This is a genomic window from Halotia branconii CENA392, assembly GCF_029953635.1.
In the GTDB taxonomy this organism is placed as follows: domain Bacteria; phylum Cyanobacteriota; class Cyanobacteriia; order Cyanobacteriales; family Nostocaceae; genus Halotia; species Halotia branconii.
The window spans coordinates 2,422,205-2,652,890 of sequence record NZ_CP124543.1; the positions used below are offsets into that span (position 1 = coordinate 2,422,205).

Consider the following 230,686-nt stretch of genomic DNA (forward strand, 5'->3'; position numbering starts at 1 on the left):
GTGTGCGGATAACTTGATAGCGATCATTCAGTAGCTGTGTTGTCATAATCAGGTGATCAGCAATAGTTAGCCCACTATAACTTCACTTTAGATCTAGTAACCCTTCTTCTTTTAATTTAGGATTAAAGCGAATTTGTGTCTGTAAACCCCGCGCTTCTAGCGATGCGATAATTTCGGCTTCTACTCGTCGTGCCACATTTTTGATGATTTTGATTTGTGTTAATTCATCATTAGTTGGTTTTTGATAATTTGCTTGTTCTTCAGGTGTCATGACTTTTTTTGCATCTATCGGTTGCGTCCATGTTTCTTGGTTTTCTCCATTTCCTGAAGGGACACTACCATTTTCAGCAATCCACGCATTCTCAATACTTTCTAAAATCGTGCGACTGGGACGCTCAATAGTTTGAACTTTTACCCAATAACATTGTTGTGGTTGACGTACCAAATGCTGTCTGAGACTGAGATAAACATCGCGAGAATATCCCACAAATTGCAAAAGTTTTGCTTGATCAAATATGGCATATACTCCTATTTTTCCTTGAAACTGTTCAGGCAATTGACCGCTATCATCAATGTAAGCAACATATTCGAGTGTTGTTAAAGCAGGAATATTCGTTTCGGTGGTCATAGATAAAATCTAAAAATTGCTATTTACCAAGTACATGATTTCAACAGTTCGTATTAAACCTCTGCGTTGAAAAAGATTACTTTTTTAACTAACTTTTCTAAAAATTGTGCAAAGGCGACTGGGTCTGAAAATCTTCGCACTAAACATAAAATTTGGCGGGACGTTGATGATAGCGTACTGATCAGATTTATGATATTTTTCAAATTCTGCTGGCATTCCCTTGGGAGTAGTTAAGCTATAGGGAACTGGCTGAAAAAGTAGTTCGGTAAATTCTACTTTTTCACACTGCAACTGCTGACAAATTTGCTGGAGAAAAGATTCTCCTGTTAATAATTGAAATAGAATTGTTTGAGCTTGGGGTTCTAAAGTAAAACTACTATCAAAATTTTGGACAATTTTCAGAGGCATTTTGTTAAATATCGTAACAATAAGTAAAAAGGCAAAAGAGTAATTTCTTTTACCTTCTACATTTTACATTTTAATTTTTACCTTTCCTCTTGAGGGTGGGAACTCTTAACAGGAAAAAGAAATTAGCCCCAAAAATATATTTAAAGTGGCTTAATTTATTTGTTGCCCTTCGGGTTCACCATTTACCTGCAAAGGAAAATCATCCCGCAGTGTTGGATTCACCTGTTGCCTGTTGCCTGTTCCCTTTCATCTTTACTCTTCTTCGTAATCGTCTACGTCGTCTTCCTCGTAATCGTCTTCATCTTCTTCGTCCTCTTCCATGAGGTCAGTAACCTCATCGGCAATCAAGTCATCGTCATCATCGAGAATTGACCTTTCTGTACGCCGACTACCAAATCCAGTTTCTGCCAGCCCAGGAGAATCTAGATTATAGGCGCGAGCTGTGCGATCGTCTAATACCATATCCAGAGGATCATCGACTTCATCTAGAACGCTACTGCTATCTAAAGCGGCATATTCATCGATCGCACCGGGTTCTTCATAGGTATTGTACCCAGTACCCGCCGGAATCAATCTACCGATAATCACGTTTTCCTTTAGTCCGCGCAGCCAGTCGGATTTACCTTCAATTGCTGCTTCGGTTAGTACCCGTGTTGTCTCTTGGAAGGAGGCGGCAGAAATAAAGCTGTCAGTGTTCAATGATGCTTTGGTGATACCTAACAATACGGGGGTGTATTGCGCTCTAGCACCACCTGTAATCGCCATAGCTTCGTTCACCTGCTCAACTTGGCGCAACTCTACCAATTCACCGGGAAGCATGGTAGTATCGCCACCATCATCAATCCGGACTTTATTGGTCATCTGACGCACGATAACTTCAATGTGCTTATCGGCAATATCAATTCCTTGAGACTGATACACCATTTGCACTTCGTTCACCAAGAATGTTTGCACCTTCTGCAAAGCATGGCTAGCACAAGCATAAACTCCATCCTCAGAACCCAGACTAAAGAAAATTTCCAAAATTTCATGGGGGTTGGATGGACCATCACTCAACGGTTCCCCTGCTGCGACAACTGAGCCATCTGGAACCATCAAATTTTGTCCAGGCCCTAAAGGGTAATCGGTGACTACGCCATTGGGTTCTACTACTTTAACAGCGATCGCTTCATCACCATCACCATAAACTACCTTAACTTCTCCGGCTCGCCGACAGAGAATACATGCTTCTTTGGGTTTACGTGCTTCGAGCAATTCCTCAATCCGGGGCAAACCTTGAATAATGTCTCCGGTTTTGGCACGCTCAAACACCAACAATACCAAGTTATCGCCTCGTTGTACCAAATCGCCATCTTCTATCTGTAAGACAGCACCAGGACTGACTCGGTAGGGGCGACCAACGCGGATAGTCACAGAGTAATTTTGAGTACTCAAGGCTGCATCTTGGTTTGTAGAAGTATTTGCGGCAGTTTTAACTTCTACTACTTGCCCAGATTCTTCTGCAAAAACTCCAGAGGCAATTTCTGCGCCTTCTACTAGCAAGTCACCTTTTTTCACTTTGGGTTGGGTACTAGTATGCATTGTGATCATGTCAGTGTCTTGGCGTAATACCAAACAACGACGGACAGTTTCACTACCTTTCTGCACACCCCGGACAATACCCCCTTCTTTAGCTAAGATTTTGGTACGTGCAACCACAGCACCAGGAGCGATGGTTTGTCCATCTTCTACTTCTAAGCTAGTCTGGGTACTACCTTGGGTAGCATCAGCAGTAATGTCCCGCCGAATTACCAAGGATTCTAAAATCACTAATTGCAAGCGCAGAGAATCTGAGGCGGAGATTTCCTCTGTTGTCGAGTCTGAGTCTAAGGTTGGGGCAGTTGCTAGCTCTTCACCCTCACCTTCTTCGATCAATTCAATATCTGCTGCTAAAGGAGAAGCATTATGGTCTTGTTCACCTTCTTGCTCAATTTCTAGCACCAACTGAGTTCGCAGCAACTCCACCCCTTCAACAGACTTGACGCGTTCAGAATCTTTGTAGGGCAATCGCTGTACTGCCCGCAACTGAATCGAACGCCCTGTTTGCTGACTAATTGATGTGGTTGATGGCACATCAGGATTATCCGGTACGGCAAACTCCACTACTGGACGACTTAATAAAGCTGGTCCTTCTGGAGATTCCACATACTGGATATAGCGCAATTCGGTGGCGACACTACCTTGGAACTCCTCACCTGGTTGGACAAAAGTATTATCTCGTCCCATGACTGCTTCTGGATCGTCTACCATCAGCAGTTCTCCTGGCTTGACGACGACTTCTCGCAGGATGTCATTTTTCTGGGTAACTTCTATCACACCACTAGTTTGACAGAAGATATCTTTTACCACCTCAGTCCCAGCTTCTACAAACTGTCCGTCTTCTACTAGCAGTAAGGAAATGTCTTTGTTGACTTCGTGGGTTTCTTCGGGAATCCACAACAGAGTGCCACCTTGCACAACTTCGTAGCCCAGCTTGGCTTTGCCTTTCTTCTGGACTTCTACACCAGCAAATTTCAAGAATCCACCAGTAGTTGTACGATAGCGATCGTCAATCAATTCAGCGACGACCTGACCATTTTGGACTTTAGTACCTGGGGTAGCCCGGAGGTTGAATACTTGGTTGTTGCCAGTGGTAACTAAGTAGCTATTGCGACCTTGGGAACTTTGGACTGTGACTTTTGCTTGGTCTAAAACCACAGAAGCAGTGATAATTTCAATTTCTCTGGTACTCTTGCCTGGAGTAGCTTCCGGCAGACGTACCACACCGCCATGTAGGCTAGTTAATTTGGTTTCTGCCAACACTCCATTTGAGGCGATCGCATCATCATTTTTCACCACCAATTCTGCACCAGGAGGCAAGTTATAAACTTCCCCAGATAAAACCCAAATCAAACCACCTCTGACTGCTGTAGTTGTGGTATTACCTTGGCGATCGGTTTTTTGTTCTGGAACTACATCCGCAAACTGCACTTCTCCTGCTAAGTCAGACGCTACATCTTTTACAGCTTTTTCTGTGTTAGCACGAGTTGTACGTCCACCAAGAGCAACTTCTGCCAGTAATTGACCGATTTTTACTTGCTGTCCATCAACTACGTAAAGTGTGGAACCTTGAGTAACATGAATTTCTTGGGTAGCTTGGGTATTAGCACCTTCTTTTTTCGGTTCTAAATTGATCACCCCGTTTGCCTCAACATACAAGGCATCTTCACCGTGGCGGGTGCGATATGTACGAGTCCGCAGTTTCCGGGGCAGACGGATTGTACCTTCTGTCTTAGAACGCACTTGCTGCGCTACTTCCCCAGTAAATACACCACCTGTATGGAATGTCCGCATGGTGAGCTGAGTTCCAGGTTCACCAATACTTTGGGCAGCAATAATCCCAACAGCTTCACCCAAATCCACCATCTTAGCGTGGGCTAAACTCCAGCCATAGCAGTGTTGACAGACAGACCGTGCAGCTTCACAAGTTAGAGGCGATCGCACAACAACTTCACTAACCCCAGCTTTTTGAATTTCTGCTGCTAAATCATCAGAAATTGGGGTATTGCGTGGTGCAATTACTTCTTTTGTGGTGGGATGCACTACATCTTCACCAACTACCCTTCCTAGTAAGCGCTGACCCAGAGGAATCAAGGTTTTAGCACCTTCTGTCATTGGCTGCACCGGAATCCCTCTGGTAGTACCACAGTCAAATTCCCGAATAATTACATCCTGAGATACGTCTACTAGACGACGGGTGAGATAACCAGAGTCAGCCGTCCGCAAGGCGGTATCGACTAATCCTTTTCTCGCACCGTAAGACGAAATAATGTATTCCGTTACGGTTAGCCCTTCACGGAAATTGGTTTTAATGGGCAAGTCAATAATTTCCCCTTGGGGATCTGCCATCAGTCCCCGCATCCCCACCAATTGCCGCACTTGAGAAATGTTACCCCGCGCTCCAGAGAATGCCATCATGTACACTGAGTTGAGAGGATCAGTATTTTTAAAGTGAACAACGACTTCATCTTTGAGGGCTTCACTAGTACCATTCCAGGTATCAATTACTTTTTGAAAGCGTTCCACTTCTGTAATTTCTCCCCGTTGGTAACGGGTTTCGGTGGCACGAATTTCTTCCTCTGCCGCATCTAGAAGCGCTCGTTTAGTTGGCGGGATCATCAAGTCGTCAACACTGATAGAAACCCCTGCTTTGGTAGCATAGCGAAATCCCAATTCTTTGAGCTTGTCCGCCATCACAGCTGTACGCGCCGTTCCATAGTGCGTAAACGCCCAGGAAATCAATTTTCTCAGTTGACCTTTATCAACTACGCGATTGCGAAAAATCGTGTTTTCATTACTCATTTATTTAGTCCTTCATCCTTAATCATTAATTATTAGGATTGGGCATGGGGCATAGGGCATGGGGCATGAGAGAGAAAAGGCACTAGAGACAGGGTGCGGGGTGCAGCACTTCGGCTACGCGGCAGTTGAGCGCACTTGTACTGAGCGAAGTCGAAGTAGTCGAAACTCAGCAACCGGGGAATGAAGAATGTCTTGAATTTGTTCATAATTTTTTTTTCTCCCGAAGTTGCTCCACTTGGTGAGGCAGTCCGCCCTTGCGGTTCCCCGACTTGTAGGAACTGCCGTGGTTTCCATGCCACTTGCGGGACTTGGGGGGAACCCCCGCAACGCAGTGGCTCCCCAGGAGCGACTGGCGTTGGACTGCCGTTAGCGTAGCGATAGCGAGCTTGCGAACGTTACCCAAAGGGGAGACTCCAAGACCGCACTTCTTTCCTTGTCTCCCTGCTTTCCTGCCCCGGTCACTGAGCGTAGTCGAAGTGCTGCTCCTGTGCTTTTCTTAGTCCCTAGCTCCTAAACTGCTAATGCTTCCTGAATTGCTTTGTTGTAAATAACACGACCGGGTGTTGTCCGTACATACTGAGAAACTAAATTTCCTTTGGCATCTTCTCTGACTCGGCGGAATTTATACAGTAATGTCCGGCTACCATCACTATTTTCTGTTATTTCCAGAGGCTCCTGATCTGGTTGATCAGATTCAACTTCACCGTCAAACCGCACGTAGATATAGGCATGTAAGTCAATTTGCTCTTGCTGGAAAGCCATGATTACATCATCCAAAGAAGCAAAGTAATTACCTGCACCTTTTGTAGCATTAGGATTTTCTGCTGTTAAGTAATATGCTCCCAATACCATATCTTGACTAGGTGTGATAATGGGTCTACCTGTAGCTGGTGATAGAACATTGTTAGAAGCCAGCATCAATAACCGCGCCTCTGCCTGACTTTCTAAAGACAGAGGAACGTGTACCGCCATTTGGTCGCCGTCAAAGTCAGCATTAAACGCTGGACACACCAAAGGATGCAGTTGAATTGCTCTACCTTCCACCAAAATCGGTTCAAAAGCTTGAATACCTAAACGGTGTAGTGTCGGCGCTCGGTTGAGCATGACTGGGTGTCCTTCAATTACTTCTTCTAGAACATCCCAGACACTAGGATCGTTGCGAGATATGAGTTTTTTCGCTGCTTTGATGTTGTTTACCATCCCACTGCGAATCAAGCGATTAATCACAAATGGTTGAAATAGCTCAATTGCCATTTCTCTAGGCAAACCGCACTGGTGAATTTTCAGCTTCGGACCGACCACAATTACAGAACGTCCAGAATAGTCAACTCGTTTACCTAACAAGTTTTGCCGGAAACGACCTTGCTTACCTTCAATAATGTCAGACAAAGACTTCAGTGGTCGGTTATTTGCCCCGACTACCGTGCGTCCGCGGCGACCATTGTCAATCAAAGCATCCACTGCTTCTTGCAGCATCCGCTTTTCATTCCGCACAATAATTTCTGGTGCTAAAATCTCTTGCAACCTTGCCAAGCGATTATTACGGTTAATGACTCGCCGATACAAGTCATTTAAATCGCTGGTAGCAAAGCGTCCACCATCGAGTTGTACCATTGGACGCAGGTCGGGCGGAATTACCGGAATTACTGCCATCACCATCCACTCAGGTTTAGAACCGGTGGCAATGAAGTTGTCAATCACTCGTAGGCGCTTAATTAACTTGGCGCGTTTTTGCCCTTTGGCGTTACCAATTTCTTCACGTAGGCTTTCAGCTTCTTGCTCTAAGTTAATATCAGCCAGCAAACGCAGCAGCGCTTCAGCACCAATACCTACCTCAACACCCTGCAAAGTAGAATCTTCGCTATAAATTTGATCTTCAATTTCCAACCATTGGTCTTCACTGAGGAGTTGTTTGTAAGTTAAAGTTTCGGCATTACCAGGACTGAGAACAACATAAGAGTTGAAATAGACTATTTGCTCTACATCTCGCAAGGGCATATCCAGCAAAATGGAAATATAGCTAGGAATGCCTTTGAGATACCAAACGTGAGCTACTGGAGCAGCAAGTTTGATGTATCCCATGCGGTGACGACGTACCCGCGATTCGGTAACTTCTACACCACAACGCTCACAGACAATGCCGCGATGACGTACTCTTTTATACTTACCACAATGGCATTCCCAATCTTTTGCAGGGCCAAAGATGCGCTCACAAAACAAGCCATCCATTTCTGGCTTAAGAGTTCGGTAATTAATTGTCTCTGGTTTAGTGACTTCGCCTACTAATTGGCCGTTAGGCAGAGTTCGTTCACCCCACTGCCGAATGCGTTCTGGCGATGCTAAACCGATTTTGACGTAATCAAACTGATTAGTTTGGGCTGGTCTCATTTCTTTAGTACTAAGTTCTAAGTTATGAGTAAGTAAATGCACGAGGTTCTACGCCCGTGCTAGGAGAAGTATTTAGTTGTTAACTGTAAGCTAGGAGTTATCAATTTAAAACTGATAACTCCTAACTTCTAACTTTCTACTCTTCTTCTTCCAAAGATTCACGGGAGAGAGATTCGTAGGTTGGTCTTGGGGGTGTACGTCGAGCAGATTGATCTGCCATTAAATCGACTTCCACATCTAAGGAACTACCATCTGTTTGGGTTTCAACTTTGTGTACGGCAATGTCTAAACCCAATGATTGTAGTTCTCGCATTAGCACCTTAAAAGACTCTGGTGTTCCAGGTCGAGGAATTGCCTTTCCTTTAACGATCGCATTTAACGCTTCATTGCGTCCCTGCATATCGTCGGATTTAACTGTCAGCAACTCCTGCAAGGTGTAAGCTGCACCAAAAGCTTCCAATGCCCACACTTCCATTTCCCCAAATCGCTGACCACCTTGTTGGGCTTTGCCACCCAGAGGTTGCTGAGTTACCAAAGAGTATGGGCCTGTGGAACGGGCATGAATCTTGTCGTCCACTAAATGTACCAACTTCAGCATATAAGCCACACCCACGGTAACTGGTCGGTCAAAGGGTTCGCCAGTGCGACCATCAAAGACCAAGATTTTACCAGGATCGTCTGGGTTATACACCCAATCTTTGCCTGTTTCGTCTCGTGCTTCTTGCAATTTGCCATGTACAATGCGGCGGGATGATTCTTCACCGTACATTTCATCAAAGGGAGTAATCTTAAATCTTACTCCCAAGGTTTGACCAGCCCAACCCAACATACATTCAAATACTTGCCCAACATTCATCCGGCTGGGTACGCCCAAGGGATTAAGGACAATATCTACTGGGGAACCATCAGGCAAATAAGGCATGTCTTCCGCTGGTAAGATCCGCGAAATGATTCCTTTATTACCATGTCGTCCTGCCATTTTGTCGCCAACTTGGATTTTGCGCTTTTGCGCTACATACACCCGGACTACCATGTTGGCTCCTGGTGGCAGTTCGTCGCCTTGTTCGCGGGTAAACAGGCGCACGTCTACAACCCGCCCTTTTTCGCCGTTTGGTACTCGCAAGGAATTATCTCGTACATCCCGCGCTTTCTCACCGAAAATGGCACGTAAAAGTTTTTCTTCTGGTGGTTGGTCTGATTCCCCTTTAGGTGTAACTTTTCCGACCAAAATATCTCCTGATTCTACCCACGCCCCAATCCGAATGATTCCCTGTTCATCCAATTGCCTTAGGGCATCTTCCCCGACGTTAGGAATTTCTCTGGTGATTTCTTCTGGGCCTAGTTTGGTTTGTCTAGCTTCAATTTCATATTTTTCAATGTGAATTGAGGTGTAAATATCATCCTGCACCAAGCGCTCCGAAATCAAAATCGCGTCTTCGTAGTTATAGCCTTCCCAAGGCATATAAGCGACGACAATATTTTGTCCCAAGGCTAATTCACCACCTTCGGTAGAGGAGCCATCAGCCAGTACTTGACCAGCAACAACGCGCTCACCAATCCGAACTAGGGGCTTTTGATTGAGACAGGTATCCTGATTAGATCTTTGATATTTGGAAAGTCGGTACTTAATTTCCGAACCCCCAGATTTGGGACGTACCCGGATTTCTGTGGCATCAACGTAGATGACATCGCCATCGCTACGGGATATGATTACCATCCCGGAGTCTCTTGCTCCTTGGGCTTCTAAACCAGTACCTACTAAAGGACGCTCTGGTTTAAGCAATGGTACTGCCTGCCGTTGCATGTTGGAACCCATCAGTGCTCGGTTAGCGTCGTCATGTTCCAAAAAGGGAATCATGCTCGTCGCCACTGAGACGATTTGCACTGGGGAAACTGCTACATAATCCACTTGTTCTGGTGTGGTAGTCGCCCAGTCTTGACGATAGCGCACGGGTACTAATGGCCCTTTAATGTAGCCATTCTCATCTACTGGGATATCGCCAGTGGCAGTCCTTAGATCATCTTCTTCGTCGGCTGTCATGTACACTGGCGTAACGTCAAATCGCACCCGCCCATTTTCCACGGGTCTAAATGGCGTTTCTAAAAAGCCGTATTGGTTGACTTTGGCATGGGTTGCTAAGGAGCCAATTAAACCAGCGTTTGGACCTTCTGGTGTTTCAATCGGACAAATGCGTCCGTAGTGAGAAGGATGAATATCTCGTACCGCAAAACCAGCACGTTCACGAGTTAAACCACCAGGACCTAAGGCGCTGAGACGACGTTTGTGGGTCAGTTCTGCCAGAGGATTGGTTTGATCCATGAACTGACTTAATTGGCTGGAACCAAAGAACTCCTTAATTGCTGCTACCAATGGTTTGGGGTTAACTAAGGAAGCAGGGGTTAGGACTTCGGCATCAGACACGGTCATTCGTTCCCGAATGATTCGCTCTAGGCGGTTTAAACCTACCCGCACTTGGTTTTGCAGCAATTCACCGACGCTTCTGACCCGACGATTACCTAAGTGATCAATGTCATCTATATTGCCAATGTCATATTCTAGATTAATCAAATAATCGACAGCCGCCAAAATATCGCCGGGAGTCAATACACGCATGGTGTCGGGAACAGACAACCGGAGTTTTTTGTTGAGCTTATATCGTCCGACACGACCTAAGTCATAACGTTTTGGGTCAAAGAAACGCGAGTCTAAGAGTTGTTGTCCACCCAAGACTGTAGGTGGTTCACCGGGACGCAATTTCCGATACAACTCCATTAGGGCTTCTTCTTCAGAAAATTGCCCTTCTTTTTCGATGGTTTTTTGGAAATATTCTGGGTGACGTAAAGCGTCAAAAATTTCGTTATCTGATAAGCCCAGAGCTTTTAATAGCACCTGTGCTGAAAGTTTGCGGGTTTTGTCAATGCGTACCCAAACTAAGTCATTACGGTCTGTTTCAAATTTCAGCCATGCCCCTCGGTTGGGGATAAGACTGGCAGAATAAGTCCGCCGCCCGTTTTTGTCAATTTCAGATTTGTAGTAAACTCCTGGCGATCGCACTATCTGGTTGACGATGACTCGCTCGGCTCCGTTAATAATAAACGTGCCACGATCAGTCATTAAAGGCAGATCCCCAATAAAAACTTCTTGTTCTTTAATATCACCTGTTTCTTTGTTCAACAGGCGTGTGGGAACATACATCTGGACTGCATAAGTGCTATCCCGCCGTTTGGCTTCTTCAACACTGTACTTTGGCTCTTTTAGTTTGTAGTTATGTCCGAGAAAGTGCAGTTCTAGCTTGCCTGTATAATCTGTAATCGGACTAAAAGAGTTAAGTTCTTCTATCAACCCTTCTTCCAAAAACCAGCGAAAGCTTGAGCGCTGGATTTCAATCAAGTCGGGCAACAAAAAGGCGGGTTCAATATATGTTTCGCTAGTCATGCCTCTACCTTTGTCAACCTGGTTAAACTTTTTGAGAGGACACTACTTTTGGCAATTTTTCACCGTAAACTAGTGTCTGTAGCTGTGGGAACTTTTTTCTCCTAAAATGCCAACTGCTCTATAAATGCAGGTAAACGCAGCAATTTAAGCCAAAAATAACGATTTTGACAAGGGGGTAATCGCCCTTGCTGGCAGGTCAAAGTCATTATTATCTGGCTGTTAACTTGATGCTTTAACAACAGATGGCTGGAACATAGCTGAATTTGATTTGCTTTGGTCAATTTCCCCTCCTAAAAGTGCGCTGATCAACTTACGCACTTTAGACTTTATCTGTCTTCAATACACCATTTATCCTCACGGTGATATCTTAGGATTGAGAAAATGAGCCGCCCTTTGTTGGCCTATTATCAGACTGGCTTGATGTTGGTGGGTTTTACTCACAAGACAATTACTTTTAACAATTTTCTATAGGATTAGATACAAAGCAGTCAGGCAATTTCTGCCAAATTTAGCTCACGGCTATGAGAGCATCCGAATGTAGAGAGGAGGAGGATGGTCAAGTTGATAACAGTACAAAATCAAGTTTTAAGAGTTCTCAATTCCTTCCTTTATCATTATGACGCAAGCAAAATGTTTTGGAGGGAATGATCTTAGCATATTTTTGTCCTCCCAAGGATTTATTTTTTTTACCTCCCAAATAACCTGAATATTCGTAACTTATACTACCAAACCGAATAACTCACAGGCATTGCGGGTGGTTTGATGAGCGATCGCTTCTACTGTTTCTCCACGCAACTGAGCTACTTGTTCTGCTACATAGCGGACATAAGCAGGTTCGTTACGCTTTTCGCCCCGTTTGGGTACTGGAGCGAGAAAAGGACAATCTGTTTCAATCAACAGGCGATCGCTTTGCACCATTGCAGCTGAGGCATGGATTGCTTCAGCGTTTTTGAATGTGACTGTGCCACTAAAGCTAATGTAAAAGCCTAAGTCCAAGAACCATTGAGTTTCTTCTGGTGTTCCTCCCCAACAATGCATCACACCCCGTAGGGGTTCCGCTTGGGAATCCTGCCATTTTTGCAATATTTCTTTTACCTGTTTCGCTGCATCGCGGCAGTGAATAATTACTGGCAATTTGAGTTGGGATGCGATCGCTAATTGTGCCTCGAATACCATACATTGGGTTGCATAGTTATCTGCTTTGTAAAAATCCAGCCCCATTTCTCCTATAGCTACCACCTTTGGTTCTGAACTCGCCAAAGAATGGATCTGATCGGCCCAGTCGCTGTGCCATTTTTGGGCATCTAAAGGATGCAATCCCACGGCAAAACTCAGTTCAGGAAACTGGTGCGCTATGGCTTGAATGCTGGCAAACTCGGCTGGCTCGACACAAGAGTGTACTAAACGCACTACGCCTGCTTGTTGCCATCGCGATCGCACTAAAGCTAAATCTGGCTGGAATGAGTCAAAGTTAAGATGAACGTGGGTGTCAATCAGCTGCATTAGTTTGATCAAGGTCAACAGTCAATTATCAAGAGTTAATGATTTAACTCTATAAATTGGGACTATTCAGCACTTTGTACGACTGGCTGTAGTTTGTGAGCTAATCTTGACTTTTTCCTAGCTCCATTATTGGGGTGCAGAACACCGCGCTTAACAGCTTTATCTATTTTGCTGTAAGCCTCAGACAACCGCGCTTGGACTTCTTGTTGTGATTCTGGTGTAGGATTAGCCGTATAGCTTTCTACGGCACTTACATATTTTTTCATCAGCGTTTTAACTGCTGATTTGTAAGCTTTGTTACGCAGTCGGTTACGTTCTGCGATTTGGGCGCGTTTGAGAGCAGACTTTGTATTCGCCACAGTCGATTCCAAAAATACTATTAATATTTACACACACTACTAGATTTACTAATATAGCATTCATATTGCCAATGTGAGGATTTATGAAAAAAAATCTCACTTTTGCAGTGATTTTGATCTTGGATTGACTGCATTAGAACAAGAAGACTTGACAAACTCTTGCGTGGTATGTACTCAAGCGAGAAAATGAGTTAGAATTAAGTACTCTAATAAATTATGAACCTAAACCACCCACTACCTGATCAAGTGGTGTTACTGCCAATGTAGTCCGCGATTAAAATGTACAGACCCAATATATGGTGTTTGTGTAGCCCTTAGGTAATAAAAGTAGAAAAATAAACAATAATTATACTTAGAGTCAACTCTGAATCTTGGATCACGAGTATGTTAGGTGTACAAATATAACATCAATCATACCCGCAAAAAAGAAGGGTTAAGGCTTAAAGGTAGTGGTGCTGGCGTATCCACTCCCTGCCACTGGCCAATCAGGGCAAGTGGGACTAAGTAATTTATTCGCCTTCTCAAGGAACTGATCAGTGGGCAACCTTGAGAGTATCAAAAAAATCCAGGTTAAGCTAGAGAAGAGAATTGAGATTGCCTTGACATATTTTATTAAGTCAAAAGCAAGACTAAATTCTCCGGTGGGAATATTCTAAAATTTTTGGCATTCTCCTTACTCCATGCTGCGAATCATTACTCAGCAGGCAGACGTTAGAGCAGAACTACTACGGATCTGCGATCGCACCCATGACGAACATGTGCTTCACAAAGAAGCCACAGTGCGGGAAGTGTTGCAAGCAGTGAAGCGCCAAGGCGACAAAGCTGTGTTGCATTATACATCTGAATTTGACAACCAAACCTTAAAGCCGGAAGAACTGCGGGTGACAGGTTCGGAACTGGATGCGGCCTATCAACAGGTGTCGAAAGAACTGCTCCAGGCGATTCAGTTGGCTAGTAGCCAAATTGAAGCATTTCACCGTCAACGAGTCCCAAAAAGCTGGGTACACTTTGGCGATGACGATGTAGTACTGGGCAAACGCTACACTCCTGTAGATCGAGCAGGTTTATACGTCCCTGGTGGCCGTGCTGCTTATCCCAGTGCGGTGCTTATGAATGCAATTCCGGCGAAGGTGGCTGGTGTACCCCGTGTGATAATGGCGACACCACCACGAGCAGGTAAAGCCATTAACCCAGCCGTTTTGGTGGCTGCTCAAGAAGCAGGGGTACAAGAAATTTATCGAGTTGGAGGAGCGCAAGCGATCGCGGCTTTAGCCTACGGTACAGAAACGATTCCTCAAGTCAATGTAATTACTGGGCCTGGTAATATTTATGTCACCTTAGCCAAAAAACTTGTATATGGAGTCGTCGGCATTGATTCTTTGGCAGGGCCAAGCGAGGTGCTAATTATTGCTGATGAAACAGCCAATCCTGTGCATGTGGCTACTGATTTATTGGCACAAGCTGAACATGATCCGATGGCGGCGGCGATTTTGTTAACTACGGATACTGCTTTAGCAAAAAATGTCCAAGTAGCTGTAGAAAGACAGCTAGTAGATCACCCACGACGGATAGACACCGAAAAAGCGATCGCTCATTACGGTTTAATTGTCGTCGTAGAATCTCTAGAAGCAGCCGCAGAATTTTCCAATGAATTTGCCCCTGAACATTTGGAGTTAGAAGTAAAAGATCCTTGGGCAGTACTTCCCAATATCCGTCATGCTGGGGCAATCTTTTTAGGTTACTCTACACCAGAAGCTGTAGGAGACTATTTAGCAGGGCCTAATCATACTTTGCCCACATCAGGTGCTGCTCGCTATGCTTCAGCCTTGGGGGTGGAAACTTTCCTCAAACACTCTAGTATTATTCAATACTCACAAACAGCACTGCAAAAAGTGGCAGGAGCAATTGATGCACTTGCAACAGCTGAAGGCTTACCTTCTCATGCCGATTCAGTACGCCGCCGGATTCAGCAAGAAGAGTGACTTTGGATGCTTAATTTTTGCCTATACTATTGGCAAAAGTTAATCGTAAAGTCAAACTAAAAGTCCGGGCGGTAGTTGCCTCCAGGAAACTAACCTTTGGCGGTTGCAGTCTCAACTATAAAAACGAAGTCCTGATTGGGGAAATTGTTGACTAAGCTGTCGATCATCTTCACCAATGGATATTAATATTCAGGGGTCTACTCTTTAGGAGACAAGATCTGTGCTAAAAAATATTTTGGTAGCTCTAGACGGTTCGGAAATTGCAGAAAAAGTAATTGAAGTTTTTAAAGATTTGGTGTTGTCAGAAGAGACTAAAGTCATTCTCTGTCATGTTTTTGCTACACCAGAGTCAGAAATGGAACTACCTGCCGATCGCCCTCATCCAGAGTCTCCAACATTTTCTTATTTTCATATTGAAAAATTACTGCAAGCTTATCAAGAAAAATTATCAATTAACAGTGAGTTAGAAATGGTAACAGGTGATCCTGCCGACGAGATTATTCGCCTTGCCAACATTTACCAAGCTGACTTACTAATTATTGGTAGTCGCGGCTTAACTGGGATGAAGCGAATTGTTCAGGGTTCAGTGAGTAGTCAAGTTGTCGAAGAAGCGAATTGTTCAGTATTGGTGGTCAAGCCAAATTAAAATCAGGTAATGCTATGACCTTTTTGGAATTAAAAATTAAAAATGTAAAATTAAAAATAATGTCTTGAAAAGTTGAGCGTCGGGAAACCCGCCTACGAGAATGGCTTAACAGTGAACAGTAAACACTGATAACTTATTTAAGCGTCTTACAATTTTTAATTAATAATTTTTAATTTTTAATTGGAGCGAAGCGACTTGACCACAACCCCAAAAGTTACCAGAAAATTTACCTTTGCAGAGTATCTAGCTTATAACGATGGTACAGATACCCGCTACGAACTAATTAATGGAGAATTAATTCCTATGAGTTTAGGAAGTGGGCAACATGGGTCAGTAGCGGAATTTCTCAATCTGTGCTTTCGAGCAGAAATTCTTCGACAAAAGTTGGATTGGACATCTAAACAAATGCTAATTGGTGTTCGTTCACCTCGTGCTGGCAGATGGGATACATCTAGGATTCCAGATGTAGTCGTGGTTTCGCTAACTCAGTGGCGAGAATTAAGAAACCGAGAGGCAGTTATTGAACTTAACGAACCACCATCCTTGTTAGTGGTGGAAGTCGTGAGCGAATCGACAAAAACCGCAGATTATCGAGCTAAACGAGTAGAATATAATGTTTTGAGTATTCCAGAGTATTGGATTGTCGATCCGTTAACAAACAAAGTAACTGTTTTTACATTGATTGAAGAATTGTATGAGTCAGCAGAGTTTTTTGCTGACGATTATATTAAATCTCCAACTTTTCCGCAATTGGAATTAACAGTTGAGCAAGTTTTATCTGCCGACACTTAACCAACATTCAAATCTTTTTTATAGCGGTTGATATAGATGAAAACACCACTCACTCTAGCCCCTAGCCTCTAGCCCCTAGCCCCTAGCCCCTTTTAAATTGAGTTGCCAGAAACTGACGCAAGCTCAACAAACTCAAGCTTTGTCCTAAATTTAAAGGCAAAATGGAAACTCCTTCGAGGCGGGATTGCACCCAACCTTCTCCCCAATACCATTCATGGAATCCATCAATACCCCCACTGAGTAGCAAGCGCAGACAATTAGGTTTTGCTACATCGACTTGATGATGTACCGGAACTGGTCCAGTCCAGGTTGTAAACTTAAATCCTGGATGTAGTTCTTCTGGCATTCCTGGAGCAAAACGCTGTCCTATTAGCCATTTTTTTAATTGCTCTGGATGCAGCAAACTGTCATGAATGGCATCGGCTGATGCTTCAATTTCTATCCGCAGTTGACTCTGTTGAAAATTACCAAGCATTTTTCTAGTATTGCTTAACAATCTAATTCTAGTATTGCAAATACATTCACTAGCGATCGCTCAGTCAATTTTCTGGCAAATGAGAACTTAGAATAGAAAAAGTGAACTTGTTAAGAAATGTAAGGTTTTTCATGGCAGATCAGTTAATTCGTGCAACAGCGGCTGAAGGTGGGATTCGGGCAGTGGGTGTGATCACCACACGCTTAACAGAAGATGCACGGCAGCGCCACAAGCTCTCTTATGTGGCTACAGCAGCACTGGGACGGACGATGGCGGCTGGTTTATTGATGGCTTCTAGCATGAAGCGTGTAGGATCTAGGGTTAATGTCCGGGTTAAAGGCGATGGGCTTTTAGGTGGTATATTGGTAGATGCGGGCTTAGATGGGACGGTACGCGGGTATGTAGGAAACCCATCTATAGAATTGCCTCCTAATGCTAAAGGTAAGTTAGATGTTGGTGGTGCAGTAGGTAACGGATACTTGTATGTAGTGCGAGATATTGGTTACGGCTACCCTTACTCTAGTACAGTAGAACTCGTTTCAGGTGAAATTGGTGACGATGTGGCTCATTACCTGATTAATTCCGAACAAACACCTTCAGCAGTTGTTTTAGGCGTGTTCGTGGGAGCAGGTGGAGTTACAGCAGCTGGGGGATTATTGGTGCAAGTACTACCCAAAGCTGCTAGAGATGAAGCATTGGTAGCAACTTTAGAATCACGGGTATCTGCTTTATCAGGGTTTACGCCGTTGTTGCAAGCTGGCAAGACGTTAACGGAAATCCTCAATGATCTATTAGGAGACATGGGGCTGACAATTTTTCCTGAAAGCCAAATGCTACGCTTTCACTGTGGCTGTTCTTTTGATCGCGTTTTAGGGGCATTAAAAATCTTGGGAGAAGCTGAATTGCAAGACATGATTATTGAAGATGATGGGGCTGAGGCAACTTGCGACTTTTGTGGCAAAGTTTATCAAGCAAGTAGCGACGATTTAACTCAACTAATAGCCGATTTGCAGACGGAGTCTTCTATTTTAGGGTAAAGTATAAAATAACACCGATTTTTCAAAACTTTAATGATATCTATGGAGCAAATCAAGTAAAAAAGTAGCTTTTTAATTATGAGAAAGTTACTATGGCAACAATGGAATTATCGACCTAAAACAGATCGCTATTCAACTATTTTGGTGTGAGAAATGACAGAGCGAGATATTCCAGACAGTTGGTCTTCAGGCAAAGGAAGAGAGCCAGATAAAATAGGGGAATCATTCAACAGGCAACAATTGGGTGATATCCCAGCATTTGGTGTGCCAGCTACTAGTTCTACCTCTAAGTCAGTGAAGCAGCGAAACAAATATAATTCCGTCCGCAAAGCGTCTCAAACAGAAGGATTACCTATAGATACTAACTCAGACAATACAAGTTTACCTAGTAAAAATTCTCAGCGATTGCCACGTTGGATGAAAAGCTGGGTATTGTGGTCAGTATTGTTAACGTTAATTCCCGGCAGTATCGGGTTTCTGGCGATGTCAATACTGTTTAAGTTACCATCTGCTCCCAACTGCCCATCAATTTTTTGGCCTTTGGCTAGTGCATCGGTGCGGTTACATTGCGCTCAATTAGCAGCTTCTAAGCAGAAAGTAGATGACTTGCTACAAGCGATCGCAATGGTGAGACAACTACCTCAAAATCACCCCCTGCATGGAGAAATTGAGCGTTTCTTAGAGGAATGGTCAAAAGATATTTTACGCCTAGCCGATGAAAGTTTTCAAGCGGGAAATTTAGAAGAAGCGATCGCTACTGCACGTAAAATACCTGAAGACCTTTCAGCGTCTAAATTAGTAGACGATCAAATTTCTCAATGGCAGTCAATTTGGTCAAAAGCAGAAGGTATCTACCAAGATGCAGAAGAACAATTAAAACAAAGGCGCTGGCAATCAGCGTTTATGTTGTCAGCTAAATTGCTGCGTGTAGATAATAAATTTTGGGCAAGTACTAAATACGATCAATTAAATCGCTTAATTACTTCAGCGAAGGAAGATGGCGATAAGTTAGCTAAAGCTGAAGATTTAGCAGATAGCCAAGTAGTAGATAAGCTACTAGAAGCTATCAAAATAGCTGAGTCGATAAATTCAGAAAGTTACCTTTATCAAAAAGCGCAAGAATTGATTCCGGGATTCGGACGTAAGATGCTGGAATTAGCACAAGCAAAGTTAGATGCACGGGATGCTGATACAGCTCTTGATATTGCTAGACAAATTCCCGACAGTACTAAATTGCAAACAGAAGTTGAAGACTTTATAGCTTTAGCTGATGCTCAAAGAAGTGCATGGATAGGTACTGTTGCTGGTTTAGAAACAGCAATTTCCCAGGCGCAACAAATTGATCCTTCCAGACCAGTTTATGAAAAAGCACAACAATTAATTGCTCGTTGGCAGTTAGAAATTGAAGATGTAGCTCGTTTAGAAAGAGCGCGAACACTAGCTAGTCAAGGAACAATTACCAATTTAACAGCAGCGATCGCCGAAGTCCAGATGATTCCTGGTAATAACCCACGGGCATCGGAGGCTAAAGAAGAAGCGAGTCGTTGGCGTACTCAAGTAGAAACAATCGAAGATCAACCTTACTTGGAACGCGCCGAACAGATAGCTTTTATGGGGGATATTAATTCTTTGCAAGCTGCAATTGCTGAAGCAAGTCAAATTGGTCGGGGTCGAGCGTTGTATCCAGAAGCACGCCGAAGAATCCGCACTTGGACAGCTAAAGTCGAGCGTATTCAAGACCAACCTTACTTAGACCAAGCAAGAGAACTGGCTCAAAGTGGGAATTTACCTGCTGCTATTAGTACAGCTCAAACAATAGCCTCATCAGGACGAGCGCTTTCTAGTGAAGCACAAGCAGCTGTGGATGACTGGTCAGGGCAAATCCGCGCCAGAGAAAACTGGAAAAAAGCGCGGGAAGTGGCACTTGCTGGAACACCAGAAGCTTTAGCTGAGGGGATACGGCTGGCTGATAAGGTGTCAAATAATAGTATTTTACGCTTGGATGTGAATGTAGCGATTGATCAGTGGAGTCAGCAATTATTAGATATAGCTCGAACTCAAGGTAATTCTGATCCTTCTCAAGCAATTAAAACTGCTAAGTTAATTCCCCGTGGTAGTTCTGCTTATAGTACGGCACAAGATCAAATTAAAACTTGGCAACAGTTTCTTAATCCTGAACCTCCACCTCCACCGCTGCCTGAGTTTCAACAATTACAGCCTATAACACCTATTAATCAACGGTGATTTTTAATCATTTGGAATTAACCTCTTGCAAAATATCCTTTTGTAGGAGGTTTATCCAATAGATAATGTGATTTCCTGGTTTTTTATGTTGCTTGGTTAATTTTTTCCACTTCTTCCTCAGATAGTTTGATATCAACGCCACGCACTGAATCTTCAAGACTAGAAGTCTTGCTAGCACCAGGAATCGGTAAAATACAAGGCGATTTAGAACGCAACCACGCCAATACAATATTGTATACCGATACACCTTTTTCTTTCGCTAACTGAGCGATCGCGGGAATATCTTTTAAATCGCTATGACGACGACTACCGCCAAAAGGACTCCAAGGTAAAAAAGTTAATTTTTCCTGTTCACAATACTTCAATACACCGTCAGTTTCGGGCTGTCGTTGCCAAGGGCTATATTGATTTTGCACTGAAATAATATCTACCACATCCCGCGATCGCTTAATTTGTTCAACAGAAAAATTAGAAACTCCTACAAACCGAATTAAACCATCTGCTACTGCTTCTTTGGCTGGTGCGAGAGATTCCTCAATTGTGTAGTTGGCATCAGGGGAATGGTATTGCCAAATATCGATGGGTTTATCACCACCTAAAGCCTCAAAACTGGTACGAATTGTTTGACGCAAATGTTCTGGACTACCGTTGCGTGTCCAACTACCATTGGGACGCATCAAACCCCCTTTAGTTGCGACAATTATACGACTAATATCACCTTTGTAACTGCTAAGTGCTTTGTGAATTAGTCGCTCATTGTGATGCTTGTCTGACTCATCTTGGCAATAAGAGTCAGCAGTATCAATGAATGTAATGCCCAAATCTAAAGCACGATGAATAACTGCGATAGATTGTGATTCGGGCGGGCGATTATAAATTGACATCGGCATTCCACCCAAGCCAATCACACTTACAGAGATACCCGTTGTTCCTAGCTGTTTGGTTTCCATGCTTTTAAACTCTGGTTGACAACGCTATTAACTATGTATTTAGCTAATTAGATTTGTTTTGACAATTACCTATGGATAGGGCTTAAGAAAAACGATCAGCTATTCTAATTATGAAATAATCCCCCTCTCAATTAACTGAAAAGGGGATTATTTTCTACTTACATCCTAAAGATTCACGAGTAGCTATACCAGTTTTGGAATTTGTACCATTTGCTTGATTACAGAGTTTTTTCACCTGCAAACCGTCTAAAATTGCGTTCGTAAAATCTGCGCCTGTGATGTCAACATCATCAAATACAGAACGCAGCATCATTGCATCTGTTAAAACTGCATCACTCAAGTCAACGCCCTTGAAACTTACCAAATAGGCTATGCCTTCACTAAAATCTACGCCATGCAGATTTACACCCTCTAAGAGACTACTGTTAAATACACCACCCCGCAAATTAGCATTGCTAAAGTTAGTATTCTCTAAACTCACATTGGTAAACTCAATAGCAACTAAGTTTTGATTAGAGTAATCCTTGCCCTTAAGTTCATCACCGGCAGAACGGGTGATACTAGAAGAACTTGCGGCCTGCGCCGATAGGGGAAACAAAAAAAGAACCATAGCTAAAACAACGCTAGCCAGTAGTTGCCGATATTTCATAATCTCTTCTTAACAAATCTCAACACTTTCACTATTAAACATTAAACTGTACTGGGGCGTTGCATAAATACGGGATGAATAGAGATGTTTGACCAAGACTAAAGATTGATTTTTTGCGTCTTTGCGCCTACCCTGCGGGTACTCCTTCGGAGAACTCGTAAGAGTAACTGCTACCGCGTCTATGCGCGAAATTAAGATTCATCCCATCAATCGGCAACGCCTGTACTGGAGAGTGCTAAATGAATTGTTTATCAAAACATATTCTATGAGTTAAATTCGGTCTAACTCATAAAATATAATTATGTTTTACTCAAAGGCTTACTAAATCAGACTTTGGTTTCAACTCACCTTCAAAGAAAAACTTTTTGATTTACTGAGAATCTAATCTATGATTTTGTCATGCTTTTTTTGGGAATGATATTAGAAACTGTCCAATCGAATATCTTTCCAAATATCTGAGACCTCCCACCCTGAATTACCAACAGATTCAACCACAGGATGATCAATTAATGGGATATTTGACTCTTGCATCTCAATGATATCAACTTGAAGATTTTGCTGCTTTAACTTTTCTATTGTCTTTGTTTGCTTAGGAATAGGCTTTTCAAATTTTTTGATGAGTCTCATGTTTATCTACAGTTTGAGAATGGGTACACTACAAAAAGTGATGATTGTTTTGTAGTCTTTTTAAGAGGCAGATACCTAAAAAAGCTAAGTTAATCTTGCTATCACAACTATCTTGAGTTACATCTGGTCTTGCAAGCAAGTGATTAAAACAAACCAAAAAGTTCGGTTTTCTGGAAAAGCAAGTATTTTAAAGACGCTTCTAGCTTTTGCAAATGCTAATACAAATAATTCATCTGCTTGAGACTTGACACCTAGATTAATTAAAATTTCTACCTTTTTTGAGATATCACTTCTTTCGTTAGGCAGAGAGTTGAATTTGTAAGTATTGTTTACTATTTCTTTAAATTAAGATAACCTACAAAATCACTGTTTTTAGTATAACATTTGTGAGATCCAGGCAAACACTCTATTGTGTTGCCATCTTTGATAAGTCAAGTTAAGTTCCAGAACGATTAGTATTAATACATTTTATGTATTGATGATCTTCATAATTTAACTGTTTTCTAATTTGGAGCAAGTTTATCAATGAGTTATTACAACTTTAACGATCATTTCTGGAAACCAGAGACAGTTTGTCAACAAGCATTACAACCAAAACCAAGTCAAAAAAATACTCGTAAAAACAAAGTCAGAATCATCTTGTATATCATCTGTGTTGCAATATGGACACCTGTGTTGTTCCAAGTTTTATTTATTGCCACCAATCAAAATCAACAAACAGCTTTGTTAGATGTTGAAAATTCCAAAGGTAACTGCTTAACATTGAGACATGATAAAGGTGTAAAAATTTATTGCTCTATTGCACAGTAATAGCAAAGCATAATTAAAGAATACTGCTTTAGGATATATAGATGTTGGAATGCGATCGCAAAAATATCTGTGGCTAATCAACAAGACATCGCCTCATCTTTGGCGCGGACTCATTTATATCAACTGGGTGTAGAACTTAAAGCCCGCTTTACTAGCTTTGGTGGTTGGGAAATGCCCGTGCAGTATAGTGGTATTAGCCGCGAACATGAGGCTGTGAGAAACGCAGCTGGGATGTTCGACATATCCCACATGGGTAAATTTACTCTTCAGGGTCAAGACTTGATTTCTCAACTCCAGTATCTAGTGCCTTCAGACTTGAACCGACTGCAACTTGGTCAAGCACAATATACCGTATTGTTAAATCCTCAAGGGGGAATTATTGACGATATTATTGTCTATTACCAAGGTGAAGATACCACTGGCGTACAGCGGGTGTTGATCATAGTCAATGCAGCTACTACCAATAAAGATAAAGCGTGGTTATTGCAACATCTTGACTTGAATGAGGTGCAATTCCAAGACCTTTCACCAGAAAAAGCCCTGATTGCTGTACAAGGACCAAAAGCGATTAAATATCTCCAGCCTTTTGTCCAAGAAGACTTACAACCAATCAAAGCATTCGGACATTTAGCCGCAACAGTACTGGGTAAATCTAGTTTTATTGCCCGCACAGGTTACACTGGCGAAGATGGTTTTGAGGTGATGGTAGATCCAGAGGTCGGGGTAGAATTGTGGCAAAATCTTTATGATGCCGGGGTAATTCCTTGCGGACTGGGTGCAAGAGATACTCTGCGTTTAGAAGCAGCGATGGCACTTTATGGACAAGATATCGATGACACCACCACCCCTCTAGAGGCAGGTTTGGGATGGTTAGTTCACCTTGATAGCAAAGGTGATTTTATTGGTCGGCAAGTTTTGGCACAGCAAAAAGCCGATGGAGTCCAACGCCGACTTGTCGGTTTACAAACGTCAGGACGCAACATTGCCCGTCATGGCTACCAAGTTTTATCAGCAAATCAAGTAGTGGGGGAAGTGACTAGCGGGACTATATCTCCTACACTTGGTTATCCTGTTGCTTTAGCCTATGTTCCCACCAAGCTAGCAAGTGTTGGTCAACAGCTAGAAGTGGACATTCGGGGCAAAGCTTACCCCGCAGTTGTAGTTAAGCGTCCCTTTTATCGCTCAAAAAATCGTGTAACTAACTGATAACTTTCTAGATTTTTCAGAAATAATGTGTTTTAAGTTACTTCATCTATACTATGTTTAATTAACAAACATGACCTAGATGACTTTTGGGGCGATAATTTGTTTGATCTGGAAGGGAAATTGATATGTCGTCTTTTGAATATCCTCAGGATTTGAGATACCTGGATACTCATGAATATGTGCGGCTTGATGGTGAAATTGCCACCATTGGCATCACTGAGTTTGCCGTAGACCAATTGGGTGATATCGTGTTTTTAGAATTGCCAGAGATAGGCGATGCATTGGCTAAAGGAGAAACCTTTGGCTCAATTGAATCAGTAAAAGCTGTTGAAGACCTGAGTTCACCAGTCACCGGCACAGTTATAGAGCGCAATGAGGCTTTGATTGACTCTCCCGAAGAAGTGGCAGAAGATCCTTATGGTGAAGGGTGGTTCTTAAAAGTACGCGTCAATGACCCTGATGAGGTGAATGACGGCTTGACAGCTGATGAGTATCGCGCCCAGGTAGAAGGGGAGTAGGAAGAGGCAGAAGAGCAGCACTTCGGCTTCGCTCAGTGACCAAAGCAGGGGAGCAGCAAGAGGGGAAAAGGTTAAAGGGTAAAGGGTAAAGGATGAAAAAACCAACCCTTTAACCCTTTCCCTTTCCCCCTTCCCCCTTCTTTCCCATGCTCCATGCCCAATGCCCCATGCCCAATTCCCTATGCCCCACACTTAAATTTATAAAATTTTAGCTAATCAGATCATTTACCCCCTCTTATTAGAAGTAATTATTGCAAAATATTAAACAGTAACGTCTGGAGAGCTATCTGTGGTAATTTATGCTTCTATTCCTGAGTCTAGCGATCGCTCAATGCTAGACGAAAGAAGTCAAAAATTAAGTTATTTTACGCAAAGACATATTGGAATTGACTCCAATGACATTCAGCAAATGCTTGATGTTTTGGGGTTTACTAGCTTAGATGCCCTCATTGAACAAACAGTACCTCAGGCAATCCGGTTGAATAAACCGCTACAGTTGCCTGAAGCCCAAAGCGAATACGCAGCACTAGCAAAGTTAAAACGAATTGCTGCAAAAAATCAGGTTTGCCGTTCATACATTGGTATGGGATATTACGACTGCATCACTCCGGCTGTGATTAGCCGTAATATCTTAGAAAATCCTGGTTGGTATACTGCCTACACCCCCTATCAGCCAGAAATTGCCCAAGGCCGACTCGAAGCGCTGCTAAATTTCCAAACCATGATTATTGACTTGACAGGTTTAGAAATTGCCAATGCTTCCTTACTCGATGAAGCTACAGCCGCAGCAGAAGCTATGAGCATGAGTTATGGTGTTAGCAAAAATAAAGCAAATGCCTATTTCGTCTCTGGTGATTGTCATCCCCAAACTATTGATGTGTTGCAAACACGGGCTAAACCTTTAGGAATTGAGATCATTATCGGCAATCATCAAACATTTGATTTTGAACAACCGATTTTTGGGGCAATTCTGCAATATCCCGCCAGTGATGGCACTATTTATGACTACCGCGCTTTTATCGCAAAAGCCCATGCTAAGGGTGCATTGGTGACGGTAGCAGCAGACCCATTGAGTTTAACTTTATTAACACCGCCTGGTGAATTTGGCGCTGATATTGCTGTGGGCAGTACCCAGCGTTTCGGTATTCCCTTGGGGTTTGGGGGACCTCATGCAGCATACTTTGCGACAAAAGAAGAATATAAACGGCAGGTTCCAGGAAGAATTGTAGGTATATCAAAAGATGCTCAAGGTAAGCCTGCATTGCGTCTAGCTTTGCAAACCCGCGAACAGCATATCCGCCGCGAAAAAGCAACTAGTAATATTTGTACAGCCCAGGTGTTGCTGGCAGTGATGGCGAGTATGTATGCTGTTTATCATGGGCCAGATGGACTCCTAGCAATAGCTCAGAGAATACATTACCTGACTTTGATTCTGGCAGAGTGGTTGCAGCGACTAGATTACAGCATCAGTTCTAAACCTTTCTTTGATACGCTACGGGTAGAGTTAGGAACTAAATCTCTACAAGAAATTCTACAAGCTGCTGAAGCCCGTCAAATTAATCTGCGTATTGTTGATACATCAATTGTTGGTATCTCACTGGACGAGACTACCACATTGGATGATGTACGAGAAATATGCCAAATTTTTTCTGGAACAGATGAGCTAGGGTTTGTTTTGAATGTGCAAGAGATGGAATGGATAATTCAGCAATCAGGCTTAAAAGATGAACGTTTTAACCGCCAAAGTGATTACCTTACCCATCCCGTCTTCAACCGCTATCACTCAGAAACTGAGTTGTTGCGATATTTACACAAGCTAGAAACTAAGGATTTATCTTTAACTACATCGATGATTCCTTTGGGGTCATGCACAATGAAGTTGAATGCAACATCTGAGATGATTCCAGTGACTTGGGAAGAATTTGGCAAAATACACCCATTTGCCCCCCCAACTCAAACACGGGGTTATCAAATTTTGTTTGGGCAACTGGAAGCATGGTTAGCTGAAATAATCGGTTTTACCGGAGTTTCTCTACAGCCTAACGCGGGTTCTCAAGGTGAATACGCAGGACTTTTAGTGATTCATCAGTATCACGAAAGTCGTGGGGAAGAACACCGCAATATCTGTTTAATTCCTCAATCTGCACATGGAACTAATCCAGCAAGCGCGGTAATGTGTGGCATGAAGGTAGTTGCCGTTGCTTGTGATGTGGAAGGTAATATTGACCTTGATGATCTGAAAGCAAAGGCAGAAAAACATACCCATGAACTTGCTGCCTTGATGGTGACATATCCCTCAACTCATGGCGTTTTCGAGGAAGCAATTCAGGAAATTTGTGCTGTTGTGCATAGCCACGGCGGACAAGTTTACATGGATGGGGCGAATATGAACGCCCAAGTCGGAATTTGCCGCCCTGGTGATATTGGCGCAGATGTCTGTCATTTGAATCTGCACAAAACATTCTGTATTCCTCATGGTGGTGGCGGCCCTGGTATGGGGCCAATTGGTGTTGCTTCTCATCTTGTGCCATTCTTACCCGGACACTCGGTAGTAGGGAATAGGAAAGGCGCTAATACTCAACATATTGGTGCAGTTGCGGCTGCACCTTGGGGTAGTGCTAGTATCTTAGTAATTTCTTGGATGTACATTGTAATGATGGGTGCTGCTGGTTTGACGCAAGCAACTAAGGTGGCAATTCTCAACGCTAACTACATCGCCAAGAGACTTGAAAATTACTATCCTGTTTTATATAAAGGGAAAAATGATTTAGTTGCCCATGAGTGCATTTTAGATTTAAGAGCGCTCAAAAAATCTGCAAGTATCGAAATCGATGATATTGCTAAGCGTTTAATGGACTACGGTTTCCATGCGCCGACGGTCTCTTGGCCTGTAGCAGGAACTATTATGGTGGAACCAACAGAAAGCGAATCGAAAGAAGAGTTAGATCGTTTTTGTGATGCCATGACTGCGATTCGTCAAGAAATTGCGGAAATCGAATCAGGCAAGATGGATGTTCAAGATAATCTTTTGAAGAATGCACCCCATACCGCAGAAAGTCTCATCGCTGGAGAATGGACTCATCCCTATTCTCGTGAACAAGCTGCCTACCCTGCGCCTTGGACTCATGAACATAAATTCTGGCCGGCTGTTGGTCGAATTGACGCTGCTTTTGGCGATCGCAATTTTGTTTGTTCTTGTCTACCAATGGAGGCTTATTCGTCTTAAACTGGTGCTGTAATTAGATTTCGCTCAATCAGATCCCCGACTTTTTTGAAAAGTCGAGGATCTTTATAGTAGCGGATCTTATGTAGGCGATCGCACTCAGGCAGTAAGATTATAATTTTGAATCTGGTAAGTAACGACTAAGAAAATCTTGTGGAGTTAAAATTGGGATTCCGTTAAATTCTATCAACACCAATAAATCTAAATCACCAGTAATAATTGCTTCAGCATTTGCCACGACAGCCGCAGCCAGAACTACGGTATCTTTTGGATCACGCAATTGAGGAGAATCTACAGAAATAGTTGAACAATCATTTGATAAACTCTGAACTACAGACATCAAATCCTCAACTGTATAACTTCTTTGTTGTAGTTGCAGCTGAAATTTATCACGTTTTAAAGTTATTTCTAGTTCCAATAATAAAAGTTCAGAGGTAAAGACATTAATTTGTTGATTTCTTGCTAAACGCAAAGTTTTACCAGGAACACCTCCCCACAATAAGGCTGAAATCCAAACATTGACACTGCATCTAATAAAAGTTTTTCCGCTTCTGTTGCAGTCAAACGTGGCAGCTTAGGCAACTTTTACCTCCAAGGTTATTGTGAATGTTTCCTTGTTCTGAAGTGCCTGTTTTTCTGAATTTGACAAGGTTTCTATATAAAGCTCAACTGCTTCTTTGATATTTGCCTGTACTTCTTCTAGGGAATCACCTTGAGATTGACAACCAGGAAGTTCAGGACAATAAGCATAATATCCATATTCATCTTTTTCGATCACAATGCTAACTTTATACGACATATCAAAGTTACCTTGACTCGTTCAATAACTATTATCACCTTTCATCCCCACCTCCGGTTAGGAAGCGTCAGAACGAGAAAATCAGGGTTTACCGATGAGTTCGTTGCAAAAACAGAAACCACAACCATAATCTTAAAGATCAACCGTAAAATCAACATAAAGTTTCAGCAATATTACTGGCGACAATTAAATAATTTACTGATAATCGGAATTGATGCCGACAGGATAGGGCTGCAAATAATCACTGATTAAGGTTGTGAGGCTAAAGAATGAAGAGAAGTGCAAAGTCTCAACGAGTTTGTTGGTGGTTTATACCAAAATTGACTCGCTACAGTTTAACTTTGTTGCTGAGTGCGGTAATGCTTGCTGATGCTGTGGGGGCGACACCGAGAAACCGAGGGTTGCAGATAGCACAGCAGCCAGGAACCACTCAACAAAATGCCACTCGCGCTGCTGCAAAACAGGTTTCTCAAGTTCTCCAACGGCCAAAATTTCCCCCACTGCCAAAAAGTCCCCCAATACCAAAAGTGTCCCCACAACCTCCAAATGCCACTCGCGATGCTGTAGAATGGATTTTTCCAGTTATCCAACTACCACAATTTCCCCCACAGCCTCCAAATGCCACTCGTGCTGCTGCGGAACGGGTTTTTCAAGAAGGTTGGGAACTTTATCAACAAGGTACAGCAGAATCACTGCGACAGGCGATCGGGAAATTGCAAGAAGCGCTGAAGCTTTGGCAACAAGTTGATGATAAACCCTGGGAAGCTATCACCCTCAACAATATTGGCAGAGTCTACGACTTATTAGGAGAAAAGCAACAAGCGCTTAAATACTACAACCAAGCTTTACCCATATTCCGTGCAGTGAAGGACGGAAGAGGAGAAGCCACCATCCTCAACAATATTGGCTTAGTCTACAACTCATTAGGAGAAAAGCAACAAGCGCTTAAATACTACAACCAAGCTTTACCCATAAGCCGTGCAGTGGAGGACAGAAGAGGAGAAGCCACCATCCTCAACAATATTGGCTTAGTCTACAACTCATTAGGAGAAAAACAAGAAGCGCTCAAATACTACAACCAAGCTTTACCCATACTCCGTGCAGTGGAGGACATGGGAATGGAAGCCATCACCCTTAGCAATATTGGCGGTGTCTACAACTCATTAGGAGAAAAGCAACAAGCACTCAAATACTTAAACCAAGCTTTACCCATACACCGTGCAGCGAGGGACAGAAGAGGAGAAGCCACCACCCTCAACAATATTGGCTTAGTCTACAACTTATTAGGAGAAAGGCAACAAGCGCTCAAATACTACAACCAAGCTTTACCCATAAACCGTGCAGTGGGGGACAGAAGAGGGGAAGCCACTACCCTTAACAATATTGGTAATGTCTACAACTTATCAGGAGAAAAGCAACAAGCGCTTCAATACTTCAATCAATCTTTACCCTTAAGTCGTGCAGTGGGGGACACAATAGGAGAAGCCGCTACCCTCAGCAATATTGGCAATGTCTACGACTCATTAGGAGAAAAGCAACAAGCGCTCAAATACTACAACCAAGCTTTACCCATAAACCGTGTAGTGGGGAACAGGGGAGGGGAAGCCACCACCCTCAACAATATTGGCAGTGTCTACAACGATTTAGGAGAAAAGCAACAAGCGCTTCAATACTTCAATCAATCTTTACCCTTAAGTCGTGCAGTGGGGGACACAATAGGAGAAGCCGCTACCCTCAGCAATATTGGTAATGTCTACAACGATTTAGGAGAAAAGCAACAAGCGCTTCAATACTACAACCAAGCTTTACCCTTAAGTCGTGCAGTGGAGGATACAAGAGGAGAAGCCACCATCCTCAACAATATTGGCAGTGTCTACAACTCATTAGGAGAAAAGCAAAAAGCGCTCAAATACTACAACCAAGCTTTACCCATATTCCGTGCATTGGGGGACAGGGGAGGAGAAGCCAACACACTCTCTAAGATGGCTTTGCTAGAACGCGATCGCGGTAATCTAGAACAAGCCCAAACACAGATTCAAGCAGCTATTGAAATCATTGAAGATTTACGCACCAAAATAGCTGACAAAGAACTACGCACTTCTTACTTTGCCTCAGTCCAAGACTACTACAAGTTCTACACTGATCTTTTGATGGAACTGCACAAAAAAGACCCATCAAAAGGATACGATGGTTTGGCACTGCAAGTTAGCGATCGCTCCCGCGCCCGTGGTCTAATTGAACTATTAACCGAAGCAAATATAGACATCAAAAAAGGCATTAACCCACAACTTTTAGCAGAAGAACGCCGTTTGCAAGAACAAATCAATGCTCAAGAAAAATTATTATCAGAACTAGCAAGTAAAAAAGAAACCCCAGAACAACTTTTAACCAACACTAAACAAAAAATTCAAGACTTACTCAAACAACAGCGAGAACTTGAAGTTAAAATCCGCGCCAATAACCCAGAATATGCTGATTTGAAATATCCCCAACCTCTGACTCTCAAAGAAATTCAGCAACAACTTGATCAAGACACACTGTTATTGCAATATTCCTTAGGTGAAGAACGTAGCTATCTTTGGGCTGTCACACCCAACTCTCTCCATAGCTATGAACTTCCAGGACGCGCACAGATAGACAAAGCAGCCAAGAATTTATACAATAATTATTTAAGAAATCCTGGAATACTCGGAGCTTCTCCAGAAGAAACAGCTAAAGCTGTAGAAGAAACGGCTAAAGCTGCTAATCAACTCAGTCAGCTTATTCTTGCACCTGTTGCTGATAAATTGGGGCAAAAACGCTTAATAATTGTTGGTGATGATGCTTTACAATACATTCCCTTTGCGGTACTAACTACATCAACCAAAGCCGGGGATGGGTCAGATTATACACCATTGGTGGTCAACCATGAAATTATCTCTCTACCTTCCGCCTCCACCATTGCCATTCTAAGAAAACAAACCAAAGGGCGCACAAAAGCACCGAAAACCCTAGCTATCCTTGCAGACCCAGTATTTAGCGCTAACGATGTGCGAGTTACTGGCAAATCTTCCAACGTTGCCGATAATAACCTTGACTTGCAACTAGAAGAATCTGCCCTGAAGCGGTCTACTAGAAACATCAACCGCAGCGAAATTGAAAGACTCGAAGGCACAGAAAAAGAGGCACGGGAGATTCTCAAACTTGTCTCACCTTCAGAGAACATCCAAGCCTTTGGTTTTGATGCTAACTACAACTGGGCTACCAATTCCCAACTGAGTCAATACAAGATGTTGCATTTTGCTACCCACGGCTTCTTAGACAGCACTGAACCAGAGTTATCAGGAATTGTCCTTTCGTTGATAGATAAACAAGGTAAATCCCAAAGAGGCTTTTTGCGTCTGACTGATATCTTTAACCTCAACTTCCCAGCAGAGTTGGTGGTGCTAAGTGCTTGCGAAACTGGGCTAGGTAAGGAAGTTAAAGGAGAAGGGCTAGTAGGGTTGACAAGAGGACTAATGTATGCTGGGACAACGCGGGTAGTAGTGTCTTTATGGAACGTTGATGATGAAGCGACATCGTTATTGATGAGTCAATTTTACAGCCAAATGTTGAAGGAAGGGAAAACTCCGGCAGCCGCCCTTAGAGCCGCACAACTAAAAATGTGGGAACAAGAAAAGTGGCGTAATCCATACTCTTGGTCGGCTTTTACTCTGCTGGGTGAGTGGCGGGAATAATTAAAAATTAAAAATTAAAAATTAAAAATTGAACAGGGACAACGGGTAATCATTGGTTCAAAGGATGACCGGATTCCTATGACTAGCAGAGATTATCCTTGGTCGGCAGTTAGTAAAATTGAGGAGGTAGGTACTGACGGTAGCGGTTACGGTTGCAGCAAAATTAAGGACTAAAGTCCTGACTACGAACTTACTTATGACATATTACTGAGAAACTAATTGTGCATTTAATACTTTGGTAATGCGATCGCTTGTAAATTCTAAATGAGCTATGCTTCTCCAGGTAAGGTTTTTAATTCTATATCCTGTAAATGATTGAGACGATCGCTATTAAACAGCGATCGCAGTACTGTACTTTGAAATTTGAGAATGCGATCGTGAATTGAATAATCAAGCCTGTTGTTAGATATAGGGCTACCCCAATGTTGCCAGCGTGATGGTGCTAGCTGATTCAATAATTGCAATAAGATTCTTCCAATTGAAGATAAAGTCAATAACGATTTATTTGTTTAGTCATGAAATTTTCAATAAAGAAGCCTCAAAATCTTGTATTCTGAGGCTTCTTTATTGTTGATGACTAAATTGAAATCGGTGTTCTAGTTTGCACTAAAGACGATATCCACCCAGTAGTTGCTTGACTGGTAAGTAGAGTTAGGGAAGACAGAGTTCGAGCTATAGTTATAAACGCCATTGCCTCCACTTGCTCCATTGCTGAGAGCGTGCAGTGGTGGATTATCTACACCACTATTAAAGTACCCCTCATCTACAGAGTAGTGTCCAACATTGGTGTGATAGGACGCTATATATGTAGTGTTTGCGGCAATCGCTACTGGAGTAGCAAAGTTAACCTGCTGCCAACCTGAAGCAGTTTCATTACTGAAAGTTGCTCTAGCTAACTGCGTACCACTATTACTCCATAAAGTGGCAACATGAGTACCTGTATTGATCGTACTCTTGTAAAACCGAATGCCAGTAATTGAACCACTGACATCTGAACGGAATTTAACGCCAACTTCTATAGCAGTATTATCAGGGTCTGACAATACAGTAGGGGTTACTGTGTTATTCCAGATATTACATGATGAACAGGAAGATGATGCTGCTGTGGTGAATGACCAACTATAGTTTGCTGCCAAAGCATTACCTGCTTGGTCTTTGACTCCACTTGTTCCACCTTTGACGGTAGCAGTATAAGTCGTTGCAGCTGCTAGTGAGCTACTTGGTACGAGTGTCACCGTACGATTGGCAGTGTTGTAAGTGACATTAGCTGATACTAAAGCATTGTTCGCTCCCCGTAACTCAAATGTACTACTATTAACTGTTGCTGAATCCATTGCTTCGTTGAAAGTAGCTGTAATACTTATGCCATTACTTACTCCTGTCGCTCCGTTACTAGGAGTCGTCGAACTTACAGTTGGTGGTGTTGTGTCGGCAGATGCTGTAGTGAAAGACCAAATGTAGTTTGCTGCTAAGGCATTACCTGCTTGATCTTTTACTCCTGTTGTCCCACCTTTAATAGTAGCTGTATAAGTAGTTGAGGCTGTTAGTGAGCTACTTGGTATGAGTGTCGCTATACGATTAGCGGTGTTGTATGTAACATTGGCTGATACTAAAGTATTGTTCGCTCTTCGCAACTCAAATGTACTACCATTAATTGTTGCTGAATCCATTGCTTCGCTGAAAGTAACTGTGACACTTGTGCCATTACTTACCCCTGTAGCTCCGTTACTAGGAGTTGTAGAACTTATAGTTGGGGGTGTTGTGTCAGAGGTTGTGGCAGTTGTGAATACTACGTCAACCCAGTAGTTACTCGAATTATATGCATCTGTGGGAAAGGCAGGAGTCGAAGTATATTTATAAACGCCGTTGTTTCCACTAACTCCGTTACGTAGAGCATGTAACGGTAGAGTATCTACACCAGAATTAGCAAAGTAACTCTCATCTACAGAATAGTGACCAACATTAGTATGATAAGACGCTATATACGTAGTGTTGGCAGTAATTGCCACTGGAGTACTAAAGTTCACTTGTTGCCAACCTGAGGCAGTTTCACCAGTAAAAGTTGCAGTCGCTAACTGTGTACCACTACTGCTCCACAGGCTACCTACATGAGTACCTGTGTTGCTGTTGGCTTTATAAAACCGGATGCCAGTAATTGAACCACTGACATCTGAACGGAACTTAACACCAACCTCAATCGCACTGCTATCAGGATCTGCGACTACGGTAGGAGTTGCTGTAGTATCCCAAATACTGCAAGAAGCTGGAGCCGGAGGACATTGACGTGTTCCTACGTTGATGGTAACGCTTGCTCCAGGATTTTCAATATTACCGCTATCATCGATCGCTCGGCTTTTGATAGTGACTGATCCAGCAGTTTCAGGTATCCAGCTGTAGCTCCAGTTAGCACGACCCACAGCCGGATGCCATGTCGTGCCATTGTCTACAGATACTTCAACACCACCAACGACACCACCGCCGATATCAGTCGCAGTACCACTGATTGTCACTTGACTGTTAGTTGCTACAGTTGTACCCGCAGTTGGCGAGGTAATTGTTGAGCTGGGAGTGGTTGTATCATTTGAGGCTGTGGCTAAAAGCAAACCGGATTGCAAAGTGGCTGGTTGCACACCCATATCAGCAAACAAGTTAACTGTTGCTTGCCGCATCCGCGCATCTGGTGTTGAATCACCTCGGTCTGGATTATCGTGATTGACATCTAAACCCCAAGACCACTGTATTGTTCCAGAACCAAACACTAATGCCCCACTACTATGCTTATACAATGTCAAGTGGTGAGTCGCTGTACCTGAAGCATAACTAGACCCGTAATCTTGTAGAACTTCGACACCGTTGGCTACGGTCGTTGACAGGCGAATCAAACCAGGAGGGCGGAACCCATTATCAGAGTCTTCATCCCATTCGTAACCCAGAGTGCCACCAGCTAATGTGGTCGTATTACTTGCTGTAGCAATACTGGTGTTGCGCCAGAAGCGCATCTTGCCATCAGCCGCAGGTACTTGAATAGCTCTAGTCCCGCCGTTGACTTTGAATATTGTTCCACTCAGGGCGTTTTCAGGACGGCCACCGTCAGCTGGTGGACTAAAACGCGGGTCGCGCCAAGTGCCAGTCCAGGTGGGTGGGTCTTGTGGATCGATGACTGCGTTAGCCTTTGTTTCTTTGTAAGTAACCAAGGTACGATAGGGTGTCACCGAAGGATCAATACTGTTTTCCCATCGGGTTTTCCAGAAGATTTCGTTACCGCTAAAGAACGCTAAATTAGTACCAGTATTTCTCGCTGCTTCGACGTTAGCGCGTTGATTGTTTGACCAGTACTCATCATGAGCAACTGAGAGGAAGACCTTATGGTTGCGAATTAAATTACCACGGCGATCGCTATCTACTCCAGTAAAATAGCTGACATTATAGCCATTAGACTCCAGCCAGCGAACCATCGGATATTCGCCATTGAAAAGCCAATCTTGACCATTATCAACTATGCGGGTATTAAACGGACGGTTGTAGCTGACCTTGTATGCTCTACCATCAGGTGATCCTGTATATAAACTATTGCCACCGTAGTTGTTATAAGCTTGCCAAGTAGTATCAGAGGTCTGAAAGAGCAGATCAGAAGTACTAGCATCGTCTCGAACAATAAAGACAATATGGCTAGCTCCTCCAGTATCTGAACGCACAACTTTTGCAAAGTAAATCCCTGATGTGGCATTTGATGGCACATTCCACGAAGCAGATACTGCCCAGTTACCACAATCAATCAGTCCAGTTGCTGCATTGTTGAGGCAGCTCGGTTGATTTTGCGACTGTGTTAACGAACGCTGGACAGTTGCTACTTTACGCGCACCTCTACCGGTGTAGTAGCCTATGCGGTAAATATCTAGGCGGTAATTAGTAGCATTTGTTTTGATTTTGAAGGAAACAGTGTTTCCTCGATTGACGCTGATATCAGTAGCAAAACCTTGGATACTTTCATCACCGACACCAGTAATATCCCACTCAGTAGAAGGATTTCCAACTAGGCAGTTTTCAGCAACTATCGGGTTGGTTGGAGAGGTACAAGGATCAGCAGCAAGTACCCTCTGCATCTGCGGTTGAGAACCTAGATTCAGCCCTAACACTAAAAGTGTTGTTAGCATCATCAGGATCATCATGCGAGTCAACCTGTTCATTTAACCTCCTGCAAAGATATAGTAATAATTGATAAATAATGGCAGTGATATAGATGCCTATAACCTTGATTCATGATTAAAAATTAGGGTTATCTAAATGCGGTTGATATCTGCTGTCAACCTGAGATTTTATGATTAAAATCTCAATCAATTTTTAAAAGCAATTTTTGCCGACCTTTCATTTGTTCCTAACTTTTCTGAATTTGAATCTCTTCCCTAGTAGAGGCTACGGCATACACACAAATTAGGAAAAACTGATCCATATTGGCTTTAATTTGGTAGTTAAGTGTAGGTTGGGTTGAGGGTTCGCGTAGCGTCCCGTAGGGAAGCAAAACCCAATACTGGTCAGGATGTTGAGTCTCATTCTTCGACCCAACCTACGATTTATTTTGCATCAATTCAGCCTTGCCACGCCGCAGGCTAAAATTCTAGATTTTTGGTGTATTAGGATTGATGTCTATAACTACAAAACGATAAAACCCGATTTAGGATGATTAGCTGATTTGTGTGTAGAAAGTAGGCTAATGAGATGAGAGTAATTTGGTTATTTTCCAGATTTTTAGTTCTCTTTTTTAGGAGAATGTCAAAATCTGGAAAACAGAAACCGAGAGATGAAATTTTTAACTACTCAATTCAAGTTTTAATTGGTAGCAAACACTACATCAACCCAGTAGTTACTCGATCCGAAAGTGGAATTGGGGAAGGCAGGATTCGCACTGTAGTTATAGATACCATTACCTCCACTCGACCCATTGCTGAGAGCGTGCAGTGGTGGATTATCTACACCAGTACTGGCAAAGTAGCCTTGGTCTACGGAGTAGCGTCCAACATTTGTATGGTAGGAAGCTACATAAGTGGTGTTAGCAGTAATTGCTACTGGTGTACTAAAGTTGACCTGCTGCCAACCAGAACCACTTTCATTAGTGAAAGTCGCTGTAGCCAACTGCGTACCAGTACTGCTCCATAAAGTACCAACGTGAGTCCCAGTATTAGCTGTACTCTTGTAGAATCGGATGCCAGTGATAAAACCGCTGACATCAGACCGGAACTTAACACCCAACTCAATCGGCACATTATCGGGATCTGCTAACACAGTGGGAGTTGTTGCAGGACTCCAGATAGTGGACGATGATCCTGTTGCTACTGTGGTAAATGACCAAGTTAAGTTCGCTGTTAAAGCGTTACCCGCTAAGTCTTTTACTCCAGTACTGCCACCTTTTACAGTGGTGGTATAAGTCATGGAATTTGCCAGTGGGCTACTTGGTGTTAGCGTTGCTGTACGGTTAGCGGTGTTATAGCTGATAGTGGCTGCTACCAAGGCATTACTAGAGTTGCGTAACTCGAATGTGTTGGTATTAATTGTTGCCGAGTCCATCCCTTCACTAAAAGTAGCTGTAACGTTCGTTCCTGTAGTTACCGCTGTTGCACCACTATTAGGAGATTTTGTAGTCACTGTTGGTGCTGTTGTATCAGGGCCTGTACTGCTCGCAAAGACTATATCTACCCAGTAATTACTCGACTGATAACTTTGATTTGGGAAACCAGTAGCACCATATTTGTAGACACCATTACCTCCATCTACTCCATTGCGTAAAAGATGTAGTGGCGGATTATCTACTCCAGAACTAGCAAAGAATCCATTATCAGAAGCGTAGTTTCCATTGGGTGCATGATAGGAAGCAACATAAGTAGTATCAGCAGTAATTGCTACTGGAGTACTAAAGTTGACCTGTTGCCAACCCAAGGCAGTTTCGTTACTGAAAGTTGCCGTTGCTAGCTGGGTACCAGTGCTACTCCACAAATTACCGATGTGGGTTCCTGTGTTACCGCTTCCTTTATAGAATCGGATGCCAGTAATGAAGCCACTGATATCAGATTGGAACTTAACGCCTAATTCGACCGCATTGGGATCAGGAGTTGATGGGTTAGCTGGAGTTGCCGAACTATTCCAAATACTTTGAGGAGGCGCTGTGCTTGTAGTAGTAAATGACCAAGTAAAGTTTGCAGCCAAAGCATTGCCTGCTAGGTCTTTTACTCTTGGGTCGGTTGCTCCACCTTTAACTGTGGCGTTGTAAGTTGTTGAACTTGCCAACGGGCTATTTGGTGTTAGTGTTGCCGTGAGGGTAGCCTCATTGTATGTAACAGTGGCAGGAATCAGTGTACTTCCTGCATTTCGCAACTCAAATGTATTGCTATTAATCGTTGCTGGGTTGATTGGCTCACTAAACGTTGCTGTAACACTGCTGACAGTATTAACATTTGTAGCTCCGTTAGCAGGAGTCTTGGCAGTAACTGTCGGGGGTGTTGTATCTGGAGCGTATGTAGCAACATAAGAACCAGCATCACCTGAAAAGAAAGCGTACTCAATGCCTTTGATTACCTGTTTTGTGAAAGTAACATTACTACTATTACGAGTAATGCTGCTCAGGACTAGGTTGCCAGAACGATTTGGTAGCATCGCCTGTAAATTATTTGCACCTGTACCCTTGCTAACAGTGAAGTTGAGAGTATTGCTACTCCATGCCAACGAACCAAAAGATGAGCTGTTGCGACCGTCAAGCCATGTCAACAGTTGTTTGGCGGAAATAATCGGTACGTTACGGGTTTGGGCGGAGGCAATCACCGCATTAGCCACATCTGAGTTATCAGCATCGGTATGAGCATTGACATTGAAAACACCGTAATACCCCTCTGCTCCAACTGCCTTATCAAGAAGAGTATTAATTGTCGAAGGATATGTTTGTCCTGACTCATCGGTCATTTGAGTAACCGTATGGTAGACATCGATCAATGTCCCGTCTTGGTTAGCCAAACGCATGGGCATACCAGAACCAGAGAAGAATCCTGGGCGGTTAGTAATCCAATCAGGCGGCCAGTAGTAGTAAGTTGTGTCAAGCCGTATCCCATGATTTAGTTCAACTTGGGGAGTAGTGAACCAGTCACTCCAAACAAGGCAGTGATGCCGTTCGGTAACAGGAGCAGGAATGCTTGAGTAATTGCTAGAAAAAGTATTTAGTTGATCTGTGTAGAAAGCCTCCAATGAAGTGGGTGTAAAATCCCCACAGTTTGTATTGACGTGCAACGATACTTCAAAGCCATCTGCATTAAATGCGGCTGCTTGAGCGTTAGTTATCGGTGGTGAGTTGGCATATATGTACGATGTACCCCGAATACATTCCCAATCATCGACTAAACAACCCGGTTCACTCTGGGTTTTAAATTGATTAAACCGAGCTACAGTTCCGCCGTTGGCATGATCGTCGCCAGTCATGAGTACAACTGCTTTTATAGTCTCATTTTTGACTTTAGGAAAATACCAAAAACGCGGTAGTGGTTTCTTATCTAGGTTCATTTTGAGAACTAGGTTGGCCAGCAGGCGTTGTTGCTCGTCTGCCTGAGGAATAGCCACCTTATTGAGGTTGACCCAATCCGCCTGAGAATCTCCGCTTTTATTGCCAAAGAATAAGTCGTCAGAGCGAATGGGTGGGTAACTATCACGCTCTTGTGTAGCCCAAGCAGGATTACCCTGGCGGGTGTAAATGATTGAACGCGCTAAATCGTAGGTAAATGCAGCAGCCTGACCACCATTATTACCTACACTACGTAATGTAACGGCTGGATTGATAGTTGATGTTGTGACATTTGTATACAAAGTAGCAATGCTCGCAGCACCGTTAAGTGTATAACGGTCGGCTGTGCCGTGAAATTGTATTGTCTGGTCAACAATCCCATTGCCTGCTTCTGTCGAAGTATTTACAAGTAAATAAGCATTGGGAAGCGTGGATGCTGCGTCGGTTAATCCCAGTAAATTAGCTAGCTGCTTATCAGGACGCATGGCGATTAAATTGCCACCACCTATAACCCAGTCGGTGAACATTGTCACTTGAGCAGAAGTGAGAGTCATCTCGCCCAGAATGACAACATCGTAATTGGCAAGTGTGGCTGCTGAGACTGACGAAATATCACTTTCGTTAAAGGTGTTCAATCCTTCATTTCGCAGAATCTCTGGGTAGTATTTGCTAAAGGGGTTGGCAGCCTTGGTGATAACTAAGATTGGCCCGCCTGGTGCTGGTGGGACAGCAGCAATCAGTGTTTCTCTATCAGAACTGACAGAGGCTTTTTTAACTGAGCTATTAGCTTTTAGGCTCTTGTTTTCCTTTAATAAATTAAGAGGTACTGAGTCAGTAACTGAGTCTAATAAGCTAGGGGTTAATTGGATGGTTTGCTTAATTAGACCTCTTTGGGAATCCCACAGGTTAACTTCGCCGCTTTCTGATGCACTAGCGAAGTTCAGACCGTCTGGACTAACAGTAATAGCTTTGATGGCAGCATTTTGGGCGCTTCGGAGGGTCGAAACTAGAACACCACTATTTACATTCCATTGGTAGATATTGTTGTCATCACCCCCAGCAATCACAATTGTTCCGCCACGGTTGAAAGCAACTGTTCTCAATGCTTTAGTAGCTTTGCTGAAAACTTTTAACTGTCTACCTTCAATTACATCCCACAGTCTAACTGTGGCATCCTCGCTGACACTGGCTAGCTGATTGGTATTCTTGGGGTTAGGATTAAAGGCGATCGCTGTTACTCTATTCGCATGACCAAGCAGAACTTTTAGCAACTTACCTTCTTTAAGATTCCATACATAGATTCGACCTTGGTCATCTCCACTAGCTAAGAGGGTGCTATCGCTATTGAAGGCGACGCTATTGACGAAACGCTCGTGTCCCTCAAAAAACCTAACTAGTTTGTTGGTTGTTGAGTCCCATACAGCTACTTTGAGGTCTTCTCCGGAACTAGCTATGAACTTGCCATCTGGACTGGTAGCAAGTGTCCTTGGCGGGTTCTCAGATGCTTGGAGGATAGCCTCTTGTTTGCCGCTAGCTATGTCCCAACGCCGCACTACGGTGTCTTTGCCGACGCTAGCCAGTTTGCCATCTGCGGTATAAGCAAGCCCAGCGATCGCAGCACCTGTTCCGCTCTTGATCGTTCGGACTACCTTTCCACTCTTGACATCTAGCAAGGCGATTTCGCCTTTTGCAGTTCCACTGGCGAGGGTCTCTCCTTTAGGGCTAAAAGTAGCCGTAGTGACTTTAACAGAATTTTTTGAAACCTCTTGAGCTGGTGTATATCCTTCTATTTGACCTAAGAAGAGTATGAGTAATATCGTGCAGCAAAATAACGTTAGGTATCTAAAACTTCGACTCATTGTTTCATAATCCTCAGTTTATAATCCTTAACAAAATTGTGATTTCCTAAAAGACAGCCTTCTATGATCTAGATCAACATTTTTAAAATCATTCATTCCGCAGGTTAACGCGACAATTTTGGGATTTTTCATCAATCATTTAAAATCTGTTTTTTAGGCATTCAAAGATGATAAGAAACGCTAAATATGTGTCTTCATTGGGTTTAAGACATTTAGCATGATTTTTGTTTTGATGACATAACTCGCGGAATGATTTAGTATCTTGAGTTTTTCACCACTCAAAAACCTATTTTGGAGAATCCTTATTTTCGGGATGTTCTCAAATAGTCTTTCGTCAGAGGTAAAAATTTAGTGATCCTAAAATGCTTATCTGTCATTAGGCTGAAATCATCACAGATAAAATAAAACCTGATGAATCAAGGTTTTAAATATTTGACCTGTTTCCAGATAACTAAATTATTGATATGTCTATTGAAAATCAAAATCCCTGACCAATCAAATAGAACTTACCCAGCACAGCAGGATATTCCTGAGAGTGAAAGGTAGCTCAGACGCTTAATACTAGGCATTTCTGATGAACAATAAAGAGAAAATTTCTTATCAATAAGATCTTATCCTTTAAGAGGTCAAAGGACGTATAAGCCTTTGTTAGTAGGACTTAAAACGTTTGATTAGCTCTTGAAATTGTGAGGGTAAATAGTGCGTAACTTGATAATAGGGAACAATAGCAAAGAGATAATTTCGTCAAAGGAATTTTTCTTCGCTGTTGACAATGTGAAAACATTTTATACCCTAGTATTGAGTATATTTTCTTTCTAGCTAAATATGCTTAAAGATTTGGTAAATTTTTCAATTAGCCTTCAAATAAGGACTTCTCAGACAAATATCAATTAAGATGACTGACTATTATGCACTTAGTAATATCATTACATCTTTGATGGTGTGTATACAATTGCAAACATTTTCATACTTTGTTTTTGAATATATCACTTGCTATATCTGATTGTTAAAAAAATTCAAAAACTGTAAAGCAAAAAAGACCTCGTTACATTAACGCACAATCTTTAAACTCTATCTAAAGACATAAATTAAGTATTGATTAGTAAAAAAAATGTCACCTAATTTTTAACTTGGAATTTAGGTTTTATCTTAGTCCTTGACCGTCCATCAGCAATTACGGGTATTTCCACGCTATAAAAATAATAATGAAGATTAAAAAGAAACGAAATGCCCTGCGCCAATCACTGGCAGTTTTCCGTTATAGCGGACGGGCTATAGGCTTGGTGTGGAATACTAGCCGCTTTTTGACAATTATCTTAGCTACTTTGACTTTAGCGGCTGGTTTGTTACCAGCAGCGATCGCCTACCTTGGTAAGCTAATTGTGGATGCGGTAGTTTTGGCTTCTCAATCAGATGGCGGTAGTTTTGTCAATATTTCTCGCCCATTATTATATGTAGGATTAGAAGCGATCGCAGTTGCTTTATTAGCAGGTTGTCAGCGAGGACTCTCCATTTGTCAATCACTATTGCGGGTGCTACTAGGTCAAAAAGTCAATGTACTTATTTTAGAAAAAGCTTTGACGCTTGACCTTAGACAGTTTGAAGATTCAGAATTTTATGACAAATTGACCAATGCTCGACGAGAAGCATCAGTTCGCCCCCTTTCTTTGGTAACTCGCACCTTCGGATTGGTGCAAAGTGGGCTTTCCCTGATTACCTACGGCGCTTTGCTGGTGAACTTTTCAGTTTGGGCAGTAATCGTGTTGATTCTAGCAGCGATGCCTGCATTTATTGCAGAAACCAAGTTTGCCGGGCAAGCCTTTCGCCTATTTAGTTGGCGTGCGCCCGAAACCCGCCAACAGCACTATATAGAAAACCTCTTAGCTAGAGAAGACTTTGCTACAGAAGTCAAACTCTATCAGTTAGGAGAAATGTTATTAAGCCGTTACCACAATATTTTTAATCAACTTTATGGCGAAGACCGCAACTTGACTCTGCGGCGGGGATTGTGGGGATATCTGTTGAGTTTAGTGAGTACTGCTGCTTTTTACATAGCTTACGCTTGGATAGTTGTAGAAACTGTCTTAGGTAGAATCTCCTTAGGAGATATGACAATGTATCTCATCGTCTTTCGCCAAGGACAGTCTACTTTCTCCAGTGCCTTGACTTCGATTGGGGGAATGTATGAAGACAATCTTTATCTTTCAAATCTCTACGACTTTTTAGAAGAAGAAGTCCCACAGCCTTGGGGTCAAGCAACTATTGGTATCAATCCCCAAGATGGTATCCGCTTTGAGAATGTGTCGTTTACCTATCCAGGTAGTTCTAGACCTGCATTGAGAAACATTTCCCTACATCTCAAACCAGGAGAAAAACTAGCAATTGTAGGTGAGAATGGTTCCGGCAAGACAACCTTAATCAAACTACTTACCCGACTTTACACCCCAGACTCAGGACGGATTTTTTTAGATGGTTTGGACTTGCAAGAATGGGATGTGGATGTACTGCGCCGTCGGATTGGGGTAATTTTTCAGAACTTTGTCCGCTATCAATTCACCGTGGGAGAGAATATCGGCATCGGCGATGTAGAACACATAGAAGATCAAATCCGTTGGCAAAATGCAGCTCAAAAAGGCATGGCTCAACCTTTCATAGAACAATTGCCTGAAGATTTCCGCACACAGCTTGGTCGTTGGTTCAAGGGAGGACAAGAACTTTCTGGAGGACAATGGCAAAAAATCGCCTTAGCTCGTGCTTTTATGCGAAATCGGGCAGATATTCTGGTTTTAGATGAACCAACATCAGCAATGGATGCTCAAGCTGAGTTTGATATTTTTAATCATTTTCGCTCCCTGACTCAAGAACAGATGGTGTTCTTGATTTCTCACCGCTTCTCAACGGTACGGATGGCTGACAAAATCGCAGTGATAGAAAACGGAGAAGTTGTAGAACAAGGGACTCATGAGGAGTTGTTAAAAAATCAGGGACGTTATGCCAAGCTGTTTTTATTACAAGCGGCGGGTTATAAATAATTGGGAATGGGGCATGGGGCATGGGGCATTGGGCAGGGAAAATGGGAAGAAAGATTTTTATTTTGTCTTGCGAATGCTATTTCATGGGTATCTGTTGCACCTTTGAACTTGAAAGTTGAAGCTTTGAACTTAGAAGTTGCACCTCTGAACTCGAAAGTTGAGACTTTGAACTCGGAAGTTGCACCTCTGAACTCGGAAGTTGCACCTCTGAACTCGGAAGTTGAGACTTTGAACTCGGAAATTGCACCTCTGAACTCGGAAGTTGCACCTCTGAACTCGAAAGTTGAAGCTTTGAACTTAGAAGTTGCACCTCTGAACTTGAAAGTTGAGGCTTTGAACTCGAAAGTTGCACCTCTGAACTTGGAAGTCGAGGGTTTATACCATTTCACAAAATATTTGAAACAGATGATTGGTATTTAATTAGGACTTACGTAAGAACTTTCTGAAATCCTCTTAACTACCCTGCGGGAAGCCGCAAAGCGTCTACGTGTCCTTTGTCTTGAAAAGTTTGTTACGGAGGGAAACCCTCCTGACAACTTTTCGCTGTATCTTTGTGGTTAGTTTTTCCATGATTTTGCATAAGTCCTGTCAAATTTAGGAGTGTCTACTGTGAAATTGATTTCTGAACCATCAATTCCTGTAAAAATCCAAAGGATGAAGGAAAGAGTGCGGTGGAAACATCCGAGTTTTGGACAACGGGGAATTGATCAAACCAGCATGGTTATTGATGATGGTAAGGATGATAATCCTGATTTTTCATTTATGGTTATCGGTGACAGTGGCACAAAATCTCATTACGGACATCATCCTCAACGAAAAGTCACTGAACTGATGCTTCCCCACAAAGATGATTGCCGTTTTGTGCTGCATACTGGGGATGTGATTTATGTGGTGGGTTCCCGTGAGTATTATCAAAGCAATTTTATTGAACCTTACCGAGAGTTTCTAGTAGGTGGCGAAAACCCCAAGAATATTTCTTATGACCGGATGGTGTTTAATTTACCGTTTCTGCCAGTGCTAGGCAATCATGATTATTATGATGTGCCTTTGATGTATCGTCTATTAACAGGCAGCACGTTACGGTTACGTCGTCAACTGCGTTACAAAGATTTTGAGATTGGTTGGCATGGATCAAATCAAGGTGATGCTTACTCACGAGCATTTCTTGATTATTTAGCTGCAATGTCTTCACCAGAAGATTTACAACGTCATTTAGATCAAAATTATACGGCTAAAACTGACAATGGGCGCTGTTTGAATTATCAACCGGGACAGTTCACTCGTTTACCTAACCGCTATTACACTTTTCGTTACGGTGGTATTGATTTTTTCGCTTTAGATTCCAATACCTTTAATGCACCATCACCTTTACCTGCAACTCAAGAAGGGGAAATTTATCGTCAAGAATTGCAAAAGCGTCGTCAAGAAATAGATCAAGAAGAAATACAGATTTTAGCATTAAGCGATCGCCTTAATCCCGATAACCCAGCTGAAGCTGAAAAACTTGATGAACTCAGCGCCAAATTAGATCAAATCAACGAAATCAAAATCGACATTGAAAAACAATTAAAGTCCGATACCACAACCGCGATTGATTTTGAACAACTTGATTGGCTGCGAACTCGACTCATCGAATCTTGGAACACAACGCAAGTTCGCGGCAGAATCATTTATTTTCATCATCCTCCCTACGTCACAGAAGCAACGAAGTGGAAACAAGCCCAAACTCTAGCGGTTCGTCATCGCTTGCGTTGGGTTTTAGAACAAGTGGCAGAAACTCTAGGTTCTTTAATCAAAGAACGTCCCATAGTTGATTTAATTTTCAACGGTCACGCCCATTGCTTAGAATATCTGCATACAGTTGATACAGGATACGCTGATTCACACATCAACTACATTATTTCTGGTGGTAGTGGTCATCGTCCCCGTCGTCAGCGTCCAGAGGGAACTGAATTATGGGAAAGTTTTACTAATATTTCTGGTAGTCCTACGCGTAAAGTTGCGGATTCATTATTATTTGTGGGACGCAATGGCTATGGACTTCAACAGCGATTACCTTACTCTTGTGTGCGGATTGATGTTCAAGCTGGTTCCCCACCCAAGTTTACCGTAAGACCATTGGTAGCTGAGCGTGTTGGTCAAAAATGGTGCGATCGCTCCTTGGAACCATTTGTAATTTAAATAATAGTTTACTTTATAGCGCGAACAAAGAACTTTGTGGTATCTTCCCAAACTCCTTGATCGGTTGTCAATTCTTCAATTTCTGTAATGTACTCAACTTGCAATTGATTTAATTGTTCTAGCGATAATTGTGCTAACAGTTCATTACCTTTAAAACTCATATTGATTTCTCTCCAAGATAATTTTTTATCTTTCAAATGGCGGTAACGTCCTGATGGTTCAATTTTAATGTCAATATCTCTAAAACCTGCTTGCTCTAGCAGATGATGACATTTTTCTGGAGTTCCTGGTACTTCCAAAATATGTTGTACTGATGTACCCAATACTTTAGTGTAGATGTTCTGATAAACAGTTGCTAAATAAGCAGTTTCTGGAGGAAAAGTAAATGCCACAAATCCTCCTGTTTTTAAGAAGTTATACCACTTTTGCAAAATAGCAGGGATATCAGGAAAAAGTACAATCGCTTCACAGCAAAAGATAACATCAAAACTTCCATCATTAAAGTTAAAAGATTCGGCATCTGCTTGAATCAACTCGATATTTTGTAATTGTGCTGCTACAATCTTTTGTTTTGCTTGATGCAACATTCCAGGGGTCATGTCAATTCCAATCACATAACCTTCTGAACCAGCTTTTTCAGCTGCGGGAATCGCCACTAAACCTGTACCAGTGGCCACATCTAAGATTTTCTGTCCTTGCTGAAGCGGAACAAATTCCAGTAAAATTTTAGCTTCTAGAGGATGACGAGTACCTTCCTCATAGTCATAAGTAGTTCTACTACCATAAAGTTCTCTTAGTTGTTGCTTATAACCTTCTATATTATTCATAATCAAATGTCAAATTTTTTACATTTTATAGTAACTCTTCTGCTGATGTTAAGTTGTTCGTTGTTGAATCCAACTTATACAGCACAAGCAAACTCTTCACCAAATACTGTATACGAACAACGGACTATTCACAGTCTTGATGGTATTGGTAAATATTATATGGGTCGAGAAATTGCCCAAGTTATGGGACATACAGGCGCTGGCTGGTTAGAAAGATCCAGGAGAGAAACAGAAGAACAACCTAGTAAGGTGATAACTGCAATCAACTTACAACCAAATTACGTAGTAGCAGATATTGGTGCTGGTACAGGTTACTTTAGTTTTCGTATTGCGCCATTATTAACAGCAGGAAAGGTGTTTGCTGTGGATATTCAACCAGAAATGATAGATATCATTGAGTTTTTTAAAAAAGAGAAAAACATCTCCAATGTTGAACCTGTTTTAGCAACTGTTACTAATCCCAATCTGCCAGATGAAAGTGTAGATTTAGCGTTAATGGTCGATGCTTATCATGAATTTGAGTATCCCCAAGAAGTTATGCAAGGAATTGTCAAAGCCCTGAAACCAGGTGGTAGAGTAGTGCTGGTTGAATACCGGGGCGAAAACCCCTTCATCATGATTAAACGTCTGCACAAAATGACTCAAAAGCAAGCACGTAAAGAAATGCAAGCTGTTGGTTTAGTTTGGCGTGAAACCAAAAATTTGTTACCCCAGCAGCATTTAATGGTGTTTGAAAAACTAACTTAAGATGTTGGCAAAACCAAACTAGCATTTTTAGTTGTGCTATCCCAAACTATCCAACTACAAGAACTGTCTACATCAGTTGGATTATTGGTGACTTTAAAATACAACTTTTCTGCACCTTTGGGTTCGATCGCAAAGTCAGCATTTTGAGCGTAAACAACTTTAAAACCTTTGTCTCGCAAACAATACATTGCCCACGCTTTCAATGATTGTTTATGTGGTTCGTGGGGAATTGGTGGTTTTGTAATTGTTTGTTCAATAACCTGATATATTTGCATTGATTTTTTAATTTCAGTAAATACTTTTGGTTTTCATTATTTATTTTATACAAATTTAGAGGTTATACCATTTCACGAAATTATAGTAGCTTTGCTTTTTTCAATCAACTCATCTAGCGATCGCACTCTAAAAGTTTAGTTTAGGCTAGTTCGCAAGCAATGCGATCGCTGAATTAGAGATAATATTTATATGATTAAGTAATTCTCTATCATCTATGACTCAAGCCATACCCAAGCTAGTAACCTTTGAGGAATTTGTCGATTGGCTGCCTGAAAACGTCGGAGTACGCTACGAACTGCATAATGGAAGTATTGTGAAAATGGCACAACCAGTAGGAGACCACGAAGAAGTTAAAAGCTTTCTAGGTGTCGAAATTCCTGTTGAAATTAAACGTCTAGGATTGCCCTACGGTATCCCTAACCAAGTTATAGTTAGACCTCCTGAAAAAGATTCTGGTTATTTTCCAGATGTGTTGGTGCTAAATCGGGCAAATCTGGCAAATGAACCATTGTGGAAAAAAGAATCTACCCTAAGTTTGGGTGCATCAATACCTTTAATTATCGAAGTAGTATCAACTAACTGGCGGGACGATTACTATATAAAATACGCTGACTATGAAGAGATGGGTATCCCCGAATACTGGATTGTCGATTACGCTGCCTTGGGTGGACGCAATTTTATTGGCAACCCCAAACAACCGACAATCTCTGTCTGTAACTTGGTTGATGGAGAATATCAGATAAATAAGTTTCGAGATAGCGAGATCATTATCTCCCAAGCTTTTCCCCAATTGCAGCTCACGCCAACCCAGATTTTTCAAGCTGGTTTGGTGTAGCGTTTAATTCGTAATTCGTAATTCGTAATTTTTATACTGCTAATACTTTATTGATTTGAAATTGGTGTTTTATCCACAAAGCGATCGCCTAATTAATGCAAAAATAACTATATAATCTGGCATTTGCAGGTTTTTAAGCTTAACTAACAGCGGCTTCTAATAATTTAATTGTCCCAGTGTCAGCATCAATTTCAACTTCTACACCAACTGGTACGGTAAATTTATTTTGAATATGACCAATCATCGAACCATACCAGCCAGGAATGCTCAAAGGCAATATGTGGTCTTGTAATACTTGCATTAAAGTAAATGATGGTTCATCCCCTAGACTACAATCAGTGCATTGTCCAAAGATAAAACCAGCAATTTGGTTAAGTATACCGGCATTTTTTAACTGAGTCAGCATTCGGTCAATTCGATAAACATCTTCGTTTACGTCTTCTATAAACAAAATGCTTTTGTACCAAGAAGGTAAATAAGGTGAACCTACCATCGCCGATAACACCGACAAGTTACCACCCATAAGTTTACCTTTCGCCTTTCCTGGTGCTATTGTCTGCACTTGCACATCGCTAGGCTGGAAAGTTGCCATTGTTACAGCTTCGCCATGAAAGAGAATGCGCTTGAGGTAATCTGTAGTAAAAGTATTCCAGGTAGAGATGGCATTGGGGCCGTGAAAAGTCATCACCCGACTACGAGCATAAATTGCTAGTACCAAGGCAGTAACATCACTGTAGCCAATGATAATTTTGGGATGAGAGCGAATTAAGGTGTAATTCAGTAACGGTAACAGGCGATTACATCCCCAACCACCACGCATAGTCATTATCGCTTTCACGGAGCGATCGCTAAACATACTATTTATATCTTGAGCGCGATCGGCATCTTTACCTGCTAAATAACCATAACGGTCTGCAATATGCGCCCCAAGTTTGACTTTTAATCCTAATTTTGTAATTGATTGCTTCGCTGTTGCAATATCTTCTAAATCAACGATACCCGCTGGGGCAATCAATCCTACAGTATCACCAACTTGCAAACGGGGCGGTTTAAGAATGATATTGGGCGATAATTGCTGTTCTTGAGCAGCAAGTGGTGAAATTTGGGTAGCTAAGGTAGCTAATCCGCAGGTGGTAATAAATTGTCGGCGCTTCATCTTCATGATGAAAGTTTAGCCTCACATTTGCGACATTTCTATCTCAAGACTCGATAATCTATCTCAGAAGAAGTATGCTGCTGTTCTATTGAGCGATACAGTTAAAAAGAAAGATTTCCAGGAGGTAACAGTGGCGCGTAAACGTTTGATTATCGAGATGGGGATGGGAATAGATCAGCATGGACAAGAGCCAACTGTAGCAGCAGCCAGAGCTGTACGTAACGCGATCGCTCACAATGCTTTACTCGGTGTTTGGGAAGTCGCTGGTTTAAGTAATCCTGATGAGATGATTGTCGAAGTTAAAATAGCAGTGCCCTATCCAGAACAAGTCAGAGAAGCAGAAGTATTAGCTGTATTACCATTTGGTAAAAAAAGCCTCAGCGTAGAATTTGGAGGAATGGTAGTGCAAGGACGAGCGATCGCCTCTCTCAATGATAAAAATGATGAAATGTTGATTGCGATCGCAGCGGTTACAGTTTTGGTTGAAAATTAACTCTTAACTTTGGCAAAATTTAGCTCTTGGGACTGAAAGTTTCTGCAAAATCTCTATCTAATTCTTTTTTAGATAAGATCAGGACAGGCAAATTCAGATAATCGCTACCTAGAGCAGATTTATGACATTAGAAATCCAGAGAACACCGACTTCTACTTTAGAGATAACCGAAGAAAAGCAAGAATTTAATTGGAGACAATGTTGGTATCCTGTCTGTTTTGTACAAGACTTACCAAAAAACGTTCCTTACAGTTTTTCTTTATACGATGAACCTTTTGTTTTATTTACAAACAAAGATGGACAATTAATTTGTTTAACAGATCGTTGTTCTCACCGTGCGGCTAGACTCTCTGACGGACAAATTATTGATGGCAAAATTGAATGTTCATATCATGGTTGGCAGTTTGGTCAAAATGGTGAATGTTTACATATTCCTCAGTTGCCTGCGGATGCAAAAATTCCCGCTAGTGCTTGTATAGAGTCATTTCAAGTTGTAGAACATCAAGGCATCATTTGGATCTGGGCGCAAGCAAGTGAAGCTGGCAAAGAGGAACTTATCCCAACTTTAGCTGACTTAGAAAACCCGATATTTGTCAGCACAGATTACATGCGCGACCTTCCTTATGACCAAAGCTATTTTATAGAAAATATCATTGACCCAGCTCATGTTCCCATTAGTCATGATGGCATTATGGGAAGACGAGACGATGCCCAACCATTAGAAATGGAAGTCGTTGAAAGCTCAAACAAAGGGATTCGAGGCAGATATAAGTATACGCGAACACCGAATGCCTCTTGGAATTATTTAGATTTTATTGCTCCCAATTTAATTACTTATAAAATCAATATTGTCCAGAAAGGTTGGCAAGGAGGAGTGGCTTTATATTCCATTCCTTTAGGTAAAGATAGATGCCGAATTTTACTAAGAAATTATGGTAATTTCTTCACTTGGAAACTCAAGAACATGCCTCTTTGGCTAGACCATATTTTAGTAAGAAACAAAATCTTAGAAGGAGATTTACAACTTGTTGTGCAGCAAAAGGCTCAAGTTGAGCGCTTGGGAGAAAATCTCAAACAAGTCTATTTACCACTCAAAACCTCTGATACATTGGTAATTGAATACCGCAAATGGCTGGATAAATTTGGTTCATCTTTACCTTTTTATCAAGGCTATGCTTCAGCAAAAAACATAGATGGAGGTGAATTTAATACAAATTTGACACCTTTAGACAGATTTGCACAACATACGCAAATTTGTAATTCTTGCAATCAAGCTTATCAAACCACAAATAAACTGAAACAAACTTTTATCGGAGTAGCGATCGCTTTTGCAGCTATAGCCATATTAGTCGATGCTTATTACCTCAAAATAGCCACAGTCTCCGCTGCATTATTAGCAGTTGGTTTGGCAGTTTTTGCCCAGAAACTTAAAATTAAGTTTGAACGCTCTTATACTCGTCACTAATTTCATTAACATTAGCAAATGTCACAATTGAATATTATGAACACCCAAGAACAAAACTGGATAAATTTATTCGGTAATCATAGTCTTGAAGATATTGCTTGGTATGGAACATGGACTAAATATGCTCCCAATAAAAAAGTTATCAGTTCCTTTCAAGGTGTGAGAAAATTTCGTACTAATAAAGATAAAACCTTGATTGACCATACTAATACTTATACATACGCTGATGGCAGCACAGAAGAGAAAAACTGGCAACTTGAGAAGCAGACTTGTAACCAATCTGACGGTGTAATTCATGTCGCCGTACCTTCTATGAGGTCGCTATCTTTTGGTCAAGGTGCAAGTGCTTGGTTCAGCCAAACATGGGAAATGGGAAAAATGTTTGGAGCAGAGTTGTTTTTTCAACATGAAAATTGGCGAACTAGTGTTAGTACTATTTATGGAGAAAATGGCGATTTAGAAAGAATTACTCATATTCGAGAACATCTAGGTAGCTTCCCCATCGAATCTCCTGGTTTAGAAATAGAAGCAATTGATGGCAAGTGGACAGGAGAAAAAAAGTATATGACTCCTGATTTAATTATTTCGGATACCGAATTAATTGCAGAACTGATATTAGTTCCTATAAAAGGTATCAATAAAACTATATTTTTGCCTGATGGTGTAGTTGTAAATGCTCCAAAAAAATTGGAAAATAATCAAGAGTTTCAGATGACAACTGGCAAATTTGTGTCTCCAGAAATCTTTAAAAGATTTACAGTAAAATATAATCAATTGGGTAATTTTCAACAATTGATTTCTGAAACATTTCATCGTCAAGTTTAAAAACAAAATCTATAGAACTCCTATTTGATTTTTGAACACGATTTAGTACGTATCTACCCCTTCTTAACTGTTCCGTTCCCTGTTTCCTGTTCCCTGTTCCCTATCTACACAAATAAATTCACCGAATCAAATCGGATTACTATATTGTCTGAAAAATTCTAAAACCTATGTCTGAAAATCAGCCAATTCAGTATCCCCCTGTTGTAGAAAAAGTTGCCATCATTGGTGCTGGTCTTGGTGGTTTAGCAGTGGCGATCGCTTTACGAAAACAAGGTATTGATACCCAAGTTTACGAAAAAGCCCATTCTTTGCGACCAGTCGGCGCAGGATTGACGCTGTTTCCCAACGGCTTGAATAGTTTAGAGGCGATCGCTCCTGGGATAGTTGATTCTTTAAAACACGCAGCTAGCCAAACCCGCGTCACCAACTTTAAAAAAAACACCGGAGAGATGATTGCCCAAAACTCAATCACTCTTATGGAAAAATACGGGCAACCAATGTTAAACATTCGATGGTCACGTTTACAAGAAATTTTGGCTGCTGCACTTCCCAATGATGTTATCCATCTCAATCATCGTTGCATTGGTTTTGAACAACTTGATAGTGGCGTTGAAGTATCTTTCGATAATGGCAAAATAGTACAGGCAGATTTATTGATAGGAGCTGATGGTATACACTCAACTATTAGGCAAAAACTGATTGGAGACGGTTATCCTCATTATGCTGGACGGCTGTCTTGGCGGGCTGTAGTTCAATATAGTCATGAGTTGTTACCTGCTGACGAAGTAGTATTAATGGCAGCACCCGAAGGCAAAAACTTTTTATTAGTTGATGTCAGTGACGGATATATCTTTTGGAGTGCTGGGGCGTTATCTGAGGAAGATTCTCTAGCTTCTAGTGCTGCTGATGTGAAATTACGTGTCTTAGAAAAATTTGCTGGTTGGGGAGAACCAGTACAGGCGATTGTTGCAGCAACACCTGCCGAGGATATTGTGGAACGTCCAATCTGGGACAGACCACCTCTGCACAGATGGAGTCAAGGTACAGTCACACTGTTGGGTGATGCAGCCCATCCGATGGTTCCGTCCTTAGGACAAGGCGCAAATACAGCTTTTGAAGATGCTTGGGAACTCTCTAGGTGGCTCACACATGCGCCTAATATTGAATTAGCCCTTACTAGCTATGACAGCAGTCGGATTCAAAGAACCCAAGTAATTCAAGCTCGTAGCGCTTTTCAGGGAAGCCGCGCCTATGAGTCTGACAACCAAATATTTTTGCGGGAAGCATTAGATCAAGCACAGGTGAGTCAACCAGAGTTTGAAGATTGGATGTATAAATATCAATTATTCATGAGAAATTAAGCTTGTGCCTGAGAAACAAGGAAACTAATGCTATGTCGCCCGCAGTTATAGAAAGTATTGTTAATGCCTACTTTGCTAATTTTGGGGCAATGAATCCAGAAGGCTGGGTAGAAAACTTTGCCGAAGATGCTCTAAGTCACGATCCAGTTGGCGAACCACCTGCAAAAGTCCATGAAGGATTCCGTCAGTTTATCGGGCAATTGCAAGCAGTTTTTGTAAAACTAGAACCGACAATCGAGCATATCTTCATTGCTGGCAACGAAGCAGCAGTTAAGTGGACAATGCAAGGAACTAGTAAGAGTGGCAAGGTAATAACCTTCGAGGGCATCACAATTTTCGAGATTAATGAAACTGGTAAAATTCAAACAACTCGCGCTTACTGGAACCCTGTTCAAATGGTGGCTCAACTGCGCTCTTGAAAAATGGTATTGAGTTGACCATTCTGCCCCCTGCTTTTTACTCAAGGTTAGAAAAGATTATATCAACTCCAAAGTTTGTTTTGTCGAGTATAAAGGTTGATGTGATATTGCACCTAGACGCAAAGCCAATTTAGATTTTGGGGTAATGTGTGTTTAAATTTCTCACGAAACTTGACTATTTGCTCAAAGAAACTTTCCTCGGTTTACTACGCGGAGGTTGGATGAATTGGGCAGCTATAAGTACTGTTACGGTATTACTATTTTTATTCGGTCTGAGTCTGCAAACTTCTTGGCAAGTGGAAAAAATGCTTAACCAGTTTGGCAGCCAACTAGAAGTATCAGTTTATCTCGAACCGGGTATACAAGCCCAAAGTATTGAGACATTTGTGGCGCAAATGCCGGAAGTCGTGACAATGCAAACAATTACCAAAGAGCAAGCTTGGACTAAGTTAGTTAAGGAATTGGGAATTACAGATATTGATGGTGCTACTCAGCAGCTAGGGGATAATCCTTTAGTTGACGAGATGAAGGTAAAAGCCAGAAATCCTCAGGTTGTGCCAACTTTAGCGACGCAGTTAGCTAAGTTACGGGGAGTTGAAACGGTGCAGTATGTAGATGAAGCAGTAAAACGTATCGCTCAATTGCACCAAGGTCTCAACTGGATTACTTTAACAATTACAATTATTTTGACTTTAACGGCGATCGCTGTCACGAGTACCACAATTCGTTTGATTGTCATGGCGCGTCGTCGAGAAATTGAAATTATGCAACTGGTAGGAGCAACTTCAGCGTGGATTTATCTACCGTTCATTTTACAAGGCATTGCCTTTGGTTTAGTTGGCGGTGCGATCGCTTGGAGTTTTATTTCTGTAATTCAACAGTTTATTAGTAAGTTGTTAGCCAATCAGCCAGAATTTATCAAATTTATTAGCAATGGTGTTCAGCTTACAGCCACACAAATCTTATTGTTGCCATTGATTCTCTTAAGTTTCGGTGCAGCGGTAGGATTAATGGGAAGCTTATTTGCTGTTCGGCGTTTTGCAAAAGGTTAAATACTAAGTATTGGGCATGGGGTATTGATAAAGGAAAAAGTTACTATGAAATCGCAGTGGGAATGTTTTCTGCAAAATCTTGGGGTCTGGGAAGGTTCATTTACCAATTTTTCGCCTCAAGGTACACTTCTAAAAGATATTCCTAGCCGTTTGACTTTAGAAGGATTGAACAACAACCAGACAGTGCGCCTGAGTCTCTGCCGTTCAGGACAAGCTGACATGGTTTTAGAATATAGCTCTATGGGAAACAGTGTCTTATTTTTTGAAAATGGAGCATTTTCTCAAGGTTCAATTCAGCTAGCACCCTTTACTGAATTTGGGGCAGAATTCGGTTTCATTGCTGAAAATCGCCGTTTACGTCTGGTGCAATTGTTTGATCAAAATGGTCAAATAGATAAATTCACCTTGATTCGAGAACATTTAGCTGGAACCCTCACCTCACAAACCCCAACCTTGCAAATCGATGACTTGTTAGGAGAATGGCAAGGCGAAGCAATAACAATGTATCCAGATTGGCGATCGCCTGATACTTACTCTACAATTCTCAAATTACAATTGGATGATACTGGTCGCTTAGTTCAAAGTTTGAGTTTTGGCGGACATAACATTACTTCAACTGCCACTGTTAAAGGCTCAATCATTCACTTCGATCAAAATCCCCAAAAGCAAATACAAGTATTACTACTACCTGACGGCGCTTCTGTAACTTCTCCATTACAAGTGCAGTTACATCAACCTTTATTGTTGGAAGTAGGTTGGTTAATCCAGTCAAATCTACGCCAACGAATGATTCGCAACTATAACGATAAAGGTGAATGGACGAGTCTCACTTTAGTTACTGAAAAAAGGGTGTCGCCTCATTAATTAACTTTCAACGGAACATCTGTCAAAATTGTTGCAGTTACTTCTACCCTAGAAAAGGAATTGAGGAAACATGACTTCAGTGACTCACCGTTTCGTCGAAACCAACAATATCAAAATGCATATCGCCGAACAAGGACAAGGGCCTTTGGTCATCTTGTGTCACGGCTTCCCAGAATGTTGGTACTCTTGGCGGCATCAGTTATCAGCGCTGGCAAATGCAGGATTTCACGTAGTCGCACCAGACCAACGCGGCTATGGGCAGACTGACCAACCAGAACCAATTGAGGCATACAATATTCTTCAACTAGTCGGCGATATCGTTGGTCTGGTTAATGCTTTGGGTGAAGAGCAAGCCTTTGTTGTTGGACACGATTGGGGTGCAGCCGTTGCTTGGCATTGTGCCTTGCTGCGTCCAGACATTTTCCGTGCTATTACCCTGCTCAGTGTGCCTTATCGTCCTCGTTCTTGGGAAGATATACAACCAACACAAGCAATGAAACTGATGGCGGGTGAGCAGGAATTTTATCAATTGTACTTCCAAGAACCAGGTAAAGCAGAAGCAGATTTAGAGTCTGATGTTCGCGCAACCATACGTACAATGCTCTACGTTGCTTCGGGAGACCCACCACCATCCAAGCGTTGGCGCTTTTTGTTCAACAAGTCAGAAAAGCCACTAGACACGAGTTCAGTACCAGAACAACTTCCCGCTTGGTTAACAGACCAAGATATCGACTTTTTCACCTCTGAGTTTAAGCGAACAGGTTTTCGGGGAGGATTAAACTGGTATCGAAATATAGACAAAATGTGGGAATTAACGCCGTTTCTCAGCGGTGCAAAGCTGCACCAACCAGCGTTATTTGTAGCGGGGGAAACAGACGGGGTGATTACGATGTACCGTGAAGCATTCGATACTCTAGAACAGAACATGCCCAATCTCAAGCAGAAGATATTACTCTCAGGTGCTGGTCACTGGATTCAGCAAGAACGCCCAAGCGAAGTAAATAGATTACTCATCGAGTTTTTAGCAAATCTCTAAATTGATTAACTTAAGAGCGCAAGCAGAAAAATGAGGTGGTGGCACTTGCGATTTTTAAAGGATGTTTGAAAAATCGATTTAGAATTGCCCGACTTTGTTTATGAACACTGGTTAGGGAGAATCAATGCCAGGGTATTTATAGTCAATGATCTATTGCCTGTCGAATAGGCAATAGATCATTGACGATTGGTCGGTCAATTATGGTAGACCAGCAAATTGGAAGAAGATTGTACTAAACTTACCGTCCTAACTACTAAGTAAACAAAGTTGTTGAAATATTTATTAGTATGCAAAAAAATATATATATAATAAACCTATTACTTTGTCAATAACCTCTAGTAGTATTTATTTGGATAAAAGGAACTTTATTGGTAAATAAATATAGAGAAAGTTGAATTTTGTTTGCTAAATTTCTCCATTTTAATTTATTTAACTTAGAGTTTCTTCTAGTGTTCCCTGACAAAATTGCTAGGCATATATAGTCAATAATGTCTAGCAATTAAATTTTTTTGAGGTTTTGTCTTATGAAAATCAAAAACTCCACTATGGCTTCGGCTTTGAGAAAACTATCCGAAAAAGCCAATCTGGTAAACAATAAAGCAGTAAAAAGCTTAATTTAGAAATTTTTTCCTTTTTACAAGCAGCTTACCAAGGTGAGAATTTAGAAAATGGTTGTAAGCGTCTCAACTTCCTTGGTTTGACAGCAAATTGTTCTTAGCGATGTCTACGGCAGGTTACGCCTACACGCCTTTGGTTTTCTTGAACAGCTCATTTCTTGTCATAAAACCAATACTCACAAGCTTTAAGTCACTTTTTTGCAGCTTTGCTTTAGCTTTCTCAAGTTTTCTTCTACTAAGAATTGTAGAAGATATTTTTATCTTGGCTGAGTGCATCTGAACAAATCTTTACGAGGACAAATTCATGGCAACATTTGAAGAACAAGTCCTAAAACTCACTAATCAAGAACGAGCTAAGAACGGGCTTTCAGCGCTCAAACCAAATGCCGAACTCAATTATGCTGCTGACAAATATGCAGAGTTGATGGCAGAACGTAATTACTTTAGTCATACAGGCCCGGATGGTTCCCAAGCCTGGGATAGAGCCAAGGCTGTTGGCTTTGAAGCTCAAACAATGGGAGAGAATATCGCTGCTGGTCAAAGAACACCAGAAGAAGTGGTAAAAGGTTGGATGGATAGTCCAGGACACAGAGCTAATATTCTCAATCCCCGATTTACTCAGCTTGGTGTTGGGTTTGAGAAAAATTATTGGGTTCAGAACTTTGGCAGCGATGATATAAACCCTACGAGCAAGATACCAAATTCCCCATCTAACTCAGCATCGACACCAGCACCAGCACCTAAACCTGTATCTACTTCTAATCCTGGTAAAGAACTTACAGGTGGAAATGGCAATGATATGCTCATCGGTGGTTCAGGCAATGACATACTGCGGGGTGGCGGAGGTAACGATTTCCTCAATGGAGGTAATGGTAACGATCGCTTAATTGGTGGTTCAGGTAGAGACTATTTCGTTCTTGCTAAAGGAGCAGGTAAGGATATTATTAGCGACTTTAATTTAGGTCAAAGAGATACAATCGTCTTGTATGGGGCGACCTCATTTAATCAGTTAACTTTATCTGGCAATGAGATTAAACTAGATAATCAAACTCTAGGAGTTTTAACTGGATTTGATACAACAGCACTAACTTCGAGCAATTTTTTCTTTGTTTAAACAGGGCATGGGGCATGGGGCATGGAGAAGAAAAAGAATTGGGGACAAGGAGAATTGGGGAAAGAAATGTCCCCTTGTCCCCTTGTCTCCTTGTCTCCCCTGCTCCCCTGCTCCCTTGCTTCTTGCCTCAAAACCTGTTCTTTTGTATGAAGTACAAAAAAACACTACTGTATGTCCTGCGTTAAGTTACGATCGCTGTGTAGTTGAGCCAGGAAAATTAATTCATGAGCCTCGTTTTAGAGCATGAGATACCGCCTCTTCGAGAAGACGAAATCGGAGTAATTCGAGTTGGAAATTCCAGAGTTTTGCTAGAGACTGTGATCCGAGCGTTTCAAGATGGTGCATCCCCGGAGTCGATTGTTCATCGGTACTCAACCCTTTCCTTGTCTGATGTCTACAACACAATCGGTTACTATCTCCGACACCAAGATACTGTAGAGGCATACTTAAATCAGAGAGAGCAGTTGGCTGAATCCATACAGCAACGTTTGTTCAGCATTCAGCCTGATTTGAGTCTTATTCGTTCTCGTTTATTGTCTCAACAGAATCTATAGTAGTGGCGATGTTGAGCTTGTTAAGCGATGAAAACTTTAATGGCGATATTGTTCGGGGGCTATTTTTGCGTCAACCCAATCTTGATTTACTTCGAGTTCAAGATATAGGTTTAAGAGAAGTAGACGATTCAGCAATTTTAGCTTGGGCAGCAATTAACGAGCGTATTCTTCTTACTCATGATCGTGCAACCATGCCCGACTTTGCTTATGAACGCTTGGTAAAAGGAGAATCGGTAGTCAATGATCGAATGTCTATTCGACAGGCAATTGATGAGTTATTACTACTAGTAAATTATGGTGAGCAAGTTGAGTGGAAGGGGATTGTATTGTACCTACCATTGTAAAAGCCAAATTTTGAGCCAATTTTTTCTTCGCTTAAGCGATAGGTTTTTTAAAGGGCATAGGGCATAGAGAAGAGGAATTGGGGCAGGGTGCGGGGTGCAGGGGGGATGAAGAAAAATTACCTATTTCTCCCTGCTCCCTGCTCCCTGCTCCTCTGCACCTCTGCCTCTACTTTTAAGCGCTGAAGTACTTCGCTACTGGGTGATAAGCAATAATCGCCGTTGTTGATTGTTCTGGATAAAGTTGTTCACTTTCATCCATATATAAGTTAATGCGATCGCTCTCCAATAATTCCAGTTGCTTGTACTGATCTTGAATATTCGGACAAGCCGGATAGCCAAAACTATACCGCGAACCATTATATCGCTGTGCCAAAACATCCCGAATATTATCCGGTTCTTCACCTCCAAAACCCAACTCTCGGCGAATCCTAGCGTGTGTCCACTCAGCCAGCGCTTCCGCTACCTGCACCGCCAGACCGTGAAAATACAAATAATCAGTGTATTGATTATCAGCAAATAACTTTTGAGCAAACTCCGTAGCAATATTCCCCACAGTCACCGCCTGCATCGGGAACACATCAATTATTCCCGACTCCTTAGTTGCAAAAAAATCAGCAATACACAACCTCCTTGACGACCTTTGCCGAGGAAACTCAAAACTTACTCTTACCTCTGCGTTCTCTGCGTCTCGGCGGTTCGTATCATAAACATACAACATATTACCCTCAGACCGACAAGGAAAATACCCATAAATCACCTGCGGATGTAACAAATTCTCCTCAATCACCCGCTGCTTCCAAGTCTCCAAAATCGGATACACCTTTTCATCCAAAAAAGCCTGATATTCTTCCTTTGATTGCTCCTTCGGCTTACGGAACTGCCACTGTCCAGCAATCAAAGCTTGCAAATCCAAATACCAGAACACCTCTTCAATGGGAATATCACTCGGCTGTAACAGCTGCGTTCCCCAAAAAGGCGGCGTAGGACGTTCAATATCCAAAGCCACAGCTTCAGAACGCCTTGTATCTATTTCTTTTAGTTCAGCAGGTGCTTTTTCCTCAGCAATTTTAACTGATTCATTGTGACCATTTGTTGACTCTGCTGTTTCGCTGACTTCATCCAAAAATCCTTGGAAATCATCCCAATTACTAGCAGCCTTCGCCGGCATTAATTTATCCATGAAATGCAAATCAGAAAAAGCATCCTTACCATAAACAACTTTACCCTTGTAAGTGTTTTGGCAATCTTGATTTACAAACTTAGGAGTTAGCGCCGCACCACCTAAAATCACCGGAACAGTAATTCCCTTTTCGTTAAATACTTCCAAATTCTCTTTCATGAAAGCAGTGGATTTCACCAGCAAACCACTCATAGCAATACAATCTGCATGATGCTGTTCGTAAGCCTGGATGATATTTTCCACTGGCTGCTTAATTCCCAGATTAATTACCTTGTAGCCATTATTAGACAAGATAATATCCACTAAGTTTTTACCAATATCGTGAACATCACCTTTCACCGTGGCAATAATAAAGGTTCCCTTAGCATTATTGCCAGCATCCGACTTTTCCATGAACGGTTCTAGATACGCTACCGCCGCCTTCATGGTTTCCGCAGATTGCAAGACAAAAGGTAGTTGCATTTGTCCAGAACCGAATAACTCCCCGACAACTTTCATGCCATCTAGCAGAAAGGTGTTGATAATTTGCAACGGAGGATATTGTTCTAAAGCTGTTGTTAGATGTTCTTCTAAGCCAATGCGTTCGCCGTCGATGATATGGCGCTTGAGGCGTTCTTCAATGGGTAGACTTTCATCTAAAGAGCGATCGCGTTTTGTTGTTACTCCCTCAAATAAAGTGGTAAGCTCTCCCAAGGGATCATAAACGCAGACATCACCTGCAAATTGCCGCTGATCATAAATTAAATGGCGACAAATATCTTGGTGTTGTGCCTCAATCTTTGATAGCGGTAAAATCTTGCTAGCACTGACAATGGCTGCATCCATTCCCGCCGTCATTGCTTCGTGCAAAAATACCGAGTTCAACACAACTCGCGCGGCTGGGTTCAAACCAAAAGAAATATTAGATACACCTAAAATCACATGACACCCTGGCAATTCTTGACGAATGCGCCGAATTGCTGCAATGGTGGCTTTGCCGTTTTCTCTATCTTCTTCAATGCCTGTAGAAATTGGTAAAGCTAGAGTATCAAAAAACAATTCTGTGGCAGGTATACCGTATTCTACAGCTTGACGATAAGCGCGTTGGGTGATCGCAAACTTTTTGTCGGCTGTCCGCGCCATGCCTTCTTCATCAATAGTACCAATGACTACACCAGCACCGTACTGTTTCGCCAATTCCAACACCTTCAAAAAGCGCGGTTCCCCGTCTTCATAGTTGGTAGAGTTGAGCAAACACTTACCGCCAGCTACTTTTAAACCCGCCTCCATCTTTTCCCATTCAGTGGAGTCGAGCATCAAAGGTAATGTCACATTATTCACAATCCGGGAAACCAATTCGTGCATATCACGCACGCCGTCCCGTCCCACATAATCCACATTCACATCGAGGATATGTGCGCCTTCCTTGACTTGCGCCCTGGCCATAGAGACCAGTCCATCCCAATCTTCCGCATTCAGCAAATCGCGGCACTTCTTGGAACCGCTAGCGTTGAGACGTTCCCCGACAATTAGAAAAGAATTATCTTGGTCGTAAGGTTGAGTAGTATAAATTGATGCTGCCGCCGATTCTAAACTCGGCTGTCTAACTTTTGGTTTTAACTCTTGAGCAATTTCTGCCAATTGTTGAATGTGTTCTGGACGTGTCCCACAGCAACCCCCGATCACTTGGACACCCAAATCTTCAACAAAATGCATCAACGACATCCGTAATTCCATTGGTGTCAGGCGGTAGTGAGCTTGACCACCAACGTTCTCAGGTAAACCCGCATTGGGAACACAAGAAACGATAAAAGGTGAATGTTCCGATAAATACTTGATATGTGGTTTCATCAAGTCTGGACCTGTGGCACAGTTGAGACCGAGAATATCAATTGGGTAAGGTTCCAAAATTGTCAGTACAGCGCTGATTTCTGAACCTACCAGCATTGTACCCATGCTTTCCATTGTCACCGAAACCATCAACGGTCGGCGATCGCCTTTTTTGGCAAAAACTTCTGCAATACCATTTAGCGCCGCTTTAATTTGCAGCACATCTTGGCAAGTCTCAACAATAAACAAATCAACACCACCATCCCACAGTGCCTCTGCTTGTTCAGCAAAAGACGCTTTCATGGTATCAAAGTCAATATGTCCTAGGGTAGGTAGTTTAGTAGTCGGTCCCATCGAACCCGCGACAAACCGGGGTTTTTCTGGAGTAGAAAATTCCGCAGCCACACGCTTTGCTAGTTCTGCGGCTGTCTTGCTGAGGTAATAGGCTTGATCTGCTAAGTCATATTCTGCCAATACAATTGACGTAGCGCCAAAAGTATCCGTTTCAATCACATCTGCACCCACAGCCAGAAAGTCTCGGTGAACTTTAGCGATCGCTTCGGGTTTAGTATGGACTAAATATTCATTACAACCTTCATACTGTGCGCCGCCAAAATCTTCAGCAGTCAGGTTTTGGGTTTGCAGATTAGTTCCCATCGCCCCGTCAAAGACGATGACTGGGCGTTCTGGGCTACGCAAGCGTTCAAGGAAAGGATGAGTCATATTTTCCTAGAGGAAATGAGCAAATTAAATGAGTCTTGTGATACTCGACTTACTTTATTATTTTCTAAAATTGCGGGAGTTTTGACAGGGATTGATATAAAAACTATGTGGGGCATGGGGCATGGGGCATGGGGCATGGGTAAGAGTTATTAATGCCACATACCTCTTGTTCTTTCTAACGGTACAAGACTTTTATCAAATAGTAATGCAAGGATTAACAAAATTATGGACGCTAAAAAATGAAAAAAACAACAAAGAACAAATTAGATTCCAAGATGACTGATGAAGATTGGTTTAGTTTAGGAAAATCAGATGCTTGGGCTGGAAAACCCAAAGTACCACCAGAACAAGATTCTCAAGCTGCTAGTATGTACGAATTGGGTTACTGCGAGGGCGAAATTAAACATCCGCCAACTGAAACCTCTAGTCGATAAAAAACAACTGACAAATAACAACTGACACGCGAAGCGCGATAGACTGAGAAAAATTCCTTGAGGAAGCGTTGATGGCACAGAAAAATGGGGTGAAAGCTGGAACGTCTGTACAGGAATTGCCTACAGCTTCAGACGTTGATGATTCGGTAACAATTGAAGAGTCTGCAAAAGTTGAGGACTCTCCTGACGCAGTGGAGGATGTTAAAGATATTGACGAAATCTTAAATTCACTAAAAGCTTTACTGAGTACTGTAGACAAGCTGCAAAAAGTCCGGCAGGATGTGGGCGACATCAAACCTTTAATTGTACAAATGCTTGATGGAGAATTGCTTGCTGGTGAAGAACTTGAACAACTTAAGGCAGGCGTGAGTAGCCTTTCTCGCTTGGTTCGTGCTTATAGTGACCATCAAGCAGCACTAGCTAAAGCGCAACCTGCTAGAGAGCTACTAGATCAAGTGCTGAAATAGGTCATAACAAGACATTTGAAAAGCTGTTAGTTTGAGCTATTACACTACTTAAATTTTTCTCTTTGTGCCACGTCAATTATTACAATACGGTGGCACTTATTTCAAGTCGGCAAGCCGCCCAACAGAGTGCCTTGGAAACCTGTGCAACTCACTGGCTTTTCTGCGTCTTTGAGGTTTAAATATTTTTTTTAATGCGCTGATAACACACAGGTAAGAGATAAACAATATTAATCATGCAAACATTTGATCGCGGTTATGAGGTGCATCGAAATCAATCATAGGCCCTTTCGGTACAATGCGTGCGGGATTTACTTGGGGATGACTTCTATAATAATGCCGTTTAATGTGGTCAAGATTACAAGTTTCTTTGACTCCCGGAAATTGGTAAAGATCTTTGAGATAGTTCCATAGATTGGGATACTCTACAATTCGATGTACATTACATTTAAAATGCACATAGTAAACAGCATCAAAACGAAACAGAGTAGTGAACATACACCAATCTGCTTCAGTAATTTGCTTACCACAAAGATAACGCTGTTTTGCTAATACTTTTTCCCAGTAATCAAGAGCCGCAAACAACTCTGTTACTGCCTCATCATAAGCTGATTGGCTAGTAGCAAATCCAGCCCGATATACACCATTATTTATGGGTTGATAAATAGCATCAATTGTTTCATCAATTACTTTTTGCAGAGGTGTTGGATAAAAGTCAATATTTTTTTGAGCAAAGGTATTAAATTCTGTATCCAACATGCGGATAATTTCACGGGACTCATTATTAACAATTGTTCCAGTTTGTTTATCCCATAAAACTGGAACGGTGACTCGTCCAGTATAATTAGTCTCAGCTTTAAGATAAAGCTGCCAAAGATATTGCGTGCCGTTAACGGTATCAGGAATACTCCCTGGTTCGTCGCTAAATTCCCAACTATTTTGATCAATTTCTGCCGCAACTACTGATAAGCCAATGGCATTTTCTAGCCCTTTTAACTGGCGCATAATTGCAGTACGACATGCCCAAGGACAAGCCCAAGAAATATACAAATGATAACGCCCTGGTTCGGCTTTAAATTCACTAGAGCCATCGGCTGTAATGTGCTTGCGAAAAGTAGTTGATGGACGAACAAATCTACCTTGGGAATCTTCTTGATCCCGTTTTGATATCCATTTACCTTCTTTAAGGATTCCCAAACCCATATTTATCTCCTGAGTAACAGTCAATCAATTGAGATTATTGACTAATCAGCATTGAGAATTTTTGGTACTTTGAAAAATTCGCCTTCTTGTTCAGGCGCACTGTTAAGGATGGCTTCACGGTTAGTATATGGTTGTAATTCATCCTCTCGTGTGACGTTACTGACATCAATTGCCCGTGTTGTGGGAGGTACATCACTAACATCTAGTTCATTAAGCTGTTCTATATAATCCAAAATACTTCCTAGCTGAGTAGTGAATTGCTCTTCTTCTTCTGGCGTTAATTCTAAACGAGCGAGAAGGGCTACTTTACGAACTTGCTCACGATCAATCATGGTTTAGTTAAGAGTTAATGGTTGAAAGTAATTTAGTGATCAGTCAATTGCCATTAACTACTGACTAATCACCAATGACTAAAAGAATACGTCAACTTGCGATCGCCCGGTGGTCTTCAGCCAGTTTTGAGCTTCGATATAGTTATTGGGAGCCATGCGAATAGCTCTAATCCAATAATCGGCGGCTTGGTCAAACAGGGCTTCGCCAGTATCGTTATCCCCGTCTTCTTTCGCTTTCTCGCCTTGGTAATGATAAATTACGGCGATGTTGTTCAAAGCTTGAGGTAAACGCGGATTCAACTCAATTGCTTGATGATATAGCTCTAGAGCTTTATCGTGGTCGCCATTACTAGCGTAGATTAGCCCCATATTGTAGAGAATATAACCGCGATCGTTGGGGTCTTCTTCTAGTAATAGAGCTTCTTCATAGTTCTCTAATGCTTCGGCGTATTCGCCTTCTGCCTGAGCTGACATACCATCCCGATAATAAACAAACGCTTCTTTAGCTTTTTTGTTGGCTGGCAGGAGCTTGAGGATCAGATCTGCCATGACTGTAAAAGATTTATCAACAAAGTTATCGTTTTTTTGTGTTCTTGGCATATTTGCCTCTTAGTTAATTGGGCATTGGGCATGGGACATGGGGCATTGGGCATGGGGCATTGTTGTTTTCTCTGCTTCCCTAGTCCCTAGCCCCTAACCTCCAGTCCCTAATCTCTACACTCAATAGCTAATTTAACTGATTTGAGGGGTTATTCTTCGTCGCTGAGGGGCATGATACATTCTGGACTGTTGTGTTGAGGTTTGTTAACCAAGGTGCTAACTGGGTATGCAGTCATTGCTGTTTCTGGATAAGGTTGCAATAGCTGCTGTAGTGGTTCGGGTGTTTGTACTTGGGGGTCTAGCCACAAATCGTAATATTCTGGAGCAATAATTACTGGCATGCGATCGTGGATTGGTTGCAGTAGTTCATTGGCTGCGGTTGTCAAAATTGTACAAGAAATTATTTCTTCTTGTTCAGGCGTTTCCCATCTTTCCCACAGTCCTGCAAAGCCGAAGGGTTGCCCATCTTGTAACCGAAAATAAAACGGCTGCTTCTTGCTTTTTTGCCGTTGCCACTCATAAAAGCCATCAGCTACGACTAAACAACGTCGGCGCTTGAAAGCTGAACGAAAAGCAGGTTTTTCGGCAACAGTTTCGGCTCTAGCATTAATTAGCTTTGCCCCCATGCTGGGATCTTTTGCCCATGAAGGAATTAATCCCCAATGTAACTTTTGAAATTCACGCTGATCTTTTTCAGCGTTGTGTAGCACTGTTGCCACCATTTGCGTAGGTGCAATGTTATATTGAGCCGCCAAATCTGGGACTTGCTCTACATGGAAAACTTGGGATAATGCGGTTCCTGACTGGTTTAAAGTAAATCTTCCACACATACATTTATTTCCGCTTGCTGAATAAAAATAAACCTTTAAATACAGATATAGCTAAATACTATTGTTTTTATTTTCCCAGAAAATTCTATATTTTAGGTAGATACACAAAATAAATAAAAATATCCTGTTATGAAAGAATAGTTTTGTAAGATATTGTATTTTAGTCCCTCAATATTCAATACCTTCTTCAACATCTAATGAGCATGGAAACGCTGCGTTTGTACGATTTTTTACCCTCTGGTAACGGTTATAAAATACGTCTTTTATTAACACAAATGGGTATGCCCTTTGAAAGGATAGAGATTAACATCTTAAAGGGAGAGACTCGAACACCGGAATTTTTAAGTAAAAATCCCAACGGTAAGATACCAGTTTTAGAAGTGGCATCTGGCAAGTATTTAGCAGAATCAAATGCTATATTGGTTTATTTGAGTGAGTATACAGAATTTTTACCTTATGATCGCTTTTTAAGAGCGCAAGTATTGCAATGGTTATTTTTTGAACAATATAGTCATGAACCTTTTATTGCTACATCACGATTTTTGACTTCTATTTTAGGCAAAGCCAAGGAATATCATGTAGAAATAGAGCAAAAACGTGAACTAGGTTACGCAGCACTAAAGGTAATGGAAAACCATTTAATCTCTCGTACCTTCTTTGTCAATGAACGTTATACTATCGCTGATATTGCCTTATTTGCTTATACTCATGTTGCTGATGAAGGCGGGTTTAATTTAGCGAAGTTTCCTGCTATTCAAGCTTGGATAGAACGAGTCAAAGCTCAACCTAGTTATATAAGTATTACGCAAGATAAATCTGCTAACATAACAATCTAATTTGATTCCTGAATCACTTGATCCTCCTGACTTTTTAATTTTGATCCCTACAGTTAAATATCTGTATCAATTTCAATTAGCTTTTGTCGAGAAGATAAACCTAGCTTAATTGTGATATGAGATTTAGGTACATCAAATTTTTTAGACAGTAGTTTAATTAACTCTTTATTTGCTTTACCATCTATTGGTGGAGATTTTAAATGTATAATCAAGCTACCATCAGGTTGTTCTGCTATTTTTTGCTGTTTTGAATTGGGTTTCACTTTAACTTTTTTTTGCATAACCTATTGTTTGTAACTGTCGCAGCCACACCCAACCTAAAATACAACCCAATACATAATGAGGAAAATCCCACCAAGCAAAGGTAGTACCTAACAACCATTTACCTACTAATGTAGCGCGAACTTCTTGCAATAGTGGTGGATGCCAAAGTTGTAAAAATTCTAGGATACAGGTAACGACAAAAACCCATAGAGGAATTTGCTTTACAGCTATTCGGCTTCTAAAAAACCAAAATGCAAATAAGCACCAAAATATTTCATAAAATACTGCTGCTCCATAGTTATTAAACCATTGATGAGCAGACCCAGTGTAGTACTTAAAGAAAAAACCCATCACTACAACGATTAGTAGAGACAGGATAATAAATATTGTTTGTTTACGGTTTCGGAGCATTATTTCTAGGTTTGAGACTAAGGAAAATTTTAGTCTCTGCAATGCCCTTTCTTAACAATTCGTAATCTAAAATCTTAATTATGAATTACGAATTAGATTACCGAGCGAAGCCGAGGTACGAATGACAAATTACGGGTATCTTCTGCTACCAGCACCCACCACACCTATTTTGTGGCGATAGGAAAGTTCAGCACCGAACCAACCTGAAAGGCTTGTTAGCGTACCAACGACTAGCGAAATTACTAATCCCCAAGGTAGTATACGTGCTTCAGCATCACCTACACGCAAAAGAAAGTTAACGAGTGTCAAAACAAGTATAGAAACATTAAGAATTAAATGTGTCCAACCGGCGCTGCGCTTGCGGACTCGTTCAATTTTCAAAAAGTCGGTGATCCCAATCAAAGATGCCAACACACCTCCAGCTAAGCCCAGTCCGATTAACCATAAAGAAGCCCTAGCCCAGAAAAAATCACGAGTTAACCAATAACCGAAATCGCTTCCTAAAGCGGCGGCTAAAAAAGCTATAGGAAAAATCACACTCAAAGGGTGTAGAGGATGTCCTGCGATCGCTACTGTACTGGGTACACCACTATCAATATACTCACTGTCGTTACTTTCAATAATTGGTGGAATATTGGGGAAAGGTGTGGAACTTGTTTGTGCTTGTGTATCTGTAGTTTCCATGATTCAGTATCCTATTATTATTTTAAACAGAGGGAATTTTTTCAACGTAAGCTTCAGCTTGCAGTGTTAATTTGCCTGCTTCTACTTCTAATTGTTTAACTTGCAGGCTCATACCTTCTAAATCGAAGTTACTCAAGTTCAAAATTTCGCTAGTTTGCTCAATTAAAGCTTTGGTAAATTCTGGTGATATCTCTTCATCTTCGCCATATTCAACATTTTCTAGAACAACTGTTTGTCCATTGGCACTAACACGGGGTACTGCTGAAAAGGCAACTTGTTGGGTTTCGCCAGTTTCTTGTAGCAGTATCTCAGCATTCAATGCCACTTTATCTGCACTAGGCAGGCAAAATTCTACATTCTGGGGTGCGATCGTCAGATCTTGACCATTGACGTTGATTTTCTGACTTTGAAGTTTTGAGCGAATATATTTAGAGTTAAAGGCACGATTAATATCAGCCTCAGTCAAAACTATGTAGGCATTACCAGTGGTAGGTTTGGTAAGTTCAATTTTGCCGAAAGCTACATTAAGAGGATTAATCGCAACATCACTGAGTTCAATATCCATTTCCTCCATACGGAGGTCTTTTTGCATAACTAAACCATCACCTTCAACGGTGACTGCATCTACCTCTCCTTGCATCAATTTCAACGGATCAGTTTTAATATCTACATTTAAATTTTCTACTTCATCTAACTGGCTAGATAAACCTATTTCTGCGGCTTTATTTAGCGCCTGTTTTCCTAAATCAGGACTGTCGGGCATTATGATTTAATCTCCTATTTGAGTATCCTTGAGTCAATGTAAGAAACTAACCTTTAAAATTTATCTATCTGGCGATGGAGTACAGATTAAATAGTTGTCTATCTAAAAGGATAAGTAAAATATTGAGGATAAAAATGAGTGTTTCTATATCCATAGTTGACCAGTAATCGCTCAAAAGAAAGAGGAAAATTTCATAAAACTTATGGCAACCTGAAATAAGCAATGATATGAACACTTTTCCGAGGAGAACTTCAAAATGGTATCTACTTTAGATGATACAAAGCGCAATGCGATCGCTGAAAAATTAGCAGACATAAAATTAATTCAGCAGTTAATCATTGAAAATGAACAACTGTTTTCGAGAGAATCAAGTGATAGCGAAATTTCAGATCGCATTCGGAAGATGCTTGATGATGATCAAAAAAATCTAGGCGTTATAGAAACTGTAATTGTGCAGTATGGTATTCAACAACAGCCAAGAAACACAATTCAAGAAATGGTGGAAAAAATCCGCCAAATCATGAAAGGCTCTGAATTAAGCTTGTATGAAAAAGTATTTCAGCACGAATTGCTGAAACACCAACAAGTGATGAGTGGAATAACTGTACATAAGGCAGCGCAAAAAGTTGGTGCTGATGTCATGGCAGCAATTACCCCTTTAAATACCGTTAACTTTGAAAACCGCGCCCACCAAGAACAACTCAAAGGCATTCTAGAAGTTCTAGGTGTTCGTGAACTAACTGGACAAGATGCAGACCAAGGAATTTGGGCAAGAGTTCAAGATGCTATGGCTGCGTTTAGTGGTGCAGTAGGTAGCGCTGTTACCCAAGGTTCCGATAAACAAGATATGAATATCCAAGATGTCATCCGTCTGGATCACAACAAGGTGAATATTTTGTTTACTGAACTATTACAAAGTAACGATTCCCAAAAAATTCAAGAATACTTCGGTCAAATCTATAAGGATTTAACTGCTCATGCTGAAGCAGAAGAAGAAGTAGTTTATCCAAGAGTACGTTCTTTCTATGGTGAAAATGACACCCAAGAACTGTTTAATGAACAAGCTCAAATGAAGCAGGAGTTAGAGCAAATTAAGGCTCTTAACCCCTCTACATCTCAATTCAAAGATAAAGTCAAACAGTTGATGGACGCTGTTGGTGATCATATTCGTCAAGAAGAAAGCACAATGTTTGCTGCAATTCGCAACAATTTAAGCTCTGATCAAACCGAACAAATGGCTACTCAATTTAAGGCTGCTAAGAGCAAAATTCAAGAAAGATTAGGCAAGGAAGCAGTCAAGTAGAGAAACAACGCTGTTATTAAGCTCATCCCACCCCTGGAAGGGGCGGGATTTTGTGTAAGTGGTCAGTGGTCAGTTGTTTTTGCTACTCACCACACTTCGGCTAGCGGTAGTTAATGACGACTTATGACCACTTTTTTGCGTTATTCCACACAAAGCCAAATAAGATAGCATATACTGAGCATCGACGCTTGAACGCTAACGGCTAATTGCTGTGCAACCAGTTGACTTTACCACTCTCGCAGCCGCTTGTAGCGAACTACGCGCTCACTGGCTACCATCGCGCTTAGAACAAGTTTATCAGCGCGATCGCTACACTATTGTTGTGGCATTACGTACTCTCAAACAAAGGGGTTGGTTAGAGATTTCCTGGCATCCCCAAGCTGCACGTATTTGTATTGGCGAACCACCACCGCGATCGCCTGATACTTTCACCTTCAGCCAACAACTAGTACACCAATTGAATGGTTTGGCATTAGTATCAATTGAGGCGATCGCTCCTTGGGAACGGGTGATTGATTTACAATTTGCCCGTCGTCCCAAAGAAAACGCTTTACATCATATATATGTAGAAGTTATGGGCAAATACAGTAATGTCATCCTCACCGATGCCAGCAATCTCATTATTACTGCTGCCCATCAAGTAAGTCAGCAACAATCTAGTGTCCGTCCCATTCAAACCGGACAGCCTTATGAACCACCGCCAAAACTCACCGGGACTGTTCCCAGTTTGAGCGAATCACCAGAACGCTGGCAAGAACGAGTTAGCTTAGTACCGGGAGCAGTTAAGCGTCAACTGTTAAAAAGTTATAGCGGTTTGAGTTCTGCATTAGTAGAGTTAATGCTCGTAGCAGCTGATTTAGCACCGGAAACTACTACTAATAAACTTAATCCCAACGACTGGCAAAGGCTATTTGCAAGATGGCAAGAATGGCTACAAGCTTTGGAATTAAATAAATTTCAACCTGCTTGGACTGTAAATGGATATACCGTCATGGGTTGGGGTGCAGTAGCTCCAGCTAAAGACATCCAATCACTATTGGCTAAATATTACAATGACCAAATCAATCAACAGTTATTCTCTCAACTGCGCCATCAACTAAGTCAGAAATTAAATAATATTCTGGCAAAATTACGCAACAAAGCTCAAACCTTTGCAGACCGCTTGCAGCAATCAGATGAAGCAGATGAATATCGGCAAAAAGCTGATTTGTTAATGGCAAATTTACAAAACTGGCAACCAGGGATGAAAGAAATCACCCTCCTTGATTTTGAAACTAGTCAGCCGATCGCGATCGCCCTCCAGCCAGATAAAAATGCTGTACAAAATGCCCAACGTCTTTACAAACAGCACCAAAAACTCAAACGCGCTCGTACTGCCGTTGAACCGTTATTCTTAGAAGTGCAAGCAGAACTTGCATATTTAGAACAAGTTGAAGCTGCGATCGCTCAGATAGACCAATACCGAACAATAGAAGATTTACAGGCTCTTGAAGAAATCCGCGATGAACTAATTGGACAAAAGTATTTAGAAGATCCCGAATACCGCAATCGTAGTACCAACGAAACTACCAGCACTAATTTTTACCGCTACCGCACACCTAACGGCTTTGAAGTCTTAATCGGTCGCAACAATCGCCAAAATGACCAATTGACTTTTCGTGTCGCTGGAGATTATGACCTGTGGTTTCACACTCAAGAAATTCCCGGAAGCCATTTGTTACTGCGTTTAGAACCTGGTAGCGTCCCAGAAGCAACTGACTTGCAATTTGTGGCAAATCTTGCTGCATATTACAGTCGCGCTCGTCAGAGTGAGCAAGTACCAGTGATTTATACTCAGCCAAAGCACGTTTACAAACCCAAAGGAGCGAAACCAGGGATTGCTATTTACAAACAGGAGCGCATTTTGTGGGGAAAACCGCAGTTGGTAGTCAATAGCCAATAGTGATCTTTTTGTCCTACTCTATCCCTTGGATTTTCAGAAATATTCTGCTAGATAGAGGTTAATTTTCTTCGGGAACGTCTTTTTTTGGTAGATCTTTACGAAAAAACTGTACTGGATGTTACAATATTGTTAAGAAAAGTTGCTCGTTGCATTTTGGGAACGCGCAACTTGGTTTTAACTCTATTGAGAAGACAACGCAAAATAACATTTTTTAGACTAGCTGTGGGAGGCTAGTCTTTTTTTAACTTTATAAGCGTGGCTTTGCTGAAGCAAGTGGCGATAAATAGGCGAAAAACAAATTAGGCACTGCTAAATTGTATCAGGGTCGATATTTAACTCCCGCAATTTTGCTGCCAAACGTTCTGCTTTGTCAGCTTCCTGTTGTGCTTTTTGTTCTATCTGTTCTAGTCTTTCTTCTGTCTGTTGTGCCTTTTGTTCGACCTGTTCTAGTCTTTGTTCTGTCTGTTGTGCTGTTTCTTCAGGTGTTGGTATTAGTTGCCCATCTGATGTGAAAAACCGCAATAAACCCTGATAAACTCCCAAATATAACCCTAACTGCTGACTCCACAATTGTCCTTGCTCATTTGATTGCAGAGGTTGATATTTTCCATCTACTAAATGAAATCCCACAAATTCTAATGTATATGGATCAAACCAAAAATAATCAAAAGTGCGGAAAGTATCTTGATAAATTTCTTTTTTTAAACCTTTGTCTGTTTTTGCCGTTGAATCTGACAAAATTTCTAAAATTACATTTGGATATTTGCCATCTTCTTCCCAGACTACCCAACTTTTACGGGTTTTACGTTGGGTTCCTAGCACTACAAAAAAGTCTGGCCCTCGGAAATATTCTGATTTGCGTTGGTGCGGACTGTAGTAGATAGTCAAGTTTCCTGCTGCATAGAAATCATTTCTGTCTCGCCACAGCCATTCTAGACACGTCAAAAGTAGAATTATTTGTCGTAGATGTAGTTCGGTTTCCAAAGGAGGTTCATCACTATATAAATCACCAGGGGGAAATATAATACCTGGCAAGATGCCTTCTTGAGAATCTAATTCTTGAGCTATAGCCATGAAATAAATACGGCATCAACTAACTGTGGGTTTATTTTAGCAGCGTTATAGTTAGCGATCGCCTCTTGCACTTTACCAACTTTAACAGTAAACAGTGATAACTGATAACTGATTTAAACTTGCCCAAAGTATTGAAGAAGCACTTTTTATCTAGTAATTTTTAAGTAATTACCGCTAGCTTTTTTTTGATCTCCGTTAAATCAACTATATATTTTCTTTTTCCCATCTCTAATGGGCTTGCTGAATAGTAGACTTTACTTAAAAACTGTAACTTTGGATCTATAATTAATACATATTAAAATTATTTATAAGTATATATATTGACTTTTTTACGGATTTAGCATTCTTATAACCATAATCATGACTTGGCTTTTTCTCGCCTTTAGACTCAAATACTCAAATACCTATTTTATGTAAAAATTGTTTCCAAGCACTACACAAATCGCAACCTGACATGCCAATCTATGGATAGCAAAAGTTTTAGGAAACAAATCAATGTCTATTTCACAAAAACTGTCATTAGCTTTAGTCGGAACAGCGGTTGTTTTCATGGGTGCTAACCCAGCTGGTGCTGTCAGCTTAACCAAAGGAGGTAGCGCACCTGTTGAAGGACAAGGTTCAAAGTCTACTATTGTAGGATCTCAGGTTATTGACTTCAATTCGGGTACAGCAGTTGATCCAAACGGGTTTGCGACTTACTCTGCAACTAATGGCATTGTGCAAGGTAGCCAATCAGGCGCTTATGCTACCCCATTTGGCGATACTAGTAAATATCTAACTATTTCACCATTAGATTCTAGCGTTGCAGGAGGTACTGGTTCTGTGACTATCAACTTTGCTCAGGCTATTGATTACTTTGGTTTGTATTGGGGGTCAGTAGACGCATATAACTTTGTGGATGTCTACAGTGGCGGTACTTTGTTGAAAACATTTAGCGGTGCAGATGTTCCAGGTGCTGAAGCTAGTGGTAGCTGGACTAGTAATGCAGACAATGTTTTCGTTAATTTATTAGCTGATAAGGGAGAAACCTTTGACAAGGTAGTTTTGAGATCTAACGGTCGTGCATTTGAAAGCGATAACCACACCTACAGACTAGCTAGTGTTCCTGAACCTGGTTCCATGTTGGGTCTATTAGCCTTTGGTGCTTTGAGTGCCGGATCATTGGTCAAGCGCAAGTCAAAGATGGCTTAAGCTCATACACCTTGACAGACGAAAGATAGATATTTTTTGGATGTAGTGCATAACCTAAAATAGGTTATGTTTTGGAATGAGAGCAGCCTCTATTAATCTCGCTCTCCATGTATCCTTTCAAAACGACAATTTAGTATGAGATTTTGTACCCGGCAAAGATGCTGGGTTTTAATTTTGAGATTTTAAGCTCATCCCACCCCTAGTGGTCTGTCAACCCAAAAATGACAGGTGGAGGCAGGCAGGGGAAGCAGGGTAAGCAGGGGGAGAAAAGAACTGGACTTTTTCACATTAACCCAGCAAAATTATCTTGACAGAGTACTAGAAGGGGCGGGATTTCGTGTTAGTGGTCAGTGGTCAGTTGTTTTTGCTACTCACAACTGACTACTAACACCTGACGGCGGCGGTACGACTATTTCTCCTACTCCTCGAAGAAGTGGGTTTCCCGTCGCCTTTTGATGAAAGACGCGAAGAACAACTTCGCGTCTTTTCTGTTGAAAATAGAACTTACGCACTTGCTACGAAAACTAAGCCTTTGCGATTACTACTCTTGTCCTTACGCAGACCCTACGCGAACGAGAAGCCGCTAACGCGTCTACGCTTTGCTCGTAATGACGTAAATCGTAATCCTTGCGTAAGTCCTGGAAAATTAGAAACTGAATGTAGTTCTCAAAGCACCAATAAAAATATCATCGTTGTCATCATTATGATCTGGGGATGTCAACCAGATGACTCCAGGGGTGATACTGATGTTGTCACTGATTTGGTATTGGTAAAAAGCTTCTAGGTGATAGGAAGTATCCCTATCTCTTTCTAAACCTGCAACACTAGAACTTGTTACCCTAGGTTCCACACCAGCAATAATCCCAGCCAAGTTACCTTTTTTACCAAGGTCAGGAAAGCCGAGGGTAACGGCATAGTTCCAAATGTCAATATCTCCACGATTACCAGATAGGATACGGCTATTAGTATATCCAGCCCAACCACCCAAGACTATTTGATCGCTGATGCCGATAGATGCTTGAACACCATAAGAATTACTAGAAAATGCGGTATCTAGTTCACCATTCTGATTTAACAAGGGTGTGAAGGTGGCAGCGTTACTACCTGTAGGTAATGGCTGTTTGTAGGAATTGATGTAAGTTAAACCAATAGATATGCGATCGCTTGGTTTAATTGTTAATTGTGCTAATGCACCGTAAGCACCATCAAATAAACCATTTTTGGGAGATGGATCGTTAGCTCCACCACTCAAATATCCTAAACTGAGTGCTAATTTATCACTAAACTCATGGGTTACTCCTAACCCTGCACCATCCATCTGGTAATAAATTGGATTACGTGTGCCAAAGGTTGATAAAGCCCCAAAAGCACCATCTCCATCAAAGATATTTATAGTATCGGTAAGATCATCTGCTGCACCAGCATTAGCGATCGCAATTACCTGTGTCTTTTCTCCCAAAGGAAAAGCGTAAAATAAAGCATCGATAGCGGCATCAGTAGTACCGTCTTCACCAGCAAAGAATAAGTTACCTTCTGGTGTACCAATGTCAGGACTGATAATATTATTAGCCTGGATTCTAGTAAATAGGGTATCTTGACCTGTAAAACTAGTTACAAGTTCAATCCTTGCCCTTACCCCAAGAGTCGTATTTGTATCTGTGATTTCTCCACCATTAACGTTGTCACTTCCAAAAACATCAGTAATGGCTGCGACAACTTGTCCTTGTAGTTTAGTTGTAGTAGAAAACTGATTAGCTTCCAGTTCAGATGTACGTGCTTCTAGGGCATCTACACGACCTCTTAATGTTGCTAATTCTGCGGAAAATTCTGATTGCAACCTTTGCAGTGTGGCTATATCTTGTTTTGTTACCAGTTCAGCAGTTGCAGTGGCAATAAGTTCATTAACTCGATCAAGACACGCATTCAAACCAGCGGCGAACTCATATCTTGTCAGCGCGCGATTACCACGATAAGTGCTATTGGGATAACCCGCAATACAGCCGTAACGCTCGACTAATGATTGTAAAGCTTGAAATGCCCAATCTGTAGGTTGGACATCCGATAATTGAGATACTGAGGTAACTTGCGCTATCACCTGATTTTGATTAAATTTCTCAACTTTATTGACTGGACTTGCTACAGTTGAAAGCTGATTTTTTTCCGATATTGTAGATATTTCCTCTGCAAACGCAGTACCAGTAAGTATCATCATGCTACAGACTACTGGACTTACCAGCAGATATTTCCCTAACTTTTGCATTTTTCCTTCACACCACTCTTGATTCAAGGACACAGTTTCTTGAAAAGTATTCTCAAATATTATCAGTAGCTAGCATTTTTTTAATACAAGAATTAAGAAAGCATCATTTAACAAGTCAATAAAGATAGCAAATAACAGCATCACTGCTCAGATGCTGCTGTGACTGCTTACACAAAAAACGTGATCTACTTTATATGAGAATGATAATTATTATAATATACGGTGTAGAATAAGTCTCATTCTCAATCAAAGGATAAAACATGGTGATTTTGGCTGGTAAAACACATAAAATGGGCATTTTATCCTTAATTACTTTGCTGATATTTTCTACAGTTGTGGGCTGTAAGCAATCAAACACAAATCAAAGAACAAATTATGTGCAGTCGCCGCCAGCCCAAGAAGCAGCGTCTACTCCTGTAGAGTCCTCAGAAAAAATCAAAATAGTGACGACATTTTTACCGATTTATTTGTTTACTAAAGCGGTAGCTGGAGATGCAGCAGATGTGACAATTTTAGTGCCACCAGGAACGGAAGTACATGAGTATCAAGCGACACCAGAAAATGTCAAAGCGATCGCTACTGCAAATGTGCTAGTAAAAAATGGTTTGGGATTAGAGGAATTTCTGGAAGGCACTGTAAAAAATGCCCAAAATCCTCAGTTGACAGAAATTGATGCCAGCAAAGGGATTAAACCCTTAAATGAAATTTCACCCATTGAAACAACGACAACAAAGGAAAAAGAACATGAACACACCGAGGGGAATCCTCATGTTTGGTTAGATCCAGTTATGGCAAAACAGCAGGTAACAAATATCCGGGATGGATTAATAGCCGTTGATCCTAGAAATAAAACTACTTATGAAGCAAATGCTGCGGCTTATATTCAAAAACTAGAAACTTTAAATAGCGAGTTTCAACAAAGTTTGCAGAAAACTCCCAATTGCACTTTTATTACTTTTCATGATGCCTATCCATATCTTGCTCAACGCTATAACATTAAACAAGTTGCGGTGGTAGAAATTCCTGAAGATCAACTTTCACCAGCAGATGTACAAAATGCAGTTAACACAGTGAAAAAATATCAAGTTAAAGCTTTATTTAGTGAACCAGGGGTAGATAACAAATTATTAAAAAGCCTGTCCAAAGACTTGAATTTAAATTTGCGTACTTTGGATTCTTTAGAAACTGGCGAAACAAATCCACAGTATTATTTTCAAGCCATGAAAGCTAACTTACAAACTCTGCAAACGGCGTGTAAGTAAGTTTAATTAAAACTAATTAACCATTAATGACCAATTAACTATAAACAATGACCACGCCAATTTTAAAAGTAGAGGGATTAACTGTATATCAAGGCAGTCATTTAGCTGTGCGGGATGTTGCTTTTGAATTATTGCCAGGAACAGATACAGCGATAGTTGGCCCCAACGGCGCGGGTAAAAGCACTTTGGTCAAAGCGGTTTTAGATTTGATTCCCCGCAATGCTGGCCAGATTGAAATATTTGCTCGTCCAATTTCTAGACTAGGAAATTTGCGTCATTTATTGGGTTATATGCCGCAGAATTTCATTTTTGACCGCAGTTTTCCTATCTCTGTGAGTGAGTTAGTAGGATTGGGATGGACTAGTGAAGCTAAAAGAACAAGTTCGTTTTTCTCAAAGTTACAGAGGCAAAACCAGGAAAAATCAGTAGCAGTCATAGAAGCTTTACAGCGTACTGACGCTTATCATCTGCGACATCAAACTATTGGTACTCTCAGCGGTGGTCAACTTAAACGGGTATTATTAGCTTACTGCTTGGTAAGACCGCGAAAACTTTTAATATTAGATGAAGCCTTTGCCGGCGTAGATGTGCAAGGTACAACAGATTTTTATGCATTGTTGAATGAACTTAAGCAAGAAGAGGGGTGGACAGTGTTACAGGTTTCCCATGATATTGATATGGTAAGCCGCCATTGCGATCGCGTCCTCTGCCTCAACCAAACTGTTGTTTGTACCGGACAGCCGGAAATTGCTCTTTCACCCCAAAACCTTTTAGCAACCTACGGGCCAGGATTCAGCCGCTACCAACATCACCACAACTGAGTTATGAGTTTTTACGATCCTTGCCAGCTAATTGGATTAGCTGTAACTAATAGTTATGATTTGGTAGAGTTGTTGCAATTCCCTTTTATGCAGCGAGCGATCGCAGGTGCTGTATTAATGGGAATACTGGGAGGTTTACTTGGTAGTTTTGTGACCTTGCGCCAGCTATCATTTTTCAGCCACGCTGTGGGTCATGCAGCATTAGTAGGGGTAGCGTTAGGTGTGCTGTTACAAGTCAATCCTACTGGGATGTTGTTACCTTTTACCTTACTTTTTGGCGTTGTTGTCCTCTACTTTATTGATAAAACCGATTTAGCTAGCGATAGCATACTTAGTATCGTGCTTTCAGGTGCATTAGCGATCGGTGTGATTCTCACTAGTCTGATTAAAGGATATCGCGGTAACTTGATGGCAGTACTTTTCGGCGATATTCTGGCGATTGATGCCACAGATTTAATTTTGACGCTACTTGTACTTATTGGTAGCAGCATATTTTTACTATCAACTCTACGACAGCAAATTTTATTGACCCTAAACTCAGATGTAGCCCAAGTACAAGGGATTCCAGTCCAATTATATCGCTATGGCTTTGTCGTCTTGCTTTCACTAGCCGTGGCCGTAGCCATTAAAGCTGTCGGTGTTCTACTAGTGAATGCATTTTTGGTAATTCCTGCTTCAACCGCCAAACTGATGAGTCATCACTTTCGTCATTTTCTGATTATGTCGGTGATAGTTGGTTCTACTAGCAGCATTGCTGGGATTATTGTGTCAGGTCTTTTCAACCTTGCTTCTGGCCCTAGTATTGTGCTGGTTCAGTTTCTGCTATTTATAGCTGTTTTCATTGGGGTAAAGTTAAAGTTGAAAACAGCATAATTTTTTTTGTTTATCTCTTGCCAAATCATTTTATCTTCGCTAAGATGATTAATCGTGGCTAAGAAAAAGCACCAGCCGGGATAGCTCAGTCGGTAGAGCAGAGGACTGAAAATCCTCGTGTCACCAGTTCAAGTCTGGTTCCTGGCATACTCTTCAGCCCCTCGAAACTCAAGATTTCGGGGGGTTTCGGCTTTATAAGCTTTGATTAATAAAATTCACAATCGATTAAATTTGTTGACTATCTGCTTTTTGTCTTTTTAGAGCAGCTGCACCTGTCATAGTAGCAACGAAAATAGCACCTAGCATACTAGGCTCTGGTACTTTCTTCTTACTACCTACTTTGATTTGAAAGGCAAGATTAGAACGCTGGGGTGCTGAACCTGCCCAGCTAAAGGAGGTTGTGCCAGTTAACATAAAATTTGTAGAAATATCACTGACGCGAATATAGTCTACATCACTACTGACAGCTGAACCTGTAGATGAGAGACTGCCAATAGCTTGGCCGTTTAAAACGAGATTACTCAAATTTACAGAGTTATTAGTATTGCTACTGCTATTTTTTTGGGCAAAAGTGCGGAAAAAGATGTCTGTTACAGAACCGTTAAATTCCTGAGTTGTTAGGGCTAATGTTTGGACACTATCAAAAACTTTGTAAGTCACCTTACTTCCTGTATATTCCAGGCTGAAATTCCATAATTTGTTATTTCCCCAAACTAAATCACCTTTAGTAACAGGTTGACCACCGTTTACTGCTGCTCTTACATCTTTATTAATTCCTAATTCTCGCTCTCCGTTACCTCCTAAACCATTGTTACCAATTCGACCTTCGGCTACAAACAACTCTTTAAAATCTTTCTTATCAAGCAACAAGTTAAAGTCTAGATCGTCAAAGTCTGTGTCAGCATCTTGGGATGTTAAAGGAACAAGTGAAACTGCTTTTGCTGGGTTAGATGCAATCATTAACCCCAAGGTCGCTAATCCTAAAGTAAAAAGTAATTTGTACTGATTAATAGGTTTGTTTAAGGCTAGCATTATATCTCCTATGAACAATTATTTTTCATGATTGAATGAAGTTTTTCAAACTAATATCTTTATAAATCTGAATTAACTCAATTAGCAGATCTTATACCAAGTTGCAGTCAAATGTAATATTCCGTCATTGCGACTGTAACAAAGTGGAAGGAAGCAATCTTATCAATTTTGAACTACTACAATAGAACGCAAACTAGTATCAACTAAAAATTTGATTTAAGACATGAGTTATGTTTTCATAGCTTAGAACACAGTTTGAGCTGCTGTCGATAATAAGACGCATACTTTAACTAAAAATTTATATACAATGAATTTTCTGAAAAATTAAATATGAATACGTACAAGCTTAGTAGTAATTAATACTGTTTTAGATGTATAGGCTCTAATTCTTGATTTAAGATATTTAGAATTATTAAAATGTGTTTTAAAAAGTTAAGAAGGAAAAGGTAAAACTACATTTTTCTTCTTAATTCATTTATTTTTTTGTTCTGTAAAATTATTCATTATCGATTAACAACCAAAGAGTATGAAAAAATTTATTGAGTAAGCAATGCAGCCTTTTTGGCTACTGGTTGCTCCAAAAATTGGGTATAAAGTTCACTGAGTTGATTTGCTACGCCATCCCAACTAAAATTAGTTTCCACACGCTTTCTGCCAGCTTTACCTAACTTGTCTCGCCATTCTGGATTCAATAAAATTCGGTCAATAGCAGATGTAAAGGCAGTTACATCTTGTGGTGGCGCTAATAAACCTGTTTCTTCTGGAACTACAGTAAACCGAAGTCCACCAACATCACTTGCTACCACTGGTGTATTACTTGCCATTGCTTCAATCGCTACAAGTCCGAAGGGTTCGTAGTGACTAGGAACAACGCAAACATCAGCAGCAGCATAGTAAATTGGTAAAATTTCCTGACTGAGGCGACCAGTAAAGATAGTACAGTCGTTCATTCCTAATTTATTAACAATACTTTCAATGCGATCGCGTTCAATACCGTCGCTGTTACCTGGAGTGCTACCGCCACCTATAATTAGCTGGAGGTTCTTAGAAGTGCGTAACTGAGACTCATTGATTGCACGTACTAAGGTTTCTATACCTTTACGCGGGTCAAAACGCCCTATATAGAATACAAGCTTGGTTTCTGGAGCAATTTTCAACTTGGATCTTGCTGCTTGTCGCTCAATTGCACCAAATCGTTGAATATCAGTACCGCAGGGAATAATATCAATAGTGCCTTGACTGGAGACAAGCGATCGCATGTGTTGCTTTTCTTGAGGACTTGTGGCTACAATCCTTTCTGCTGTCTCCAAAACTTCTTTTTCAACTGCTAATCGCTGACTAGCTATTAAGGGAATACTTTCTATCGTGTTGTACTTGACTACTCCTAAAGAATGATATGTATGAACTTGTTTACTACCCTGAATTTTCTTTAGTTCCATTCCTATCCAGCTAGAATGCCAATAGTTGGTGTGAATTAATGGATATGTAATATCGTTTGCTTGCTGAAACTGAAGAAAATTATCCAAAAATTCTGGCAAATAATCAAAAAGCTCATCCCGTGGTACAAACTCTACAGGGCCGGCTATTAGACGAATCGTTCGACAATTTTGACTATGTTGAACAACTGGGTTTTGCCCTTTACTGACTTTTCGGGTAAACATATCAACTTGCCATCCTAGCTGCGCTAGTGCTTCACCCACATGACGCACATAAACGTTTTGTCCTCCAGCTTCTTCTTTCCCAATTTCAATCGCTGGGTCTCCGTGGACAGAAATTAAGGCGATACATTTTTCAGTGGTAGTATTCATAGTATGTGTACTGCTGATGATCACAAGGTATTTGTTGGTTCCAAGCCTGTTAAACACAAACTTGAACCTAAGTAAGTTATTTAAAAATTTTTGAGTAATCTTTATTTTATTTTAATATGTCAAATTTTTCTTAAATCTACTACCAGGACTATACTTCTATCTTAAGTGTTTATATTTAATTTATAGATGCACAAATTGTAATCTTTATACCTAATACTTAAAACGGATGAGTTTATAGTTTGCAGAACTAACAAAGTAAAACAAATTAATAGCTATAGGATCTCGATACATGAAAGTTTTCATCTGTTGTGTTGCTTTGCTCTTATTTGACGCTAGTTTATTAGCTCACAGTCCCAGTAATGCTAATGAATCAAATAGCAGCATCTTTGTTGCAGAAACTGCTAATAATGAAGAATTTATCGCTAGCGGTACAGAACCTTTTTGGAGTCTTACCGTGAGCAAGAAGGCAATTGTCTACTCTTCACCAAATGTGCAAAAGCAAATCTTCTCTTATGTTGCACCCTTAAAAGCAGAGGCGCGTCCCGCAGACTTGTTGCGAGTTTACCGACTTAGGGGCAAAGGTAACAATATTTTAATTATCAAAAAAACCGAGATCTGTAGCGACGGTATGTCAGATAAAGAGTATCCCTATTCTGCAATTTTTATCCTGGGCAATCAGGTTTTAGAAGGTTGTGCCACGAAAAAATAATGCTCCAAAAGTTTATTGATGCGTTAGAAATGAAAGAAAAAAGCATCAAGCAGCTTTTAGTAAAATATTGCGGTTTTCTTATGAATGAAATACACCACTCTAGCCCCTAGCCTCTAGTTCCTATACCCTTTTGATTATTGGAGTATATTGTATACAACCGACGAGAAACGCTATATGTTTTTTGGATAATGAGTTGTTCAGATTGAGTAGTTATGGTTTACCTTTACGCTAACTATTCTGACTTTAAAAGATATTAGACAAATATGATGGAGTTAAATTAATGCGATCGCAACTATTGGGAGAAGTTAGTCAGTTTTCTACTTTTATCCCTAGCAAATAGAATACTTTATTAATTGCGTATTTTTTGTATTTTGCTTAGAGGAAATTAATGCATTGGTCTTTTGATTAATGACTATGGCTAAACGTTTAATCTTAAACTTTAGCCTAGTCTCACCGCGAAACCTGTTTACTAACCACATTTCACCTAACAGACGCGATCGCACTTATAATGATGGCTGCATACCATGCACTTAGTTTGTGGTTTGCGCGGCTAGCATCTGCTTGAGCTTTTCGAGTTCAGAAGCCCAACGGGGATCTGGCCGAATAGCATCTGAGTCAGCATTAGTGTTGCTGCTTTCGCGATTACCGCCGCCGCCACGCCGAGACTTCTTAGCCCCTTTCTCACGACGATTGCTGTCTTTATTGATGTTAGGAGCAGGGTGACTACCACTAGAACTAGCAGCTTTGGGAGCTTGATCCTCGTTATCCTCACCTTTTGTCCGAGGCAATGCCTTTTCTAACTTAATGGGAGTTTCTTTAAACAAGTGACCGTTATACTTTTCAATAATTTGGTCAGCTTGCTCGTCATTGTTGACCGTAAGAAAACCGAAACCACGGCATTTGCCAGTTTTCCGGTCTTTAATTAGTTTCGTAGTTACAGCATCACCTTCTTCGGCAAAAACTGCTTGCAGATCTTGACGATCTATTTCTTCTTTTGGCAAATTACCTATATATAGGCGAATGGACATGAACTATACCTCCAGAGTTGAATGAACATGGCAAGGCAAGAAAACAATCCCTTGGCTTTGACTTTTAAATAGATGCTATTGACCAAGGCTGCCATAAACCAATTTTTTTACTCCAAACTGTCAACCTATACAATACAGTTTTTCGTTGGGATCAATCTTGTTTAATACAAAAGCGCACACAACGTTCAGCTAATATCACCTTAATTCTAAGAATTGTAAATCTATTAGCCTATTGTTTGCCATAGTAAATATTTTTTCAGTGCCCTTGCCCGCAGAATTGAATACCATCCTTTACATTACCACGGTATTTTCTACGTAGCTAGTTCAGGGCATACATTTCTGATAATAGTATGATCGCATCTTAGCATAAAGTAAAGTTTTTTTCTCAAAAATGGATATGGGAAACAAAAACCAGCCCTTGGCTGGTTAATTTGTTGCTGTGTTGGGAAGATAAAAATGGTAGTGTAATAATCAAGCTATTGCATTGATTAATATCACTAATTGGCAATTGTGTAAATAAATGTAACATTTGTGAGGAATATTTGCAACTTTTGCTTACATTCTGTTCAATTCTGACAATGACTAATGACCATTAGTCTTTTGATTTTTGACTTCCAAGGCAGTGGTACTAGCCTGTAAGAAAAATATATGCACCCCAAGCTTGTGCAGCAACTGCTAAAACAGTAGACCAAATGGGATGAGGACTATGAATTGTTTTACCACTTTGAGTTTGTAATGTTTGAATATCAATCCAAGGTGTAGCTCCTCGGCGGAACCAACCAATCACAGTAATCTGGCGACCGATCAAATCTTGAGGATTGACCGATTGCCCCAGCCAGGAAATATGATGTAATTTCACTAAACCTGTGCTGGATTGAAGGATTAAGTCTTGTGCAAGACAGTTACCTGTACCCTGACGACCTAAAAGTTTGCCGACAATATGTACCTTAATGCTATCAATGGGGATAGCAGATGGATTGGCTAAGAGGTTGGGCAAAAGGTGATCAGTTTGCACATTGGCAGTTTTGATGTCTGGAAAAAAGGAGTTCATCCGAATTACCAGACCGATGCTGAAACCTATTAACAAGCAACCTGTTACGAAAGACCAATCTTCATAGATCCACTTTAAATTTAAAAACTTGAGTGTGAAGGCAGTTTGCCAACTCAGCCAAATCAGACCTGCAAATAAAAAACCTAGAGGAATGCCTAAAAAAGGAGCGATTTGTAATAGGAATGATTGGCGCGTCACTTTTAAAGACTGTTGACTTAAAGATTGTTGACTAGTCAAATGTAGTTCTGGGTCTATATGCCAGTGGTAGGCTATTTGACAGAGGCGCTGGATACGATCGCCGATTAAAGGATGAGTATTATTAATTGCTAGCCACCAGCGATAGGGATTGAGATGATCCCACATCAATAGAGATTCAAAGGTGAGACGACCTGCGACGCTACCTAAAGAGATACTCTGTTGATAACCGACTGGGGTGAGGAGATTCAAGCTTTCTAACTGCCAACTGGTGTGTTCTGCTTTTTGAATATCATTAGCAACGCCAATAGCAATTTTGAGTAAAGCGCGAGTTAAAGCATTGGGATTACCAGTAATTTCAGCTGCCAAGCGATCGCTATAATAAAGTCGCAACCGCGATAACCACAAAGCAGTACCAGTTAACAAACACCAAAATCCATAACAAATACTAGCCGCGATCGTTACTGGCCAATGCCAAATTCCCTTAGATAATTTGTTTCCCCACTCTGAGAATTGCTGATATAACCTGTAAGTTGGTAAAGTTACCAGCAATACCAAAGACATGACCACAAAATCCCAGTGAGTAATATGTCCTAGTTGACCAGCGTAGATTGTCGCAATTTCATCATCTGCTAGTTGTTCTAATAGTCCTTGACTAACTACTATTCGGGCATTGCGGGGTAAATTTCCATAAGTCAGGGCAAATGGTGCAGCTATGGGCAAAATTAACAGTTTGGGAATCTGCCAATGGCGCTGTTGGCAATAGCGGTGTAGTACCCTTCCTGTTTCCCGGCTGTAGTTATTTAAGACATCTTTAGATAATTGTCGCTGGCCATAAAAATTGGCCAATTGCCAATCTAATAACCAAGGCGATAGGGCGATCGCTGTGAATAAAACAACTAACAAAAATGATGTAGGATTGCGGTATAAAAACTGCAATGGCTCCAGATAGGGCAACTTAACTAAAGTGTAGTTGACCAATCCCATTGCCCCTTTGAGTATTTCCCGCATCACCCAAAACAGAGCAATAAATGTTCCTGCCGCCAGCAACCGCAAGGGTATTAAACTTGGTTTACGTAGAGGCTGCCATACCTTGGCACGTTTTGCTTGTCGCCAATAAACGCCAAACTCTTGAGGTTGGGTATAACCTACAGAATTAAGCAAGCTATTTTTTGGTGTGACAGTTGTTTCTATAAATTTATTTTGCACACCATGAGATGGCAAAGTCTGAGAATTACCAGAACTGATGGTTTCTACTTCAGAATTTTGTGGTTTTTGAGGTGATGGTGCTGAGACTTGGGCATGATCTGAGCGTGAATTATCAAAAGCAACAAATCCTGTTGCGGAATTTTTTGATGCTGTTTTTTGAGTTTTTTTGCTTTTTGTTAAATGTGTGAGTGCGCGTTCTGCCCACTCTTTAACCTGTGGATTTTTGCTTTGTGTGAGACTTTGACACAGAGCGATCGCCTTGCGGATTTCGCCAATGCGTGCATAAGCCATCACTAAACCAACGCGGGCTTGCAAGCTAGCAGTCCCATTACCCTGGCTACTAGCCAAAGGCTCTAGTTGAGCGATCGCTGTTTGGTAATTTCCTTGCTTAAGGGAAACTAAACCCGCCTCCAAAGATGATTCGGCATGTGAAGGCATAAAACTTTTGGCACTCCAATCTCTTCTAACTAAATCCACGGTTTGGTAAAACGCGAATCTTGGATGCCGTGGACATCGAACTATACCCAGTTATTCTTCCATTGCTGGTTGAGCAGAAAATACCGGGGCGATCGCGCTTAATTTTAAATTTGGATGATCTCCCTGTAACTGTTGACAATTCCATTCATTCCGGAATAGCAATACTGGGCGACCCATGCTGTCTTTGACTGTGGTGGTATTAAATATACGTCCCACTTGATTCAAAGCTTCCCAACCACCTTCAACCCAACGGGCGACGCTATAAGGCAATAATTCTAGCAAGGTTTCCACCCCGTACTCATTTTGCAAGCGAAATTGCACCACTTCAAATTGCAACTGACCCACCGCTGCCATAATCGGATCGCGCTTGGCTTCATCAGCTGAGTACATAATTTGTACTGCACCTTCTTCCCGCAATTCGGAAATGCCTTTTTGGAATTGCTTAAACTTCGAGGGGTTAGGATTCCTAAGAGTCGCAAATAGTTCCGGTGAAAAATACGGAATTCCTTCATATTCCAACTTCTGCCCCGTGTAAATTGTATCGCCGATCGCAAAAACACCAGGATTGTTCAAACCGATCACATCGCCAGGATAAGCTTCATCAATCGATTCTCTCTCTTGAGCAAAAAGTTTTTGCGGACGAGACAGGCGGACGACTTTACCAGTCCTAGCGTGATTCACTGTCATATCTTTTTCAAACTTACCTGTGCAAACCCGGACAAATGCGACGCGATCGCGATGTTTTGGGTCCATATTGGCTTGTAATTTAAAAACAAACCCTGAAAAGTCCGGGTAGGTGGGAGGAACTTCACCGACGGTGCTGCTATGGGAACCGGGTTTAAGGGCATAGTCAAGAAAGTGTTTGAGGAATAACTCTACCCCAAAGTTGGTCATTGCACTACCAAAGAAAACTGGGGTCATTTTTCCTTGATGAATCAGTTCTAAATTCAGTTCCGGGCCAACACCTTCTAATAGTTCTAAATCATTTTTCAGTTGGTGGTACAATTCTTGTTCTAGAAGTTCTTCAATTTGGGCATCACCTAAATTGATAATCGTATCACGGGCTTCTTTACTACCGTGGGCGCTACGCTCAAATAAATGGATTTGTTGTTGGTTGCGGTCAAATACACCTTTAAAGCGATCGCCCATCCCAATCGGCCAATTAACTGCATAGGTTTGTAACCCCAATTCTTGCTCTATCTCGTCTAACAGTTCCAGCGGTTCTCTTCCCGGACGATCAAGTTTATTAATGAAGGTAAAAATGGGTAGACCCCGCAACTTACATACTTCAAATAACTTCCGCGTTTGCGGTTCTAAACCTTTGGCTACATCAATCAGCATCACCGCATTATCGGCAGCTGCTAAAGTCCGATAAGTATCTTCACTAAAATCTTGGTGTCCGGGTGTATCTAATAAATTGATCTGACAGTTTTGGTATGTAAACTGTAGTACTGTAGATGTAATGGAAATTCCCCGTTGTTGTTCCATTGCCATCCAGTCTGAGGTCGCCTTTCGCTGCGCTCTCCGTGCCTTGACTGCCCCAGCTTCATGAATTGCGCCTCCGTATAACAGAAGCTTTTCTGTGAGTGTAGTTTTACCTGCATCAGGGTGAGAAATAATTGCAAAATTGCGACGAAGTTCAACTGCTTTATGCAGTTCTGATTGAAGTTCAGTTGACATAACTATGTCGGATTCCTTGTTGCTTAACTTAACTTAATGTTTTTCTACTTTAACGAGTCTTTTAATCTTAAAACAACGATGCTCGTGATAGGGTCGTAAGATAGTAAAGAGCATATATATTAAGACATTGTGAGAGCGTCAATGTCAGGAAAAGTAATGTTTTTACTGAATGAGGGCAGCAGTCAGCCCACTTCTTTAAAGAGTGTCCGGGATAGCACTTCGGCTTACTTCGACTTCGCTCAGTAACCAACGCTCAGTAACCATCGCCCCGCCACCGTCGGGTGTCAGTGGTCAGCAGTGCGCTGAGTTTCGACTACTTCGACTTCGCTCAGTACAAGTGCGCTCAACTACTGCATAGTCGAAGTGTGGTCAATAGCAAAAACAACTGACCACTGACCACTGACCACTGACCACTGACGCAAAATCATACCCTTTCAAGGGGTGGGATGAGCTTAAAAAGAACCTTAGTTAATAGGGAAAAACCAATGTACGATTCGGACAAACGCAAGCTGTTATCTGCTTTATGTCATGGAGCCATTTTTTTCAGTACAACTTTTGTCTCTGTAGGTTTACCTATTGCCCTACTGTTTGTAACTAATGATTCTGTTGTTAAGGAAAATGCCAAAGAATCGATTAATTTTCACTTTAATGTCTGGCTTTACGGAACCATTATTGCAGTATTAATCTGGTTGACTCTTGGTTTGCTGTTGCCACTAGCAGGACTCGGATATTTGCTGCACTGGGGACTAACAATTTGGGCGATCGCTCACGTTCTCACCAATCCTGATCAACCTTTTCGTTATCCCTTTATTTTCCGCATTTTATAGCACAAATCATGAGAATTAGGACTGTAAAATTGATAGTTCAGTCCTAAAAAAATTCTCTTAGTCCCATTGTCTAATTTTCTTTATTATTTATTGAGTGTATTTCTGATATTTTTGTTTTAGTATACAGCGTAACAATGGCAACAAAGCTGTAAAATACGAAATTGCCCCACAGTTTGAGCAAGAGTAGGGCAAGGGTCAGTTAAGCACTGTTTTTAGTCTGTTCCATAACAGCAGGGTTTTACGCTGCTTTTGTGACGCTTTGTCTTATGTCCATTGCGTTGTTTTTCTTGACAAAACTTTATGTTTCCAATACATCGCCCACGCCGTCTGCGTACTCATCCCCAACTGCGCCGGATGGTACGTGAAACTGTCTTAACCACAAATGATTTAATTTACCCACTTTTTGCTGTTCCAGGTAATGGAATTGCCAAAGAAGTGAAATCTATGCCTGGAGTTTACCAACTTTCGGTAGACAAAATTGTTGAAGAGGCAAAAGTAGTTTATGACTTAGGGATTCCTGCAATTATTTTATTTGGTATCCCTGAAGATAAAGATGTTGATGCCACTGGCGCTTGGCATGATTGTGGTATTGTTCAAAAAGCAGCAACTGCGGTAAAAGAAGCAGTACCAGATTTAATTGTCATTGCTGATACTTGTTTGTGTGAATACACAAGTCACGGTCACTGCGGCTATTTACAAGTCGGTGATTTGACAGGACAAGTTCTTAACGACCCAACCTTAGAATTACTCAAGAAAACAGCAGTTTCTCAAGCAAAAGCAGGTGCAGACATCATTGCACCTTCTGGGATGATGGATGGCTTTGTACAGGCCATTCGTGAGGGTTTGGATGCAGCTGGATTCCAAAACACGCCAATTTTGTCTTATGCTGCTAAGTATGCTTCGGCTTACTATGGCCCATTTCGGGATGCAGCAGACTCAACACCGCAATTTGGGGATAGAAGAACCTATCAAATGGACCCAGGTAACGGTCGTGAAGCTATTAAAGAAGTTGAGCTAGATATTGCCGAAGGTGCTGATATGCTCATGGTCAAGCCAGCTTTGGCTTACATGGACATTATCTGGCGCGTGAAGGAAGCGACTAATTTACCAGTTGCCGCCTACAATGTTTCTGGTGAGTATTCCATGATTAAAGCTGCTGCTCTCAATGATTGGATTGATGAAAAGCGTGTAGTTTTGGAAACTCTGACCGGGTTTAAACGCGCTGGTGCGGATTTGATCTTAACCTACCATGCTAAGGATGCGGCACGATGGTTACAGTAAGGTGCGATATTGAGTAAGCAAAAATTAAGTAGAGGCGCAGAGTTATTAACTGAGAAACAGTATTAATCAGCGCTTCTATTTTTTTTAGAATCCACTTTGATATCAATTAGGATGTCATATCATGTCCGGATAATCGCTTACGATAAAAGCAGGGAGCGCAAAGATGAGTCATGCCAAAACGAATTAGTGTAGCCAAACATTTAAGTATTGAAGAGCTAGAAAAACGTTATCGTCAAGCTAAAGATGGCATAGAAAGCCGTCAGTATCAGATTATTTGGTTAGTAGCACAAGGTAAAAAAACGGAAGAAGTAGAGGAAATAACAGGCTACAGCAAAACATGGATATACGGATTGGTAAAAAGATACAACGAATTTGGAGTGGGATACTTAGGCGATCGCAGGCAGTTAAACCAAGGTAAACAGCCTGTAGTGGATGATATGCAACAAGCACAGTTATGGCAGGCATTACAAGAGAAAGCACCAGATGGAGGGCTATGGAACGGTCGAAAGGTAGCAGACTGGCTAACTGAAGTCACAGGAAATCAGATCAGCCGACAGAGGGGATGGGAGATATTACGGCAGATGACTTTTAGACTCAGAGTACCTCGCCCGTCTCACACTAAAAGCGATCATTTTGAGCAAGAAGCCTGGAAAAAAAACTAGCGACACAAGTAAAACAACTCCAAACTATCTATCCAGATGCAGAAGTTCAGTTGTGGTGTGAAGATGAACATCGTTTAGGACTCAAACCGATTTTGCGACGAGTGTATGTACCTGAAGGAGAAACACCAATTGCTGATGTCCATTGGCGGTTTAAATGGTTATGGTTGTATGCTTTTGTACATCCCAAAACAGGAGAGAGCTATTGGTGGATTCTGCCTTACGTGAACACAGAATTGTTTAATCAGGTTTTGGCTGATTTTGCTCGTGAATTTGGATTAGGTAAAAATAAACACATTTTATTAGCTGTTGACCGTGCTGGCTGGCATACCAGTAAAAATTTACAGATTCCTGAAGGACTACATTTAACATTTTTGCCTTCTCACTCACCTGAGTTACAGCCGGCAGAAAGGTTGTGGACTTTGGTGGACGAACCAATCGCTAATCAATCGTTTAACTCACTCAATGATTTGGAGAATATTTTATTTCATCGCTGTCAGTCTTTACTTCAACAGCAAGATTTAATTCGTGGGTTAACTGGTTTTCATTGGTGGCTTCAGATTGGAGTTTAATCGTAAGTGATTATCCGGACATGATATCATTCAGTTGTTGCCTCATTTTTTCGCTTTATGCTACCAGTCATTTATTCTGATGAGTTTTTAGATCACAAAACTGGAAGATCTCATCCAGAGAACCCAGAACGCTTGAGAGCAGTTGTCAACGCGCTCAAAGTAGCCGCTTTTGCAGAACAAATTGCTTGGCAAGAGCCTACACCAGCATTAGAAAAGCGATCGCTGATGCCTTTGTTGGTACAAACTCACAGCCCAGCTTACATTAAGAAAATTAAAGAAATCGCTGCTACTGGTGGCGGTTATTTGGATGGAGATACCCCAGTTTCTCCCCGTAGTTATGATGTCGCGCTACTAGCTGTCAGTGCTTGGCTAGATGCAGTTGATACCGTGTTAGCTACAGCAAATCCGGCTTTTGTGCTAGCACGTCCGCCAGGACATCATGCTGAAAGTGATACTGGGATGGGCTTTTGCTTATTTTCTAATGCAGCGATCGCTGCTTTTTATGCCCTAGAACAACCGGGAATTAACCGAGTCGCTATTTTAGATTGGGATGTGCATCACGGTAATGGTACTCAAGCGATCGTGGAAACTCATCCCCAAATTGCTTATTGTTCGCTACATCAATACCCTTGTTATCCCGGTACTGGTAAAGCTTCCGAACACGGACTTCATAATAATGTATTAAATCTACCAGTACCTCCTGGTAGCGATATTACCGTATATCAACCACTGTTTGCACAAAAAGTAGTACCATTTTTAGCCGACTTCCAAGCCGATTTACTAATTGTCAGTGCTGGTTATGATGCCAATGCCAAAGATCCGTTAGCAAATATCAATTTACAACCAGAAGATTATACTTTATTTACTGATTATTGCTTGAGGCTAACTCGTAAAATTGTTTTTGGTTTAGAAGGTGGTTATGATTTTATAACACTTTCTCAATCAGTTTTAGCAACAATAGAACGGTGTTTAATTTAGATGTTGTGTTAGTAATTTATACTTAAAAATGCTGCTATAGCTTGATTTAATTAACATACCTCTACAACAGATATATGAAGTAAGCTTCATTTTTTCGGAATCCTGTACTCTACTAAATGTAAGATATTACTACTCAAATTAATCTGCTCATATTCCCTAAAAATTTGTCCACCGAGCCTTTCGGGAATTTTGCGACTGGGGATATTTGCTCGATCTACAGGATAGATCAGATACTCATAGTCTAAGTTATCATCAGCCCATTTTTTCAGGGCTGCGATCGCCTCTACTCCATAACCGTAACCATGTGCTGATTTTTTCAGCCAAATACCTGCGGCTGGACATTTACTATTGAGTTCATGTATGCCACTACACCCTAAAAACTCTTGAGAATCTTTCCTTAAAATCACAACTATTAAGTTATCCCCATTTTGCATTTCTAGTAGAGATTCATTAATAAATAGTTCTGTTTCAGAAATTATTTGAGGTGAAGAGGATGCATTTAAGAGGATAATAATTTACCAGCTCTAATAATAAGTTGTTAAGTTTTTATACGGCTAGCTAGTTGCTGTAATAGTACTTAACTTTACTTAGGAGTCAATAATTGTATATTTTAACAATTCATGACTCAGGCAAAAAATCATGAACCACCATACTTCACGCCGCCTAATTTTAAAAGGTTTGGTTGCCAGTGCAATCGTGATCGGGTTTGATGTCTGTGAGCGTTCTTGGGTAACATCTGCTAGTGCTACATCTATCTTTGAAAGCTTACCTGCATTAGATGGAGTGGTTTACACAGATAATGCAACGCTTACTGCTGCTAGTGTTGACTTCGGTAATATCGTTCATCGTCAACCGATAGCAGTACTGAAACCAGGGTCAATTAACGATATTGTTCAAATTATTCAATTTGCTCGTAGGCATCAAATCAAAGTTGCAGCAAGGGGTCAAGGCCATTCCACTTACGGTCAGCCACAGGTAGAAGCTGGCATCGTTATTGAGATGAGTACGCTCAACAAGATTCATTTTGTTGGTACAGACCGAGTTGTTGTGGATGCAGGGGTTGTGTGGAGTCGGCTGCTGCAACAGACGCTCCAGCAAGGATTAACACCACCTGTTCTTACAGATTATCTTGAGCTTTCTGTTGGTGGCACTCTTTCAGTAGGGGGTATTGGCGGTGCAACTCATCGTTACGGTGTACAAGTTGATAATGTTTTAGAACTTGAAGTAGTTACTGGCACTGGTCAAATCGAAACTTGTTCGCAGTGGCAAAATCGCCATTTATTTACAGCAGTATTAGCAGGGCTAGGTCAATGTGGAATTATCGTTAAAGCAACAATTAAACTAATTCCCGCTGCCACTAATACCCGTGTTTTTCAGCTTTACTATGATGATTTAGCTACCTTTACTCACGACCAACGCTTAGTTATAAACGACGAGCGTTTTGACTATGTAGAAGGACAAATGATTGCTAAGGATACTGGTGGATGGCGTTATCTTCTGGAGGCAGCTAGCTTTTACAGCCCTCCTAATATACCTAACAAAAGTTTGTTACTTGCAGGTTTAACTTATACCCAAGGTACAGAACAAATTGAAGATAAAACGTACTTTGATTTTCTCAATCGTTTAGCTCCTACAGTTGCTTTCCTCAAATCTATCGGTGTCTGGTCTTATCCTCATCCTTGGTTAAATTTGTTTGTACCCAATAGCGCAGTTGAAACTTTGGTTAGTGAAGTTGCTGCCAATTTAACATTAGCTGATACAGGGCAAGGGCCAATTTTGCTGTATCCAGTTAAAACCAAACGCTTCCAACTTCCATTATTTAGAGTTCCCAAAGGAGAAATTGTATTTCTGTTTGCTCTATTGCGAACCGCAGATCCGCCAAATAGTTCTACAGTTACAAAAATGTTGAATGATAATCGTAAGCTTTTTGAAAAAAATCGTGATTTGGGTGGTTATCAGTATCCGGTCAATGCTATTTCTTTCTCTTTTCAAGATTGGAAACAGCATTTTCGTCCGTTTTGGCGGTATTTAATCAGTGCAAAACGGCGTTATGATCCAGATAATGTGCTAACTCCAGGTCAAGGGATTTTCTAAAATCTGAAAACTGGCAAATTAGTAACTAATGATATCTGTAATTTAAATGCAGGAGTAGAAGAACTTCTGCATTTATTCCACAACCAAAACAACCCGTAAAGATAGCCATCAAAATTACAACTAAATAATCGCTTTTGAAGCGCTTTGTTAACAGCAGAGCGCTTGTTTTATTGTGGCGATCGCTAACGCAAAATTAACAGCAATACAAAATTTTTAACAATGCCTAAAAACAAAAATACTCTGAATTAACAGCAGCTAATATACTGCATTCGCTTTGGGTATGTGGTGGTTAGAGCTAAGAAGGCAGGAGTCAGAAAAATTGAAAATCAGGAAATAACTTAATGTAGGTAAAATTTACCATTTTGCCTATTCACGCAACAACGCCGGATGGGATAGAAAAACTATTTGCAAAAGGCAATGTTATTTTTTATGAGTTTTTTTATGAGTTCTGTGATGAGTTTTATGAGTTTCACAGACTAGAGAAAAACTAATATTAAAAGTAATTCACTGCGATTTCAGCTCACATTCAGCACCCTCAAGCGCACATTTATGTTTAGTTTCAGCTATCACTACTTTTAGTGTAAGAAGGTTTTAATATGGGAATCGAGACAATTATTGTGATTTACGACAACGACTCTTGTGAAGTTGAAGAGGCGAGGAAACTCGACGAAGAACCCACAGTTGGTCGTCTGCTTCAGTGCCTACAAAAGAGACTCCAGCAGGAGCAAGAGGAGAACCCAGATTCAGAAGCAACCAAGGAATTTAAAAAAGATATTGACATTCTCGATAAAGGATATAGAGAAGAAATTCCAAAAATTGTTGATGAGTATCAAAAAGAGTATTTTCAGTCTTTTTTAAGAGTACAATTACCTAAGGCTGAAGAGAATTACAAAAAGCTCTATAACTGGACTAATGACAATGATAACCCTGGTACAAAAATCCGGAGAGCTATAAGTGAACTAAGAAGGGAATCCTACGAGGAAGTGGAAGCCAATCTTGAGGAGCAGTGGGAATGTGCTTGGAAACAATTAGAAAATGGTTATTATTGTCGCCGGGAAGAAGCACTCGCACTCAAAAAGAGGACAGGGGAAAATTTTGAAAATTATAAAAAATTCAAGGACACAGTTACTAGTTGGTTTAAGCAGCTTGATGATTTATATAAGAAGGCGGAACCCCTTCTTGAGACAGAAAATTACAGCGCATTGTACGCCTACAGCCTAGAATTTGCTGCTCTGTTAGAGCAAGCCAGACAACTGAAAAAAGATGATACAAAGTATCCACAAAATTTAACAGTCAAAGACCATGAATGGCTAAAGAGTGAGTTGACAGAACATCTGAGGCAATATGCTCTGGCGGTGTTTAAATACTTCTATTGGTATAAAAATGCCCTAGAAATTGCAGAAAAGGAAAAGAAAACTCGGGAAAATTTTGACAAATTTAGGCAGAACCGTAGAGATCAATTTATCCGGGAAGCACAGGATATTGAGCTAAAAGAAATAAAAGAAGAAGATGATTACAAAGATACTCCATTGCCTGTCAAGGATAGTTCATCACCTGTAAAAGCGGAGGAACCAGAAAGAATCCCTACAAAACCTTCTCGTACTACGAATGAATCGACATGATCAAGGATTTGGATAATAGCCTGAAAAAACTTCTTGAGGCTGAATTGTTAGGAGTTTTTTCGGAGGAAGTTACAGTTGTCTTCGATACGCCTGATGATAAATTTCATCCAAATCAGAGAACAGTTGATTTCTTTCTCTATGACGTGCGGGAGAATCTAGAACTACGCAGCAATGATTGGTTAGTAGAGCGGCAGAGTAACGGTATTGTTCGCAAACAACCGCCAAGAGTGCGAGTGGACTGTTCTTATTTAGTGACTGCTTGGTCGGGTGATGTTTTGAGCGAACACAGTTTACTGGGTGAAGTGATGAAGGTGCTATTGCGGCATCCGAAGCTGCCAGAGAGCGTACTTGAAGGCAGTCTGGCAGGACAAGAGCCATTATTGCCAACTAGTAGTCTACAACCCGGTCGTTTGCAGAGTTTAGGGGAATTTTGGCAGGCGCTGGGTGGTAAACCAAAAGCATCTCTGAATTACACCGTAACTATTGGTGTAAACCCATCTAAACCTGTAGAAGCACCACTGGTTACAGATGCCCAGTTCCGTCTGATGCATGGTTTAAGGGAGAGTTAGTCAATGCTCAAGTGGGAACTTATTCGACATCAGGTAGCGATCGCCGGTCAAGTAACGAATGCCCAAACCAACAAAGCAATCCCCAATGCCGAAGTAATCATTACCAAAGCACCATCCGCTTTTGCCGACTGGCTCAAACTCAAATCTTTACAGTATGGCGATCGCTGGAACTCGATGGTTGAGCGTCCCGATCGGACTATAACCGCTAATGATGGTCACTTCCATTTCTTAGAGCTACCAGAGGGCGAATATACTTTGACTGCATCAGTACCAAATGCGACTAGGCGCTATAGCAAAGGCATGTTAACGGTTACAGTACCTGCCAAGGTTGAGGGCAAAGTCATAATTACTACTGCTGACATGACTATGCCCACCACATTCCTCCAAGGCAAAATATTTAACCAGAATGAAGAACCTGTTTTGATGGCACAAGTACAGTTTGGCTACACAGAAAGCACATTTAGTAATGACCAAGGTCAATACTCGCTTTTTTCTATAGAAACATCAGAAATCGAGCGCCTAGTGCTGGTTTCTGCACAGGGTTATCAACCAACTTCTCAATCAGTAGTCATCAAAGCACCTGGTACTTTACAACCTCCTTTGAACTTTATCTTACAGAGATGATGTTCACTTTAACGAGTCATTTATCCTATCTCATCAACTTAATTATTGATAACTAAGGAGTAAAAATAATGCCCGTGTATCAAGCACCGGGAGTATACGTTGAGGAAAAACCCTCAGGTATTATGCCTATTGCTGGTGTTGGCACCAGTATTGCTGGCTTTATTGGTCGCGTAGCCGATAATGTTGTCATGCCAGAGAAGCCAACAAGACAGCCGACTGAGCTACCAGAACTTTACCCTCTAGCTCCTGTCAATCAACCACAACTGATTACCAGTTGGGAAAGATTCAAAACCGCATTTGGTGATTTTCACGATGGGAACGGAACTTTAGCTCATGCTGTATACGGCTTCTTCAATAATGGTGGAACTCGTTGTTGGATAACTCGCGTTGCTGATGAAGTCAATGTAGAGAATGTCAGAGCAGCTTTAGACACTTTCAAGCCTATTGATGAGATTGCCATAGTTGCTGTACCCGGTGCAGTTAGTGATGAAGTCCAAGAAGCTGTGCTGAGTCATTGCGAGGATCAATACCTACAAGACCGCTTTGCAATTCTAGACGGTCGGTACGAAGGAGTTACTAATTTCAATCTCACTAAAGAGGCTATTCAAGGAGGTACGAGAGATAGCAGCTATGGTGCTATTTATTTTCCCAGGATTCTGGTTTACGATCCGATAACCAAAAAAAATATTTACGTTTCTCCCAGCGGTCACATTGCTGGAGTTTATGCTCGTGTTGATACTGAGCGTGGGGTGCATAAAGCGCCTGCTAATGAAGTCATTCGTGGTGCTCTTGAACTTGAGGTTAATGTGACCAAGGCAGATCAGGCAGGATTGAATCCAGAAGGGATCAATATTATTCGCAAATTCAACGGCAACAACAATATTTTGATCTGGGGTGCCCGTACTCTAGCAAGTGGGGAAGACCCGGAGTGGACATACATCAATGTCCGTCGTTTATTCCTTTTCCTGCGCGAATCGATTGACGAAGGTACTCAGTGGGCAGTCTTTGAGCCTAACGACTATGTACTGTGGGCTAAAATTCGACTCAATGTTTCGGCTTTTCTCACTAATGTTTGGCGAGATGGTGCTTTATTTGGCAACAAACCACAAGAAGCTTTCTACGTCAAGTGTGACGAAGAAACCAATCCACCGGAAGTTAGAGATTTGGGTCAAGTGATTACAGAGATTGGTGTAGCAGTTGTTAAACCGGCTGAGTTTGTCATCTTCCGCATCAGTCAGTGGGCAGGGCCGAAAGGACCAGAAGCTACACAAGCTAATGACACTAATTTAAGTGCAAATTCTTGATATAACTGACTTTTGGGTATGGGGTGTGGGGAATTAAGAAGATGTATCCCTCCTTAAGCAACTAAAATTTAATTGTCTTAAACACTACACCTACTCAGCCACCCCTAATACCGTTTCACTTTAAAGTTGATACATTTGGGCAAGCAGGGGAAGCAGCACTTCGGCTACGCGGCAGTTGAGTTTCGACTACGCTCAACTACCGCGTAGTCGAAACTCAGTGACCGGAGGCAGGGGGAGTAAGAAAAGTAATTTGTATCAATAATTTCGTGAAATGGTATAACACCTTGCCCTGATGAGGTTTCAGATGAGTCTTAGTGCCATTCGGATTGCAAGCTAATCAATAGTTGGTTTTTTACCAGTACGAAGCGCCGATCGATAAGGATATAAGAGTCGCCCTTTGCGCGATGCTTCCAAGGGAAGCATCGCAGAGCGCCCACTTCGCGATGGGCAAAGCCCCGCCTTCAGCGATCGCAACTCCCAAATTATGAAAGCCATGTATAAAACCCCGGGTGTCTACAAGAACTATATAATCTCAGAGTCTCAGGTAAAAAAAATTCGCACAGGTGTACCTGCATTTTTAGGACTCTGTCAAAAGACTGAGATTGCTGTCAATCAACCCCAGCCATTGAAACTGTGGTCACAATTCGAGCAGTTGTTTGGGGAACCTTTGCTCGATAGTTACTTGGCTTATGCCGTGCGGGGCTTTTTCCTGAATGGGGGTAGTTTGTGTTATGTAGTTCGCCTAAGAGATGCAAATCTCAAAGCATTCTCTGAAGGACTGGCTGCACTGGCAGAACTAGATACCATTGACTTGGTATGTGCGCCTGACATCATGCGATCGCCTCCGGAAAAAACTGACCCTGAACAGGTACAGTTGATGCAGTCTGCTGTATTGAATCATTGCAGTCTTTTAGGCGATCGCTTTGCGATTCTAGACTCTCTACCTAGAGCTAACCTAGAACAAGTTCAGGCGCAAAGGCAAAGATTAACACAGAGCTATGGCGCTTTGTACTATCCTTGGATTCGCATTGTTGAGGGTCCACAACAAAGCAGTTATTTCGTTCCGCCCTGCGGTCATATCGCTGGTGTATACGCCCGCAGCGATCGGCGTATTGGCGTTCACAAAGCACCTGCTAACGAAATTTTGCAGGGTGTAGTTGACTTAGAAGTTAACCTCACCAATGCCCAACAAGATCAACTCAACCCGCAAAGTATTAACTGCCTGCGGTCATTTCCTGGACGCGGTATTCGAGTCTGGGGGGCGAGGACACTCAGTCTTGAGCAAGACCAAGATTGGCTCTATATCAACGTGCGGCGGCTGTTCTTGACAGTCAAACGATGGATCGAGCTGAACATGACAAACATGGTCTTTGAACCAAACAGTAACAGACTATGGGCAATCATTGAACGCGAATTAACTATTTTTTTCAATGACTTGTTTCAACAAGGGGCGCTCAATGGTCGTTTGCCCACAGAAGCCTTTTACGTCAAATGCGACGAAGAAAATAACCCCCCTGAGGTGAGAAATATTGGGCAAGTAGCGATCGATATTGGTCTTGCTCCCACCGTTCCTGGTGAATTTATCGTAGTTCGGATCGTTCAAGATGCTGAAGGCATCATTTCGACAAGTCCTAATTAGGGCATTAAGTTCTTTGGTTTTCATGTCAACCTATTTTATTAAAGAGTTTTGATTATGGCAGAGCGCAATAATCCACCACGCAAAGATCCATATAATGCTTATAACTTTATAGTGGAAATCCAAGGGATCACAAGTGCCGGCTTTCGAGAGTGTACGGGGTTAGATTCTGCCCAAGACCCAATCGAATATCGTGAAGGCAACGAAGCATTCTTAACAGTCCGTAAGTTACCCGGTTTAGTGAAATATTCTAATGTCTCTCTCAAGTGGGGCTTAACTGACGATCATGCCCTTTGGGACTGGCGAACCAGCGCAGTAGAAGGCAACTTACAACGCAAAGAAGTCTCAATTTACCTTGTAGACGATCAAGGTAATCGCAAAATGCACTGGATTTTAAGCAATGCTTGGCCTACCAAATGGACAGGTGCTAGCTTTAATGCTACAGCCAACGAAGTTGCGATCGAAACTTTAGAAATAGCTCATGAAGGCGTGCGTTTAGATGCAAACCTAGCTGCGGCTGGAGGCGGTAGAAGCTAATGCTGCAAACAGAGTTTCCTTTTACTTTAGTTCGTGGTTATGTGGATTCGGATGGCAATCTCCACCGAGAAGGTGTAATGCGTTTAGCTACAGCTTTTGACGAGATTGCACCGATGAAAGACCCCCGCGTGCAGAATAACCCAGGCTATCTAGTCATCATCCTTTTATCTAGAGTAATTAGCCGCTTGGGTTCTTTAGAGTCAATCAATCCGAAAGTCATTGAAGGGTTGTTTGCGGCTGACATGGCTTTTCTACAAGACTTTTACCGTCGCATTAACGAAGATGGCACTGGCAATATAAAAACTGTCTGTCCTCAATGCGGACATAAGCATGAAGTGGAGGTTAGCAGCCTGGGGGAAGTATAGTTGGCTACCCCTTGGAGAAACTGTATGAAGAGGTAGCTTTTATTGCATATCATTTTCCCTGGTCATATAACGACATTATGCAAATGGAACATCGCGATCGCCAAATGTGGTGTGAGGAAATATCCAAGATCAATCGCAAGTTGAATAACAATGCAAATGACCAGTAAAGGTTGGAGGAGAGGGAAAAAATTATGAGTCCCTATGCAGCTTTCAACTTTTTAGTTGAACTCCACAGTGTAACTACAATGCGCGGTCTAGTTGTTGGAGGCTTTTCTGAAGTTTCCGGTTTGCAAGCAGAAACAGAAACAGAAGACTATCACGAAGGAGGCGTGAATAATTTTGTACATCGGTTGCCAAAGGCGACAAAATTTCCCAATCTTGTCCTCAAGCGGGGTATTACCGACTCATTTGAGCTTTGGGTATGGCATCAAAGGGTCATCGCTGGGCAAATTGAGCGACACAACGGTTCTGTTATTCTCTTGGACAATACTTACACTGAAAAGTGGCGTTGGAATTTCTCTGATGCCTATCCAGTTAAGTGGGTTGGTCCTGATTTGAAAGCAGATGGTAATGCTGTTGCTATAGAGACATTAGAGCTTGCTCACAATGGTTTATGGAAAACTTAAGCTTGAATTAATTTGTCATGAGATGCGCTCAACCATTTATTTCGATAGCAAGTGGGAGATTAGAGAAGCAAATTTTAGAATTGCGCTGCTTTGGACTGGCTGATTTCAGCAAACACATTGTTGATAAATATAGTGGTGCAGAACTAGGAAAATTTAAGTTTCCGACTCTGACTCTACTTCAAAGAGTTAGCAGTCTTGGGAATGTATTTAATACAACTCAGATTTTCCCAAATCAAATAACTTCTTCACCACATTCAACAACCAAACTGAATTTGAACATACTTGTATTTTTAAATACAGTTATTCAAAGATTTGTGGAAGGAAAGAGCAAACCTGAAAATTTGCACTCAACCAGATTTACTTTCTCGAATAACAGCACAATTTCTATTACCAGAACCTCGTCTCAACTCGATCCGCGAGTACACATTGGAAGCAAATCTCAGATTTCCCAGCCGGGCGGGTGGACTTTCTTGCAAAGTAGCACAATTCTGATTAGCAAAACATCACTACCCCAGTTCAATCAACTAGAAAACATGGGAGTGAGGCAAAAACAGCAGACTAGTCAAGCTGTTTTGTTATTCCAGAATAAATCTGATGCGTTCACTGTTGAGTCACCAAGCTCGTTTAGTTTACAACAGTCTGAAAATAATACTCGCCCAACCCAGAATCTACAGTTAGAAAAATCTGCCTCGCCAGACCAGATTTTCATCTGGCGATCGCCAAATCCTACGCTACTAACTAAGAATCAAAAACCTCTGTTGATTCATTTAGCAAATTTGAATCAGATAACATCAACAGTTAAGGGAACTTCTGGGTTGATTCAAAAACTACAGAGCATTGAAACCCAAACTATCTTGCAGTTTAGAAAAATTGCTACTAATTCTAGCGTATTCTACAATGCATTAATCCCAAGCATTACTAGAGGAAATATAGCTGCATCATTGATATCTCAGTCAGCAAATATCAATTACCAGACACAGCAAAACACAAACTTATTCAAAAATATATTGATGCAAAAAATGGCATCAAGGGAGAGCAAATCTCAGATTTATCGATCGGGCGGATGGACTTTCTCGCAAAATAGCACAATTCTAATTAGCAAAACATCACTACCCCAGTTCAATCAACTAGAAAACATGGGAGTGAGACAAAAACAGCAGACGAGTCAAGCTGTTTTATCATTCCAGAATCAATCTGATGCAATCGCTGTTGAATCACCAAGCTCGTTTAGTTTACAACAGTCTGAAAATAATACTCTTCCAACCCAGAATTTACAGTTAGAAGAATCTGCCTCGCCAGCCCAGATTTTCGTCTCGCGATCGCCAAATCCTACGCTACTGACTGAGAATAAAAAACCTCTGTTGATTCATTTAGCAAATATGAATCAGATAACATCAACGGTTGAGGGAACTTTTCAGTTTATTCAAAGACTACAGAGCCTCGAAACTCAAACTAGTTTGCAGTATAAAAAAGTTGCTACTAATTCTGAGGATGACTTAAGTTTAGCACCGCATTATATACGCACAAAAAGATTGAGTAAGTATTTACAAAGTTATGAAAATCTTTTCCACCAGCAGGTTGACAATAATACTAATAAAAACCAGATAAAGCTAAATTCTTCCCCTAATGCTCTGACGATGGAATTTGTTCAGCCAAAAGCAAATATTTTTCCCGTTCCAAACAATCAAGAAAATAAACTTGAGAACCATCAAGAGAAGAAAGTAAAGGTAAAAAATGACTTAATCAAACAGGTGCAAACTGATATACCAACAATAAATGTTAACTATATCGCAGAACAAGTATATCAGTTGATTGAAAGAAAAATCAAAATAGAGCGACAAAGAAGAGGAATGTTGTAATCCGAGGAAATTAACAATGGCTTTAGAAAAAGCTTATATTACTCCAATAAACGGGAGTAGAAAAGGAGAAAATATTGCGGTTTTATTTAACCCTACAGAGTATTCAACTGAAGTGAGTAATCAGTTTCAACGTACAGCAATACCGGGAACATCAACACCAGTTACTCAGTTTGTTAGTGGTAATACTGAAACTCTCACAATGGATTTATTTTTCGATTCTTATGAAAGAAGAGAAGATGTGAGAATATACACTAATAACATTACAACATTGCTAGATATAGATCCGGTTCTCCATGCTCCACCAGTTTGCGAATTTCATTGGGCATCCCTAAATTTTAAAGCAACTATAGAACAAGTAACACATAAGTTTACGCTATTTTTAGAGTCAGGATATCCAGTCAGAGCGACTCTTAGTGTTACTTTCAAAGAATATAGAACTTTGAGCGAACAGATACAAGATATACGTAAAGAATCTAGCGATCGCACAAAACGCATAACTGTAAAACAAAGCGATTATCTTTGGCACATTGCAAATCAAGAATACGAAAACTCAGGTTTATGGCGTCCCATTGCTAGAGCTAACAAAATTAGCAATCCGAGAATTTTAGCTGTTGGTAGAGAGCTTGTTATTCCAGTTTTAAAATGATGTTATGGATATTCGTGCATTAGAGGCAAAATACGAAAATTTATATGCTCCTGTCTTTCAAATTCTGGTCAATCACAGTGATATTATGACACGTGGTGAAGATAAGACAAAGGAAAGTATAGAAATTTCTAGTGTCACAATTGACAATACATTGGATGGTGCAGATACTTTTTCATTTATCGTTAATAATGCTTTTGATATTGAAAAGGGAGAACTGCGATCGTTTATCAATCAAGTCCTGGTTTTTGACGCAGAAGTTGAGATCAGATTGGGATATGGTAGCCAACTTAAAACTCTGATGTTTGGCATATTAACATCAGTTAAGGTGTCTTTTCCTTCTGGTGGCACTCCTCAAGTTGAAGTAGGTGGTTTCGATATTTCTTATCGAATGATGAAAGAAAAGAAACCGCGCTCTTGGAATGATAAAAAAGACAGTGAAGTAGTAAATTTGATTGCTAAGGAATACAAACTAGAAACTTTACCCAATGATGATGACCCATTTCTTAATAAGAAAAGTATAGAAGAAACTGAACAAATATATCCACAAATTGTTAAGCAAGAAAAAGAAAGTGACTTTGAATTTTTAAAGCGATTAGCTGAACGGAATTATTACGAATTATTTGTGTTTAGAAATACTCTTTATTTCCGCAAGCCTGCTCGTGAATCATCATCAATTGTCACTTTAGAATGGAATAAAAGCTTAGTCAGTTTTTCTCCTGAATTTGACATTGCTGAACGAGTTTATAAAGTAGATGTTTTAGGACAAGATACTACTCAGCAGAAAGTAAATATTGTTGCCACTGCAACAATAGAAAATGATGAAATATCTCGGATATTAGTGAAAGAGCTTTTGGCACGTATATTAGGAGTGAACGTAACAAAGCAACTTATTTCTGAACAAGTAAAACAACCTGTAATATCTGAAGAACACGCTAAGAATATGGCAAAAGCTATTTTGCTTAAGAAGCATGAAGATGTATTCAAAGGTAGTGGAGAATCAATTGGTATTCCTGACGTGTTGGCAGGTACAAATATTGAACTTAAAGGATTAGGCAGTAAATTCAGTCAGAAATATTACCTTAAAAAAACAAATCACAGTATTAGCAATTCAGGTTATAAAACGACTTTTGATGTCAACAGAGTACCTGATGAAAAAGAAATTGAACTTAAATCAGAAACTACCAATTTATCATGAATAATTTATATAATTACTCACTTAAAACTGAAGATAGAGGTAATGGCGCGCTGATTAAAGGTGTAACCCTCGCAACTGTAACTAATATATCAGAGCTAGGCAAGGGCAGAGTAAAAGTAAAATTTCAATGGAGAAAATATAACCAAACAAATGATGAAATATCGGCACGGATAATTACAAGTGATAAAAACATTTCTCCCTCGATAGAAGTTCACGATGTAGTATTAGTTGCCTTTGAACAAGGTGTTTTTGAATATCCATTTATCATTGGTTTTGTTTGGCCCCACCTAAAAGATACAGAAAGTTGAAATTTTAGATTGTTGATTGAGGTAGCAATGGCGAAAGAGTTTTTAGGCATAGGTTGGAAATTTCCAGTTAATGTAGATATCCCAAATGGCAAAATATCAATGTCTGAGTATGAAAAAGACATTCAAGAAGCTATTTGGATAATTCTGGCGACTGCAAAAGGGGAAAGAATTATGCAACCCGATTTTGGTTGTGGTATTCATAATTTTGTGTTCGCAACTTTGAGTATGGCAACTTTAGAACTTATAAAATTACGTGTAAAAGAAGGCTTAACCCGTTGGGAACCAAGAATTGATGTGAATCAGGTTAAGGTTTCATTGGACAAAAATGAAACTGGGAAAATCTGGATTGACATTAATTATCACGTTCGCAAAACAAATACTGAATTTAACTTAGTTTATCCGTTTTATCTCCAAGCAGGATGAATTGTAAGTTGTTAACAGACGCTTTAGTGTCTTAACAAACTAACTTTTATAGGTAAGAAAATGCCAGCATCGCCAAAAATTGACAATAGAGATTTTGAAACGATTCTCCAAGAAATTCGGAAGTTAATACCTTTCTACACTCCAGAATGGATAGTCTCTGAACGTAAAGATTCAGGTTTAGCACTAGTTAAAATTTTTGCTCATATGTTTACAGGTACACTTCACCAACTCAACTTAGTACCTGAGAAAAATTTTATTGCTTTCCTGGATATGCTTGGTGTCAAACTATTACCAGCCGTACAGTCTCGCGCACCTGTAACGTTTAAACTGAGTGATGGTGCGAGGACAACAGTCTTAATTCCGGCTAAGACTCAAATGACTGCTCAACCAGTAAGAGGAGGTGACTCTATCGTTTTTGAGACTGAAAGGAATATCGTAGCTACTCCAGCTAAACTAGTTGATGTCTACAGTGTCAATAACAAAGAGGATGATATTTTCCTTGCACCTCCAAATTTTTTAGCAATAGAAAAACGTACTCCCTTCTCTGCTAGGTTAGTCCAGGATGCACAGCTAAAAGATACAAACTTATTTTTAGACCATACATCAGAGTTAAAGGTAGGAGATATACTCAAAATCGGAGAAACTCATACATTATCCAGTATTGAATATGTAGAAGTAGATAAAATTTCTGATAATCAAGTTACTATTAAAAACAAGCTTAATGCTAAGTATTACACAGATACTTTAGTAAAAAAAGTTTTAGTTTTTGAACTATTTACAGGCATGAATAGACAAGAACATATCCTGTATTTAGGCCATCAAGAGATTTTTAAGATTACAGCTAGTGTTCAGATAACATTAGAAATAACAGGTTCACAAATAAAACTTTTAGATTCTAATTCTAATTTAGTTCAATGGGAGTATTGGGGAGGTCAAGAAAATAAACCATTTGAGTGGCATGAATTTGATAGTTGTACCTTTGAGTCTGGTAAGATAATTTTAAACAAAAAGAATAATGATGAAATTACGGAAATAGAAGTTAACAGTATTAAAAGTCGCTGGATTCGTTGTATTACTGTTAATAAATTACCAGAAAAAAATTTACCACTAATCAAAGATATTAAAATAACATCTACAACTTTGACAGCAGGTGAAACAACCACAGAATTATCTCCTGATACGACGGCTCCCGCAGCTAGTACTTTAGACTATTGTCTCATTTTTAATAATTTACAATATCAGGATAAAACTAAAGAAAGTAAAACTAGTAAAGATTTCCAGCCCTTTCAACCTCTAAGTGATGATAAACATCAAACTCTTTATTTAGGCTTTGATGCGCCTCCTGTAAAAGGCCCAATTAGTATTTTCTTGGCGCTAGAAATACAGGCTTATATTAAGGCAAATATGCCCCGCATAAGTTGGGAATATTACAGACGGCAAAACGGTAAGGGCGAGTGGGCTAGGCTAGATGTTGCAGATGGAACTAACAACTTAACTCAAAGTGGAATAGTTGAGTTTATAGGAGCAGATGATTTTGCTCAGACTCTACGCTTTAGTAAATCGCTTTATTGGATTCGGGCTGTTGATATCAACGATAAATTCAAGTCGCCAGAGAAAATAGTTGCTAAAGATAATCAGCTAAAAGGCTTTGTTCCTGCTCCTAAAATTAAAGGAATTTATTTAAATACAACATGGGCATCTCAAACACAGAGTATTAACAATGAAATTCTTGGTTCTAGCGATGGCAGAGCCGAGCAAACTTTCAAGTTATTTAAATTTCCTGTGATTGCAGAGGAGATTTGGGTAGATGAGTTGAGTGCTTTATCTGCGGATGAAAGAAAAGAACTGTTGGGTAAACCCTATGTTAAAGAAGTAAAAGATGGCGAAGATAATACCATAGGATTTTGGATTAAATGGCAGCCACAAGAAGAACTGTTAGAATCCACTTCTGTTGACCGCCATTATGAAATTGACCGGACTTTTGGGGTGATTAAGTTTGGCAACGGTATACAAGGAGCAATCCCGCCAATAGGAGCAGCTAATATTATAGCTAATTATCAATTTGGTGGTGGAGAACGAGGTAATGTTGGCAGCTTTGCAATCAAAAATTTAACAAGTTCTATTGCTTATATTGATAGCGTTACTAACCCAGAACCTGCTGAAGGTGGTTCAGATACCGAATTATTAGAAAAGGCTCTAGAGCGTGGTTCATATATTTTGAAACATCGCAACCGCGCCGTAGCAAAAGAAGATTTTGAACGACTGACCTATCAAGCTTCACCCAGCATTGCACGAGTCAAATGCTTGCCTAATTTTAATGATGAAAAAAAGAGTCAAGTCGGTTGGGTGAGTGTGATTGTTATTCCCAAGAGCAGCAAAGCAGAACCGCAACCATCATTACAGCTAAGACAAACAGTAGAGAAATACCTACAAAACCATGCTGCAAATGTTGTCATTTCACCCAAACATCTTCATGTCTGTGGCCCGACTTACCTCAAGATTAACATTCAAGCAACGCTGATTGCAGCTGAAGTGGATGCAGTACCTTTTGTAGAGCAGATGGCAACGCAAAAGCTCAAAGCATTTCTGCATCCATTAACTGGTGGTGACTTTGGTCAAGGCTGGGAATTTGAACGCCTACCTTGTTTGTCTGATTTTTATACTTTGTTGGGTTCCATCCCTGACCTAGATCGTGTTGATTCTTTATCTATGACTGTTAAAGATACAGATACTGACCGTATTTGGCAGATAACGCCTGATAGTCCGATCGCTAATAACAAAATTTCCTATGCATTTGCATTAGTTTGTAACGGCAAACATCAAATTGATGTTAAAGCCAACATCAATTCAAAAGTTATTGTTAGTTAACAAACAGTCAGGAAGCAGTAAAAATGACACTACCTTCACCCCGATTAGATGATAAAACTTTTGCCCAGTTAATGGAGGATGCGCGGAAATTAATTCCTCGTTATGCCCCTGAATGGACGGATCATAATACTCATGACCCTGGCATTACTTTTCTAGAGTTGTTTGCTTGGCTGACTGAACTCCAGCGTTATTATCTAGATCAAGTTAGGGATGAGAATTATCTTAAATTTCTCAAACTTGTTGGCATTCGACTGAAAGATATTGTCTCAGCGACGACTGATGTGAAATTTTCGTTTATCGATAGAGGGGAACTTGTACCGATTTTAATTCCCCAAGGAACAAAGTTAACTACTAACGAACAGGTCATATTTGAGACTGATACTTCTTTGCTAATAGTTCCAGATAGTCTACAAAAGGTGATTAGTTCTTGTAAATCAGGACGGCAGGACAATAGGGAGGCAAGTAATCGACAAGGGCTTTCGTTTTTTGCTTTTGGTGAAAATGCTGAAGTTGGTAGTTGTCTTTATCTTGGTTTTAAATTATATGTATTCGACTGGGATAATATTTTTAGTGTAGGTTTTAACATAGATAGCGAAAGACTTAAGCAGTTTTTAGAGATATATCTGGGATTTAATTGGGTTAGAAATATAGATAATGAAGCTATTTATAAAAATGATGATGGAACCCAAATTATTCTTATTTATGGCGAGCAACGGCTCACTTTAGAACTTGATGAAATTAACAATCAGGTGAAGCTGACTTTTAATGAAGCTGTTATAGATGAGATTTGTTTGATTGTCGTTAACGAAGATAATCGCAGGCGTATATATGGTCAACCTTTTCCTATAGATAAATCTATTGCTTTAACCTTTAACCTCTTTGAAGGTTATCCTGTTAAGCGAGGTAAATATAAAGAAGAATTTGTAAAAATTATTCCTTCAGCTACTCTTGCTTGGGAATATTGGGGTAGCGATCGCCTTTGGAAAAAACTTGATGTAAATTGTGATGAAACTCTAAATTTATCTCAGAGTGGTCGGCTGTGGTTTACAGTACCACAAGATTTGTCTGTGCGTAATCTTTTCCCTTTTACAGAACAACTTTTCTGGTTGCGAGCTGTTGTTAAAGAAGCAGGGTATGAACTACCACCCAAGATAAATAACATCTTGTTAAATACGATTTCAGTTACTGAAAAAAATACGTTGAGCGAAGTCACAATTCACTCTAGTCATTATCAAACTATTCAATCATTTCCAGCTTCCTATCTGGCACTGATAGGTGAAAATGTTATTCAAGTCAAACAATTTACTTTAACGCTGACGTTATTATTTTTTAACTCACGCTTAAAACTTCTACAGCCAATTTTCTGGTTAGCAGTTGTCTTATGTTACGAATTCGAGATGCAACATGGATACTGGAAAGATTGGCAAAATTATCGGTTAGAGAAAAATCAGATTACAGGAACAATAACAGTGACTTTTCGGCGCAAAGTTCCACCGAAAGGGAAGAACAATATCAGACTTATTTCTTATCTAGAACAATTCGACGAACAACGCTTCCTTGGTAAAAGCAATGGATTACCCAGTCAAAGTTTTTCACTTAAGCATTTTGCCATAGTTTCAGAAAGTTTTAAGATTCAACTTAAACAGCAAATTGAAAATGATTACCTCTGGAAGGATTGGATTCAAGTTAAGGACTTTGATGCTTCTAGTCCAGAAGACCCACATTATGTATTAGATGCTGAAAACGGTAAAATTTATTTTGGTGATGGTATTAATGGCGATATACCCCCAGTTTTAGATGATGACTATAGTATCTGTATAGTTTCTTGCCAAACAAGTGATGGTGAAAAAGGTAATGTCGAAGCTAAAACAATTAATCAAATTTTCGATCCTGTTTCTACTTTAGTAAATACAGAATTTATATGTCCTACCAAATTAACAGTAGAAAACCAAAGAGCTACCTCTGGGGGTGCGCCGTTAGAAACACTAGAAAAAGCCAAACTACGTGCTAGAAAAAGCTTAAAGCAAATAAACAAAGCTGTTACTTCTGAAGATTTCGAGTTATTGGCTCTTTCAACTCCCGGACTTCGCATAGCTAGAGTTAAAGCGATCGCTCCTCCAGCGACGGAAGCCAAAAATTTGGTCAAAGTAGTAGTTATACCTTATAGCGAGACTCCCATACCTGCAAAACCGAGTTCAGGATTTTTGCAAAATGTCTACCAGCATTTAGAACCACATAGGTTAATTACCACCAAATTGGAAGTTATTCCTCCAAGTTATGTTGAAGTTAAAGTGAAGGCTTTATTGCGAGTTCGTTCGGGATTTAATCCAGATGAAGTTTGTCAACAGGTCAATCAATCTTTGATTGAGCGATTTTTACATCCCTTGCATGGAGGATTTAATGGTAAAGGTTGGCAGTTTGGACGCGCCGTATATAAATCAGAAGTTTATAAAGCTATTGAAGATTTTAATAAAGGTGTAGATTGTGTAAAAACTTTAGATTTGTCTTTTCAAAATACAGATCAAGATACGAATGTAACATTAGATAAACAGGGTAATATTCATATTTCCGTACACACCTTAATTTATTCCAACAAACACGAAATTTATTATGAAAACCAATAAATTATAAAAATAGCTATGAGTGAGAAAGAATTTCAATTTTTAGTCCTCAATACAAAAGCCGATTGGCAAAAATGCAAACCGGATAATTTGCAAATTTCTGATGAGGGACTGCGGCTAAAAACTGGTTATCAACTTGTATTTGACCAACAGATTTTCAGCCAACAATCTTTTAGCAATTTGAAAACGGCTGATTTGGCAGTTGATGATTTTGGACAACTATATTTACTAGATACAAAACAGCAGCGTATTTGGCTTTTCGATACAGTACAAAATAATTTACAGTTAGTCGCATCTTTGGCAGGTTTATTAGATTTTCCTACGAAAATTGCTTTTAGTAATTCCACAATTTACGTAGTAAATGAATATCCGGTTACAGAGAATACAATTCAATCTTGCATTTACGCATTTTCTCGATTTAACTGGCAGATTAGATGGGTGGTAGAACTTCCAGAAGGTATGAAGGTTATCGATTTAGCAGCTGATACGAAAGATGGGACATTGTATGCTCTTTTAGATCGTGGTGGACAGGTTGTTGCTAAATATGCTCCTTCAGGACAACGCATAGAAACAACAAGATTTGCCAGAGGTAACATTATTAAACCAACTGCGATCGCTCTTGAAAATGATACTGTCTATGTTCTTGATTGTTTAAAAGATTACGAAAAAGTAGTAAGATTTGATGCCAACTCTCATAGTACCTGGATTAATTTTCGCAGCCTGCGCGAACAGGGCTTGGTTCCAGAAGAAATTGAACCTTCAGGACTAGCTATTGATAGTCAGGGAAGTGTATACGTAGGCGATAAGCGTTCGCTTCCTCAAGGTGAAGAAGAAGACAGATTCATTTTTCGCTGTTCTCCGTCGGAAGAAACTGTAGAACCCGTTTTTGCTTATCGGGGCGCTGTCAGTAAAATGATCTACAACCGTACTGACAAACTTTTTATTTTCAATTCTGAAAATAAAGTAGTTAGCGTTTTGCGTCGTCAGCAGCAATTTCTCCGACAGCAGCAAGAATTACCTTCGGGTTCCTTTAAAACAGTCTTTGATAGTACTATCCCCAATCAACAATGGCACAAGCTGATTTTAGAACGGGAAATTCCACATAACACCCAAATTAAAGTTTATTACTCAATTACAGACAATCAGTGGCAGCCAGAAGCATATTTTGCACCTTTGATTAATCCTGAAGATGCCTTAATTCTAGGCGATGAAGAGATTCCTAGACCTCAAGGGCGATATCTACACTTAAAAGTAGAACTCATTGGTACTGAATATGAAACACCGCTTTTAAAGAGTATTCGAGTAGATTTTCCGCGACTGTCTTATCTACGTTACTTACCAGCTATTTATCAAGAGGACGAAAACAGCCGCGATTTTCTCGAACGTTTTCTCTCGCTGTTTGAAACCTTCTTCGGAAACTTAGAAGGACAGATAGACCATATTGTTCGTTACTTCGACGCAGACGTTGTGAATGGGGAATTTTTACCCTGGCTATCTACCTGGCTAGCGATCGCTGTTGATGACAATTGGACAAAAGAGCAATTACGCAACTTGATGAAGAAAGCACCGCAACTTTATCAGCTGCGGGGGACAAGAGAAGGAATTGCAGCAACGGTTGAATTATTCACAGGCGATCGCCCATTGATTTATGAGTATTTTCAAGTAGAAGACAATAGTACAAATAATCAAACAGCTGAAATTCTACAGCAACTGAGAAAAAAATACTTTAACGACAACGAACTCTTTCGTTTTTGGGTTTTACTCAGTCCTTTTCAAATCGATAACGAAATAGAGTTACAAAGCATTCAACGTCTTATTGATGCAGATAAACCTGCTCATACAGAAGCTTCTATAAAAGTATTACAACCTTGGATTGCTTTAGATAATGAGTCTTACTTGGGATTTAATAGCTGTATATTTGAACCTTCTTTAAGCTTGGATATGGGATTTACTATTTCACATGAAAATGTTTTAAATGATTCTGAAGAATTTGGACAAATAGAAAGGCGATCGCGATTAGGTTTAGACACTAAACTAAACTGATTAAAAGTCTATAAAATTACAAAGAAAGGAGTTTACAAGTATGGCTACTAATAATGGAATGGAAAGCAAAAATAACTCGTTAGTTTCTTTTGAACGCAACAGTTATTTTTATGGAAAATTGCTTACTGTTCGTGATTTTGAACTCGAACAGCAATATGGAATTGAAAAAAATCATCTCTTCAATCGCCTTGTTCTAGGCAAGGGTATAGTCTCCGGCTTAGAAGTTGGTAAAAATCTCACAATTGAAAAGGATAATCAACAAGATAAAATCTTGTTAAAGGTTCAAATATCCCAAGGCGTAGCCTTAGATTCTTTTGGGAGAGAAATTGTTGTTAGCCAGAATATATCTGAAACTTTGTCAGTCAATTCCAGAGGTAAAAACTACATTTATATCCAATATAAAGAGCAACCTACAGAACGTGTTTCTCAGGCAGAAAATGGTTATGCGAGGATTAAGGAAACTTATACAGTTTTTACTAGCGCAGAAGTTCCATCTGCACAAATTAAAGGCAAAGTTTATGTAGAAACTGATACCGACTCGGAATTGATTTTAGGTGTAAAAGTTGAAGCGATAGAACCACAAACTCAAATCGTAAAAGCAATCACATTTACTGATGCAGCAGGTAATTACACACTTATAGTTCCTAATGGGACTTATCAAATCAAAGCCTCGGCGAGTGGTTTTGAAACACAAACTTCACCAGCAATTACTGTTTCTATAACTCAACAAAACGAGTCAGCAAAAACTGTAGATTTAACACTGATTCCGGACTCATCTAAAACAGTATCGCTTCCTGCTCAAGATATAGTTCAGCAATACTATAACGACTATTTACGCACTTATTCCGAACCCAATCAAGATACTAAAGTACTACTTGCTGTGGTGAATATTCCAACAGATAATGCACCACCAAAACTCGATCTACAAGAAACTGCGAAGTATCGCCAAATTGTCTACAGTAATACTATGCTGTATGACCTCATAAGTAAAATCAATACAACAAATATCACTCCAGGAGATACTGTAGGCAGCATCCAGCAACTATCACTTCCAGGAAGTTCTTCACAATTTGCTCGTGCAGATCATGCTCATAACTTAGCAGATGATGTTGTAATAGCTAGCAAAATAAATCCAAAAACTTTTACTTCATCAGATAACAGTATTAGTATTGCCAAAACTAAGGATAAACAATCATTTGATTTAAAAGTTGCTTCTTCAGTAAAACTTCCTGTTCCAGGAGAGACGGCAACCAGCATCCAACCGAAATCAAATCCTGGAACTTCTCCACAATTTGCTCGTGCAGATCATGTTCATAATTTACAAATCAATCAAATAGGTCCTGATGTCAACGGAAATCTGATTTTGACACCAGGAGACAATATAAATCTCGTTCCAGGACAAAAGTCTAATGAACTAGTCATTTCAACCACAGGAGATACTGCATCAACGATTTCGACAGGGACACAAGAACTCGCATTTGAAACAGATGAAGCTTTGCCCAAAGGCAGTTTAGTACCTGTCAGCGTTACGGTATCTTCTTTGCAAGAAGGACAACCTTTTTCAGTCATACTTGCTCCTATATTACCTGTGGATATTCCTCCGATTACCCGTCCACCTTTGGAACAAACTCAGGGGCAATCAGGTATACACTTCGTCTTTGGTTCTAATATTCAACTACCACGTATGTATGTAGCCTATGTACCGCTACCTTATAACAAAACTTTTGAAATTCATGGTTTTGATGCTAACCTCGCTGATAAAGAGCAAAAAGTCAAAGTTGTTTACTGGGTAATTCCTGGTTCTGCAACTGTAGAGGAAAATCAACCCTCAACTTCCATCAAAGACCAAGCTTTAGAATTAATCAAGAATAATGCTGATGGTATGACCATTACAGGATTAATGCGGGAATTGGGAGTAGCACGGTCTGAGTTGGAACCTGAACTAGCAGAACTTGTTGAAGCAAGTGAAATTCAGCGTGTAAATAATAGATTCCGAATTTCAGAAACTTGAAAAAAACAATTAGAGATATAGGGTACTTTCTCTCTATATCTAAGTACAGCTTTATGTCAAATCGTGGCGAATTGAGGATTGAAGTTTAAACGCATCGGCGCTTTGCTTTCCCGTAGGATAGGAGCGCGGAGAATTCGCTACGAATTAATGAAATGCTGTACTAAGTTGTAAATATTGAAAGTCGTTATAAAAGGTAAAAATGTACAAACCCAAACGAGATAAAAAAGCCAAGATCCAGTCACTACTGTCGCAAAAAAAGAAGGTGGACAAAAAAAAGGTGTCGCCAGTTACACCAGCAGCCCACCCAAAAGAGCCACTAATGGAACACATCTCGCAGATCGGTAATGTTCCCAATCCTGCCGCCCATGCAGCTATCCTGAATCGCGCTCCAGCTAATCAGCAATCTTCTAACAAGGAATTTTTACTTCAGTTGCAACAGCAATATGGAAATAGTTACGTCAAACAGGTGCTGCAATTGGCACAGCAAGAAAATCAAGATAAGGCAATATTACAAAAAGCATTAGAAGACGAACAGCAAACAGTACCATCAAAACAAGATAAAGATGAAACAAATCAGCCAGAGGAACAACTATCTTTTAACAAGGATGCGAAAGAAGAGCTAGATAAATTGGAATTGGCACAGCCAGAAAATCAAGATGATGCGATATCACAAAAAGCACCAGAAGACGAGCAGGAAGTAGTGCCATCAAAACAAGATAAAGATGAAACAAATCAACCAAAGGGACAACTATCTTCCAATCAGAAAGCGAAAGAAAAGTTAGATAAAAAGAAACGTAATAAAGCTTAAAGAATATTTCTACAAAATACATCAGTTCAATTAAGAAACTTGTCTGAGGTAAAATATGCACGCGCCGAAGCTGGATAAAAACGTTAATACCAAGTTAGATCCACAGGAAACTGCGGCGGAAAAAAGTGTGTCGTCGCCTATACAGCGCGATCCACTAGTGCAGCAAATTTCGCGGATGGGCAATGCTCCCAATCCCAGCGCTCATGCAGCTGTCCTCAATCGTGCCCCAGCTAATCAGCAATCTTCTAACAGGCAATTATTACTGCAATTGCAACAGCAGTATGGAAATCCCTATGTCAATCAGGTGTTGCAATTAGCGCGAGAAATGGGTGGGGAAACATCTGTCACCTCAACTGAGCAGCCACTTGTGCAGACAAAGCTGACAATTGGTGCGGCAGGGGATAAGTACGAGCAAGAGGCGGATCGGACAGCGCGTCAAGTGGTACAGCGGATGAATGCGCCTGCTTCTCAACAGCCGGAAGCCAGTGAGAAGATGCAGCCAGCGAAGCCTGAAGCAAAAGAAATATCCAAAAAGCCACAGATAAGTACTATACAACGGCAGGAGATACCCGAGCTGGAGAAAGAGGAAGATGAACCCGTCCAATTGCAGTCGGAAACGGGAATTGTTCAGCGGGCTTGCTCCAAGTGTGACAAAGAACAGCAGCTAGGACAACAAGAGAATAAACTTGCTCAAATGCAGCCTTTGGTACAGCGTCAGTCTGGTGATAAGGAGATGACAGATACACCAGACTTGGAAACGTCGATTCAAAAGGCGCAAGGTAAGGGACAGCCTCTTTCTGATAATGTCCGAGGACAGATGGAGCAAGCATTTGGGGCTGACTTCAGTGGAGTAAGAATTCATACAGGTTCGCAATCTGACCAACTGAATAAATCTATCCAAGCTCGCGCTTTTACTACAGGACAGGATATTTTCTTGCGTTCTGGGGAATACGCACCTGCAAGCAAGCAGGGACAGGAGTTGCTTGCCCATGAATTGACTCACGTTGTTCAGCAAAATGGCGATCGCAAAATTCAGCGCAAGTCAGATACAAGCCAACAAAAGAATCTGCAAACTCTAGCAGCAAACACTATCGGCGATCGCTCTTCTGAAATAAACTTAGATATTTCTAATACACAACCTGAGCTAAATATCAATGGTGTACCAGAAAAAACTGTTACACAAACACCACCCACTAAAGTCCCTACAGCAGTCACAGAGGCTAACCGAGTTCAACCAAAAGCTGCTACTGCCACAGGAGTAGGAACAAGCTTAAAAGGCATGGTAAAAAGACAAAGCACTCCCACAGCACAAGCGGCTGCTCCTATTAGTGCTGATGAACCCGGTCAAATTATTGAACAGCTAAAAAATACACCGCCCACACAAGCTGCTATTGCCTACAAGCAAGCTCAAACTGATTCAGTGCAGGCTTTAGAGAACCAAAAGCAACAAGTTGAATCAACTATCCCAGAAATTCCTGCACCTACAGGATTACCAGCTTCTCCACCGCCAGAAGAAGGAGCAGAAGAAGCCACAAATGAGCCACAATCAGAATCAGCAGGAGGGCAGGCTTCTCCACCGCCAGAAGAGACACCATTGTTGGGGATATTCGGAGCGTTGGCAACGGGTGCTGTACAAGACGCTGTTAGCCCAAAAGAAAACATCTCTGAAATGAACACCGATGCTAACAAGCGCTCCACAGAAGAGACACCATCGTTGGGGGGAACAGGAACGTTCGGAGCGTTGGCAACGGGTGGTGAACAAGATGCTGTTAGCCCGGAAGAAAACATCTCTGAAGTGAACACTGATGCTGGCGATCGCCCTACGATTAAATTAAGGGGTGAAACCGACCCTTCGCAGATGGATGCAACTCTAGATGAATCGACCGATCAAGTGCAAGAAACGAAAACAGAGGCGGCTCAGGACATCAAGCAGAATTTTGGTGAGAATAATATCTTTCCTCAAGCCAGCGATGAAATCCTCAAGGCAAATAAACAATTTTCTCCATTCAAACATCCTTCAGAGAAAATTAGTAAAGCTCCTAGTATTTCACCAGAAATTGTTGGCGGTTTGAATCAAGGTTTAACTCCTTTCTATAAAGAACAAATTGCTCCAGAACAAGAGAAATATAAAGTTGGTAAAAATAAATTTGATACCGATTCAGCCAATGCTAGATCTCATGCAGATGAGGAAATTAATAACTTCAATGAAGAAGCCAAGAACAAACAATTAGCGAAACAAAAGCAGGCTAAACAAGAAGTTAAGCAACTCAGACAGGATTGGCAATTTGAGCTAGATAATGTTGATAAAAATTACCAGGAAAAAGCTGGTAATGCCCTTAAAGAACAGCGCCAGAAAATTCATGATGAAAAAACAAAAGCTGAAGCAGAAGCGGATCGACATCTAACAGAAGCAGAGAAGAAAGCAGAAGCAGAGAAGAAAAAAGCTGAAGAAGAAGCTAGGAAGAAAGAAGAAGAAGCGCAAGAACCCAAGTCTTTTTGGGAAGAAGTTGGAGATTTCTTTAAAGACATCGGTGAAGCAATCGTAGATTTTTTCAAGGATCTATTTAATGCTTTAATTGAGGCAATCAATGCCATTTTTGAAGCTGCCAAGCAATTGGTAAAAGCAGTCATAGATTTGGCTCAAAAAGTAATTACAGGCTTAATTCAAGCTTTTGGAGAAATTCTCAAAGGAATTGTTAAGGTTGCTTTCGCAGCTTTCCCAGAAATATCCAAGAAATTCTCTGACAAAATTGACGAAGCGGTTAACAAGGCAGTAGATACAGTTAATGCGGTGGCCGACTGGTTGAAAAAGGCTGTTTCTAGCATTTTGGATTTCCTGGCGAAGATTTTGGATAAATTGTTGAGACTACTCCAAGACCTGGTTCAGGGAATTTTTAATGTGATTGGCATGATCATCACAGGTAAAATTGGGGAATTAATCCAACGAATTGGCTACCTAATTGAAGCCGCTAAGGCAATGCCTTCTCACTTTGAAACAGCAGCCTTGGAAGAACTTCTTGGAGGCGGCGAACTTAACTTGGATAAACCCCTTTCACCAGAAGAACTTGCCCAAGCCCAACAAGCTGGGATAAATATCCCCAGTGCCAAAGGTGAAGGCATCCCGCAAGCAGGTGAGGCGGGTGAAATGCCAAAAGCACCTTGGACAGAACAAAATGTTGGGGTTGATGCTGTTGAAGATAATATGGAGCTTTCGCCTGAACTCACCGCCGAACTGATGCAGAGAACTAACGGTGAAGGTGAGGAGATGCTTGCAGAGTCTAACGACCCAAGCCGCTCAATGGAGTCAATTATGTCTGAAGTGACTGGAGAGCAGCAAGTAGGAGGAAAGCAAGAACAACAACACATTCCTGATGACGGACTGACACCAAAACAGCGAGCCAGCATTAAATGGGAGTTGATGAAGCAAGGAATTAAGGACTGGTTCTCTAAAAACTGGCCAATTTTACTTGCTGCATTGATAGCAGGAACTGCCATTATCATAGGCGCGATCGTTGCTTCTGGTGGTGCAGTTTTGGCAGCACTGCCAGTAATTATGGACATTTTGGCTGTAGTATTTGCTGCCGAAATCATAGCAAGAATTGGCGGATATCTGCGCGACTATATTACTAAAGCTTGGAAAGGAGATATCCAAGGTGGCGCTAAGAGTTTGGCGAAAGCGCTGGCAGCCGGAGCAATTGAAATTGCCTTGTTGTTAACTTTTGAGGCTGGAAAAGTAGCTGTCAAAGGTGCTAAAGCGGCGGGTAAGGCTGGGGCAAAAGTGTTTAGAGGAGTGGCTCAGGGTGCTAAATATACCATCCAAAAAGGTAAAGTAATCTTGAAGGGAGTTGCTGGAACAGGAATTGGCAAAACATCTAAGAGTTTGAGGGAACTAGGTGAAAATATACTGGAGCGGACACGCTTCAAAAAAGCCAAGATTGAGAGAGGATCGAAGAATGGAGAATTTGAAATTAAAGCGTGTATTAATCCTTGTCCACCAATCGCTAAAGGGAAAGGCACCAAGAGACCAATAGATGAAGTAGAACCAAATCGTGGTTTTGAAGAACTACGCTCAGAATTGGGCGCCGATGAAGTCAAAAAGCTGACTGATGGTCTCGGTGATGATGTCGTTAAGAAACTAGCCCAAGATTTGGGTGGCAAAGAGATCCAGAAATTGGTTGAGGATCTAGGTGATGATGTCGTTAAGAAACTAGCCCAAAATTTGGGTGGCAAGAATATCCAGGACTTAGTAAAGGATCTAGGTGATGATGTCGTTAAGAAACTAGCCAAAGACTTGGGAGGCAACGAGATCCAGAAATTGGTTAAGGATCTAGGTGATGATGTCGTTAAAAATCTAGCCAAAGACTTGGGAGGCAACGAGATCCAGAAATTGGTTAAGGATCTAGGTGATGATGTCGTTAAAAATCTAGCCAAAGACTTGAGTGGTAAAAATATCCAGGACTTAGTAAAGGATCTAGGCGATAAGGAGGTCATAACACTCGCTGCTAAACTAAGTAGCACAGATATTAAGGATCTTCTAAACCGAACAACAGATAGTGTTGAACTTTCGCAACTTCTGAAACAAGTTGGTGGTGCAAATGATGCACCTACACTTTTAAATTTCTTAAAACAAGCTGGTTCTGGTCAGAGTGCTAAACTACTGGATATTTTAAACTTAGTTAAGGCTGGTGATCATGCAAGGTTAAACAATTTACTTGCTCTTGCAAATAGTAATGCTGCAGAATTCCAAAGACTTGCAGATATAACCTTTGCTCTGCCAAAAACTAAACCCACAGTTCCTTCTGTACCTGCACCTTCAGCGGTAACAAAACTGGGTTATGGTGGTGCTGATATGCAACATTTCCTTGATGGACACACATTCCAGTATTTAAACATACAAGGAAGGCTAAGTAAACCATCAACTACTTTGTGGCCTATTGGTACAACTGATACACAGATAAGTAATTATTTAGATGAAGCACTTAACGCACTATTTAAGAAGCATGGTTACAGTAGCCCAGCACCTGGTAAACCAGTACAGATTACGCTTTCTTCTGGAGTAAAAGTTCAGGTTGGTGTTAGAGGTAATCCAAAGACACCAATAGTTGGACAGTTCTTCCCAATAAGTGGTACTGGTCTTGAAAAAATTATTTCAAATGAAATGAAAGCTATTTGGGATATCCTCAAACCCTAATAATATATTAGTGTAAATTAAAAATTAGGAAAGTAATTATGGCAGTAGAAGTAAATTTCTGCTTGTATTTAGTAGATAATGATTTAATTGAGTTAAACGAACAAGAGATAGAATCTAGTTTTGATAAATATAGTTCTTACCTACGCGATACACAATCGATTGATGGAGCTATTTTAATAAAATCTCATGATAAAAAAGATGTAATTATTCAAGATGAATTATGGGTTATTGCCCAAAATTTTTGTTTTTCTTCTATTCTAGATTTACTTCAGAAACAAAAAGAATGTTTTGTTTACCATTATTTTAGTAGCTATGGACAGATTGTTTTGATTTCTTTAACAGACTGTATACGTGTTATGGGAGATGCAATACCAATAGAGAGTTTCACAACAAGTGAACTTCTACCTGCTTTGTATCGTTGTGGAGAACGAATTCTTAACTTACTACATAAATTACAGGAAGCAGGTTGTGTTGATATTTATACAGAAAGCTTAGAAGCTTTAGCAAAAGAAGCACTTCAGGTTTTGCAAGCCAATGATATGCTCTCATGAAGATTTAAGAAACTTGCTTTGTTCAACTACAATGAGCCAATGTATAGCTTGCAAATTTTTTGCATGAAAGTCTTTTACTCAACATATTTAATATGAATACAAAGACTACATATTCTTACTTGAAAAATGAACTAACACTAAGCGAATCCTCAGAATTGCCGCTAATAATTCGCGCAGTTACTCTCGCACTAACTAAAGAAGTTCACAAAATTATTGAGTGTCATCTCACCTTCCAAGTTAGCCGAGAACTTTATCAACGCATTGATAGCGAAGTTTTATTCAATCTCAAACCAGAAATCCGCACTCCCCTATCTGGTGGAAGCTTTCAACTCTCACCTGACATCCAAATCGAAGCCATTCTCGACTCTGATTTATTACCACAACTAGCAAAGAACGCAAAAACTTCTAATCAAGCAGCAACCTATCTTCAAAAGTTAAGTAAAGAACAGCCCAATCATCCCTTATTATCACCCTACAGCTGGTACGCCTTAGAAGTTAAACAAAAACAGGAAAAAGGTGAAACAGGCTACCGTACCCTCTGGGCATATCTCAAGCCTTCTGATATTACCCAGAATGGCATTGACAGCAAAAAGTTGAATGAGGCTATGCTCAATTTCACTAAAGAGTGGACGAATACGAATCATTCTGGAATCTCCGAGGATGTCATTTCTCAAGCAGTTGAGCAAATAACTCAAACCTTTGAAGATTTAACCACTGATATCTCAGAAATGACGAAAAAAGTAGTTTCAGAAACTATGGAGCAAATGAATACTGCTTTTGCAGAAGTTGCAGACACTATTTCTGAGATAACCGAAGAAATTACTTCAGAGGACAACCTTTTTGAGATAACAATCAACTTTTTTAAACAAGAAAATTGGCAATTCCAAGAAATTCCAGAAAAACAAAGCTTAAGCGTTAGCTTCCAAGGAAAAAATGGTCAATATGAATGCTGTGCCATCGCTAGAGAAGAACAACAGCAAATGGTATTTTACTCAATTCTCCCCATTCAAACCCCAGAAAACAAGCTTACTGCTGTAGCTGAATTTATTACCAGAGCCAATTACGGTATAATTATCGGCAACTTTGAACTAGATTTCACAGATGGAGAAATTCGCTACAAAACTAGCATTGACGTTGATGGTAATGGACTCAGTTTTGACTTAATCCAAAATTTAGTTTACGCCAATGTAACAATGATGGATGAATATCTCCCTGGAATTATTGTTGTAATTGAGAATGATGTGTCTCCGGTAGATGCGATCGCCCAAATTGAAGCATAAGAAAATATAGGCAACCATTCCCCACATGCGATCGCCTATTGACACAAAAAACAAAACCCAACAATCAGTCCAGTAAGCCACCAACAAGAACTATCACTGCAATGAAATATTATGCAACCTCGCTGCAACACATTTTGGCAGAGCTAGAACGGATAGATTTACTGATCCAAGTTCAGCTACAACGATTGCAGCAGATTCAATCTACTGATACAGCCTTCCAAGGACTCTATATTTCTGAAGAAGATTTAGAGGCAATGCTAAAAAAACCAGTTGGTATGCCACACTGGGCGGCTGCTTCTACACCTTTGTCTACAGATGAAGTTGAGGATATTTTCGAGCAACTGGCAGATGATATTGCTTTATGCAAAGAAAAAAGCATCAAACGTAATATCAACTTACGTTTGTCAGCACTCGCTCGTAGCTTTCAACTCACAACTATTGATATTGATATTCTTCTAATTTGTCTGGCTCCAGAACTCGATTTACGTTACGAAAGCCTCTATGCTTACCTTCATGGTGATGTCACAAAGAAGCGCCCTAGCATAGATTTGGTTTTGAACCTCCTTTGTCCTTCTTTAGAACAGAAGCTGGTAACACGTCAACGTTTTACCCCAAGTCATCCTCTGTTAAAGCATCACTTACTCAATGTCTTCGACGATCCATCTCAACACCAACCGCCGCAATTAGGTAAGTTTCTGAAACTAGACGATCGCATAGTCAATTACTTACTCAATATAGATGAAATTGACTCTCGCATTAACACTTATACTAAATATAAATTACCGCAAGCTAAACTAGAAGATCTGTTATTACCAATTGAGATTAAGCAACGCTTCCAACTGCTAACTCAAGAAAAATACATACTGACAGAAGGCTGTATATTCTATTTTCAAGGAAGCTATGGTGTTGGCAAGCAGGCGACTGCTGAAGCGCTTTGTCAGCAGTTGGGTATGGGATTGTTGATTGTCGATGGCGATCGCCTGCTCAACTCAGAAAATGTTGCATTTGATATAGCTATCAATTTGGTTTGTCGTGAGGCATACTTACAGCAAGCGGCTCTCTACTGGAAAGGCTTTGATAGTTTACTCGAAGATGATAAACAAGCACGGCTCTTGTCATTCATCAAGCAGTTAGAAGATGCCAATTTACTGACTTTTCTTGCTGGAGAAGTTACCTGGGAACCAGTAGATGCATTGCAAGACATTCCCTTCTTACGGATTGAATTTTCTCATCCGACAAATACCGAACGAGTGCAACTATGGCAGAAGAGTCTCAGAGATAACACAGACTTCGGTTCTGAGGCAGACTTAAAGATATTAGCCAGTAAATTCCGCTTTAGTGGTGGTCAAATCGCAGATGCTACAGCTACCGCCCGCAATATAGCCCACTGGCGCGATCCAAAACAGCAGCACTTGACAATGGCAGATATTTATGCAGGGTGTCGCTTGCAGTCTAACCGAAAATTGAGCAACCTAGCCACTAAAATCAATCCTTATTACAAGTGGGATGACATCATTCTGCCTCCTGACCAAATGCAGATGCTACGAGAAATCTGTAATTCAGTCAAGTACCGCACTCTCATTTACGAAGAATGGGGCTTTGATAATAAACTAGCTATGGGCAAGGGAGTCAATGTTTTCTTCGCTGGTCTTCCTGGCACTGGCAAAACCATGTCCGCGAATATAATAGCTGGAGAATTAGGCTTGGATCTCTACAAAATAGACCTCTCCAGCGTAGTCAGCAAATATATTGGCGAAACCGAAAAAAATCTGTCTCGGATTTTTAACGAAGCTCAAACCAGCAATGCCATTCTGTTTTTTGATGAAGCAGACGCGCTGTTTGGTAAACGTAGTGAAGTCCGTGATTCTCACGACCGTTACGCCAACGTTGAAGTTAGCTATTTATTGCAACGGATGGAAGAGTATCAAGGAGTTGTGATTTTAGCGACAAACTTACGCAAAAATATGGACGATGCCTTCGTCAGACGGATGCATTTTAGTCTTGAATTTCCCTTTCCCAATAAAAAAGAACGCCGCCGTATTTGGGAGCAAATTTTCCCCAAGTCTACTCCCAAGAATCCAGATGTAGATTTAGATTTTATGGCACAACGCTTTGAGATTGCTGGAGGTAACATTCGCAACATAGCTTTAGGCGCAGCTTTCCTCGCGGCAGATGATGGTATGGCGATTTCTATGAATCATCTAATTTGGGCGACCCGGCGGGAGTACCAAAAAATGGGCAAAATTCTCACAGAAGGAGAGTTTGGCGAGTATGCTCGGTTGGCATAGCTTTGTCGCGTGAACTATGCTTCTGGATAATTTCACCTATTTATTTAGTTGCTTACTTCACAGAGTGATAAAAGAGGTCTAAAAAATCGCCGATACAATTCACAAGTTGCGATCGCTTGAGATCCAGAAAGTTTAATCAGCCCCATACTGCTTAACTTGTGAGTGAGGATGGGATCTAAGGAAATAGCTTCATTGGCATTCAGAACGGTATCAAAAGCTTGTGCTAACTCAGGCTGTTTTTTCAAAGTTGCCCAGTGACGCTGCAAGTGATAAGCATAAATTCTGCTAGCAGTAGGAGCAGTTTCTAGCAGTTGCGACAGAGTTATCTCCTTTCGACTCAGATGATAGAGAGCTAAGTGTACTAGTGCCGGATGTCCCCCGACCATTGCCATTAATTGTCTAGCTCCTTCTCCATCTGTCCAATTGAGTCCATAGCATTGGGCTAACTGCTGTACCTCTTCTTGGATGAAGTTGTCTAACTGAATCGGTAACCCTACATTGAAAGGAGACTGATTAAGTTCGAGAGGAATATAAACATCTGTTGAATGAACCACGAGCAGACGAAGCTTTTGCCAAATGGGCAGTCTTTTCGCTTCTTCGTACCAAGAACGCAACAGAGGTAAAAAATCCTTCGCTACTTGGGGATGCTCGAAAATACGGTTCACCTCATCCAACGACAAGATCAAGGGAGTATTAATTGACTCTAGTAGATATTCTTGGAAATAGAGGGTGCAGCTAATTTTACTTCCAAGATCTTCATCCCAATATTCGTCTAACATCGGTTGACGCTGAAGCTGGTGAGCAATATTGGCACACAACCAACGCAAAAGTTGATTCAAGTCGCTCAGAATTGTCTGCTCGACTTGTTCTAGATTCAAGCTGATAGTGCAGTAGCCTTGGTGCTTCGCATAGTCAAGAATCCTCAGCAGCAGTGAAGTTTTACCCATTTCTTTGGGAGCTTTAATCCTGATTAGCGCTCCTGGTTTCTCAATTTCTTGATAAATTTGCTCCTCAAGGAAAGAACGTTCGAGGTAAAAGGGAGAGTCGATAGGTACTGAACCACTGGGGTAGCAAGGTGACGTATTTTGATTAACTGTGGCAGGAAATTGTTTCAGGTCTTGTTTCAAAAGTTTTGTCTTTGGGGCTGCTTTGGTGATGGCATAAGACTCCAGAAGCACCCGACAGTTTTTTTTAGTCACGCGCTGACCAATGACCTCAGAGAGTCGCCCAAATAACTCTGGGGCAACAACATTGGTAAAGTAGCCGGGACTATAACCTGCCTCTATAGCCATTTGGTTATAAGTTCTATACTGCCAAATGCCACGCAGAATCAGGTTTTCTGTGGAATTGAGAGGGCGATTATGGCTCTCAATTAGCAAGCGGTCAACAATCTCAAAGAGACAATCAAGGTTCATAGAGATTACAGACAGATACTACTAAAAATAACAGGATTTACGTTATGATTTACGCAACTAGCACAAGGTGCTGCCGATTGTTTACCTCCACTCAACCTGCGATCGCCCCTCATACCTTTTTTAGTTAATCTAAACTACTTCGCCCCCTCCTCTTGTTACTACTTTGCAAACATTTAGATGCATTTGCCCTGGACTTAGTACTAAGTCTCGATTATTACTAGTTTCTACTTAGATGAGAAAGAAGCGATCGCTATAAATCCGATTCTGGGAATAAATAAAAATTAATTACAAGGTAACTCTGCTAAAATTCCCCTCTAATTAGTAAACAAACAACTAATAAAGTTCAATGCAACTTAAAATCCAATTTAATCCTTGTTATTCTGTTAAAAGTATAGAAGCAGACAATGTATTTCTGTTATCAGAAAAAGAAGAAGTCTGGATAAGCGATCGCCTGTCTTGTAGTTTAGCTATTTTAATCAATGGCGATCGTAATATTGACGAAATTATAGATACCATTCAACAATCGCTACTGCAAGACCCAACATCTTTACAGTCAGCTACCACCTTCTTCCAAGAAGTTCTCAATATAAGTATTAAAGCCCAATATGCTTTATTACAAATGCAACAAAAGGGCTATCTTGTTCAAGAAGATAACTCTCTGCCATCGCACTTAGACATCTTCTGCCATCATCTCAATATTCCTCCCACAGTAGCCCATCAAAGATTGCGATCAAATAAAGTAGCAGTAAAAACATTAGGTTCGGTTGCTGCATCTGACTTGATTGCTGTGCTTGAGTCTCTGCAAATTCAAGTAGCAGATGAAGGTGATTTGACAATAGTTTTAATTGATGATTATCTCAATCTTGAGCTAGAGAAGTTCAATCAACAAGCCTTAAAATCCCAATCTCCCTGGATGCTAGTTAAGCCATTAGGGACAATAGTCTGGATTGGCCCTTTATTTAATCCTAAAAAAACAGGTTGTTGGAACTGTTTAGCCCAGCGTTTGCGAGATAATAGACCGATTGAAGGGTTTATTCAGAGACAGAAGCACATTTGTTCCCCTTTAACTCCTCCTTTGGGATTTTTGCCATCTACAGTACAAACTGCTTTCGGAATGGTAGCTACAGAAGTGTTTAAGTGGATTGTCCAAGGGGAAAATAAACAATTAGAAAGTAATTTGATTACTTACGATGCGATCGCCCTGCAAACCCAAAATCATAACTGGGTGAAGCGTCCTCAATGTTCTAGCTGTGGAGAGATGGTAAATGAGTTAACTAAAAACCCCATACCCATTGTTTTAGAACACCGCCAGAAAACCTTTACCGTCGATGGAGGACACCGTATTTGTTCGCCACAAGAAACTCTCAGGAAATATCAACATCTTATTAGCCCCATTACTGGCGTTGTGCGAGAACTAAATAAAATTCCTGGGAACGGGTTAACTCATAATTATATTGCTAAACATCATTTTCTCAGCATTTTCGACGATGTAGCTAGTTTGCGCCAAAATTTGGGGGGTAGAAGTGCAGGGAAAGGTAGGACTGACTCTCAAGCTATGGCTAGTGGTTTTTGCGAAGCGATCGAGCGATATTCTGGGGTGTTTCAAGGATATGAAATTAGAGAAAAAGGCAGTTACCACCAAATGGGGGATAAGGCGATCCATCCCAATGTTTGTATGAACTTCAGCCAACAGCAATATCAGAATAGAGAGCAATGGAATGTTGAGTGTCAAGGTTGGTTTCAAAAAGTCCCTGAACCTTTCGATGAACAAAGAGAAATTGACTGGACTCCCGTTTGGTCTTTAACCCATCAAGAATTTAAGTATTTGCCAACGGCTTACTGTTATTATGGCTATCGACCGGACTATAAACCCGACTGTTGGGCTGATTCTAATGGATGTGCGGCGGGTAATACTCTTGAAGAAGCAATTCTGCAAGGGTTTATGGAGTTAGTAGAGCGGGATGCTGTCGCGTTGTGGTGGTATAATTCCCTGCAAAAACCTCAAGTAGATTTAGATAGTTTCGACGAGCCTTATTTTCATAGCCTGAAGCAATATTATCAAACTATTAATCGGGAAATTTGGGTTTTAGATATTACCAGCGATCTAAATATTCCAGTTTTTGCTGCTGTTACTCGCAGAAGCGATCGCGCTGTAGAAGATATTGTTTTGGGTTATGGTGCTCATTTTGATGCCAAGATTGCTATTAGTCGAGCCTTGACTGAAGTTAACCAAATTTTACCCAACGTTTTATTTGCTAAAGCTGATGGAAGTACTCAATATCCGCCATCAGCAGATCGCTTGGCGATAGATTGGTGGAAAACCGCAACTTTAAGCGATCAACCTTATTTAGTTCCAAATAAGAGAATTGCTGCTAAAGTCAATGGCGATTATCGCGATATGGCAAGTGACGATTTACTCGAAGATGTCAAACTCTGTCAACAAATTGTTGAGAACAATGGTTTAGAAATGCTGGTTTTAGATCAGACTCGTCCTGATATTGGGTTAAGAGTTGCTAAAGTCGTTGTTCCAGGAATGCGTCATATGTGGAAAAGATTAGCACCAGGAAGACTTTATCGGGTTCCGGTAAAAATGGGTTGGTTGTCAGAGTCACGAAAAGAAGAGCAACTTAATTCTTTTCCTATGTGGATGTGACGTTCTCTTTACTGAATGATGTTGTTTTTCATGAGTTTTTCTATGAGTTCTAGGATGAGTTTTATGAGTTTCACATCTTAGAGAAAAACTAATATTAGAGATAGTTTACTGCGATTGAAGCTCACATTCTGCACCTTCAAGTTTCATAATCCGAAGGAAAGAATAAAAGCTTTAGAACCTCTTGTTTATGACAAAATTCTTGTTCTAAGGCGCAGAGGAAACGCATCTAAAGTATACGATCCCGATAATATTTTTATCTTAATATAGGACTCCTACTTGATTTTTGAACACGATTCAGTACATATCTATGCCTTCTTAACTGTTCCCTGTTTCCTGTTTCCTGTTCCCTACCTACACAAATAAATTCACCGAATCAAACCGGATTACTATAGAACATCAAACTCTAAGCTAGCTTTGCTTTTATGGGGTGACAATCGTGATCGGATTTGCAGAATTAATTCATCAAGGAGATCAACGATGAAAAACAATGGACGGATGACGGCTTATATTAATCCTCAGTCCTCACAGCAATTCAAGAATACTGCTGGTTACACGCTTGCCAATGGCAGCCCAGCAATTGACGTGGTCTGTATTTTCGCTGCCAATTATGCCGCCGCTGAAAGACCCTACCTTCGAGCCAACAATAACAATCCACCGACCACACAACCGTTCAATAAGAATATTCAGCAGATACTCGAAGATGGCTCTGTGCAATACCTACAAGACAGAGGACTGACCGTGCTGCTGTCTATTACCAACGCGCATTCAGTGGGCTGGTCAGAATTCACCTCAGAGAGTGATGCGATGGATTTTGCTCAATATCTGAAGACAGATGTGGTCGAGAAGTATGGGCTGGATGGCATCGACATTGACGATGAATACAGCAACGGCAAGCCCAAAGACAAGTCACTGGTGATGGTCACGACGCTCATGCGACAGATCATGCCAAACAAGATCATCTCCAAAGCCCTGTGGCAGGACTCTCAGTATTTTAAGACCATCTGGAATGGACACACGCTCACCGAAAATCTTACCTATGGAGCCGAGATGGCATACGGCAGCTCTCCAGAGTCCCGTCTGGAGCCTTATGCAAAACTCCACTTGAACAAGAATCAGCTCTCGCTCGGTTTCTGGTCTGGGCAACGATCCCCCAGCCCGCATCGGGATGTTAAATGGCTCAAGGAGAATGGCTACGCGGGTATCATGATTTTTGGTTTTGAAGAGCAACTCAACGTCGATTTGATGGGTGAGTTGGTCGATGTTTGGTATGGGTCTGGAAACTGGAACCCACCTCAATGAATGGCAAAATTAGTTCAAATCGGCTTGCTCGATCCTGGTACATTAAACTGTAGGATGTGTAAAGCTACAAAAAAATTTCAGCGTAGCGATCGGACTTGTAGCGTTACGCACTGACTCCCGATTCCGAGCCAGATTGATTACAGATCATGCTAAATGGATATTCGATTATTGATGCTGATTCCCACGTAATTGAACCTCCTAGTATGTGGGCAGAATATCTCGAACCAGAATTTAAACAGTTTGCCCCTTCAGCAGAGATGAAAATTCAAGGAGAAGACATTGTAAAAAAAGTCTCTAAACAAGTTCGAGATCGGGCGAATAAGCAAATGATGTCAGCTCATCCTAGTGCTTATTTCCAAGGCTACAATGTCGAGTCTCACCTTCAAGAGATGATGCAAATGGGAATTGATCTGGCATTCCTTTATCCAACTTATGGATTGTGGCTTTGGGCAATTGATACTATGCAACCGGAAGTTGCTGGCGCTTTTACCCGTGCTTACAACAATTGGTTAAAAGACTTTTGTAGTTACGCTCCAGATAGATTGAAGGGGGTAGGAGCAATTAATCTGCACGCACCAGAGTCAATGGTGTATGAATTGCATAGAGTTGTCGGTTTTGGCTGGAAAGCCGTTTTTTTACGCCCTAACCCCGTCAAAGGAAGACTATTGAGTGACTCTGCTTACGAGTCTTTTTGGACAGAATGCGAGCGACTAGGAATAGCAGTAGGTATTCACGAAGGGGCTTACAGTCGTTTGCCAACTACTGGAACAGAAAGGTTTAACACTAGTTTTGCTATCCATGCTTGTTCTCATCCGATGGAACAGATGATGGCTTTATTAGCGTTAATTGAAGGAGGGGTATTAGAACGTCATCCAAAACTGAAAGTGGCTTTTCTGGAGTCCGGTTGTGGTTGGCTTCCTTACTGGCTGTGGCGACTAGATGAAGAGTATGAAAATTTCGCTTGGGAGGACAAAATTAAGGATAATGTCAAGATGAAGCCTTCGGAGTATTTTCGTCGTCAGTGCTTTATTGCCATAGAGCCTTCAGAACCTTATTTAGCTCAGGTAATTGAATACATTGGCATAGACAATTTAATCTTTAGTTCGGACTATCCTCATATGGATCATAAACCGAACATCGCTACAGAAATGGTAAAGCTTGAGGAAAAACTATCGAAACAAACTGTGCAAAAGATTCTTTGGGATAATCCTCGCCGTTTTTACAATTTGTCTTGAATTACAGATTATATAGGAGGAAAGGACAATGCCTAAATCACCAAATCCAGACCCAATACCACCAGAACAAGTGTTTTTTGACAACACCTATTACCAGATTCTGTATGTAGAACCTTCTCAGGAAAAAAACGAGAGAATAACTACAAGCATATTGGCGAAAACAAGAGGTAATACCTCTAATAACGGTCAAACATCTAATAACACTCACCCCCAGAGTTTCAATCAGTTTGAACTCGATGAAGAAACAATAAACAACTTAGAAAATTATCCAAGACGAAAGGAAGATCCAAAAAACCAACTATCATCATATTTACCCTCGTCAGGAGTCGTTTTTCCTCAAGATTTTATCGACTTATTATCCAAAGAAGATCAACAAACTGAGCTAGGTAATTTTTATGTCCCAATGCGGACTCTGCTACATAGTCGCAAATTATCTCAGTTGATTGCTAAAACTTGGTGGTCTTATTTAGAAGCAAAAGAAAAGGGCTTGTGGGATAAATTTACTGCTGGTGAATGGGATGTTATTGACTCTAATATTTTGGATGGTCTAATTGCTAGAGAAATTTTCCTTTTTGGTGGAGGAGATGCTCCTGACAACCCCGATCCTGACGATCCTAGTATTTACTCACCTTTAAAGCCTAAAGAAAGACCTCCAGAACAAGCAAGATTTCTGATTTTGCCTAGCAGCAGAGCTTGGCAAGGAATTTCTTTATCTCTTTTATTAGCTGGGCAAGCCTATTATAAAAGAGAAGATAAATACCACCAAATTTCCCAACCTATTTTAAGCACAGGTGAAATCACTATTCAGTATACTTTAGAAGTAGATTGGAATAGGTTTAATGGTGATATCAAAGAGATTATTATTAGCCAGGAAAAACCTTGGGTAGCTTATCAGGTTGTTATTCCCTATCCGACCATACCTGCTGATGCCGAACAAGAGGATATTAAAAAATGGGCATATGCTAAAGAAGACCCAGAAGAGGAAAGTGATTTTCCCTTTTATAAAAAAGATGGTGACGAATATTTAATAGATGTAGACTATTTTAGACCTCCCTATCCTTATATTCCACTCACTTGCACTTGAAAAAAGGTCACTTCCTGAAAATAAGTACTATCTGTAGCCTAAAATTTAGACGTTATGATAAAATCCTGGAAAGCCTGTATAAAAAAGGATTCCAGGCTTTTAGCAAACTTCATATGGATCGGCAGCCAGACAACATTAAAGCAGATTATCAGATTAGCCGAAAAATCTATGAAAGTGCTAATTCATTAGTCTATCGAGCCATTCTCAAGCCTGATAATCAACCCGTTATTTTAAAGATTCTCAAAGAAAACTATCCAACTCCTTCAGAACTAACTCGATACAAGCAGGAATATGAAGTGACCCGCTCCTTAAATACCGATAGAGTTATTAAGGCGTATGATTTGCTGCGATATAAAAATAGTCTAGTCATGTTTTTAGAAGACTTTGGCGGTGAATCTTTAAAATTATTAATGGGCAATCAACGCCAATTTACTCTCGAAGAATTTCTCTCTATAGCTATTAAAACTACTGAAGGTTTGGCTGCTATTCATGCAGCTAACATTATCCACAAAGATATTAATCCTTCTAATATCGTTTTTAACCCAGCAACAGAACAACTGAAAATCATCGACTTTGGCATTTCTACCCGTTTATCTAGGGAAATTCAGACAGTTGGCAATATTGAACGATTAGAAGGAACTTTAGCTTATATTGCCCCAGAGCAAACTGGAAGAATAAACCGAGGAATAGATTACCGGAGCGATTTTTATTCCTTGGGTATCACTTTCTATGAATTACTCACTAATAAACTGCCTTTTGCCACCACTGACTTGATAGAGTTAGTTCATTGTCATATTGCTCAACAACCTGTTCCTTTAAATGAACTTGTAGCAACATTAAATTTACCAACTCAACCAATACCTAAAGCCGTTTCAGACATTGTAATGAAATTGTTGGTAAAAACCCCAGAAGAACGCTACCAAAGTGCTTGGGGAATCAAAGCCGACTTGGAAAACTGTCGCGATCGCTTACAGAGTTTAGGGAAAATTGACGAGTTTTGTTTAGGAACTCAGGATATTTGCGATCGCTTTGTTATTCCCGAAAAACTTTACGGTAGAGAAGAAGAAATCACACAACTATTAACTACTTTCGAGCGAGTTAGTCAAGGCAGCAGTGAGATTATGCTGGTTTCTGGTTATTCAGGAATTGGCAAATCCGCTTTGGTTAATGAAATTCATAAACTAATATTACGCCAGCGAGGATACTTTATTAGCGGAAAATTTGACCAGTTGCAGCGAGACATTCCTTATGCGGCGATCGCTTTAGCATTTGGTGACTTAATACGGCAGTTACTTACCGAAACTGAAGCGACACTACAAACTTGGCAACTAGAACTTTTAGCAGCCTTAGAGCCTAATGCTCAGGTTATTATGGATGTTATTCCTCAATTGGAGCAGATTATCGGTAAACAGCCGTCAGTCGAGCAATTAGGAGCAACCGAAGCTCAAAATCGATTTAATTTATTTTTTCAAAGATTTATTCGCGTTTTTACTAAAAAAGAACATCCTTTAGTTATCTTCTTGGACGATCTACAGTGGGCAGATTTAGCATCTTTGAAGTTAATTGAGCTATTAATAACCGATTATGACAGTGAATATTTATTAATAATAGGAGCCTATCGAAATAATGAAGTTGATGTGACTCATCCTTTGATGCAAGTCTTAGAGCATTTTGAAAAAGAAGGTGCTAGGGTCAATCATATCTCGCTGCAACCATTGAAAACCAAATACATTAACCAATTAATTGCTGATACCTTTAATTGCTCTACAGAAGAATCAAAACCTTTAACAGACATAGTAACTAAGAAAACTCAAGGAACCCCTTTTTTTTTAATTCAATTACTCCAATTTTTGTATAGGAAAAAACTTTTTTTATTTGACTATAATAAAAATCGTTGGCACTGGAATCTTGAAGAAATCGAAAAAGTAGGAATAACTGATAATGTTGTTGACCTAACTATCGACAAAATTACCGCATTAGATAAAAATACTCAAAAAATTTTACATTTAGCCGCTTGTATTGGCAATCAATTTAATTTAGAAATCCTCTCTGTCATCAATAATAAATCTCAATTGACTACAGCTAGAGAACTTCATCCAGCATTAGAGTCAGGTTTAATTTTACCCCTGAATAATGACTATAAAATACCTCTGCTTTGGAATCAAGAAGAAATATCGAGAGATACTTCAGAAATCCCTAAATATATCCCCTACAAGTTTTTGCACGACAGGGTTCAGCAAGCAGCCTATGCTTTGATTCCAAAAGATGATAAAAAAATAGTTCATTTGCAAGTAGGTTATTTCTTACTCAAAAATACTCAAGAAAATGAATTAGAAGAAAATATTTTTGATATTGTCAATCAATTGAACGAAGGAGCTGAATTAATTACTGAGCGCTCAGAAAGAGATAATTTAGCCAAATTGAATCTTAAAGCTGGGAAAAAGGCAAAAGTATCAATAGCTTATCAACCTGCTCTAAAATATTTAGAAACTTGCTTAGGATTATTAGCAGTAAATAGTTGGGAAAAACAGTATAAATTAACTTTAGAAATTTACGTAGAAACTTTAGAATTACTCTACCTAAATAATAAGTTTGAACAAATTGAGAAATTTTCAGGAATAATTATAAAAAAAGCTAATGACATTCTCGATTTAGTCGAAGTTTACAGAATAAAAGTACAGTATTATTTTGCTATATTCGACAGTCATCAAGCAATAGATAGTGCCCTGAATATTTTATCAAAACTAGGAATAGATATCTCTAATCAATCTATCAATATATATGAAAAAATTGAACTACAACAAAAATATATTGAATTATTCTTTAGAAATAAAAATAACGAAGATTTAGTAAATCTGCCTGTAATAGTGGATAAATACAAACTAGCAGCTATACAAATATTACAGCAGATGATAGCGCCTACGTTTACTACAAACTTTTCTTTATTTGTTCAAGTAATATTAACTCTACTTAATATTTGTATTAAATATGGAAATTATCCCCAAGTTGCTGTTACCTATAGTTTTTATGGGCTACTTCTGTGTGGAGTAATAAAGGATATCAATTATGGATATAAGTTTGGAGAATTGTCTATAAAGTTGCTAAGTAAATTTGATATACCTCAATCGGAATCTCTGGCTATTCATGTATACTATGGATTTATTTGGCACTGGAAAACATTTCTTAAGGAACAAATAGCACGAGATAAATTATTAAGTACTTTTCATAAAGGAATCAATAGAGGAGAGTATGAGTATTCTGGTTATGTATCTTTAGATTACTGCTTAATAAAATTTTTTGGAGGAGATGATTTAAAACAAGTTGAAAACGATCAAATAAAATATAGTAATTTTCTGAAAATAAATAAGCAACAATATTTAATTGATTATATAAAAATACTTCAAAAAGTAGTTAAAATTTTGATAGCAAAGTCTAATAATGAGGAACTTGTATTGATTGGAGATTCTCGACAAGAAGAAGAAAATAATATAAAAAAATATATTGAAACTTGTAACGAATGGCTACTATTCATTTTCTATTTAAACAAAACAATAGCTTACTATATTTTCCAAAATGTACACAAAGCTTTTGATAATACAATTGAGACAGAAAAATATATTGAAAGTCTTGGCTCGCATTTAACTGTACCACAATATAATTTCTATTCTTCTCTTTCCTTCCTAGCTTATCATCAAAATTCTTCTCTAGAGCAGCAAAAACAAATATTAGAAAAAGTAGAAAAAAATCAGCAGGATATGAAAATATGGGCTGGTAATTGCCCAGTAAATTTTCAAAATAAATACGATTTAGTAGAAGCAGAAAAAGCACGAGTATTAGGAGAAAATTGGCAAGCTCAAGAACTTTATGAAAAGGCAATTCAAGGTGCTAAGAAAGCTGAATTTATTCACGAAGAAGCCATAGCTTACGAACGCGCAGCAGAATTTTATCTGTCTCTGGGTAGAGAAGAAATAGGACGACTATATCTAAGAAATGCCCATCATTGTTATTCTTGCTGGGGTGCAAAAGCCAAAGTTGAAGCTCTAGAATCGGAGTACCCACAGTTTCTAATGGATATAAACGATCGAAAAGAAAACCAAAGCATTAAGACAACTGAATCTACTAGTAGTACAAATCCTCAAGCCCTCGATCTCGTCACAGTTACCAGAGCATCTCAAGTATTAGCTAGCGAAATTAAACTAGACCAACTGCTAGCTAAGTTAATGAAAACTGTAATTGAAAATGGCGGCGCTCAAAAAGGCTTTCTGATACTGGAAAAAGATCGTAAATGGGCGATCGCAGCCCAAAGTACAGTAGGTTCTGATGACGTTACTTTACCACGATCGCTTTCCATTGACTCTGTAGATAGCAAGAGTCAGATACCTATCCTACCAGTTGCGATCGTTAACTATGTTGTCCGTACTCAAGAAAATGTAGTTCTTAGTAATGCTACTGAAGAAGAACAGTTTATCCGCGATCCCTACATTGTCGCCACTCAGCCCAAATCGATTCTCTGTACTCCTTTGTTACATCAAGGCAAACTCAGCGGTATTTTATATTTAGAAAACAATTTAACTACAGATGCATTTACCAGCGATCGCATTGAAGTTTTAAGAATTCTTTCTGCTCAAGCTGCTATCTCCATAGAAAATGCCCGTCTCTACGGTCAATTGGAGGATTATAACCGAAATCTAGAGCTGAGAGTCGAAGAACGCACTCAAGAACTCTCACAAACCTTAGAAATTCTCAAAGCCACCCAAGCCGAACTGCTTTTTGAAAACGAGTTGCTTAGAAGTGCCGAACAACCCTCCACTTTTGACTATCAAGTGGGAGGAAGTTTACCGATGAATGCTCCCACTTACGTAGTGCGTTCAGCAGACCGTTATCTCTACAAGGCGTTGAAGCGGGGAGAGTTTTGTTATATTCTCAATCCTCGCCAGATGGGCAAGTCAAGCTTGATGGTACGCATGATACACCATCTCCAGCATGAGGGATTTAGCTGCGGGGCGATCGATTTGACCCGGATTGGTAGCGAAAACGTCACACCTGACCAATGGTACAAAGGTTTGACAGTAGAGTTATGGCGAAGTTTTGGTTTATTAAGAAAGGTTAATCTAAAAACTTGGTGGCAAGAGCAAGGAGATATTTCTCCAGTTCAAAGGTTGAGTCAATTTATTGAAGAAGTTTTGCTAGTTGAAGCTGCCCAAAAAGATAACCCTATTACTAAAAATTTGATAATTTTTATTGATGAAATTGATAATCTTTTGGGCTTGCATTTTCCAGTTAATGACTTTTTCGCTTTGATTCGCTCCTGCTATAATCAGCGCAGTATTAATCCAGAGTATCAACATTTAACCTTTGCTTTGTTTGGAGTTGCTACTCCTAGCGATTTAATTACTGACTACCAAAGAACGCCCTTTAACATCGGTCAGACTATTCAATTAGAAGGTTTTAAAGAGCATGAAGCCCAACCTTTACTTCAGGGATTAGCAGACAAAGTGAGTAATCCTCAAACAGTCCTAAAAGAAGTGTTAGGCTGGACTAGTGGTCAGCCTTTTTTAACTCAAAAGCTCTGTAAACTCATCCGCAATTCTTCATCTCCTATCCCTACCCATAAAGAAGCTGAATGGATTGAAAATTTAGTGCGAACTCAGGTGATAGAAAATTGGGAATCACAGGATGAACCAGAGCATTTTAGAACCATCCGCGATCGCCTCCTCAAAAGCAAACAATCTGTTCGGCTACTAGAACTCTACCGTCAAATTTTGCATCAAACAGAGCTTGTTGCAGTTGATAGTTCCGAGGAAAGAGAATTGCTTTTGTCGGGACTAATAGTCAAGCAACAGGGAACTTTAAGAGTACAAAATCGTATTTATGAATCTATCTTTATTTGATTTAAGAAAATTTCTTTCCAAAAGCAAAAAATCGCTGAACTTCAGGCAGAAATAGAAAAACTGAGAACTGCTCAATCTCCAGATTTAGAGAATGAACTGCCAAAACTCCAAGAACAACTGCAAAATAAATCAAAAGAAGCAGAAATTGATTTAGCTCTAATCGATTCTAATTCTCATCAACCCCGGCAAACAATTACACCAGAACTGATACAAGCAAAAGCACGATTACTAAAAAAAACATGGGCAAATTTCAGCAGTAATTCTTGTACCACAGGGAAATGGTCATTATACCTTACCTAGATGGTCAACTTCGTACTGAAGGAGCTAAATTATTGGGCTGGTCAACTATTCGTGCAGTAATAGTAGCAATGCCTAACGATTTAGATCGGCTTTGTTGCATGAATGCAGAACAATCCTGTACCATTCGCATATTAATTAAAATTAGTGCAAAGAATACAGGAGTCATATCGTTTCACTTTAAATTTGATACAAATAGGCACTAGGGAAGCAAAGAGCAGGGAACAGAGGGAAAGAATTAAAGACCAATCATCTGTTTCAAATATTTCGTGTGTATCAGGATTTTCGTGAAATGGTATGACTACTCAAAAATATGGATAATCAATCAAAGTTACCTTCTCCTCCTGATGCTTTTGTTGCTCCCCTGCTGGAACTACGAGATTATTATGGTCGTTTAACAGAAGATTACGAAAACCTGTACAGACAAGCCTTAGCAAATCTCAATCACGTAGAAGCATTGTTATCCGGCTGGGGTTTTAGTGAACAAGTTACTGAACCAGTCGCTTCCATCTCAGAAACTTTGCCCTTTGAAGACGACAGCAGCACCGCAGAGCCGTCAGACAACTCAGTAGATTCTGGCGAAACAAACGATTTAGAAGTAGAGACTTCATTCGAGGAATTTCTAGATATCGAGATACCACCAGTAAATAGCGCTACCACTGTTAATCCACCGCTGGAATTGTTGGAGATTACTTCAACATCAAAAGAGGACGACGATTTATCAGAAAAATCTCCAGAAAAAGCGCTCTCTTGGTCAGAAATTCCCATGTTGCAGGAATATCAATCTTTCAACCGCACTGAAGCAATTCTGAAGGTGTTACAAAAACATGCTGGGACAGTATGTCACATTAGTTTTATTGTGCGATCGCTCTATGGTGATCTGGAGCCAAAAGCTTTGAAAGTAGTTAAAGGTAGAGTCCATTCATCATTGACTCATGGCAGAGAAACAGGTAAATGGTCACTTGTTCCTGGTAAGCCTGGGTATTACACTCTGGACTTAAAATTGCTCAACACCAATCGTAGTAGTTCTTCTAAGCAGAGTAAAAACAACAAACTTTCACCAGTAGCAAAAACCAATCTGATCCCAATGGTTGAACAATTTTCAGGACAAGTTCTGATTGATGCCATTAGTTCTTTGCTGCAACAAAATCCCAGAAAAATATTCACTATAGCTGAAGTGATAAATGGACTATGTGGAGAAGTTGATACTCAACAATTCAATCAGATTAAATCGAAGGTGCTGAAAGAATTATCACGGGGACATCGCACAGGACGATTCTCAAGAGTGCCTGGAGAAATTGGACTTTATACTTGGGACTCGAAGTTACTATCAGCGGAAAGTGTTAGCTAAAATATTGTGTCAACTGTGGCAATCAATGGGAAAATCTTCACTGTATCCCAAAAATAAATATAGGACTCATATTTGATTTTTGAAAAAATTCAGTACACCTCAAAGAGCGTTGTTTTCTGTTCCCTTCCTACACAAGTAATTTCACCAAATCAAACCGGATTCCTATAGATGATTAAAAATAAAAACTATAAAGCAATTAAGTTTTCCTTCGTTCGCCTTTTCCTTTTAAGCTTTTTATCTACCCTGTTGTTATATATTTGGACCAACGTTGGAGTTGATCCATTTGTTCATGTAAGTGCAGCAGAGCCATTAAGGAAACTTGCTTATAATTCTAGTACTTTATATTACGTCTCATCGAACGGTAGCGATAGTAATCCCGGCACTAGTGATAGACCTTGGCAAACTATTAACTATGCAGTCAGCGATAAATCTCCTGTCAAGGCAGGCAATACTATTTTGGTACAACCAGGGACATACACTGAACTGATTACCTTAAGTAAATCTGGTAGTAGCGAATTAGGCAATATTACACTCAAAGCTAATGGTAAGGTTATACTGCGCGATCCAGATCCAATAAATGGTGGCTTTCGAGAAGGAGTAATTCAATCAGCTAACAAAAGTTATTGGCTTATTGATGGTTTCCGTATTGAAAACACATCTTGGGCTGGAATTGCCGTGCGTAATGCTAACAACATAATTATTCAAAATAATCACACCTACGAGACTGGCGCATCAGGCATTATCGTTTTACCTGAAACTTACTATGGTGGTGGAGAACTTGAAGTTAGCAATAAAAATATAAAGATACTCAATAACACTATTGAACGTGCTAACTGGAGATGGTTGGGTAACGGTTATAGCGATGGCACACAAGAAGCATTAACTATCTGGGGAGTCGATGGTTTTGAGGTGGCGAATAACACTCTCACTGATGGAAATCGTGAAGGTATGGATATCAAAGTTGGTTCTCGCAATGGTTCTATCCACGATAATACAGTAACTCGTCAAGCGCTAATTTCTGGTACACCGACTAGAGGTTACAATGGTGGTCCTGCTATATATGTTGATGGAAATCGAGCTGATGTTTTTAACTTGAGCATCTACAATAATTCAGTCTTTGGTAATATTGCTGATGCAATTGTGATTGCAGATGAAGTCCCAAGTCTAGGGGATGTATTTAACATCCAAATCTATAACAATGTTATTTATGGCAATGGACAATTAGGGGTCAATGGCGGCACTGGTATTGTTGTGAGTGGGAATGTACACAATGTTGAAATTGTTAACAATACTATTGCTAAGAATGTACAAGCTATTGTGATCGATGGTACTTCTTTCTATGGAGGTTATCAATCTCATGACATTCTAGTTCGTAACAATATCTTGGCAAATAATACCTACCGCAACGCTTTTTTTGCAAATGCAAATAATTTGACCTTAGATCACAACTTATTCACAGATAAATTTGTGAATATTTATGAAACTGGAAATGAGATCAAGAACTTAAGCCATTGGAATAATACCAAAGTTGCTTCAATTGGGTTTGTCAATCTCAATAGTAATAATTTTCATTTGACATCTAACTCACCAGCGATTGACATTGGCTCTTTTGAAATTGGTAAGTATGCACAGCTTGATAAGGATGGTAGGCTACGAAATCGAAATAACGGAACTGATGTAGGTGCTTACGTGTATTCTATAAAGACAGTCAAATAGAAATTGAAGCATCTTTGGGAATAGATGACTATTGATCGATACAGAATTATCTATTTTTTAGGTTGAGAAAGCAGTTATTAACCCAAATAAGCTGTTTGCAAAAATACCGCTGACTGCGATCGCTTACGGTAGGTGGATAGACCATCACCACAACTGTAAAAGGAGAACTTGATGAAACTAGATGGAAAAGTGGCGTTGGTAACGGGCAGTAGTCAAGGGATCGGACAAGCGATCGCGATTCGCCTAGCTCAAGATGGAGCTAGTGTAGTAATTAACTACCGCTCTCATCCTGAAGGAGCGCAGGAGACATTAAATCAAGTGCAGGCCGCAGGCGGCAAATGTCACATGGCGCAATCTGATGTCGGAGCAACAATTCAAGCTGATTTAGGGCAAGTTAGTGAAGTTCAACGATTGATTAGTGAAAGTGTTGAACGCTTCGGCCAAGTAGACATTCTTGTGAACAATGCTGGACTGGAAAAACGAGCAGACTTTTGGGACGTGAGTGAAGAAGACTATGACAAGGTAACGGATGTGAATTTGAAAGGTGTGTTCTTCGCTGCTCAAGCTTTTGTGAAGCATCTCAAACAAACAAATCGTCCTGGCAAAATCATTAACATTAGCTCAGTTCACGAAGAACTACCATTTCCCCATTTCACTACATATTGCATCAGCAAAGGCGGCGTTAAGATGATGATGCGAAATTTAGCAGTGGAATTAGGTCCATTAGGAATCACAATTAATAACGTTGCTCCAGGGGCGATCGCCACACCAATTAACAAAGATTTACTCGAAGACAAAGAAAAACTCAACGCTGTGCTAAAAAATATTCCCCTGGGAAGGTTAGGCAAACCAGAGGATGTCTCAAACTTAGTAGCATTCTTAGCTTCATCTGATGCTGATTACATCACAGGTTCCACCTTTTATGTTGACGGTGGCTTGCTATGGAACTATCAGGAACAATAAGCCTGTGAAAACTGACAAGCTGAGAATTAATCAACTTTCGCCCCAGAACTACGAATGGTATCTCGCGTATTTACAGGCTATAGATACCAAAAATTTGGAACTGTATAGCAGCTTCCTTACAGAGGATTGCGTTATGCTCTCCAACAATCATCCTCCCGTTCGAGGCAAAGAGGCGATTATTCCGTTTCTCTCGAATTACTGGACGACATTTGATAGCTTAGAACACGACTTATTGAACATTTACGGCAGCGATTTGTTTTTTGTTTTAGAAGCCTTGAACCATTACAAACGTCAAGATGGAGAAGCTGTAACTTTGCGAGCAGTCGCCTTCACCGATCGCAACGCCGCGGGTTTAGTAACTTCCGTTAGATTTTACACAGATACCACACAACTGTTCTCGTAATCCCCGCGGACTTCCAATTAAAAAAATATCCCATCGCATTTAAGGCAGGGGGAGGAACAGTCGTATTGAGTCTAGAAATTGGGATAATTTATTTTTTGGAGTTCCCTAAAAAAGCCTGTTGATAGTGATTCATTCAAAGAGTGTAAATTAAAAGAACTATGACAGCAGAAGAACAACGCTTGCAAGAAGACCGAGACCGCAAAGCTTACTGGCGACGCTGGGGATCGTACCTGAGCGAGCGGCAATGGGGAACTGTGCGCGAAGACTACAGCCTTGATGGTTCGGCCTGGGATTATTTTCCCCATGACCATGCCCGCTCGCGTGCTTATCGTTGGGGCGAAGATGGCATTGCCGGAATTTGTGACAATCATCAGCGATTGTGTTTTGCGATCGCTCTATGGAACGAACAAGACCCGATCCTCAAAGAGCGGATGTTTGGCTTAACGAGCAACGAAGGTAATCACGGCGAAGATGTTAAGGAGTACTACTTTTTTCTCGACAATACGCCAACTCATGCATACATGAAATTCTTGTATAAATATCCGCAGCAAGCATTTCCTTATACTCAACTAGTTGAAGAAAACCGTCGCCGCAGCAAGCAAGAACCGGAATTTGAATTGATTGACACTGGTGTTTTTGCCGAAGACCGCTACTTTGATGTGTTCGTTGAGTACGCCAAAGCCTCTGCTGAAGATATATTAATTCAAATCACGATCGCCAATCGCGGTTCCCAGACCAAGCCATTGCATCTGCTGCCGTCGCTTTGGTTTCGTAATACTTGGTCGTGGGATGGAAAAAGTAAAAAACCAATACTGAAGGAACTGAAATCGGGAGCAGATTTCAGCATCATTGAAGCGTCCCATACTGACACGAGCAATTATTGGCTTTACTGTCAAAGTGCAACAGAACTTTTGTTTACTGAGAATGAAACGAATTTTCAGCGGTTGTATGGTGTGAAAAATACCTCACCTTACGTTAAAGATGGCTTCCATGAGTATCTAGTCGGCGATCGCCAAGATGCAGTGAATCCGAACCACACGGGCACAAAATTTGCTGCCGACTACAAATTGATGATTCCGCCCGGTACAACGCAAACTGTACGCTTGCGGCTGGCAGATTCGTCTAATATTGCCGATCCGTTTGGCGATGAGTTCGAGAAAATTTTAAGCGTTCGCATCAAAGAAGCCGACGAATTCTATCAGCGGATTACGCCGTTTCAACTATCCGACGACGAACGGATTATCCAGCGGCAGGCGTTTGCCGGGATGCTGTGGAGCAAACAGTTTTATCTGTACGTCATCGAAGATTGGCTCAAAGGCGACCCTGCGACTTTGACTCCCCCCAATTCGCGTCGGAATGTTCGCAACACAGATTGGGCGCATGTACATATTGATGATGTTCTGTCCATGCCCGATACCTGGGAGTATCCTTGGTTTGCCGCTTGGGATTTAGCATTCCATACTATTCCCTTGGCAATGATTGACCCAGATTTTGCCAAACAACAACTGCAACGCCTGACACGGGAATGGTACATGCATCCTAACGGGCAGTTACCCGCCTACGAGTGGGAACTGAGCGATGTCAATCCACCCGTACACGCATGGGCAGCGTGGCAGGTCTATCAAATCGAGCAGAAATTTTACGGACATGCTGACAAACGATTTCTGGAACGAGTATTTCAAAAGCTGCTGCTCAACTTTACTTGGTGGGTTAACCGCAAAGATGCCGAGGGTAAAAATATTTTTCAGGGCGGCTTTTTGGGCATGGACAACATTGGCGTGTTTGACCGTAGTGCCCCCTTACCGACAGGCGGCAATTTAGAACAGGCAGACGGCACAAGCTGGATGGCAATGTTTTGTATAAACATGCTGACAATTGCCCTAGAACTGGCTATGGATGAACCTATCTACGAAGATATTGCCAGTAAATTCTTCGAGCATTTTCTGCGAATTGCCGATGCCATGAATGGAATGGGTAACGATAAACCTGACTTTTCACGGGATGTGGAAAAGGGGAGTTGGTTCGCGTAAAATTTACGCGAACCAATGCCAGAGAATTAACTTGTGATTTTAGATATTGTCGTGGTAGGTGTGTCAATGAGTGCAAATGAAAATCTTAGAGAAGAACCTGTATGAGGAGTGTAACTTTGGAGACAAACGTTTAACCCAAAGGGCAGCATTTATAGGTGAACTTTTATCGGTAAAATATGGTCAGCCTTTATCGAAAATATTTAAAACTGCTAGCGACCTCAAACGTGGTTACGAATTTTTCTCTAATCCAAAAACAAATTTTGAGAAATTGACTCAACCTTACTTTAAACAAACAGCCCAAGAAATAAACGGCGCTCCTGTGGTGCTAGCTGTAGGAGATACAACTTTTTTAGATTATAAAAAAATATTAGACAAAAGAGAAGAATACGGCCCAATAGGTAATGGCGGAAATGGATTAATTTTACATAGCTGTTTAGCTATAGAACCTGATTTTGGGCAGCCATTAGGGTTATTGTGGGAGAAGCTGTGGCATAGAGAGCATAAAGCTTCACAGCCGATTAATGAAAGCCAAGAAGCTAAAAAAGAGCGTCTAAAAAAAGAGCGAAAAGCCAAAAGAAATAAAGAATTTAAAGAGAAAGAATCTTATAGATGGGTTGAGGCTTTCTCAAAGATAGAAAAACAGTTTTCTACTTTAGAAATTCCACTAGGGGGATTATCGTCGAAGATAATTCATGTCTTTGACCGAGAAGGTGATATTGCAGAAGTCTTCGCCCAAATCAGTCAAACTAAAAACGCGGGTGTAATAGTCAGGGCGGCACACAACCGTTGTCTAGAAGGAGAGAATGAGCATTTATGGTCATACGTAACTTCCACTGCTGTCAAGTTTGTAAAAGACGTTGGACTAGCCGAAACTAAAAAGCGTAATGCCAGAACTGCCACCTTAGAAGTCAGATATTGTCCAGTATCAATTAGTTCGCCAACAAGGCTGAAAAATCAAGGCAGTTTTCATGTTTATGCAGTCTATGCCAGAGAAATTAATTGTCCAGAAAATTGTGAACCAGTAGAGTGGATGCTACTAACTACTGAATCAGTTGATTCAGAACAATCAGCAGCACAAATCCTCCGTTGGTATACGTATCGTTGGCGAGTTGAAGAGTATCATAAAATTCTCAAATCGGGGTGTAAGGCTGAAAGCTACCGATTAGCTGGTGAGAGTATGTCAACGATGTTGGGATTTTTAACTGTGATTGCCGCACAGCTATTGCGAATGACGTACTTACACCGTAACTGCCCGCACCTTGATGCTAGTGTGGTGTTAACTCAAGTACAAATGGATGTACTGTTAGCTAGTAGCCCGCCTAAATTCAAAAAAGATATCGAATTTACCGTTGATTGGGCAATCCGCGCTATCGCCCGCCTGGGGGGATACTTAGAACATCGAAAAAACAGTGCCATTGGTATACAGGTTTTATGGAGAGGTTGGTTAGAGTTAGAAACCCTGTGCCAAGGTTGGCTATTACACCAAAATCTTAAATAATTCGCTTCAAACGGTAAACACCTACCTGACTCCATCAGAAAATAATTCGCGTAAATTATCCGCGAACCGTAACGCCCGGTTTGTTATATGCCTCAGTCGCCAAAATCTTCAATTCAAGATGATTTAGCCAAACGTGTAGACGCGGTAGTCAAAATTAAACAGCGCCTTGAGCAAGAAATTCATTCGATACTCGCTTTGGGTAAGGTCGCTCCTGCTTCTTGTTGGATTGTTCGCTATCAAGCTAAGGGGCGGAATGATAATTATTGGTATTACAAACTACAGGCTTCTTCCCCAATCTTTCCCACAAAGACCGATGGTAAATTATCTCGATATCAGCATTTGGGTAAAGCTGGTAGTCAAGCTTACATAGATGCCCTTGAGCAAATTACCCGTCGCGCTAAAATTGAAGCTTTAGATCGCTCCATTGAGTCTCTAAACCTTGGTTTGAAAGATTTAATCGAAGAAACCTCCAAATATCGTCAACAATAAAAGTTGGTTCGCGTTAATCATACGCGAACCAACTCCCCTTTTCCACATCCCGTGAAAAGTCAGAACGATAAACTTGTCCTCTGGGATGAGGAGGACGGGTTCTTCTACGATGCACTACAATTTCCAGATGGACATCATTTTCCGATGAAAGTGCGATCAATGGTTGGTTTAGTGCCTTTGTTTGCGATCGGAACCCTGGAACCAGAAACCCTCAAAAAACTCAGCGGATTTCGCAAACGAACCGATTGGTTTATTAAAAATCGCCCAGACCTGACAACTGGAATTGCCTGTATGCAAACTAAAGGCGAACACCAGCGCCGTTTACTAGCAATCTTAGATGGCAAGAAGCTAAAGCGCATCTTAGAGCGCATGTTAGATGAGCGCGAGTTTTTAAGTCCGTATGGCATTCGCTCTGTATCCAAATTTCATGCCGCTCATCCCTTCATCATGCACGTCAACGACCGAGAGTATCAGGTGGACTACGAACCGGCTGAATCCACAAACAACTTATTTGGTGGCAATTCCAACTGGCGCGGTCCAATTTGGTTGCCGATGAATTACTTGCTTATCGAAGCCCTACACCACTTTCATCAATACTTAGGAGATGACTACAAAGTAGAATGCCCAACTAATTCCGGACAATGGATGACGCTGAGGGAAGTGGCGATCGAGTTGTCAAAACGACTTGAAAGTATTTTTCAACAAAATGCCAACGGTCGGCGACCCGTCTACGGTTCCGTCGAGGTTTTTCAGACAAATCCTCATTGGCGAAATTTGCTCACCTTTAATGAGTACTTTCATGGCGACAATGGCGCTGGCTTAGGAGCAAGCCACCAAACTGGTTGGACAGGAGTGATTGCACAATTAATTCATCGGTGTGGTGAAAGTTTATTTTTCGAGTGAATCAACAGCGCGATCGCTGCGAAAGCGCAACTGGCGACAGCAGATGCCAAACATATACCGAAACTCCATTGTTAAACTGGGATTATCAATATAGAAGCATTATGATCAAACTATTTTACGCTCCGGGTACTTGTGCGCTTGCACCTCACATTGTTCTGGAATGGATCGGGGAACCTTACGAACTGCTTCATGTAAAACCGAGCGATCCAGAGTATCAAAAGATAAATCCATTGGGACAAGTGCCAGCGATGATCGATGGTGACAGTGGCGTGATGAACCAAGCCGATGCGCTGCTGAAATATTTGGCTCACAAATATCCAAATGCCAAGCTAGGTGATAATGGTACGCTACAGGATGCTTACGAACTCGATCGCTGGCTGGCATTTCTGACTGGCGATGTTCACCCTGCCTTTTTCCCTTTCTTTGCACCACAGCGCTACACCACCAATGATAGTGAGACAGATAGGCAATCCGTTAAACAAGCGTCATATCGTTTGATTGATCGCGTGTATCAGCATTTGGATAAACACCTGGAAAGCAAAGATTATCTAGTAGGCGATCGCCGCACAATTGCTGACCCATATACCTTTGCCATGACGCGTTGGGGCAACAACTTACCCAAATCCTTATCTGATTATCCTAATTTATACCGTTTTTATCAACATCTGCGTGAGGATACAGGTGTACAACGAGCAATGGAGCAACAGGGCATTCATTAAGCGCACTGAAAAATCTACGAGTCAATCTAAGCAATTGAAATGATACTCGCATCCGGCACAAATGAACTTTTCGCCACTTTACCTTAAATAGTTACAAAATAGTTGGCACTAAGGCTAAGGTTGGTGGAGCCTTGAATGATGGCAATTAATTCGGAACTACTTTCATTCAGGAACAAGGCTGTACCTGTAGCCAAGCCAGCAGGTACTAATCCCAAGGTATAGTTAGATTTAAAGCCAAATAGTTGGATCGTGTCTTCCGAGGCATTAAAGTCAGCAATTAAAGCATAGTCGCTAAGTCCAGAGGTGCTAGTATCACTATCGCTGTAGAAAACACCTACAGTAGCACCTAGGACAAAGCGATCGCTTCCAGTACCACCAGTCAAAGAGTCAAATTCACCAAAACCTTTTCCTGTTGCTGTATTGACTCCTGTCAACACATCATTACCTTCATCTCCAAACAGGCGATCGTTTCCAGTTCCACCGAAGACAGAATCGTTACCACGTCCACCATAGAGAAGATCTTTACCACTATCCCCAAACAGGGAATCATTACCATCACCACCTGTAATGTAGTCATTTCCAGCATTGCCGTGAATAGTATCACTGGCTGCACCACCTGCTTGTGTGTCGTTATTAGCAGTACCTAAAAGACTAAGAGCAACAACGCTTTGATTATTTTTAGTTTTGGCATCGTTCTGCCCAGTAAATCCAGCATTGACTAATGTGTTCAAGTTTAGAAGAATGCCATTAGGCTGGGTAAAGCTATTACCTTGGAGCAATTGTGTATAGAGAGTGTGGGCATAGCTATGATTACCAGCAAAATTCCACTGTCCGGGCTGAAATTGATCGTTCCAGTTAACATAGACATCCAAAGTAGCTAACCGAGCATCATAGCCCAAAGTCTCACTTGTATGCAAAGTTGTAACGCGAGTGGCATCAGTTGGATCTAGGCGATCGCTGGCTGCTTTGCCTTCAAAACTGGGGCCAGCCGCATCTAGTCCTACTATTTGAGCAATAGAACTTCCAGTAGATGCCCGATAAGCAGAACCAGTAAATCCGGCAACGTGCGCCCCCAAACTGTGGCCAATTAGGCTTGTGTAAGTAGGATCTACGCCATTGTTGATTAAGTAGGTAGCCAACTGATTACCGACATCGCGCGTTCTAGCAGCAGAAGTAGGATACCACCAAGAATTAGCTCCTTCTTCCCAATCTACTAAAATAATGTTGGAATTAGATTCGCGCTGTCGAATGTTTTGGGCTATGTTTCCTATCCAATCTGCGGGTTGGTAGTTATTACCTGCGTTGCCGGCAGTACTTTGATAACCATGAATAACCACGTATGTTGGTGCATCAGAAATAATGCGCCCCAAACGGTTAATAGAACCGTTACCCCAAACATTAAAGTTGACTTGAACCATATTAAAAAATCCTGTGGAAAAATTTTTGTTTTTTGGTTGGAAAATTGTTTAATGATAAAAATTTCGTTTATTTTATTACTTCGATATCTGCAATAGAATAAATGTCAGGTCAAAAATTATATCGTGTTCGGGTCAAGACTTATCATTAAGACCGCAGGGGGCAGGCTTCGACTTCGCTCAGCCTACGGGGAGCAGAGGGAGAAAGAGTTTTTAGATTTTTGCACAGATGCGGGATTCATAACTAATAAGCCGGATATGATATTATTTGGCGTTGTTAATTTGTTATGTATGAAGATAATTTCACCTAATTCTCAAAAACTTGTAGGGGCTTTCCGTCAAAGTTTAAATCAACAAAGTTTAGAAACTTAATTAATTTAAAAAACTAAATTTTAATACAACTGAGGTTAAAATAATTATTTAATCTTTTGGTAAAAATAAGGATAAATTTAACTTAAGATTAAAATAAATTTCCTTTACAATACCTTTGAGCGTTGTTGCGTGAATAGGGAAAAACCCTTACATAACAGAATGCTTTGTTGTGGCTACCTTAAACAAGTTCTCAACTCCACAGGCTATACGAAAACCAATATCCCGGAAGAAATTATACTCCCATTCTCGATACACATTGTTACGAGATGAACAACGGCACTCATCAGATGTAGTAATCCAGCTAACGCCTCGGATTATGGCATCGTCATCTTGATTATCCAACCAAGCAAGGAAAATGAATGCTGTCTGATTTTATTCCCCATCTGGTTTTAAAAAAATCAAACTATATTAACCAATTTAAAAAATAGCGTTGCTGCTTTTTTTATTGCTGTTCATGCGGCACGTCGGGACGCATGAGCAGATAAGATTCGTCTACTAATGTACGATAAACTCCTTTAATGTTAAGAGGTAGCCATTCGGAATACATAGGCAAATCGCGATAGTCGTCGAGCCGAATTTCTTGCTGAAGTGTGGCGAGATCTTTGCCTGCAAGTATGCCATCTCGGACAGAGTTATAAAGTGTCTCCAGATAATTAAGGTATCGCTTGATATCTTTCTTTTGACCTGTCGAGGCATGACCGCCTACAAATACATCGAAATCCATATCTAGCACTTCTTTAGTCGAAGCAATCATTCCTTGAATATCGTAACCTTGAAGATCCTTATAAGGCATTCGTCCTAGAACAATCCAATCCACCACATGCAAAACACCAGCAGGTTCAAACAGCATAGAAATTGAGCCACGTCCATTGTTTCTGCCGTGATAGCGCAAGCGCACAAGACTTTTACCGATATAAAGCACCATTTCATCTTCAAAAACAAGATTGGGAATCTGAGTCTTTGCTTTAGTGTGTACTAAATCTTCACGAGCCAGCCGATGAGAGACGAACTCAACGCCTTGTTCATCGAAAACTTCTCCACCGTAAACATGGTCAGGATGATTGTGACTATAAATGACAAAGCGAATGGGTTTATTAAAACGCTTGGCTAATTCCTGCTTCAGCCATGTAGCCGCTTGTTTACTTATAGGATCACTGACAACTATTCCCTTATCAGTCTCCATAAACACGGAACGATAATTTCCCGCTGTAAAACGGTAAACGTTACCACGAATATGATCGATTTGATAATTTTGCGCTATTGCTGGTTTGCCAATAGCAAAAAGTAGCAAAAAAACTCCCAGACTAAAAAGTGCAAGCTTTGTCTTGTAGTAATTTTTCATAAGTATCTTTTTAAGCATTTATACCACCAAAAATTTGCTGCCGATCCGCTTTTATCCGCCGTAGGCGATCGCTTTGAATAATTAATTGGGCTAGAAGCACCTGTCAATCACGATCACTGCCCAAAATTAACTGCGATCGCCAAAGTACTATGCAGTTCCAGAACGATTAGAGAGATTCCAAACTTAAGTGAAATAGAACGTCATAGCACCAGTGTCCTATAGGTTCTAAGAAACGACTCTGACGGCAACACGCTCCTTGAGTGGAACATTTTGAGTAAACCAAGGTTCACCCATTGAGCCGTACTGGGCGTATTCAAATAGTTCTTGAGTTTCTTGAGTTCCATTGATTCCAATCCATTGAAATTTTTTCTTGCAAGCTAGAGCAAATTCGTAAAAAGCCTTTAACTCATGTTCCTCAAATCCCGGATATCCGATCAACTCGTCGAAAACGATTATTGAACCTTGTGTGAGTTTTTCTCCTAAATAAGAGAAGATAGTTTTAGTTGATGAATAAAGATCGCAATCAATATGCAACAAAGAGATATACTCCTGGGTGTGAGCAGCAATAAACCGAGGAATAGTATCTTCAAAAAGACCTTTGATGAGAGTTGCATTGCTTTTGACTTGGGGTAATTCTGGTTGCTTAAAAGCTCCTTTAGGTAATCCAGGACGCCAATCAGATGGTAATCCCTCAAAACTGTCAAACCCGTAAACAGTTCCTTGTAACCGATACTCACAGATTAAATTTAGGGTGTGTCCGCTAGCAACACCAAACTCTAACCAAAGACCATCTTGATTAACAAGCTTCTCCTGCAATACATATTGAAGAGGTGAGATTGGCAATTGCATTTGTGGAAGAACATAACAGCTATCTTCCACGAATCTGTTGAAGTCCTGATGAAAATTAATAATGTTCTCCATGTTTTCTTATTTTTTAGTAATTTATGTCAACAAAGTATAATATATCTGCTATTACGGAACCGGAAACTAAAATGGCGAAGATTTCGCGTAACCAATGCGGCTTGATTCGCCAAAGTAATGGTAGCAATTAATAAATCGGCTCGTCCTACTTTTTGTGGCTTGGAAACGATATGCAGTCGCTCAAAGTGTTTACTTACTATACTTTTTGCCACTCGTATTATTAACCCAAGCTACTTGCTTTTAGAGCCAGAGAAATCAGCATTCCTATAATTCCTAAACCACCTGATAGAAATAAATGATAAGCAAGGAGGCAGGGGAGCAGAAGAGAAATTTATACAGTTTTCTTCTCTGCCCCATTGACTAACAATGCGATTGTATCGGCTGACAGTGCCAATGTCTCGACTAACAATGCGATTGTATCGGCTGACAATGCCAATGTCTCGACTGACAATGCGATTGTATCGGCTGACAATGCCAATGTCTCGACTGACAATGCCATTGTACTGGCCTGCAAAAATTAACCCACCTGACGTTACACAGCAACTCTAAAAGACTTGTGTGTACACGCTAGCCCTTTGCACTGGGAGCTAACCACAACGCAAAATTTACGAAAGCAGACTACTAAAGTTGTTTCAACATTTTGAACTATGCAATCCCAATGCCGCCTGTTACACCGTAAACTTCTCCAGTGATGTAGCTGCCTTCTTGGGAAGCAAGCAACACATACACAGGAGCAATTTCTACAGGCTGACCGGGTCTTCCGAGCGGAACTTCAGAACCAAAATTCTCGATCTTGTCCTGGGTCTGACCACCACTTGGTTGTAACGGTGTCCAGAACGGACCGGGTGCGACTGCATTAACGCGCACTCCCTTCTCGATCATCTGTTTAGCGAGAGATTTGCTGAAATTCTCAATAGCCGCTTTCGTCATCGCATAATCAAGCAGACTCGCTGAAGGCTGATATGCCTGAATAGAAGTGGTATTAATAATTGATGCTCCAGGCTTAAGATGTGGAATGGCAGCTTTGGTAATCCAAAATAGCGCGTAGAGGTTTGTCTTCATCACTCGATCAAAATGCTCAGTTGTAATGTCACCAATTGAGGGGTAAGATGTCTGTGCGCCAGCATTGTTTACAAGAATATCTAAACCGTTTAAAGATTCCACTGCATCTTTGACCAACTTCTGGCAAAAATACTCGTCGGTGATGTCACCGGGAAGCGCAACCGCTTTGCGCCCTGATTGTTCAATCAATTGGATCACCTCTTGGGCATCAGCCGACTCGCTCTTAAGATAGGCGATTGCCACATCAGCACCTTCCCGCGCAAATGCGATTGCAACAGCGCGTCCGATACCAGAATCGGCTCCCGTGATCAATGCTTTGCGACCTGCAAGCTTTCCAGATCCAACGTAGCTTTGCTCACCGTGATCTGGTTGGGGCTGCATCTTTTGAGCAAGTCCTGGTACGGGCTGTGGTTGTTGGGGAAAGGGTGGAACGGGATATTGCTGCCGGGGGTCTTGCATCTCTAATCGATCAGATTTCATCACTTGGTTGTTTTGATAGTTTTTGCAGTTCAAGACTCAAGTATCAAGCATTGAGAAGAACGAAAAATCACCCTTTGAGCAGAATAATGTTCCAGAGTATGCAATACTTAGGGCGCGGGCTAAATGATATAAACGTCTGGCTTTGTTGCATGAAACAGAAAAAAGACACACCAACTATTAGCAGAGTTAATAATTATTTTTCCACTTTGTAGGTATCTGGTTTATCTAATTGAATCATGCGATTAAGTGCAGCACATTGCAGGAATAATTCAACAGCTTGATTGTCACGCAAAGCGTCGTCTTAGCTTACCTCCAAAAATAATTTTGAGTCGAAACATCGCTGTTTCAGACAAGGAACGTCTATGATATCTGCTTTGTTGTTTCCATTGTGGGCGACCAATTTGATGTATCCGACGCAAATTTTCATCTCTAGGATGTGGGGATAGTTCAGAGTTATAAGGAACATAGGCGAATTGCCATCGTCTATTAAATCAGTGAACAGTTATCAAGTAGCTTTTGACTGGTAACTGGTAACTGTTAAACTAGACTATTTATATTAATCTTGCTCTAAAAATTGTCGGGAGCATTAATTAAAATGAAAACTTATATACGGTTTACAATTGTTCCCGCAGCTTTAGTGATTAGTTTGGCACTTATTAAGCCTATTTGGGCTGAAGTACCATCAATCCAAATTAATTCCAAATTACAGTCAGATCCGCTAGTTTTAAAGGGTAAATCTGGGGGTTCAGTTCAAAGCGATTGCGGCAACATTCCTGATGCACCCAGTCAAATTATTCAGGTCAAAGAATCACTGCCTTATTTGCGATTAACAGTAGATAGTCCTGGACAACCAACAATGTTAATAGATGGTCCCGGAGGTCGTTTCTGTGTTTTAGCAGATCAATACTCTGAAACTAAGCCAGAATTGTCTGGTTACTGGCAGGAAGGAAAATACTCGCTATATATAGGCGAATTGTCTAAACGACAATATAACTACACTCTTTCGATTTCGCAACAAAAGAAGCCAATGAATTAAGTAGGTCGGCGTAAATAATTATTGTTGGAATAAGGCAGAAGGAGAAAGAGTTGAAGCATTATTTACTTTTCGTTACATAGTTTGGTTTTACTGCACCGACTTACTTAGTAGGTATTTGGTATAGTAATCCGGTTTGATTCGGTGAATTTATTTGTGTAGGTAGGGAACAGGAAACGGGAGCATCTCAGTTTTTGAAGTGGCTCAAACTGACAATAATCCATTGAGGTAAGCACAGCGATGGGCAAGGGAGCATCCCACTTTTTTGAATGTCATTGCGAGCGAAGCGAAGCAATCGCAAAATCCTCCAACTAAGAGCGAGTCGATGCGATTGCTTCGTCGTTCCTCCTCGCAATGACAGTTATTATCTCATTGGAAAATAAAAACTGGGATGCACCCACAGGAAACAGGAAACAGGGAACAGTTAAGAAGGGATAGATATGTACTGAATCGTGTTCCTTAATCAAATAGGAGTCCTATATCAAGTTATTTCTAGATGTAGTACATAATTTCTTTTTGTTGATGAATTAATCGCCGTTCACAAAGGTCTTGTAAGGTATATTTTTGTAAAACGGCATTAGCCGCCTGACAAGCTTCTTGCCACATTTCTTGAATTACCTGAATTTCTACTGTTTTGGTATTGATATCACAACTAGGGGCGATGTCTGGCGACAAGCCGCTTTGCGTCAATGTACCTAACCCTTCCATGCAACTCAAAGCCTCAAGCAGTGTAATTGTTTTAGGGTCTCGTGCCAAAATGTAACCACCTTTAGCACCGCGTATGCTCTTAATCAGACCTTTACGCCTTAAAATTGCCAGTAATTGTTCTAAGTAGCGATTTGGTATGTTTTGCAACGCCGCTATTTGTCGAATTTGCAAAGATTCGCCGCTGGTGTAACAATTTGCTAATTCTAACAGCGCTAGAAGTGCATATTCAGATTTGTTAGAGAGTTCCACTGGTGTATTGTTTTAAGTTTCTATCTAAAAGCTCTAGAGTTATTGATGATATTTCTCTCAAATTTAATTGAGGGAAATCAATACTAAAACTTTGGCTGACAAGTTATTTTTACTTTAGAGACTTTTGAATATGATGGCAATTATTTTTCTTTATTTCCTTGGATAAATAAAGTGAGTGCAGACTGTGAGCAGAGCGAGCGAGCGCCTATATTGCTAACGCTAATGACTAGATGTAATTCTTTGTTGCCAGTTATTCTGCCGCTGCGGCGATCGTGTCCATTCAAAGGCTACGACGTTTAATAATAAACCAAATCCTCCTTTTTCTCTTGCTTGGGCTACTTGGATTAGTGTTCAAATTGGTAGTTGGTCTGGTTACAGTTCTTAAAAGCCTCGGCGAATGGTTGTCAAGCTATTTCTTTAGGTAAACCGTTGAGTGATTTCAGCGCGCGTTTAGTATCTGAAGACGGAACTTTATGTGATGAGGGCGAAGTAGGAGAAATTGAAATCAGGGGCGGTCGAAGTAAGCCGAAGTGCTGCCCCCCTGCGGTTTTAATAATAAGTCTTTGACCGGACACGATATGAAGCGTGGAGCGATCGCTTAGAAGTTGCTTGATCAGATTGAGTTAAAATTGCGAGTAGCCAGCTAAAGGGAAATACTTGTAACAGCATTATTATCTGGAACTTCGCTATAGTTAACGGTTAACAGGTAAGGTTAAAAGAAGGAAACAGATGGAAACTAAGCCAAGCAACCCATCGCCAGAACTCATAGAAATCCCCCCTGGTTATCTAAATATCATGGGTTATGTTGATGAGTCAGAGGTGAATGGCCCTGGTTCTCGTGCTGTTATCTGGGTACAAGGTTGTCCCCGTGAGTGTCCTGGCTGCTTTAATCCTGAATCCTGGCCATTTAAGATTAACCAATTGATTGCTGTTGATACCCTGGTCGAAAAGATTTTGAGTAAACCTCAAAATACGGGTGTGACATTCTCTGGTGGAGAACCCTTTTGGCAAGCAACAGCATTAGCATCTTTGGCACACAAGGTAAAAGCTGCTGGTTTAAATGTCATGTCTTTTACAGGATTCACCTTGAACCAACTACAGTCAGAATCAGCGCCGCCAGATTCCCTGACTTTGTTAGAACAACTGGATATCTTGATTGACGGGCCTTTTGTAGAGTCTTTGGCAATTAATTCTCCCGATTCTCCTGTTTCTTCGAGCAATCAACGGGTTCGTGTCTTAAACCCCGCTTTCGCCGACCAAATTACTTGGGCAAGTGACCAAATAGAGATTCACGTCCTTAAGGATGGTAGCCGCATTGTGACTGGCTACCAAGGTGGACTAAAACTGACATAAATCTTGATTTTGTGATAAGTGTTTGTAGTAAGGACTTTAGTCCTTATTTTTTTAAGCACTAAAATCATTACTACAAACCTCATCAAAGGCGACGGGAAACCCACTCCTTCAAGGGGTGTCCGTAATAGTCGCCCCGTCGCCGTCAGGTGTTAGTAGTCAGTTGTGAGTAGCGCTCGTCAACTGACCACTGACCACTGACCACTAACACGAAATCCCGTCCCTTCTAGGGGTGGGATGAGCTTAACTAGGAATTACAAATTCCCTGTAGCGTTACTAAATTCTGCCTAAGTTATGTAGTCCTAAAATAACGCCCACTCCTAAAATATGACCGAAGGCGGTAGTTGCCAATAATGCAGGTAAACCAAAACCACCAAATAAATTAGGTGATGGTAAGGCTGGTTCTGAACTGGGATACTTGATGGTAGATTTGCCAAAGGCAATGGCAATAATATTGACAATAATCATAATAATCCCAACTGTAGGACTCCATTGCAGGGGTGTAGTAGCAGCAGCGAGTAAGGTTGAAGTAAGCACCTGATTGGCTCCTGAAAGTTATTAACGATTGAAAATATAATCTGAGAATTACTGAAGTAAATTCAATAAAAAGCCTGATTCTGCATTAATATTTAACACTTATTTTCAATACTTAATCAAATTATCGTCTAGCTAAAATTACCAGCAGCGATCGCTCGAATTGCTCAAATTGCTAAAATAAATGTAGGCGATGCCTTGACGCTTGGCAAATGGCAAGCCGCTAAAGCTTTGATAATCTGAAGTTAAGGTGCGATCGCTCTCAAGATAATTTACACTCAAGGTAAAGCCGATTATTTGCAGCTTCTGTTATGTCTTCAACTCTAGATTCTTTGCCACCTGCACTCGCTAAAATTGTCCAGCGCTTCCAACGGGCTGCTGAACCGAAGCGACGCTACGAACAACTGATCTGGTACGCTCAGAAGCTCAATGAATTTCCCGAAGCAGACAAGTTACCAGAAAACAAAGTCCCTGGTTGTGTTTCTCAAGTATATATCACAGCAGCTTTAGATGATAATAAAGTTGTCTTTCAAGGCGACTCGGATTCTCAATTAACTAAAGGATTAGTAGGGCTTTTAGTGGAAGGTTTGAAAGGATTAACTCCCACTGAAATTGTCCAATTGACTCCAGACTTTATTCAGGCAACTGGTTTAAACGTAAGTCTAACACCTTCCCGTGCTAATGGATTTTATAATATTTTTAAAACCATGCAAAAAAAAGCGTTGGAATGTAAGTTAGATATGCCTAACTAACACAGATTAGGGATCGTAAATATCCCAAATTAAAAGTTAGGAGTGAGGAATATCTAACTCCTAACTTTCCAGTTTTAGTAACAACAAATATTTATTCTAATGTCAACCACTTTATTAGCAGCTGATAATCCTGTAGAATTTGGCGGAGTAGTTCAAGAATATACGTGGTATTGGGAAAATCAACCATTGCGCGTAATTTATGAAACCCTTGGCAAAGGTTCACCAATATTGCTACTCCCAGCTTTTAGTAGCGTTTCAACTCGTGGGGAAATGGGCGAATTAGCTAAATTATTAGCTCCTCACTTTCAAGTTGTAGCAGTAGACTGGCCTGGATTTGGGCAATCTTCTCGTCCTAGTTTAGATTACCAACCCCAAATATATCAGCAATTTTTAGAAGATTTTGTCAAAGCTGTTTTTAAGACAAAAATTACTGTAGTGGCGGCTGGACATGCTGCTAGTTATGTATTGCAACTAGCTGTGAAACAGCCTGATATCTTTTCGCGGATTGTTTTGGTAGCACCCACTTGGCGTGGCCCTTTGCCGACAATGGGGGCAAATCAGCAAATAGCTGGCATGGTGAGAGGATTGGTGCGATCGCCTATACTTGGTCAAGTACTTTATTACCTCAACACTAGACCATCCTTTCTAAGTTGGATGTACCGTCGCCACGTTTTTACTGATGAAGCTAAACTTACCCCTAGTTTCATCGCTCAAAAATGGCAAACAACTCAACAACCAGGAGCAAGATTTGCTTCTGCTGCCTTCGTAACAGGTAATCTTGATGCCATACACGAGCAATCTGATTTTCTAACACTTGGGCGATCGTTGTCTGTACCTTTGATGGTTATCATTGGGGAATCTTGCCCTCCCAAATCACGAGCAGAAATGGACGCTTTAGTAGCATTACCAAACGTGACAAGTGCGACTGTCCCTGGTTCCTTGGGACTACATGAGGAACACCCAGCAAATGTTTTAGAAGCGGTTCGGGATTTTTTGTTCTCTGTTTGAACTCAAAGAAGTAGTACCCACAAAGCTGGAAAACGCAAATAACATCCAGCCAAAACAGATATGTTTTCTTGTTTGCCAATCTTGTTTATTATTGGTTGTGGCGATCGCATCGGCACTAATCTCAAATCTCCAACATGTCAATGCACCTATTCCTAAAAAAATACTGCTGAGGATAGAGGTAATTGCAATTATTTTAAGAGTGCGTTCAGTCAGAGTCTGTCGTATCTTCAAACGTTTGACATCACGGCGATGACGAATAATAGCTAATTCATCTGTTTGTAGAAGCTCTATATGCCCTGGTTTAGCCAAAACAGGGGCAACTTGTTGATTTTTCATAATCAATTGTCACTTTAAATCAGGTATTTAAGTTTTAATATCATTTGTATCACTAGTCACATAGTAACCTGTCAGCATAGCTGAGACCACTTTCTATAGATTGAACTATCAAAACTATTACCTCTGATTTTGATGAGACCAAATTGGCAATTGATTCACTTTTTTGAGTGTTAACTGTACATAAGTTGTTTGGCTTTGTCCGATTGTTTTTGTACCAAAATAGCCTTGAGAACCGCTATGAGCATGAGGTCCTGTGTTTAAAACTGTATAACGTCCTTGACGACGAGCTTGATTGAAAGGTGAACCGACTGTGATTGGCCAGCGTGAAGCAAATACAATCTGGCTAATATCTTCAATCCAGTCTCGACTACCTACAAGTTGATACACATGCTCAACTGCATCAAAGCCTTTTTCACCATCAAAATCACCACCTATGGAAACAACAATTAATTGAAAATTGAGCGACTGCTTAAGATCAGAAGCCGCACCAAGGGCGACTTGCACTCCGCCACTGGTTCCAACTAAAATCAGTTTAAGTCGTTGTTTTGGTTGTTTGGGTAAAGGATATACGGCATTCATGCGATTAGCGATCGCATTCGCAATTCCCAAGTTATAAATATTTCCATAACGATCATCGGCAGAAATAGCAAATCGCCAGAGATTACGAATTTTAATTAAAACATCTGTATTAGAAAACCAACCATCTGCTTTTTCGGCTGCACTCCACAGAGGGGCTAATAACCGTCGTCCTCCTAAACTTTCATTAGCAGCGGAATAAGGAAAAACATCCCGCACTGTTACACAATTACGATGAATTTGCTCTAATTTATTTAAGAAAAATTCTTCGCCTGGAGTTAATTGGTTGGCAGAAAAATCTCCCACTCCTGGTAAAAAAACTATATAGCAATCAATATTTTTTGATTGATCAACTTTAAGTGAACGGTTATCTCCAGGTAACTTTTTCGTGAGGTTTTTCTTAATTCCCAAGCTTTGGGAACTTTGTTTCAACCACCATACCAAGGTTCCTACAGGGGCAAGAGTTCCCCAGGCAAGAAGTATTATCCCTGCTAAAATCAACAGTTTTAATGTTCCACTTTGCAACAATAACAGTATTTGTCCGCCAATCTTACGCATTTGAGATTATTGTTTTTATATAAATAGCAAGGAGGCAGGTGGAAAAAGCTAGTTTTTGGCAGGATTTTATCCTTTAATATTTTATATTTAATTGTGCCGACCTACTTAGTTAACGCCCCGTCGCCGTCAGGTGTTAATAGCCAGCGATGCACTGAGTTTTGACTACTTCGACTTCGCCCTTCTCCTGTCAAAGACGCTACGCGCTAAGCGTATCTATGCCGTAAGCTTTACGGCTTGCTTCGACTGCGCCCTTCGGCTACGCTCAGGTTAAACTCAGCAACCAACGCTCAGGCTAAACTCAGTACAAGTGTGCGGCAGTTGAGTTTCGACTGCGCTCAACTACCGCGAAGTCGAAACTCAACTACCGTGTATCCGAAGTGTAGTCAGTAGCAAAAACAACTGACCACTGACACAAAATCCCGCCCCTTCCAGGGGTAGGATGAGTTTAATAGTTAGGAAAAATGAGCAGCAATAAGAAAAAATCAAGGTCAGGTTTGTGTCGTACAATTCGGTATGCTCTAGCTTTGAATGGTGACTTTTATGAAAATGCTCACAATACACAGCGAAACCGGAGTTTAGCCTTAAGTATTGTAATTTTAGCTGCTATTTCTCATGCTATAGGTAGTGGTGTAATTTTATTAATCAATCGAGCGACAATTTTTGTACTTTTGACGGGTCTTTTGATTGATGCGATCGCTATTATTGCAGGATATTATTTCTGGACATTCACAATTTGGAAAATTGGACAATGGCTCAAACCAATCGATCCTACTTATGGTGACTTACTTATTCCGCTAGGCTTTGCTTATGCACCGCAATTACTGAATTTTTTCACCCTTATTCCCTTACTAGGACGACCAATCGAGTTGATCTTGGCAGTGTGGAGTTTATTGGCGGTGATTGTTGCAGTGCGCCAAGGTTTAGATATTACTACTCGACGAGCAGCATTTATCTGTTTAGTAGGCTGGCCTTTAATTCAAATTGCGATCGGTTTTGTACAAGTTTTAGAGCAACGATTGGTAAGGTGGACAAACTGAAAGGCATAACTATCTAATCGAAAGTAATCTTAGTAGTTGATGCTAAGATAGGCGATCGCACCAATATGACATCATGCTTGCAGTAGCTAGCTGGGCATATACAGTTTTCGTCGAATTGGCCTTGAAAACCGAAAGCAGTCCAGGATGGAGCAGGTTGATCTATCAATTATTGTGTCATCAAAAACCAAATACGCGTTATCATTCGCACTGTGCCAGTTGCGTAAGTCTTATTTATCAGCCTACACAACAATAAACGTCCACCAAAAGAAGTATTTTTAAATTGTGTTCATTAGATATTTGGAATGTATTACAAGGTAATTTTCTATCTGAATTTTAAAAATAAATAAAATTAATCTTAAAAAATACTTAGTCTGTTAGCCTTTGTGAGAGAACGTTATTGGCATCTATTCAGGTTTATTTCTAGATTCAAAAAAGTGTATTAAGTGGCTAGTAATAATCAGCTTCACAGATTAAAACAGGGAAATTTGTCATGGGTAAGATGACTCGCATACCGTAAATGATTAAACTGTCATACGAAATGAATTTGCCAATTTACTTTTGTAATGGAGTTTAAGATGACATTAACAACTACTCCACAGACAAAGCCTTTAAAAGATGAAGAACTGCACAAAATGAATGCCTACTGGCGTGCAGCGAACTATCTTTCCGTCGGACAGATATATTTGCTCGATAATCCACTGCTGCAAGAACCTTTAAAGTTAGAACACGTCAAACCTAGATTGCTGGGTCACTGGGGAACAACACCAGGGCTGAACTTTATCTACGTTCATCTAAATCGGGTAATCAAAAAATATGACTTGAACACAATCTACATTGCTGGGCCAGGTCATGGCGGGCCTGGATTAGTAGCCAACACCTATCTCGAAGGTACTTACAGCGAATATTACCCCAACATCTCCCAAGATGTTGAGGGTATGCAGAGACTTTTCAAACAATTTTCATTTCCAGGTGGTATTCCTAGCCACGTAGCACCAGAAACCCCAGGTTCTATTCATGAAGGTGGTGAACTTGGTTATGCTCTTGTTCACGCTTATGGTGCAGCCTTCGATAACCCTGATTTAGTGGTTGCTGCTGTTGTTGGTGATGGCGAAGCTGAAACTGGTGCTTTAGCTACTAGCTGGCATTCTAATAAATTTCTTAATCCAGTCCGTGATGGGGCAGTACTGCCGATTTTACATCTAAATGGATATAAAATAGCTAACCCCACTTTATTAGCACGATTGAGCTATCAAGAGTTAGAGAGCTTATTTGTAGGTTATGGTTATAAACCTTACTTTGTAGAAGGTGTTGAACCCGCAGATGTGCATCAACAGATGGCTGCTACTTTGGATATTGCGATCGCGGAAATTCAAAGTATCCAAAGAGAAGCCCGTGTACATGGCTTTACCAAACGTCCCCAATGGCCAATGATTATCCTTAGAACCCCCAAAGGTTGGACAGGGCCAAAGGATGTAGATGGGAAAAAGACCGAGGGTTTCTGGCGATCGCACCAAGTCCCTTTTGGCGAATTAGCAAGTAAGCCAGAACATTTAAAATTGCTAGAAGAGTGGATGAAGAGTTACAAACCCGAAGAACTCTTTGACGCTAACGGCAAGTTGATGGCAGAATTGGCAGAACTCGCTCCCAAAAAACATCGACGCATGGGGGATAATCCCCACGCTAATGGCGGAATTTTGCTGCGTGATTTGAAGATGCCCAATTTTCAAGACTATGGGGTAGATGTTTCTCAACCGGGTACAAGTTACGCCGAAGCTACCAAAGTCATGTCAACATTCCTGCGGGATGTGATGAAACTCAATCTGGAAAGCCAAAACTTCCGGATTTTTGGCCCCGATGAAACAGCATCCAATCGCCTCAGTGCAGTGTTGGAAGTCACAAATCGGGCTTGGACTGCCGAAACTCTTCCAGAAGATGAAAATTTATCTCCTGATGGTCGAGTAATGGAAATTCTTAGTGAAACTACTTGCCAAGGCTGGTTAGAAGGTTACTTGCTCACAGGCCGTCATGGTTTCTTCTCTTGCTATGAGGCATTTATCCACATAGTAGATTCCATGCTTAACCAACATGCCAAATGGCTCAAAACCACTAATGATATTCCCTGGCGTAGACCAATTGCTTCTCTTAATTACCTGCTGACTTCCCACGTTTGGCGGCAAGATCACAACGGTTTTTCTCACCAAGATCCCGGTTTTATTGACCATGTAGTCAACAAAAAATCAGAAATCGTGCGCGTGTATCTTCCCCCTGATGCCAACACTCTGCTGTCGGTAACAGATCATTGCCTGAACAGCCGCCAATATGTCAACGTTATCGTTGCTGGCAAGCAACCATCGTTGCAATATTTAGATATGGATGCAGCTATCAATCACTGTACTAAAGGCATTGGTATTTGGGAATGGGCAAGCAATGATAAAGGCAGCGAACCAGATGTAGTCATGGCTTGCGCTGGAGATGTTCCCACTTTAGAGACTTTAGCTGCCGTAGATATTTTGCGCCAAAACTTTCCTGAATTGAAGGTGCGAGTAGTTAACGTAGTAGATTTGATGACACTCCAACCAAAAAGTGAACATCCCCACGGTTTAAGCACTAAAGATTTCGATACGATTTTCACTACCGACAAACCGATCATCTTTGCTTTTCATGGTTATCCGTGGCTAATCCATCGCTTAACTTATCGCCACACCAACCACAATAATCTACATGTACGTGGTTATAAAGAAGAGGGAACTACCACTACTCCCTTTGATATGGTCGTTCTCAACGATCTTGATCGCTTTGACTTGGTAATGGACGTAATTGATCGCGTACCAAAATTAGGGGCTAATGCAGCTTATGTCAAGCAAATGCTGCAAGATAAGCTCATCGAACATCAACACTATATTTCTGAGCATGGTGAGGATATGCCAGAAATTCGTAATTGGAAGTGGCCGTACTAATCGGTTTGGTTGACAAAATTAGCTGTTGAGGCACGAAGAAAGCAGGGAGAACAGGAGAAAGAGATAATTCTTCATTCCCCGATCGCTGAGCGTACTTGTGCTGAGTTTATCCTGAGCGTAGCCGAAGGGCGCAGTCGAAGCAAGCCGAAGGGCGTAGTCGAAGTAGCCGAAGCGTGTACCCTGCACCCTGCCTCTGACAGGTGTAGGTTTTTACAAGGGACAACAAGTACTGAAGAACCACTATTTTGAGGCTAAAACTATAACTGAAGGCGATCGCATAATTTATGTTGTAATTCAGTAATACCAACATTTGAATAAGGCGATCGCCTTTCAAAAGCCTCTTCTTGTTTTTATGAGGGATTATTTTAGTGCTAATTTGTTAACAGTGACAAACAACTAGTTATAGTGGGTGACCTGAGATTCGAACTCAGAACCAATAGATTAAGAGTCTACTGCTCTACCGTTGAGCTAGTCACCCGCACAAAAGGTAATGTTAGCAAATTTCTGAAGGTTTTACCAGTGTTGAGGCGGAGAACAATTCATATTGCAGCCGTTTTGGGAAATTCAACTATGAATGTAGTTTGACCAGATGTACTTTCTACATGAATAGAACCGCCTAAGTGCCTTACCATTTTTTGTACTAATGCCATTTCTAATCCTGTACCACTATATTTCCAGGGATCGTTTTTGGAAAGACGGTAAAATGGCTCAAAAATCCGTGACAGTTCATAAGAGGGAATTTCTAAGCCGGAATTACTGATACTTAGCTGCACTGCATCTACTGTGAGGTAAGCTGATACTGCAATGGATTCGCCCGCAGGGGTATATTTGCCAGTATGACTCAAAAGTTCAGTAACGATTCTTTCTAAGTCCGTGATATCTGTTTCTATCGGCGGAAGTGCAGAATCAATCGTCAGGTTTAATTGCTGTTGCTGACAACTGGTAATGTCTCGAAAAGACTCAACAATGGGAGGAAGCCAAGTTTGTAACTCAATGGCAATCAAAGTAGGGGGTTCGGGTTCGGCTTCTAAATATGTAAGTGTGAGCAAATCGTTAATTAATTTGCTTTCTCGTCCACATTCGTTATGCAAAATTTGTAATAGTTGCGGTACTATTTCTATATTTAATAATCCTTCTGGTGTGAGTACACTTTCTAAAGTTTGGGCGGCAAGGCTAATGCTAGTTATGGGTGTCCGTAGTTCATGGGATAGAGTTCTGAGAAATTCATTTTTGAGGCGTTCTCGTTTTTCTAATTCTCCTAGTTGTGCCTGAGTTGCGTGATAAAGCTGTGCTTGGCGAATAGCGATCGCACATTCACTTGCTAACTGCTGCACTAGTTCTATTTCAAATTCATCAAACATTTCTTGCGTTGGTCGCAAAAGCCAAAGATTTCCCAAAATCCCTTGTTCGTCAAAGATGGGACAAGCTAGTTGTGTAATTACAAGTAATTTGGGATGCCATTGAGAAACAATCTCTACGGATTGTCGATGCTGTTTTTCTAACAGTGGTTGATAAATTTCCCAAAATTCGGCAATTAGTCTAGTAAGACCTTGGGATGGAGGTAGGTTAATTGTATACTCGTAAGCAACCTTGGCACTGGTACGGCAGGGGCTATAAAGTTCGATATAGCACGATTCAAGTTTTAGTAACTGTACTAATTCTTGAGTAGCTGTTTGCAATACTTGAGTTTCGTTTTGATTATCGCGAATTTGTTCGGTAATGTGACGTACTAATGCTTGAAAGTTCTGCGCCTGTTGTAATTGGGCTTGATGCTGCTGAGTCTGCAACTTGAGTTTGGTGTCCAAATGCTGTATTTGCTGATGTAGTTCTGCCTGTTGGACAGCAATACCGATTTGAGTTGCTAGTTGCTTGAATAAATCAACTTCTATTTGCTGCCATTGATGGGGTTGATCGCAATACTGAGCAATTAACAGCCCCCACAAATTTTGCTGTAATAAAATAGGCACAACCAAATTGGCTCTAACCTGCAAAGATGCCAAAAAATTTATTTGCTCAGGATGTAACACTGCTGCATAGATATCTTCAACAATTTGAATACAACCTCGTCCGTGAGGTTCTTTATATTTGGTACTGAAACTAGGATCTCGAAAGTTTTTACCTAAAAGCGAACCACTCGCACTAACAGTTGCTTCAGCGATGATTGTGCCACTTTCATTTGACTGAATATGGTAAACCATGATGCGATCGCAGTTTAAACACTGTCGCAGTTCTTTTACAGTTTGATCAAGATTGGCATTTAAATCTAATGATTCACTAATCCGAAGAGCGATCGCTTCTAACAGTTTTTCTCGTTTAGCTTGAGTGCCTTTAACTTGGGCTACTTGTTTGCTAGGAGTAATATTACTACTAGTGCCAATTAATCGATAAATTTTAGAATTAGCATCCCGCAGTGGTGTTAGAGTTGTACTCCACCAAGTCGGAACACCTTGGAATTGCAAACATTGTTCGTAAGAAATAGTTTTACCAAAGCGTACACAATCAACGTAATGCTGACGCACCTTTGCAGCATCAACTGCTGAGAGGATATCCTCTGGTTTTTTGCCCCGGAGATTTTCTGAACTTATACCTAACCATTGCTCATGAGTCGGATTCAGCGCTACATATTGAAAATCCCCATCTTCTAGAACATCTACTACGAATATAGATGCCTGTACAGAGTTATACATACTCAGCAGAAATTGTTCGCTACTGCTGTTGTTGTCTAATTCTGTACCGAAGATAATATGAGGATTTGATTGTTGTTGCAATTTTAAAGTTGATTCAGTTTGATTTAGATTCATGCAAGAGTCCCTATCTGCTATTTCCAAATCTTTTAGGCGCTCTCTTGAGTGATTTTATTAGTAAGATTTCTCTCTAGCGCCCATAGCAAAGCATATTTAGCCTTTGCTGATGATAGTTGTATCTTTCTCTACTTCTGAATTAGAAATCTGAAAAAGTTAATAGCAGTAAGCTTAACAAAACCTGCTTTTTAAAAGTTAAAATACATTTATTAAGGTGGCGCGATTATGCTGACATTTTTTATTAATAATTTTTAGAATTGTTGCATATATTTAACTAAATTCCCAGTAATAAATTTTGTTAATGATACATTTATTAATAAAATCAAAGTTTCATAACTAAAATATCAATCAACGTAGGTTCAGAGTTGATGATCAAACATTTCTTGACAAAGAATATTAACAGCTATTAAACAGCTAATAAACACTTGTTTGTTGATTTAGATTTTAAACACAGAAGAAGTTACAAATTTTCTCAAAGCAAAAAAGAAGAAATTACCTAAACAATCTGTAAGCATTGATTCCTGTCAAGATAGCAACCATCAGCCAAGTGATCGCTAAACCTGCGACTTCGCCTAAAAACAAGCGTGTCAGGTAATGCAAAATACTACCGACAATAGAACCTACAGGTATTGCTATAGCCCAACTTGCCGAACTAACTAAGATCCATTGCCAAGCCCAAGGAAATGGTTGACGAATAGCTAACCATTGAGCAAAGCCAATACCAAAGCCGCCAATTGCGCCATAAATTGCCCCACTCAGGATTATGGAAGCAAAAAACTCGCTATTGGGTATAACAATCCAACCGATCGCACCGATGCCAATAGCGCTAATAGCAATCCAAGCTAGCAGTGTTGATAAAATCCACTTTACAGCAGAGATGCTGTGTCTAAGAATTAAACCTTGAGGAAGTGCAACCATTAATCCGCCAATAGATGCTTGAATTACTCCAATATCTTCTGGTTTTTCAACGATTTCAATTAAACATAAACTCATTAAAAAGCCGCCACAAGTAGCGACAATCCATAGTAATGTAAATTCTAATTCAGTTTTGGCAGGGACTAATGGCATCAAATTTTCTGAAGTCGTGAAGGTCTAGCAAGCTTGTAGTCAGGACTTTAGTCCTTATTTTCAATCACTCGCTCAAATTTAAAGTAGGCGATCACATTTATGGAAAGTAGCGGTAAATATCTTTTAGAGCCTCATTTATACTTAAAGGGGTTTCGTCCTTAACGGCTTGCATAGCTTGATAAAGCCCCTCATCTTCAATAGCGTCTAACAGACGCTGATATTCTTCAAACTCTAAGACTACTTTGAGAATTTGACCTTGTTTATCCGTGATTAACTCCTGCACAAAAGGATATTCTTCCGCTTTCATCAATTATTGTCCAGAGTAGTTGCTTAATCTACATATAAAGATATAGCAGTACTAAATCATTCGTGAACAACAAGATCCCCGACTTCTCAAAGAAGTCGGGGATCTGACTCTCTTGAAACTGTATTTTACGCTAAGCGATCGCTATCAAAACCAAACATTTAAGCTGGGAACTCGGAACTTCAACCTCAGAACTCGAAATTTTGAGCTGGGAACTTGGAACTTCAACCTTAGAACTCGGAATTTCAAGTTGGGAACTTGGAACTTCAACCTCAGGACACGAAACTTCGAGCTGGGAACTTGGAACTTCAACTTCAGAACTCGGAATTTCAAGCTGGGAACTCGAACAATGGTGTTTTTTTCGCCAGCGATCGCCTTTCATACTACATTTATTATGAGTTGGGCAAGGAGTGATGCCTACGGCGGGCTACGCCAACGCACCTTTACAGCAAATGCCATCCTCTCATTTTTTTACTCCCTATTCCCCACTCCCCGGTTACTGAGCTTGTCCTGAGCGTAGTCGAAGGGCGCAGCCTCTTGTAGAGAAGTACACACCCTCGGCGCATCAGGATGACTAATCAAATAAGCCTTCAGCCAACTGCAACCCTGCGCCAGTAAATTATCAAGATCCAAATTCCACAGTTTGATGGTGTTGTCACCACTAGCGGAGGCTAAGGTTTTGCCGTCCGGGCTGAACACCACACTACTGACCGCAGCGCTATGACCTTCTAAGGTGGAGATAACTTTGCCTGTATCTCGATTCCACAGTTTGATTGTCTTGTCATTACTAGCGGAGGCTAAGGTTTTGCCGTCCGGGCTGAACACCACACTATTGACCGCATCGCCATGACCTTCTAAGGTGGAGATAACTTTGCCTGTATCTCGATTCCACAGTTTGATGGTCTTGTCATAGCTAGCGGAGGCTAAGGTTTTGCCGTCCGGGCTGAACACCACACTACTGACCATTTCGCTATGACCTTCCAGGGTAGAAATGAGTTTACCTGTGTCTCGATTCCACAGTTTTATTGTCTTGTCACGACTTGCGGAAGCTAAGGTTTTACCGTCCGGGCTGAACACCACACTACTGACCATTTCGCTATGACCTTTTAGGGTGGAGATAACTTTGCCTGTGTCCCGATTCCACAGTTTAATTGTCTTATCACCACTGGCGGAGGCTAAGGTTTTGCCGTCCGGGCTGAACACCACACTACTGACCCAATCGCCATGACCTTCTAAGGTAGAGATAACTTTGCCTGTGTCCCGATTCCACAGTTTGATTGTCCTGTCATTACTAGCGGAGGCTAAGGTTTTGCCGTCCGGGCTGGACACCACACTACTGACCCAATCGCCATGACCTTCTAAGGTAGAGATAACTTTACCTGTATCTCGATTCCACAGTTTGATCGTCTTGTCACCACTGGCGGAGGCTAAGGTTTTGCCGTCCGGGCTGAACACTACACTAGAGACCGGAGCGCTATGACCTTCTAAGGTAGAGATAACTTTACCTGTATCTCGATTCCACAGTTTGATCGTCTTGTCACCACTGGCGGAGGCTAAGGTTTTGCCGTCCGGGCTGAACACTACACTAGAGACCGGAGCGCTATGACCTTCTAAGGTAGAGATAACTTTACCTGTATCTCGATTCCACAGTTTGATCGTCTTGTCAGCACTAGCGGAGGCTAAGGTTTTGCCGTCCGGGCTGAACGCTACACTATAGACCGGAGCGCTATGACCTTCTAAGGTGGAGATAATTTTACCTGTATCCCGATTCCACAGTTTGATGGTGTTGTCAAGACTTGCGGAGGCTAAGGTTTTGCCGTCCGGGCTGAACACTACACTCCATACCGCATCGCCATGACCTTCTAAGGTGGAGATAACTTTGCCTGTATCCCGATTCCACAGTTTGATGGTGTTGTCAAGACTTGCGGAGGCTAAGGTTTTGCCGTCCGGGCTGAACACTACACTCCATACCGCATCGCCATGACCTTCTAAGGTGGAGATAACTTTGCCTGTATCTTGATTCCACAGTTTGATTGTCTTGTCATCACTAGCGGAGGCTAAGGTTTTACCGTCCGGGCTGAACGCTACACTATTGACCAGAGCGCCATGACCTTCTAAGGTGGAGATAACTTTACCTGTATCTCGATTCCACAGTTTGATGGTCTTGTCATCACTAGCGGAGGCTAAGGTTTTACCGTCCGGGCTGAACGCTACATTAGAGACCAGAGCGCCATGACCTTCTAAGGTGGAGATAACTTTGCCTGTATCTCGATTCCACAGTTTGATGGTCTTGTCATCACTAGCGGAGGCTAAGGTTTTGCCGTCTGGGCTGAACGCTACACTCCATACCGCATTGTCATGACCTTCTAAGCGATTTATTTCCCTAATATCTAGCAGAATAGTCTGCAAACTAAACAAAGGGCTATAAGCTGAGTAATCTGCTAAAGATTTTTTATTCTTGACTAAAGTTTTGAGTTCTTCCCCACTCCGCACGGCTAACAGTAATCCCTCAATTTCTCTAGAAGTTCTAAACTCCCGCAAGGCATTTGTTCCTTCTTGCTCTAATCGCGTAGCTGTGAGGGCAGTTTCACGCTCTGTTTTTGCTATATCTAAACCAGCAATGGCATTTTGACGCTGTTTTTCTGCACTATCACGCTGCTGTTGAGCAGTTAGCGCCTGTTTTTGTGCCAAATACTTCTGGTAACTTGCTTGTTGTGCCTGTGTCCGTGCTTGTTGGTACTGTGCATTAGCTTTATCTAATGTTTGCTGTGCTAGTTTTACCTTGCTCTTAGCAATCTTTAAATTATTTTCTGCTAAAGATTTTTGTTTTAATATCTGTTCTTTTTCTGTCTTCGTAACTTCCGTTGCTGCTTGAGCCTTTTTTAAATCTTCCTTAGCAGCATTCGCTTCTTTTGTAGCTGTTTCTTTCGCTGCAATAGCACTCTTAGATAATTTAATACTATGTTGAGCGATTATAAACAATGCAACTGCCCCCACTACAGCACAACCCAGCAAAACAGAACCACTGCGAATCTGTTGTTTAGCTTTGCGGTTCGCCTCTGCTAAAACCTGCTTTGCTTGTTCCTCTGCTTCCAGGCTTTTTTGCAGTTCACGCTTTTCTAATTCCTGACTAGCATCCAAAAATCGGTCATCGACATCAGTTAAACCTTTGCCAATGCGCCAAACCAAAGCTTCTTGTAATGCTTTTCCCCGCAACAACCGCGATTCATCTTGAAAATCAGCAGCCACCCAAGCATTAAAAGCATCAGAATACGGACGCAACCTAGTTAAAATATTTTCAGCCCATTCTTGCTTAAACACCTCTGCATAAATGCGGTTATAAATTCGCAACTTTCCATCCCGCTTGACCACCAACCCAGTCAACCGCAGCACTATTTGGTCGTTACTATCATCAGCAACTATCTCACCCTGTTGCACAATCTGCTGACACAACCCCAAAAGCCGCCCAGTCTGCTGCTCCCCACTCCGCATGATTCTATCCCGAATCGTCTTTAAATGTTCCGGCTCATCTTGTCCTTCCCAATTCTCAATAATCCGCTTTCTGACTACGCTTTCTACCAACCCCTCAACTGGGGATTCCCCCTCATTTCCATTAGAACTTACGCAATAACTCTCTGAAACTCCTATTTCTCCGTGTCCTCTGCGTCCTCTGCGGTTTAATTCTCCGTTACTTGTGCGTGAATCTTGTTCATAAGACGCGATGAATCGCGTCTCTATAAGGGAATCGGCAATTAATAAGTTACAAACCTTCTGGGTTAAAAATGGCTGTCCACCTGTCCACGCCAACACCGCCGCCATCACCTCTTGAGGATTACCTAACGCCGCTAAACCCCGCGCTAAAGGTTCCGCTTCATCTAACTGAAAACCAGTTAAATCAATTGCCCGACCAATATTAAAAGGTGTGCGTCCCTTATCTTGAATCAAATCTGAAGGAGTAGATACCCCAATTAATGCAAAAGTGATGCGATTATATTCAGGTTTATCAGCGCGGCGGTTATAACAATCCCGAATGACTGCAAAAAAGTCATCTAAATTAAAAGCCAGACTCAAAACACTATCAATTTCATCAATAAAAATAATAATATTTGCTGTTATTTTTTCTAATAAAACTGTTTCAATAAACTTACTCAAACGCTGTACTGGTGAAAGTAAATTGTTCTCACTCCACCAAATGTCTAAATCAAAATCACTATAAAGATTAAAATATCCCACCAACGTATCAATTACCCCGGCATACCATTGTTCCGGCGTAATCTCTGCCGTCCCAATGGCAGTAATATCAATAGCCGCACAAGCAAACCCTTCATTTTGCAACCGTTGCATCACCTGCACCCGCAAGCTAGATTTCCCCATTTGCCGCGAGTTGAGAACATAACAAAATTCCCCAGCCTTCAACCCTGCATACAAATCATCATCAGCTTGGCGTTTGACATAAGTTGGCGCATTGGCGGGTAAACTACCCCCGACTTGATACTGGTACTGAGTCATACATTGACTGGCAAATAGGTGTTTGAGAGGCTGCGAGATCCCCGACTTCTTTAAGAAGTCGGGGATCTGACTACCATCAGCGCAGCGCACCGTCAACAATTCAAGGTGCGTTAGCCTACGGCATAACACACCCTACATATAATTTATATTTCTTACCAATTTACTTAGGTGTTTTAAAACTTTGACAACAGTATAAATATCTTCCTCACGATTCAGAAAAAATGTGTAAGATAACGCATATTTTGCTGTATCTTGTTTCATCAACTTAATAAACTGAAATTCCTGACCATTAGTGACAAAACCAAACGTTGGTTTCCCAGTGTCAGAATTACCTAACATATCAGCTAAAGCTTGAGGAATTGCTGGTACTAAAGAGTATTGCGCTCTTTTGGCTTCAATTACCAGTACCCACAACGGCGGATGAAATACCAAAATATCAATCCGTCCTCGAACAATTGTGCCTTCATCCTCTGACCAAATTTCTACTTCTTGTTCTGAGGCGATGTAAAAAGGCGGTTGATAAAAACCTGCTAAACGCAATAGTGGCGATAACACCACCATTTTGACTACAGGTTCTAAAACTGGATATTTCGATAAATGTAAATATTCTGCCTTGACTTCGTTGAGTAATTCTTTTTCTGATTCACTTAAATCTGGTAAATCTTGCTGCCATTCTGAAAAAAATTGTTTGTTGTCTGCAAGTTGTAGCCCAAAGTCATCAATTAATTGGGCTAGGGTAATATCTTTGCCCTGAGTAACTTGAACCATTTTTTTAGACCTTTTAGGCGAATGGTAATTGAAAATAGACAAGACTTACACAAAGTTATGGAAGAATCGAACCGCCAAGGACACAAAGTACACAAAGTAAGAGGGTTTTAGAGAGTTATTGCGTCAGTCCTAAAGAATAAGAACTAAAGTTCTTACTACGAACTTTTACTCCAACCGAGGCGATCGCCAAAGTATTTCCGGTATAAATTACATAAAGGCATAATTTTATTCCCCTGAAATTTGACTAACCCCATACTACGGAGTTTAAAGGCTGCTGTTGTTCCCACATCCACCGCCTCATCAGCTGTGACTACTTGCTTCAGTGCTGTTAATAATTGTTCATCCTCCTGCAAATTCAATAAATGGCGACGTAAATGGTCATTATAGGGGCCTGCTTCTGTGGGTGCGATTTGTTCTAGCTTGTCTAAAGTCGTTCTGTTGCGGGCAATTTGATAAAGTGCCATCCGCACTAAATAAGGATGTCCACCCACAAGCATAATTAACTGTTGCACCTGGGAATTAGACCAACTTAACCCATGACGTTGCACTAAATCTTGCACTTGTTGTTGATTTAGTTCTGGTAACTCCACAGGTAAACCGACATTAAAGGGCGACTGATTGATATTGAGGGGAATGTACACTTCTTTAGAATGGACAATCACCAACTTGAGTTTTTGCCAATCTGGGTCATTTTTAGCACGTTCATGCCAAGCACGCAGCAAGCCAAAAAAATCAGTGGCAATTATGGGATGCTTAAAAATTTCATCCACTTCATCTAAACCCAAGACAATAGGCTTGTCTATCTCCTTGAGTAAATATCTTTGAAAGTAATTTGTACATTTGTTTTTACTGCCCAAAACCCCTTTCCAAAAGTCGTCTAGCTTTTCTGGTAAACCTAAACTGTCGGAGACACTGGCGCAAAACCACTGCAAAAACATATCCAAGCTGCTGAGAAATTCTGCATCGACTGATTGAAAATCTAAATACGCAGACTTATAGCCTTGCTTGTTGCCATAATTAAGAACTCTTGACATTAACGAGCTTTTACCCATCTGTCGCGGTGCTTTAATCCGAATTAAAGCCCCATCTCTGAGAACTTGTTCATAGCAGTCGGTTTCCACAGGCGATCGCTTGATGTAAAATGCAGATTCTAAAGGTACTTGTCCTTCGGGATTTTCTAGGGTTATTGCAGGTGTTGTCAGAGTTGCCACACCTTGATTGTTGCGACTTTTGAGAATTGGTGTAGAAGATTCAGGAATGCTTTTAAGGTCAATGGCATTACAGCCAAACTTGTAAGCATCTTGATATGATCTATTAGCACCCAAAGCATCATAAAATCCAATAGCAAACTCTATTGCTGCCACATCCCCAATTTTTTGATTCATGCCCATCACATAGTCAATGTGTTGGTAAATTGCCTCAGCTTGCACCTCGCTATAACAGGCGTTTAATAGTACACATTCAATTTTTTCTTTACATAACTCAAATAAATTAGCTAGCGCCTCTGTACTGACTAGCTGCCATTCTCCAGCATCATTTTCTAAAACTAAACCCTCATCACCAGCGCCATGTCCTGCAAAATGGACAATTTGAGGTTCATGATCTAAAAATGCCCGACGCAAATCTTGAGGACGCACTGCCCATCTAGAAATAATTTCAAACTGATCTCGATTTTTAGCCCGTTCCAATCCTGCTTGAATTTCCCGTACTTCTTTATCTAAGCGCAATTGGCTAGTGTTTGTAGGATTGGCTGATAAAATCAGGATTTTTTTCACAGAGCGAATAAAGGTAGATTAACCCAAGCTATTTACCTAAAAATAGTGTACTACAGCTAATATGTTAAAAACATGCTGGGTTATGCACTCTGTGTTGTGCGATCGCAGTTTATTATAAAACTTATATAGGACTTACGCGTAACTCTGTGAAACCTCTTTACTTCGTGTACTTTGTGTCCTTTGTGGTAGCCTGCGGCAAGCCCTTCGGTCTACGTTTTTTCATAATTTTGCGTAAGTCCCAACTTATATTAAAATCTTTTTTGGCAGGAACTAACGGCATCAACTTTTCTTGGGTCGTGAAGGTCTAGCAGCTTTGTCTATAAACATCTCTTGAAAAACACTGCGCCGCTGTCGGGGTGATTCTGGAGAGATGTAACCCCAGAGACTTTCCCAATAAAAAAAAGATATACCACTAAAAGAGCGATCGCGTACTATTTTAACTTGTTCTTTAACTTGGGCAATTTCTACCGGATTTCGCAATGTTCCCGTTGAGATACCGATAGCTACAGGAATTTGAGTACGAGCCAATTCTACTGCTGGTTTTTCCAAATCAGCAATAAAACTACTTTTATTATTGCGATATACCTGCAAAATCAACTCATCCACCAGACCTTTTTTTATCCAACTTTCCCAATCTTGCAGATAATATTTATAAGCAAAAGCATGAGAATTAGGAGACAAAGAGACTTTAGCTTTAGGTTTAACTGCTTTGACAGCTTGATAGATTTCTGCCATAAAATCAGTAATTTTATTCGCCCTCCAACGCATCCATTCTGAGTTGAACGGATTATTAGGTGGACTTTTACCTTGATGTTCTTGCCGATAAAGGTCAACAGTGAAAGAATCATAACCAAATTGTACAGGCATTCCAAAATGGTCATCTAACTGAACACCTTCAACATCGTAATTGGTGACGACTTCTACAATTAATCCTAAGATAAACTTTTGCACTTCTGGATGCAAAGGATTCAGCCAAGCTTGTTTATTTGTTGAACCATTATCGGCTTCCTCTGGTGGAGTTTCTCGGATAGACTTCACACCTTTTTGCCCATTCGTCAACCAATCAGGATAACGCCTAGCCAATTCTGAATCAACTGGTGTCATAAAACCATATTCAAACCAGGGAATCACACTTAAACCTTTCGGTTTAGCAAGATTAACTATCTTTGCTAAAACATCCTGTCCACCATGTATTAATGTTAGAAGAGGTTGAGAATTTGAACCTGTTACAGATTGCGCTACAGCGCTTTTGTAAAACGTCTGTCCTCGATTCCAAACTACAGGGTAAACCGTATTGAAATTGAGTGCTGAAAGTTGGTCTACAGCGCGGTCAATTCCCCAAGGGACAAATAGTACACCGCTAGCAACATTAGTAATCCAAACACCTCGGATTTCTGTTGTAGCTGGTGGTATTGTTTGTTGGTCGTAGTCTGAAAATGAAGGGACTGAAAATGCTACTAAGCATAATATTAAGTCCAAGCAAAGCAAGTAAATAAAACCACTTCTAATCAACGAGTTCATGTGTGGATTTGACTTTGTTTTGGAGGACTACTTATATTTACAAAATAAATTAGCATTTATCCGGTTTCTGTAAAGATATCTATCATACAGTCTCAGGTAAACTTATCTAATTTTATTTGAGAAATAACCAATTTTGTGAATTATAACTTATCTAAAAAAATTATTAGTTCTCAACAATCAAATCCAACTTTCTACAGAAAATTCCCTAACTTGACGCATTCTTTGAAAATCACTATCTGATGTAACGAGAATTAATGAATGGCGTAAAGCTGTAGCAGCAATCCACAGGTCATTTTCGCCGATGCCGATTTCTTGCAATTTAGTTGTTTGGCGTTTACTCTTTTCTTTGACTGCAAATCTTTTAATAATTTCCGACTTGAAATCTCCGTAAACTTCTGCTGTCTCAGCATCAATTGGATAAATATCAATTCGGTTGAGAAATGCGCGAATTTTTATAAAATTTGCAGTTTCTTGTTGGGAGTTTTGTGACATGAACCTGAGTTCACCTGCAACAGTAGCACTGGTGGCAAGTGTAACCTGACCTAGTTCCCGAAAGTGATTGACAACTTTTGGTTCAGCTTCTATCAAAAAAGTGCAATGATTTGTGTCAAGCAAATACATTCTTAAAATTCCGGTGGCATACGAGTATCATGAACAAGCTGAAGACATTCTCTAATATCATCACCTGACCAAGTTCCTGCAAACTCTAGTAAATCTTCAGCTGTAGAACCACGTAAATTGTTTGTACTTGATTGTTTTGCTATATGGCTAGTTTTGATTTCTCGAATTAAATTAAGTGCTTCTGTTAGTAACTCTGGTGGTAAAGTTTCTATTTCTTGGATTAGTAATTCTTTACTAGTCATCTTCTACCTCTAATCATTCTTTCTTTACCGTGTTTCAATTAATAAATTAAAAATTGCTTATAATTTCTCAAATTTTTAATTTTTAATTGTTTCAGTCACTCCTTCCAATTCTTCATCCGTCAACTCATATAACTGACGTAACCGATTTAACTTTTCTGTATCTGTTTCCCAGAAACCGCGTCCATGTGCCTCTAACATTCTGCCAACAATATTGCGAAAAGCTTCAGGATTGGCTTTGCGTAACTTTTCCGCCATCTCTGCATCTAAGGCATAAGTATCAGCAGCTTGATCATATACCCAATCATCTTGAAAATCGGCAGTACCACCCCAACCAATCAACGCCGTCATCCGTTGAGAAATTTCAAACGCACCACCAGACCCTTGATTAGCCATTGCTTGCGCCCATTTAGGATTAACTAACTTTGTGCGATATTCTATCCGCAGCAAATCATCTAAATTGCGGGGTGTAGTATCTTTCGAGAAACTTTCTACAAAACTAGTAGTTACCTTTTTACCGCCTTGTTTTTCTGCCGCCTTTTTTAAACCGCCAGTATTCGCATAGTATTCTTGAATATCAGTTAAACCATATTCTACTGAATCGATTTCTTGAACAATGCGATCGCTAGTTTTCAACAAAGCCTTCAATACTTCTGGTCTAGCTTGACCTTTATCTTGCCTACCATAACTAAATACATTGCGACTTTGCCAAGTATTGCCTAACTCCTCACCAGATTCCCAATTTCCGTCCACAACCTGATCATTCACCAAAGAACCAAAATCACCCGCCGGATTAGAAAACAATCTTGCAGATACATTTTCTACCCCTTGCACTTTCAAAGCCAAAGCATGTTTGCGAATAAAATTCTCTTCTTCCGACTCATTAGCATCAGCCGCCCGTTGAAACAAATCATCCAACAATTCGATAACGTTGACAAAACTATCCCGAAATATCCCAGATAAATTACCCAATACATCAATCCGGGGATGTCCCACTTTTGCCAACGGTTTCAACTCATAACGAACAATTCTACCAGTTCCCTCCTTCACAGGTTCAGCCCCTACCAATTCCAACAAAATCCCCAAAGATTCGCCCTTAGTTTTAATCGCATCCAAACCCCATAACAACACCGCCACAGTTTCTGGATACTTCCCATGTTCCTCTACATGCTGGGCAATAATTTTTTGAGCAATTTTCCGTCCCCTTTCATAAGCCGCAGGCGAAGGCATTCTATAAGGATCTAAAGCATGAATGTTTCTCCCCGTAGGCAAAACACCCGCACCATCCCTCAACAAATCACCACCAGGCGCAGGTGGAATATATTCCCCATTCAAACCCCTTAACAAATTCCTTAATTCATCCGTAGATTGCATCAACAAATCCCTAATTAGCCCTTCCTCCTCTTGGCGTTCTTGGCATCTTGGCGGTTCGTTTCCTTCCTCCTCCCCCCCAAAATAAGCCTCCAGATACGCACTCATCTCCTCCTCATTCGGTGCTTCCCCCAAAGTATGCAACCCAGAAGAAAACAATCGATTTTCCAAAACTTGCAAATATTCGTACAACTTCACCAAATAATCATCAAAAGCATGATTACTAAACATCCTCACATTTTCTGGAGTAAAAGAAATCCCCAACTTTTTAGCATCCTCAAAAGGGCAATCTGCTTCCAAACCTGTATCTAAAATCTTTTTACAAATACTTTCCTTCAGCACATAATTCTTTTGTGGATCTTCTCGATACTCCGAGATTAAATCTCGCAACGCCACTAATTCTTTATATAAACCCGCACGACCATAAGGCGGTACATTATGAGAAATTAACACCCCATAACCGCGTCGTTTTGCCAACATCGACTCCGAAGGATTATTTGCCGCGTAGATATATAAATTAGGCAAATCTCCTAACAAAATATCCGACCAAGAATAACCAGTATTACCTAAAGGAGAACCCGGCAACCATTCTACAGTACCATGCATTCCAAAGTGAACTATAGCATCAGCAGCCAAGTCATTTTGTAGCCATTTGTAAAAAGCAGCATATTGGGAATGAGGCGTTAAATCTCGTTCAAACATTAACCGCATCGGGTCACCTTGGATGCCTAAAGGTGGTTGTACACCAATCCACACATTCCCTAACTGAATACCGCCAATTTGAAATTCATCACCATAAGTTTTTATTCCCGTTCCCGTCAAAGACTTCCATTGTTTTTCAACACGAGAAGTTTGCAGATATCCCAACCATTTTTCTAATGTGCGGACATTTACAGCGTTGGAATTAGAGGCTAGGGACTGGGGACTAGGGACTAAGGAAAGATGTAGTTCTTCATCTGCTTCTTTTACTTGACGAATCAATTCTTCGCCATCATCAGGTAAATCTCCGACGGTATAACCTTGGTCTTTGAGTGCGTGCAGAAACTTCAAGAGACTGCGCGGTACATTCAATAACGCAGCCGTCCCTACAGCACCATAACCGGGAGGAAAACCATACAAAATAATGGCAATCTTGCGTTCCGATGCAGGTTTTTGTCGCAAAGCCACCCAACTTTTCACCCTACTAATTAATCGCTGTACTCGTTCGGGAACCAAATAAATTTTTTCCCCAACTAAACCACCCAAGGGAATCGTATCAATAGCCCCATCGAGTTCCGGTAACGCATACAACACTACACTCTGTAACCCCCCAATACCTTGGCGTGTCCAAGAGTAAATATCTTGAATTAACAGTGGTGCAGCAACAATGTAAGGTACATTTTTTGCAGTTAGGATACGTTTTGCTACTTCTATTTGTCGTCCTGCTTCCATTGAACCAGCCGGGCCACCCACGAGAGGAAAACCAATTGTGGAAACGATCGCATCTACCTTTACTGCTTCAGTTGAAAGTGAGGGAGTCTCAATATTACCTAATTGTCGTTGCTGAATTTCGTAGTCAGTCGTCATCCAATCTCGTACTGCTACATGACCTTCAACACCATTAATAAAGATGGGCAAAGGTATCAAACCCGCTGCTTCAAAACAGCGAATCATTTGGGGAATGTAAGGCTGTTTGGTAATAACGTGTTTACGATAAAGTAAAATTCCGATAACTGGTGAGGTCATGTTTTCCATGCCCCATGCCCCCTGCCCCCTGCCCTGTTTCTGATACCATTCCAAATAAGCTTTTGGCGATTCAAAAAAACCTGGATAATCGGGATGTAGTAATCCCATATTCGGCGTTTCAATTGGTGGGGGAATATCGCCAACTTTTAACCCCAGGTATTTTTCTGCCAGTATCCAGAATAATGAAGCGACGTTTTCTGAACCGCCAGCATTCCAATAACCATAGATAATTAACCAATTACGTAAGTCTTGGACTTTTTGCACTGGGACAAATTTTAGAAGTTTCGGGCCAATTTTTAAGAAGCTAATGTAACCAGCAAGTTTATCTTCTTCTCTTCCATTGCTGAATTTATCGAGAATGAATTTAACAGGTTTGGGCATTCCTTTGGGTTTGTCGCCAATGGCAAAGTCACCCAACTTAGTTAAACTCATCAGTTCTAACGCTGACTCAAACACCAGACGGCTGGGAATTTGGGCAATGCGATCGCGCAACCACACAACTTGGTCATAATCAAATAGTAAGCTGCCAAAAAACACGTCAGCGTCTTTGAGTGCTACTTCTACTTCTTGGCACTTGGTGGTAATATCGCGATCGCTAAACACCCTAATATCTAAATCAGAGCAACAAGAATTAGCCAACTTTGCTGCATTTCGATACAAATCAGCGTTAAACGATTCAAATCCAGCAATCAAGACGATGCGTTTCATGCACGTAAACTAAGAAAAATTTCTTTACTTAGATCTTAAACGTGCTTTCGGTTTGATGCGTCAAAAAATTACAAACCACAGCACATACACTAAAAGACACTAAAAAAACCAATTTGGCAATTTGGCAACTTTTCTAATTTTCGGCTTGATATGGTGAGATTCGCGAATGTCTTTATGCGACAATACCGACTTGCAGAATCCCTCGGCTAGCTACCGGGGGTCTTTTTTTTAGCAGTAGCGTTCCTAGTCAGGACTTTAGTCCTTAAAAAAAGTGGTTCTGTAAACAACAGAACCACTCAAGCTTTTGCACAAATTTTACAACCTAGCGAGCTGCACCTTGAGCAGGAACAGCATCAATCGGTTTCATCAAATACAGCCGTAGTAATTGCCAGCCGTGAGATACGTAAATTGGTAGTTTTTGGAAGAATTGTAGGAATTTAGGAGTGTTGGAGTTAGCGATCGCACTCAATTTTTTGTTATTCTCGACACAAACATCCAACCGCTGATAGAATTGTGGATTTTCTACATCCAACATCAGTGGGAAGACTCTGCCTGCGGTTTCATTAGTCTTCTTAATTACATGAATGTCGTACTCTCGTGCATCTAATCCAAGGCACGCATAAAAGTCTTTGCGTTGGATGTCGTTGAGATACATTGTGGCAAATACCGACAATAAAAAGAAGCGACTCCATAGTCTAGCTTTCCAATCATTGAGCATTTGGGGCTGAGATTTCATGATTGCATCAAAGAAATCTCCATGACGGTTTTCATCCTGACACCAGTTCTCAAAGAAGCGGAAAATTGGATAAACTCTATCTTCAGGATGTGCTTCTAAATGACGATAAATAGTTATATACCGCCAATAACCAATTTTTTCTGAAAGATAAGTAGCGTAGAAGATAAATTTTGGTTTAAAGAATGTGTAGCTACGGCTCTTTGTCAAAAACCCTAAATCCAAAGACAGATTGAAATCTGACAGCGCTTTGTTCAAAAAGCCAGCATGACGAGCTTCATCCCGTGACATCAAATTAAAGCACTCTGCCACAAGGGGGCTTTTGTCCTTCAAACGGCGGCCGAGTTCTTTATACAGCAAAAACCCTGAAAACTCTGCTGTACAAGAGCGTTCTAAAAATTCTACGAATAGCTTGCGAGTTTCCCCATCAATATGATCCCAGGATTGTTCAAACTCGGCATCTCGAACAAAGTGATGGCGGTTATAGTCAACACGAAACTCTTCTAAGATGGCTTTTAACTCGTCTTCATTGACAGAAATGTCCATCCGTGCCATTTCATCAAAATCGGTAGTATAAAACCGGGGTGTTAACAGGGTTTCTCGTGCCGGGACTTTAATTCCTGGCCGTATTTCTTCAAAGCCTGGTTTTTTGAGGGAATCTACCATGTCTTAATTGCTCTTTTGTCTTTATATATCTTGCAGTACATCAGAAAGCCAAGGGTAATGCTCTCACAAGGTGCAGCAGACGGCAATAATTGATTTGTATAAAGTTCAGTCTACCAAGCTGTAGGCTGCAAACTAGTAGCTTAAACATTAAGAGTTGCAACAATACTCCTACGTTTTTAGGCGTTGCTGATTGATGTGAAGTTAATTGTTTTTCCAAAAATGAGATAATCGTCAGTAAAAACACACAAACACTTTGTAAAGCAGTGATGGCTAAACCCTATTTAGTGAATGATATTACACCTGGGTCTGATGATTCTAATATCTCTTACCTAACAAACGCTAACGGCACCCTCTATTTCTTTACTTATTTCAATTTAGAAGGTGACGAATATCTGGACTATGTGGGTATTCGCTTATGGACGAGTGATGGCACAAAGCCTGGCACTAAAGAGCTAAAAGACATCTCTCCGGTGTTTGTTTTTAATCGTGAACCGCAAGGACTGACAAACTTTAACGGCATCTTTTACTTTTTGACTGACGGTTATAAATTGTGGAGAAGTAATGGAACTCCTGAAGGTACCTTTAGTTTAGTCAATTTTACTGGCGATCGCTTTACTCCTCCTAGATTATTGGCAAATATCAACGGCACTCTCTATTTCTCTGTTCTTAAAACGACGGGTGATTATTATGAAGAGTACCATTATGATTTATGGAAAAGCGATGGTACAACTGCTGGTACTTTTCGAGTCAAAGAACTTGATAATTTTGTTCGTATTGACTCATCAACAAACGTAGGTAGTATACTTTATTTTACTATTTATGATCAAAGTTATTACCAATTCAACAACACTGAGCAAATTACATTGTGGAGAAGCGATGGTACCGAAGAAGGCACTATCCCAGTAAAAGAATTCAGGGGTGGATATGATGATAACGGTATCAACTATGTAGATCTCCGCAACCTGACAACGGTCAATAATATTTTCTATTTCACTTATGCAGATGAGTTATGGAAAAGTGATGGCACTGAGGTTGGCACTGTCAAAGTTAAAGATATTGCAACCTCATATCTGAGAAACATCAACGGCACTCTCTATTTCGTGGCTGAGGGCGATTATGAGTTGTGGAAAAGCGATGGTACTCAAGAGGGTACTGTCCTGGTTAAAGATATTAAACCAGGGACATCTGGTAGTTTTTATAGTGGCTCCAGTCTGTTGAGCATAACTAACATCGACGATATTCTCTATTTTTATGCCGATGATGGTACTTACGGTAGAGAATTATGGAAAAGCGATGGCACTGAAGAGGGTACTGTTCTGGTTAAAGATATTAAGCCAGGCAAATCTGGAAGTTCTCAGATATCTAGTCTAACTAACGTCGATGGCATTCTTTATTTTATTGCTGATGACGGCATCCACGGTGAAGAGTTGTGGAAAAGTGATGGTACAACTGCTGGCACTGTTTTGGTTAAAGACATCAAACGTGGGTCTGGGGGTTCTCAGATATCTAGTATAACTAACGTTGATGGCATTCTCTATTTTGTTGCTAACGATGGCATCTATGGTAAAGAGTTATGGAAAAGTGATGGTACAGCACAAGGTACCGTCTTGGTTGGAGATATCAAACCTGGGGCTGGTAGTTCCAATATCTTTCAGTTAACCAATGTCGATGGCATCCTTTATTTTACTGCTAATGACGGTATCAACGGTTATGAATTGTGGGCTTTGAACACCAACACACCTGTAGTTAGCCCTATAGTCAGTATTACTGCCATTGATGCTAACGCTGCTGAAGCGGGCAATGACCCAGCTGTCTTCCGTATTAGCCGTATTGGCAATTTGAGTGCGGCTTTGACTGTGATATATAGTGTTGATGGCACTGCAATTAACGGCAACGACTACAATAAACTCTCAGAAACTGTCACCATTGCCGCAGGTGAATCTTTTGTAGACATCACTATTACTCCATTTAGTGATACTTTCCCAGAAGGCAGCGAAACTGTTAATCTTACCCTCTTTGATCAGTACTATGCTGTAGATCCATCAGCCAATACTGCCAGCGCTATAATTACCGACGATACTAGTGCAGTAGTACTGACTCAACCCTACCTAGTAAAGGATATCTACCCAGGTGCTGCTAGTTCATACAGTTCCTACTCCTACTTGACAAAAGTCAACGACATCCTCTATTTCAGCGCTAATGACGGTATTCATGGCACAGAGTTATGGAAGAGTGACGGTACAAAAGAAGGTACTGTCTTAATCAAAGACATCAAACGGGGGTCTGGGGGTTCTAATCCCAACATCATACAGATAAATGTTGACGGTATCGTCTATTTCACTACTTATGACAGCAATTTTAAGTTGTGGAAGAGCGATAGCACAGAAGAAGGCACTGTCTTAGTTAAAGATTTTCCCAAGTCTAGCTCTGGCGTATATAGTCCAATAAACGTCAACGGTATTCTTTATTTTTATACTTCTGAATATAGTAGCAGCAGTAGTGATTATAATCTGTGGAAAACTGATGGCACTAGTGTTGGTACTGTTAAGCTCAAAACTAGTAGCGAAAGCTTCGGCATAATTGGTGTAAACGATACCACGTATTTCACTTCTTATGACGAGACTTACGGTAGAGAGTTGTGGAAAACTGATGGCACTATTGCCGGTACTGTCCGAGTCAAAGATATTAACCAAGGCTCTGATAGTTCTCGTATCTTTATCAACTTACTTAGCATTAATAACATCCTTTATTTCAGCGCTGACGATGGCGTTCACGGCGAAGAGTTATGGAAGAGCGATGGTACAGAAGAAGGCACTGTTTTAGTTAAAGATATCAATCCTGGGTCTGCTGTTTCCCCCGCTCCCTCAAACTTGATTAATTTTAATGGCACTCTCTATTTCAGTGCTGATGATGGCATTCACGGTAATGAGTTATGGAAGAGCGATGGTACAGAAGAAGGCACTGTCCTAGTCAAAGATATCAATCCTGGTAAAACTTCTGGTATTAACTATTCCATATTTACCGATGTCAACGGCATTCTTTATTTCTTTGCTAATTACGACATCGACAGTAATGAGTTGTGGAAAAGCGATGGTACAGAAGAAGGCACTGTTTTAGTTAAAGAACTCCCACCAGGGTCTTCTTTTAATCTCAACGACAGTAACCCGACCGGGGTTAATGGCATCTTCTATTTCACTGATGGCGATACATTGTGGAAAAGTGATGGTACTGAAGGGGGTACTTTTATAGTTAAAGATATCAACCCTGAGAGTAGTAGGACTGATTATGATTACAAGATTAATGATTTAGTCGATGTCAATGGCACTCTTTATTTCTCTGCTGAGGACGGCATTCACGGTCGAGAATTATGGAAAAGCGATGGTACTACAGAAGGCACTGTTTTAGTCAAAGACCTCAATCTCGGAGCTACTGGTTCTAATCCCCGTAATCTGACCTACCTTAACGATACCCTTTATTTCACTGCTGACGATGGCATTCACGGTAATGAGTTGTGGGCAATCAAAATCAGCGACGTGATTAATGGCGATGGTAGTCGTGACCCATTAACTGGTACTGAGGGGAGCGATCGCATCGTCGGTGGTACTGGTAGCAAAACTATCACAGGCGGCGCTGGCAATGATGAGTTTGTTTACACCAGCCTTCGAGAAGTAGGACATCGCATTGCTGATTTTACTGTGGGCAGTGACAAAATCGTTTTAACTCAACTGCTCGATAGCCTGGTGACTGGTGGTTATAACGGCAGCAATGCATTTGCTGATGGTTATGTGCGAGTGCTACAAGGTAGCAATACTAACAGTACCGTTGTGGAAATTGACCGCGATGGTATCATAGGTTCGGCAGTTTTTAGATTATTTATTCAGTTAGACAATGTTACCCCACAAGCGATGAACGATATTAGTAACTTCGTCTTCTAGCTTGATATCCCCAAAGTATACTCAATTTCACACAACTGAGACTTATGTTGATTTCTCTCAAACATTCCATCTTAAACACGGGTACAGTCAGTTTATTGAGCTTAAGCAGTTTAGCACTTGCTAACCCCAGCTATGCTGTCAGTATTGATTTGACAAGTTGGAACAAAATTGGTGATGTTAACCCAATTACATCAGATCAGGCAACGCTAAATTCAGGGACTTTAAATACAGTTGCAACTGGTGGTGGTGCAGGTTCTTTAGAAGAATTTTTAGGTGTATCTGCTGGTAGTTTAGATCCTGATCCTGATAATTTCGTTTTTTCTACTTTTGGTTCTGCAATCAAGACAACTTTTGCAGGTATACAAGCTGGGGATGTCTTCAACTTCGAGTGGAGTTTCTCGACTAGCGACCCTGACAGCGCCTTTGTCACGATTAATAACTTAGTCATTCCCTTAGCTGCTAGTGGCAAGGTTTTCAAATATCCCTTTACTAAGGCGGGTAATTACAGTGTCGGCATTGGTATTGTCGATGTCAATGATGCTATTGGTGGTTCTCAATTTACAGTCAGCAATGCTAACCTCAAGCCAGTTCCCGAACCATTGACTATTTTGGGTTCGTTAACGGCGCTGAGTTTTGGTGTAGCTATGCGATCGCGTTTTGGCAAAAAAAATTCTGTTTGAAACCCAAGTATACATTAAACCTGATACTGGCTAAGCTTTTGGTCAACTTGGTTTTTCAACAATTACTTCAAAGTCTTAGAAATAACTACTGGTGTTCCTACTGATGCCCAATTAAATAGCCATTTAGCATGATCTGGTGCGATATTTACGCAACCGTGGCTGACTGGAGTGCCAAATTTTCGATGCCAGTATGCACCATGAATACCATAATTGCCTTGGTAAAACATTGCGTAAGGAACGTTGGGAACATCATAGTCTCTTCCCCGCATTCGGGTAGATTTGTGCTTGGATTGAATTTTAAATTTACCAATACGGGTGGGAGTAGATTTTTTACCTGAGGAAATCAAAATAGCATACACAGGTTTTCCACCTTCCCAAGCTATTAATCTTTGTTTTGCAAGATCAATTTGAATCCAACGTTGATCAGATTGTTGTAAAGTCTCAATAGTTTGTTTAATCTTCTGGTTGCTTGAATTTGCCCAAACTTCAGATGTTCCAGCCCCCATCACACTCAATGACAGTGCTGTACCAGCAAGTAAGATCTTTAGGTGACGCACCCAGTCAGAATAAATCAGACTTTTCATTGTAAATCCACTCAAATGATGTTCAGGTTTTAAGTCTTCTTTGTAGACTATTGTTGTTATAACCGTGGATTTTGAATAGTTGCATCCCCAATTATGCTATTTGTTTGATCAATTTACTTGCCCCTTCGGCGATCGCCTGCCAATTTTCTTTAGCCACCAGATGTTTGGGAAATAATTGACCACTCAACCCCACAGCGATCGCTCCTGCTTGTAGAATTTCCTTAGCGTTTTCTAAAGTAACGCCGCCCGTAGGAATTAAGGGAATATGACCTAGTGGCCCTTGTAGACTTTTGATATAATCAGCACCACCTACCGCTGACACAGGAAAGACCTTTACACAGCTTGCTCCATGAGTCCAAGCAGTAACTATTTCTGTAGGAGTTAATGCTCCTGGTATGATTGGTATATCTTTTGCTACCGCTGCTTGAATCATTGCTGGATCAACATGAGGTGTGAAGAGAAACTGCGCCCCACAAGCGATCGCATCTTGCAACTGCTCGACATCAAACAATGTACCAGTACCAATAGTACAGTTAGGTAATTGTGAACGTAGTTGACTAATTAATTCTGGGGCGCGATCGCTATTCCAGGTAATCTCAATTAACGGCATTCCTCCAGATGCTACCGCCATTGCCATTTTTCGGGCTAATTTCATTTCTGAGGCGCGGATAACTGCGATCGCTCGGTATTGTTGCAGCTTTGATAACCAAGCTTGATTAGGCATCTAAATATCTGCTGAAATCTCCACTACAAGCTTGTCATAAACAGCTATGATTAATTTTAATTAATCACCTGCTTCTAAAAAAATATTTTATTTTCAGTAATATTTATAGTCTTTTTTTGAGAATTTTAGTTAGCAATTACATATTTATTCAATAAATATAAATTATTATAGATATAGTATGTAATATTTAATCCATAAATTCAAGTGCTAATATCTATATTATTAACCTGATATTTGCATCAATTAATTGAAGATGTTTTGAGGGCGATCGCAAATTTCAAGATATAGCTACAGTACCTAAAAAGCTTATTTAATCTGAGCTTTAACAAAAACAAATATTTTGACTATATACCATAAAATGTGTTGTGATTATACTTACTAATGATACATTTTTTTATTTTATTTTTTCTATTTTAATTCTTCAAAAAATGTTCTTATATGAGTATATCTTAACCATCTTTTTTATTTGGCTTAGCTTCTTCTTAATCTTGTGATGGAAATATTTTTAATGCCATCTGAATTTTCATCCGCTGTTTACCTGAAGTTTTAATCTATGGTTTAGGTTCTCTATAGTCATAGTTATTAATGCTAATGAGAAATTTATATGAGAGTATTACTACTCAATCTTTCAGTAACTATGGCTTGTAAAGTAAAAGATGAATTATTCCATAGTTAACACAAAAAAACTTAAGTAGCAGCGGATGAAAACTCAAATTCAAGTAGAAAAAACATCCTACTATGACAATTGAGAACGGAAGAACAACAGCCCCTGCTTACGTTAATCAGCTCACTGATGCAGTGAAATATGATCTTTTACCTTTACTAACTGTAGGTGATGAAGTTCCTTTATTAGAAGGCACATTTGGTTCTTACACTGTTAATGACGAAGAAAAGTTTGCATTTGCTGGTATTCCTGATGGTTTAGGAGTCTATGAGACTAGTGATGCCTACTATGTCTTTGTAAACCACGAATTAAGAAATGAAGACGGCGGCACAGTAGATGAAACAGATGTTTCTAGAACTGTTCCAGGACAAATCAAAGGTGCTAGGGTTTCGCTATTTCAGTTTGATAAAAACTGGCAAATAGTTGGCGGTAAGAACCTAATTGACAAGATTGTTGACAGTCAAGGCAACGAACTCAGCACAATTACTGTGACACCCGATGGTGTTACTCAAACCGGAGATTTTGCTTTTAATCGGTTCTGTTCCGCATACCTAGCAGAAAGCGGCTTTGAAGGTGGGCCAGTATTTTTTGCCCCAGAAGAAGGCGACGGGACAACAGACATAAACCGAGGCTGGGCAGTCACAACTGATGGTACAGCTCAAGCTTTAGATGGTTTGGGACGTTATAGAAAAGAGAATATCCTGGCTGCATCTCAGTATCGTGCTGAAAATTCCGATAAAACCGTACTAATAGCGTCTGAAGATAACGGTGATGGCGAACTTTATATGTTCGTGGGCAATCAAACCGATGCAGACCCCAACGGCTTTAAAGATGGCGAACTTTACGTTCTTAAAGTCACAGATTATGATGATGAGTCCTTACCAGAAGGGCAACAAGCAAGTGCTACCTGGACTAAAGTAGATAGAAACGTAGTCTATGACACCAAAGGTACTGAAGATCGGTCTGATGACACTCCTTTACCAGATGGTTTGCAACTAGCGAATTGGGTAAATAGCAGCGATCGCTCCACAAACTTCCGTAGAATTGAAGATATTGCCGAAGACCCCAATCATCCAGGTACTTTTTACTTTGCCACAACTGGAACTAACGACGAATTAGCCGACGGCACACTAGAAAATCCCTACGGCAAACTTTATCGTTTTAGCCTCAACTCCACAGACCCCACAGCTACAGTCAACAACTTTGAATTAGTCCTCACAGGTGGCCCTGGAAATGGTGTTAGTTTTGACAACGTGACAGTTGACAAAAACGGTCATGTTCTATTAATGGAAGATGAAACCGCCGGTGGTGGTGATGTCATGGAAGCCGAAGACCGCAACGGTCGAGTTTGGTCTTACGACATTGCCAAAGATCAAGTCAAGCCACTGTTTGAAATTAATCAGCAAGTAGCCGGTGAAGCTTTTGACAACGGCACTGGTGGTTGGGAATCATCAGGGATTATAGAATTGCCCAATGAAGACTTACCTAGTGATAGTGCCTACCTGTTCAATGTCCAGGCACACGGCATCAAAAACGGAGTTGACCCGAGTCAACCAAATATTCTCAATGGTAATTATGTAGAAGGCGGACAACTGGTTGCCGCACTCCCTCAGATTCCTCTAAAGCCAGTTCAAAACGGTCGAACAACTGATCCTACTTACGTCAAAGCATTAGATGGATCAGATTATCGACTCAATCCATTGTTGACAGTAGGAGACGAAGTACCCTTACTAGTCGGAGAGTTTGGTGCTTATGCTGCCAGTGGTAGCGAAAAGTACGCCTTCAATGGCATTCCTGACGGTTTAGGAATTTATGAAACTGACGATTTCTACTATGTCTTTGTCAATCATGAATTAGGTAATACAGCCGAAACAGACATTTCTAGCACCATTCCCGGACAAATCACAGGTGCTAGAGTTTCACTATTCCAGTTCGATAAAAATTGGCAAGTAGTTGGTGGCAAAAATCTGATTGAGAAAGTAGTAGATAGTCAAGGCAACGAGTTAAGCACAATTACTGTTACACCTGATGGTGTTACCCAAACTGGAGACTTTGCTTTTAATCGTTTCTGTTCCGCATACCTAGCAGATAAAGGCTTTGTCGGTGGGCCGATATTTTTCGTTCCAGAAGAAGGCGGTGCAGATTCTCGTGGTTGGGCTATAAATACTGATGGTACAGCTCAAGCGTTAGATGGACTGGGACGTTACTCTAAAGAAAACGTGTTTTCGGCATCTCAGTATCGTGCTGATAATTCCGATCAAACTGTACTGATATCAACCGAAGATAACGGCGACGGCGAACTGTACATGTTTGTCGGAAATCAGACAGAAACTGACCCCAATGGCTTGCAAGATGGAGAGCTTTACGTCCTTAAAGTTACCAACTACAGCAATGAGTCCCTACCTCAAAATCAGCAGTTTGCTGCCAAGTGGACTAAGGTCGATAGAAACGTAGTCTATGACACTAAAGGTACTGAAGATAGCTCTGATGATGTGGCTCTAGATAGTGGTGATGCTTTATCTGATTGGGTGAATGCCGATAATCGCTCTACAAACTTCCGTCGGATTGAAGATATTGCCGAAGATCCTCACAACCCAGGAACTTTCTACTTTGTGACCACAGGTACAGAAGATAACAAAGCAGGTGATGGTGAAGCTGCCACACCAGCAGAAGCCGAAAACCCTTATGGCAAGCTGTATCGCTTTAGTTTGAATCCCAATGACCCAACGGCTACGATTACTAACTTTGAACTGCTAGTTTCAGGTGGACCAGAAACAGGAGTTAGCTTTGACAACGTTACAGTTGACAGCAACGGTCATGTCTTATTGCAAGAAGATGAGACAGCCTTTGGTGGCGATGTCATGGATGCTGAAGGCCGAAACGGTCGGGTTTGGTCTTATGACATTGCCAGTGGTGAAGTAACACCTCTGTTTGAAATTGACCAGCAGGCAGCAGGCGAGAAGTTTGATAACGGTACTGGCGGTTGGGAATCCTCTGGGATTGTGGAAGCCGATAGTAATCCTCAACTCGGTCGTAGTTCCTACCTATTCGATGTCCAAGCTCATGGTATTCAGAACGGCGTAGACCCCAATCAATTAAACGTCCTCAACGGTGATTATGACCAAGGTGGTCAGCTGCTGCTAGCTACACCTGTGCCAAAAGTTGAGTTAGTAGGTTTCGCTGCTTTACCTGCGGATACTTTCAGTGAGGGGCCAGCTTCTGGTGAAGACATTTCCGCTAATGGTAGAACAGGGCCTTTCCCAGGACAGCCAGTTCAAGGCTTCAGCGGTGTACAATTTGCCAATAGTAACTCTGTTTACTTTCTGTCAGATAATGGCTACGGCAGCAAAGATAATAGTGCAGACTATTTACTGCGTATTTATCGCACAGACCCGAACTTCAAGGGAACAGAAAATGGGGATGGTAGTGTTAAAGTTTTAGATTTCATTCAACTGTCTGATCCCAATAACAAAGTTCCTTTTTCAATTGTGAATGAGGGAACTAACGAAAGAGCGCTGACTGGTGCTGACTTTGATGTAGAGTCATTTGTTTTTGACAAGGACGGTAGTATTTGGGTCGGAGAAGAGTTTGGCCCTTACCTATTACATTTTGATGCCACTGGTAAGTTATTGGAAGCTCCCATTGCCACACCTGACCAGTTTAAGACTTTAGATGGAGAAGCGCCGAAAGTCATCGGTCACAGAGGCGCTAGTGGCGATCGCCCAGAGCATACTTTAGAGTCATATAAGCTTGCAATCGAAAATGGTGCTGATTTTATTGAGCCTGACTTGGTAGTTACTAAAGACGGTGTGCTAATTGCTCGACATGAACCTGCACTGGCAATTTTGAACGCTGATGGTAGTGTTAATTTTACTAACACAACCACAGATGTTTATAATCATCCAGAGTTTAGCGATCGCAAAAAAACAGTCAGCTTAGATGGCAATGAAGTTACAGGTTGGTTTGCTGAAGACTTTACTTTAGAAGAAATCAAAACTTTAGGAGCAATCCAGCGTCTACCTTTCCGTGACCAATCTTACAACAGTCAATTTGAGATTCCTACCCTCAAAGAAATTATTGACTTAGTTAAGGATGTAGAAGCTGATACAGGTAAAAAGATTGGCATCTACCCAGAAACAAAGCATCCCACCTACTTTGCCGAAGAAGCTACTTATGTCGGTACTACAGACAAAATCAACAGAAATATCAGTGAACTTTTAATCCAGACATTGAAGGATAATAACTTCACTGATCCCAGTCGGATTTTTATTCAATCTTTTGAGGTAAATAATCTCAAAGATCTCCACGATCGCATCATGCCTAACGCTGGGGTGGATATTCCCCTTGTGCAACTTTTAGATGCAGCTGGCATTGAACTCGACGGTAAGCTGATAGAAAGTCAACCTTATGACTTAAAAATCAGTGGTGACTCACGCACCTATGGCGACTTGCGGACTCCCGAAGGCTTGGCTGATGTTGCTAAATATGCTGATGGTATTGGCCCTTGGAAACGGATGATTGTGAGCGTCAAAGGTACTGACGCTGATGGTGATGGCAAAGCAGATGATGTCAATCAAGATGGAGCAGTCAACGACGCAGACATGTCGCTGTTACCTCCTTCTACTTTGATTCAAGATGCTCACAAAGCAGGTTTGCAAATTCACCCCTACACCTTCCGTAACGAAGACAACTATCTAGCAGCCGATTATCAAGGTAAGCCAGAACTAGAGTTTCAACAGTTCTATCAATTAGGGGTAGATGCACTGTTTACTGACTTCCCCGGTACAGGAGATCAAGTCAGAGATTTTGTGAGTGATCCTCAGAATAACTTAGTGCGATCGCCACAAAATCCCGATGTACTGACGGGAGATGCCTTGGCTAACTTGGGCGGTTCTAAAGGTTTTGAAGGTGGAGCCATCAACGCCAGCAAAACCAAGCTTTATATGTTGCTAGAAGGTACAGTTCAAGGTGATCCGGCTGGGGCTTTGCGAATTAACGAATTTGACCTTGCTAGTCATAAATACAGCGATCAACTACGCTACTATAAACTGGATGATCCTTCTCATGCGATCGGTGATTTCACAGTCATTAACGATAATGAATATCTCGTGATTGAACGGGATGGTAGTCAGGGAGATTCTGCCCAATTCAAGAAAATCTTCAAGGTAGACCTGTCTAAAACAGATGCTAACGGCTATGTAGCCAAAGAAGAAGTTGTAGACTTGTTAAATATCAAAGACCCCAACGATATTAATGGGGATGGTAAAACTACCTTTGATTTCCCATTTGTCACTATTGAAGACGTAGTAGTTGTTGACAAAAATACCATTTTGGTAGCTAATGACAACAACTATCCCTTCTCTACAGGTCGTCCAGGAGATGATCCGCAGAATCCAGTCATAGATAACAACGAAATAATTCTCCTGAAATTAGAGAAGCCTCTTGATGTTGCTCCTGGTGTAGGTCAGCCCCAAGCTGAAGAACCTAATTTTGGTTCTCCTACCAGCGATACTATTACAGTTCAACCAAATCAAACCTTATTCACAGGTGACGGCGCAGATTTTGTCGAAGGTACCACAGGTAATACAATTCAGACTGGCAATGGTGAAGATACGGTGCTGATTGGCAGTAAATCTTCAGTGTCCGCAGGCGATGGTGATGATAGTATCTTTGTCGGTCAAAACGGTGGTGCTAGCAACACAACCGCCGATGCTGGCAATGGTGATGACCGAATTACTGTAGTCGAAGCCAGTGGTAGCAATAACTTATTGGGAGGCGCTGGTGATGATACTCTGACAGTAGTTGAAGGTTCTGGTCAATCGTTATTCGGCGGCTCAGGCAACGATACCCTCCAGAGTAACGGCAGCAATAACCGTTTGTATGGTGGTTCTGGTGATGACAAACTCTTCGCCAATGAAAATGACACTTTGGTTGGTGGCGATGGTGACGATGCACTATTTGCTGGTCAAAAAGGTGGCAACAGTCTCACTGGCGGTACTGGTGCTGATCAGTTCTGGATTGCTAATGCCAGTCTCCCAACTAGCAAGAATATTGTTACTGACTTTACAGCAAGCATTGATGTAATTGGTGTTGGCGGTATTGGAGTTACTCAGTTTAGTGACCTCACACTTCTGCAACAAGGTAGCGATACTTTGGTGAAAACAGGTAACACTGAGTTGGTTTCACTATTAGGAATTACCTCAAACAGCCTGACTGTAAGTAACTTTGTATTCTCTTAGTACAGTGAGTCAACTTGTTTACAGTTAGTTAAGCTAAGTTTATTTTCTAAATGCGGGGAAGTGTTATTTCCCCGCTTTTGTTTGCATAGCTAATAATTTGTAGTAAAGACTTTAGTCCTAAGAAAAGGGCCAAATAGTAAAAAATGGATAAATATTTATACTTTGATACATACTAGTTTCCATGTCAAAATTTAAATTAATCAAATATACTGATTAATCTAATGATAGGTAAAATTCTGGATGGGCGCTACGAAATTATCAGCAAACTGGGAGAAGGTGCTTTTGGTACTACTTACCTAGCCATTGATAGGAAGTTGCCTGATCAAGCTCAGTGTGTTGTCAAGCACTTCTCACCTAAATCAACAGACCCCAATACTTTATCTCATGCACGACGGCTATTTGAGAATGAAGCTAAAGTTCTTAACCGCTTAGGTAGTCATGACCAGATTCCGCGCTTGTTGGCACATTTTGAAGAAGACCAAAAATTTTATTTAGTTCAAGAGTTGATTGTAGGACATGACTTAAGTTGCGAAATCAATCAAAATAATCGGTGGAGTCAAGAAAAGGTAATTGCTTTATTGCAAAATATCTTAGAAGGTTTAGAGTTTGTCCATCAGCATCATGTGATTCACCGAGATATTAAGCCCTCGAATTTAATGCGCCGTCAACAAGATGGCAAGATAGTACTAATTGATTTTGGCGCAGTCAAACAAATAAGTTCTCATGCAGTCAACGGACTGGGACAAATGGTAACGACAGTTTTAATTGGCACACCTGGCTATATGCCCAGCGAACAGGGTCAGGGTCAGCCGAGATTATGTAGTGATGTTTATGCAGTCGGAATTATTTGTATTGAAGCTATTACTGGTATAAAGGTTAACCAATTACCCAAAGATCATCTTACAGGCGAGATTGTCTGGCGTAACCACGCACAAGTTAGCCCACAGTTTGCAGACATTTTAGACAAAATGATCAAGTATGACTTTCGCCAAAGATATCAGTCGGCGACAGAAGTTTTACAAGCCTTACAAAGTTTAAAATCAACTAATTCCCCTACAAAATCGCTTTTATGGAAAGTAATTATTGGTGTTGGAATAGCTAGTGCAGTAACTATTACTGCTTTTATCTTCATCTTAAAAACAGATATTCGTAATTTGGAAATTTATAATAATACAGTCTATGGCATTCAGATTAAATATCTTCCACAATGGCAAAAAACTGTAACTCCTGATCGGATAACTGGTAACTTAGTTAAATTTGTTTCACCAAAACAAGGTGACTCAGATCCTTATCAAGAAAACGTTAATTTAATTGTTCAAGATTTACCAGAAAATAATCAAGATTTAGAGCAATTTACTAAGTTTTTTCTTGATGGGATTAAGTTGTCTAATGCAAATACAAAAATTATCGAAGAAGGTAAAACTCAAATAGCCAACAGACCAGCTTATCGAATTGTTTACACTCTTGAAGAAGAAGGAATTAATATTAAACGCCTTCAAGTTTGGATGGTCAAAAATAATAAAGCATATATTATTACTTATACAGCAGATGTCAGGAAATATTCAGAATATTTGTCAATTGCTCAAACAATGATTAAGTCATTTGAGGTGAAGTAATAAATCAACCGCTTTGCAGAAGTCAAAAGTCAAGACTTTGGCTTCGTAGCAGTTGAGCGCACTTGTACTGAGCGAAGTCGAAGTAGTCGAAAATTAGCCTTGATCCTGAACATATCGGCTACGCTCGATTGAGTCACAGTCGAAGAATCAACGAACGATATTCTCAATAGATAAAAAGTATGGAGTTTATGAGGTTTATTTCAATAGCTATGGTAAAGGTAAGAAACAGAGTACAGAAAAAATAATAATTTCCTGAGTGAGTTTTTTCAAAAATCAAATATGAATCCTATCTTTAAATCATTTGCAGTAACAGAGTCTACTTCCGAAAAATTATTTATTTTTTGCCTTTAAATAAATATTTACATTATTTAAATAATGTGATTCTTGTTTAATGGTAAATACATAGTATCTATCTATATTTTCATGATATTCTCAGTAAAACTACCGGAAACTACCAAATTATGAAACCTCAGTTATTTTTGCAGGTGCTAACAGCTGGTGTAATTGCTGTAGGTAGTGTCGCTACCATAATTGCACCCAGTAAAGCTGAAGCTAAAACTTACTTTTGTGAAAGCGATAACGGTATATGGACTACATTTGCCAAAAACTATAATAATCAAAAGATTCCTGTGATTCGCTGGGTGAAGAATTTAGGCAATTATACTCCACAAAAACGGTGTCAAGCAGTATCTACCAGATTTCAGAGTGCTTATGAACAAGGCATCTTAAATTACCTCACAACAGGAATTTCTGGGAGACAAGCAGTTATATGTGCTGCTAGTCAATACGGTGGCCCTTGTAGTCAATTATTATTCACACTCAAGTCGCATCACGACGCAAGTTCAGTACTTCAAAACCTTGTCGAAATTGGTTATAAAGCTCGTGGGCCAATTCTGCAATCTGAAGATGCTTCTTCTCAGATATACATCGACATGAATGCCTTACTGAACAAGAAAGAACTACAGGGTAACAATTAGCTAAGTGCAGGGTCAATAGAAACAGTTGTATATATATTTACAATGCAATATTAAGCAACATGAGACAAAAATTAATGTATAAACGCTCATTGGCTCTAATTGCCTGGATGGGTACATTGTTGATGTTGCCTATACAAGTTGTTAATTTGAGCATGTTATCCCCCAAAGTTTCTGCTCAACAACCAACCTCTCAGCTATCTGAAGAACAACTTAAACGTCTGGCTCAATCAATAACCGTCAAGATTTTATCTGGAGAAAATAGTGGCTCCGGAATTGTACTTAAAAAGAATAACCAAGTTTATACGGTTATTACTAATCAGCATATTTTGGAATCTGGAACTACTGCTAAAATCCAGACAGAAGACGGAAAAATATACGCAGCTAGCTTAGTTAAGGGTGTCAACTTTCAAGGCAAAGATTTAGCTTTGTTGCAGTTCCGGGCTAGCGCTAACTATACTGTAGCTCCTCTAGGAAACTTAGCAACGGTAGCAGTTAATGAACCAATATATGCAGCCGGATTTCCGTCTCAGGGGTTTATTTTCAAAACAGGACGAGTGTTATTAATACCAAAGCAAGCTTTCAAGGAAGGATACCAAATAGGATATAGCAACGAAATCGAAAAGGGGATGAGTGGAGGCCCGATACTGAATCGGCGGGGGCAAATAATTGGTATTAATGGTATCCATGCCTATCCTCTTTGGGGTAATCCTTATGTATATGAAGATGGTTCTCGACCGACTGAAGCTCTGCAAGATTTAATGAGCCGTTATAGTTGGGGGATTCCTATTCAAACATTGGCTCGCTTGGCTCCTCAGTACACTTCTAAAGCATCTTTGCCGGCAGCAAACATACCCTCCACTTCAAATCTGCCCCCGATCGCCAACGAAGTCAACAACATTGCCCAAGAAATTACGGTGCGAATAGATGTACCAACTTTACGGGAGTGCAGCGGGTCGGGAGTAATTGTTAGCAAACAGGGAAACACTTACAGTGTGCTGACTGCGGAACACGTAGTTAGAGGATCACAAAAATGCGATCGCACTGTTTTAGAAGTAATAACCCCCGATGGCAAGCAATATCAAATCAAGGTAAATAATAGCAACCTCAAAACCTTGCCAGAGACGGACTTAGCACTCATACAGTTTACTAGCGACCAAAATTACCGGGTTGCTACCTTAGCAAACTACGACATAGTTAAAGATGATGGGTTTATTTTTGTTTCTGGGTGGACAGGTTTAAAATCCGGAAACGGAGATACACAGCGGCAGTTTACATCGGGGAATGTTGCATCAAAACAAATTGGGTCTTTTGTAGCGAAAAACTCTTTATCTTTGAGTTACGGATATGGACTAACATATACCAATTTTACAGAGCAAGGAATGAGTGGTGGCCCTGTGTTAGATATCCGTGGGCGCGTCATTGGTATTCATGGAAAATCAGAACTCGAAGAAATTACAGATCAAGCTGGGCAAAGACGCTTGATAACATTGGGTTTAAGTTTGGGAGTACCCATCAGTAGCTTTGTTCGCTGGTCGCAGTCAGTTGGCATGGCTCCTATATTGAGAGTGGAGAATACTGCACCACCGCCACTAACTACCGAAGAAACAAAATCAATTCTGGAAGCTTTATTTAAAATAAAAAAACCTAGAGATAATGCAGATGCCATTGATTGGCTCAATTACGGCTGGCAAGTGGCGCTCAATTCTCAAGGTGAGTCATTCGGAAAAAAAGAACGAGAGGAAGCAATAAAAGCTATTGACCGAGCAATTCAACTTCGACCTAACTTTTACCAAGCTTGGTATTTACGTGGTTTCACGCAAATAGCTAATGAAGAATATCAACAAGCCTTGAACTCCTTTAATAAAGCCACACAAATTGAGCCAAAATTCTCTCCTGCTTGGCGCTTGCGTGGACTGATGCTTGCAAATTTAGAACGATATTCAGATGCGTTGGAATCCTTTAACCAAGCGGCAAAATTAGACCCTGATGATAGTGGCATTCAGATCTTCCGTAGTATAATGCTAGCCACAGCGCGGCGTTTCCCAGAAGCATTAGAAATAGCAAACCGACTTGTACAAAAGAATCCTGGTTCTTGGGCATACTTTGCCAGAGGTACAGCACGTATTGGCACAGGAGACTTACAAGGAGCGATGGCTGATTTAAACGAAGCAATTCGTTTGAATCCAGAATACATTGAAGACACAGCCTACTCACTTCGAGGAACACTCCGTGCTAAACAAGGAGACTTAAAAGGAGCGCTAGCCGATTTCAACGAAGCTGTGCGTTTTGACCCTGAAGATGCTAGTAATTTTAAGAACCGTGGGGAAATTCGTTTTCAACAGAAAGACTATAAAGGAGCAATAGCCGATTTCAACGAAGCTATTCGTATCAAGCCTGAAGATATTGAGGCTATCAAAGCTCGTGGAGCAGTCCGCTTTCTACAAAAAGACTACAAAGCAGCAATAGCCGATTTGAGTGAAGCTATTCGTCTCAAGCCTGAAGATAGTGAGGCGATCAAACTTCGTGGGTCAATCCGCTTTCTACAGCAAGACTACAAAGGAGCAATAGCCGATTTCAACCAAGCTATTCGACTTAAGCCTGAAGATGCCGATATTTTCTATTATCGAGGTCTTACCCAGGTTCAAGCAAAAGACAATCAAGCAGCGCGTCAAGATTTTCAAAAAGCTGCCGACCTTTATAAGCAACAAGGAAAGGCGAATGATTATCAAAAAGTATTGGCAAAAATGAAAGAGATTCAGTAAGGTATTGCACTTAAATATCTATAAATTCAGAGGATAACAAAAACCAGAGTAGGTAGTAAAAGCTGATTTAAAGGTAGACTTTGGAGATGAGCGATCGCTTGCAAAAACTCTAAGTTCCTCAACAGTATTTATTTTGGTAGGAGTTTAATTCAAGTATATTTATATGAAAGCTGCCCAATTTGCAATTAAACCACTAAAAAATACCCAGTTCTGGCTACTAGGAATAGGAGGAGGCTTAATTGCAATTCTCCTGACCATCACATGGAGATCTGGAGATCCTTCTCATCTAGGCATGAGTGTTCTGTTTTTATTAGCTGTAGCCTCTATGGTTAATGACAAACACAAAAGCTTAACCTTAGAAAGTGATATTTTTTCTAGCTTTTTAGGTGGATTAATTATTGCTTTTGTGTTATGGCAAAGTGCCACTTTAACTAATGGTAAGTTACTGGGAATATTCACTCACATATCACCCTTTATCTCTGCATTAGGTCTTGCTTTACTCGCTTCTAGTTTCAAGAAATTAAAACAGTTTTGGCAAGAACTCACAATCATGTTTTTTCTTGGTATACCAAAATTATTACTATCTTATCCGATAGATATCTCCCCATTAACTGCCAAATTTTCGGCTTTATTACTTTGGTATTCAGGTTTTGAAGTATCTCTTAAAGGAATTTATATAAACTTGCCAACAGGAAGTATCAAGGTTTATAGTGGCTGCTCTGGTGCAGAATTAATTAGTCATTTATTAGGAATCGCCGTCATTTGTTTGCTAATGTTTCCCTTAGAACGTAAAAAATTAATTATCGTACCAATTGTGGCTGTTATCTCAGCATTTATTATCAATGGGGTAAGAGTAGCCGTCTTAGCAATAGTCATTGCTCAACAAAATACCCAGGCATTTGATTATTGGCATGAAGGGGATGGCTCTCGACTATTTGGGATATTTGGGGTACTGATGTTTGGTTTATTTTACCTTTTCATGCTTCGGCAGCAGGAAGCAAAAAACCAAGATATTGCGGAGTCTTAAAGGCTATGTATTTATGGCAAAAACTGCGAATTATATTTTTAGCTATAACCTTAGGCAGTATTGTATTAGTATTTATTAGGATTTTACAAACTCAGCCTATAAAAAAGCCAAAATCAGAAGAAGCGAGACGCTCCCAAAATATTATTTGCATAGTTTCCCCTAAAGTGAGAAACTATGATGTTGTTTCTTAATATCAAAATAATTGAAAAAAAGTAAAGACCAGAACTTACGCAAAGTATCTCTTAAACTCTTATTCCTCAGCGTACTCCGCGCGGCAGTCGCTCATGGAGGAAACCACGGCAGTTCCTACAAGTCGGGGAACCCGCCCAACGGACTGCCTCCCCATGACCGCGCTGCCTTGCCTCTGCGGTTTTATTCTTCCATAACTTGTGTGTAAGTCCCAAAGACTATACAGAGTTTGTATATATAAACTCATTTTTTCTATATCTTTCAATCTTCATAACTGTCTAGTGTTTTGTCCAATTTTTAATATCAATCAATCCCCTTTTTTATATTTTTCTAGGAACATGACAAAATCAAGTAGCGATAAATTTATCCCCTTAATACAAGAGCTACAAGAATTTGCTTTTAGCCAAGTAAGCTCAATGACTCTTTTGAGAATTTTGGGCTATGGTCTATTGCTACTAGCTTTATTTGACATCATAGAGATGTTAATTCCATTGAGACTGATGAATCCCTCTTGGGAATTTCAAACCTTCGGCGCATTAGTTGAACGAGTACCAGTACCTTTGATTGGATTAACATTGATATTTTATGGAGAACTACATGCACGAGCCAGATGGGAATTTCTGACTTTGAAATTTTTCTCTTGGCTTAGTTTATTACTGGCTGTGTTGTTTTTATTAATGATTCCTTTAGGAGTTGGTAACACTGTCAGACTCAATAGACAAAGTTATGCTCAAATCAATACAGCATCCCAGCAACAAATGTCTCAGGCTGAACAGGTAGAAAAGCGATTACAGCAAGCTACACCACAACAAATAGATAATTTTTTAAAGAGTCAGGGACGCTCAACAAATGCTAAAAATCCTCAAGAACTAAAAAGCCAAATTTTATTAGAAGTCTCTAAAGCTAAGGAACAAATTAAGAGTCAAGCACAAGCAAATCAATCGACTCAGCGGCTGAATTTACTCAAAAATTCTGTGAAATGGAATATTGGAGCTTTAGTTTCTGCTGCCTTATTTTTTACCATTTGGAAAGTAACTCAATGGGCAAGAATAGGTAGATAAAAGATTAATCTCGAACAACAAGATCCCCGGCTTCTCAAAGAAGTCGGGGATCTGAATCCTAGTGATACTTGCTGTTTTAAACTTTTGCTAGTTCCGGCGAGGGACGCTTGCTGTTGCGAATAGCTGTAATTGCTTCAGCATAATCTTTAGCGTTAAATACAGCTGAACCTGCCACAATTGCATTAGCTCCTGCTTCTAACACTTGCCAAGTATTGTTTGCCTTTAACCCGCCATCTACTTCAATCCAAGGGTCAAGGCCGCGTTCGTCGCACATTTGACGCAACTTGCGAATTTTAGGTACTACCGTAGGGATAAAGCTTTGACCGCCAAAACCAGGGTTGACGCTCATAATCAGTATTAAATCACAAAGCTCTAGAACATATTCAATTAGCTCTAAAGGACTACCAGGATTAAGTACTACTCCAGCTTTCTTACCAAGCTCTTTAATTTGACCTAAGGTGCGGTGCAGATGTGGCGAAGCGTTGTGTTCGCAGTGTACAGAAATAATATCAGCTCCAGCCTTAGCGAAACCTTCTACATACTTTTCTGGTTCCACAATCATCAAGTGGACATCCAGTGGTTTTGTTGTAATTGGACGAATTGCCTCCACAACCAGAGGGCCTATCGTAATATTAGGTACAAAACGACCGTCCATTACATCAACATGAATCCAATCTGCTCCTGCTGCATCTACGGCGCGAATATCTTCGCCCAGACGACTAAAATCGGCTGATAGGATAGATGGAGCAATGACAATGGGCTTTTTAGATAGGTTTTGGGTCATGGTTAGTGGGTTTGTAAGCGTCCTCGTCTGTAAGCATTGTAACAAAACATTGCGCGATCGCTCATAACTTTGATCCCGTCTTTTTTGTCAGAGTTAATAGATGAAGGAGAATAGTAGTTCTTAACTTCTCACTCTTAACTCTATAACTCTTAATTCCTAACTACTAATCAAATGACTAAAAAACTAAGCTGGATAATTTGGGGATTGAGTACTTCTTGTTTAAGTGCGCCAGTACTGGCTTCAGCTTTACAAAGTTTCTTAGGAACTAACGGCATTGATGTTTTAAAACTACACCAACCTCCTTACAATTTGACTGGTCGTAAGATTGCTATTGGTCAGGTAGAAATTGGTCGTCCAGGAATGTTTGGTTGGGATAAAGCTGTGTCTAAAAATCGTGCTGTATCCTTAGCTGGTGTGTTCTTGCGTAATGGACGAGCCAAGTCTAATAGCGGTGTTGACCCCCACGCTTACAATGTTGCTGGTGTTATGGTCAGCCAAGACAAAGCTGTACCTGGAGTTGCTCCTGGAGCGAGACTATATTCGTCTGCTGTGGGTTCTACAAAAAACATGGGTCAGCCGGAAGAATGTATATCAGCACAGCATATAGCTTCACAAAATGGTGGTGATGTTCGAGCGATTAACTTTAGCTTTGGTGAATCTCTTAATCGTGATCCGCGGCCAGAAGCGACTTTGGACGGTAAAGCTTTACTAACATTGTGTGTTGACTGGTCTAGTCGCTTTCATGATGTTGTGTATGCGATCGCAGGCAACCAAGGTAAAGGAGGTATTCCTATCCCTACAGATAATTTTAACGGTATAAACGTGGCTTTTTCATCCCGCCGAGGAGGAATTTTTAATAAAGTTGACGTTTCTAATCTAGCGGGTGCTAACCAAGGAGTCAGTGGTCGTTTAGCTGGTAAGGAGTTTAATCTTGATGGACGACGTGCCATTAGTTTAGTAGCACCTGGTAATAATATTCCCTTGCTCAATCCAGATGGCAAATTAAACAAAGTCACAGGTACAAGTTTTGCAACGCCTCAAGTTACCGCTACTGTTGCCTTATTACAAGAATTTGGCGACCGACAGATGCGGACAAAACAACGTAATTGGAGCATTGATAGTCGTCGTCATCAAGTAATGAAAGCTGTATTACTCAATTCAGCAGAAAAAATTCAAGATAGCGGCGATGGTTTACGGCTGGGAATGACGCGGACGCTCATTGATAAACAAAACCTAGATTGGTTAGCTTCTGATGCTTACAAAGATGCCACAATTCCCTTAGATTCCCAAATGGGAACAGGTCATTTAAATGCGTTTCGCGCTTATCAGCAATTTAGTTCTGGTCAATGGCAACCATCAGTTTTTGTACCTGCCATTGGTTGGGATTATCGCACAGTTAATGCTGGAACTTCGGCAGAATATTTATTAGCTAAACCGTTAAAGCAAGGAAGTTTTGTTGCTGTCACCTTGACTTGGGATAGGTTAGTCGAGTTAAACGATAAAAATAAAAATCAACAATTTGATGTTAACGAAAATTTCCGCGATCGCGGTTTGAATAATCTTGACCTCTATTTAGTCAAAACTGATGCGAAAAATTCTGATGCTGCTACTGTTTGTTCTTCAATTAGTCCAGTTGATAGTGCAGAACATATTTTCTGTCCCGTTCCTGTTACTGGGAGTTACAAAATCAGGGTTCAGTTTCGCCAACAAGTCAACGAAACAACTCAACCTTATGGTTTAGCTTGGTGGAGTGTTCCTGTTAATTGAAGTAAATATGGCGTTTCTCGTTTTAGTAAGGTATATTTCGTACTGTTTAAATATGGGGTTTCACCCTACATACTCTTCTCGTTATTATGTGCATATACAACAATTAGGTTGGGAGCGATTTCTGTGCGTGGGTTCCCCCCGTTGAAGAAAGTGGCGTTTAAGCACAGCGAACCCCAACAAAACAACGCAAATGTTGGGTTTCCTTACGTCAACCCAACCTACAATCTACCTACAATAAAATCTATTTTGCGCTTAAAAACAGACCTTAGTCCTTAATCTATTTTTCCGATTAAGAGTGTATTGCACACAACCAAAAAACTTAACAAGCACAAAATGTATTAAACAAACATTAGATTTATTTATGGTTATTAACATAAAATACTTGCTCATTTAAGCAATACGTAGTTTACAATACATTTACTCAAAACTTTAGACATTATTCCCAATCAAATCACTTCACAAATTAGCTTTAATAAGCCGGAATCACTAACCTGCATCAGTTCCCTTTTATTACTTCCAACTGCTGACTGTTACCAAAACTGTAACCATCGAATATTTTTGCTGTAATCAAGGCAATATTTAACAATTGACACATCAATTAGCGTCAAACTTTACAAATAGCTAAAAACGTTTTGTAAGCGAGGTGACAGAATGAATCGGCAAAAGTTGAGTGGTGTAAGAGAAAACTTTTTGCAAAGACGTTATGGTGTGAGTCTAGGAAGACGTTACGTTTTAGCAGCAGCTAGTGTTGTTTTATTAGGCGTATTAGGATGTTCTCAGATCAATAACAGCGCGAGTACGAATGCGCTAGTGAAATCTGAACCACCTCGCTCGGAGTCTCCGTTACAAAAAAAAAATGACCCCTGATACAAAGCTTGTGAATGCTAATAATCAATTTGGCTTCAAGCTGTATTCAGAAATTATCAAAAAAGATAGTAGTCAAAAGAACATTTTTGTTTCACCTGCGAGTGTAGCGATCGCCCTTACCATAGCTTACAACGGTGCTAGTGGCTCCACTCAACAGGCAATGGCTAAAACCCTGCAATTTCAGGGTATGAATCTCCAAGACATCAACTCTGCTTATACAGCATTAAAAAAACTGCTAGAAAATCCTGATGAAAAAGTGCAACTGACAATTGCTAACTCGCTGTGGGCGAACAAAAATACTAGCTTACAGCCAGACTTTCTCCAGAAAACCCAGGATTTCTATGAAGCAAAGGTGACAAATTTAGACTTTCAAAATGCTACAGCTCCCAGCACCATCAATAACTGGGTTAATGAGAGTACACAAGGTAAAATCAACAAAATAGTTGAAACGATTCCACCCGAACAAGTGCTATTTCTGATTAACGCCATATATTTCAAAGGGAAATGGAGCAACGAATTTGATCGAGGTCAAACTGCTGAATATCCCTTCTATCCTATATCTGGTAAGCAGAAGCAGCACCCAATGATGTCGCAGAAGGGTGACTACAAATACTACGAAAACGAGCAATTTCAGGCAATTAGTTTACCTTATGGCAAAGATGGCAAAATCAGCTTCTATATCTTTTTGCCGCAAAAAAACTCGAATCTCAAGGCATTCTACCAAAACTTAAATTTTGAGAACTGGGAAAAATGGATGTCTCAATTTAAGAAGCAGGAAGGCTTTATTCGTTTACCCCGTTTTCAAACCGACTACAACGTTACACTCAATGACGCGCTAAAAGCTTTGGGTATGGAGGAAGCTTTTACTAACAAAGCCAATTTTTCCGGCATCGGTAAAAATTTAAGCCTTAGCCAAGTTCAGCATAAAACTTTTGTTGAAGTGAATGAAGAAGGTACGGAAGCAGCAGCAGCTACGGCGGTAGGAGTAGTGACGACATCTTTAAGACAAAAACCAGAACCATTTCGGATGATTGTTGATCGCCCCTTCTTTTGTGCAATTAGAGATAATCAAACAGGGAGCATTTTATTTATGGGTGCAATAGTAGAGCCTCAGTAGAAAGTTACACAAAAACTTTCAGGAACTCTTACAGCAAATTTCATGTGGATGAGGTACATTTCCTTAGTCTCTAATCCCTAGTCCCTAGCCCCTCTCTTCTTAAAAGACGTACTATACCCAACCGAGAAACGCTGTATACCTTTTCTTTGTGTGCTTTGCGTCCTACCCTGCGGGAAGCCGCTGACGCGTCTATGCGGTTCGTTTCTATCCAATAATCTCTAAAATCAGGACTTTAGTCCTGACTACGAACGAAGATTGATTTTGAACTTGCTTAAGGTAACGTTGGTTCCGAAACATTCATATTCTTTTTGGCTTCAGCTTTGGCAGATTCTTCTGATTTAACGGGTGTAGTTATCTCTTCAGTGGCCATGCTCTCGTCTGCTTCATTAGTTAACTTTTGAGGACGTAAAGCAGTTAATGCAGTTTTAATAATTACAGCAGTTGGTACAGCCACAATCACACCTAAAAGTCCCCCTATTCTGGCTCCTGTCAACACAGAAATGAGTATCCAAACTGGATTTAAGCCAGTAAAACTACCTAAAATACGAGGGGCAATAATGTTTTCTAAAATTTGCTGGACAATAACGGCTGCTAATAAAACTCTGGTTCCCATCCAAAAATCTTGCAGTGCCACTAATAAAGTAGTGAGAGTTATACCCACAGAGCCACCAAAAGGAACCAAGGCCATAATGCCGATAGTTAAGCCAAATAACAAGCCAAATGGCACTTTCAGCCATAAAAAAGTGGGAATGAGCGCTGATGCCATGCAAATAGACAAAATCAGCTGGGTGATGAAAAAGTTTTGAAAGCTCAGACGTACTGTTTGAGAGAAAGGGGCGCGAAATCTAGTAGGAAGCCATTCTACTAAACTCTGCCAGAGTTCACCTCCATGCTGTAAAAGATAAAAAGTCAAAACCATCGTCAACAGAAAATCTAGCAAGCTTGTGAATGTGACAACAGCTAGATTTAAAACTTGTCCAGCGATCGCTTGTAGTTGTCCCTTGACGCGATCGTTAATTTGCACCACCAACGCATCAAGATTAATTGGTAAGCCAGCAATTTCTGCTTTTTCGTTTAACATCATTAACTGAGAGCGTCCAGAGTCAATCAATTCAGGTAAACGAGCCACCAATTGCTGAGCTTGGGTAAGGGCTAAGGGAAACAGAGTTACACCCAGCGCCAATAAAACCGATAAAGCTAACAAAAAGACTAGAATAGCGACTTGCTCTCGTCTTCCACCCTGACGCTCCATCCAGGTAACAGGGTAGTTGAGCAGAAATGCTAGAACTGAGGCTCCGACTAAAATGACTATTAGAGAGTGAAAATAATGAAAAATTGCCGAAACAGCCCAGCCATTGAGAACTAATAGTGGAGCGCATAAAGCGATCGCCCCGATTTGAGCTATTGGTGTGAGTGTTTGCCACCAGTTGACTAGCTTGCGTGTCTGCATCTTTAGCCGATTGCGGGATAGAACTAAGTTAAATCTTGGTTTACAGCTTATTATCTCTAACTACATCACCAAATTTCATCCCTCTAGTTTAGGATTAGACTCATCCCAATGGACAATTTTGAATCAATTGGCAATATAGGCAGTAGTGAAATGGAGACAAAAGAACAAGAAGACGCAGAAAATAAGGCAATAGGAGATAATTTTACCCATCCCGAATTTTTAAGATCCAGTCAAAATACAGCTACATCAAAAAGACAATTACTGTTGTATTTAATTCCAGTAATTGGATTTTTTCCATCTTTGTGGACTCTCTATCGCCATCAAGGTAGTCGGGAACAACTAATCGTGAGTCGTCTGTCTATTACTCTGGCATTTACTTGGTTGTTGGGTTACTTTTTGTTAGCAACTGGTGCAGAAAATTCAGCATTTTTCACATTGCGTTTATTAATTCTCAATAGCTTTCTCACATCTAGTTATTTTTTAGTGAGTGTCTGGTTGATGTTTCGCATTATTCAGGGTAAATCTAGTCGTTTACCGGGTTTTAGCAATTTTGCCGAGCGTATACTGGGTAAATACTGACCTTAATTTCTACAAGCGATCGCTAGATTAGTATTCTTACTTAAATGCTTATAAATAACAGATTATCTACTACTAGATCTGGTCAAATTGCCTTATTGTTGTCATACTGCAAGACAACATCTCCAAATTTGCCACAAATAATGGGGAAATGCTGCTAAAAGTGTTGTAGTTGAAACAATAGTGAACAACTCAGCCAAATTCATTAAAAGTTAACTATTATGAGTTAATTTGTCTGCATCTTATTTTTAGTCTGCAAATTTACCGAATTTGATTCAGTTAAGTGTGAGGAAATCTGTGACCATTCAAAGAACTTCGGTGGAAGGAAACCAGTTGTCAAATACTCCCAATTCCAAAGACAAAAATTCTCCGACCTCAAAATCAGCACGTTGGCTTTGGTTTTGGGTGGGTATGAGTGGTATTGCAATGGTATCAGCAACAGCAGGGGCGCTGTTAGCTGTTTCTTTGACTAGTACACCGTTGCAGCAAGCCCAGCTAAGTGCTAAAGACGAAGCAGTTTTTGATGGCGATCGCATTTCTGGTGGTGGCTTGCGATTTTCGGAATTAACTCGCCCCGTCAATCTCTTAGTTATGGGGATGAGTGTACTACCACCAGATATTCAAAATCCTCCTGCTGAAACCAAAGACCTGAAATATTTACCCCAGGTCAACTCTTTTGATGGTCTTTCGGATGTGATGCTTTTGCTCAAATTTGATCCAGAGACAAAAAAAGTAGCCATGCTTTCTATTCCCAGAGATACCCGCATAGAAATTGAAGGGCATGGTACAAGAAAGATTAATGCTGCCAATCTAGAAGGCGGGCCAGCTTTGACTGCTAAAACAGTCAGTAATTTGTTGGGCGGAGTAGGAATTGATCGCTATGTCCGAATCAACGTTTTGGGAGTAGGCAAACTAATTGATGCTTTGGGTGGGGTGACAGTCTATATACCCAAAGACATGAAATACCAAGATGATTCCCAGCATCTATATATTAATTTGAAGGCTGGTAAGCAGCACCTCAATGGTGATCAGGCACTACAATTATTACGTTTTCGCCATGATGCATTAGGAGATATTGGGCGGATTCAGCGCCAGCAAATGGTACTGCGGGCTTTGATGGATCAGACCCTTAACCCCGTAACTGTGGCTCAATTACCTAAAATTCTTAATGTAGTTAAAGAACACATTGATACCAATTTAACAGTTGAGGAATTAGTGGCATTAGTGGGTTTTGGAGTGCGAACTAATCGCTCAAATATGCAAATGTTAATGCTGCCAGGTCGCTTTAGCGAAAAGAACGAGTATGATGCTAGCTATTGGCTACCCAGCAGACGTGGTATTGCCAAACTCATGACTCAATATTTTGGCTTAGAATCTGTAGAATCATCCAGCGAAATACCACATTTTACTGACCCAGGTTCTTTACGGGTAGCTATTCAAGATAGCACAGGTAGCGATCGCTCTCAACTGCGACCCTTGCTGAGAGCCTTAGAAAGAGCTGGCTATCGTAATGTTTATATATCTAAACCTTGGAGTGAACCTTTAGAAGTTACTAATATTATTGCTCAGCAAGGAGATGGTGAAAGTGCTGAATCAATCCGCAATTCTTTAGGATTTGGAGATGTACGCGTAGAAAGCACTGGCAATCTCGACTCGGATATCAGTATTCAAGTAGGTAAAGATTGGTTACAACAAAAAGATATCTTTTTTGAGTCTCGGTAAAGGGCATGGGGCATGGGACACTTGTACTGAGTTTCGACACTTCGACAGGCTACTTCGACTACGCTCAGTACAAGTCAGTGCAGCGCTGCGCGGCAATCGAGTTTCGACTACGCTCAACTGCCGCGTAGTCGAGATTCAACTACCGCGTAGTCGAAGTATGGGGCATGGGGAAGAGAGAGTTTACCATTCTGTTAGGGCGATCGCTATTCCTTGTTGCAATTCTGATCTAAGTGTGGGGTCATTTGTCAAGTCTTGCAATTGTTGATGGGCGACTTTTTCATCCAGTTTTTTCAGTGCTGCGATCGCGTGTAGTCTCACTACTTGATTTGGATCTGCTAGTAACAAAATTAATGGCTTAATTGCCTGTATATTGCCTAACTGCCCTAAAGACAGGGCAATCGCACTTTTAATATTGGCAATTTTGATGGCTGGATGCTGCGATCGCAGTACATGCATTAAAATTTCTGCGGCTGGTGTGGTTAACTGCGGTTTTTGTACTCGCCCCAAAACTGTAACAATTTCTTGCCAAACCGTCTGTGACGTACTTTGATCAAGGGCTTTTTGTAAATATTTCAAACCAGATAGTGTTTCTACCCAAATCAAAGCACGGATGGATTCTAGTTGTAGCAGTTGTGGTGTATGGGGTGATACCAATATCTCAAATAAATGCTTGGTAGCTTCGTCGCAACGCATTCGAGAAAGGGCAATCGCCGCTGCACAACAAATCTCAAGATTCAAGTCATGAAGTCTTGGTTGCAGTTCTGTCACTAAATCTAATTCTGTACATAAATCAGGGCGAAAACCTAAACCCAAAACTGCTGTACGTCTGACTATGGCAGATGTATCATTCAAGGCATTTAATAATACTGGTGGTACACGTTGATCATGAAAACTGCTGAGGGCTTCTAATGCTGTGGCGCGTACTTCTGCTTGGTCATCTTGTACTACACTCAACAGAGGTGTGATAATTTCTCTGCTGTGGATATAAGCAAGCGATCGCACTGCCACAAGTCTGGTATTTTCTTGTGTTAAAAGTTCGGCAAGTTGAGTAATAGCAACAGAACCCATTTGTCCTAATGCTGCGGCGGCGATCATTTTGAGTTCTTCATCCTCACTGGTTTTTAGCAAATCCACCAAAGAACTGATCGCATCTGGATGTTGAAATTCGCCTAAAGTCCGCGCTGCATACCAACGCAATTCTACTTCTGCCTCTTCATCTTCTAAGATTTCAATTAATGGCAAAATGGCAATATTTCCTAAACGAGTCAATACTTTAGCAATTTCCCAACGTTCTTGAAAATCTCCTTTTTCTAAAATCGAAATTGCTAATTCTAGCAGTTGTTCTGGATTTGCAGAGTCTTCTGCCAGAATCAACTGCTGTAAATATTGAACTAGCAATGACCAATCAGCTACATCATGTGCTGCTTGTGCTTGCACTAAAAGCTGCTTGAGATTATTCACCAATTTTGAATTTAGGTTTGCTTAACTACAACTGAATTGCCCTCAATTTTGGCGGTGTAAGTTGTCAAGGGTTTAGAAGCTGGGCCTTTCTGCACTTTACCGTCAGCCTCAAATTCAGATTCGTGACAGGGACATAAGAATGTTTTTGTTGACGGTTCCCACCCTACCGTACATCCTTTATGAGTACAAGTAGGGTTAACAGCAATGAGATTGGCAGTTTTAGATGTACCAACTACTAAAACAGGCCCAACAGGCGAGTTTTTATTCAGCAATTGACCAGTTTTATCTAATTCTGCTGAAGTGCCTACTGTTTGCCAATTTCCAGATGTTGAAGATGTTGGTGTGGTAGTTGCTGAAGATGTAGGTGTGCTTGTTTGAGAAGAACAGGCAGCAATTGCCACAGGTAGGCTGCTAGCTATCCAACCCAAACCTACCCAATTGATAAAATCACGACGTTTCATGGCTAATGAAATTATGTGTAAGCTGTAACTAATTTTTTATACTATGCGTAAAACGCATTAAATTGATACATATTCAGCATTTTTACTAAAATTTTGTAGCTATTTATACGATTCTATCAAAAAAATCACCTTAATCTGGCAAGTATCGAAATTGTTACATAAACAGTAACTAAGTCCTTTTGATAAGTCTTGCAAATGCAAAAAATTTCAACTTTCCTCTAAATTAATTACGAAATCACCTTTAGCTTGGGATAGTCAATGTAATTTAGTAATTCGTAGTTGCAATTAGTGGTTGCTCTGTCCCTCTTAAAATTACGAATTACGAATTACGAATTATTTAGTTAGATTATGACAGATACAGGAACTACTACTAAAACCAGCCTAAATAAGTTCGAGAAATTCAAAGCTGAAAAAGATGGACTCGCCGTCAAGGGGGAGATAGAAAAATTTGCCTCTTTAGGCTGGGAAGCAATAGATGAAACAGACCGCGATCATCGACTGAAGTGGATGGGTGTGTTTTTTCGCCCAGTGACTCCAGGCAAATTTATGATGCGGATGCGGATACCTAATGGTGTTCTTAATAGTAATCAGATACGTGTTTTAGCGTCAGTGGTGCAGCGTTATGGTGATGACGGTAGTGCTGATATTACAACAAGACAAAATATCCAATTGCGGGGAATTAGAATTGAAGATTTACCAGATATCTTGAATCGATTTCACACAGTTGGATTAACCAGCGTCCAGTCGGGGATGGATAATGTCCGCAATATCACAGGTGATCCTGTGGCGGGGTTAGATGCGGATGAGTTGTATGACACACGAGAGTTAGTACAACAAATTCAGGATATGTTGACTAACAAAGGAGAAGGTAATCCAGAATTTACCAACCTACCTCGCAAGTTTAACATTGCGATCGCTGGTGGACGAGACAATTCAGTTCATGCGGAAATTAACGATTTAGCCTTTGTTCCAGCCTTTAAAGAAGAAAATAAAGTCTTCGGTTTTAATGTTTTAGTTGGTGGCTTTTTCTCAGCCAAACGCTGTGAGGCGGCAATTCCTCTTAATGCTTGGGTGTCTCCAGAAGATGTGGTAGCTGTATGTAGAGCGGTTTTAGAAGTTTATCGTGACCACGGCTTACGTGCGAATCGGCAAAAATCCCGCCTGATGTGGCTAATAGAGGAATGGGGTTTAGAAAAGTTTCGTTCCCAAGTTGAAGAACGTTTGGGTAAGTCATTATTACCCGCAGCTGCAAAAGATGAAATTGACTGGGAAAAACGCGATCATATAGGGGTATATAAACAAAAACAATCAGGATTAAATTACGTAGGCTTGCACATTCCTGTTGGTCGGTTATATGCCGAGGATATGTTTGAAATTGCCAGTCTGGCAGAAGTTTACGGCACTAGTGAAATTCGCCTGACTGTTGAACAAAATATTATTATCCCCAACATTCCTGACTCACGTTTAGCAACATTTTTAACAGAGAATCTTTTAGAAAGATTTTCAACTAATCCTGATTTATTGACGCGATCGCTCGTTTCTTGCACAGGCGCACAATTTTGTAATTTTGCCCTGATTGAAACCAAAAACCGCGCCCTAGCAATGATTAAAGCTTTAGAAGCCGAGTTAATCCTCACTTCTCCAGTCCGCATTCATTGGACTGGTTGCCCGAACTCCTGCGGACAGCCGCAAGTTGCAGACATCGGTTTAATGGGAACTAAAACTCGCAAAGATGGCAAAACCGTAGAAGGTGTAGATATCTACATGGGTGGCAAAGTTGGTAAAGACGCTCATTTAGGAACCTGTGTTACTAAAGGCATTCCTTGCGAAGACTTGCAATCAGTATTGCGACAACTACTGATTGAAAACTTCGGCGCACGCTTGCGAGAAGTAGTCACAGTTAGGAATTAGGGAAGAGAAAATTTTTTTTGGCGTTACTGAATCGAGGTATGAACTTGAAAAATTCAAAATAAAAAACTCTTAACCTTTGCGTCTTTGCGCCTTTGCGTGAGACTAATCAATATTTCCACTCAGCAACACCAAGAGTTTTTTAATATCCAATCAGGGCGATCGCATCATTGCCCACAGATTTCTCTATGCAATTTTTTGATTTTTTAGTAAGGAAGGCTTCATGCTGCAAGGATTATTTTCATTTCGTGGGCGTTACCGCATTTTGCATTTAACGTGGTTTGCGTTTTTTCTTTCATTTGTAGTTTGGTTTAACTTTGCCCCTTTTTCTACAGCAATTCAAGAAACTTTCAGTCTAAGTCCAGGACAAATCAGAACTATTGCTATTTGTAATGTTGCCCTGACTGTGCCAGCTCGCATCATTATTGGCATGGTGTTAGATAAATATGGGCCACGCATTACCTACTCAATGCTGCTGATCTATGCTGCCATTCCCTGTATTGCCTTTGCAATGGCACAAAACTTCAGTCAATTGGTAATTAGCCGTCTAGCATTAAGCATTGTAGGTGCTGGTTTTGTAATTGGTATCCGCATGGTTGCCGAATGGTTTCCACCGAAAGAAATTGGTATCGCTGAGGGTATCTATGGCGGTTGGGGTAATTTTGGTTCGGCGGCGGCCGCTTTTACTTTACCTTCTTTAGCTGCGGTGACTGCCTTTGTAGCTGCTGGTCAAATTAACTGGCGATTAGCGATCGCATTGACTGGAATTGTCGCTGCTATTTACGGATTTATTTATTTGGTCAACGCCCAAGATACTCCTTCTGGCAAAGTTTATCAAAAACCCAATCGCCACGGCGGCATAGAAGTCACCAGTAAAAGAAGCTTTTGGTTGCTGATGTTGATGAATATTCCCCTCGTTGGCATATTAGCTCTACTAGCATGGCGTATTAGTAATTTTGGTTTATTAAATCAGACTCAACTATTTATTGTTTACCTTTTGTTAGTTGGTCTGTATGTTTTTCAAGCCTACAAATGCTGGGATGTCAATCGGGATTTGATGACAGGTAAGAAGCAATATCCCCCTAAAGAACGCTACGAATTTTCTCAGGTGGCTTTATTAGAACTAACTTACTTCGTGAATTTTGGTTCGGAGCTGGCAGTTGTTTCCATGCTCCCAGCATTTTTTGAATCAACCTTCACCTTGAGTAAAGTTTTGGCAGGGATGATTGCAGCTAGCTATGCATTTATGAACTTGTTAGCTCGTCCTGGTGGAGGCTGGATTTCTGATACTTTAGGCAGCCGCCGATGGACAATGACCGTACTGACAGGTGGTATCGGTATCGGCTATCTACTGATGGGTGGTGTTAACAGTAATTGGTGGCTACCCATAGCAATTTTGTTAACTATGGCTTGCTCATTTTTCGTTCAAGCCGGGGAAGGTTCAACCTTTGCGATCGTACCTTTAATTAGACGACGAGTTACAGGTCAGATTGCTGGTAACGTCGGTGCTTATGGCAACGTGGGGGCTGTGGCTTATCTGACTCTCTTTAGTTTGTTACCTGAAGGTGATATCGGTAACAGAATCTTCTTTCAGACTTTAGGAATTAGCGCCTTGATTGTTACATTTCTTTGCTGGTTCTTCCTCAAAGAACCTAAAGGCTCATTTGCTGAACATCATGAGGGTGAAGAACCAGAATTGGCAATGGATTCAGCAGAAGCATTTCCTTTCATAACCGAAGAATAAAAATAGAGGCAAGTTCAAGGGATTTTGCGGGGCTGCGAGATCCCCGACTTCTTCAAGAAGTCGGGGATCTGAACACCATAACTAACTAAACTAATTTACTGCATTAATAAAACCTGTTTATCGGCGTTTATCGGCGGTCTATTTTGATTTATGACTGAATTTACCAAAACCCTTTGTCCATACTGCGGTGTTGGCTGCGGTTTAGAGGTTTCACCTCCAGCACAACCTAACAAAGCTACCAATCGAGATAGCAAAGGAAATCCGATTTGGCGCGTGCGGGGGAACAAAGCCCATCCATCCAGTCAGGGTATGGTTTGTGTCAAGGGTGCAACGATCGCAGAATCTTTAGATAAAAACAGATTACATTACCCAATGGTACGGGATTCTTTAGATCAAGAGTTCCGGCGTGTTAGTTGGGATGAAGCCTTTGATTTGATCACTAAGCAAATTCAAACAGTGCGCTGTACCCAAGGGGCAGAAGCCTTATGTGTGTATGGCTCTGGTCAGTTTCAAACCGAAGACTATTACATTGCCCAAAAACTTTTCAAAGGCTGTCTAGGAACTAATAATTTTGATGCCAACTCGCGTTTATGTATGTCTAGTGCTGTGGCTGGCTACATTCAAAGCTTTGGTTCTGATGGGCCGCCCTGCTGCTACGAAGATTTGGAGTTAACTGATTGTGCGTTTTTAATTGGTACGAATACTGCTGAATGTCATCCTATAGTTTTCAATCGACTAGAGAAATACCACCGAAAAAACCGCAAAGTCAAAATGATTGTGGTCGATCCCCGTCGCACACCGACCGCCGAAGCCGCTGACCTACATTTAGCGATTCGTCCTGGTACTGATATCGACTTGTTAAATGGCATCGCCCATTTATTAATGCACTGGGGTTACATTGATCCGCTGTTTATTGACGACTGTACTAGCAATTTTCCTGCTTATGCTGAGGTGATTCGCCACTATTCCCCAGAAGTAGTAGCTCGTCAATGTGAGATCAGCATTGAAGATTTAGAAACAGCAGCCCGCTATTGGGGGGAATCGCAACGGGTACTATCGCTGTGGTCAATGGGTGTAAATCAATCATCAGAAGGTACAGCTAAAGTTAGGACTATCATTAATCTGCATTTGATGACAGGACAAGTTGGTAAACCAGGAGCCGGCCCTTTTTCTCTCACAGGTCAGCCGAACGCGATGGGAGGAAGAGAAGCCGGAGGTTTGGCACATTTATTACCCGGCTATCGGGTGGTGACAAATCCTCAGCACCGCGCCGAAATTGAGGATTTTTGGGGATTAGAGCGCGGTCAAATTTCTCCCAATCCGGGCTTAACTGCTTGGGATATGATTACTGGGTTAGAAACTGGCGATGTCGGGTTACTGTGGATTGCTGCTACTAATCCAGCTGTGAGTATGCCAGATTTAGAACGGACTAAAAAGGCGTTATTGCGATCGCCTTTTACGATCTACCAAGATGCTTATTATCCCACAGAAACCTCAGCTTATGCTCATGTTCTGCTCCCTGCTGCTCAGTGGGGTGAAAAAACTGGCGTGATGACAAATTCCGAAAGGATGGTAACTTTGTGTCAAGCTTTCCGCCAACCGCCAAGAGAAGCCAAAGCAGATTGGGAAATTTTTGCAGAAGTGGGACGTAGGCTGGGCTTTACCAAAGAATTTGCCTTTGCTAACTCGGCTGAGGTTTATGCCGAGTTTGTTCAATTAACAAGCGATCGCCCCTGTAACATGACGGGTATCAGTCATGAACTGTTACAATCTCAAGGTGCAACTCAATGGCCATGTCCCGAAGAGAGCAGCACTTCGGCTACGCTCAGTGACCAAAAAGCAGGGGGAGAAACAAAGCGTCTTTATACAGATTTACGTTTTCCCACTTCTGACGGACGCGCTCGATTTGGAGCTTATTACTCGAAAGGATTAGCAGAACCACCTGATCCTAATTATCCTTTTGTATTAACTACTGGGCGACTTTACGGACATTGGCACACTCAGACACGTACTGGCCGGATTGAAAAAATTCGCTCGATGCACCCAGAGCCATTTATCGAAATTCATTCCCGTGATGCTGCTAATTTAGGAATTATCGATAACCAATTAGTACAAGTGCGATCGCGTCGAGGTAATGCTAATTTTCCCGCAAAAGTGACGAAGGCGATCGCCCCTGGTACAGTATTTGTCCCTATGCACTGGGGGGCGCTGTGGGCAAAAGATGCCGAAGCCAACACCCTAACCCATCCCGAATCTTGCCCTGATTCTCTGCAACCAGAATTGAAAGCCTGTGCAGTACAACTGATTCCAGTGTCTGTAGAAGTTCCCATCAAAAATTATCAACTCCAGTTCTCGCAATGGTGATCTGCTTGTTATATCCTTAAACAAGAAATTGGTAATTAAATTAATAGCCGATAGTCAATGGTGATGATTAGATTTTTCAATCATCACCATTAATTATTGGTAGTTACTTATTATATCTGTTTCATTACTAATTTCTTGTTTCGTTAAAACCAGGGTACATTAGATGAGAAAATTAATTAAAACAATCTTAGGAGCTACCAAAGATGAAAACTTTATGCACGCTATTGAAAATGTTGAAGTCATAGTTTCTAAGGTTTTATCAATTTTGATGGTTTTGGTAATTATAGTTGCAATTGGAGATTTAGCTGTTTTTTTAATTAGAGAATTATTTGATACGCCCTATGGTAAATTCAACAAAACTTTATTTCAGATATTTGGTTTATTTTTAAATATTCTAATTGCTTTAGAGATTTTAGAAAATATTACAGCCTATTTGCGAAAACACGTTTTTCAAGTTGAGTTAGTTATTGTTACTTCTTTAATTGCCGTAGCTCGAAAAATTATTATTCTTGACTTAGAAAAAGTTACTGGCATAGATATAATTGGATTAGGCATTGCCATTTTGGCTTTATCAATTAGTTATTTAATAATTCGTAGTAATTCAGGACATGCACGCTAATCTCTAAATTCACGTATAAATATACGAATATAATTTTGAATAAAAAGTATGACAAACTTTTTTAAATTTGAAGCAGATTTTGTCAATTCTCTGCGTTGTATACCTATGCACGTCCGCTATAAACTTGATACCTGCGGCATTAAACTAAAATTGTCTGACTGGAATCAAATGACTCAGGCTGAACACGAAACTTTAGTTGAATTACCTTGCACTACAGAAGTAGAAGTTAAACTTTACCAAGAATATCTTCAACAGCTAATTTTAGAACGCACAGGCACACCAGCTTCAAAGTTACCTATTGAATATTATCCTGCATGGATGAACTCTAGCACTATACCAGTAAGTCTTCAAAAAAAAGCCCAAGAAATAGGTGTTAACCTGACACTGCAACAATGGCAAGCTTTAAATCCCTTACAGCGTTTTGCTCTGATTAAACTCAGCCGTCCTGGACATGAAAATAAAAACTTTCCTTTAGCCCTAGCAGAATTTCATCTACTTTAACGCGAGTTCGACGGGACTAAAAAACCATAGAGAGTGCATCCAATTTGAGAGTTAAAATGCCTTCTGAGACTGTATTACTGTAGAATCATCACTTTTTAGATTGCTTTTAATTTGCAAACAGTAGTTTGATGTTGCCACTAAGTAAAACATAATTTGTACGAACAGTAAAAAGTAGTGGATTTTTCTATCCCAACCTTTTGGTGAATTTTGATTTTTCATTATCACTCTTGATAAGATTTACTTTCTTTAATTCTATAAAGCCGCGTTTAAAAATTCAGTATATGAGAAGTAAATCTGCACAAATATAATAGATATAGTGCAGCCTTAGTTAAAAAACATCAATCAGATAAGAGCGCATTTATAATTCGCTCAATATCATTGAGAGAGTTAATTAAGTGCAAGTGAATAGCTTCAGTTAATTTAGACTGGTTTTGCTCAAGGATAGCTTTAAATATATTCAAGTGGATTGGATTTTGTCCAAGTGATATGTTGAAATTAAGTTGGGGAATCCAAATTTTGAAAAATTCTATATAATCTTGTCTATATCGTTCGACTAAAATTCTTATAGTTTCGTCAGGATGGGCATTCATGATGCGCGTATGAAGATACTCATCCAAAAGGAGCATTAGCACATTATCCTTTTGATGTGATGCCATTTTATAAAGATAGAAGACCTCTTGAAAACTATCTAAATCTTTTTGATTAATAACATTTAAAAAATATTTGCTTGCGGATTTTTCATGCTGAAATCTAATTTTCAATCGCTGTGAAAATTGTCCAATAGAATATTGTGGAAAGTATTCAAGTATAGGGTTAGATAAAACTTTAGCAAACTCAACTCTCAGAGAGGGATTAGGGGCGATTTTTCCGGTTTCAATATCTACTATTGTTCTCCGACATGAAAAACACGCTTCAGCTAATTTCTCTTGTGAGCAATGTTTTAAATTCCGCACATTTTTTAATATGCGTCCATAAGCTTTCTTTGTTAACCTATCATTTGGTAAACCATCCATAGCTATTATTGTTCGTTTATAAGCCAGATTGTTCTTTAATGTATCAAATGCAAAAGAGTAGATGGGCTAAGTGAGCAGTTTTTCTGCACATTTAAGATACCAGCAAGAACGAAGACATTGTTAACTTTTGTTTCAGTAATTGAATGCGACAACAGCATATCTTATATTTCCTGATGCCACTGTAAACGGGTAACTATTCTGGAGTTGTCAGTGGACGATAAAATTAGGCAAGCCTAGTTGGTTAAATGTGCGCTTGAACACCGCAGGAGCGATCGCTTGCGAGGTAATCTAAAACTGAATACTTTTTGCTTGATTACAAAAATGGCAAAATAACTTTAATCTATTAGCAATTTTATATTGTTTAAATGACATTAAATAATGTGGCAAAAACTACTAAATATTTAATCAATTGCGATGCATTTAATTTGCAGTAAAATGTCAATAGCGCGTTGTTGAGGTAATCTAAATTAACATATTTGATAAATTAGACACAAAAAAGACTCTCCATAGCCAGAATACTTACCAAAATTAGGTTAAACAATTTTAAATTTTGAATCAGTGAAATTTGAATTTCTTTACCAAGAGTAAAGCTATAGTGTATTTAGCAATTCTGCTCTTGGTGTGGCTAAGGTCAAGTCCTACTGCCAAAAGTATCTTATGAATTAGTTTGGGAAGACACTCTAACTCGATGATAGGCAAAAACGCAAGACATAACGCATTTCTGCGGCTGGTGTCTGGTAACGGAGTAGCTTTGGGAACGGAATCTCGCTACTCGCTATTTACCAGTAAAGAGGTAGTAATTGGACGCGACCCCAGTTGCCAAGTTGTCTTAGATGCCATGACGTATCGGATGGTATCTCGTCGTCATGCCGTGGTTCGTCCTCTTTCTTCATCTCCAGATAGCAAATTTAGCTGGCTACTTTGTGATTTAAATAGCGCTAATGGCACTTATTTAAATGGGCAACGCTTGTATGGATGTCAGGAATTACACGCAGGCGATCGCATTTCTTTAGGTGCTGATGGGCCACAATTTATTTTTGAACATGAATCTATCTCTCAAGCTACTGTATTAAGCAACCAAAGCGCAGCCTTGCCTTCAGCAAGAAACTATCAAAACCACACCTATTTAAAGCCTCCAGATTCGGTCAGCTTCACTCAACTATTTCCAATTATTTCCACTGGCAAAGATTTAACTCGCAAAGCTTACCTTGTACCAGGAATGCTGACTGTAGTATTTGTGGTGCTGATGTTTGCTACTGTAGGTCGCCCCCAAGCTAATCAAATAATTGTAGCGATTTACATAGCATTTGCTGCCTACTATTTTGTTTATCAACTTTGCGGTAAACAAAAACCTTGGTGGGTGCTAATAGGTGCAGCCTTGGGTACAGCAATGATTTTGCTCAGTCCTGTATTAGATCTATTTATCTTTGTATTTCGTAGTGTTTTGCCTGGTAGCTTACCCTCATCTAACGAATCTATCACCTTCACAGAACTGCTGGTGCGAATGTTTTTTGGGGCTGGGTTGATGGAAGAATTACTCAAGGCTTTGCCTATAATTGGGGCATATTTCATCGGCAATAGCTTACCCTCTCCTTGGCGAGAACGCATCGGTGTTTGGGAGCCTTTAGATGGCATTCTCTTAGGAACAGCTTCGGCTGTAGGCTTCACTTTATTGGAAACGTTGGGACAATATGTACCAGAGATAACTAACAATGTTGCTCAACAAGTAGGCGTGGGGGCTGTTGGTCAACTGGTAGGTTTGCAACTGCTAATACCACGTATTCTCGGTTCCGTGGCAGGACACATGGCTTACAGCGGCTATTTGGGGTATTTTATTGGGTTAGCTGTTCTTAAGCCCCGGCGGAGTTGGCAAATTCTCGCCGTTGGCTATCTCAGTGCTGCTGCCCTCCACGCTTTATGGAACGCTACAGGATCTATCAATGCTTTACTATTGGTGGTAGTTGGAGTGTTATCTTATGCCTTTTTGATGGCAGCAATTCTCAAAGCACGGGCATTGTCACCAACGCGATCGCAAAATTTCGCTACCCGCTTCCTTGGCCCTAAATAGGTGAAAATGAGAAAACTAAAATCTGCATAAACTTTTTTAGAGTTCTCTAAAGTTGAGAAAACCTTTTGTTGAAATAGCCAGTTGCTTCTACCCAACTATATCAGTCTTAGCGAAACTAACATTCTCTTTTATGTCTTAAGATAGATGGCGCTAGTTTCGCGATCAATCTATGGTTAGATTATTATAGGGTGTCTTTACCTAAAAATAATAAATTTGCAGAACTCACAATACAAGTACTACTGCAAGCAAAACTAATTGCCACTGAAATTTAACTAAATTAAAAAGAGACGACACAGATAAAAAATAAAAGTTAGACTTCGGGCTGCAAGTTATCTAATTGTTTTAAAACGTAGTAAGCGATCGCAATACTAATCTTGGCTTGCTCGATTTCTGATAAATTTGTCCAGTCTCGATTTTCAATATTACTAATAATAGATTTGAGGTTTTGCGGTTCACTGCTACGCATACTATATGCAAAAGGGCGAGCTAAAACAAACAAATCCTCAGATTCCCATGTAGGCATGACAGCTTGAACGCACTGCACTAATTGCTCACCTATAGATTGTTGAGATGCAAAAATGTCAGTGGCTTTCTGGGCGATCGCATTCAACCAACCTTGAGGTACATTTGCAACAAAAGCTGTCTGTAAAGATTCTTGAAGACTGTCTATACCTGCACAACCTGTATTACACTTGTAATGTGAAGAAGTTTCAACTTCCGACCAAAGTGTATCCAGTTGCTCATAAAAATTTTGCGA

General features: G+C 40.7%; 166 protein-coding genes, 2 tRNA genes and 5 pseudogenes (2 of these 173 cut by a window edge). 103 read left to right on the top strand and 70 right to left on the bottom strand.

What is annotated here, in order from left to right; translation table 11 throughout:
- From QI031_RS10735 to rpsT, 9 genes are all read right to left on the bottom strand, one after another.
- On the bottom strand, positions 1 to 46 hold the beginning of the coding sequence (locus QI031_RS10735; protein ID WP_281485153.1) for a protein kinase domain-containing protein. It extends 1,445 nt beyond the left edge of the window; 46 of the gene's 1,491 nt are visible here — the first part of the coding sequence; its start codon is at positions 44 to 46; its stop codon lies off the left edge, out of view.
- A 36-nt stretch (positions 47 to 82) separates the two neighbouring features.
- A complete protein-coding gene (locus tag QI031_RS10740) occupies positions 83 to 628 on the bottom strand; it encodes a GIY-YIG nuclease family protein (protein WP_281485154.1) in 546 nt (181 codons plus the stop codon).
- An 84-nt stretch (positions 629 to 712) separates the two neighbouring features.
- Positions 713 to 1,036, bottom strand: a complete 324-nt coding sequence (locus tag QI031_RS10745; protein WP_281485155.1) for a hypothetical protein — start codon at positions 1,034 to 1,036, stop codon at positions 713 to 715.
- A gap of 252 nt (positions 1,037 to 1,288) precedes the next feature.
- Positions 1,289 to 5,416: a DNA-directed RNA polymerase subunit beta'' gene (locus QI031_RS10750; RefSeq protein ID WP_281485156.1), complete on the bottom strand. Its 4,128-nt coding sequence runs from the start codon at positions 5,414 to 5,416 to the stop codon at positions 1,289 to 1,291.
- Positions 5,417 to 5,448: 32 nt separating this feature from the next.
- Positions 5,449 to 5,715 (bottom strand): hypothetical protein, encoded by a 267-nt coding sequence (locus QI031_RS10755; protein ID WP_281485157.1) that lies wholly within the window; start codon positions 5,713 to 5,715, stop codon positions 5,449 to 5,451.
- Positions 5,716 to 5,926: 211 nt separating this feature from the next.
- Positions 5,927 to 7,804, bottom strand: coding sequence for a DNA-directed RNA polymerase subunit gamma (locus QI031_RS10760; RefSeq protein WP_281485158.1), 1,878 nt, complete (start codon positions 7,802 to 7,804; stop codon positions 5,927 to 5,929).
- Between the two features lie 136 nt (positions 7,805 to 7,940).
- A complete protein-coding gene (rpoB, locus tag QI031_RS10765) occupies positions 7,941 to 11,240 on the bottom strand; it encodes a DNA-directed RNA polymerase subunit beta (RefSeq protein WP_281485159.1) in 3,300 nt (1,099 codons plus the stop codon).
- A 717-nt stretch (positions 11,241 to 11,957) separates the two neighbouring features.
- Positions 11,958 to 12,743, bottom strand: a complete 786-nt coding sequence (locus QI031_RS10770; RefSeq protein ID WP_281485160.1) for a TatD family hydrolase — start codon at positions 12,741 to 12,743, stop codon at positions 11,958 to 11,960.
- Positions 12,744 to 12,805: 62 nt separating this feature from the next.
- Positions 12,806 to 13,102 (bottom strand): 30S ribosomal protein S20, encoded by a 297-nt coding sequence (gene rpsT, locus QI031_RS10775; RefSeq protein ID WP_281485161.1) that lies wholly within the window; start codon positions 13,100 to 13,102, stop codon positions 12,806 to 12,808.
- 680 nt (positions 13,103 to 13,782) lie between these two features.
- On the opposite strand from rpsT, the gene hisD reads away from it, so the two are divergent.
- From hisD to QI031_RS10790, 3 genes are all read left to right on the top strand, one after another.
- Entirely contained in the window at positions 13,783 to 15,084 is a 1,302-nt protein-coding gene (gene hisD / locus QI031_RS10780; RefSeq protein ID WP_281485162.1) for a histidinol dehydrogenase, read from the top strand.
- Positions 15,085 to 15,304: 220 nt separating this feature from the next.
- On the top strand, positions 15,305 to 15,730 hold the full coding sequence (locus tag QI031_RS10785; protein ID WP_281485163.1) for a universal stress protein: 426 nt from the start codon (positions 15,305 to 15,307) through the stop codon (positions 15,728 to 15,730).
- A gap of 195 nt (positions 15,731 to 15,925) precedes the next feature.
- Complete coding sequence (locus QI031_RS10790) at positions 15,926 to 16,522, top strand: Uma2 family endonuclease (protein ID WP_281485164.1); 597 nt, start codon at positions 15,926 to 15,928, stop codon at positions 16,520 to 16,522.
- 82 nt (positions 16,523 to 16,604) lie between these two features.
- Here QI031_RS10790 and QI031_RS10795 read toward each other — a convergent pair whose 3' ends face one another.
- A complete protein-coding gene (locus QI031_RS10795; protein ID WP_281485165.1) occupies positions 16,605 to 16,997 on the bottom strand; it encodes a hypothetical protein in 393 nt (130 codons plus the stop codon).
- 131 nt (positions 16,998 to 17,128) lie between these two features.
- Here QI031_RS10795 and hslO point away from each other — a divergent pair, with 131 nt between their 5' ends.
- Complete coding sequence (gene hslO / locus QI031_RS10800) at positions 17,129 to 18,034, top strand: Hsp33 family molecular chaperone HslO (RefSeq protein ID WP_281485166.1); 906 nt, start codon at positions 17,129 to 17,131, stop codon at positions 18,032 to 18,034.
- Positions 18,035 to 18,187: 153 nt separating this feature from the next.
- Entirely contained in the window at positions 18,188 to 20,278 is a 2,091-nt protein-coding gene (locus tag QI031_RS10805; RefSeq protein WP_281485167.1) for a type 2 periplasmic-binding domain-containing protein, read from the top strand.
- 83 nt (positions 20,279 to 20,361) lie between these two features.
- On the opposite strand, the gene QI031_RS10810 is transcribed toward QI031_RS10805, so the two are convergent.
- The 3 genes from QI031_RS10810 to QI031_RS10820 all read right to left on the bottom strand — a co-directional run bounded on the left by QI031_RS10810 (position 20,362) and on the right by QI031_RS10820 (position 22,504).
- Positions 20,362 to 21,228, bottom strand: coding sequence for an aldo/keto reductase (locus QI031_RS10810; RefSeq protein WP_281485168.1), 867 nt, complete (start codon positions 21,226 to 21,228; stop codon positions 20,362 to 20,364).
- 154 nt (positions 21,229 to 21,382) lie between these two features.
- Positions 21,383 to 21,877 carry a pentapeptide repeat-containing protein gene (locus QI031_RS10815; protein ID WP_281485169.1) on the bottom strand — a complete coding sequence of 165 codons (495 nt, stop codon included), beginning with the start codon at positions 21,875 to 21,877 and terminating at the stop codon, positions 21,383 to 21,385.
- 420 nt (positions 21,878 to 22,297) lie between these two features.
- A complete protein-coding gene (locus QI031_RS10820; protein WP_281485170.1) occupies positions 22,298 to 22,504 on the bottom strand; it encodes a hypothetical protein in 207 nt (68 codons plus the stop codon).
- 525 nt (positions 22,505 to 23,029) lie between these two features.
- Here QI031_RS10820 and QI031_RS10825 point away from each other — a divergent pair.
- The 4 genes from QI031_RS10825 (at position 23,030) to gcvP (ending at position 28,264) form a co-directional block, all read left to right on the top strand.
- Positions 23,030 to 23,314 carry a hypothetical protein gene (locus tag QI031_RS10825; protein WP_281485171.1) on the top strand — a complete coding sequence of 95 codons (285 nt, stop codon included), beginning with the start codon at positions 23,030 to 23,032 and terminating at the stop codon, positions 23,312 to 23,314.
- 69 nt (positions 23,315 to 23,383) lie between these two features.
- A complete protein-coding gene (gene gcvT / locus QI031_RS10830; protein WP_281485172.1) occupies positions 23,384 to 24,520 on the top strand; it encodes a glycine cleavage system aminomethyltransferase GcvT in 1,137 nt (378 codons plus the stop codon).
- 125 nt (positions 24,521 to 24,645) lie between these two features.
- Entirely contained in the window at positions 24,646 to 25,038 is a 393-nt protein-coding gene (gene gcvH, locus QI031_RS10835) for a glycine cleavage system protein GcvH (protein WP_281485173.1), read from the top strand.
- 289 nt (positions 25,039 to 25,327) lie between these two features.
- On the top strand, positions 25,328 to 28,264 hold the full coding sequence (gcvP, locus tag QI031_RS10840; protein WP_281485174.1) for an aminomethyl-transferring glycine dehydrogenase: 2,937 nt from the start codon (positions 25,328 to 25,330) through the stop codon (positions 28,262 to 28,264).
- 109 nt (positions 28,265 to 28,373) lie between these two features.
- Here gcvP and QI031_RS10845 read toward each other — a convergent pair whose 3' ends face one another.
- Complete coding sequence (locus tag QI031_RS10845) at positions 28,374 to 28,760, bottom strand: putative toxin-antitoxin system toxin component, PIN family (protein ID WP_425526016.1); 387 nt, start codon at positions 28,758 to 28,760, stop codon at positions 28,374 to 28,376.
- A 75-nt stretch (positions 28,761 to 28,835) separates the two neighbouring features.
- Positions 28,836 to 29,060 (bottom strand): type II toxin-antitoxin system HicB family antitoxin, encoded by a 225-nt coding sequence (locus QI031_RS10850; RefSeq protein WP_190935193.1) that lies wholly within the window; start codon positions 29,058 to 29,060, stop codon positions 28,836 to 28,838.
- 269 nt (positions 29,061 to 29,329) lie between these two features.
- Here QI031_RS10850 and QI031_RS10855 point away from each other — a divergent pair, with 269 nt between their 5' ends.
- Positions 29,330 to 32,776: a CHAT domain-containing protein gene (locus QI031_RS10855; RefSeq protein ID WP_281485175.1), complete on the top strand. Its 3,447-nt coding sequence runs from the start codon at positions 29,330 to 29,332 to the stop codon at positions 32,774 to 32,776.
- Positions 32,777 to 33,048: 272 nt separating this feature from the next.
- On the opposite strand, the pseudogene QI031_RS10860 reads toward QI031_RS10855, so the two are convergent.
- The 3 genes and pseudogenes from QI031_RS10860 to QI031_RS10870 form a co-directional block, all read right to left on the bottom strand.
- A pseudogene (locus tag QI031_RS10860) lies at positions 33,049 to 33,237 on the bottom strand (hypothetical protein); the annotation flags it as partial.
- Between the two features lie 135 nt (positions 33,238 to 33,372).
- Positions 33,373 to 36,963 carry a DUF4082 domain-containing protein gene (locus QI031_RS10865; protein ID WP_281485176.1) on the bottom strand — a complete coding sequence of 1,197 codons (3,591 nt, stop codon included), beginning with the start codon at positions 36,961 to 36,963 and terminating at the stop codon, positions 33,373 to 33,375.
- 640 nt (positions 36,964 to 37,603) lie between these two features.
- Complete coding sequence (locus tag QI031_RS10870) at positions 37,604 to 42,172, bottom strand: DUF4082 domain-containing protein (protein ID WP_281485177.1); 4,569 nt, start codon at positions 42,170 to 42,172, stop codon at positions 37,604 to 37,606.
- Between the two features lie 1,205 nt (positions 42,173 to 43,377).
- Between QI031_RS10870 and QI031_RS10875 the strand changes: the two genes are divergently transcribed.
- The 3 genes from QI031_RS10875 (at position 43,378) to QI031_RS10885 (ending at position 47,385) form a co-directional block, all read left to right on the top strand.
- The gene (locus tag QI031_RS10875) at positions 43,378 to 45,204 is read left to right on the top strand and encodes an ABC transporter ATP-binding protein (RefSeq protein ID WP_281485178.1); all 1,827 of its coding nucleotides are present in this window, start codon (positions 43,378 to 43,380) and stop codon (positions 45,202 to 45,204) included.
- A 6-nt stretch (positions 45,205 to 45,210) separates the two neighbouring features.
- Positions 45,211 to 45,624, top strand: coding sequence for a hypothetical protein (locus QI031_RS10880; RefSeq protein WP_281485179.1), 414 nt, complete (start codon positions 45,211 to 45,213; stop codon positions 45,622 to 45,624).
- A gap of 189 nt (positions 45,625 to 45,813) precedes the next feature.
- On the top strand, positions 45,814 to 47,385 hold the full coding sequence (locus QI031_RS10885; protein WP_281485180.1) for a metallophosphoesterase family protein: 1,572 nt from the start codon (positions 45,814 to 45,816) through the stop codon (positions 47,383 to 47,385).
- Between the two features lie 8 nt (positions 47,386 to 47,393).
- Here the strand turns inward: QI031_RS10885 and QI031_RS10890 are convergent, their stop codons facing one another.
- Entirely contained in the window at positions 47,394 to 48,212 is an 819-nt protein-coding gene (locus tag QI031_RS10890) for a class I SAM-dependent methyltransferase (protein WP_281485181.1), read from the bottom strand.
- 6 nt (positions 48,213 to 48,218) lie between these two features.
- On the opposite strand from QI031_RS10890, the gene QI031_RS10895 reads away from it, so the two are divergent.
- Positions 48,219 to 48,959 carry a class I SAM-dependent methyltransferase gene (locus QI031_RS10895; protein WP_425526017.1) on the top strand — a complete coding sequence of 247 codons (741 nt, stop codon included), beginning with the start codon at positions 48,219 to 48,221 and terminating at the stop codon, positions 48,957 to 48,959.
- Here QI031_RS10895 and QI031_RS10900 read toward each other — a convergent pair.
- A complete protein-coding gene (locus tag QI031_RS10900) occupies positions 48,956 to 49,234 on the bottom strand; it encodes a hypothetical protein (RefSeq protein ID WP_281485182.1) in 279 nt (92 codons plus the stop codon). The two genes, QI031_RS10895 and QI031_RS10900, sit on opposite strands and share 4 nt — an antisense overlap.
- A 215-nt stretch (positions 49,235 to 49,449) precedes the next feature.
- Between QI031_RS10900 and QI031_RS10905 the strand changes: the two genes are divergently transcribed.
- Positions 49,450 to 50,070, top strand: coding sequence for a Uma2 family endonuclease (locus QI031_RS10905; RefSeq protein ID WP_281485183.1), 621 nt, complete (start codon positions 49,450 to 49,452; stop codon positions 50,068 to 50,070).
- A gap of 139 nt (positions 50,071 to 50,209) precedes the next feature.
- Here QI031_RS10905 and QI031_RS10910 read toward each other — a convergent pair whose 3' ends face one another.
- Positions 50,210 to 51,232, bottom strand: coding sequence for a S66 peptidase family protein (locus QI031_RS10910; RefSeq protein WP_281485184.1), 1,023 nt, complete (start codon positions 51,230 to 51,232; stop codon positions 50,210 to 50,212).
- Between the two features lie 124 nt (positions 51,233 to 51,356).
- Between QI031_RS10910 and QI031_RS10915 the strand changes: the two genes are divergently transcribed.
- The 11 genes from QI031_RS10915 to QI031_RS10965 all read left to right on the top strand — a co-directional run bounded on the left by QI031_RS10915 (position 51,357) and on the right by QI031_RS10965 (position 61,370).
- On the top strand, positions 51,357 to 51,719 hold the full coding sequence (locus QI031_RS10915) for a Lin0512 family protein (RefSeq protein ID WP_281485994.1): 363 nt from the start codon (positions 51,357 to 51,359) through the stop codon (positions 51,717 to 51,719).
- 121 nt (positions 51,720 to 51,840) lie between these two features.
- Positions 51,841 to 53,184, top strand: a complete 1,344-nt coding sequence (locus tag QI031_RS10920; RefSeq protein ID WP_281485185.1) for an aromatic ring-hydroxylating dioxygenase subunit alpha — start codon at positions 51,841 to 51,843, stop codon at positions 53,182 to 53,184.
- Positions 53,185 to 53,202: 18 nt separating this feature from the next.
- Positions 53,203 to 54,009 (top strand): DUF3598 family protein, encoded by an 807-nt coding sequence (locus tag QI031_RS10925; protein ID WP_281485186.1) that lies wholly within the window; start codon positions 53,203 to 53,205, stop codon positions 54,007 to 54,009.
- 167 nt (positions 54,010 to 54,176) lie between these two features.
- Complete coding sequence (locus QI031_RS10930) at positions 54,177 to 55,370, top strand: FAD-dependent oxidoreductase (protein ID WP_281485187.1); 1,194 nt, start codon at positions 54,177 to 54,179, stop codon at positions 55,368 to 55,370.
- 32 nt (positions 55,371 to 55,402) lie between these two features.
- Positions 55,403 to 55,789, top strand: coding sequence for a nuclear transport factor 2 family protein (locus QI031_RS10935; RefSeq protein WP_281485188.1), 387 nt, complete (start codon positions 55,403 to 55,405; stop codon positions 55,787 to 55,789).
- A 149-nt stretch (positions 55,790 to 55,938) separates the two neighbouring features.
- The gene (locus QI031_RS10940; RefSeq protein ID WP_281485189.1) at positions 55,939 to 56,841 is read left to right on the top strand and encodes a cell division protein FtsX; all 903 of its coding nucleotides are present in this window, start codon (positions 55,939 to 55,941) and stop codon (positions 56,839 to 56,841) included.
- Between the two features lie 45 nt (positions 56,842 to 56,886).
- Positions 56,887 to 57,705, top strand: coding sequence for a DUF3598 family protein (locus tag QI031_RS10945; RefSeq protein ID WP_281485190.1), 819 nt, complete (start codon positions 56,887 to 56,889; stop codon positions 57,703 to 57,705).
- A 70-nt stretch (positions 57,706 to 57,775) separates the two neighbouring features.
- Positions 57,776 to 58,741: an alpha/beta fold hydrolase gene (locus QI031_RS10950; protein ID WP_281485191.1), complete on the top strand. Its 966-nt coding sequence runs from the start codon at positions 57,776 to 57,778 to the stop codon at positions 58,739 to 58,741.
- 921 nt (positions 58,742 to 59,662) lie between these two features.
- On the top strand, positions 59,663 to 60,472 hold the full coding sequence (locus QI031_RS10955; protein WP_281485192.1) for a CAP domain-containing protein: 810 nt from the start codon (positions 59,663 to 59,665) through the stop codon (positions 60,470 to 60,472).
- Positions 60,473 to 60,696: 224 nt separating this feature from the next.
- Positions 60,697 to 61,026, top strand: coding sequence for a DUF433 domain-containing protein (locus tag QI031_RS10960; RefSeq protein WP_281485193.1), 330 nt, complete (start codon positions 60,697 to 60,699; stop codon positions 61,024 to 61,026).
- 8 nt (positions 61,027 to 61,034) lie between these two features.
- Complete coding sequence (locus tag QI031_RS10965) at positions 61,035 to 61,370, top strand: DUF5615 family PIN-like protein (RefSeq protein ID WP_281485194.1); 336 nt, start codon at positions 61,035 to 61,037, stop codon at positions 61,368 to 61,370.
- A gap of 172 nt (positions 61,371 to 61,542) precedes the next feature.
- On the opposite strand, the gene metH is transcribed toward QI031_RS10965, so the two are convergent.
- Entirely contained in the window at positions 61,543 to 65,082 is a 3,540-nt protein-coding gene (gene metH, locus QI031_RS10970; protein ID WP_281485195.1) for a methionine synthase, read from the bottom strand.
- A gap of 239 nt (positions 65,083 to 65,321) precedes the next feature.
- On the opposite strand from metH, the gene QI031_RS10975 reads away from it, so the two are divergent.
- Together QI031_RS10975 and QI031_RS10980 are read left to right on the top strand one after the other, a co-directional pair.
- The gene (locus tag QI031_RS10975; protein ID WP_281485196.1) at positions 65,322 to 65,516 is read left to right on the top strand and encodes a hypothetical protein; all 195 of its coding nucleotides are present in this window, start codon (positions 65,322 to 65,324) and stop codon (positions 65,514 to 65,516) included.
- A gap of 71 nt (positions 65,517 to 65,587) precedes the next feature.
- Positions 65,588 to 65,983 (top strand): hypothetical protein, encoded by a 396-nt coding sequence (locus tag QI031_RS10980; protein WP_281485197.1) that lies wholly within the window; start codon positions 65,588 to 65,590, stop codon positions 65,981 to 65,983.
- A 231-nt stretch (positions 65,984 to 66,214) separates the two neighbouring features.
- Here the strand turns inward: QI031_RS10980 and QI031_RS10985 are convergent, their stop codons facing one another.
- From QI031_RS10985 to QI031_RS11000, 4 genes are all read right to left on the bottom strand, one after another.
- Positions 66,215 to 67,183: a glutathione S-transferase family protein gene (locus tag QI031_RS10985; RefSeq protein WP_281485198.1), complete on the bottom strand. Its 969-nt coding sequence runs from the start codon at positions 67,181 to 67,183 to the stop codon at positions 66,215 to 66,217.
- Positions 67,184 to 67,224: 41 nt separating this feature from the next.
- A complete protein-coding gene (gene gatC / locus QI031_RS10990; RefSeq protein ID WP_281485199.1) occupies positions 67,225 to 67,515 on the bottom strand; it encodes an Asp-tRNA(Asn)/Glu-tRNA(Gln) amidotransferase subunit GatC in 291 nt (96 codons plus the stop codon).
- Between the two features lie 78 nt (positions 67,516 to 67,593).
- Positions 67,594 to 68,115 (bottom strand): photosystem I assembly protein Ycf3, encoded by a 522-nt coding sequence (locus tag QI031_RS10995; RefSeq protein WP_281485200.1) that lies wholly within the window; start codon positions 68,113 to 68,115, stop codon positions 67,594 to 67,596.
- Between the two features lie 149 nt (positions 68,116 to 68,264).
- On the bottom strand, positions 68,265 to 68,945 hold the full coding sequence (locus tag QI031_RS11000; RefSeq protein WP_281485201.1) for an SOS response-associated peptidase: 681 nt from the start codon (positions 68,943 to 68,945) through the stop codon (positions 68,265 to 68,267).
- A 203-nt stretch (positions 68,946 to 69,148) separates the two neighbouring features.
- Between QI031_RS11000 and QI031_RS11005 the strand changes: the two genes are divergently transcribed.
- Entirely contained in the window at positions 69,149 to 69,781 is a 633-nt protein-coding gene (locus QI031_RS11005; RefSeq protein ID WP_281485202.1) for a glutathione S-transferase family protein, read from the top strand.
- Positions 69,782 to 69,834: 53 nt separating this feature from the next.
- Here the strand turns inward: QI031_RS11005 and QI031_RS11010 are convergent, their stop codons facing one another.
- The 4 genes from QI031_RS11010 to QI031_RS11025 all read right to left on the bottom strand — a co-directional run bounded on the left by QI031_RS11010 (position 69,835) and on the right by QI031_RS11025 (position 71,903).
- Positions 69,835 to 70,062: a DUF167 domain-containing protein gene (locus QI031_RS11010; RefSeq protein ID WP_281485203.1), complete on the bottom strand. Its 228-nt coding sequence runs from the start codon at positions 70,060 to 70,062 to the stop codon at positions 69,835 to 69,837.
- Entirely contained in the window at positions 70,046 to 70,456 is a 411-nt protein-coding gene (locus tag QI031_RS11015) for a ribosomal maturation YjgA family protein (protein ID WP_281485204.1), read from the bottom strand. Before QI031_RS11015 ends, QI031_RS11010 begins: the two co-directional genes overlap by 17 nt.
- 129 nt (positions 70,457 to 70,585) lie before the next feature.
- Positions 70,586 to 71,140: a DUF2231 domain-containing protein gene (locus QI031_RS11020; RefSeq protein ID WP_281485205.1), complete on the bottom strand. Its 555-nt coding sequence runs from the start codon at positions 71,138 to 71,140 to the stop codon at positions 70,586 to 70,588.
- 22 nt (positions 71,141 to 71,162) lie between these two features.
- Positions 71,163 to 71,903, bottom strand: coding sequence for an LmeA family phospholipid-binding protein (locus tag QI031_RS11025; protein WP_281485206.1), 741 nt, complete (start codon positions 71,901 to 71,903; stop codon positions 71,163 to 71,165).
- A 256-nt stretch (positions 71,904 to 72,159) separates the two neighbouring features.
- Here QI031_RS11025 and QI031_RS11030 point away from each other — a divergent pair, with 256 nt between their 5' ends.
- On the top strand, positions 72,160 to 73,206 hold the full coding sequence (locus QI031_RS11030) for a hemerythrin domain-containing protein (protein ID WP_281485207.1): 1,047 nt from the start codon (positions 72,160 to 72,162) through the stop codon (positions 73,204 to 73,206).
- A gap of 211 nt (positions 73,207 to 73,417) precedes the next feature.
- Entirely contained in the window at positions 73,418 to 75,148 is a 1,731-nt protein-coding gene (locus QI031_RS11035; protein WP_281485208.1) for an Rqc2 family fibronectin-binding protein, read from the top strand.
- A 309-nt stretch (positions 75,149 to 75,457) separates the two neighbouring features.
- On the opposite strand, the gene QI031_RS11040 is transcribed toward QI031_RS11035, so the two are convergent.
- Positions 75,458 to 76,222 (bottom strand): Uma2 family endonuclease, encoded by a 765-nt coding sequence (locus QI031_RS11040; RefSeq protein WP_281485209.1) that lies wholly within the window; start codon positions 76,220 to 76,222, stop codon positions 75,458 to 75,460.
- Positions 76,223 to 76,717: 495 nt separating this feature from the next.
- Here QI031_RS11040 and QI031_RS11045 point away from each other — a divergent pair, with 495 nt between their 5' ends.
- Entirely contained in the window at positions 76,718 to 77,413 is a 696-nt protein-coding gene (locus QI031_RS11045; protein ID WP_281485210.1) for an Npun_F0296 family exosortase-dependent surface protein, read from the top strand.
- 646 nt (positions 77,414 to 78,059) lie between these two features.
- Here QI031_RS11045 and QI031_RS11050 read toward each other — a convergent pair.
- Positions 78,060 to 79,673, bottom strand: coding sequence for an iron uptake porin (locus QI031_RS11050; RefSeq protein WP_281485995.1), 1,614 nt, complete (start codon positions 79,671 to 79,673; stop codon positions 78,060 to 78,062).
- Positions 79,674 to 79,933: 260 nt separating this feature from the next.
- On the opposite strand from QI031_RS11050, the gene QI031_RS11055 reads away from it, so the two are divergent.
- The 4 genes from QI031_RS11055 (at position 79,934) to QI031_RS11070 (ending at position 82,776) form a co-directional block, all read left to right on the top strand.
- Positions 79,934 to 80,935, top strand: a complete 1,002-nt coding sequence (locus QI031_RS11055) for a metal ABC transporter substrate-binding protein (RefSeq protein WP_281485211.1) — start codon at positions 79,934 to 79,936, stop codon at positions 80,933 to 80,935.
- A 47-nt stretch (positions 80,936 to 80,982) separates the two neighbouring features.
- Entirely contained in the window at positions 80,983 to 81,756 is a 774-nt protein-coding gene (locus QI031_RS11060; protein ID WP_281485212.1) for a metal ABC transporter ATP-binding protein, read from the top strand.
- Positions 81,757 to 81,759: 3 nt separating this feature from the next.
- On the top strand, positions 81,760 to 82,629 hold the full coding sequence (locus tag QI031_RS11065; protein WP_281485213.1) for a metal ABC transporter permease: 870 nt from the start codon (positions 81,760 to 81,762) through the stop codon (positions 82,627 to 82,629).
- 74 nt (positions 82,630 to 82,703) lie between these two features.
- Positions 82,704 to 82,776 (top strand) — tRNA-Phe (locus QI031_RS11070).
- A gap of 78 nt (positions 82,777 to 82,854) precedes the next feature.
- On the opposite strand, the gene QI031_RS11075 is transcribed toward QI031_RS11070, so the two are convergent.
- Together QI031_RS11075 and QI031_RS11080 are read right to left on the bottom strand one after the other, a co-directional pair.
- Positions 82,855 to 83,661: a choice-of-anchor W domain-containing protein gene (locus QI031_RS11075; RefSeq protein WP_281485214.1), complete on the bottom strand. Its 807-nt coding sequence runs from the start codon at positions 83,659 to 83,661 to the stop codon at positions 82,855 to 82,857.
- A gap of 536 nt (positions 83,662 to 84,197) precedes the next feature.
- Positions 84,198 to 85,469, bottom strand: a complete 1,272-nt coding sequence (locus tag QI031_RS11080) for a glycosyltransferase family 4 protein (RefSeq protein WP_281485215.1) — start codon at positions 85,467 to 85,469, stop codon at positions 84,198 to 84,200.
- 289 nt (positions 85,470 to 85,758) lie between these two features.
- Between QI031_RS11080 and QI031_RS11085 the strand changes: the two genes are divergently transcribed.
- The gene (locus QI031_RS11085; protein WP_281485216.1) at positions 85,759 to 86,178 is read left to right on the top strand and encodes a COG3650 family protein; all 420 of its coding nucleotides are present in this window, start codon (positions 85,759 to 85,761) and stop codon (positions 86,176 to 86,178) included.
- Between the two features lie 530 nt (positions 86,179 to 86,708).
- Here the strand turns inward: QI031_RS11085 and QI031_RS11090 are convergent.
- The 3 genes from QI031_RS11090 to QI031_RS11100 all read right to left on the bottom strand — a co-directional run bounded on the left by QI031_RS11090 (position 86,709) and on the right by QI031_RS11100 (position 91,818).
- On the bottom strand, positions 86,709 to 87,206 hold the full coding sequence (locus tag QI031_RS11090) for an RNA recognition motif domain-containing protein (RefSeq protein WP_281485217.1): 498 nt from the start codon (positions 87,204 to 87,206) through the stop codon (positions 86,709 to 86,711).
- Between the two features lie 628 nt (positions 87,207 to 87,834).
- On the bottom strand, positions 87,835 to 90,099 hold the full coding sequence (locus QI031_RS11095) for a M48 family metallopeptidase (RefSeq protein ID WP_281485218.1): 2,265 nt from the start codon (positions 90,097 to 90,099) through the stop codon (positions 87,835 to 87,837).
- A gap of 90 nt (positions 90,100 to 90,189) precedes the next feature.
- Positions 90,190 to 91,818, bottom strand: coding sequence for a peptide chain release factor 3 (locus QI031_RS11100; protein WP_281485219.1), 1,629 nt, complete (start codon positions 91,816 to 91,818; stop codon positions 90,190 to 90,192).
- 485 nt (positions 91,819 to 92,303) lie between these two features.
- Between QI031_RS11100 and QI031_RS11105 the strand changes: the two genes are divergently transcribed.
- The 4 genes and pseudogenes from QI031_RS11105 to QI031_RS11120 all read left to right on the top strand — a co-directional run bounded on the left by QI031_RS11105 (position 92,304) and on the right by QI031_RS11120 (position 96,135).
- Positions 92,304 to 92,645 (top strand): DUF4870 domain-containing protein, encoded by a 342-nt coding sequence (locus QI031_RS11105; protein WP_281485220.1) that lies wholly within the window; start codon positions 92,304 to 92,306, stop codon positions 92,643 to 92,645.
- A gap of 300 nt (positions 92,646 to 92,945) precedes the next feature.
- Entirely contained in the window at positions 92,946 to 93,926 is a 981-nt protein-coding gene (gene hemB, locus QI031_RS11110) for a porphobilinogen synthase (protein ID WP_281485221.1), read from the top strand.
- 170 nt (positions 93,927 to 94,096) lie between these two features.
- Positions 94,097 to 95,157 (top strand): annotated as a pseudogene (locus tag QI031_RS11115) (IS630 family transposase).
- Between the two features lie 57 nt (positions 95,158 to 95,214).
- Complete coding sequence (locus tag QI031_RS11120) at positions 95,215 to 96,135, top strand: histone deacetylase family protein (RefSeq protein WP_281485222.1); 921 nt, start codon at positions 95,215 to 95,217, stop codon at positions 96,133 to 96,135.
- Between the two features lie 86 nt (positions 96,136 to 96,221).
- Here QI031_RS11120 and QI031_RS11125 read toward each other — a convergent pair whose 3' ends face one another.
- Positions 96,222 to 96,650, bottom strand: a complete 429-nt coding sequence (locus QI031_RS11125; protein ID WP_343217870.1) for a GNAT family N-acetyltransferase — start codon at positions 96,648 to 96,650, stop codon at positions 96,222 to 96,224.
- A 124-nt stretch (positions 96,651 to 96,774) separates the two neighbouring features.
- Here QI031_RS11125 and QI031_RS11130 point away from each other — a divergent pair, with 124 nt between their 5' ends.
- From QI031_RS11130 to QI031_RS11240, 24 genes are all read left to right on the top strand, one after another.
- Positions 96,775 to 98,229, top strand: coding sequence for an FAD-binding protein (locus QI031_RS11130; RefSeq protein WP_281485223.1), 1,455 nt, complete (start codon positions 96,775 to 96,777; stop codon positions 98,227 to 98,229).
- Between the two features lie 596 nt (positions 98,230 to 98,825).
- On the top strand, positions 98,826 to 99,851 hold the full coding sequence (locus QI031_RS11135) for a hypothetical protein (protein ID WP_281485224.1): 1,026 nt from the start codon (positions 98,826 to 98,828) through the stop codon (positions 99,849 to 99,851).
- Positions 99,848 to 100,420, top strand: a complete 573-nt coding sequence (locus tag QI031_RS11140) for a Pvc16 family protein (RefSeq protein WP_281485225.1) — start codon at positions 99,848 to 99,850, stop codon at positions 100,418 to 100,420. The genes QI031_RS11135 and QI031_RS11140 overlap by 4 nt, the downstream gene beginning before the upstream one ends.
- Before the next feature lie 3 nt (positions 100,421 to 100,423).
- Positions 100,424 to 101,044, top strand: coding sequence for a carboxypeptidase-like regulatory domain-containing protein (locus tag QI031_RS11145; RefSeq protein WP_281485226.1), 621 nt, complete (start codon positions 100,424 to 100,426; stop codon positions 101,042 to 101,044).
- Positions 101,045 to 101,112: 68 nt separating this feature from the next.
- On the top strand, positions 101,113 to 102,348 hold the full coding sequence (locus tag QI031_RS11150; RefSeq protein WP_281485227.1) for a phage tail sheath family protein: 1,236 nt from the start codon (positions 101,113 to 101,115) through the stop codon (positions 102,346 to 102,348).
- A gap of 493 nt (positions 102,349 to 102,841) precedes the next feature.
- Positions 102,842 to 103,987 (top strand): phage tail sheath family protein, encoded by a 1,146-nt coding sequence (locus QI031_RS11155; RefSeq protein ID WP_281485228.1) that lies wholly within the window; start codon positions 102,842 to 102,844, stop codon positions 103,985 to 103,987.
- Between the two features lie 54 nt (positions 103,988 to 104,041).
- Complete coding sequence (locus tag QI031_RS11160; protein ID WP_281485229.1) at positions 104,042 to 104,521, top strand: phage tail protein; 480 nt, start codon at positions 104,042 to 104,044, stop codon at positions 104,519 to 104,521.
- The gene (locus QI031_RS11165) at positions 104,521 to 104,886 is read left to right on the top strand and encodes a phage tail assembly protein (RefSeq protein ID WP_281485230.1); all 366 of its coding nucleotides are present in this window, start codon (positions 104,521 to 104,523) and stop codon (positions 104,884 to 104,886) included. The genes QI031_RS11160 and QI031_RS11165 overlap by 1 nt, the downstream gene beginning before the upstream one ends.
- A gap of 11 nt (positions 104,887 to 104,897) precedes the next feature.
- Positions 104,898 to 105,053 (top strand): DUF6760 family protein, encoded by a 156-nt coding sequence (locus QI031_RS31570; RefSeq protein WP_343217850.1) that lies wholly within the window; start codon positions 104,898 to 104,900, stop codon positions 105,051 to 105,053.
- A 24-nt stretch (positions 105,054 to 105,077) separates the two neighbouring features.
- Positions 105,078 to 105,512: a phage tail protein gene (locus QI031_RS11170; protein ID WP_281485231.1), complete on the top strand. Its 435-nt coding sequence runs from the start codon at positions 105,078 to 105,080 to the stop codon at positions 105,510 to 105,512.
- Between the two features lie 17 nt (positions 105,513 to 105,529).
- Positions 105,530 to 107,371 carry a hypothetical protein gene (locus tag QI031_RS11175; RefSeq protein ID WP_281485232.1) on the top strand — a complete coding sequence of 614 codons (1,842 nt, stop codon included), beginning with the start codon at positions 105,530 to 105,532 and terminating at the stop codon, positions 107,369 to 107,371.
- A 16-nt stretch (positions 107,372 to 107,387) separates the two neighbouring features.
- A complete protein-coding gene (locus tag QI031_RS11180) occupies positions 107,388 to 108,017 on the top strand; it encodes a CIS tube protein (protein WP_281485233.1) in 630 nt (209 codons plus the stop codon).
- 4 nt (positions 108,018 to 108,021) lie between these two features.
- On the top strand, positions 108,022 to 109,212 hold the full coding sequence (locus QI031_RS11185; RefSeq protein ID WP_281485234.1) for a phage late control D family protein: 1,191 nt from the start codon (positions 108,022 to 108,024) through the stop codon (positions 109,210 to 109,212).
- Positions 109,209 to 109,520, top strand: a complete 312-nt coding sequence (locus tag QI031_RS11190; protein WP_281485235.1) for a phage baseplate assembly protein V — start codon at positions 109,209 to 109,211, stop codon at positions 109,518 to 109,520. Before QI031_RS11185 ends, QI031_RS11190 begins: the two co-directional genes overlap by 4 nt.
- Positions 109,521 to 109,547: 27 nt before the next feature.
- Positions 109,548 to 109,943 carry a GPW/gp25 family protein gene (locus tag QI031_RS11195; RefSeq protein ID WP_281485236.1) on the top strand — a complete coding sequence of 132 codons (396 nt, stop codon included), beginning with the start codon at positions 109,548 to 109,550 and terminating at the stop codon, positions 109,941 to 109,943.
- 60 nt (positions 109,944 to 110,003) lie between these two features.
- Positions 110,004 to 112,811 carry a putative baseplate assembly protein gene (locus tag QI031_RS11200; protein ID WP_281485237.1) on the top strand — a complete coding sequence of 936 codons (2,808 nt, stop codon included), beginning with the start codon at positions 110,004 to 110,006 and terminating at the stop codon, positions 112,809 to 112,811.
- Between the two features lie 23 nt (positions 112,812 to 112,834).
- Positions 112,835 to 115,435 (top strand): putative baseplate assembly protein, encoded by a 2,601-nt coding sequence (locus tag QI031_RS11205; RefSeq protein WP_281485238.1) that lies wholly within the window; start codon positions 112,835 to 112,837, stop codon positions 115,433 to 115,435.
- Between the two features lie 15 nt (positions 115,436 to 115,450).
- Positions 115,451 to 117,475, top strand: coding sequence for a phage tail protein (locus tag QI031_RS11210; RefSeq protein WP_281485239.1), 2,025 nt, complete (start codon positions 115,451 to 115,453; stop codon positions 117,473 to 117,475).
- A 40-nt stretch (positions 117,476 to 117,515) separates the two neighbouring features.
- Positions 117,516 to 119,486: a carboxypeptidase-like regulatory domain-containing protein gene (locus QI031_RS11215; RefSeq protein ID WP_281485240.1), complete on the top strand. Its 1,971-nt coding sequence runs from the start codon at positions 117,516 to 117,518 to the stop codon at positions 119,484 to 119,486.
- A gap of 199 nt (positions 119,487 to 119,685) precedes the next feature.
- Positions 119,686 to 120,294, top strand: coding sequence for a hypothetical protein (locus tag QI031_RS11220; protein WP_281485241.1), 609 nt, complete (start codon positions 119,686 to 119,688; stop codon positions 120,292 to 120,294).
- 55 nt (positions 120,295 to 120,349) lie between these two features.
- Entirely contained in the window at positions 120,350 to 125,485 is a 5,136-nt protein-coding gene (locus QI031_RS11225) for an eCIS core domain-containing protein (protein ID WP_281485242.1), read from the top strand.
- A 38-nt stretch (positions 125,486 to 125,523) separates the two neighbouring features.
- Positions 125,524 to 126,036, top strand: coding sequence for a hypothetical protein (locus tag QI031_RS11230; protein ID WP_281485243.1), 513 nt, complete (start codon positions 125,524 to 125,526; stop codon positions 126,034 to 126,036).
- A gap of 92 nt (positions 126,037 to 126,128) precedes the next feature.
- Positions 126,129 to 127,316 (top strand): type III secretion system chaperone family protein, encoded by a 1,188-nt coding sequence (locus QI031_RS11235; protein WP_281485244.1) that lies wholly within the window; start codon positions 126,129 to 126,131, stop codon positions 127,314 to 127,316.
- Between the two features lie 38 nt (positions 127,317 to 127,354).
- Complete coding sequence (locus tag QI031_RS11240) at positions 127,355 to 129,604, top strand: AAA family ATPase (RefSeq protein ID WP_281485245.1); 2,250 nt, start codon at positions 127,355 to 127,357, stop codon at positions 129,602 to 129,604.
- 44 nt (positions 129,605 to 129,648) lie between these two features.
- On the opposite strand, the gene QI031_RS11245 is transcribed toward QI031_RS11240, so the two are convergent.
- On the bottom strand, positions 129,649 to 131,019 hold the full coding sequence (locus tag QI031_RS11245) for an AAA-like domain-containing protein (protein WP_281485246.1): 1,371 nt from the start codon (positions 131,017 to 131,019) through the stop codon (positions 129,649 to 129,651).
- Positions 131,020 to 131,365: 346 nt separating this feature from the next.
- Here QI031_RS11245 and QI031_RS11250 point away from each other — a divergent pair, with 346 nt between their 5' ends.
- The 14 genes and pseudogenes from QI031_RS11250 (at position 131,366) to QI031_RS11315 (ending at position 153,550) form a co-directional block, all read left to right on the top strand.
- Entirely contained in the window at positions 131,366 to 133,672 is a 2,307-nt protein-coding gene (locus tag QI031_RS11250; RefSeq protein WP_281485247.1) for a TOMM precursor leader peptide-binding protein, read from the top strand.
- A 477-nt stretch (positions 133,673 to 134,149) separates the two neighbouring features.
- Positions 134,150 to 134,971: an EndoS/ChiA family endoglycosidase gene (locus tag QI031_RS11255; RefSeq protein WP_281485248.1), complete on the top strand. Its 822-nt coding sequence runs from the start codon at positions 134,150 to 134,152 to the stop codon at positions 134,969 to 134,971.
- A 146-nt stretch (positions 134,972 to 135,117) separates the two neighbouring features.
- Positions 135,118 to 136,206, top strand: a complete 1,089-nt coding sequence (locus tag QI031_RS11260; RefSeq protein WP_281485249.1) for an amidohydrolase family protein — start codon at positions 135,118 to 135,120, stop codon at positions 136,204 to 136,206.
- Positions 136,207 to 136,234: 28 nt separating this feature from the next.
- Positions 136,235 to 137,290 carry a hypothetical protein gene (locus QI031_RS11265; protein WP_281485250.1) on the top strand — a complete coding sequence of 352 codons (1,056 nt, stop codon included), beginning with the start codon at positions 136,235 to 136,237 and terminating at the stop codon, positions 137,288 to 137,290.
- Positions 137,291 to 137,403: 113 nt separating this feature from the next.
- Complete coding sequence (locus QI031_RS11270; protein WP_281485251.1) at positions 137,404 to 143,181, top strand: AAA family ATPase; 5,778 nt, start codon at positions 137,404 to 137,406, stop codon at positions 143,179 to 143,181.
- A gap of 610 nt (positions 143,182 to 143,791) precedes the next feature.
- Positions 143,792 to 144,829 (top strand): hypothetical protein, encoded by a 1,038-nt coding sequence (locus QI031_RS11275; RefSeq protein WP_281485252.1) that lies wholly within the window; start codon positions 143,792 to 143,794, stop codon positions 144,827 to 144,829.
- Positions 144,830 to 145,075: 246 nt separating this feature from the next.
- Positions 145,076 to 146,545 carry a right-handed parallel beta-helix repeat-containing protein gene (locus QI031_RS11280; protein WP_281485253.1) on the top strand — a complete coding sequence of 490 codons (1,470 nt, stop codon included), beginning with the start codon at positions 145,076 to 145,078 and terminating at the stop codon, positions 146,543 to 146,545.
- A gap of 171 nt (positions 146,546 to 146,716) precedes the next feature.
- On the top strand, positions 146,717 to 147,508 hold the full coding sequence (locus tag QI031_RS11285) for a glucose 1-dehydrogenase (protein ID WP_281485254.1): 792 nt from the start codon (positions 146,717 to 146,719) through the stop codon (positions 147,506 to 147,508).
- Positions 147,509 to 147,512: 4 nt separating this feature from the next.
- A complete protein-coding gene (locus tag QI031_RS11290; RefSeq protein WP_281485255.1) occupies positions 147,513 to 147,911 on the top strand; it encodes a nuclear transport factor 2 family protein in 399 nt (132 codons plus the stop codon).
- 158 nt (positions 147,912 to 148,069) lie between these two features.
- Positions 148,070 to 149,893 (top strand): annotated as a pseudogene (locus QI031_RS11295) (MGH1-like glycoside hydrolase domain-containing protein); the annotation flags it as partial.
- 124 nt (positions 149,894 to 150,017) lie between these two features.
- Complete coding sequence (locus tag QI031_RS11300; protein WP_281481373.1) at positions 150,018 to 151,439, top strand: IS4 family transposase; 1,422 nt, start codon at positions 150,018 to 150,020, stop codon at positions 151,437 to 151,439.
- A gap of 87 nt (positions 151,440 to 151,526) precedes the next feature.
- Positions 151,527 to 151,928 (top strand): hypothetical protein, encoded by a 402-nt coding sequence (locus QI031_RS11305; protein ID WP_281481374.1) that lies wholly within the window; start codon positions 151,527 to 151,529, stop codon positions 151,926 to 151,928.
- Between the two features lie 51 nt (positions 151,929 to 151,979).
- Positions 151,980 to 152,831, top strand: a complete 852-nt coding sequence (locus QI031_RS11310; protein ID WP_343217851.1) for an MGH1-like glycoside hydrolase domain-containing protein — start codon at positions 151,980 to 151,982, stop codon at positions 152,829 to 152,831.
- Positions 152,832 to 152,932: 101 nt separating this feature from the next.
- Positions 152,933 to 153,550 carry a glutathione S-transferase family protein gene (locus QI031_RS11315; RefSeq protein WP_281485256.1) on the top strand — a complete coding sequence of 206 codons (618 nt, stop codon included), beginning with the start codon at positions 152,933 to 152,935 and terminating at the stop codon, positions 153,548 to 153,550.
- Positions 153,551 to 153,633: 83 nt separating this feature from the next.
- Here QI031_RS11315 and QI031_RS11320 read toward each other — a convergent pair whose 3' ends face one another.
- The 6 genes and pseudogenes from QI031_RS11320 to QI031_RS11345 form a co-directional block, all read right to left on the bottom strand.
- On the bottom strand, positions 153,634 to 154,968 hold the full coding sequence (locus tag QI031_RS11320) for an alpha/beta hydrolase family protein (RefSeq protein WP_281485257.1): 1,335 nt from the start codon (positions 154,966 to 154,968) through the stop codon (positions 153,634 to 153,636).
- An 811-nt stretch (positions 154,969 to 155,779) separates the two neighbouring features.
- Complete coding sequence (locus tag QI031_RS11325; protein WP_281485258.1) at positions 155,780 to 156,628, bottom strand: MBL fold metallo-hydrolase; 849 nt, start codon at positions 156,626 to 156,628, stop codon at positions 155,780 to 155,782.
- 276 nt (positions 156,629 to 156,904) lie between these two features.
- Positions 156,905 to 157,600: a class I SAM-dependent methyltransferase gene (locus QI031_RS11330; RefSeq protein WP_281485259.1), complete on the bottom strand. Its 696-nt coding sequence runs from the start codon at positions 157,598 to 157,600 to the stop codon at positions 156,905 to 156,907.
- Positions 157,601 to 157,931: 331 nt separating this feature from the next.
- Positions 157,932 to 158,114, bottom strand: a complete 183-nt coding sequence (locus QI031_RS11335) for a hypothetical protein (RefSeq protein WP_281485260.1) — start codon at positions 158,112 to 158,114, stop codon at positions 157,932 to 157,934.
- 131 nt (positions 158,115 to 158,245) lie between these two features.
- The gene (locus QI031_RS11340) at positions 158,246 to 159,142 is read right to left on the bottom strand and encodes an SDR family oxidoreductase (protein WP_281485261.1); all 897 of its coding nucleotides are present in this window, start codon (positions 159,140 to 159,142) and stop codon (positions 158,246 to 158,248) included.
- A gap of 193 nt (positions 159,143 to 159,335) precedes the next feature.
- A pseudogene (locus QI031_RS11345) lies at positions 159,336 to 159,597 on the bottom strand (IS5/IS1182 family transposase); the annotation flags it as partial.
- A 140-nt stretch (positions 159,598 to 159,737) separates the two neighbouring features.
- Here QI031_RS11345 and QI031_RS11350 point away from each other — a divergent pair.
- Complete coding sequence (locus QI031_RS11350; RefSeq protein ID WP_281485262.1) at positions 159,738 to 160,178, top strand: hypothetical protein; 441 nt, start codon at positions 159,738 to 159,740, stop codon at positions 160,176 to 160,178.
- Positions 160,179 to 160,667: 489 nt separating this feature from the next.
- On the opposite strand, the gene QI031_RS11355 is transcribed toward QI031_RS11350, so the two are convergent.
- A complete protein-coding gene (locus QI031_RS11355; RefSeq protein ID WP_281485263.1) occupies positions 160,668 to 161,132 on the bottom strand; it encodes an RrF2 family transcriptional regulator in 465 nt (154 codons plus the stop codon).
- 729 nt (positions 161,133 to 161,861) lie between these two features.
- Between QI031_RS11355 and QI031_RS11360 the strand changes: the two genes are divergently transcribed.
- Positions 161,862 to 162,485 (top strand): 4Fe-4S single cluster domain-containing protein, encoded by a 624-nt coding sequence (locus tag QI031_RS11360; protein ID WP_281485264.1) that lies wholly within the window; start codon positions 161,862 to 161,864, stop codon positions 162,483 to 162,485.
- Between the two features lie 273 nt (positions 162,486 to 162,758).
- Here QI031_RS11360 and psaK read toward each other — a convergent pair whose 3' ends face one another.
- On the bottom strand, positions 162,759 to 163,019 hold the full coding sequence (gene psaK, locus QI031_RS11365; protein WP_281485265.1) for a photosystem I reaction center subunit PsaK: 261 nt from the start codon (positions 163,017 to 163,019) through the stop codon (positions 162,759 to 162,761).
- Positions 163,020 to 163,157: 138 nt separating this feature from the next.
- A complete protein-coding gene (locus QI031_RS11370; protein WP_281485266.1) occupies positions 163,158 to 163,298 on the bottom strand; it encodes a hypothetical protein in 141 nt (46 codons plus the stop codon).
- A gap of 29 nt (positions 163,299 to 163,327) precedes the next feature.
- Between QI031_RS11370 and QI031_RS11375 the strand changes: the two genes are divergently transcribed.
- Both QI031_RS11375 and QI031_RS11380 read left to right on the top strand, forming a co-directional pair.
- Positions 163,328 to 163,768, top strand: coding sequence for a SufE family protein (locus QI031_RS11375; protein ID WP_281485267.1), 441 nt, complete (start codon positions 163,328 to 163,330; stop codon positions 163,766 to 163,768).
- A 99-nt stretch (positions 163,769 to 163,867) separates the two neighbouring features.
- On the top strand, positions 163,868 to 164,776 hold the full coding sequence (locus QI031_RS11380; protein WP_281485268.1) for an alpha/beta fold hydrolase: 909 nt from the start codon (positions 163,868 to 163,870) through the stop codon (positions 164,774 to 164,776).
- Here the strand turns inward: QI031_RS11380 and QI031_RS11385 are convergent.
- Positions 164,741 to 165,112 (bottom strand): hypothetical protein, encoded by a 372-nt coding sequence (locus QI031_RS11385; protein WP_281485269.1) that lies wholly within the window; start codon positions 165,110 to 165,112, stop codon positions 164,741 to 164,743. The two genes, QI031_RS11380 and QI031_RS11385, sit on opposite strands and share 36 nt — an antisense overlap.
- Positions 165,113 to 165,229: 117 nt before the next feature.
- Entirely contained in the window at positions 165,230 to 166,246 is a 1,017-nt protein-coding gene (locus QI031_RS11390; protein ID WP_281485270.1) for a hypothetical protein, read from the bottom strand.
- 461 nt (positions 166,247 to 166,707) lie between these two features.
- Between QI031_RS11390 and QI031_RS11395 the strand changes: the two genes are divergently transcribed.
- Positions 166,708 to 167,283, top strand: a complete 576-nt coding sequence (locus tag QI031_RS11395) for a Yip1 family protein (protein ID WP_281485271.1) — start codon at positions 166,708 to 166,710, stop codon at positions 167,281 to 167,283.
- A gap of 575 nt (positions 167,284 to 167,858) precedes the next feature.
- A complete protein-coding gene (locus QI031_RS11400) occupies positions 167,859 to 170,240 on the top strand; it encodes a phosphoketolase family protein (protein ID WP_281485272.1) in 2,382 nt (793 codons plus the stop codon).
- A 406-nt stretch (positions 170,241 to 170,646) separates the two neighbouring features.
- On the opposite strand, the gene QI031_RS11405 is transcribed toward QI031_RS11400, so the two are convergent.
- The 12 genes from QI031_RS11405 to acsF form a co-directional block, all read right to left on the bottom strand.
- Positions 170,647 to 170,718: transfer RNA gene (locus tag QI031_RS11405), tRNA-Lys, on the bottom strand.
- 61 nt (positions 170,719 to 170,779) lie between these two features.
- Positions 170,780 to 173,041, bottom strand: a complete 2,262-nt coding sequence (locus tag QI031_RS11410; protein ID WP_281485273.1) for a PAS domain-containing sensor histidine kinase — start codon at positions 173,039 to 173,041, stop codon at positions 170,780 to 170,782.
- A 492-nt stretch (positions 173,042 to 173,533) separates the two neighbouring features.
- Positions 173,534 to 174,109, bottom strand: a complete 576-nt coding sequence (locus tag QI031_RS11415; protein ID WP_281485274.1) for a hypothetical protein — start codon at positions 174,107 to 174,109, stop codon at positions 173,534 to 173,536.
- A gap of 97 nt (positions 174,110 to 174,206) precedes the next feature.
- Positions 174,207 to 174,416, bottom strand: coding sequence for a hypothetical protein (locus QI031_RS11420; protein ID WP_281485275.1), 210 nt, complete (start codon positions 174,414 to 174,416; stop codon positions 174,207 to 174,209).
- Positions 174,417 to 174,884: 468 nt separating this feature from the next.
- The gene (locus QI031_RS11425; RefSeq protein ID WP_281485276.1) at positions 174,885 to 178,922 is read right to left on the bottom strand and encodes an AAA-like domain-containing protein; all 4,038 of its coding nucleotides are present in this window, start codon (positions 178,920 to 178,922) and stop codon (positions 174,885 to 174,887) included.
- Positions 178,923 to 179,054: 132 nt separating this feature from the next.
- Positions 179,055 to 179,690, bottom strand: coding sequence for a type I restriction endonuclease (locus tag QI031_RS11430; RefSeq protein ID WP_281485277.1), 636 nt, complete (start codon positions 179,688 to 179,690; stop codon positions 179,055 to 179,057).
- 155 nt (positions 179,691 to 179,845) lie between these two features.
- The gene (locus QI031_RS11435; RefSeq protein WP_281485278.1) at positions 179,846 to 181,465 is read right to left on the bottom strand and encodes an AAA-like domain-containing protein; all 1,620 of its coding nucleotides are present in this window, start codon (positions 181,463 to 181,465) and stop codon (positions 179,846 to 179,848) included.
- Positions 181,466 to 181,744: 279 nt separating this feature from the next.
- On the bottom strand, positions 181,745 to 182,986 hold the full coding sequence (locus QI031_RS11440) for a glycoside hydrolase family 10-like protein (RefSeq protein WP_281485279.1): 1,242 nt from the start codon (positions 182,984 to 182,986) through the stop codon (positions 181,745 to 181,747).
- A gap of 177 nt (positions 182,987 to 183,163) precedes the next feature.
- Positions 183,164 to 183,607, bottom strand: coding sequence for a type II toxin-antitoxin system VapC family toxin (locus tag QI031_RS11445; protein WP_281485280.1), 444 nt, complete (start codon positions 183,605 to 183,607; stop codon positions 183,164 to 183,166).
- 2 nt (positions 183,608 to 183,609) lie between these two features.
- On the bottom strand, positions 183,610 to 183,849 hold the full coding sequence (locus QI031_RS11450; RefSeq protein ID WP_281485281.1) for a DUF2281 domain-containing protein: 240 nt from the start codon (positions 183,847 to 183,849) through the stop codon (positions 183,610 to 183,612).
- Positions 183,850 to 183,924: 75 nt separating this feature from the next.
- A complete protein-coding gene (gene bchH / locus QI031_RS11455) occupies positions 183,925 to 187,650 on the bottom strand; it encodes a magnesium chelatase subunit H (RefSeq protein WP_281485282.1) in 3,726 nt (1,241 codons plus the stop codon).
- A 322-nt stretch (positions 187,651 to 187,972) separates the two neighbouring features.
- Positions 187,973 to 189,049, bottom strand: coding sequence for a magnesium-protoporphyrin IX monomethyl ester (oxidative) cyclase (gene acsF, locus QI031_RS11460; protein WP_281485283.1), 1,077 nt, complete (start codon positions 189,047 to 189,049; stop codon positions 187,973 to 187,975).
- Positions 189,050 to 189,315: 266 nt separating this feature from the next.
- On the opposite strand from acsF, the gene QI031_RS11465 reads away from it, so the two are divergent.
- Together QI031_RS11465 and QI031_RS11470 are read left to right on the top strand one after the other, a co-directional pair.
- Complete coding sequence (locus tag QI031_RS11465; protein ID WP_281485284.1) at positions 189,316 to 192,984, top strand: ELWxxDGT repeat protein; 3,669 nt, start codon at positions 189,316 to 189,318, stop codon at positions 192,982 to 192,984.
- 44 nt (positions 192,985 to 193,028) lie between these two features.
- Positions 193,029 to 193,664, top strand: coding sequence for a PEP-CTERM sorting domain-containing protein (locus QI031_RS11470; RefSeq protein ID WP_281485285.1), 636 nt, complete (start codon positions 193,029 to 193,031; stop codon positions 193,662 to 193,664).
- A gap of 62 nt (positions 193,665 to 193,726) precedes the next feature.
- Here QI031_RS11470 and QI031_RS11475 read toward each other — a convergent pair whose 3' ends face one another.
- Positions 193,727 to 194,248 (bottom strand): L,D-transpeptidase, encoded by a 522-nt coding sequence (locus QI031_RS11475; protein ID WP_281485286.1) that lies wholly within the window; start codon positions 194,246 to 194,248, stop codon positions 193,727 to 193,729.
- A 91-nt stretch (positions 194,249 to 194,339) separates the two neighbouring features.
- Positions 194,340 to 194,972: a bifunctional 4-hydroxy-2-oxoglutarate aldolase/2-dehydro-3-deoxy-phosphogluconate aldolase gene (locus tag QI031_RS11480; RefSeq protein ID WP_281485287.1), complete on the bottom strand. Its 633-nt coding sequence runs from the start codon at positions 194,970 to 194,972 to the stop codon at positions 194,340 to 194,342.
- A 738-nt stretch (positions 194,973 to 195,710) separates the two neighbouring features.
- Between QI031_RS11480 and QI031_RS31575 the strand changes: the two genes are divergently transcribed.
- From QI031_RS31575 to hpsJ-A, 6 genes are all read left to right on the top strand, one after another.
- Entirely contained in the window at positions 195,711 to 201,875 is a 6,165-nt protein-coding gene (locus QI031_RS31575; RefSeq protein ID WP_343217852.1) for an esterase-like activity of phytase family protein, read from the top strand.
- 221 nt (positions 201,876 to 202,096) lie between these two features.
- A complete protein-coding gene (locus QI031_RS11490) occupies positions 202,097 to 203,491 on the top strand; it encodes a serine/threonine-protein kinase (RefSeq protein WP_281485288.1) in 1,395 nt (464 codons plus the stop codon).
- A gap of 461 nt (positions 203,492 to 203,952) precedes the next feature.
- Positions 203,953 to 204,468 carry a COP23 domain-containing protein gene (locus QI031_RS11495; RefSeq protein ID WP_281485289.1) on the top strand — a complete coding sequence of 172 codons (516 nt, stop codon included), beginning with the start codon at positions 203,953 to 203,955 and terminating at the stop codon, positions 204,466 to 204,468.
- A gap of 74 nt (positions 204,469 to 204,542) precedes the next feature.
- Positions 204,543 to 207,230 (top strand): serine protease, encoded by a 2,688-nt coding sequence (locus tag QI031_RS11500; protein WP_281485290.1) that lies wholly within the window; start codon positions 204,543 to 204,545, stop codon positions 207,228 to 207,230.
- A gap of 163 nt (positions 207,231 to 207,393) precedes the next feature.
- The gene (crtA, locus tag QI031_RS11505) at positions 207,394 to 208,257 is read left to right on the top strand and encodes a cyanoexosortase A (RefSeq protein ID WP_281485291.1); all 864 of its coding nucleotides are present in this window, start codon (positions 207,394 to 207,396) and stop codon (positions 208,255 to 208,257) included.
- 527 nt (positions 208,258 to 208,784) lie between these two features.
- Positions 208,785 to 209,507: an HpsJ-like protein, cyanoexosortase A-associated gene (hpsJ-A, locus tag QI031_RS11510; RefSeq protein ID WP_281485292.1), complete on the top strand. Its 723-nt coding sequence runs from the start codon at positions 208,785 to 208,787 to the stop codon at positions 209,505 to 209,507.
- A gap of 76 nt (positions 209,508 to 209,583) precedes the next feature.
- On the opposite strand, the gene rpe is transcribed toward hpsJ-A, so the two are convergent.
- Positions 209,584 to 210,291 carry a ribulose-phosphate 3-epimerase gene (rpe, locus tag QI031_RS11515; RefSeq protein ID WP_281485293.1) on the bottom strand — a complete coding sequence of 236 codons (708 nt, stop codon included), beginning with the start codon at positions 210,289 to 210,291 and terminating at the stop codon, positions 209,584 to 209,586.
- Between the two features lie 171 nt (positions 210,292 to 210,462).
- Between rpe and QI031_RS11520 the strand changes: the two genes are divergently transcribed.
- Both QI031_RS11520 and QI031_RS11525 read left to right on the top strand, forming a co-directional pair.
- The gene (locus QI031_RS11520) at positions 210,463 to 212,058 is read left to right on the top strand and encodes a S8 family serine peptidase (protein WP_281485294.1); all 1,596 of its coding nucleotides are present in this window, start codon (positions 210,463 to 210,465) and stop codon (positions 212,056 to 212,058) included.
- Positions 212,059 to 212,709: 651 nt separating this feature from the next.
- Positions 212,710 to 214,042, top strand: a pseudogene (locus QI031_RS11525) (serpin family protein).
- A 271-nt stretch (positions 214,043 to 214,313) separates the two neighbouring features.
- On the opposite strand, the gene QI031_RS11530 reads toward QI031_RS11525, so the two are convergent.
- A complete protein-coding gene (locus tag QI031_RS11530) occupies positions 214,314 to 215,492 on the bottom strand; it encodes an AI-2E family transporter (RefSeq protein ID WP_281485295.1) in 1,179 nt (392 codons plus the stop codon).
- A 108-nt stretch (positions 215,493 to 215,600) separates the two neighbouring features.
- Between QI031_RS11530 and QI031_RS11535 the strand changes: the two genes are divergently transcribed.
- Positions 215,601 to 216,071 (top strand): hypothetical protein, encoded by a 471-nt coding sequence (locus tag QI031_RS11535; protein WP_281485296.1) that lies wholly within the window; start codon positions 215,601 to 215,603, stop codon positions 216,069 to 216,071.
- A gap of 294 nt (positions 216,072 to 216,365) precedes the next feature.
- A complete protein-coding gene (locus QI031_RS11540; protein ID WP_281485297.1) occupies positions 216,366 to 217,790 on the top strand; it encodes an LCP family protein in 1,425 nt (474 codons plus the stop codon).
- A gap of 180 nt (positions 217,791 to 217,970) precedes the next feature.
- Here the strand turns inward: QI031_RS11540 and QI031_RS11545 are convergent, their stop codons facing one another.
- Together QI031_RS11545 and QI031_RS11550 are read right to left on the bottom strand one after the other, a co-directional pair.
- Entirely contained in the window at positions 217,971 to 219,254 is a 1,284-nt protein-coding gene (locus QI031_RS11545; protein WP_281485298.1) for a HEAT repeat domain-containing protein, read from the bottom strand.
- Between the two features lie 8 nt (positions 219,255 to 219,262).
- On the bottom strand, positions 219,263 to 219,712 hold the full coding sequence (locus QI031_RS11550; protein ID WP_281485299.1) for a QcrA and Rieske domain-containing protein: 450 nt from the start codon (positions 219,710 to 219,712) through the stop codon (positions 219,263 to 219,265).
- A 348-nt stretch (positions 219,713 to 220,060) separates the two neighbouring features.
- On the opposite strand from QI031_RS11550, the gene QI031_RS11555 reads away from it, so the two are divergent.
- The 5 genes from QI031_RS11555 to QI031_RS11575 all read left to right on the top strand — a co-directional run bounded on the left by QI031_RS11555 (position 220,061) and on the right by QI031_RS11575 (position 226,848).
- Positions 220,061 to 221,623, top strand: a complete 1,563-nt coding sequence (locus QI031_RS11555) for a ferredoxin--nitrite reductase (RefSeq protein ID WP_281485300.1) — start codon at positions 220,061 to 220,063, stop codon at positions 221,621 to 221,623.
- Positions 221,624 to 221,843: 220 nt separating this feature from the next.
- Positions 221,844 to 223,364, top strand: a complete 1,521-nt coding sequence (locus QI031_RS11560) for an MFS transporter (RefSeq protein WP_281485301.1) — start codon at positions 221,844 to 221,846, stop codon at positions 223,362 to 223,364.
- Between the two features lie 150 nt (positions 223,365 to 223,514).
- Positions 223,515 to 225,728, top strand: a complete 2,214-nt coding sequence (locus tag QI031_RS11565; protein ID WP_281485302.1) for a molybdopterin oxidoreductase family protein — start codon at positions 223,515 to 223,517, stop codon at positions 225,726 to 225,728.
- A 163-nt stretch (positions 225,729 to 225,891) separates the two neighbouring features.
- Entirely contained in the window at positions 225,892 to 226,347 is a 456-nt protein-coding gene (locus tag QI031_RS11570) for a phosphate-starvation-inducible PsiE family protein (RefSeq protein WP_281485303.1), read from the top strand.
- A 48-nt stretch (positions 226,348 to 226,395) separates the two neighbouring features.
- The gene (locus tag QI031_RS11575) at positions 226,396 to 226,848 is read left to right on the top strand and encodes a nitrate reductase associated protein (RefSeq protein ID WP_281485304.1); all 453 of its coding nucleotides are present in this window, start codon (positions 226,396 to 226,398) and stop codon (positions 226,846 to 226,848) included.
- Between the two features lie 338 nt (positions 226,849 to 227,186).
- Here the strand turns inward: QI031_RS11575 and QI031_RS11580 are convergent, their stop codons facing one another.
- Positions 227,187 to 227,861, bottom strand: a complete 675-nt coding sequence (locus QI031_RS11580; protein ID WP_281485305.1) for a helix-turn-helix domain-containing protein — start codon at positions 227,859 to 227,861, stop codon at positions 227,187 to 227,189.
- A 688-nt stretch (positions 227,862 to 228,549) separates the two neighbouring features.
- Between QI031_RS11580 and QI031_RS11585 the strand changes: the two genes are divergently transcribed.
- On the top strand, positions 228,550 to 229,929 hold the full coding sequence (locus QI031_RS11585) for a PrsW family glutamic-type intramembrane protease (protein WP_281485306.1): 1,380 nt from the start codon (positions 228,550 to 228,552) through the stop codon (positions 229,927 to 229,929).
- 310 nt (positions 229,930 to 230,239) lie between these two features.
- Here the strand turns inward: QI031_RS11585 and QI031_RS11590 are convergent, their stop codons facing one another.
- Positions 230,240 to 230,686, bottom strand: partial view of a hypothetical protein gene (locus tag QI031_RS11590; protein ID WP_281485307.1) — the 3' portion only. It continues 204 nt past the right edge of the window; the window shows 447 of its 651 coding nt (coding positions 205-651); its start codon lies off the right edge, out of view — the gene reads right to left on this strand; the stop codon is at positions 230,240 to 230,242.

Coding starts and splice junctions, on each gene's coding strand:
- QI031_RS10740 (WP_281485154.1), bottom strand. CDS start 628: ATGACCACCGAAACGAATATTCCTGCTTTAACAACACTCGAATATGTT.
- QI031_RS10745 (WP_281485155.1), bottom strand. CDS start 1,036: ATGCCTCTGAAAATTGTCCAAAATTTTGATAGTAGTTTTACTTTAGAA.
- QI031_RS10750 (WP_281485156.1), bottom strand. CDS start 5,416: ATGAGTAATGAAAACACGATTTTTCGCAATCGCGTAGTTGATAAAGGT.
- QI031_RS10760 (WP_281485158.1), bottom strand. CDS start 7,804: ATGAGACCAGCCCAAACTAATCAGTTTGATTACGTCAAAATCGGTTTA.
- rpoB (WP_281485159.1), bottom strand. CDS start 11,240: ATGACTAGCGAAACATATATTGAACCCGCCTTTTTGTTGCCCGACTTG.
- QI031_RS10770 (WP_281485160.1), bottom strand. CDS start 12,743: ATGCAGCTGATTGACACCCACGTTCATCTTAACTTTGACTCATTCCAG.
- hisD (WP_281485162.1), top strand. CDS start 13,783: ATGCTGCGAATCATTACTCAGCAGGCAGACGTTAGAGCAGAACTACTA.
- QI031_RS10795 (WP_281485165.1), bottom strand. CDS start 16,997: ATGCTTGGTAATTTTCAACAGAGTCAACTGCGGATAGAAATTGAAGCA.
- hslO (WP_281485166.1), top strand. CDS start 17,129: ATGGCAGATCAGTTAATTCGTGCAACAGCGGCTGAAGGTGGGATTCGG.
- QI031_RS10805 (WP_281485167.1), top strand. CDS start 18,188: ATGACAGAGCGAGATATTCCAGACAGTTGGTCTTCAGGCAAAGGAAGA.
- QI031_RS10810 (WP_281485168.1), bottom strand. CDS start 21,228: ATGGAAACCAAACAGCTAGGAACAACGGGTATCTCTGTAAGTGTGATT.
- QI031_RS10815 (WP_281485169.1), bottom strand. CDS start 21,877: ATGAAATATCGGCAACTACTGGCTAGCGTTGTTTTAGCTATGGTTCTT.
- QI031_RS10820 (WP_281485170.1), bottom strand. CDS start 22,504: ATGAGACTCATCAAAAAATTTGAAAAGCCTATTCCTAAGCAAACAAAG.
- QI031_RS10825 (WP_281485171.1), top strand. CDS start 23,030: ATGAGTTATTACAACTTTAACGATCATTTCTGGAAACCAGAGACAGTT.
- gcvH (WP_281485173.1), top strand. CDS start 24,646: ATGTCGTCTTTTGAATATCCTCAGGATTTGAGATACCTGGATACTCAT.
- QI031_RS10850 (WP_190935193.1), bottom strand. CDS start 29,060: ATGTCGTATAAAGTTAGCATTGTGATCGAAAAAGATGAATATGGATAT.
- QI031_RS10855 (WP_281485175.1), top strand. CDS start 29,330: ATGAAGAGAAGTGCAAAGTCTCAACGAGTTTGTTGGTGGTTTATACCA.
- QI031_RS10865 (WP_281485176.1), bottom strand. CDS start 36,963: ATGAACAGGTTGACTCGCATGATGATCCTGATGATGCTAACAACACTT.
- QI031_RS10870 (WP_281485177.1), bottom strand. CDS start 42,172: ATGAGTCGAAGTTTTAGATACCTAACGTTATTTTGCTGCACGATATTA.
- QI031_RS10875 (WP_281485178.1), top strand. CDS start 43,378: ATGAAGATTAAAAAGAAACGAAATGCCCTGCGCCAATCACTGGCAGTT.
- QI031_RS10880 (WP_281485179.1), top strand. CDS start 45,211: ATGGGGCATGGGGCATGGGGCATTGGGCAGGGAAAATGGGAAGAAAGA.
- QI031_RS10890 (WP_281485181.1), bottom strand. CDS start 48,212: ATGAATAATATAGAAGGTTATAAGCAACAACTAAGAGAACTTTATGGT.
- QI031_RS10895 (WP_425526017.1), top strand. CDS start 48,219: ATGTCAAATTTTTTACATTTTATAGTAACTCTTCTGCTGATGTTAAGT.
- QI031_RS10900 (WP_281485182.1), bottom strand. CDS start 49,234: ATGCAAATATATCAGGTTATTGAACAAACAATTACAAAACCACCAATT.
- QI031_RS10905 (WP_281485183.1), top strand. CDS start 49,450: ATGACTCAAGCCATACCCAAGCTAGTAACCTTTGAGGAATTTGTCGAT.
- QI031_RS10910 (WP_281485184.1), bottom strand. CDS start 51,232: ATGAAGATGAAGCGCCGACAATTTATTACCACCTGCGGATTAGCTACC.
- QI031_RS10920 (WP_281485185.1), top strand. CDS start 51,841: ATGACATTAGAAATCCAGAGAACACCGACTTCTACTTTAGAGATAACC.
- QI031_RS10925 (WP_281485186.1), top strand. CDS start 53,203: ATGTCACAATTGAATATTATGAACACCCAAGAACAAAACTGGATAAAT.
- QI031_RS10930 (WP_281485187.1), top strand. CDS start 54,177: ATGTCTGAAAATCAGCCAATTCAGTATCCCCCTGTTGTAGAAAAAGTT.
- QI031_RS10935 (WP_281485188.1), top strand. CDS start 55,403: ATGTCGCCCGCAGTTATAGAAAGTATTGTTAATGCCTACTTTGCTAAT.
- QI031_RS10945 (WP_281485190.1), top strand. CDS start 56,887: ATGAAATCGCAGTGGGAATGTTTTCTGCAAAATCTTGGGGTCTGGGAA.
- QI031_RS10950 (WP_281485191.1), top strand. CDS start 57,776: ATGACTTCAGTGACTCACCGTTTCGTCGAAACCAACAATATCAAAATG.
- QI031_RS10955 (WP_281485192.1), top strand. CDS start 59,663: ATGGCAACATTTGAAGAACAAGTCCTAAAACTCACTAATCAAGAACGA.
- QI031_RS10960 (WP_281485193.1), top strand. CDS start 60,697: ATGAGCCTCGTTTTAGAGCATGAGATACCGCCTCTTCGAGAAGACGAA.
- QI031_RS10965 (WP_281485194.1), top strand. CDS start 61,035: ATGTTGAGCTTGTTAAGCGATGAAAACTTTAATGGCGATATTGTTCGG.
- metH (WP_281485195.1), bottom strand. CDS start 65,082: ATGACTCATCCTTTCCTTGAACGCTTGCGTAGCCCAGAACGCCCAGTC.
- QI031_RS10975 (WP_281485196.1), top strand. CDS start 65,322: ATGAAAAAAACAACAAAGAACAAATTAGATTCCAAGATGACTGATGAA.
- QI031_RS10980 (WP_281485197.1), top strand. CDS start 65,588: ATGGCACAGAAAAATGGGGTGAAAGCTGGAACGTCTGTACAGGAATTG.
- QI031_RS10985 (WP_281485198.1), bottom strand. CDS start 67,183: ATGGGTTTGGGAATCCTTAAAGAAGGTAAATGGATATCAAAACGGGAT.
- gatC (WP_281485199.1), bottom strand. CDS start 67,515: ATGATTGATCGTGAGCAAGTTCGTAAAGTAGCCCTTCTCGCTCGTTTA.
- QI031_RS10995 (WP_281485200.1), bottom strand. CDS start 68,115: ATGCCAAGAACACAAAAAAACGATAACTTTGTTGATAAATCTTTTACA.
- QI031_RS11000 (WP_281485201.1), bottom strand. CDS start 68,945: ATGTGTGGAAGATTTACTTTAAACCAGTCAGGAACCGCATTATCCCAA.
- QI031_RS11005 (WP_281485202.1), top strand. CDS start 69,149: ATGGAAACGCTGCGTTTGTACGATTTTTTACCCTCTGGTAACGGTTAT.
- QI031_RS11010 (WP_281485203.1), bottom strand. CDS start 70,062: ATGCAAAAAAAAGTTAAAGTGAAACCCAATTCAAAACAGCAAAAAATA.
- QI031_RS11015 (WP_281485204.1), bottom strand. CDS start 70,456: ATGCTCCGAAACCGTAAACAAACAATATTTATTATCCTGTCTCTACTA.
- QI031_RS11020 (WP_281485205.1), bottom strand. CDS start 71,140: ATGGAAACTACAGATACACAAGCACAAACAAGTTCCACACCTTTCCCC.
- QI031_RS11025 (WP_281485206.1), bottom strand. CDS start 71,903: ATGCCCGACAGTCCTGATTTAGGAAAACAGGCGCTAAATAAAGCCGCA.
- QI031_RS11030 (WP_281485207.1), top strand. CDS start 72,160: ATGGTATCTACTTTAGATGATACAAAGCGCAATGCGATCGCTGAAAAA.
- QI031_RS11040 (WP_281485209.1), bottom strand. CDS start 76,222: ATGGCTATAGCTCAAGAATTAGATTCTCAAGAAGGCATCTTGCCAGGT.
- QI031_RS11045 (WP_281485210.1), top strand. CDS start 76,718: ATGTCTATTTCACAAAAACTGTCATTAGCTTTAGTCGGAACAGCGGTT.
- QI031_RS11050 (WP_281485995.1), bottom strand. CDS start 79,673: ATGCAAAAGTTAGGGAAATATCTGCTGGTAAGTCCAGTAGTCTGTAGC.
- QI031_RS11055 (WP_281485211.1), top strand. CDS start 79,934: ATGGTGATTTTGGCTGGTAAAACACATAAAATGGGCATTTTATCCTTA.
- QI031_RS11060 (WP_281485212.1), top strand. CDS start 80,983: ATGACCACGCCAATTTTAAAAGTAGAGGGATTAACTGTATATCAAGGC.
- QI031_RS11065 (WP_281485213.1), top strand. CDS start 81,760: ATGAGTTTTTACGATCCTTGCCAGCTAATTGGATTAGCTGTAACTAAT.
- QI031_RS11075 (WP_281485214.1), bottom strand. CDS start 83,661: ATGCTAGCCTTAAACAAACCTATTAATCAGTACAAATTACTTTTTACT.
- QI031_RS11080 (WP_281485215.1), bottom strand. CDS start 85,469: ATGAATACTACCACTGAAAAATGTATCGCCTTAATTTCTGTCCACGGA.
- QI031_RS11085 (WP_281485216.1), top strand. CDS start 85,759: ATGAAAGTTTTCATCTGTTGTGTTGCTTTGCTCTTATTTGACGCTAGT.
- QI031_RS11090 (WP_281485217.1), bottom strand. CDS start 87,206: ATGTCCATTCGCCTATATATAGGTAATTTGCCAAAAGAAGAAATAGAT.
- QI031_RS11095 (WP_281485218.1), bottom strand. CDS start 90,099: ATGCCTTCACATGCCGAATCATCTTTGGAGGCGGGTTTAGTTTCCCTT.
- QI031_RS11100 (WP_281485219.1), bottom strand. CDS start 91,818: ATGTCAACTGAACTTCAATCAGAACTGCATAAAGCAGTTGAACTTCGT.
- QI031_RS11105 (WP_281485220.1), top strand. CDS start 92,304: ATGTACGATTCGGACAAACGCAAGCTGTTATCTGCTTTATGTCATGGA.
- hemB (WP_281485221.1), top strand. CDS start 92,946: ATGTTTCCAATACATCGCCCACGCCGTCTGCGTACTCATCCCCAACTG.
- QI031_RS11120 (WP_281485222.1), top strand. CDS start 95,215: ATGCTACCAGTCATTTATTCTGATGAGTTTTTAGATCACAAAACTGGA.
- QI031_RS11130 (WP_281485223.1), top strand. CDS start 96,775: ATGAACCACCATACTTCACGCCGCCTAATTTTAAAAGGTTTGGTTGCC.
- QI031_RS11135 (WP_281485224.1), top strand. CDS start 98,826: ATGGGAATCGAGACAATTATTGTGATTTACGACAACGACTCTTGTGAA.
- QI031_RS11140 (WP_281485225.1), top strand. CDS start 99,848: ATGATCAAGGATTTGGATAATAGCCTGAAAAAACTTCTTGAGGCTGAA.
- QI031_RS11145 (WP_281485226.1), top strand. CDS start 100,424: ATGCTCAAGTGGGAACTTATTCGACATCAGGTAGCGATCGCCGGTCAA.
- QI031_RS11150 (WP_281485227.1), top strand. CDS start 101,113: ATGCCCGTGTATCAAGCACCGGGAGTATACGTTGAGGAAAAACCCTCA.
- QI031_RS11155 (WP_281485228.1), top strand. CDS start 102,842: ATGTATAAAACCCCGGGTGTCTACAAGAACTATATAATCTCAGAGTCT.
- QI031_RS11160 (WP_281485229.1), top strand. CDS start 104,042: ATGGCAGAGCGCAATAATCCACCACGCAAAGATCCATATAATGCTTAT.
- QI031_RS11165 (WP_281485230.1), top strand. CDS start 104,521: ATGCTGCAAACAGAGTTTCCTTTTACTTTAGTTCGTGGTTATGTGGAT.
- QI031_RS11170 (WP_281485231.1), top strand. CDS start 105,078: ATGAGTCCCTATGCAGCTTTCAACTTTTTAGTTGAACTCCACAGTGTA.
- QI031_RS11175 (WP_281485232.1), top strand. CDS start 105,530: ATGAGATGCGCTCAACCATTTATTTCGATAGCAAGTGGGAGATTAGAG.
- QI031_RS11180 (WP_281485233.1), top strand. CDS start 107,388: ATGGCTTTAGAAAAAGCTTATATTACTCCAATAAACGGGAGTAGAAAA.
- QI031_RS11185 (WP_281485234.1), top strand. CDS start 108,022: ATGGATATTCGTGCATTAGAGGCAAAATACGAAAATTTATATGCTCCT.
- QI031_RS11190 (WP_281485235.1), top strand. CDS start 109,209: ATGAATAATTTATATAATTACTCACTTAAAACTGAAGATAGAGGTAAT.
- QI031_RS11195 (WP_281485236.1), top strand. CDS start 109,548: ATGGCGAAAGAGTTTTTAGGCATAGGTTGGAAATTTCCAGTTAATGTA.
- QI031_RS11200 (WP_281485237.1), top strand. CDS start 110,004: ATGCCAGCATCGCCAAAAATTGACAATAGAGATTTTGAAACGATTCTC.
- QI031_RS11205 (WP_281485238.1), top strand. CDS start 112,835: ATGACACTACCTTCACCCCGATTAGATGATAAAACTTTTGCCCAGTTA.
- QI031_RS11210 (WP_281485239.1), top strand. CDS start 115,451: ATGAGTGAGAAAGAATTTCAATTTTTAGTCCTCAATACAAAAGCCGAT.
- QI031_RS11215 (WP_281485240.1), top strand. CDS start 117,516: ATGGCTACTAATAATGGAATGGAAAGCAAAAATAACTCGTTAGTTTCT.
- QI031_RS11220 (WP_281485241.1), top strand. CDS start 119,686: ATGTACAAACCCAAACGAGATAAAAAAGCCAAGATCCAGTCACTACTG.
- QI031_RS11225 (WP_281485242.1), top strand. CDS start 120,350: ATGCACGCGCCGAAGCTGGATAAAAACGTTAATACCAAGTTAGATCCA.
- QI031_RS11230 (WP_281485243.1), top strand. CDS start 125,524: ATGGCAGTAGAAGTAAATTTCTGCTTGTATTTAGTAGATAATGATTTA.
- QI031_RS11235 (WP_281485244.1), top strand. CDS start 126,129: ATGAATACAAAGACTACATATTCTTACTTGAAAAATGAACTAACACTA.
- QI031_RS11245 (WP_281485246.1), bottom strand. CDS start 131,019: ATGAACCTTGATTGTCTCTTTGAGATTGTTGACCGCTTGCTAATTGAG.
- QI031_RS11250 (WP_281485247.1), top strand. CDS start 131,366: ATGCAACTTAAAATCCAATTTAATCCTTGTTATTCTGTTAAAAGTATA.
- QI031_RS11255 (WP_281485248.1), top strand. CDS start 134,150: ATGAAAAACAATGGACGGATGACGGCTTATATTAATCCTCAGTCCTCA.
- QI031_RS11260 (WP_281485249.1), top strand. CDS start 135,118: ATGCTAAATGGATATTCGATTATTGATGCTGATTCCCACGTAATTGAA.
- QI031_RS11265 (WP_281485250.1), top strand. CDS start 136,235: ATGCCTAAATCACCAAATCCAGACCCAATACCACCAGAACAAGTGTTT.
- QI031_RS11270 (WP_281485251.1), top strand. CDS start 137,404: ATGGATCGGCAGCCAGACAACATTAAAGCAGATTATCAGATTAGCCGA.
- QI031_RS11275 (WP_281485252.1), top strand. CDS start 143,792: ATGGATAATCAATCAAAGTTACCTTCTCCTCCTGATGCTTTTGTTGCT.
- QI031_RS11285 (WP_281485254.1), top strand. CDS start 146,717: ATGAAACTAGATGGAAAAGTGGCGTTGGTAACGGGCAGTAGTCAAGGG.
- QI031_RS11300 (WP_281481373.1), top strand. CDS start 150,018: ATGAAAATCTTAGAGAAGAACCTGTATGAGGAGTGTAACTTTGGAGAC.
- QI031_RS11305 (WP_281481374.1), top strand. CDS start 151,527: ATGCCTCAGTCGCCAAAATCTTCAATTCAAGATGATTTAGCCAAACGT.
- QI031_RS11315 (WP_281485256.1), top strand. CDS start 152,933: ATGATCAAACTATTTTACGCTCCGGGTACTTGTGCGCTTGCACCTCAC.
- QI031_RS11320 (WP_281485257.1), bottom strand. CDS start 154,968: ATGGTTCAAGTCAACTTTAATGTTTGGGGTAACGGTTCTATTAACCGT.
- QI031_RS11330 (WP_281485259.1), bottom strand. CDS start 157,600: ATGGAGAACATTATTAATTTTCATCAGGACTTCAACAGATTCGTGGAA.
- QI031_RS11340 (WP_281485261.1), bottom strand. CDS start 159,142: ATGAAATCTGATCGATTAGAGATGCAAGACCCCCGGCAGCAATATCCC.
- QI031_RS11350 (WP_281485262.1), top strand. CDS start 159,738: ATGAAAACTTATATACGGTTTACAATTGTTCCCGCAGCTTTAGTGATT.
- QI031_RS11360 (WP_281485264.1), top strand. CDS start 161,862: ATGGAAACTAAGCCAAGCAACCCATCGCCAGAACTCATAGAAATCCCC.
- QI031_RS11375 (WP_281485267.1), top strand. CDS start 163,328: ATGTCTTCAACTCTAGATTCTTTGCCACCTGCACTCGCTAAAATTGTC.
- QI031_RS11380 (WP_281485268.1), top strand. CDS start 163,868: ATGTCAACCACTTTATTAGCAGCTGATAATCCTGTAGAATTTGGCGGA.
- QI031_RS11385 (WP_281485269.1), bottom strand. CDS start 165,112: ATGAAAAATCAACAAGTTGCCCCTGTTTTGGCTAAACCAGGGCATATA.
- QI031_RS11390 (WP_281485270.1), bottom strand. CDS start 166,246: ATGCGTAAGATTGGCGGACAAATACTGTTATTGTTGCAAAGTGGAACA.
- QI031_RS11395 (WP_281485271.1), top strand. CDS start 166,708: ATGAGCAGCAATAAGAAAAAATCAAGGTCAGGTTTGTGTCGTACAATT.
- QI031_RS11400 (WP_281485272.1), top strand. CDS start 167,859: ATGACATTAACAACTACTCCACAGACAAAGCCTTTAAAAGATGAAGAA.
- QI031_RS11410 (WP_281485273.1), bottom strand. CDS start 173,041: ATGAATCTAAATCAAACTGAATCAACTTTAAAATTGCAACAACAATCA.
- QI031_RS11415 (WP_281485274.1), bottom strand. CDS start 174,109: ATGCCATTAGTCCCTGCCAAAACTGAATTAGAATTTACATTACTATGG.
- QI031_RS11420 (WP_281485275.1), bottom strand. CDS start 174,416: ATGAAAGCGGAAGAATATCCTTTTGTGCAGGAGTTAATCACGGATAAA.
- QI031_RS11425 (WP_281485276.1), bottom strand. CDS start 178,922: ATGACTCAGTACCAGTATCAAGTCGGGGGTAGTTTACCCGCCAATGCG.
- QI031_RS11430 (WP_281485277.1), bottom strand. CDS start 179,690: ATGGTTCAAGTTACTCAGGGCAAAGATATTACCCTAGCCCAATTAATT.
- QI031_RS11440 (WP_281485279.1), bottom strand. CDS start 182,986: ATGAACTCGTTGATTAGAAGTGGTTTTATTTACTTGCTTTGCTTGGAC.
- QI031_RS11445 (WP_281485280.1), bottom strand. CDS start 183,607: ATGTATTTGCTTGACACAAATCATTGCACTTTTTTGATAGAAGCTGAA.
- QI031_RS11450 (WP_281485281.1), bottom strand. CDS start 183,849: ATGACTAGTAAAGAATTACTAATCCAAGAAATAGAAACTTTACCACCA.
- bchH (WP_281485282.1), bottom strand. CDS start 187,650: ATGAAACGCATCGTCTTGATTGCTGGATTTGAATCGTTTAACGCTGAT.
- acsF (WP_281485283.1), bottom strand. CDS start 189,049: ATGGTAGATTCCCTCAAAAAACCAGGCTTTGAAGAAATACGGCCAGGA.
- QI031_RS11465 (WP_281485284.1), top strand. CDS start 189,316: ATGGCTAAACCCTATTTAGTGAATGATATTACACCTGGGTCTGATGAT.
- QI031_RS11470 (WP_281485285.1), top strand. CDS start 193,029: ATGTTGATTTCTCTCAAACATTCCATCTTAAACACGGGTACAGTCAGT.
- QI031_RS11475 (WP_281485286.1), bottom strand. CDS start 194,248: ATGAAAAGTCTGATTTATTCTGACTGGGTGCGTCACCTAAAGATCTTA.
- QI031_RS11480 (WP_281485287.1), bottom strand. CDS start 194,972: ATGCCTAATCAAGCTTGGTTATCAAAGCTGCAACAATACCGAGCGATC.
- QI031_RS31575 (WP_343217852.1), top strand. CDS start 195,711: ATGACAATTGAGAACGGAAGAACAACAGCCCCTGCTTACGTTAATCAG.
- QI031_RS11490 (WP_281485288.1), top strand. CDS start 202,097: ATGATAGGTAAAATTCTGGATGGGCGCTACGAAATTATCAGCAAACTG.
- QI031_RS11495 (WP_281485289.1), top strand. CDS start 203,953: ATGAAACCTCAGTTATTTTTGCAGGTGCTAACAGCTGGTGTAATTGCT.
- QI031_RS11500 (WP_281485290.1), top strand. CDS start 204,543: ATGTATAAACGCTCATTGGCTCTAATTGCCTGGATGGGTACATTGTTG.
- crtA (WP_281485291.1), top strand. CDS start 207,394: ATGAAAGCTGCCCAATTTGCAATTAAACCACTAAAAAATACCCAGTTC.
- hpsJ-A (WP_281485292.1), top strand. CDS start 208,785: ATGACAAAATCAAGTAGCGATAAATTTATCCCCTTAATACAAGAGCTA.
- rpe (WP_281485293.1), bottom strand. CDS start 210,291: ATGACCCAAAACCTATCTAAAAAGCCCATTGTCATTGCTCCATCTATC.
- QI031_RS11520 (WP_281485294.1), top strand. CDS start 210,463: ATGACTAAAAAACTAAGCTGGATAATTTGGGGATTGAGTACTTCTTGT.
- QI031_RS11530 (WP_281485295.1), bottom strand. CDS start 215,492: ATGCAGACACGCAAGCTAGTCAACTGGTGGCAAACACTCACACCAATA.
- QI031_RS11535 (WP_281485296.1), top strand. CDS start 215,601: ATGGACAATTTTGAATCAATTGGCAATATAGGCAGTAGTGAAATGGAG.
- QI031_RS11550 (WP_281485299.1), bottom strand. CDS start 219,712: ATGAAACGTCGTGATTTTATCAATTGGGTAGGTTTGGGTTGGATAGCT.
- QI031_RS11555 (WP_281485300.1), top strand. CDS start 220,061: ATGACAGATACAGGAACTACTACTAAAACCAGCCTAAATAAGTTCGAG.
- QI031_RS11560 (WP_281485301.1), top strand. CDS start 221,844: ATGCTGCAAGGATTATTTTCATTTCGTGGGCGTTACCGCATTTTGCAT.
- QI031_RS11565 (WP_281485302.1), top strand. CDS start 223,515: ATGACTGAATTTACCAAAACCCTTTGTCCATACTGCGGTGTTGGCTGC.
- QI031_RS11570 (WP_281485303.1), top strand. CDS start 225,892: ATGAGAAAATTAATTAAAACAATCTTAGGAGCTACCAAAGATGAAAAC.
- QI031_RS11575 (WP_281485304.1), top strand. CDS start 226,396: ATGACAAACTTTTTTAAATTTGAAGCAGATTTTGTCAATTCTCTGCGT.
- QI031_RS11580 (WP_281485305.1), bottom strand. CDS start 227,861: ATGGATGGTTTACCAAATGATAGGTTAACAAAGAAAGCTTATGGACGC.
- QI031_RS11585 (WP_281485306.1), top strand. CDS start 228,550: ATGATAGGCAAAAACGCAAGACATAACGCATTTCTGCGGCTGGTGTCT.